Raw genomic sequence first — 229,604 nt, 5'->3', positions numbered from 1 at the left:
CGATGCAAAGCAGGAAGTAAAATCGATTTGTACTTGTTGTGGAAACAATAGCAAATAGTAAGAAAATAATGAAAGACTATGTTATACTAAAATGGTCCATTGGCTCATGGACAAAACCTACTGGAGAAAGGCATTCTCATGGCTGAGAAGAAGCAGCCGAAGAAAAAGTGCAAGAGGTGTCGGTGGGAGGAACCTAACCATCACCCTGGCTGTGGTTTTCATCCGAACAATCTTCCTAAGCAGAGGAAGGAAAAGTAGGTAGGTGTCGATGAAGAACCCTTCTGAGATACCAAGACCTGCGTCTTTGCAAGCAAATTGCAAAGACGCAGGTCACAGGAAGCACCATAAAATAGAAAAATCTTCACATAACATATAGAAAAAAGCGGATATCTCACATATCCGCTTTTTTCTTAGACTGGCATCAATCGACCGTTAAACAATTGCAACTCGCCTTTTAGCTGTTTGGCGATAAATTTTGCATATTCGTTGCCTTTGGCAACATCGTGGTGTGTTGCATCTTCAGGTAAAACGATTTGCACATAATATTTTTCGCTGTCTTCCTGCTGACCCACTCCGATAACCATATGGTTATTCAAATGAGGATCTTTGCCAGTGAGTAATAAATATTTGGCGCCATCACTCTCTTTTTCTTCCATTGTATAGGGAAAAGCAGCTGCTTCATAATCCCAATCCAATTGCTTTCCGGTATTTCTGGTCATTTGGCGATAATATTCCAGTATATTTTGTACATCTTGAAGTTTTATTGCTTCCGTACGTCTGATGTAAGTGCTTTTTTTCAACAGGATAACCCTTCTTTCTAAAGAAGTTTTAAGGATTAATATTTTTTCATTCATCTGAATTGTACCACTTTATGGGATATGTTACACTAACGGCTCAAAATGCTAAAGAAGAAGGAGTTGTTTCTGTTTGGATAAGGCAGATTTATTTGATGAACTTCGTGCCGAAATCGGTTCTGTAGCAGACGGATGGAAAGGCAATGATGCATTGCTCTACGAAGCTGTCTGTCAGCTCGTTTTTGATCAAGTGGAGGAATATAAAAGCGTTTCCATTTATTTAACAAATCAAGATCATTTTGAACGAAAGTTTCACCAAGGGATCGAACATTTACCGGAAAAAATACCTTTTGGTGAATCGGAGTTGAGTATTGCTGCATTACGCGGCGGGATATCGAGTAATAATGATAACACATTTATACAATTATGTATCCCATTTTATTATGGTCATCATTTAATTGGAGAAATTGTGATCGTTTCTAAGGCAGAAGATGCAATAAATGACGATGATTACACTTTTTTTGGCGAGATTGCCTCGTTATTAGAAAACAAACTGCAGAAATATAAATAGTGTATAACCTATTGACATAAATAGTATGACACAAATATAATAAAGGCACATACTAATTTGATGGAGAGGAAGACGGAAAATGGAAACAATCGTCTGCCAAACATGTGAAGAAGTAATTGCCTTTCAGGAAGCGGATAAAGTAGGAGTTTTATATGGAACTTGTGATCATTGTCATTGCGATCACGAAGAATAAATGAACGAGTCCACTTTTGTGGGCTTTTTTATTTGCTTTTTTCCGTTAAACTAAATAAAGAAAAGCTGTTACGAAAAAACAAAAGTGAGTAAAAAAAATGGAGGATATAAATATAGAAATTGAAACAAGCTTTTCCAGACCGATGTTGATATATAGAGGGTAATCATCTGATACTCTTTTTTCTTTGATCCACACTACAAAAAATAACCCGCCAGATGGAAACAAGGCGAGTAAAATTAATCTAGTTAACAAAAGCATTGAGGTATGTTGTACAGAATTTCACGAAGGACTCCCTCTTTACTCGTAGAAGATCTTTTCCTTAGGATCTTCTTGTTATTTCATACAATAGTATTTGGTTATGTATGTATCAAACTTTAAAGTGGTCCTTAAAAGATGATGCTATTCTTCATACCCGATTTTAGCGATTGTTTTACGCAGATCATCTGTAAGTTCACCGGAAAACCTTTTTTCTTTGCCGACGAAAAAAGAGATTTCGCAACCAGATACTTCACTTGCTTTGGACATCAATTCATATCCTTCTTTTGAAAAAACAAGTCCATTCATTACTTCTTCTGATTCGAAATGAGTTTCCATGATGATATCAAGTCCTTTTACATCTTGAGCAACATCGGGGCTTACATCATATACTTTTGTAATATCGGTACATAGAACTCCTGGAATTTGATGAATGGTTGGAAAAATAGTTTCAATATAAAACCGGAGGAGAGCATCAACATTTTGTATTTTTCTAAACATTGTAATTGTTTTAATCATGATTCAGTTACCCTCTCTTAAATCATTATTTGTGCCTAGAAGAATTCATAATCTAGATTTAATCGAATTAAAATGAACCGGAATGATCATTGGTGGATCATTATTTAACTACCAGTATATTAATTATTCCTAATTTAAATAGATTTCATTATTATAATATGATTTAATAAATATTGCATCCATATACTTTTTATTGTACATTATTTTCCCACTTTATGAACAAATATAATGGTAATATTAATAATATTCATTTATTTTCTCGCGAAGATGACATAGAATATGAGATATGGTTGAATTTTATTTTGGAGGAGATCAATTGAATCATTCCATTTCTAATCCTTTCCCTTGGTATAAAAAAATGTCTGCGGAAAGCCCAGTCTATTATGAAAAGGATTATGTGCATTACTTCGGTTCAAAAGGAACGTGGCATGTTTTTCGTTATAATGATGTGCAGACTGTACTTTACGATTGGGAAAACTTTTCATCTGAATATTATCCAAAAGTAGACAATACTTTATCTGCTGCCATTCAAGTAAGCGATCCACCCCGTCATAAACAACTTCGGTTACTTGTATCAAAAGCCTTTACACCTAAAGTGATTGAAGATATGAAACCTTGGATTCATGAAATTACGCAAGAACTACTAAATAAAATAGCAGATAGTGGAGAAATGGATGTAACAACTGATTTAGCTACTCCAGTTCCCATAAAAGTAATTGCCAAAATGCTTGGTGTTCCATATAGAGATCAAGATAGATTCAAATTTTGGTCCACTATCATTGTGAAAAACCCTACAGAAGTAGAAGGAGGAGTCAACGGTTATTTCCAAGCTCAGCAAGAAATGGCTCAATACTTTATGGAGTTGTTTAAAGAGCGATTAGAAGAACCAAAAGATGATCTGATTTCTCACCTGCAACGAGTGGAGTTAGAAGGGGAAAAATTATCAGAACAAGATCTTCTTGCATTTTGTATTACTTTACTAGTAGCAGGAAATGAAACAACAACTAATTTGATTAGTGCTGCTCTCTATACTTTTATTGAAAATCCAGAAATCCAAGAGCATCTTTATCAGTATCCTGAAGAGATACCAACTGCAATTGAGGAAATATTACGATATCGCGCACCTGTACAATACATCAACCGAATTGCTACAAAAGATGTTGAATTAGGTGGTCAGACCATAAAAAAAGGTGATCTTATCAATGCTTGGATGGGATCAGCGAATAGAGACCCATCTGTATTTGAAAATCCAGATACATTTGATATAAGTAGAACGAATTTAAAACATACGAGTTTTGGCCATGGAATTCACTTTTGTTTAGGTGCACCATTAGCAAGATTAGAAACGAAAATTGTTTTTGAATTATTATTTTCTCAGTTTAAAGACTTTGAATTAAAGCATGCTAAAAAAGAACCAGAGATGAACGAAACAAACCTTATGTTTTCCATCAAATCCCTGCCTGTTGTATTTAAAAAACGCTGAATTTTAATGACTAGTGTGTTAAAAGAAAAGTAAAAAGTATAAAAAAAAGACTGAGTAATATCAGTCTTTTTTTGAATCAATCCCGATGAACCCTTCTTGTCCAGTGGGAACGAATGACACGAACCATCTCTACAGATGGATCTTCGGTTCCTTGGACGATTAAACCAGCTGCTTTGTTTTTTTGGATATAAGCAATATTCTCTTCCGTAATGCGTTCTCCTGGCAGTAGAATGGGGATTCCTGGTGGATACATAAAAATAAATTCGGCAATGATACGTCCTGCTGCTTGTTCAAATGGAATGGATTCGGATTCGCTATAAAATGCAGTCCGCGGATTAATGACAAGTTCTGGAACATCAGGAAGAATGATCGGTTCTTTCTCTGCAGGAGCTTGTACAGCAAAATGATCAGCTAAATCTTGTAAACCACGGATAAGTGCAGCGATGGTGTCAGGTGTATCTCCGAGGGTTACAAAGCAAAGCACATTATATAAGTCGCTCATCTCTGCTTCGATTTTATGGTATTCACGTAACCAATCGCTTGCTTCATGCCCGCTTATCCCTAAGTCTGCAACATGGATCATCAACTTCGTTTCATCCATATCATAACGGCCATCTGTGACCAGCCAATCTCGACCGACACAAGTGAGTCCTTTTATTTCATTAATCTGTTTTCGCGCAGCTCGAGCCAAATGCAATGTTTTTGTTATCGCTTGTTCTCCTTCAGTAGCAAGATACCTTCGCGCAGCATCGAGTGAGGCTAATAAAATATAAGAAGTAGAAGTAGTTGTTAACATGCTCATAATGGCTTGAACATGTCTTGGATCGACTAAATTGCCTTGAAGGTTCAGAACCGAACTTTGTGTCAGTGATCCTCCAAGTTTATGCACACTGGTAGCAGCTAGATCCGCACCAGCATCCATTGCAGAAACTGGTAAACCCGCATGAAAATGTGTGTGAACACCATGTGCTTCGTCTACAAGTACAGGAATATTTCTTGCATGGGTTATTCGTACAATTTCTTTTAGATTGCTGGCAAATCCGAAATAAGTAGGATTTATGACAAGTACTGCCTTTGCATCTGGATGCATTTCTAGTGCTTGTTCCACTTGTTTTGGTGTAATTCCATGTGCAATCCCGAGTTTTGGATCAAGTTCGGGATGAAGAAAAATGGGATTGCAGTCTGCAAAAACAATTGCTGACAATACGGATTTGTGTACTGTTCGCGGGACAATTATTTTATCCCCAGGTTTACATGTTGCAAGTATCATGGCCATAATGGCACTACTCGTTCCTTGTACGGAGAAAAATGTATAGTCTGCCCCAAAAGCTTCTGCGGCTAGTTTCTGTGCTTCATAAATAATGCCTTGTGGTTGATGTAGATCATCGAGTGGTTCAATGTTTATCAAATCAATTGACAAAGCATTTTCACCAATGAATTGTTGGAATTCGGTATCCATGCCTTGCCCTTTTTTATGCCCTGGTATGTGAAAGGGCAGGGGATTGGAACCTGCATATTCTTTCAGTTTGGTAAAAAGTGGGGTATAGTATTGGTCTGCTTGTTTCATTCGAATTGGCCCTGCTTTCTACTCGTATTCACAAAACAAACCTATTGTACAAGAAACTACCGAGAAGGTAAATGATAAATATAAGCTATGTGTGTATTTTTATTCGAAAGCTAAATGATAAAGCGGCAAAAGCTGTTCAAAAGTGGTTTCGATTCGACTTTGTAGTATTTTTCCACTCATTTTTACTGCTTCTTTTCTAGGAATTAACATACCACACAAAAACTCTGCTTTTTTTACAGTTGCAAGTCGATTTAACACAGATTCCCATTTATCTTGATCAAAGTCTGTTACAGCAGTTACATCTGGCGTTGTATGATCAACAGAAATATAAAAATCATTTGGGATTTTCGCTTGATATTCCCCTAATTGCTTTAAAAAATGATTTGCAAAAACTTGTTTTTGCTCGCATTCATAAATAAGTGCAAACCAAGCAAACAAATATGTATCTCTCAAACCGAGTTGAAAATGCGGGTGTGCTTTGTAACCTCGTTTATTGGTGGACCAAGCTACCCAAGTCTCTTCTGGGGCATGAACGGTTCTACGTGCATGTCTAGCGATATGTGTATAGACTGGCTCACCTAATTTTGTGGTGAGAAAAGCAGAGATATCCTCACCAATGGTGGAAAATTTGGGTTGAATGTCTCTTTGTAATGCTTCCATTCGAGAGTCTAAGCCATCGATTGCAAAAACATGAAAATCCTGATTGGTAAATTTGGGGAATGTCATTTCTTTCATCCTTTCTTGATAGATATATATCATCTTCTACTATCTTTCTTTATTTCTTCTAAACAAATACCGTTACCTCTTTAAAAATTTTCTCATATACTACAAAAACTCCGATTGGACTGGCTCGGAGTGTTTATTTCTAACAAGCTCGGGGCATCCTGTAATCAAGTGGATTAAATGCCACTTGTTAGTAAAATGTAAAGGGGTGCAGTGGTTCATGGAAGATGTCATTCGAGCTTTCAAGTGCCGAGATCCGGAAAAACGAATTCCAGTTTTACGAATGGAATTGGATTATGAGCTGTCCCTGTTGTACGAGGCAATGCTAGAAAATAGCTTGCACAAAATAGATCAATGCAAATCAAGGCTACAGGAAATAAGACGTGAAATGTTGATGTTGGAAGCATGGTAAAAATCAGTTAAAAAAACCGTTATGAGAAATCATAACGGTTTTTTACTTTATTAATCAAAAAAACATATAATGAAATGATGCTTCACTAATTGCATTTATAAGGAGTGAAGGGAATGAGTGCACAAATATTTGCACATCGCGGCTACTCAGGAAAAGCGATGGAAAATAGTATGACAGCATTTCAACTTGCAAAACAAGCAAAAGTGCATGGGATAGAGTTAGATGTACATTTGACTAAAGATGGAGAAGTTGTTGTCATTCATGATGAAACGCTAGATCGCACAACAAATGGACATGGTTGGATATATCAATATACATATGATGAGATATCGCAATTTTCATTAAAAACACTGGCAACAGAAACAGTACCTACCTTGCAAGAAGTATTGAAACTGTTTTTGGATACACCAATTCAAATAAATATTGAGTTAAAAAATCAATATGTACGCTATGATGGGTTGTTAAAAAAAGTAATTCAACTCATTGAATATTACCAGTTGGAGCAGAGGGTGATTATTTCATCTTTTTATCACCCTTGTTTGCTGTCATTAAAACAATTACGTCCACACTGGCAAATTGCACTATTGATTGACTGTGTTCTTTATAAACCATGGAAATATGCAAAAGAACTTGGACTCTCTCAACTTCATTTGCATCATTCCGCTATCGACGAAGAGGTGATGCATCAATGCAAAAAAAGGACTGTAATGGTGCGTACGTATACAGTAAATGAAGAAATCGAGATGAAACGGTTAATTTCTTGCGGAGTAGATGCAATTATTACCAACTATCCTTGCAAACTTCGAAGTGTGATTGAAAAAAGTAGGGACTGCATGATAGAGTAAAATAGATATAAATGTTGCGGAGTAAAGGATATTTGATGGGAGTTAGGAGTGTCAAGAAGAGTGTTTAATTGGATATCACAAGTGCCGCCGTGGTCCTTGTATTTCATTATTTTGCTGTTAAGCCTTATTATTTACAAAGTTGCATTTGCTCGTAAATTGCCGCCATTAAAATCATTGGTTGTATATTTTGTGTTAGCAATTGGATGTGTTTTGTTTTGGATCATGCAATTAGCCCGGTTTCCGATGATTCAAGCTCTTTTGATAACAGTTGTAATTATTATTGTTACACGCGTTCGCCTCTGGTATAGTAAAAAACAGGCAAATTAGGGTTGTATTAGGAGGTTTTTTTATGCAACAAAAAGATGCTTTGTTTAATTGGTTGCAAATAAAAATTGTTTGGGAAGCAAGACCAAGTGATGTCTCGGCAAAAGATACAGTAGAATTTTTTCAAAATATGTTAGCGGAAGATCACAATATCAAAGAGTTATCTATGGAAAAAGATGAAGGAAGTTATCAGATTTCGTATGTACAGGATGGGGAAACACAAAACGTGTCCTTTTCAGTAGAGATGGCAGAGAAATTGTTAAAAGATATTACTGAGGAACCAAAATACAATCAGTGTCTATAATTTAAGTAAGCAGGTATCTTTTAAGAAGACTACCTGCTTTTGTATATTGAGAAATCATTATTTTTCTGAGTTGGTCTGTCTTGAACGACAGACCAACTGCAAGGGAAAGCTACTCTGGATAAATCCTATTTCTATCAACCCAGACACCCTTGAGACGAACGTCTGAGTGGTAGGTCTCAGTCATATAATCGAGCTCGATCTTTCCAGAGAAAGTAGCCTCGGTCTTTCGATTTCTGACTGTACCCTCACAAAGGAAGTAATATCCATGTTCCTTAATTCTCGGGGAGCGAAGTTCATAATCTTCGACGACTACTGATCCATTTTCGATTTCCTGAATAAAAGGTACACCTCGGTCATCATAGGTGAGATCAATGTGATCTCCCTTTGCCGTCCATAGCCCGGAAACAGAAGCATTTCCACTAGCATGTATACCTGAACCAGCAAACCAAGAGTCAACGGTCATCGAGTCGGCAGACACCTCGAGTTTTTCTGGTTTGGTGATAGTGAAAACCGCCTGATTATTCCTATTTCCCTTGACGCTCTGCAACTCATAGGAATCAGAGCTATAACGCTTCAAAGAGATGGTTCCCTTGTAGATATCGGAATTTACATGAATCGTCCCTTCGACGATGATCTGGTCACCTTCCTCATGCAACTGGCCCTCATATCGATAATTTCCCAACATTCCCTTGCATGCAGCCATTTTCTTCTACCTATTGGGTGGTATTTGTGGCTATTTCATTGTATCGTATGGTTTTATTTACAACAATGATGAAAAAAGAAAAGAACTGTTAGTTCTTTTCTCTCCTCATTCAATACGTCATAAATCGTTTTCGATATCTTGTTTTTTTACCTTTGTTGTTATCCTATCATAACACGATTCACAAATTTGAATTTTATGGGGGTGTTTTATTATTTTCCGCGCTTGAAATTTTGTGGGTGTAAAAGGTTGATCACATAAAATACAGATTACTTTCATAGTTTTAGGTATTTCCTTTCTAAGCGACAAATCAATACAGTGATCAGTATACACCAGTTTTCGCTGGAAAAGAAAAAATGTGTCGCATTTTGTGATACCATAAAAATATACGACCTAAGGTGGAGAAGAAGATACAACTTTTTTCTCAAGCATAAACATACTAATATCGATACAATATCAGTAAGAACAAAGATACTTCCAAAAAGGAGCGATTAAAAGTGGACTCCAAGGGATTAAAGATTTTGGTTCATGCCAGTACATGGTTTGCGCCGATGTTACTCCCAATTATTGTTTTTTTAGTATCACGAGACCAATCGGTAAAGCGGATTTCGTTGCAAGCTTTCTTTTTCCACATTATTATGGTAGCTTTGATTTCCGTTTCTTGGTTTTTCTCTTTCATTCTAATCGGGATTCCATTCCTTATTATTTTCGGACTGATGGCGATTGTATGTCCGATCATGGGGATCATATATGCATTAGAAGGACGACAATACCAGTATCCAATTGTAAAATGGTTCATTCGTTAAATGAAGGAAGGATCACATCGAGCTTGTTCTTGATGTGGTCTTTTTTTATTGATGTTGGAAATCGTGAAAACAATAAATTTATCTGATATACTTCTAAATATAAATAATAGAGTTATAATTGGAAATATAACTGTAAGATTTAATAATACATCAGGAGAAAGCATATGGGGGATTAATTGTGATCGGACATCAACTGAAAAAGCTTTGTAAACAAAAATCCATTGCTTTTCGTTGTGTCTATCATGACCCAACTCGAAGCGCAGCAGAAACACAAGCAGTTCTGCCAGACGATTGTTTAGTTCAAAAAACGATTACAAGCAAATTGACAGGAAAAAGATCAGAAAAACTAATTTTATGGACAGGTGTTGGAGATTATCGGATTGATCGTTCGATGTACAAGCTTGTCGGAAACATGCTTGAAATAAAGCGAATCCAGCGACAAACATCTAATCCGAGAGATATTGAGGCGTTTCCGTTTTTTGGTATGCCGGAAGGTACCATTAGTCCATTTTTAGTACATCAATCACCAGCAGTGGACAAATTGGATGCAATTATCTTACTCCCATGGCCGCAAGATTGGGATCATAAATATGAAGTTGCTATCTCTCTGTCTTTAGAAGAGAGTTTAATTATTCCGCTTTTTCAGTTACAAGAACTTTTAAAAGCTTACCAGATACTTATCTACCCGCATTTAAAAATAATTTCATTACATGAATCACCTCTGTATTCAGAAGTGAACGTAAAAACAGCAACCAAATGATGGATGCTGTTTTAAGTGATACCATAATACTCTTCTAATGTAATTCCTTTTTGTTTAATTTCTTTGGCAATTGTACTTCCAACATAACGAATGTGCCAAGGTTCATATTTGTAACCTGTAATTTTCTCTTTTCCTTTTGGATATCGGACAATATAACCATATTCATGTGCATGAACTGCAATCCATTTTGCTTCTGGTTTACTTCCAAAGCAATCACTTGCAGCACATGTTCCATCTTTTCCAGTCATGTCTATGGAAAGTCCTGTTTCATGTTCGCTTGTTCCTGGCAAGGCGCTGTAAGTACGAGCTTTGTCATAACCATCCCGCTGTACATAGTAGTTAAACAACACTTTTTGTGTTTGATACGAACGATAACCAGATACACCCACTAAATAAATATTATCTTTTTTTGCAGCAGCAACCATTTTTTCCAGTTGTAAACCTGCTTCTTTTCGCAGCTGTCGCTTTTCTGTGGTGGCACGCTTTAAGTATGGTATTTTTGGAAAAATCAAATCTCGTGGATCGAAAGATTCAGGTAATTGATTGTGTTTATTCACTAGTACCGCAATATTATTCGGTTCTGCTATGACCTGTAATGCTCCAGATGAGTAGATAGAGGTTGGCTTTTTTGTATTGCTCGCTTGCTGATTGCTCTGTACCGCCGTTTGTGTTTTGGATGGAGTTGTTTTGGATGGCTCCTCATTTTTTGAACATGCACATAATAATAATGCTGGAACCAAAAGAACAATGATGCCTGTTTTTACATGCTTTCTCATGATTAAGCTCCTTGTAAATAATATGTCTTTCCTGATTGTGTAAAGGAGTATATGAAAGGACTCTTTTTTCTTTAACTATGTGTTCTAACATGCTTATGGTAAAGAAAAAACGATAAGAAATCAAATGAAAAAGAGGTGAAAGGACAAAAAAAGAAGCCATTTTAAGTAATGGCTTCTTTTTGTTATTTTACTTTTTCTTGTTTTGGTACTACTTTTGTTGGTTGTGGGGTGATCCGTTCTGCAATGCTGGCTAATTCTTGGAGGATACCCGAGATCGGTCTTCCTTCGCGAATATCTTTGCCAACATTTTTTATTCGCTGGACCATATCAGTGTCAGCAGTGACAAGAGCATTTGCACCAGCAGGATCTTTGTGAATCGCTTCTGCTACCGAATACTTTACAGTTCCCACTCTAGCACGGTCGAGATTATGATCAAGATCTAAGCCTACAAGAGAATATTTCCCAAGAGAAACAGCCGTAGCATCTTTGACATTAGGCATTTTTTTTGCAATTTGTTCTAGTCGGTTGGAAACAGCTGCAGAAGATTTGTTATACTGAGGGGCGGGAACAGTTTGTTTCACTCGCTGTGTATAAGAAATTTTTTGTGTTTTTGGTGACACTTCTTTTGGTGCTGAGTTTTTTGGTGCGCAACCAATGAAAATGCAAGCGATCAAACCCAGTATACTAGCAAGGCGTATATAAACAGTCACTATGGATAACTCCTTTCTGTCAGTTATCCTTTAGTTTGCAACAAAGGAGAGTTCTTCATGCAGATAGAAAAATATGTATTAGGTCCTATCGCTACCAATGCTTATCTTGTTTATGATGAGCCAGGTACACAAGCTATTGTCATCGATCCTGGTATGAATCCAGAAGTATTAGTAAATCGAATTTCCGTTCTATCCCTAAACGTGGAAGCAATCATTTTGACACACACCCACTTTGATCATATCGGTGGATTACTGGAATTAAGAAATTTGACAAATGCTCCGGTTATTGTTCATCAAAAAGAGCAAGCTTGGCTTTCCAATGCAAAATGGAATGGATCGGAAAATTTTGCAGGTGCAGATTCGATGGTATTCTCACCAGCTGAAACCGAAGTCCAAGGAGGAGAGATACTTTCTTTTCTGGGGAGAGATTTTCAGGTTCTACATACTCCAGGGCACTCACCAGGAAGTATTTCCCTTTACGATGGAGAAGTAGTATATGCTGGGGATGCATTGTTTAAAGGTGCAATCGGAAGAACCGATTTACGGGAGGGAGACTATGCCGCATTGATTCACTCCATTCAAACGCAGTTATTTTCGTTACCAGCAGATACGATTGTTCACCCTGGGCATGGTCCTTCTACCACGATTGGTCACGAACAGCAAACCAATCCGTTTTTTGTTTAAGGAGGATGTTTTGTGAAGGTACTTCGTACATTATTATTATTGGTTTTAATCATCGGAGTAGGGTATGCGATTTATGAAGCTACCTCGAAAGATAAACCTGTTGTAAACTATGCAAACTGCAAAGGGGATACAGGATTAGAAGTGAACAATTGTGCACCAAACTTTGTATTAAAAACATTGGATGGGAAACAAGTGGAATTGTATAAAACAGAAGGGAAGCCTACAATCATCAATTTTTGGGCTTCTTGGTGTGATCCTTGTAAACGTGAGATGCCTTATTTACAAGATGCTTATACGGATTACCAAGATAAAATTAATTTTCGTATGGTTAACGAAACGTCACAAGACACATTACCAAATATCAAAAAATTTATGAAGCAATACAAGTTTCAATTTCCTATTTTATTGGATCAAGAAAACGAAGATGGTCAAACCGTTGGTACCGATCATTATCAATTGATTGGAGTGCCTACTACGTTTGTCATCGATTCAACAGGCAAGATAACACATAAAGTCGTTGGGGAAATGAGTAAAGAAGAGCTGCAAGAAATTCTCGATAGTGTGTTATCTTAGAGAGGATATATTCACATGGAACAAGTTACGATTTGGCTCGCATTCGCTGCTGGAGTACTATCGTTTATTTCTCCCTGTTGTTTGCCGTTATATCCTTCCTATTTGTCTTATATAACGGGAGTATCGGTATCACAGTTGAAAGAAAAAGAGAAATCAGCAGGATTAACAAAACTTACGATGTTACATACATTTTTCTTTTTACTCGGATTTTCCTTGGTTTTTTACGCATTAGGTTTCACCTTTTCTTGGATTGGTCATTCATTTGTTGAATATAAGGACTTAATCCGAATGCTTGGTGCAGTATTGTTAATTTTTATGGGATTATTTTTAACTGGTATTATTGAGCCGAAAATCATGATGAGAGAAAAGAAATGGGACGTTTCCAAACAAGGATTGGGATACTTGAGCTCTTTGTTAGTTGGAATCAGTTTTTCAGCTGGTTGGACACCTTGTCTGGGGCCTATTCTTGCATCAGTTCTCGCTCTTATTACTATCAAAGCTCAGTTTAGTGTTGGTTTTTTGTATATCAGCATGTATGTATTAGGATTTGCAATTCCTTTTTTTGTGATGGCTTTTTTTATTGGCAGAACAAAATGGATCATTAAATACTCCAATCAAGTAATGAAAATTGGTGGAGGTTTGCTTATATTATTTGGAATTATCTTGTATACCAATCAAATGACAGCAATCATCGCATGGTTTACCAGTCTCACTGGTGGATTTACAGGATTTTAGATCTTGAAGGGGAAACGATTATGAACAAACAAACAAGATACTGGGTGAGAAGAATTTTGCTCCTCTGTTTGATTGGATTGGTTGGATTTGCAATTTATCAAGTTTCTACTGATACAGGAGGAGAACCGGTAGAAGGTGAGAAAGCACCAAACTTTACACTTACTACGCTGGATGGGAAACAAAAAAGTTTATCTGATCTTAAAGGAAAAGCAGTAATGATCAATTTTTGGGGAACATGGTGTCCCCCATGTAAAACAGAGATGCCTGCAATTCAGCAGGCATATATGCTAAACAAAAACAGAGGTTTTGAGGTAGTTTCCGTTAACATACGAGAAAATGAGCTTCCAGTCAGCAATTATGTGAAACAGTTGGGTTTGACTTTCCCAATATGGATGGATAAAGATAGGGAAGTAGTCAAACAATACAAGATCGGTCCTATTCCGAGTTCTTTTTTTATTGGTCGTGATGGTGTGATTGAAAAGAAAGTGGAAGGTCCCTTAGAATTAAGTCAATTGCAATTATATATTAATCAAATAACATCTTAAGGCATACAAAGGAGCGTTCTCATGACTTATCAACACATTGCAGCAGCAACTTTTGGTAAACAATTTGAAGAGGAAAAAGATAACTACGTATTTGTTGATGTACGTACAAAAGAAGAATATGATGATGCGCATGTGAAGGATTCGATTCATATTCCTTACGACGAAATGGAAGATCGTTATATTGAATTGGATTCCTATAAAAACAATAATATTTTATTGATTTGCCGCAGCGGTATGCGAAGCCAAGTCGCAGCTCAAGTTTTATCCGAAAAAGGTTTTACAAAGCTGTTTAACCTCGAAGGAGGTTTATTAGAGTGGACAGGTCGTCTATACAGCGACAAATAGATAACTTTTGGCAAAAACAAGCTCCAATGACGTTTGCGACGTTTATGGAGCTTGCTTTGTACCATCCACTATACGGTTATTATTCAAAGCCAATTCCCAAATTAGGGAAAACAGGTGATTTTTTTACGAATGTACATGTGAGTAATTTATTTGGTCGCGTGGTAGCTGATTATTTTTTGCAGAATTGGCAGCAAACTTCTCCCCTGCAACTAGTAGAGATTGGTGGAGGAGATGGACGATTGCTACAACAGATTATTTCACAGTTCCAACAGAAAGAGATATCAACCTCACAAGTTCATATTTATATGATAGAAGAAAGCAACTATCACCAGATGGTACAACAAAAAAGATTACAAAACAGTCCTTATACAATTACATGGGTGGAAAAAATAGAGAACATACCTAAGTCAGGTTTTACAATTGTGTACAGCCATGAACTGATTGATGCTTTAGCAGTGCATCGATTGGTGTGGAAAAAAGGAAAGTGGCGGGAAGTATATATTAACATGGAAAACAAACAATTCGTGGAAAAGTTGGATGTCCTATCTTCTATAGAATTAGAGGAATATACAGAAAAAATATCGGATGATATATTGGAAGGGCAGCAGATTGAAGTAAACTTAAAAGCAAAGAAATGGCTGAAAAACGTAGCTAATGCTTTGGAAAACGGAATGATTTGGACATTGGATTATGGCGGCAAGACAAGAGAGTTAAGAAATATCCGATATTTAGATGGTACCATGCGTTACTATCAAGCCCACCAGCACATTGATAATCCGTACATGCAGATAGGAAATGTAGATATGACAGCACATGTCAATTTTGATGATTTAATCAATTGGGGGGAATGCTTTGGATTGAGAAGTACTTTTTATGGTTCACAAACAAAATTTTTAATTGATGCAGGCATTTTAAACTATACTCATCCGATCTATCGCAATGCAATAAAACAATTATTAACGGGTATGGGTGAAATGTTTCAAGTACTTGTTCAGTGTAAGTAATTGGCGGTACAGTTGACCTGTGATTCAACTGTAACATTGAGTTGTTTTCCACGAGCTTCCTGCTTTTCTTCGTTTCCATGTTTACAGATGGGTCAAATCGTTATCCTGCCGGAGTGAGAAGTAAAATTATTTCGACATTAGATGTATTGAAAATATTTCGACGATTACCAATTTGGGATAAATTCCTTTTGACAGTTTGCTCGTATGTATTTTCTTGTATTACTCCTGTTTTTTCTAACTTGGAGCTACCTTCGTTCCCAATCTCATTATAATAAATTGCAAGGGAGAAAAGTCCTTGATTTGAGATGAATCTAACTCATAAAATAAAAAAAGACCTGAAAAGGTCTTTTTTTAAAAAGCAAATGTTGCATAAGCTACCATTCCGCAGAAAGCAAGAAACATATAGCCGCCAAATAAGTACATATAGGTTTTTTCTGTAAAATGTTGATAACCAAGAATTACAAACAAAATAGCTTGAACGAAAAATAATCCCGCTTGTTTGTACATATGTCCAGCAATAAACATTAGTGCGATAGCAAGAGCCCAAAATCCTAATACTCGAAACATGCGATCCACGAAACCACAGCCTTTCAGCAATTTCAATCATATATTTACATAATAAAAAAGAACCGAATAAAGAGCATTTGCTCAAGCAACCTATATTATACCTAGTTCAGATAATCCATTCAAGTGTAAGCATATTACCTGCCAATAGATTCTTATCAATTAGCATATCACTTTTGGCACATTTTTTTTCATTTTCCGCAGAAATATTTACGCTTCACTACGGCGGTGTGTATAGATCTACCAATTCAAGGATATAAAAAGGATAGAGATCATACTATCGTACGGCATATCTGCATATGATGAAATAGTGAGATATTATTACCTAGAATAGGAGGTCTATCAATGGCTGTAAAGCGCCAAGACGCATGGTCTTCCGAAGATGATATGATATTAGCAGAGGTGACATTGCGTCATATACGAGAGGGTGGAACCCAATTATCTGCGTTTGAAGAAGTAGCAGAAAGACTTGGAAGAACACCAGCAGCTTGCGGTTTCCGCTGGAATAGTTCTGTTCGCAAAAATTATGATGCAGCGATCCAAGTAGCCAAAACTGAACGGCAACGTAGAAGTCAAGAGCGAGTACGTTATACGACCCCACTTACTTTAAGCAGTGTCCGTGTAGATAATGTACCTAACTTAGAACAACAAGAAGATGAGTTTTCATTGGATCATGTCATTCGTTTTTTACGTCAGCATAAAAATGAGGTTGGCGAATTAAAGAAACAACAAAAACAACTAGAACAGGAATTATTTGAACGAGAAGACGAATTGCGTTGTTTAGAGAAAGAAAATAAAGCAATGAAAGAGCAGCTTTCTACTGTTGAGTCTGATTACCAATTAGTAAATGAAGATTATCGTACATTGGTGCAAATTATGGATCGAGCAAGAAAGCTTGCAGCTCGAACCGAAGAATTAGATAAAGAACATAAATAAAAAATAGGTTAAGGAAATTATCAATGTATCATCTCCTATTTGCTATTCCCTCATTCTGATATGAGGGAATTTTTATTGTTATGGAGTTTTGAAGAGGAGATATATTCGTAATGGATTTCGAATATTTTAATGGATAAGTGGTCTAACGATGAGAGGGGATACGTAGATGGCAAAAATAGAAGCGACCATTGTAGGAATTGTTTCAAAAATACTTGTTGCAATAGGAGACGAAGTCGAGTCCGGTCAAGAAGTGATTGTTTTGGAATCGATGAAAATGCTCATACCTGTCGAAGCGGTAATTGGCGGGAAAATAGCAGCAATTCATGTGAAAGAGATGGATTATGTAAATGAAGGAGATATTTTAGTCGAATTGGAAGATGTTCAATGACAATAAAAATTGTGGAAGTTGGAATGCGGGATGGTCTTCAAAATGAGAAACAAATCTATACGACTTCTGTAAAAATCGGACTGCTAAAGAAACTACTCGCTGCAAATCTCACCGATATCGAGGTAACCTCTCTTGTTCATCCTAAGTGGATTCCGCAGTTAGCTGATGCTGAAATACTACTTGATCAACTTCCAAATAAAAAGAATACAAACTATCGAGTGTTGGTACCAAATCGAAAAGGTTTAGATCGTTTGAAGGGGAACTGCGTATCGGAAATAGCAGTTTTTATTTCTGCTAGTCAAACACATAACAAGAAAAATGTAAATCGAACGATAGATGAAAGTGTAGAACAACTGAGAGAAATCATACCTGCTGCAAAAGAGAAATCACTATCTATAAGAGCATATATTTCTTGTGTATTTGGTTGCCCATATGAAGGGGATGTTTCCTTGCAGGCAGTACATCATCTTTGTGATACTTTGCTTCAACTGGGAGTATATGAAATTTCTTTAGGAGACACGATCGGATCTGCTGTTCCAGAACTAGTAAAACAAAGTTTAAAGTTCCTGCAATCCTCTTTTGAAGGGAAACTCGCTGTTCATTTTCATGATACAAAAGGTCTTGCTCTTGTAAATGCATATATCGCTTTGGAAAATGGGATTTATACGTTTGATAGTTCGATTGGCGGTCTGGGAGGGTGTCCATATGCTCCTGGTGCTTCTGGCAACATTGCAACAGAAGAACTTGTACATTTATTCCATGGAATGGGTTTGAATACAGGAATTAATGAAGAAAAACTATGTCAAGCGGCGGAATGGTTTGAAAAGATTTGTGAACGAAAATTGCCTTCCAAGGTATTGCGTCAATATATAGCAAAAAGGGAGGGGACCCAGGATGTCACTTGTAAAGAAAGAGACAAGAGATAGTATCACTATTCTGACTCTTATGCGCTCAGAAGTTCATCATGCCTTAAATCGACAATTATTGGAAGACTTATCTGTATGTTTAGAAGAAACAGCTAATGATAAAACTGTTCGAGTTTTAATCATCACAAGTTCAGGACAAAAAGCGTTTTGTGTAGGAGCAGATTTAAAAGAACGTCAAACGATGGAAGAAAAAGAAGTTAAAAAATATTTATCCTTTATTCGTAATACATTTTCACAAATCGAGGAATATCCCATCCCTGTTATTGCCGCAATTTCCGGTTTTACATTAGGTGGAGGTCTAGAGTTAGCATTGTCTTGTGATTTTCGAATCGCCGATAATCACTCCGTGTTTAGTCTGCCAGAAACCTCACTCGGAATTATCCCAGGAGCTGGTGGAACACAACGACTTACGCGAATAGCAGGTGCTTCTATTGCCAAAGAGCTAATTTTTACAGCTAAACGTTTCTCAGCAGAAGAAGCTTATCAATATGGGATACTTTATAAAATAACGGAAAAGGGACAGGCTTTAGAGGAATCCATCTTATTAGCAGAACAAATTGCTCAGCAGGCTCCTTTAGCAATAAAACAAGCGAAAAAAGCTATTCATCAAGGTTACCCATTGCCAATGAAACGTGCATTAGAAATAGAAGCAGTATCATATGAAACACTTATCCCTAGTAAAGATCGGTTGGAAGGTTTAGCAGCTTTTCAAGAAAAGAGAAAACCATATTATCGAGGGGAGTAAGTCAATGAATGAGTTTATGGAGAAAAAGACACATTTACAACAAGGGGGAAAGGCGAAATACCATCAAAAACAAATGGCAGAAGGGAAGTTATTTGCAAGGAAAAGATTGGAATTGATACTTGATCCAAATACTTTTGTCGAAGATGGATTGTTTGCTAATGCGTTAGCTGATGATTTTCCTGCTGATGGAGTGATCATTGGAACAGGAAAAATAAATGGTTCGGTTGTTTGTATTCTTGCGAATGATTCAACCGTAAAAGCTGGTTCTTGGGGGAAAAGAACGGTTGAGAAAATGATTCGCATACAAGAAACAGCGGAGAAATTACGTGCTCCTCTGTTTTATTTGGTCGATTCTGCTGGAGCGCGAATCACTGATCAATTGGAGATGTTCCCAGGTCGCCGAGGAGCTGGAAGAATATTTTATAATCAAGTGAAACTCTCTGGTTTAGTACCGCAAATATGTATTTTATTTGGCCCTTCAGCAGCTGGAGGTGCATATATACCTGCATTTTGTGATGCAGTGATTATGGTAGATAAAAATGCAAGTATGTATTTGGGTTCCCCACGGATGGCTGAGATGGTGATTGGACAAAAAGTATCACTCGAACAAATGGGTGGGGCAAGGATGCACTGTTCTGTAAGCGGTTGCGGAGATTTTTTAGCAAAAGATGAGATGGAAGCGATTGAAATAGCGAAGTCCTATTTTCGCTATTGGCAGCAACCGCGGGAAAAGCATTTCCAAGTAAAGAACGAAACAAAACCAATTGGAGAGATTATTCCTAAGGAACAAAACCTTCCATTTGATATGAAACAATTCATATTTGCTCTTGTGGATGAAAATTCTAGTCTGGAAGTGAAAGAACTTTTCGCTCCTGAAATAATTACGATGCTTACAAGAATAGAAGGCAGAGCAGTAGGGGTAATTGCAAATCAATCAAAGTACAAAGGTGGAGTTTTGTTTGGAGACTCTGCTGATAAGGCAGCACGATTTATTACATTATGCGATGCTTATCAAATACCATTATTGTTCCTTGCAGATGTTCCAGGATTTATGGTAGGAACACAAGTCGAACGAGCAGGAATTATAAGACATGGAGCAAAAATGATTGCTGCGATGTCAGAAGCTACTGTACCAAAAATATCAGTTATTGTCCGTAAAGCTTATGGGGCTGGCCTTTATGCAATGGCAGGACCTGCTTTTGAACCAGATTGTTGTATTGCATTGCCGACTGCACAAATCGCGGTAATGGGTCCAGAAGCTGCTGTAAATGCAGTGTATCATAACAAAATTCAACAACTTTCGATAGAGGAACGAGATGCTTTTATTCAAAACAAGAGGACAGCGTATCAAGAAGATATTCATATCTATCGGCTAGCTAGTGAATTGATAGTAGACGTAATGGTGGAACCAGAAGATTTGCGTGAAGAACTGGCAAAAAGGTATGATCTTTATGGCAACAAACAATTAGTCTTTAGTGAAAGAAAACATCCTATATATCCGGTGTGAGATCAGATGAAAATTGGTATAATTGGAGGAGGGTCACTTGGACTTTTATGGGCAGCCCGTCTTGTACAACATGCACAAGTGACTCTGCTGTGTCGAACAGACAGACAAGCAAAAAAAATTCAGCAGGAAGGCATTATCTTAACGACGTTAGACCAACAAAAAATAAAATACGCCGTAGCAGCAGAATGGATTCGTGGATTTGATCATTCTGCTGATTTTGATGTGCTGTTTCTGATGGTAAAACAGCCAAATTTAGACGAAGTTTTAGCAGATATATCTATGTGGGCAGCAAAGCATACGCATATCGTGGCATGGCAAAATGGTTTGGGACACTTAGAAAAGATAAGGGAATATTCATTTACACATAATTATGCAGTAGTGACAACAGAAGGTGCTCGAAAGTATTCTGATAATCATGTCCAACATACTGGAGAAGGATATGTATTAATCGGACAAGTATATCCGTTTGATAATGTTGATCCTAGATGGATGCAGTTTTTTACAAAAGTTGGGATGAAAGTTACAGATAATATCGAGTTTGATATTTGGAAAAAATTTTCGATCAACTGCGTAATTAATGCATTGACTGCTGTACTAGAAATACCAAATGGTGAATTAATGAAAGTGGGATTGGACTCAGTAATAAATCAAATTATTAATGAAATTGTTCAAGTTGCACAAGCAAAAGGATTTCAACTTCAACACGAGGATATCTATTATCAAGTAAATGACGTGTGTATCAAAACGAAAAAGAACTTTTCCTCTATGCTTCAAGACATATTAGCAAAGAAACAGACGGAGATCGCTTCACTCAATGAAATGGTTGTTTTGTACGCTGAAAATATTGGCATAGAAGCTTCAGCAAATACGTTTCTTACGCAATTGATAAAAGCAAAAAGTATGTCGTTTTGAGCATGTGGTATACTTATGATAAGTAAGTAGCACCTGGAAGAAGGGCTGGCGAAAATTGAAAATAGAAAAGTGTTACATTCAAAATGAAAAACTTCGGCAAAAAGAATCTTTTTATCCTTATGACCCAACCCAAGACAAGAGCTACTTTCGACGCTATCAACATCTGCAACAACAAAAATATAAACGACAGCAGTTAGTTGAAGTACTCCGGAAATATCATGAACCGGATATGGTCCATCCTGCTGTTGAAATAAATTTAAATCGTTTATTATCGCCTGATAGTGTTGTAGTAATTGGAGGACAACAGGCAGGAGTTTTGACAGGTCCTCTCTATACGATATATAAAATTATATCCATTATTCAATTGGCAAAAAGAGAAGAACAAAGACTGCAAAAACCTGTCATTCCAATTTTTTGGATTGCTGGTGAAGATCATGATCAACAAGAAGTAGATCATGTTTATATGCCAGAAGGCATTGGAATGATTAAATATACATTCCCGCTGCATCAAAGCAAATCTTCCGTTTCGGATATTATGTTAGACCCTGAGCTCGTTCACTCGTGGTTGAATGAACTGCATCAAGCGATTGCCGATAGAGAGCATAAAGCGGACTGGGTTTATCTGTGTGAGGAACTTACTTCTGAGAAAATAAGTTGGACGAGATTTTTCGCGAAAATTATTCATTACTTATTTGCGTCACATGGTTTATTATTGATAGATTCCCATGATCCATATATACGGGAGCTAGAAAAAGATTATTTCTATGAAATAATAGAAAAAAATGAAGCATTAGATGAAGCGGTGCAACAGGGGATTGCAAAATGGAGTGCACAGGGTTTGTCCTCGCCTCTGCAATTTGAAGAGAAGCAAGCACACTTGTTTATAGAAGAAAATGGTATGCGCATCGCGTTATACCGAGATAAGGAACGGTTTGTAAGTCGCAATCGTTTTTATCAATATACAAAAAATGAGTTATTTGATAAGTACAAACAACTTAGCAACAACGTTGTTACACGTCCTTTAATGCAAGAAATGGTTTTTCCTGTATTAGCCTTTGTCGGTGGGCCGTCTGAAGTAGATTATTGGGGCTGTTTAGCAGAAACTTTTCCATTGTTCGGATTAGAAATGCCGATTGTGGTACCAAGACAAAATATAACCATTGTGGAGCGTTCGATTGAAAAATACAGACAATCTTGGGGTATTTCTTGGGAAGAGTTGCTTTTGGGAAAAGGACAAGCTCTATTAGAGAGTTGGAAACAAGAAAACAAGCCGCCGGAAGTTGATTCTAGTTTTGATATATTCATTCGCCAATTAGAAGAAGTTTATCATCCGTTTTTAGAGGAACTTACTCAAACAGTTGGCGGAAATATCGATCAAATGGGTGCTAGTACAGCAAAAAAGCTTCATTATCATGTAAATTGGTTAAAGAAAAAAGCATATACATTAATAGATAGGAAACAAGAAGTCACTCTGCGTCAACAAAGAGCTGTAGTAAATTCGATTTATCCACTCGAAGGATTGCAAGAACGCAGTTACAACCTGGTATATTTTTGGAATACCTATGGACTTGAGTGGTTGGATATGTTATGTAAACAAGAGTTACCTGTAATAGGAACGCATCAATTGTTATACTTATAAAAAATGAAAGGTGGATAAATAGATGAACGCATTAGAAAAGAGCGTAATTCAGGATATAACATTAGCACCGAGTGGCAGGCAGAAAATCAATTGGGCAAAAGATCACATGCCCGTTTTGGGGAGAATTCGAGAGCGGGTTTTAGTGGAAAAACCACTAGCAGGAAAAAGAGTCGCGATCTCTTTGCATTTGGAAGCAAAAACTGCGTGCATGGCAGAATTGATACGTGATGCTGGTGCCGAAGTCGTTATCACAGGTAGTAATCCATTATCAACACAAGATGATATTTGCGCTGCTTTGGTTTCGGAAGGAGTAACGGTCTTTGCTCGTTATAATCCAACTCCTGAAGAATATAAATCACATTTTATTATGACATTGGAGACTAAGCCAGATTTAATCATTGATGACGGAGCAGACTTGGTAACCATTTTACATAGTGAGCGTCCTGATTTGTTGGAACAAGTGAAAGGCGGATGTGAAGAAACGACAACAGGGATAAAACGTCTATTATCTTTAGAAAAATCCGGCCAGTTGAAGTTTCCAATGATTGCTGTAAATGATGCTTTTTCCAAATCATTATTTGATAATCGTTATGGTACAGGGCAATCCGTTTGGGATGGAATTAACCGGACAACTAATTTAGTTGTAGCTGGAAAAACAGTTGTGGTTATCGGCTATGGCTGGTGTGGAAAAGGGGTTGCGATGCGTGCAAAAGGTTTAGGAGCACGTGTTATCGTTGTTGAAATAGATGCGATCAAAGCAACAGAAGCGCATATGGAAGGATTTACAGTACTTCCTATGATTGAAGCTGCAAAACAAGGAGATTTCTTTGTGACTGTTACTGGTAATCGTGGGGTAATCAGTCGTGATCATTATGAAGTGATGAAAGATGGAGCTATTTTGGCAAACGCTGGTCATTTCGATATCGAGATAGATAAAGTTGCATTGGAGCAGATAGCAGTTGATTCAGAAGTAGTGAGAAAAGACATTACACAGTATCACCTCGCAGATGGTCGTAAGATCAACCTACTGGCAGAAGGTCGTTTAGTAAATTTAGCTGCAGGAGATGGACACCCCGCGGAAATTATGGATATGACTTTTGCACTTCAGGTTTTGAGTCTGCTTTACCTCGATCAATCAAATGAAAACATCGGAGCACATGTAATTGATGTACCATATGAAATTGATGAGCAGGTTTCTCGTCATTTCTTGGAATCCCTTGGTATTCGTATAGATGAATTAACAGCTGAACAAAAAGAATACCTTGGAAGTTGGCAGTTATAAACTAATTTTCCAAAATGTGATAATTTTGTTCAAATCCTGTACACAAGTGCAGGATTTTTTGTGTGGATTGTGGTATACTTACCAATGTGGTGGAAAGTGGAGGGAAGTGGAGGACAGTGGTTTCATTCAGAAAATGAGATCACCGATTCGGTTTTCTCTGATAGGCAATAAGTACACTGCCATATCAACAAGACAGAGAGGAGGATTTGCAAAAAGCCCTGATAGAACTGGTCATTCTATAAAGGGTGGGGAGGGACACGCTGTATGTTTATGGGAGAGTTTCATCATAATGTAGATGAAAAAGGAAGAATGATAATTCCATCTAAGTTTCGAGAAGAACTGGGCTCCTCCTTTGTATTAACGCGTGGACTCGACCAATGTATTTTTGCATATCCTCAAGCAGAATGGACACAATTAGAGCAGAAATTAAAAGCACTTCCTTTCACTAAGGCAGATGCTCGTGCATTTACCCGATTTTTCTTCTCAGGAGCGTGTGAAGTAGAGTTGGATAAACAAGGAAGAATTGTATTGCCATCCAACCTGCGAACATTTGCCAATTTAACCAAAGAATGTGTCGTGCTTGGTGTATCCTCTCGAGTCGAGATTTGGGATCGTACTATTTGGGAAAGCTACTATACGAAATCAGAGGAATCATTTAATGAGATTGCAGAGAGTATTGTCGATTTTGATTTGTAAAAGGATGATCAACCCTTGTTTCAGCACATCACTGTTTTATTAGAAGAATCAGTAGACGCACTAGCGATTAAACCTGATGGAATATATGTTGACTGTACGTTAGGTGGTGCAGGACATAGTAGTTTGATAACAAAAAAACTGGGGCCGAGCGGGACCCTTATCGGATTAGATCAAGACAAAAAAGCATTAGAGGCAGCGAAAAGAAAATTAGAACATGCTACATGCAAAGTGATTTTACATAAGGCTAATTTTCAAGATCTAGAAATGGTTTTACGTTCTCTTGGATTCGATAAGGTAGATGGTTTCTTATTTGATTTAGGTGTTTCTTCTCCTCAATTGGATGAAGGAGAAAGAGGATTCAGTTATCACGAGGATGCTCCACTAGACATGCGGATGGATCGGGAACAATCATTAACAGCATTTGAAATTGTAAATCATTATCCAGAAGAAGAGATAAGCCGGATTTTATTTAAATACGGTGAGGAGAAATTTGCACGAAGAATTGCTCGCCATATAATCCAAAAACGAATCGGGAAACCAATTGAAAGTACTGTGGAACTAGCGGAGATAATTAAAGAAGCAATACCGGCAGCTACAAGAAGAAAAGGTCCGCATCCTGCACGTAGATCATTTCAAGCAATCCGAATCGCTGTAAATGATGAGCTGGGTGTATTCGAAAGAGCATTGGAACAAGTTGTACCGATGCTTTCCACGGGTGGAAGAGTGGCTGTCATATCATTCCATTCGCTAGAAGATCGAATTTGCAAACATTTTTTCCAGGAGCAATCGATTGGCTGTATTTGTCCAAAGCATTTCCCAGTTTGTGTCTGTAATCATAAACCTTCTTTGAAGGTTTTGACACGAAAACCAATCATTCCAAGTGATAAAGAAATTGAAAACAATGTCAGATCAAGATCAGCTAAACTTCGTGTAGCTGAGAAATTATGAAATATAAAAGGTCACAGAGGGTCGAAAATATAAATATCAAAATAGAATGCAGTTAAAGAAAAAGGTCAAAAAGAGAAAATAGAAAAGATGGTCAAAGGTCATGTTACACTTTATAAAGTCAGAAAAGAAAAGGGTCAGCTGGTTAAAAAAAGAAATAAGCAAGCGTGTTTGTATAAAAAACATCAATTTTGCGTTTATTATCAGACTTGAGGGAAGAGTAGAGGGGGATCATTGTGCGTAAAGAACAAGGGAATACCTCGTTGGCTTATCAGTTACCTGTATCTACACCTAAGACTCGCACTCAAATTAGACCAAGAAGAGTTATCAAAGGTCTGCCATCAAGTGAAAAATTACTCTATCTTGTAAGTACTATAATCTGCATTATGGCAGCTATTTTTTTGATGACTCGTTATGCTGAACTAACGCAACTAGATGTATCAATCCAGCAGACAGAGACAAAAATAAATCGGACAAAAGAAGTAAATTCTCAGTTGAACTCAGAAAAGACAAAACAGAGTAGTTTAGAGCAAATTCGTGAGTTTGCAGAACAAAATGGCTTACAGATCATTCCTTCTATTCATCCGTAGTGGACAAGCAATTTGGTCGATAGAATGGTGGCACTGATATGCAGCAGTCAGATAAGAAAAATAAGATTCGTTCCGTAATGATTGGATTTTCACTCACAGTGCTACTGAGCGCTGTTTTGATTCGCTTGTTTTGGATACAAACAGTCGATTCACAGACCCTGTTAGATAAAGCCGAAAAAATTTGGGAAAACTCAAATTCTATTTTGCATGCTACACGTGGTTCGATCTATGATCGTACGAAACAAGAAGTATACACATGGGAAGTACCTGGATATTATTTTGTTGCTGATCCAAGTCAAATTAAAGATGTTTCCAAAACAGCGAAGATTCTGTCTCCGCTCCTCGAAATACCAACTTATGTACTAGAAGAGAAGTTTCTGCAGAAGAAAAAAGCTGTTGAAATAAAGTATGAAGGAAAGGGTAAGTATTCTCCGTCTATATACCGAAAAATATTTTCATTAAAGAAAAAGGGGACAATCACTGGTATTTATGGATATCCCACATATATGAGACAATACAATAGTTCTGAATTAGCCCATGTTCTGGGTTTTTTAAATAGCAATGGTGAGCCGGTAGGTGGCGTGGAAAAAATATATGACAAATGGTTACGTGGTGTTGATGGAACTATTAAATATCACAAAGCAAAAAATGGAATGATGATATCTAATGGTCCAGAAACTTTTCGTCCACCTGAAAATGGAAAAGATCTGGTACTGACAGTTGATGCGAAGATACAACATGAGACAGAAGTTGCAATCAATAATGCAATGAAAAAATACAATGCAAAAGGTGCTACTGCTATTGTTGCTGACCCGAAAAACGGTGAGATTTTATCTATGGTCAGCAGACCTGCCTTTGATCCTAACAACATTGCAAAGACATTTGATCCGGCTAAAAATGGCCATAATATTGCAGTGGAAAGTCAGTATGAACCTGGTTCTACTTTTAAGATTGTAACACTTGCAGCTAGTATAAATGAAAAGCTTTTTCATGCAAACGATGTGTATCAGTCTGGTTCTATACAAGTCGGTGATCGGATATTTCATGACTCGAATCGTACCGGTTGGGGAACTATTTCTTATCAACGAGCAGTAGAACTCTCAAGTAATGTTGGTTTTATTAAACTAGGACAACAGCTCGGTGCAGAAAAATTATCCGATTACATTAATCGTTTTGGTTTTGGTCGTATCACGGATCAATTTGGAACTCGCACAGGAATCGATTTGCCTGCTGAGGGAAGAGGATACTATTATAATCGTGCGCTTTACCCTGCTGAATTGGCAGCTAGTTCATTTGGACAGGGGATTTCGGTTACTCCAATTCAGCAAATAGCAGCTGTTTCCGCAATTGCTAATGATGGGTACTGGGTAAAACCTCATGTGGTAAAGGAAGCACTTGATCCAAAAACGAAGAAAACCGTATACCAGTATCCTATCACGAAGCGCCAGATTATCACTCCCCAAACAGCGACAAAAGTAAGGCAAATTTTACGAGGTGTAGTTCAGAATGGGACTGCAAAATCAGCCAACATGAATGAATATGATGTAGCAGGAAAAACTGGTACCGCCCAAATACCAGATCCAAAGGGTGGGTATATTCCAAATGAATATATCGTTTCTTTTATTGGGTTTGCACCATCTGATCACCCTGATGTAGTTATTTATGTGGCTTTTGATAGACCCACAACAAATGTTTCAAGTATGTCTGGTGGGGCTGTTGCGGCTCCAGTAGCGAAAGAAATTTTAGGAAAAATATTACCCATCCGACATATTGAAGCGAAAAAATGACTCTTATAAATAGAGTCTTTTTTTGTTTTTTCTGCCATTTCGCAAGAAATACCGAATCCCGAATATTGGAATGGAGATAGCTGTTGCAAGCATGATACCAATGAACATGAACAATCATCCTTTCCATTTGCTATAATTGCATATGAACTATAAAGTTTACCCAGGGCAAAATCCTTTTTATACATATATGTTGGAACCGGAAAATTGTTATGGGGAAAAGGCTATTCTATGTAAAGAATTTTTATTGTGTCAAATTAGAATGACAAATGAAAAACCCATCAAAAATATTTTGATGGGTTTTTCCAACTATTGATTTGTACTTATCGTCACATAAAATTTTGCGTTTGTTGCATGTATAAAAGGAACAAGCCATATAAATCCGATTCCCAATGTCAAGATACCAAGAAGACTCCACCCGAAAAAACATAAACCGAGCATAAAAAAATGCCATTTGTGTCCATGCATGATACGTATACTCATTTGCATGGCTTGGCGAACGTTTAATTCTGGATGGTCAACTAGTATATATGGCGTCATTGCATAACAAAATGCTTTGTATATACCAGGTATAATCAAGAGCAAACTCCATAAAAAAACATAAATTCCTGGAACGATATACCCTCGAATTGCCCGGAAAATCTGTTTTCCGCTTTTTAGAAAGTAGAACAAACTGCTGATAGAAACAGAATTATTGCGTGCAATAGATAAAAAGATCAGATTTAGACCAAGGAAAAGAGTGCTTGTTAAAATAAGTGATACAATGGAGTCCAACAGCGTGTACCAAATAGGCTCTTTAAAAGGTATTTCATAAGTCAGTTGGCTGTAGCTGTTCAAGAGTTCACTGAGGAGTATCATGGCAGAAGATAATAAGGAGCATATGATAATGGATAGGATGGCCTTTCCCCAACGTCCTTTTAATGAATGGAAGGCAGATTTTTGTAACTGAAAGTATTGCAAAACTTTCACTCCTATTAAATTTTTTTAGTAAAGATGATAAAAGGTGTTATAAATAAAAAATTAGGAAAGTAATTTGGTAAGAAGTAGGTGATAGTTATTAAGAGGCAGCAGTTTAATGGAACTGTTTTTTCGCATCATCTCCAAAAAAAATCATATAATGTAACTTATCTAATCTTATTTTGTTTTATATGTAATAAGATAGAATATACTTAAGTATTATAAGTTATCATTTGTTGATCGTGAATACATATATTAAAATTTTATATGATAAATGGAAAACAAAGTTGTTTTTTTGTTTGAACATGGAATGTTCAACCTTTAGGGTTGAAAGGTAGTATAAAGTATATTACATTGGTTTTTGGGATTTAAAATGTGGAAAAAATCTGCGAAGTGAAATAGAAGAGAAATGAGATATACTCGTAGAAAGAATATATAGGGAGGAGCGATTATTTTGGAAATGGTCAAATCCTTTGCTAAAAAGTTTTATCGAGGCCTATTATTTATTGTTTTACTTGCAATCCTAATGCTTTGTACAATTCTATTCATTACATTTTTAGCTGATCCATCAAGAATGCTTGACACGATTAAAGGTACTTTTGGTATAACTTAAAAAATAATAGGAATAGTTAGTAGCGATTTAGGAGAAAGTTGTATATAATATTAGCTACAAGTGAGGATAGGGAGTAGTAAGCAAATACTTTTATTCAGAGAAGAAAACCCTTCGGCTGTGAGGTTTTCCATAAGAGAATGCTGAATATCACCCTTGAACTGTCTTTCTGAACTTAAGTAGGAAAGACCGGATGACGTCCGTTATCGTGATGAGTGCACATACTTTTAGAAGTTTGTGAACAAAGGTGGTACCGCGAAACCAGTCTTTTCGTCCTTTGAGATGGAAAGGCTTTTTTATTTGCTTAAAAGGAAAGCAGATTATGTCGTACCCCAAAGAGATGGAACAAAGTGGAATGATTTTTGGTTGAAAGAAAATGTATTTTAAACAGGTGAGGTAATATCCAAGTGTAATTTCACCACTAATGCAACAAATAGGACGGAATTAAAAAGTGTACCCTATCTGATAGAGGTAGGCTCTTCTTATTGACTAATAATCATCTACCATGCAAAATGAACAACGAGAAGTTTTACAAAGGGGATGCCAAAGTATATGTTGCAATCAGCAAACGATGTCTGGGATTGGTTAGCTCAACATACACCTGCACAAATTCGCCCGGGCTTAGAAAGGATGGAACATGTTTTAGAAGAACTGGATCATCCTGAAAGGCGATTAAAAGTAATTCATATTGCGGGTACCAATGGCAAAGGTTCCGTTGCCGCCATGTTATCAAGCGTATTACAAGAAGCAGGTTATTCGGTGGGAGTATTCACATCGCCAGAATTAACGCATTGGAGTGATCGAATCAGCTGGAATGGTGAAAATATTCCAGAATCTGAGTTGGTTCGATGGACAAATCATATTCGTCCAATTGTTGAAAAAATGGAAGAACCTCCTACAGAGTTTGAATTTTGGACATTGATTGCTCTTTGTTATTTTGCTTATGAGGCTACACCCTGGTTTGTCATTATGGAAACAGGTCTAGGTGGGCGATTGGATTCGACCAATGTCGTGTATCCGTTGGTCAGTGTGATAACAGAAATTGATCGCGATCATATGGAGTTTTTGGGTTCCACCATTGTGGAAATTGCTGCTGAGAAGGCTGGTATTATTAAAAATGGCGTTCCAGTAGTGACAAGTACGAAAGATGATGAGGGATTAGCAGTTTTAGCAAACGTTGCAAAAGAGCGAAATTGTAAGCTTTATCAATTTGGACAAGATTTTAGTGTTATCCGGACAAAACATGATCGAAATGGACAATCATTTCATTTTAAAAGTAAAATGTTAGAGGCGGATTTACGAATTCAACTCAAAGGACGCCATCAACTTGCAAATGCAGGTGCAGCTATCATGACTATTTCCTTATTATGTCAGCATTATGCAACAGTTGTTGAGCCGGAACAGTTGAAAAGAGGATTAGAAAAAGCTGCATGGCCAGGACGTATGGAAGAAGTAAGTGAAAACCCAATTATTGTGCTTGATGGTGCTCATAATGCATCAGGAGTAAGAGCTTTAGTAGATACGATACAATCCCAATATACATACGAGAAGTTGTTTGTTATTTTTGCCATGATGAAGGAAAAAGAAGCGAAAATGATACAGCCACTTCTTCCGCTTGCCTATCATATTGTAGCTACAGAAGTACCAAACCAGCCTAGAACTAGGACTGCAAATGAATTAAAACAAATCATTCTAGAGCTTAATGCTGATCAAATGGTGCAAGCAATCGCTTCACCACAAGAAGCATTAGCATCTGTTCAAGCGCAAGCAGAACCAAATGACATGATTGTGATTGCAGGTTCACTATATTTAATCGCCCAAATAAGACCATTATTTATGTAGACGTGAAGAGAGGATGGGATGAATTTGACAAAACAGCATGTCCATTTTATCGGTATAGGTGGGTATGGCATGAGTGCTATTGCCCGAGTTCTGCTTGATTTAAATTATGACGTATCTGGTTCTGATGTGGAAAAGAATGCGCTTGTCGAAAAATTGATCAACCGAGGCGCAACGGTGACTATTGGTCATGATGCTGATAATGTAGTAGGAGCAGACAAAATTGTTTATTCCACCAGCATCGCAGCTGATAATGTGGAATTGGTGGAAGCAACAAAAAGAAGAATTCCTACTTTTCACCGTTCAGAGATGCTGGCAGATCTGCTGAACAGTAAAAAAGGCATAGCTGTTGCGGGTGCACATGGAAAAACCACTACTTCGTCTATGCTGGCACAAACATTAGAAATTTGTGAAGTGGATCCAACTTATATTATTGGTGGGGAAATCGTTGGATTAAAAAGCAATGCCAAAGCAGGAAAGAGCGATTATGTTGTAGCTGAAGCAGATGAAAGCGATGGTTCTTTTCTTGCCTATCATCCGCATCTAGCGATTGTCACTAATATTGAGGCCGATCATTTGGAAAATTATGATAATGACTTCGATAAATTGAAGCAGGCATATGTGGAGTTTATTAACCAAGTACGTCCAGAAGGCAAAGCTATTATTGGCTGGGATGATGCGCATGTACGCAGTATTGCTTCTGAACTCACCAGTAATGTGATCACATATGGTATTGATACTCATGCAGATTATATGGCAAAGGAAATTCAACCGGAAGGACATCTAATATCATTTGTTGTGTATCAAGGGGAAGAGCGGTTAGGGAAGGTGACTCTGCAAAAACCTGGACGTCACAATGTATTGAATGCATTAGCGGTTATAGTGGCAAGCCTTTCACTTGGTTTACCTTTTTCGGAAATTGCAGCAGCTCTATACCAATTTCAAGGAGCAAAACGCCGCTTTCAAATTATTGGAGAAGTAAATGATATTTTGGTCATCGATGATTATGCACATCATCCAACAGAAATTGTTGCAACATTAAAAGCAGCGAAAGCCCTTAACCGTAAAATAAGAGTTGTTTTTCAACCACAACGCTATTCACGCACGCATCTGTTAATGAAAGAGTTTAGTGAAGCATTTGGTGAAGCAGATGAAGTGATCATCAATACACTCTACGCGCCAGCAGGAGAAGCTCCTATTCCTGGGGTAAGCGCAGAACATCTGGCTGAATTGATCAAAGTCAATAGTAATCCAAATACTACTTTCCTTGCTGCCCATGCACAAGTTATCGATTATTTGATGACCCATGCAGAAGCTGGCGATGTAGTTTTTACAATGGGTGCAGGTGACATTTGGCGTGTCTCCCATGGACTAGTGGAGGAACTCGTAAATATATCAAAACCTACGAATATTTGATAGAATAATAAATGTACGATACTTTAGTACTTTTCCTACTATCTATCAGAGGAATTAAGATGGACTATACATCCAAAGACTAGAACCTAAAGGTTGCTGTCAAGGATCTTCCAAAGAGTGCTGATATTGATAACGATAAGCAGGTAAAGGGACTCCCGCCTGATGACTGCATTACATGGAAGGCTGACCGCAGGGAGTACACGATTGGAATTGGAAAGCAAGAGGTCACCACAAGCTACATTGAGTTTGATGAAGGTGGTGGCAGGTGGAGATGAAGCTACATTTAAAAAACCTGGTATCTATAAGGTTTTTGAAAGTGGTGTAACATTTCACATTTTCAAGTAGTCTTAGTCTGAGTATACATAATGTTGTATACCCGGATGTTACGATATGCAAGAGACATGTGTACTATTTTGCACATGTCTCTTTTTGATTGAAATTGAGTTCATTTTGATCCTGTGTTATGGTGATTAAGGTTATTTTTCATGGGAGGATCAAAAAATGATACATAAAAACAAATGGATTTGTCTTTTTCTACTTTTTGTTATTAGCCTCACTGCCTGTTCCAAAGCTACTACTAATTCAACTCAACAGCCAACAGAACAAAATGATGTAACTGAACTAAATTGGCAAGTGCCAGCCTTTCAAGCAACAGATCAAGCAAATAAAACCGTTACCAATGATACATTAAAAGGGAAAGTCTGGATCACTCATTTCCTATTCACCCGTTGTCCCAATATATGTCCACCAATGACAGCAAATTTGGCAAAAGTGCAGAGAGCGTTGGACAAAGAAGGCATACCTGCGACGATGGTGTCTTTCACTGTTAATCCAGAGTACGATAAACCAGATATCCTTAAAAAATTTGGTATAGATCATGGAGCAAATCTTTCCAATTGGCATTTCCTCACGGGCTACTCTTTTATCGATGTGCAAAAAATAGCCAAAGATGCATTTAAAGGTCAGATCCAAAAAGTGGAGAGCAATGATCCTAATACCGTGCTGTATAATCATCCATCTCAATTTTATTTGGTTGATCAAACGGGAAAAGTCCGTAAGTTTTATGATGGGCTTAAGCCAGATGTGAAACAGATTGTTTCCGATGTAAAACAAATAGAACAAAAATAAGGAATAAATATTTACTTTCCAACAGCATTCTATTAACCTGAAGATGCATATCTAAGCTCTTATGGGAGGCTCTTGTGGCACAGAACGATTCATTCAGTCGGCTTGATGATCTGTTTCAAGACTTGGAAAGTCAACTGAATATGACAGAGAATCATCGAAGGATGCAGGATGCAGTGGATCAGGTTTTTAATCAAATTATGGATGTTTGCAGTGAGCTGATTGAGAACTCCCAGTCCAGAGAAGGTATTCAGAAAGCGATGCGTCTTCTCGATCAGATTAAACAGATTCGAATCAACGGCTATAAACTGAGTGATTTGGTACAGTTGAGAAATTCTTTGAATTAGAAGCCGTGCTTCCTTGAGTTATATGTGTAAAGTCGAGATAGTGCATATATTGTCGCTATCTCGACCCAAATAATGTATGCTCTTTCTCTTTTAGAGACGAGGTATTTTTTTAAAGAGGGAGTACAGTTAATAAGATCAATGATATAATCATTTTGAAACCCTAACGTTCCTCTGGAGGAATCATGACGGTGAAGGACTTCGAGGACATCCTCGATGACGCCCGGAAGCTGAAGGAAGAGTTCCGGCGGGAGCATGAACAGGAGATCAGGGAGCTTCTCGATCGAGCCAAACGTACCTGCGAAAATCTTCGCGAGCGTTACCAGATCAACCGTGATGTTGAGCTTCTCGACAAGATCATCGAGATTGCTGAGCTAGCGAAGTCAATGGAGCAATCGCTTCTCCTGTACCGCGGTAGCGATGATGGGGACTTCGACCGTATGAAGAGCCTCCTCGAGTATTAGGGCTTGTATTTGGTGCATTAATGTCCCAGATAGCCGAGATATACATGCAAATGTTGTCTCGGCCCCAAATCACAAATTCACCACCAATTCGGTGGTTTTTATTTTCGCTTGATAACAAAACAATGTTATGTTACGTTTACAGCAAAGGAGGAATCGTTATGCCGCAAAATTTGATCTCCAAAAAAGATTTATTGCTGGAAACAGGTATTTCCTATGGGCAATTGTATCGCTGGAAACGCAAAAAACTCATACCAGAAGAATGGTTTATTCGCAAATCTACATTCACTGGACAGGAAACATTCTTTTTAAAGGACAAAGTATTAGAACGTGTGAAACGGATTAAAAACATGAAAGACGATCTTTCGTTAGATGATATGGTAAAGGTATTTTCAGAAGGGACAGAGTCTGTGGCTGTTTCGTTTACTAAGCAAGAATTATTAGAACGAAACATTGTTTCTTCAGTGGTGTTAGAACAATTTGCGCAGCAGATATTGTTAGAGGAAAAAATTCCATTAGGGCAAATTTGTTTGTATTATTTGATCGATAAACTTTTACGTGAAGGAAAGATCAGCAGATCTGAAGGGGAGCTTATTTATCAGACCATTATTCCACATTTGCGAGAAGTACAACAAAGCGATGGTGCTTTTTATTTTACAAGAAAGATGGGAGTTCCTGCTGTAATTGTGATTGTCTCATCAGCAGAAGCGTATTTTGATCAGGAAGTGGGGATTATTGCTAAGTATACGTTTCAGAAGCTGCTTGATGAGGTAGAAGAGAGATTACAAGGAGGGAACACATATGAATAATCTTGTCTTGATGGGTCATGGAACTGCTTCCGGCGGGTTGTATGATCGGGTAAAAGTGAGTGGAGATGTTACAATCACGGGAGATATAGAGTGCAATGAGTTTGTCTGTACTGGTAGGGTGAAAGTGAAAGGAAATATCAAAGCTAAGACGATACGTATTAATGGAGATGCTACATTTGAAGGCTATGTGGTTGCAAATCGAATGAAGATTTATGGACAGTCCTCAGTAGGCGACTATGCACAGATCAAGACTGCTTCTGTCTATGGAGAAGTAAAAGTGAAAGCAAACGCTGCTTTTGACTCACTTAGCCTAAAGGGAGGACTTCAAGTACATGGAGACTGTGAAGCAGAAGATTTTAAAGTACGTGGCATATTTACCATTCAAGGGCTTTTAAATATTGGTACAGCAGATATCGTTCCTTATGGTGACTGCAAAGCGAATGAAATCGGCGGAGAAAGAATAATCGTAAAGAAAGTAAATCGACCTTTTGGTATAATAAAATGGTTTAAATTTTTCTCTCCGTATGAAGCAGAAGTGATTACGGATATGATGGAAGGAGACGATTTAGATTTAACTACAGCTAAAGTGAAAGTATTACGGGGAAATCATGTGAAACTTGGAGAAGCTGCTGTTATCGAGCGGGTAGAATATCGAGATCATTTGGAAAAGCATGAACAAGCAAAGGTAAAAGAAACAGTGAAGGTAACAGCTTGATGGAGGGAAAGTGAATGGTTGCTCAAAATCAGAGCAGAGTGGGATTTGTAGTAGCAGGGCTACTGCTTGGAATATTCATTGCGGCAATGGATAATACCATTGTCGCTACCGCTACAGGAACTATCGTAGCAGATTTGGGTGGATTCGATAAGTTTGTTTGGGTGACATCTGCATATCTCATAACTCAAGTAGCTGGTACACCGATCTTCGGCAAGCTATCGGATATGTATGGTCGAAAGCGATTTTTTGTTTTTGGACTGATTGCTTTTTTGATAGGTAGCATTTTGTGTGGAACTGCGCAGAGTATGGTTCAATTGAGTATTTACCGAGCAGTTCAAGGAATTGGTGCAGGGGCATTAAATCCAATTGCGTTTACAATTATGTTTGACTTATTTCCTCCTGAGAAGAGAGGGAAAATGGCAGGATTTTTTGGAGCTGTTTTTGGTTTGTCAAGTATTTTTGGGCCGTTACTAGGTGCATTGATCACAGATAATTTTAGTTGGCACTGGATTTTCTATATTAATGTCCCTTTAGGCATTATTGCATTATTGTTAATCATTCCATTTTATAAGGAATCTGCGGAAAATACCAAGCAGCGTATTGATTGGTGGGGAGCCTTAACGCTTGTTATTAGTGTTGTATCTTTAATGTTTGCACTGGAACTCGGCGGAAATGAATATGCTTGGAATTCTTTTGTGATTATCGGCTTATTTGTGTCCTTTGTTGTCTTTCTTCTCGTTTTTATTTGGATCGAAACGCAAGTAAAAGAGCCTATCATTAATTTTCAAATGTTCCGCAAGCGATTATTTACTGCCAGTGTTTTGGCGAATTTGTTTTATGGTATTGCTTTCATTGTAGGAACAGTCTACATACCGATATTTGTACAAGGTGTTTTGGGCGGATCTACGACCAATGCAGGTCTGATTTTAATTCCGATGACACTTGGAAGTGTTGTTGGAGCGCAAATTGGTGGATTTCTCATCGCAAAAACAAGCTTTCGCAATATTATGGTGTCATCTTGTATTATTTTTATTGTAGGTGTATTTCTGCTTAGTACCATATCTCCAGATATCTCAAAATCACTATTGACCACATACATGATTATTACTGGTTTCGGTGTAGGCTTTTCCTTTTCCGTATTGGGGCAGTCTGCGATTCAGCCATTTGGTTATCGAGAGAGAGGATCAGCAACTTCTGCGAGTACTTTTTTACGTACATTAGGAATGACCTTAGGAATAACTATTTTTGGTATACTGCAACGTAACTATTTTACGGATAAGATGGCAAATGCGTTTACAGGAGTACAAGGTGCACATTATTCTGCAAATCAAATGTCCGACCCACGAGCGATACTAAATCCAGCATTGCGCGAAAAAATTCCTCCTGTTGTATTAGATAAAATAACTTCTGTATTATCTGCTTCGATTGCCTATACTTTTGCTTGGGCGATTATACCAGCAATACTAGCATTTGTTTGCGTATCATTGATGGGAAAAGAACGAGTGCAAAGAACATCAAATAAATCGGAACCATCTACTAATCCAGGCTGATGGTAAACGAGAAAAAACAACCTTTTCAGAATGGTTGTTTTTTTGATATGATATTTTCAAAAAAATAGAAGAGAATGGTAATTTTGGCATATATCATTTTGCTTATCAGTATAGCACTGGTTTGTTTTTGGATTCCTTTTGTAGGGATAAAGCTTCTTTCTTACCGTGAAATTTCTACGAATATACTTCGGCCTTATTCTGTTTTCTTGTGTCTATTAGGCACCTCGGGTGGAGCGATTGTACTATATGTTCAGCAAACAATGTTGGAGCTGACTATTGGACTTGTTTTTTTATTTCTTCTTTTGCTTATTGGTTGGATTGATTGGTATACGTATTTTATTTTTGATCAGGTAACAATAGGAGGTTCGCTGCTTCTTTTAGTGCTTCTAGGAGTCCAACATTTTCCGAGCTTACTCTATCACGTTGTGGAGAGTATGGTAGTATATTTATTTTTTTATAGTGTTGCAAAATGGACGAAACGAATGGGGCAAGGGGATGCAAAGTTTCTAGCAATGTGTTCGCTGGTTTTAAACTGGCAAGGTATCCTTTTTACTCTATGGCTAGCTTCTATTAGCGGAATTCTATTTGTGTTGTATCTTGCATGGAAAAGAAAGAGCCTGTATTTAAAAGGTAAATTGGCATTTGGTCCACATCTTGCATTAGGGGCCTTTCTCGCTTATGTTATCACTGGTAAATGTGCTCTATTTTTTTCATGCAAAACGGTTCTATCAACTCTACTAGTTCATATACTCTACTAACAAGCAAGGAGAGAAGGTAGAAGCTGATGGAAGTCAATATCGGAAAAAAAGTTCAAAAAAAACCATTACAACCAAAAATAGAAACGAAAAAAATAAGCAGAACAAATCCTATCTCTAAAGAAAGATCAAAGCCTCGAGTGATTCCTTTTCCTATGGATGAAATAGTAGAAAAAAGTAACGAAGTGATCGACTGGGCATCACCTGGAAAAATATTTGGTATGAAAAAGAAAGGGAAACGTCCGCTTGTTCCCATATTCATTTCGATTGCGGGAGCAATTTTAGTAGGAACAGTAATGGGATTTTCAGTTTTGGCTCTATTTTTTTCTGAACATCCAAATGCGAGCAAAACAAATACAATCGATTCACATCTTCCTGCTCCTATCGTAAAGTCGCCCGCAAAAGAGAAAACTTCTAAAAATAAACAGTCTCCTGCAAAACCAGCAATGAGCATTCCTGTTTTGCATATTTCGCTATTGCAAGCGGGAAACTATCAATCAAAAAGTAGTGCTACAAGAGTAGCAGAACAATACCGTACAAAAGGATTTGCCGCTGTAATGTCTGACCAAGCCCCTTATCGTATATATCTTGGTGTTGCTAATAGTAAAACAGATGCAAATCTTTTATCCAAAAGATATCAAGCAAAAGGAATTAAAGTTTATATCAAAGACCAGATTTATGCTGGAAAACAGAAAGAAAACAAAGAGTTGTCTTCTGCTTTAAAACTAGGAAATGAGATTTTTATGAGTTTGCAAGCGGTTTCTGTATCTAGTATAACCACCTCGTCTAATTTTCAGATACCCGCAGATTTGAAAGCAAAACTGCAGTCATTTATGCAAGTAAATCAAAAATCGAGTATGTATCCGCCTGAAATACGAGCAGCGATGGTAGAATTGGAGAGAGGATTGGATCAGGCAGTACAGGGCGCTGAAGAATTATCAAAACATAAAAATGAAACACTCGCTTGGTTTATTCAGGAAGGATTAGTACGGTATGCTGCTGGATACGAGCAACTTCTCTATGTCTTATCGCAAAAACGTTAAACGAGGTTTGCGTGATTTTTTGTGAAAATAATGATAAAATTATTTTATAGAAATACAAGTCTTTGTACCTTGTTTTGTTTTTGCAGGACTTGGGTAAAACTTGTAGAATAGTACAGTACGTATATTCCCATTCTTTTTTATAGGAGGAATTCTCGGCTTGACTCAGCTAATTCTTGCCTCCTCCTCTCCTCGAAGGAAGGAGCTTTTAGAACAATTAGGGCTATCATTTCAAGTTATTCCTAGTTCCGTAGATGAATCAAAGATCGCGCTTACTGAACCTGAACAACTGGTAATGGAGTTGGCACTTCTAAAAGCAAGATCAGCAGTTGCCACCTCTTTTTCGTCTGCTGTAATAATAGGTGCAGATACAATCGTATCCATTGAAGGTGAAATATTAGGAAAACCAACAGATCGGGACCATGCAATGAAAATGTTGAGGCGATTGTCAGGCAAAAAGCATCAAGTTTTTACTGGAATTTCACTTGTAGAATGGCGTAATGGTGAAAGAATACAAATGATTACGGAATATCGGAAAACAGATGTTTGGATGACATCCTTATCAGAAGAAACTATTCGGTGGTATGTTGATACAGGAGAACCGATGGATAAAGCTGGTTCTTATGGCATCCAAGCATTAGGAGCGTGTTTGGTAGATCGGATCGATGGCTGTTATTTTAACGTTGTTGGTTTGTCACTTCCTTTGATAAATCAAATGTTTTCACAACTGGGTTATCACCTCATGACAGATTTCTCTGGATAAAGGAGCGGTGAGTGTTGTTAATTCAGGATCTACCAACAGATGAACGCCCTAGAGAGCGTATGCTGCGATTAGGACAAGCCCATTTGTCTAATGCAGAACTTATCGCATTGTTACTTCGAACAGGGACTGCAGGTGTTTCAGTTACACATTTGGCTGAGCGATTATTGAGTAAGACAGGTGGTCTTCGAGGATTAGCCAATATGAGTTTAAAGGAACTCACCCAATTAAAAGGAATTGGACCAGCAAAAGCAATCCAATTAGTAGCTGGACTAGAGTTAGGTAGAAGAATTACACGTACACTGCCGCAAGAAAAGCAGCGTATGCAAACACCACAAGATGCTGCAGATTTTGTGATGGATGAAATGAGATATTTGACACAAGAACATTTTGTTTGTTTGTATCTGGATACCAAACATTGTGTTATCGAGAAAAAGTGTGTATTTATTGGAAGTCTTGATGCTTCTGTTGTTCATCCGCGTGAAGTTTTACGCGCTGCAATCCTTGCAAGTGCTTCTGCATTTATATGCATACATAATCATCCAAGTGGAGATCCTTCCCCCAGCCGAGAAGATATTGAGGTGACAGAACTCCTTTATCAAGCTTCAATGACAGTTGGGATAGATTTATTGGATCATATTATTATTGGTGATCAACGCTTTATTAGTTTAAAAGAGCGGGGTTTTTTTCCTCTATAATTACAATCAGGAAGGAAAACGGTAGGGTATAGCGAAAGAAATAAGGAGATGGGGTGAGCTAGATGGCAAAGGTAGTAAAACCAAGTGTATTGATCAAAGGTACCAAAGATGGACTTCTTTTCTTTTTAGATGATAACCTCCCCTTTTCCGTAGTGCTTAATGAATTAAAACATAAATTACTGCATGAAAACGCATCCCATATTTGGAATGGTCCTGATATGCGAGTACAGGTGAAATTAGGAAAAAGGCAGATTACTAGACGTGAAGAACAAGATATGCGTGATATATTTGCGGCCCGTAAAAATTTACATGTTCATACACTAGAGTCCGATGGTATTCCTTATTTAATAGATGCTCCTCGAAAAATGGAAATGTTGACTGGGACGGTTCGTTCCGGACAAGTACTATCGCACTATGGAGATTTGTTACTTCTGGGTGATGTAAATCCAGGCGGGTGTGTTCAATCAACTGGCAATATTTTTATATTAGGAGCACTTCGAGGATTGGCTCATGCAGGAAGTGATGGAGACGAATCCGTAATCATCGCAGCATCGATATTTCGACCAACACAATTACGTATTCATAATATTATTTCCCGTCCACCGGATGAGTGGAAAGAATCTGAAAATCATATGCGTTTTGCTTATATTGTTAAAGACCAGATCGCAGTAGATAAAATGAGTCATCTCAGTCATATTCGTCCCGAAATGGAATGGAAAGAGCTCAGTAGAAGATTCGGCTAGGGAGGAGGACCAGTAATGGGAGAAAGCATTGTTGTAACATCTGGAAAAGGAGGAGTAGGAAAAACTACTACTTCCGCTAACATAGGCACTGCATTGGCGCTGATAGGAAAAAAAGTATGCTTAATAGACACAGATATTGGTCTGCGAAACCTAGATGTATTGATGGGGTTAGAGAATCGAATTGTTTATGATATTGTGGATGTAATTGAAGAGCAATGTCGAGTTGATCAAGCTTTGATTCGTGACAAAAGATGCGAAGAATTATATTTGTTGCCAGCTGCGCAAACGAAAGATAAAAGTGCAATTAGTTCTAATCAACTTCGTAGACTAATTGCTGAGTTACGAGATCAATTTGATTATATTCTCATTGATTGTCCTGCTGGTATTGAATCAGGTTTTCAACACGCAATTGCTGGAGCAGATAAAGCTATTGTCGTTACGACACCAGAGCACACTGCAGTGCGCGATGCAGATCGAGTTATTGGACTTTTGGAAAAAGAACGAATTGCAACCCCTAAGTTAATTATTAATCGCTTTCGCAAACAGTTAGTAAAAGATGGCGGAATTTTGGACGTGGAGGAAGTTGTCTCTATTCTTTCGGTTGATCTATTAGGAGTAATTCCAGACGATGAACATGTTATTCGAGCCGGTAATGCCGGTGAACCAGCAGTTTGGAACAGTGGATCATTTGCTGGTAAGGCCTACAGAAATGTAGCAAGGCGAATTATGGGTGAGATGGTGCCGTTGCTAGTTCAAGAGAAGGAACCAAATATGTTAGGCAAAATGAAAAAATGGCTTGGATTTGCCTGATCAACCCCGAAAGGGGTTTTTTTGATGGATAAAAATACAAATAGATTTATAGACAATAATTAAGCAAAAAAGTAATATTTTAGGAATTAAAAAGAAAATTCATTCACTATTGCAAATAACTGATTGATTGCTTCAAATAAAAAGATATAATTATATTGGGGGAGGATGGATTGATAGGGGATTTGGAAGAAGATTCCGTAAATGTTAAAAAAAGAGGAGGAACCAATGAGTATCTTAATTTTAAACGCAGTTTCCCATGCAGATTGTCCATACGATGAGTTGTTAGGTGATTTGGGTGAAGATCTGATTTTACTAACAGATCGAAAGTACGTTGATGGTTATCCCAAGCAAAAATATGCCTATATTGAAGCATTTGACTCATACGACGTGAATAGTAACGTTGAACTACGGGCGATAGAACTGTATGAAACCTACCAATACCATACCGTAATTGCTTTAAAAGAAATGGATATCATAAGAGCTGCTAATATTCGGGATTGGTTTGACCTCAATGGACAGCGTTCCGATAGCGCTGAACAATATCGGGATAAAGTGCGTATGAAAGAAGTTGCTGGTGCTGATGGTATACCAGTTACAAAGTTTCGTCGCATTCATTCCTCTTTCGATCTCATCCAATTTGTAAAAGAATACGATTTTCCAGTTGTCGTAAAGCCTGTTACTGGTAGAGGATCGACGGGGACAACTGTACTAGAGAAAAAAGAAGATCTAGAACGATTTTTTGTTCACGGAGTTCCTCTAGAAATTGCAGTAGAAAAGTTTGTCGAGGGTGAAGTCTACCATGTTGATGGGATAGTACAAGAAGGAAAACTGGCTTTCATTAGTGCTTCTAAGTATTATGATGCACCTCTACACTTCCATACTACTGATTATCAAGGGGCTTTTCTACTAACCCCAACAAGTAGTATTGCAGAACGTTTAGTAGAAATGACGAAAAAGTTGATCAACAGCTTAGCCACCCCAGAGTTTACTACTTTCCATGCAGAATGGTTTCACACCCCAGATGATCAAATCGTATTAGTAGAGATTGCAAGCCGAACCGGTGGTGGACGCATAGCACAAATGAATGAGCATGCGTTTGGTGCTAATCTACTAGAAGCTTCTTTGCGTTTGCAGTGTGGACAGACTGTTCCAGTTCCATCACTTGAAAAGCAAAAAAATCCCGATATTCTTGCAGCATGGATGATTTTGCCACCGAAAAAAGGGACATTACTTGCTTTGCCAACCGAACAACCTCCTGAATTTGTTGTAGAATACAAGAGTGTTGGAAAAGTAGGCCAAAACTATAATGACCCTGTCAGTCAGGTAGACCATATTGCTTCTTTTGTAGTCGAAGGATCAAATGAAGATGAATTACAAAAGAGAGCACAAGCTGCTTCGGATTGGTTTCACGGACGCGTTGCTTGGGACTTGACAACATAATAAAGAAGGAGACTAGGTGCTAAACTAGTATCTAGTATCTTTCTTGGTATTAATAGTTGAACGATTCATTATAGTATTTTGTGTTTCTGTCTTTATAATGATTTATTTCGTTGTTGTTTCCCTAAAATTTCCCCCTTACAGCTTGAAAGATAATTCACGGAAAAAAGCAAATTAGAAAAGGCGGCTATTAGGCCGCCTTTTCTAATTTGCTTTTTTTGAGGGGAGTTTTGTTTTCCACCACTTAAGGGATGTCACCCATACTTTATTGAGCCAATCTCTTATTTTTGCCATTTTTTCCTGTCCTCCTTTTGGTTACATAATGAGCATATGAAGGACGTGTTCATCATATGATTGTACAAATTGGTACGAGCATGAAGGGATAGGATAAGATGGCTGATTGGGGATATGAGTTGATTAAAAATAGAGAGAAGAAAATACGTTCTTTAGAGAAGAAATTAGAGGGTAACCGAGGGGCGTTGAAGGAGCCGAGAGAAATAGAATCAGATTTAGAAGATCAAACATTTATGCGATGGAATGAACCAGAAGAAAATGAGAATAAACGGAAAAATGTTTTTCTTATGCAGATGTTAGCCGCTGCTGTGTTATTTTTTATCACTCTTATTGGTACCAGGTATTCATCGACGGAGCAATGGATCACTACCGCTTGGAATCAAAAAATGCCATATGACAAATTAAGTGCTTATTATCAAGAATTAATAGGCAGTCGCCCAACGTTATTACCTGTTTTCCAAAATGAAAAAAATCAATTGGATAAATGGGCAGCACCAGTGCAAGGAAAAGTTGTTTTAACTTTTAATGAGCAACGAAAAGGAGTAGTAGTGCAATTATCCAAAAATGTACCAGTATTAGCTGCAAAAAGTGGAGTGATAGCATTTGTAGGTAACAAACCTGGGATAGGACAAACCGTCATCGTTCGTCATCCTGATGGAAAAGAGACATGGTATGGATTGCTAGGAAAAGTAAATTTAAATATAAATAAACAAGTAAAAAAAGGGCAAGTGATTGGACAAGTGACTGCTAGAAGTAATCAATATTTTGTATATGTGGCACTGCAAGAAAAAGGGCAGTTTGTCGACCCTACAGGAATTATTCCATTTCGGTAATGCATGATGACGAAATTCCAGCGATTTCGACTGCATCCAACCTTTTGGTTACTTGTTGTGATTTCTGTATGGACGGGACATTTTTTAGAGATTATTACCCTTTTTATATTGGTTCTCATTCATGAACTGGGACATGTTGTAGCAGCATGGTCATATGGTTGGAGAATTCAGTCGGTTGAACTCTTACCAATAGGTGGTGTAGCAAAAACGGATGAATGGGGAACTGTTCCAGCAAAAGAGGAAATTGTGGTAGCTTTAGCTGGTCCTTTTCATCATATTTGGATGATTCTGTTTAGTCTACTCGCATTTCATTTTGGATGGTGGAGTGAAGCTTGGACAACTTATTTTATTCAAGGCAATCTCTTTATTGCATTATTTAACTTGGTTCCAATTTATCCACTAGATGGGGGCAGAGTGTTACAAGCAATTCTTAGTTATGTTTTACCATATCGTTTTTGTATCCATCTTACCTACTGGATCAGTATCATTTTATCCATTATTTTAATTGCGCTTGGCTTTGTATCTTCTTTTCCGCTTTTTACGATTGCTCTTTTTCTGCTAATGACAAATATTAAACATTTACGATCACACCATTTGCAATACCTTCGTTTTTTACTATACCGTCACCATAATGGTGTATCTTATGATGTTCCCATACGAAAGGTAGAGCTGCAAACACCAATTCAAACATCTATTGTTATTCGAAATTGGTATAAAGAGTACTATCATGTATTCGAAATATTGGATCAATCTGGTAAATCTCTTGGCTTTATTCCAGAAGAAAAGATATTAAAAAAATATTTTGAAGAAGGAACCATTGGAAAAATACAAGATCTTGTCAGTTGATGTAATTTGCAGACTTTTCAATCTTCCGTTACAATAAAAAAAGTGGTCCGTATACAACCTAGGAATGAGAAATGGGAAAAATCGTAGATGCCACTTTACGAGTACAGGTTGCATACGAAGCAGCGTACTTGGAGAAGGTATTTGAAGTTGGTCATGGAGAAGCTGCAATCGCAGCAGACAGAGCAACAAGAGAGCTGAGAAATGCTCTGTCGGATTTCCTCGGCAAGTCGGTAATTTTGCGAGTCGAGATTTCTTATTCTCTAAAACCTGATCGTAATTGCGGGAAACTTTACCAAGCAGCTTCTGAATTGGAAAAGACAAATGCAACCACATTTCAGGACGCTCTTAAAAAGTTTCTTCTACTGCTGAAGCTAGCAATGGGAGCAGAGTCTGTTGTTCCTATTTGGTAGTTTTCGAAAAACGAAAAGCTCAGGATAACAAACTGATTATCCTGAGTGGGAAAATAGTATATTAATATAGATGAGTCTCTGGAAAAAAGATGCAGGTGCAGTTGGTTGCATCCATTTTAACTGGAGCACCAATGATAAATGCTTCATTTGGCAGAGAATGCCCAGCAGGAAATCCCATATATGCAGGTTTACACAGATGCAGCACGTGTTCATACAAAACAGTCGAAAGGGGAATGCTGGGTTTATTTTCTGGTGCTTTGCAATCGGTAAAATCACCAAAAATAATTCCCGTTGCATCCTGTAGTTTTCCAGCGAGTCGAAGTTGTGTCAGCATTCGATCCACACGATAAGGATTTTCTCCTACTTCTTCGATAAACAAAATACACCCAGTGGTATTGATTTCATATGGTGTTCCAAGCGACGCCACTAATAAAGTCAAGTTTCCACCTATTATCGGTCCTGTTGCTTCTCCTGGAAAAAGGCACTGGGCTTTTTTTGACTTTGGAAAAAAATAAGATTCGGTGGAATGAGATAGAAGATGCCATAATCTTGACCACCATGCAGATGGATAAGATGCAGGCAGCTCAGCGAGCATCGGACCATGGATTCCGACTACTCCGGTTTTTTGATAAATTGCGTTTAAAAGTGTTGTAATATCACTATATCCAATCAACCATTTTGGATGATGGTAAATAAGATCATAGTCGATTTGATCCACGATTCGAAGTGAGCCATAACCTCCCCGCAAGCAAAAAATAGCGTCAATGGCAGGATCAGCAAACATTTGATGCAAATCAGTCAGACGGTCTTGATCAGAGCCTGCCAAAAAACCATATTGATCAAAGATGGCATTTCCCAGTACAGGTGTATAACCAGCTTCACTTAACAGCTCGATAGCTTCCATTGTTGTCGAAGGATCGACGGAGCTAGCAGGAGCAATGATGCCAATTTGTGCTCCTGGGTATACCGCTTTTGGAATTCGCATCATAGCTTTTCTCACCTCGATAAGTATCAACGTGTACTTATAACAATTGTACAGGAAATGTTTGAAATTATCCTTTTGCTTTGATATTCATTTCAATTTAAAATAGAACCAAGGCGACTATGCCGATGAAAAAGGATGGTCTATGAGCGAGCTGGCTGCATTCATAAAAGACAACGTTCCTCGTAATTTTAATGTGGGCGGAAAAAAGGAGACTGCAGCGATTAACGGTCTCTGTCAGAGACTGTCTCAGATGACTGGCCGACCGATCCGAATTCACACTGGTAATCCTTCAGCAAGTGTGGTGCAGCTGCTTGCAGCATTTGAACCACTGCTATTGAAGTCGAGAGATGAAGTGGGAGCGAGGACTATCATTATCGCTGGTCGTAATCATGTGAAAGCAAGCCAACTGGCTGATGCGATGAAAAACAACAAGAGGGTGTACGATCGCCTTCGGATTTTCGCGCCAATTGGAGGTACAAACGGAACCATCGGAAATGCGATTACAAATCTGGAACAGGCTTGCCAGAAGCGTAATAAGGCGGAGATCGAAGCAGCTCTGATGGCATTCCAACTCTATCTCGCTAGGCTATGTGAAACAATATTTGTATTTGTTCTGTAGTTCGGCGATGTGCAGGGAGATGTGTTTCTCCCTGCACCACATTTCCTTTATAGATTTGCGAGTGAGAAAACCCACAACTTGAATCGTGGGATGAAAGCGAATGTTTGAAGTAGGGATTATTTTTGATTTCAGGAGTCAGATTATTCTCTAAATAAAAAACGTTTCCTATACTCCCCTAGCAATAGCGGGTTTCTTTTATCTACAATAAATAATTTTTGAAAATAACAGACGATATTGTTTACAATGAATTTGTAGGCAGTCCTACCATAGAGAAAAGGAAGACAGATGGGAAACCTGAAAGAAGCAGTAGTAAGTTTGCCAGATGATTTTGATGTCAATAATCCAGAACATATGGTGCGACTTGAACAAGTAGCTGCTAGTCTTCACAACATCCTGGATGGTCAGATTCGTATCCTAGTCAGCAATTTATCCTCAGTCGATGAGATGGTTGGTGACATAGGCCCTAAGATGATTAAGATCTTGGAGATACCGACGTTTATTTCGATTGCTGATCCTGCTGACCAGCAATTGGCCGATCAACTTTCACAGGGATTGAAGAAGTACCCGCGACTGCGAAAAACGCGGAAAGCAGTTGCGATTGGTCGAGTTACAATGAAGTTGGGGGAATCGATCAGCCACTTGCAGGGAACACGTCGTGAGTTCCTAAAGGGAAAGAAGACTCAAGAAGATGTATTGCGTGCACTTCTGCATTTTCAGTGCAATCTGGCTGCTAAGCTGAATAAAATGGTGATTTTCATTCTGTAGCCTTTTGTCTATTGTGCGGTGAAGTAGAGATATCTATTTCACCGCACAATTGATTTTATTCTAAAATGTAGAAATGATATATTTTATTAAAATAAAATTCAAGGAAAGGACATGAATAGTATCTTTCAAAAATAAAATTATCTATTAAAATAAATATATCTTCATTAAACAACTATGAATATTCAAAGAGAAGGGGAAATTTGCAAAATGTTCAAAAAAGTCGTTTCTGGAGCATTTGCTGCTACCATGGTGATTGCCTTACCAACAATGGCTCTAGCATGTAACTGGGGAGCTCAAGTGAGTGGAGACTGCAAAAAGCTGGATGTTTCCATTCAAGTCGAGCGTGGAAATAGTGAAAAAGCTGGTCACTACGAGTTGTACTGGTCCAAAGATGGTAATCCAAAACAAGGGGAAAAAATCGCTACTGGTGAGATCCCGGCTTTGAAAAAAGGGGAAGTACATAATCTATCCTATGATGTTTCCAAAAATGACAATGGAAAAGAAGGCCACTATATCTATCATTTGATTGAACCAGCAGGATCCATTTGGAGTAAAGAGATTGTAGTAAACAATTGTACGGAAACTCCACCAGCTACCGACAATGGAGGAACAACCACACCTCCAGCAACTGATAATGGTGGAACAACCACTCCGCCTGCTAGTGATAACGGTGGAACAACTACTCCACCAGTAACTGATAATGGCGGAACGACTACCCCTCCAGCAGCAAATAGTGGTGGAACAACCACCTTACCAGCAACTGACAATGGCGGTAAAACACCAGTTGTAACCAAACCAAATGGTGGAACGATGCCGAAAACAGCTAATAGTTACCCAACTGCGATTGTACTTGGTGCTGCTTTGATCGCTGGCGGTGCGCTTTCTTTACGAATTCAAAAACAAAACTAATAGATGAAAAGAAAAGTGACTTGACAGGCACTTTTCTTTTTTTTGTGCAATTTTCATGTTGATGGATTTGGTAAAATTAAATAAACGTTAGAAACAGAGGTTATGATGCATGGATAAATATTTTTTTTATTAAGTTCGAGCACCTCCCATCCATTCAATGCTTTCATTAATTTCTACTAGGAGGAAGAAAGATGGACGTATGTATTAGAGAATGGATGGATGGAGACCAAAATAAAGCGAAAATGCTCGACGGGAGTTTTTTAGTTGATTCGATACTAGAGCTATCTGTCACGAATCAACAAATAAGCTATACGATAAAACCAGTCAAGCCTTATATAAAAAATTATCGAGATGATGAAGAAGATGATCCTAGTAATACAAAATTTATAGCGCTGTTAGCAGACCAAGTGGTAGGAGAGATTGTAGTAAAAAGAAATTGGAATGAGTTTGCCTATGTAGAAAATATCAGAGTCGATAAGCATTTCAGACATCAAGCTATTGGCAAAAAACTGATAGATAGAGCAAAGAAGTGGGCAAGGGAACATAAATTGTTTGGACTCATGTTAGAAACACAGACAAATAATGTTCCTGCATGTAAGTTTTATGAGCGATGTGGATTTCAAATTGGCGGTTTTGATTTTTATCTATACAAGGGGATAGAGGAGCATCAGCAGGAAACCGCGATTTATTGGTACTACATTTTAAAATAAAAGCAGAAAAAAGGTAAAAATCTCGGTCATTTTGATCGAGATTTTTTATTGTAAAAAAAGCAAATAGTAGAATAGCAAATATTATGATATAAATTGAATTATCTTTTCATGTATTTATCCATATAGGAGGTAGGGAAGAATTATGTATTTAGCTGTCTATCGTCCTCTGTCTATCATTTGGGTTTTATTTTTGTCTATATCTATCTTGTTTCAACCATCTCTTAGTTTCGCAGCTACGTCTACTACGAAACAATGTATCAGTCACTCTTTTCCGGTGGCTTTAGAACAAGGGCAGCCAGCATCTTATCAAGTGACAGGGAACCTGTGCAGCCAAGGAGATCCATCTGGAAAAACCATTCATGTATTAGTCCCTGGATTTACACTGAAAGGTACCTATTGGGATTTTCCATACCAACCAGAGACCTATTCTTATGTGAATGCTGTGAGTCAATCAGGTTACGCAACCTTGAGTCTAGATCGGTTGGGAACAGGGAAAAGCAGTATACCGCCTGCTGATGAAATAACGGTTGATCGCCATGCTTATATAGTTTATCAAGTTATTCAACAATTGCGTGCTGGAGATGTGGAAGGTTATCAGTTTCCAAAAGTCGTATTAGTCGGTCACTCCCTTGGTTCGATCATTTCTGTCGTAGAAGCCGCGAAATTTGGGAAAATAGATGGACTGATCCTTACCGGCCTGCTTCATACCTTTAATACGGATGTATTGAACTTAATAACAGGTACAGTGCCAGCAGACCAAGACCCAGTGTTTAAAGATGCAAACTTACCTCCGGGTTATTTATCTCTTTTGAAAAAAACGAGACAATTCTTTTACAACCCCGATGATACGGACCCGAATATATATGATGTTGATGATCTTACCAAAGCTACAGGTGTTGCGAATGAAGATAACATGGTCAGTTTACTTTCAGCTATAACCATCTCTCCGACGATACAAGTCCCTGTCTACTTAGTAATGGGGTCCAAAGACGTATTCTTTTGTAATATCGCATTGTCTTGTGCTAATAAAACAGCAATTCTTTTGCGGGAAAGGGCTTTTTATACAGGGGATTTGGATGCATATGTCCTTCCAGATGCTGGTCATAATCTCAACTACCAACGCAACACAACGGATTATTATCAAGCCGTGATCGATTGGTCGAATAAACATGTAGGAACGCAGTAAGAAGATTTTTTTCAGAAAACGGTAAACTTAGAGACATGACAACTTAGCAGGTTATATCCATAGGAAATGAATTTGAAATAGATTTGAAATGGAAGTAAAAAATATGGAAGAAGAACAACTTTATAAAAAAACATGCCCCCAAGTACGAGAGTATCTGGGGGTTTTTACGAGTCTAATGGGAGAAACAAACTTCACTCATGGAGTTATTCTCAAATACCATGCCTTCCACTTCGGCGGATTCACATGGCCGTAACCGTTTAGCCAAAAATTCACGTTCTCTATTTTCTTGCTTTACCAAACGATAGACATCCAGAATCCTTTGCTCCGAGGGACCGATATGAGACTGGAACGGGAGAACTTCGTACCATCGAATGACGAGGTGGTGTCCTTCTGAGATGGAGATTCTCTTGTGGTTTAAACCAGATTGAAAATCATCATCTTCAAGGATAATCAGATTTCCCAACTTTTCCATGGTGTACTCCATTTAATCTGTAAATGTTACAGGTAATATATAACAATATATTTTCCAATTCGTCAACACGAAGTGAGTAGATTAATGTTGTGTTTTTATCATTTTATGAAGGATTTGTTCACCTAAATCTGCTAAAACTTGTTGCCCTTCTATCGTTGGATGAACATCATTTTGGGCTAAACGCACAAGCGTGAATTGTTTTTCATCAAAAGCTCCATGTGCATCAGCGACAGGAAGATGAAAATTTAACCCGTTAGTAGCAATGATTGTATTGAGTAATTGAATCATTGACTCTGATATCGGGTGCAAATAAACAAATGAAGATGGAAATGGATTATAAAGATTATACAGCACAATTTTTGCCGAAGGAGCAAGCTGTTTTATCGTTTGCAGGATTACAGGTAAGTTCACTGCATATTGTTGGATTGCCTGTTGGAAGCCCAATTGCTGCTCAGGAGTCAATTGAATTGGTTTTTGTGCATTTTCTGGGTTTAACAATCCATATTGGGAAGCGAGTTTTAATATATCGTTACTCCCGATATTTAATGTAATCACTTTTGCATGTTTCACTGCCGTTCGAAACCTGTCCGTTTGCAAAGCTTGTAACAAATCATCGGATGTCCAGCCAGGAACTCCTAAATTTTCAACGTTTTTATTTAACTGAGATCCAATTAGATAAGGAAAAGCATATTTCGATGGTGAATCATTGTTTTCTCCTAAATTATACCCAAATGTAATGGAATCACCGAGTGCCACAAGTGTCGAATGCTTTGTTTTCTGAGGTGTAGCAAAAGATGAATTTGGTAAAATAAAGGCACATATCAGGGTAAGAGTAAATAGAAGCGTTATGATTTTTTTCATGTAAACAACCCCTCGATGTCTATATTTTGCAACTATAACAATCATATTATAAGGGATTCTATATTGGTATGAATTTATTTATAAAAGTCTTAACAACCATTTCCGTTTATTAAAGCGATGCCGCTTAAAAGATCATGGATTAAAGGATATCTTCCTTTGACTCAGGAGATTTAAAGAATAGAAAAAGTGTTGATTATGATAAATCACTTGTTGGAAAGTACTGCATGTACTTAATGTACTTTTTTAAATGACTCGGCGGACCGCTTGATCAATTATTCATTGATTAAGCGGTCCGCCGTTTAACCCGTGCTTTGAAGGTAGACGATCAGTAGCCGTATGCAGTCCGAAGGAGCCGATTGAGCGTACGGTCGATCGCGTTCTGTGTCTGGAATTCTGAGGTCTCGCGGATTTGCGGGTACCCACGCCGCTTGGACTCTGTGTCGTAGGCCTTCTTGACTGCTTCGTAGATCTTCCCGCCGGGAACGAGCTGCTCGGAAATCAAGATCCCCTTGGCAACGTAATCCTCGATGATCGTTTCGGCAGCCTCTCCGGCTACATTGGCGATCGGGACTTCGTCGTCGGACTTGTTTAGAGCTTCGGTCGTGGTCATCTTGACCTCCAAAGTCGGTTCAGATTCATCTTAATTTTATTTTAGTATTATCAATCAGAAAATTCAAGAAACAAGTTTCCAGAAGAGAATACCTCTCTAAAATGATCTTTCAAGAAATAGTGAGAAACGAAAAAAGCATCTATACTATTAACCTGCAAAGTTTTTTAACTTTGTGTTATAATCTTTTTGCAGAAAATTCCCACTCCAAACAAAGGAATTACCAGTGAACAAGCTCAACCTTCCCACGGCTGAACAGTTCTTGAATGGAAGCCTTGTCCTCCACACTAATAACGGCTATAGCCTTGTTCCATATTCACTCAACCGGGTTGCCGAGTTTTACCATGCTTTAGGGCATGAGGAACTCTGGTATCCTTACTACCTGGGTAATGCAGTCATTAACAGTAGCAAAAGGGCAAAAGCTCATATCGAAGGTAAGATCAATGCGTGTTGGAAGGGCAGTCTTCTCCCATGGCTGATCGTCAATGAGAACGATCAGATCGCGGGTATCATCTCGCTCACGGATATCTCTTATTTTCATTATCATGCGACCATCAGTCGTATTGCCGTCAGTCCCCGTTTTCAGAAGAAGGGAATCGCTAGTGCTGCGGTATACACAGTGATGAAGTGGGCCTTTGAGGAGGCTGGATTTCACCGGCTGGAGGCGGATATTTCCACGAAGAACCATGCATCTCTTCGTTGTTTTGAGAAGATGGGATTTGTACGTGAAGGCGTTCGCAAGGAGTACATGTGGTGTGCTGATGGTTGGCACGACATGACGGTCTACGCAATGAGGAAGAGCATGTTTACTGCGTAATTTTCATAAGGAGTGACCTCCCTCTTCAGATCCTTACATCTGAAGAGGGAGGTGCAAAAAATACAATCATTCTATTTAGATTCATATAAATGATCCAATGACATGATTTTCATTACTAGTTCACTTGAAATTTAACAAAAAAGAACTGCATCTGATTGTTAGTTTGTATCTAACATTCAGGTGCAGTTTTCTTCTATAAAATAGTGAGATAGCTATTCTTACCAGCTGTATGAATATAAATTTCAGGTTGTTTATTCTTCCATCTATATATTCTTGAATATTCTAGGTACCACAATTATCACTGTTAAGAGGCTCATAGGTTATTTTTTGTTTTCGTTCTGATTTAATTTCGCTTTTAAATATTGTTGTGACTGTCCTCTTGCTATACTCAATGTACTCCAATCTTCATTTTTAATGATTTTTCCGATGTAGACAATTTGTCCAACATGATTGGATAAGTGTGCGATTTGCCGCTGTATCGCTTGGATAATGGTATGATCTTCTCCGCGTATTTTCGTTTTCCTTAATATATCTTCAGGAGAGATTTTTTCCAATGCTTGAAATAAAGTTCCCCAGCCCAATTCCCAAGCAGCGATTAATTCTTCTTTGTTATTAAATTCTCCTTCAAACTCCATATCTCGATTGCGGTCGGCTTTTTCGCCATCGCTGATAAATAAATCCATCCATCTGGATCTGCTATTGCCGCTCATATGTTTCACAATAATGGCAATGCTGTTGGATTCAGAAGAAGGTTTCCAATGTAACTCCTCATTGTTTAGCTGTGCAAATGTTTTATCACCAAGAGTCTTCATATCCTGAAAGCTGCGGATCGATGTTTCCAAATAATGCTGCGCGATTTGCAAAGAAAACACCTCATTTTCCCAAAATAAAAAGCGACCAATAATGGGTCACTTTTTATTTTAACGGAATTTGATAACGCTTCCAAGATAGCGGTAAAATTATTCAAATCCTAGTTCGCTGATATCATGATCAGGAAATGCAGAGCTGATATATTTTCTTAGAAGTGCTTGTTGTTCTTGATTTCCTCTTGTTTTGACTACTTTAGCAAAGGAAACAAAATCTGCAAACGTCTTTGGTGTAGATAATGGTGTGAACCAATATCGAATATTAGCACGAAGCAGAAAGACGAAAACGGCAAAATGTACGACTAGGAATGCTCCTGAAATAATCGGTATCCCCACTGGATTTTGATGATATTCAATAATTGCACGAATGGTAATAAAATAAATGGAGAAAACGCTTGCAAAAAAGAGGACAGTGATTCCATATGGATAGAGAAACCATCTCTCTGGTAGTCCAGGATATTGAGGTAGTCCTCCAGGTAAGATGCGAGCTAAGATTTTGTCAATTTTTCTTTCCATTTGAAAGCCCATCCTTTCTATTTTCAGATTCGATTTCTTTCCAATGGAAGGCTAAATCATTAGAAAATTTTTAAGTAATACTATTTTACCAGATGAAGGGTAAATGTGACAATATGGTGAAATGTGTTTTTTGCAGATTTGAAATAGAACTCAAAAGACCATTATCATGCATTTATTATGTCAGCTCATGTAATTACGATAATTCGATGTAATTGTTTAGATGCTGCGGATTGCATAGAAGTAAATGGATAAATAGTAGATTCAGGGATAAATATAATCTATGATGATCATAGGACTGAGAAACAGTCTATCCTAGAAAGGGATATTCATGACCCGCCGGATTGAGATCGAGGATGAAAAATTTTCTTCTAAGTTTGATAAAGACACTGTCACAACCGAAAATGGAACAGAGATTCTATACCAGTGGGCAATTACTGGGTATGGAAAAATTATTGAAATTCATGAAATCCAATGGTAAGTGGAGTTTGCATCATATTGTCTATGCTGGTGAAACATATGCAGTGAATGAGATTACTTTCGTCAACAGCGGTAAAAAGTAATTCTCAGCACGTCTGGGCAGCATTCAGTTGTCCAGACACACCATTTGATAAGAATGAAAGTCGTCCTCAGACGGCTTTTTTGAATATTGTTTTACATAAAAAAGGAGCATGATGAGATGAAAATTGCAACAATAGGAACAGGATCAATTGTAGATACTTTTCTTTCTGCTTTAAATGAACTAGAAGACGTTTCTTGTATTGCGATGTATTCCCGCAAGGAAAGTACCGCTCGGCCATTAGCCGAGAAGTATTATATTCCAACCATTTATACAGATCTACATACTATGTTAGAAGATAAATCCATTGACTTCATTTACGTAGCATCTCCAAATAGCCTCCATTTTGAACACGCATGGAAAGCTCTTCAAGCCAATAAGCATGTCATTTGTGAAAAACCTTTTGCTTCCCATACACAGGAATTGGAGAGATTGATGGAGCTTGCTAAAGAAAAACAGTTGTTTTTATTTGAAGCGGTCACAACGATTCATTTACCAAATTACAAACTGGTCAAAGAGAATGTCGCAAAACTTGGGCCTGTTAAATTTATTCAATGCAATTACAGCCAATATTCCAGCCGATATAACCAATTGCTTGCCGGACAGACACCAAATGTATTTAACCCGGCATTTTCAGGTGGAGCTTTAATGGATATAAATATCTATAATTTGCACTTTGTGATGAATCTATTTGGATCTCCGGAATCTGTTCGTTACACTGCGAATAAACATGGAAACGGTATTGATACTTCTGGAGTACTCGTTTTACAATACCAAGATTTTATTGCTGAGTGTGTCGGCTGCAAAGACACAAACAGTATGAATTTTGTGCTCATCCAAGGAGAGATTGGCTATATACATGTAAATGGAGAAGCAAATACCTGTCCCAAAATAAAGATTTATACCGATGATGAAACCATAGAACGAAACGTACAAACCGTTTCCAATCGAATGTATTATGAAGCAGCGGCATTTTATGACATGTACAAGAGCGAGGATCGAAAAGCTTGTTATGATTTATTGGATTATAGTTATTCCGTGTTGAAAGTATTAGATGCTGCGAGAAATGATGCTGGGATTGCATTTGCTGCGGATGAGCAGAAACTTATATAGGGAGCAGTATTGTCTAAATCATTGCAGTGATGTTTATTCAATTAAAGATAAGAAAGAGCCATCACTAAAAGATAGCTCTTTCTTATCTTTTTTAAAACTGTGAAACTTTAAATCTTGTTAACTATTCTGGTGACGAGGTAAAGTAAGTGCGATCATAATGCCAAGCACCATTCCTGCGCTTGCAAGATAAAATGCAGTGCGGTCACCGGCAGCCATAGCTGAGAACAGAGCGGTTCCTGTTTGTCCGTGAATACCAGTATTTGCAATGGCAATCAAAATGGCTAATCCCACAGCGTTTCCGATATTTAAAGCAGTGGAAGCAATTCCTGAAGCAACACCTTGTTCTTTATCAATAACCCCTGTGGAAGCAACAATCCACATACAAGTCCATGTAATTCCTTGACCAATCCCCGAAATGACTAGACCAGGGACAATAATCCAGTATTGGCTGTCGATATAAGCCCCAAGCGGAAGCAGAACGGTTCCGATTATGCCGATGATAAACCCTAGCAGGAGTGCGGTTCTAGTCTGGAAACGAGTGGTAAGTTTCGCACCTAGCTGCGTTCCAATGGCGATCGAGATCGACGGAATAAGAAAAGCTAGACCTGTTTGCAATGCGTTAAAATGCTGCACATTTTGAAAGAGACTCGTTAAAAAATAGGGAAGAGCACCAAATGTGCCCATGAAAATAAAAGTAGTAACTAAACCTGCAAGGAGATTGGGATTATGTAAGAGATGAGTTGGAATTAACGGATCTTTGCTTCGTTTTTCAATAGTGGCAAACAGTATCAAGAAAAGGATAGATAAGATTGCAGTTACAATAATGCTGGGTGACAGCCATCCCGCCTCTGGACCTTGAACCAATACATATACGAACAGAGTGGCTCCTACTGTAACCGTTAAAGCTCCAGGCAGATCAAAACTCCGACTTTGATCCATTGCTGAATCTTTTGGAATCATAAACATTGCGATAATAGCAACGATACCAGCAAGAGGAACATTGACATAAAAAACTGCTTCCCATCCAAAAGAATTCGTTAGGAACCCGCCTAAAAGCGAGCCAATTGTCAATCCGCTTGCACCGGCACCACCCCAAACAGCTAAGGCGCGATTTCTCACTGGACCTTCCTCAAAAAGGCGATTAATCAGGGACAAAGTAGCTGGAAAAAGCAATGCACCACCAATTCCTTGAAGAGCCCGCGCCATTACGATAACGATGATACTCCAAGACAGTCCTCCCAATAATGATGAAAAAGCATATAGGAATAAAGCAAAGATAAACATTTTCTTTTGTCCAATTAAGTCAGCAGCACGTCCGCCTAGTAACATAAATCCACCGCAGAAAATCGTATAGGCACTGATGACCCATTGTAAGGTCTGATCCGTAAATCCAAGTCCTCGACCAATTTCGGGTAAAGCTACAAATACAATATTAATATCGAGGGAGTAAATCAGCTGGGCAATCGCCAACAATGTTAGGATGATTCCTAGATGTTTGGCTTTTGGTTGAGCAGCAGCCATCGCATTTTGCATGGATATAACAAACCCTTTCATTTCAAATTTATTTGAGATGATTATATCTCAACAATTTTTGAAATGTCAACAGATATGTTATAATCAACTCATGAAAACACATGACAATACCGGAATCGCCAAAGCAGCGAGTTTACTCAGTGACCCTATTCGTGTAAAGGTTTTGCTTCTGCTCAAAGAAGGTCGAAAAAGTACATACAGTGCGCCTGTCTGCCAAGTCGTGCCGACAGCAGTATGTCCCGAAGACCTTCTTATGCAATTCGAGAACATCACGTCCTCGAAATTGTCGTATCATCTGAAACTGCTGAAAGAAGAACAGTTTATCCAAGAATGCAAGGAGGGAAAACGCATCTATTATTATTTGCAGCCGGAAAGGGTGCAAAACTTTATGGAATCGCTTCAGCTTTTTTTGTGAGGTGCAAAAGATAGTAGATGCAAGAGCAGCTATCACCTATAATGATGTTAGGCTGAGCTTCAGTCTACAGCTATTGACTTTCGAGAGGTTTACACCATGATCGTAACTGCTACTCGTGTTGTGATCGAAGACGCTGACTTCACTAAGGAGCAGGATATCCCCATCAAGGGTACAGATGGGACAAACCTTCTGTGTGAGGTGCGTGTATCGGAGGGAATGAAGGACGTCAGGGTCTGGATCGAGACCGATCAGGAGCCCAAGCCAGTTTGGGGAAACGATCAGCTCATCGAAGCTGGTAAGTCTTCCAATCCGCCGATTCATGGCGTGACCTTCGTCAATCGTGGAGTCAATCCCACGCGTTAGTGGGACATGTCTGGGCGATATTCAGTTGTCCAGACGCAGAAAATAAAGGCAGCGAATATAGAAAAAAGCCGTCCAGTGACGGCTTTTTGTATTATAGAGTCCGGTTAAAGAAAAAACTAGATGCTTTTTTTATGAAAAAGGTCTCAGTATTAAGGTTAGCCGGTAGAACGAGTGACTCTTTTGGAAAGAATATTTCGTATGCAATACAGTATTCCTCTTTTTGTTTAACAATGTTTGAGCTGGTTGGGACAAAGATCTCGTATCACATGCGAAGCTATGGTAGGACTAGAGAAATGGGGTTTCCAGCAACATAGGAAGAAGAGAAGGGAAAAGATGAATCCATTCGCAGGAATTGATGTGTAAAAGGGTGAAAGCTTTAAATTGTGAAAGCAATAATCTAATTCAGCAGTCTGGCGAGGTGTCAAAAGACACCCCGCCAGTGAGCGGATACCTGTTCAGTTTTGGGGAAAGAATGTGCGATGAATCTCCTCAGCCAATGCGATCACCTTCATGGCTTCCGGCGAGGAAATTTTTTCGCCCCTCGCCACGTATTTCTCTGTGTCGAATTCGCTTCCGATTAGGAACGTGAAAAACAAAGTGTAACCATCCGGGAGGTAGAACTCCACGTAAAACTTGGTAAGGACGGATTTGTTCCGAAGAATCTGTTCCTTCAGAGAAGAGATCAATTCTTCACGAGTGTATCCAGCGGTTAGATTGATTCCGAGATCTCCACACAACCCTGTTTTCTCGTCAGGAGAGACATGGAAACTCTGGATTGTTACTCCACCATTCACGATTTCAGGCACAATTGCTCCTCCGCTCATTCAGTGGACTTTTTCCCACTGACGATACTTTGAACATAACACTTTCCCAAATTGAAAACAATCTTTATGCCAGATTGTCCAGATTGAAGTGAATATGATTTCACTGGATACTTTGACAAGATATTAGCTGGTTTTACTGCTTCATGGAGCATAAAAAGACCCCCTAGATGGTTGGGAGTCGAAATATCTATCATAAGATTGGGCAGATAATAAGCTTATTTCTTCATTTTTCGCTGCAAATACTGCAACTCTTGCTGGTAATGTCTTGCCCAACTCGTGCCATTTTCTTGATGTTTGCCGCAGGGGACAAACTTGCTGTAACCGGGATAGGATTCATCTACAAAATCAGGGTCTTGTTCTTCTTCGTCAGGAGGACCTAAAATTTGTGCCCCTTTTAAACGAATAGGAAAAGACCAGCATGCTGTTGGCTTGAACTTCCAAGGATGGAAATCGAGTTCTGTTGCTGCTTTTTGCAAAGAACAGAGTCCATTATCTAATGCAAAAACACATCGGGTTTGTTCAAAATGTGCAGGGAAGTTCTCTGTTTTGTATACATGAGGTCGTACTGCTGTTTTTCTGCCTGTCTGAAGATCCAGCCAGTTTCCATCGACAACAAATTCGTCAGGTAAGTGAGTAAAATATTCTGGATGTCGAGCGACGGTATTTTCTAGCATTTGTTCTTCATCTTCTAATAAATATACGCCATCGTAGCAGCAGATTGCTTCGCAAGTTAATCCGCAGCTTTTTATTTTTGGAGTTTCTGAATAGTTATCTTCTAATCGTTTTCTTGTTTCTAATTTGCACTCCTGTGCAGGTTTTATATACTTATCTGTCCACTGTTGAAAGGAAGACAGCAGGCTTTGATCCAGTTGCGTATGATTTTTTAGATTAGCGATATAATCAGATATTACTTCTGGAAAGCCTTTGATTCCTTCGCACTTTAAGGAAGCTAACAGCATTTCATTTATGAATTCGATTTCGGTTTCTGAATCAATCCTCTCCAATTGAATATACGCTGCGATTGCTTGAGCATATAATCCAGGAGTGGCTTGCCTATCGATAGAGGATAGCATTTCTTTACTATGCAGATGTTGTTTAGATAAAAAAAGACAAGCAAGTAACGAAAAAGTTGCTGCTAGAGCGGATAAGTATTGATAACCTCTGTTATCGCACTCTCGTTTGTAGTTGATTAAGTTGTGAATGCTACTTGGATCACCGAATTTGGCCAGGTAAACCGAACGCCAAATGAGTCCATAGTAAAGATCCCAATTGTGTTGGATCTGTTTGGACAGCTCGATGCCTTCTTCATAGTAATCAAATGCCTCGGACAATCTTCCTTGAGCTGCGAGTATATTTCCATAACAAATCGCTGCGATGTTCTGGGCATTAATCCATGTACTCGATTTTGCAGTTTTGTATATTTTTTGTATTTCCTTTTCTGCGTCTTTTAACAATCCAATACCCATGTATCCATCTGCTAGATTCACACAAGATAACATATGATTATAACGATCATGAAAACCAAAGTAAGTTGTCTTGCAAACCGTCGTTCGATCGATGACTTGCTGGTTTAAGTCGACATTATGACAGAGCAGAGCGACATTGTGATAATAGGAAGCTTTTGTCCGTTTGTTGTCTTCGAGAAAGCGAACGAATTCTTGCTCCATCTTTTCAATAATTGCGAATCCTTTTTGGTTTAATCCAGCATAAAAATATGCATTGACCAACTGTTCGTAACATTTATAAGCTTGGTAGTCATAAGTAGAAGGGAGTTTGCTCACTGCCTTTTCGGCAAGTGTTATCGCTTTTTCTGTATGAAAACGGCGTTGGTGATATTTCGATTTATACAACAGACCGAGTAAATCGTGATCTTTCTCATTGTTTACTATCGTATTTTCGGAGTATAGTTTGATATATTTTTCCTCTAATACCACATCTCCCACATCAAAAGCAGCTTTGATCAGGATGCTGAGTACATATTTGTAATTTTCTTGAGAGAGAGTCGACTTTGTTATTAAACTATCCCCAATTTCAATACAACTTGTAAAAAATCCATTTTGCAAACATAGTTCTAAGAGCTTAATACCTGATGCAGTATACAGCTCATGGAGGGTATCTTGTTTGTGATTTTTCTCCACCTGATATCGAAACTCTTCATAGATCGTAATGCGTTCATAGCTGTCTAATTCATCGATCATTCCACTGGTGATCAGTTCTTTATAAAATGCTAGTAACATCGCTTCGATGATAGATCGTTGAGGCAAATCTTCTAATATTTCTCTTGCTATTTCATAATATAAACGCCGATTGAAGGAGAAAACTTCTTCAAACAAGGGGTGTTTTTTTATTTTAATAATATTATGTGGAGTTTCTAATGGATAGAAATCTTTCACATTAATCTTGTCATAGGTGAATTTGTGCAGACACTGCTCTACAAATGGTTTATAAAACTTAATCCCTTGGGAACTGCCCCATGCCAGCAATAAAACTTTTTCGATTCCAAGCTCTAGTATTTTTTCACGAGCGATTTCTTTTTTTCGATTGGAATTGAAGTTTAATCGAGACAAAGGAACCAGCAGTTTTCCGTTCTCATCTAAGTATCCAGGGGTATGTTTCAGCCTTTTCATCGAGTCCCATAAAACTTCCAGATCTCCACTACAGTTAAGAGCTAACTTCTTTTTTGCAAATCGATTTAGATTTTGCAGCTCCATGCTAATGATCTGTTCAATCTCTACATTGCGTAACTTTTTCATCCTTAACAGGTGTGTATAAGTTGTTTGCTCTAGTTTTTTTAACAATGTCCAGAAATTTATTAAATCATCTGGATCAGTTTCTGTTGCTTGTTCTTTCATACTTGATTCCCAACATGTACATAAAATTAAAATCGGCCAATTTTCTTCTTTAGCCGTTTCTACTAATTTATTTATAAATTCTAATGTGAGCTTATCTGCCCACTGGGCATCATCGATGACGAGAATTAGTGGAAGTTTGGAGTGATTTTTATTATTGGTAAAAATAGTTGTAAAGATATCCAGCGTTTGATCGATAAACGAGGTATACTCTTGATGGGCAAGAATGGTATTTCGATCATTTTTACTCTCTTTGTTTTTGCGCCAATTGTCCCATAAATTTCTAATGGATTCATATGTATTTAAGCCATTGTCGATCCCGGATAATATCCCGGATATCAGTCCAAAAGCAGCGCCGCTTCCGGGGAAAGCATAATTAATAAAGAGCGAGATGCCATTTCGCAATGCTTTGATATTTTCGGCGTTTTGTCGTTTACGTTCGATCAATCCCCCGAGGTGCAGCTTTATCTGTTTTCGAATCTGATTAAGCGCTGTTGTATGAAAATGACTATTGCGTTCATCTTGATTTTGACATCGCATCGCAACCCACAGCCATGGCATTTGGAGTTCTCTGTTGTTTTCCAGTACATCAAATTCGGGCACAATCGTCATCGTATGTTTTGTATCTTCGAGGTTATCCGGCCAGTAATCATTCACATCATCATGGATGGTTAAGTAGTGATACAGCTCTTGAATCAAACGCGTCTTCCCAATCCCCGTATCCGCTTCGATAATGACAACATTTGTATTTCCTTGCTTTGTCTTCTCATATATATCAAGCAGCCTCGTTAGTTCTTGGTCTCTGCCAATAAAATCATTTGATTTAAACCCAAGCTTCACATTATCACCTCATACTTTATGTAATTATTTGGGTAATCAAAATTATAGCACAATAATTCGAGGTTCAAAGTAATGAATGCAAGAGAAGATGTTTTTCTTCTTATATTTCCAATAATCTGTCATTATTAAATATTATCTCATACATAAATTTGGTAATTTACTAGAAAAGTTGGTTATCACCTTGTATAATCCTAGTCGGATCAGGAGGATGGCTTTCTATAATTTAATCAGTTAAGAAAAAGGAACAGAAGGCATTTTTTTCATAACTAATAGTGCAAAGTAATAGCGAAAAACGCTATTTCTCGTTTTTGAGAGATAGCGTTTGTTTTTATATGAACATTATCGATCGAGAACTTGCTCGGAATGTTTTGCAGGCTTTTCGGGAGATTTTTGTGCTATTCCTACTTCAATCGCAGAGATCAATTTTTCGATCTCCTTATGGCTCTCATATTGTTTGAAACCGACCCATTTTCCTTTATAAAACATATACTCTTCATGAAACTTCCCATTCTTATCCAAATATCCAATACAAGTTTGTTCTTCGACTAAGGGGATCGAACGGCTAAAAACAGCTTCAAATTCGGGGATGATGATTGGTTCCCGAGTAGCCGTACATCCATTGCCTGTAAACGGATTACCGGGCGTATTACTGGAAATTTTCCCTTTTTTTTCATCGAAGAGTTTGATGCGGTTCAAAAAGGGAATCTGGCCTTCTACTTTTACATGTTTGGGCGAAAAGCGAATCGTATATAACTTGTCTAGATTCGAATGATATTGAGAATCTGGATAATCGAGGCGAAGGAGATCATAGATCAGTTTGTCATGCGGCTGGCCTTCATAATGCACGGCATCCGCCCAAAATCCACAGATTGAATTGAATTCTCCAGTCAAATACCGACCCACATCTTGCTGCCCCATAATCCGATAAGCTGTATCTGGTACTGGGCAGTCCATCCGCATTTTCCACAATCGTTTGTATTCTTGATCCGTGAGACAGACAGCAGGGAGTGCCGCTAAAGCCATACATTCTTTTAAGTCTTTATCGGTGTAACCAAGCTGTTTTAAATGTTTGGTTACATGGTTTGGAAGGGGACCTGATTTGCGGAAAGCAAAGGATCGTGCAAATTTGAAAACTGTTTCCGGTGTTTGCAGAGTTTCTAGGTATTTCATTTGTAAGAAACTTTCATCTGGAGATTGCTTTGCTAACTTCATATAAAAGATTTTCAATCTCTTATTTATTTCTTCGAAGTTTTCTTCATTGAATTTGGAAGTTAATTTTAGATCTTCTGAAAGATATTTTATAGTAGAGGGATCTCTTTTTAATTGATCTTTTAGATGGTTTGAAAAGTCAATTCCACCACTGATGTCATCTAGATTTTCTAATCCCTTTATCGTTGATGAATCTTTAATCAGAGGAGAAATCTCTGGACACTTTTTTATTATATTTTTGGCAAATTGAAATGAACTCAAAGAAATAGCAAATACATTAGTATGATTTTTCTTTTTAAATAACCCTTCTTTATTCATTTTCGTTAATTTGTAATTTTTGAAATTAGGAAATGAAAATTTTTTTATCGTAGCAGGGCAAACTTGAAAACACTCTATCCTATGATACTTGCTATATTTCAAGTTAAACTTACTCATCAACTTCCATAACTTCCTCTATTAAATTAGAATCGATCACAATATCTGAATTATCATAGTGAATATGTATTTTTATATAGGCTTTACCGTTTTCTTTCTTACCATATTTCTGTATATAACCATTATCAGATTTAATTGCTGATCCTATGGGTTCGAGAAATAACATATCTAGATTAAATTCCACTTTTTTCTTTTCACGACCAATCTTTGAAACACTTTTTAAATGTGATTCCATTTTTTCTTTTGCTATTATTTCTACAATTTCATTATGAATTTTGCTATCAATTACTATATCTCCAGCATAAACTATTTCAAAAAAACCCATTCTATCTCCTACATGACCATAAAAACAACGAGTACCTCCCCTAATCTCTTCCTCTTTTTTGAGTACCAAATTATGTGTCCTTCCAAGATACTGTTCTACATTGGAACGTCTTTCTCCAGCTTCGATGTTATACATGTCATCACACCTTTTAGTTTTATGCTTTTGATTATTTCGACAAATACTTACACAAAACCTTTAGTGTAAGAGGTATGTGCATCATTTATGGCAAGTAAAAAAGCGACCAATAGCCGTTCGGTTATATGTTTTCGAAATTTGGTGTAATTAGGATATGATTTATGGTCCGGTGTTGTTTTTTGAAGATTTATGTAAATTTTCTCTTAATCTATGTATCAACAAAAGGTATAATTAATTTTGCTAGTGAAAGGAGCAAGAATATGATAACCGGTGAATTACGAAACAAAGTAGATAAGATATGGGAGATTTTTTGGACTGGCGGGATTACCAATCCGCTTACCGTTATTGAACAATTTACATATCTATTATTTATAAAAGGATTAGACGAAGCAGAAACATTAAAAGAAAAAGATGCAAATTTTATTGGTATCGCTTACGATGGTATCTTTCCCAAAGATGCTGAAGGGCAAAAAGTACGTTGGAGTGTTTTTAAAAACTTAGGTCCAGAGGAAATGTTTGATGTTTTTTCCAAAAAGGTTTTTCCATTTATAAAAAATATGCATGGCAACAAAGACTCTGCGTTCGCCAAATATATGGACGATGCTCTGTTTTTAATACCAACTCCGCAGATGCTTTCCAGAATCGTTGATGCGATCGATAAACTTCCATTAAATAACGAAGAAGATAACAAAGGAGATCTCTATGAGTATCTTCTATCCAAAGTAGCTACATCTGGTACCAACGGTCAGTTTCGTACTCCTCGTCACATCATCAAAATGATGGTAGAACTCATGAAACCAACACCAGAAGATATTATTCTCGACCCGGCAGCAGGCTCCGCTGGTTTTTTAGTCGCAGCAGGAGAATATCTACGCAACAATCGCAGTGATCTATTTTTAGTAGAAGGATTAAAAGATCACTTTAACAATCATATGTTTCATGGTTTTGATATGGATCGAACGATGCTGCGTATCGGCGCCATGAATATGGTATTGCATGGTGTAGATAATCCTAACATTCAATACAAAGATTCTTTATCCGAGCAAAATAAAGAGAAAGATAAATTTACCTTAGTGTTAGCAAATCCTCCGTTTAAAGGTTCTCTGGATTATGATTCGGTGTCACCAGATCTATTGAGCATTGCGAAAACGAAGAAGACAGAGCTTCTCTTTTTATCATTATTCTTACGTATGTTAAAAGTAGGAGGACGTTGTGCCGTTATTGTTCCCGATGGAGTCTTATTTGGCAGTTCCAAAGCGCATAAAAGTCTTCGTCAAGAGATCGTTGACCGTCATAAACTAGAAGCTATTATATCCATGCCAAGCGGAGTATTTAAACCATATGCTGGGGTATCTACAGCGATCATTATTTTCACCAAAACAGGTGCAGGTGGTACGGACAACGTTTGGTTTTATGATATGAAAGCAGATGGATATTCGCTGGATGATAAACGCAATGTGATTGATCAAAACGATGTTCCAGATATTATCAAGCGTTTTCATAGTTTGGAGATGGAAAAAGAAAGAAAGCGTACCGAGCAGTCTTTCTTTGTACCAGTGGATGAGATTCGCGAAAATGAGTTTGATTTGTCGATTAATAAGTATAAAGAGATTGAATATGCGGAAGTCGAGTATGATCATCCAAGTGTGATTATGGAACGGATTCAGGAGTTGGAGGAGCAGATACTAGAAGATATAAAAGAATTGGAGGTACTATTAAGATAATGAAGCAGTCAATGACCATCGTGGGGAATTATTGTGAGTTTCAGGGTGGAAGTCAGCCTCCTAAGAGTGAACATATCTATGAACAAAAATCTGGATACATACGCTTTATTCAAATAAGGGATTTTGGAAATACAAACTATCTTACGTATATACCAATCTCCAACAAAAATAAAACTTGTGAAGCAGATGATATTTTGATTGCGAGATATGGTGCTTCAATAGGAAAAATTCTCACTGGATTAAAAGGTGCTTATAATGTTGCTTTAATAAAATGTATCCCTAATGAAAGCAGATTATTAAAAGAGTATTTATATTATTTTCTTTTAACAACGAGAATACAAAACTTTATAAAATTAAGATCCAAAAGATCTGCACAAGAGGGAGTAGATCCAAAGGATTTAAAAAAACAATTTATTTATCTCCCATCTATCAATATTCAAAAAACAATAGTGAAAGTACTGAAATCATCCCAAGAGCTTATCAACAAACGAAAAGCACAAATTGAAGATTTGGATCAACTTGCACAAAGTGTTTTTTTGGAGATGTTTGGTGATCCTTTATCTAATAGTAGACAATGGGAAAAAGGAATGTTAAGGAATTATTTATCAAATATAGATAGCGGATGGAGCCCTAAGTGTAATGCTTATCCAGCTGAAAAAGGTAATTGGGGAGTATTGAAATTAAGTTCAATCACTAAATGTGTATATATATCAGGGGAAAATAAGGCATTGCCAGAGAATGAGAAACCAAAGCCGCAACTAGAGGTGAAGAATGAAGATTTTCTGTTTGTAAGAAAGAATACTATTGATTTAGTTGGTTCATGTGCATATGTTTTTGATACACCAACTCGCTTAATGATACCTGATACTATTTTTAGATTTGTTTTAAAAAATAATAATCAAGTAAACAAAATATTCCTTTGGAAATTATTAAATGAGAAAAAGTTTAAAACTGAAATACAGAAATTAGCTAGTGGTAGTGCGGGATCTATGCCGAACATTTCCAAAGAGAAAATCAGAAATTTAGAAATTATAACTCCATCAATAGAACTACAAAACAAATTCGCAAACATTGTCCAAAAAATAGAAGCACAAAAATCCCTACTCCAAAAAAGTCTAATTGAACTTGAAAACAACTTCCAATCCTTGATGCAAAGAGCATTTCGTGGAGAGCTTTTCCTAGAAGAAGAATCCACTGTCGATTCACCGCCAGAAGAAAATTATGACTCCACTCAAGGAACCTTATCCTTCACATAAATCATCAAAAGGAGAGACTGTTTTTGTTGTCTAACTTTGAATTTATACAAGAAAAGAAGTTGTTTGCTAGTTTTGCAGGAGCTTGTTCGGAAGCAGAGCAGAGTATGCTTATCAGTCCTTCAACTTGTGCGATTTTGTCACGCCGAGCTTTGGAGTTAGCTGTAAAATGGCTATATCAACATGATAGTGATCTTAAGTTGCCTTATCGCGATAATCTTACTTCTTTAATCAATGAGCCTACGTTTAGGGCGATTTTAGATAAAAATGTTATTCCACTCCTTCCTTATGTGGTGAAGCTTGGAAATTCTGCTGTTCATACCAATACAAAAGTAAAACGAGAAGAAGCGATGGTGTCTCTGCACCATCTCTATCAATTTATCTCTTGGATAGATTATTGTTATGCAGATAGTCATACTGCGCAAGTATTTGACGAAGCACTTGTTCCTGTTGGTGATGAGCAGCGAGTTACCAAAAGAGAACTGCAAGATTTATTTGATCGACTAAGTGCCAAAGATAGCAAATTAGAAGAAGTAATTAAGGAGAATGCGGAACTTCGAAAGCAGTTTACTACGAAAAGGAAAGAGCACATACAAGACTATGACTTCCAAGTGGACGAATTGGATGAACAGGAAACAAGAAAACGCTATGTTGATTTGGAATTAAAACTGGCGGGCTGGGACTTTGAAGAAGATGTCCGCGAGGAAGTACCTGTAACTGGAATGCCGAGTAGATCCGGAAAAGGTGCTGTCGACTATGTTTTGTTCGGGGATAATGGGAAACCGCTTGCAGTTGTAGAAACAAAGCGTACGGCACATGATCCGATCAAAGGACAGCATCAAGCAAAATTGTATGCTGACTGTATTGAAAAGCAATTTGGACAAAGACCGGTTATTTTCTATACAAATGGCTTTGAAACGTATATTTGGGATTACCCCTATTATCCAGAACGCCGTATAAGTGGCTTTTACAGCAAAGGTGAATTGGAATGGCTGATTCAACGTCGAGATTACCGCAAATCATTGGACAATGTCGAGATTAATACTGAAATAACCGATCGCTATTATTCCAAAGAAGCAATTCTGAGTGTATGTGATGCATTAGAGAAAAAACAGCGCAGTGCATTAGTTGTGATGGCAACTGGCAGTGGAAAAACACGGATGGCAGCAGCGCTTGTCGATGTATTGGTCAAAAATAGATGGGTAAAAAATGTATTGTTTTTAGCGGATCGCAGGGAACTAGTAAAACAAGCAAAGAATACTTTTTTGCAGCATTTACCCAATCTAGCCGGTTTTAATCTAGTTGATAAATTGCAAAAAAAGCAAGCAGATGAAGAAAAAAATAAAAATGAAGCCCAAGACGCAGAGTCAGCTAGGATGATATTTTCTACCTATGGCACGTTGCTCAACAAGATTGATGAAGCAAAACGGAAAAATGGGAAAAAACTTTTTACCGTAGGGCATTTTGATCTGATTATTGTGGATGAATCGCATCGCAGTATTTATAAGAAATATGGCGCGATTTTTGATTACTTTGATAGTATACTCCTTGGTTTAACTGCAACACCAAAAGCAGAAGTGGATTACAATACGTATGAAGTTTTTGAACTGGAATCAGGAGTACCAACGTATGCATATGAATTAGACCGAGCGGTAAAAGACAAGCATCTTGTGTTTTTTCATCCGATAGAAACAAAGTTGAAGTTTTTAGAAGAAGGCATTTGTTACGATGATCTTTCTGATGAAGAAAAAGAACAGTATGAAGATACATTTGGATCAAGTGATGATATTCCTGATCGTGCATTGAATGATTGGCTGTTTAATGATAATACGATTGATAAAGTAATTGTTGATTTAATGGAGCAAGGGTTGAAAATCGAAGGTGGAGAAAAACTTGGCAAGTCGATTATTTTTGCGAAAAACAAAAACCATGCTGTGCGAATTGTCAATCGTTTTAACCGATTATATCCACAATACGCAGGTGAATTTGCTAAGGTTATCGCCCATAAGATCGATTACGTAGACAATATTTTAGAAGATTTTAAGAACCCTAAAAAAATGCCGCAAATTGCAGTTTCTGTTGATATGTTGGATACAGGCATTGATATTCCAGAGATATTAAACCTAGTTTTCTTTAAAAAAGTGCGTTCCAAAGCAAAGTTTTGGCAAATGGTCGGCAGAGGAACGCGGACATGTGAAGACTTATTTGGAGTAGGATTGGATAAAGAGTATTTTCAGATTTTTGATTACTGTGGCAATATTGAATTCTTTCGTGTAAATGAAAAAGGCATGGAAGGAAAAATTGCTGAAAGCCTTAGTGAGAAATTGTTCACATTAAAAGTTGATATGGTTAAAGAGTTGCAGCTATTGGATTACCAAGAACCGGATTATATTGGGTATCGAAATGAATTGATTGGCGAATTAATGCAAGATATCAGCGAATTAAATGAGGATCATTTTCGTGTCCGCCAATACTTGAAATACATTCATCACTTTAAAAACCGAGAAAACTGGAATGCGTTATCATCTATCGATGTCTATAATCTTAAGAAGTCTGTAGCTCCATTGATTCTTACCTATAAAGGGGAAGAATTAGCCAAGCGTTTTGACTTAATGGTACATGGGTTGAAACTAGCTAGGTTAAAAGGGGTAAAAAACTTACGTGCTCACCGTGTGATTGAGATTGCAGAAGACTTATCCAAACTTGGCAGTATTCCTCAAGTAGTAGAACAAAAGGAGATTATCAAAGAAGTACAAACTCCCGAGTTTTGGGAAAAAGCAGATGTATTCTCATTAGAAATTGTTCGTTTATCGATCCGTGAACTGGTGCAATTTCTAGAAAGAGAATCACAGCAAGTTTTTTATACCAATTTCAAAGATACGGTGTTAGAAGTACATGAAGGAAAAGAAATTCCTGGTAGTTTTCAATTTAAAGCATATCATCAAAAAGTGAATGAATACCTGCGAGAACATGAGGATCTGCTTCCAATCTACAAAATCCATCATAACAAATCTTTGACAAAGCAAGATGTGGAGACACTTGAAAAACTCTTATGGGAAGAACTAGGTTCGAGAAAAGATTATGAACGAAACTTTGGACAAACTCCAATTACACGATTGGTAAGAAAGACAATTGGTTTAAATCGATTAGCTGCTAATGAAGTATTTTCAGAGTTTTTGAGTGATGAACAGCTGAATGCGAGCCAAGCTAAGTTTGTCAGTTTAATTATTGATTATGTTGTGAAAAATGGTTGTCTAGAGAAACAAGTTTTGCAGGAAGAGCCATTTCGAACAATAGGAAGCATCTCTGAGTTATTCAAAGAGAATGAAGAAAAAGCAAAAAGAATTATCTCCTATATTGATTTAATTAATGGAGATAGTGAAGGTGCATAGGATGTAAACAGTATCAAATGACCCTCTTAAGATTTTTGGGAGGGTTATTTTGTTATTTTTAGATGAAATCCAAATCTAATCTAGTGACAAATGGAATAGATATAACTGAAATATACTGAAGAAAAGGGTGTAATTTGAATACTTTATTATATAGTAGTAGATGTCTAAAATGGATTTATAACCAACAAGACAGAATACATTCTAGATAGAATAACTAACTTACTAGAGTAAGATAATGGTTATTTTTGCATTCTTTCTTCTAAATAAGAGCTTCATATTATTCGTTTAACAAATTATAGTATAATCAATTTGAGTCTGTTTTGTTTATCCCAAAAGGAGAAAAAGGGTGGCTTGGAAGAATGGTCCTCGGACGGAGGCAGAGACACGAGTTACATCTATTGTTGGTGGGAACACCAGTCAACTGAGAGTGCATCGTGGATTGTCTCAAAAACAGCTTGCAGAAAAAGCAGGATGCAGTCTGTCTGTTCTTTCCCATATTGAGAGAGGTGTACGTAATCCCCATGGCAGTCTATCATCTGTGTCTGTAGATCTACTCGTGGGATTCGCAGAGGAACTCGAAACAACTCCTCAGTGGCTACTAACTGAGCATAAAAATTTAATCGACTCCCTTCAAAGAGATAAGGAAACCTTCCGCTTTGAGAAGTCTCGTTCAAAAAACTTCTATGCAAGTGTGGTAGGGAAAAAGGTCCGGCAATGGAGAGAGAGTCAAAAAATGACGTTGACTCAACTAGTGGAAATGATGACAGCAAAGGGAGTACGGATTGACAATAGTGGTCTTGCCCAAATCGAGAGAAATCACAAAAATCGCTCTGTTTCTGTAGATATGTTTACTGTATTTGTAGAACTTATGGGAACAACTGCCCATAAATTGCTCCAAAGCTAGATAAGGGATAAACGAAGCTCTAAGATCATTCTCTGATCTTAGAGCTTCTCACTTAGAGGCGAGAAGCAGACGAGCGAGCCATTTTGTTGAATCGCCTGAATCTGCAATCATTTTTTTGGTGAAAAGTCAAAAGATAAACAAAAATAAAAAATAATATCTTACTATGGAGTTAGAAGAAAATCTTTAATTGAACGATTTAAAAATCATTTGAGGAAAATAAATTAGGAAGTTGGCAGATCATCTGGAAATGACAGCTAACAAAATGTCCAATTGCTGCCTTGTTGTAACTACATGTTATATCTAAAAGTAACACTGATGAAAGGATGTACCATGAATACACTATTACTGGTAGTAGATGTCCAAAACGGATTTGTAAGCAGCAAGACAGAATACATTCTAGAAAGAATAACTAACTTACTAGATCAAGATTTATTTGATTATGTTGCATTCACTCAATTTATCAATGAAAATCCCAGTCCTTATCGCGAATATTTGCATTGGAATAAGCTTTCTTCTCCAACAGAACAAGAGATACACCTCAAAATTAAACCATTCACCAAGAGTGTATTTAAAAAAGGGATTTATTCAGCAATTAATGAAGAAACTATCAAATTTATACTAGAAAACAGCATTTATAAGGTGTTTATTCTTGGTATTGATACGGATTGTTGTGTGTTAAAGACAGCAGTTGATTTATTTGAAAAACACATTCATCCGATTGTTTTGGCTTATTATTCGGCGTCCAATGGCGGGAAAGTCAGCCATGATGCAGGAGTAAAAGTGTTAGAGCGGTTAATTGGAAAGTATAATATTATTCATACAGAAATAGATGCAGATATAATTGCAAATTTAAAAAATGCCAAGTGAGGAACAGTAAGAGACCTTTTTTTTCAAAAAGAAGGGTCTTTTTGGTCAAGATGGTTCAGTATCCAATGTTTTCTCCTCCAACTCCTAATTAACTGGTTTTGAGTAAGAAGAAATTCGAAATTCAATTAATTACAGGTAAACATATAAACTAGAATATGCAATTCAAGGTGGTTCGCCATCCATCATATACTTTCATCCCCTTTGCGCAATAATAGTTTTTGTACTTCTTCTAATGAATCAATATATCTATCTTGATAACCTGCTTTTTTCCAACAGTTGGCTAAGTTGACTAAAATGATTTCTAACTGATTATCTAGTAGATATTCCATAGCTAGTTCCTTTGCCTCATTAAAGTAGATGATGGCGCTTGGATAAGCACGTTGGCTAACTTCAAAATTCGCTAGTGACATCAATGCAAAACAGTATCTTGGAATGTCCTTTGAAGATTTTCCAATTTCTACAGCCTTTTTTAGATATATTTTTGCATTTTCTATATCTTTTAGTTCCTTATATAGCAGACCTAGGTAAGTGTAGGTAGTAACAAATAAATTATTTCCTTGTATTTTCTTCTTCTCCTTAAATTCTAAAGCAAGAAGATACATGGATTTCGCATTTTCATATTCGTTTAAGTTGGTTAGGATATTTCCCCATGCAGTAAGGAGTTCTACGGCTCGTCTATGTTTGTTATTGGTGCTTGCTAATTTATAACCTTCTTCTACATAATGAAGTGCTTTTTTGTACTCTCTTTTTTTGTTTAAAAGAGTAGCATTACTTTCATACATATTTAATTGAATTTCCGTGCTGGATATTTTATGGTATTCCGACCACAAAGTATCTAAAGTAAAGAGCGCTTCATCTACACGGTTTAACTTTTCTAAATATAAAACCTTCCCAATTATGAGATAAAACTTAATCTCATCTCTTTTTCCATTTGAATCATAGTGATCTAAACCCAAATGAACATATTGAAGAGCCGATTTGAGATCATTCTTCTGAAAAAAACTAATCCTTGCAAGCTCTTTATAAGCAGAGGGGATGAGGTTCGAAGTGAAGTCTTTTTGCTTTGTCGCCGTCTCGATAACTCGATCAAAATATTTTCGTGCTTGCTCCCATTTTTTGCGGTTGAAGTAGTAGAGACCTTTGAGAAAGGCGACAGTACTCAGCATGTCTCCTTGATTCTCTAATTTCCGCAGTTCAGCGAGCAGTGCGCCGTCTTCGAGATGGAGCTGGATTTTTGATTCGAGTAAAGCTAAGTGCATTTGGAGTTGAGTATGGGAAAATTGCTGCTGCTCTACTAATTGATTGAACTGTGTCTCTTGGATACCGAGTTTTTCGCAGTAGCGTTTGAATTTACTCTCTTTTACTGCTTTGCCTTGTTCAATAAAACTAATGGTGGCAGATGATAAGCCTTTTTCTACTAAATCGGCGATCCGCAGCCTCTTTTGCTTGCGAATGGAACGTAAGGCATGTCCCATTTCTTTTGTCATACAGAACCCTCCTACGCTCGGTTCTACACCTATTGTAATTTTTTTTAGAAAATTTCGCCACCTGTTATTTAAATCCTGCTTTTTTTACCGTTTTTTAGAATTTTCTACTTGTGTTTTGTGTTTAATCGGTCGCTTATCGATGAAATGAACGGCTTTTTAGAAAGGAAAGAGTATATTTTCTCTAAAAAAGCCATATTTGCCAATAATTTTCTGAATATTGTACAATGCAAACACAATAGTAAACATGCCTATGATGGCGATGTATATCGAATAGAAATGCGGAAGGATGAGGCAGAATGGCATTAAAACTAATCGTAGAAGGATGCAAAGAAAAGGTGAGGGATTTTGTGGATTTCCTTAAAATAAATTCGCACTGGAGATTGTACAGCGGATCGAAGTTATCGCTGGGAAAAGAAGAGATGCGGATCGATTACTATTTTGATCAGAAACCACAGTACTTACTTTCACTGACAAATAGAGAAATAAGCAAATTAATTTTGCAATCCCAAGATGGTCAGACGATCGAGATTACCTTATTAGATGCAAAGATAGTGGAGATGGGTGAAGGAGTGACTTATGTTTATGGGAAGAACTATGATGTATTTGCAAGTAGACATGATCAGGAAGGGGACAAGAGCATTACCTGATGATATGTAGAGATGATTATCGTGAGTGAATGAAGTATTGGAAATTCTTACTGTTTTTAAGGTTACGGGATAATTGGGTTAAGTTCGGTAGAGAAACCCATTTGTATGTGTCAAAATATTAATATTTTTTGTACAGTATATCCTCGTCAGTTCTGTGATCCCTAATAGACGAGCGATATGATTCTTTCTTGAATCACAAAACAAGCCAAATGGTGTATAATATTTTTAAGTGTTGGCATTAGCCATCTTACCAATTGTTTCGTATAAGCGGAGGTTCTGGTTATGCATTCCAACGAAGAGCTCCTGAACTCGCTGATGTCTCTGTCCCGTGAGCAGGTAGCTGCGATCGATCCCAATTACGACGAGTACGTCAAAATCTGGGATCTCGCTAAGACCGACCGTGGGCGGGCGCTGGAGAAGCTGAAGGGGATCCATCCTGCCGCCGTTATGTCGCTGGAAATCAGCATCGCGATTCTGACCCAGTAAACAAAAGAGAAATCTCAAAGCCTGATGACACGATAAGGCATTGAGGCAGCGAAACAATAGGTGAGCAATATTCTATCAGGATTTGCTCACCTGCTGAAAAAAATTACATTTGTATATAAAAACAGCTTGCAAAATAATTAAATTTGCAAGCTGTTTATGTGTATGGAAAAAATATGATGTGATTGCAAGTAAAATCAGCAAAGATGAGGAATCAAAGTATTAGTAAAGTCTATATGGACAGACAATATCTACTTAAAACACAAACAAAACGGGCTGCATAGCATATGCCCGTCTCCTATTAACTCACATCATAAGATCGATCAATCAAATGCTTTGCCCTATCCATATCGTTTTTATTCGAAATCGTCACTTCTAAATCACCTGTACCATAATGCCCAATACCGCGCATATCGCGGGTAAAGCCGGGTTCTAATGGTAATGTATCAGGATCTATTTTTAAATAAACCAATATTTTATTGCTCTGTGGAAATACTTTCACACAAGCAAAGTTTTTAATGCGTTTAAAGGCGATGTAATGCTTCATTGCTGGCGGTTTGGACATCATCTCCAAGCGCCAGCAGATAGGCTTTTAGTGTTTCGTATGTATCGTTTAAATCAGTAGATACTTGGGACAAAGATTCGGTTACTGTTTTGTTTTTTGCGGCTTTACTAGTGGCAGGGCTATTCGTTTTAGTTTGCTGTTCGACTTGTGCCGTGTTGGCATTTACTAATTCTAGTAATAATAAGCCGTCGTTGTAATGTTTGTATTGATACAGCTCGATATTGCGATTGATTTGCTGTACCGCATGGACATCGTATTTAGTAAAACTGCCAGCAATACATAACAAACGGGGATTACTCCAGTCAATTGACTCTGAAACTTCTTGTCCATACTTCCGCATGACCATTAGTTCAAAATCTGCCTTATGATCAAGGAGCCAGTTTAGATAATATAAGCCTTGGCTGATCACATTCTCGTTCATAGACCTTTTGTATTCAATGATGACGGGTGAGTTGTTTTCATCCATTCCTAGTGTATCTATTCGTCCATTATGGTGTTTTCCTGTACTCTGTTCCGATGCTAAAAACCGTACACCTAAGAAGGTTTCTAGGTTATTTTCTAACATGTTTTGTAATGATTTTTCTAAGGCCATCGACTGTCCTGCTAATTCGACTACGGTATCCCCGTGTAATTGAAAGAGTTTTATATCTCCCACGCTGATTCTCTTCTTAATCTGTTCACTCCATGGTAAAAAGTTTATGTTATTTGGTTTCCCTTTTCCAACTATATTTGGCAGGATGTTTGCGGATAGGTAGGTATAGGGAGGCTGGAACGTTTTTTTCGCTTTAAATGGTTACCTTCATTTTTCTGTCATTTCGTATTATAATTTTTATAGGTTATGTTTGCGTCCTCACAGGGAGAGCATATGCACACCGGTTTTTTCATCATCAACAAGCAGCCTGTCGTCATCGCGAAGCGTCGTGGGAAGCGAGCGTATTCCTTTCGGCTGGCACTGACTGAGTCCGTAGCAATGCGCCAAGTGTTCGATCTCCTGCCCTCGTTGAAGGATTTGGAGAAGCTTCCTAATTCATTCGAATGGCGTGCAGTGTACTGGAATTGTGAGCACTTGCTGACTCTTCAGCAAGTCATGAAGAATCAGCCTGAGTTGGAGGTTACCCAGCAGGAGCTCAGGTCGATCGAGAAGCTTGCTTCCGATCCTAACTCGATGAACTGGGACTATCTCTACCGCAAGGTGGGGGAATATTTCCCGAGGAACAGGCAGCTCGAGGTGACATCCTTCCTGTGTATGTATGTTGAGTCCAATCGCGATTCAAGCCGTCGTACCAGCGAGGTTCGAGCGCATATCTGTAACCTGAAGGGTTACGTCGCGGGTAAGGCTCTGGTGTCGGCTCTCGATAGGCTCCATCCTTCACGGTAGGTGGAGACTAGGGGCGTGAGCACCCGTGTGAGTGAGTGGATCTTTGCATTCGCTCCTCACACGGGACCCCTAATAGAGAAAACGTATTGATATAAAATGGTACTCGACTTGCATCCATCGCATTTGCCCAAGTCACTTGTCGATAGAGACGGTTACATATATCAACCGCTGAAGTTTCCCCTTATTTCTTTTTCCATTGATCTTTTATTTTCCATTCGTCTCCTTTAAAGTCGTCTATCATTTCCTGGAAGAGACTGTCTTCTATTTCTAAGTCTTCAAACTCTAGAAAAAAGTATCTGTTAGTTCGTCATAATCAACCGATTTTACCGTTACTATCTTTAACCCGTAATGGAATCCCATCCCGCATGCGGGACAAATTGAAGATTTGTAACTTTTTTGAGATTTGTTTCTCTATGATCCGATTCTATCTTTATAGACATATAAAATTTCATTTCTATTTCTCCTCATTATGATGGTTTTACCCTCAGGTTAAGAACTACGCTTATACAAAATCATTTTTTCTAAATAACTTTTTTCCTATCTCTTAAAGATGTTGTAAAAGGAAGTACCATCAATAAACCCTATCAGGTTTTTTTAACTACGCTGTCGGATAAGTAAAAGTGGTATAATCATAAACAACACCCAATAATTTAAGATCTTTTTTTCTCTTATAGCGGTGGGTGCTTCTTCTCGCATGTGATACGATGTTGTAACTATTCATTTTATTTTTAGTCGTTACATATTTTCAATTCAGGAGGTATCGTATGGACAAGAAAGCATTTTTATTGCACGGATGGGACATTGGTTATGACAAACAAGACTGGTATCCGCCATTGGCTGATGCGCTCAAAGGCGTTACGGCGGAGCAAGCGAATTGGAAGCCTGCAGGCACTTCGATTAATACAATCTGGGAGAATGTTCATCATTTGACGTTTTACAGGGAACGGTTCCTGAAGCGTCTAACAGGTGAAGAAACCGAGAATCCTTCAGGTCTGACAAACGACGACACATTTGCCGTGACTTCCGTGGAACCGTCTGCTTGGGAAGAATCTGTTAAGAAATTGGATGACCTACATCAAGCGATTCGCAGCATCATTGCTGGGTACAGCGATGAAGACTTTGAGCGCGAAGTTCCAGACCCTGTCGGCACATGGTTATACAGTCTCATTCTTCACGATGCGTATCACACCGGACAAATTATACAAATCCTCAAACTTCAAGGATCGTGGCCGGCTAAGCGGTCATTCGATTGAAATAAATTTACGGCTATAAAAAAACAGTTTTCGATATTTTTGGTGTCCTATATCCTAAAAAAACCAGTAAAGCTGCTTGATTAAAAAGCAAAATACCATCCGGTTTCGCAACCACTATATAAATTAAACTTTTATAAAAGTAATATTCATTCATCTTCTTTTGCTTCAGCTTAACTTGATGGATATAAATAACCATCTTTCATCTTTTGAAAAACTTCTTAAAAAAAGAACTGTACCTAGTCGAGCGGCAAAATGAATCTGCTCAGAGGGTACAGTTTTTGTTTTTATTTGTTTTCAAGTTATAATTCTACAACCGAACAATTACCCCATTTCCATCCTTGTCCTCCACATCAACGATTGTTAACCCCTTGTATTTCTTTAGTTCGGAGAGGACAGGCTGCAAGGTTTGCTTGTCCACCAAGGGAGTAGGGAAGGTGATGTTTTTTGTGCCTTTGTTTATCGATCTCCAAAGCCATTTGCTGCAAATGACCGAACTTAGTATATGCAGTACGGAATATGGAAGGGGGATGGTATAGCGTTTCTTTTCCGCTCGAATGGTCACTTTTATCATTATTCGATGACGACTAGTACGGTATCTTTATTGGCAGAGGTAATATCTACAATCTGTCCTTCTGCTTCATTTTCTATCGCGTCAAGTAATAAATCCATATCAATATCTTTTACATATTTTTCGGATTCGGGGAATTTTTCTGCGATATGATGACCAGCTTTTAGTATGGTTTTTACAAGGTTAAGCGGTAGGTTGACATTCACTTTGTCTCCCTCAGAAGAATTCACTCTGATTCTCAGCATTTTCTTCAAGTAGTTTTTATCAGAGGAAAGGGGTGAAGGCTTTTCATCTTTCAGTAATTCGATCAGTTCTGCTCCTTTTTCTGCTGTGATTTTTTCCTCTTGTACCATCGTTAAGATTTTTGCGATCTCTTCTTTCAATTGATACACTCCTATTCTTTTTTTAGCATTTCTACTGCTTCTTCAGGGCTGATTTCTCCTTTTTCCAGCAGCGAAATGACCTCTTTTTTGTTTACTTCCTCTTGTTTCTTTTGTGGGGAATGCCCCAAAGCCATTATTATTTCATCTAATTTGCCTCGAACGGTCGGATAAGAAATTCCTAGCGCTTTTTCCACTTCTTTGATATTGCCTCTGCAAGTTAAAAAGGTTTCAATAAAATGAAGCTGTTCTTTTGTTAATGAGGCTAATTTGGAAAGCTGAAATTCATTTTCGATCGTAGTGTGACAATGTTTGCATTTTAATCGTGTGATTTGTAGCTCCTTACTACAAACCGGACAAGTAGTAATCAATGGAAATGACATATGCGGCTCCTTTCTTAATCACATTATATAACGATATATTAATATTATCAATATATAAATTGATATATTTAATTATTAAGTTCATATTTTTTGTTAATATTGATTTTATATTTGATAAAATCAATATCGATATGATACAATGACACAAAAATCGATACAAAACAAAATAAACCCACCTGGTATCTAATGATGATCAGAATGGCTTCGTTTGCTTGTTTCCATTTAGGCATGTAAGTTCGTATTCGCACTCGTAATTAGAAAATAACGTACATACTTATGACTATTTTCTTACCAAGCTAACACCGTGCGCCCCACGATTATGTTTGTTGATTTTTTCTTTGCCGCGACTATACATATATCACTATGGAAATGTTTGTTTGTGATTTGCTTTTTCAAAGGTTGAGCTGGTTAAGGGAAATTTCTTATCTTCTGGTTCAACGCTAGCTTTCATCTCACGATTTAAACGTGAGTTTTCTCGTTTGCAATGCTATAATATTAGAAACTTTCGTTCAATTTCGATAGATTGAGAGGAGTATAATTGGCTAGAAAAAAAGCGTCACAAACAAGGAAACAAAAAGCGTCCATCCAAAAAAAGCAAACTACATCTAGTGAGATGCAGACAAGTGAAGCTAAGGAGACAACACCCAGTGCGGGAAAACAAGAACCTGTTAATGTGAAACGTAGTTTTGCCTCACTGCTGATCACATATGAGGTTATGCTAGGACTTATTTTATTTTATATTTATTTATATGAATTTAATGCAAAAGCGGCTTACCTTAGTTATTACGGAATTCCGCCTTTTTATGTGGAGATATATGTAATGAACTATTACAAAACAGTTGGTTGTTAGTATCATTGATTGAGATGTCTTTGGGGAGATGACCATCCCATTTTGTGGTTATCTTATTTCCGAAAAAGGCAAACCTTTGGAAAATGCCAGAATCGACAATTATTTATATTGGAGAGATGTTACTTCTTCTATGCTTCCAGCTAAGTTTAAAAAGGAAATAATTTTCATCCCATTAAAAGACTTTCCTTCTCCAAAATACCCGATGGACTTTAGTGGTGCAACAGATATTATCCTGAGAACTAGCTTGATAATGAACAAAGATAATTTTGATACAGTAACGGAAGAAAAAAATGTTCCTTTGAAATTTAAATAGCCTAAGAAAAACCTTATTTCATCGGGAGGTTAAGCAAAGAACGACCTAATTCTTTAGGTCGTTCTCTGCATGTTATTTATGCAAAAAATTAATTCTCATCGTTATCGGTTTTAAAGTCTACCTGAACTTTTTTCATGCCAAGTGCCTGCAAAACTTTGTCATACGTATCACTTGTGATACCAGGTGTTCCACCCTCGATTCTAGAAATAGTCGTCTGGGTAATCGGATGGCCGGTTATTTTTTTTACCTGCTCCGCCAGTTCATTTTGTGTCCAGCCTAATTGGATACGGCGGTCAAAGATTAGATTTCTCATCTGAACGGGGAAACTTTCCATAAATTCGTTCGTCTTTGTCGTGTTGTCAATAAAATCCATCAATTCTTGATGATTGCTTGGCTTTTTCATCATCTTTTCACCTTTCTATAAACTTAACAGGATTACGAATAAAATTAGCATGTAATTGAAGTGATTGCGCTATCATTTTGTTAAATGTAATGTTAGATTTTGTTTTCAAAATCATGCTGTCTGTACAGCAGATATATTGAATGCCATTATGAAAATGAGTAAAAAACAACATGCGAAAAGCGTATTTTTCTTTTTGGCGGTCCGTTGGAAAATGATCTGCATTTACTTGAAGTTCCAAAAGTGGTGGACTGTGATCCAATCGTTTCACTACATTAAGCGTTACTAAAAATAGATTCGCTCCGGTTGTGACAAATTGATAATCTTGAAAAGCTTCCCATTCAGGAATCCCGTGTTTCTCCATATCCCGTAAACCCAAACGAATTAAAGGCAAAAGGCGATTACATAATGTATCGCCAGCGTTTGCTTTCTGAGCCATCGCAAAAATGGTATCTAAAGCGGGCCGGTCTCCGTTATCGTTTTGCAAATAAATTATTTTAGCTTTATTCATATTATATGATACAGGATATAATTTGTCAGAAAATAAATCCTGTTTGATCTATCTCCCTTCTTTATCGATTTTCTTACTGTATGTGCTGGAGTATAGTGCAAATGAATAGATTATGCAATATTTTGAATTAACGGAGATTATTTATTTACAATCAATTAGAATCGTTTCTCTAAAATATTGTTAGCTAAGTTGTTCAATGTTAGGACAGTAGGAGTTCATTCTGATACTAATTCTATAACAATTATTATATAATATAATTCGAAAATTCAATTTAACTGTACATTTACATAATAACGATCAGAAATAGGAATTGAGGAAGTAGAATCATGGCAATACCAAAAATGGAAGATATTTTTCTCCCTTTTCTCCGAGTGGTCTCCAATCAAAAAGTATATCAGCTAAAAGATGTAGTGGAATCACTTGCGAAGCGATTTCGCCTTACGATAGAGGAAAGAGAAGAGAGAGTATCCAGTGGCAATAGACGGTTTCACAATCGAGTCGCATGGACAAAATCACATCTTATCAAAGCAGAATTGGTTGTAAGTCCAGAACGAGGGAAAATATGTATCACCAAGAGAGGAATTCAGCTTTTAGCAGAAAAGCCTCGTAAGTTAAACATGAAGATGCTAAAAGAACGCTATCTGGAGTATGCAGAGTATCGCAGACAGATTCGTACGATTACAGAAGACGATGCCCAAACCGAAGAAGACGCCGAATCCAATACACCAGAAGAAGTATTAGAGACCGGGTACAAGCAGCTTCGCAAAGCATTACAGCAAGATCTTCTCGACAAAATTAAAGAATGCAGTCCTTACTTCTTTGAAAAACTAGTGGTAAATCTATTAGTTGCGATGGGTTATGGCGGGGCGCATGAGGAGAAGTTGGGTTTGAGCCGGGATGGCGGGATTGATGGGATGATCAAGGAAGACAAGCTAGGACTTGATGTGATTTATATTCAAGCAAAGCGCTGGAACAATGCAGTAGGCCGCCCAGAGCTGCAAGCGTTTGCGGGGAGCATTCTCGGTCGTTCGGCACAAAAAGGGGTGTTTATCACTACTTCGCGGTTTACAAAAGATGCAGTGGAGTATGTGAAACATCTCAATCAAAAAATCATTTTGGTTGATGGGGATCAATTGACGGATTATATGATAGATTTTAATGTTGGGGTGCATGAGACAGCGCGGTATGTAGTGAAAAAGATTGATACAGATTATTTTTTGGATGAGTAGTGACAATTTCCTCAGTAGAAGCAATTCTATTGAGGGTTTTTTATTTCATGAATTTGTAATTGATTTTCTGTTAGGATAGTAATTTCTCTTTTCCATTTTCGTTTTGGAAATATGCTATTTTCACCATTAAAAATTATTTCTATTACGAAATTGAATTTTCAAAGGGTTTTATGTATTTTTCTTCACTTACAAAAATGTTGAAATTAATTAGTTTTTCGTCCACTCTTCTATTCTTCCATTTACATATATTGTTATAAAAAAGAAAAGAGGAATCGACTTGTCTCATAAAGATGAAAAATATAAAAAAAAATATAAAAAATGCAAAGAGTGTCTTAAAAAGTGTAAAGAATCACATAGGGGAGCAACTGGTCCTCGAGGAGCAACAGGAGCTACCGGATCGCAAGGTCTTCCAGGAGTTACAGGAGCCACCGGATCACAAGGCCTTCGAGGAGTTACAGGAGCCACCGGATCACAGGGACTTCAAGGTGTAACAGGAGCCGCCGGATCACAGGGACTTCAAGGTGTAACAGGAGCCACCGGATCACAGGGACTTCAAGGAGTTACAGGAGCCACCGGATCACAGGGACTTCAAGGTGTAACAGGAGCCACCGGATCACAGGGACTTCAAGGTGTAACAGGTCCAACTGGTCCCAGAGGTCCAGGCAGATATTTTGGAGTGCAGAACAGTATACCAACTGCAATTGCTGTCTGTCCAGCAATCCCACCGTCACCAGCTCTCATCACTTTAACTGTTCCGGCAGCACCTGCAGGGACACAAATTAAAGTAGACTCCATGGCTAAGGTTCAAGTTACAGTATCATCGGGATCAGGAGCGAACAATGATGCATTTCAATATGTGATCAGGTATGAATTAAGGAAGGATAATGCTTTATTACCTGCTCCAGACGAAACACAACTGCAACTAATGGAAAGAAAAGGCAGTGTGAAAAATGATTCTAATATCGAAACTTTTGTTCCTAATTTAACTTTTACCGATACAGCCACAGGTTCTCCAATCACATATACCATACACGTTTGTGTTATTCCTGTTATTGGGACAGTAAGTTTTGCTATTGCCGATACCAATGTTGGTTATAGAGCAATAAATGCTATTGTGTTTGATTGATAAAAAAGTTGGTATACCTAAGAGGGTTTCTAATCGCATGTACGTTAGGAATAATAAATGTGTAATAAAAAGCGACAACCAATGATGTTGTCGCTTTTTTTGTCTCTTATTTTGCAATCATTTCATATTCCAGATTAAGAACTTTTACGCCAAGAAACCAAAAACGGTGGGTCATTTGCAATCTTCCATATTCGTCAACCCAAATGATGAGATTCTCATTGAATGGAACACGGAAAGAAAAGTTTTTAGTCATGAGATAGTGGCCTTCTTCACCATTTCCACCTCGTCTTGGGACGGAAGTTATTTGAAGGGATCCATCTATACCATGCTCTAGTCGATAGAATGTTGTTCGATTGTATTTTGGTACTGGCATTGTAAAGTGAATATAACGTTCGCCGTCATATTCATGATCCGAATAGATTCCACAGATATAAGTCTCATTAGAGTCCTTAAAGGAACAAATCCAAGCATTTAATTTTCGATTCCAATATTGTTGGTGATTTGTAATACTGACAATTTTACTGTCTAACTCTCTTGTTCCTTCGTGAGGAGAAGGGATATTTGCTTGTTGTATTTTATTCGATAACGCTTTATGAAATTTTTCAAAGAGCCAAGAGATCTTTGTCCAATGAGCATGAAGGGAAATATCATATAAAGATGTATTTTCCATAAAAGATATTACTTTTGGATGCAACAGATCAACAATCAGGTCACTTCTCCTGAATTTTTCTAGCTTCGTTAGAATACCGGCATGGGAAACGATTTCATCTTCATATCCATTTTCTTGTAAGAAATTTTTACCGATAAACCATGATCCATTGATATTGGTTTGAGGAAGCTGGTATAAATTTCTTTTCTCTAATGGTTTTGTGTAAAACCATCCAAAGAGTCCTAAGGCAAAACCAAGAACAATAGGGATGTCATGATACCATATCCATTGAGTGTCAGTAAGCCATTTATATCCTTGTAACTGGAATACTCCATAAACAATAGACAATATGGAGGTTATGACTAATATAGCTGCAGATAGTTGAATAAAAAGACCAGTAATGAAATTCTTTTTTTCCATATGTAAAATGACAAAATAACAATAGGAGATCATACATAAAGTATAAATCCACAATCCTATGTTTTGGGTCCAAAAGTCAGTGAACATCCCAATTCCCATGAGAAGAGGGCTTACTATTAATCCAATAACAGTCAAGCGGTATAACTTGCTAAGCTTGTGATCGACTGGCAGAACTCTTCCTGTCCAGCCAATAAACAGGGGAGATAAGAAGGCAGTATACTGAAAATGGATAGTAGGGCTTAAATAATGGTATGCAGTGGTTTCACTGGTTGAAAAGCAATAGATGCTGAGTGTAATTCCACTCAAGAGTGCATACAAGAAGCCTGCGTCAACCGCATTTTCTTCCATAAGATAATAGCCGCGCTCGATAAGACGTCTGATTCCATAACCAAATAGAGCAAAAGTATAGATCAACCATACGATTGACAATATTTTAGAGAAAACGCTTCCTACAGGGAATAATAATGCAATTCCCATAATTGCGGCAAAGTAAAGCTGACATTTTACCAATAGAGTATGGTATCTGGAACTATCTCCACTCATTCTTTTTATAGTAGGAACTAGTACCAAAGAGGTAGGCATCAAAAGAAAAATGGATAATAGCAGCAGCTTTTCATAACCAGACACCATAATTAAGAAGAATAAGCATAGAAGAACGGAAATTAATGAACTTTTCAATAAGTAATTTTTCATGTAGACAAATTTCCTTACCTTTTTTCTGAATAGTCTACCATAAATAAAAGGAAGTGGAAACGTTATAAAGTAAAAAATTTTTGAGAATTTCTGCTCGATTTATAGAATTTATGAGAAAATAAGAGTTATCTTTTTTTAAAATATAAAACTCTTTTGATAGTGAGGGGGTATATAATTTCATAAAGTATCGAAAGGTAAAATTTGCTGATACTCCGAAACAGAAGCTAGCAGAGGATAGTGTATTATATAGAATCAACCAATTGATTATTTTAGAGATGGTTTTTTCATCTTTACTATGCTACATATGCACCAGTTGAACCTGATTTGGCGTTTGCAAAAAGAGAGATCTTAGCAACGGGATACTGGATTGATGCCTACAGCAGTTACAGCAAAAAGGTTGATCTTCGCTTTGAAAAGCAGTCTAGTAAGCTGAGACTAACTTGAAATACTTGGGTTAAGATGTTTGAGCCGGCTAGCTTCCATAGAATTCGGATGTATGAATAAGTCAAGGTGGACTCCTGACTAGATGTGGAAGTGTAACTTTGTAAAAATAATAGTATCAGAGTGTAATTATTTTATGTATTATTTTGAATATAATTTTAATTGGAGTGCAATTAGGTTTCAGAATAACACTTTTGGTATTTTTGTAAATATCATTTATCAATAACAGGAATATATTTTTGAATTAATATCTATTCTCTGAGATCACTAGACAAAACAGCAAAATGATGATTTTATGGAAATAGTAATGATAAAGGAGTATGGAAATTTGATGGGGAAAACTAGTAAATTACCAGGTAAAGCAGTGCAGAGTGCTGCAAATGGAATGATATTTATGACTTTTTTTGGAGCGGTTTGGGCTTCCATCGGTATCACTGGTTCGAATGGGTTCGACAGTCTATTGCTGCTTATAATTTGTGGTCTCGTAACACTTATATTATTGTTTGGCTCCTTAAATTTATTTGGAAAAGGTCGTCAATTAAGCAATGATGATATAACATTAGAGGAGCAAGTTCATTGGAAAAAAGTGAGTAAATGGTTTGGGATTGTTTTCGGTTTGGAAGGTGTTGCAATTGCGATTGCTAGTGTAATTTGTAATATGACGAATCATTTTGAACTATTCTTTCCAATTATGGCAATTATCGTAGGAGTACATTTTTTCCCATTAGCAAATCTATTTCGAGTAAATACCCATTATGTAACTGGTGCTGTTCTTTGTATTTTAGGAATTATAGCCTTTTTTATCCCTTTGCAAGCAAATCTTTCAGGAAACTCAGTGGTTCCCAGATCGATGTTCATTGGATTTGGCACCGCAATAACTTTATGGGCAACTGGCTTTAGTATTTGGATGTCGACGTTGAAAAAAATAAAATAAATTTAGTGAGAAAAAACGCAATTGTATAATTGCGTTTTTTTGGTATGTCAAGTTAAGTCCGAATATTTGATATTTATATTTCGTCATATCTTAAGAGTTTGAGAAGAAAAGATTTTTTGACACCTCCATACCTGCCGCAAGTGATTGCGCAGATGAATCCGTGCAGGAAAGACATCATGCGGTTTTGAGGGAACATTTTTCCTCCTATAAATCAAAACAAAAGACACCATTATTTATAACATGAAATCTTTGATTTTTATTTATTTCATCTCAAAATAGGGAATATTCAATTTTTTAATTATACAAAGAATATACAAGAAAAATATATAAAATTTGGAAGGAAATCGATAATTCCAAATGGAATACAACTAGAAGATAGACTCTGAAAGGAGTTGATTACAATTTCAACGAAGTTGCTAACCAATTGGAATAATAATATAAATAATGACACGGATCAGTGTACAGATGATGATTTTATCACACCAGTACATATTATGAGCAGAACAGAATTAATGGAGGCAAGAATACAAGATAAGGCATTTTTAAACCGAATGAAAGAGCAGTCCAAGGAGTTTTATATTTGCCCATATGTCTTTCAAAAAAGAATAGGTGAAGGGTCTCCCATCCGCATTTGGATCATTCTTCGTGTGGAGATATTCAAGGATGGCAAGATTTGCTCACTAGATACAAAGCCTTTTGTCGCTTACCAATTGTTTGGTGACCGTCAAGTTAGGATTGTCTCTCTTCATCTTATTGAGGGATTGTCATTGGAACAATTACTTTCCACAACGGATAGATTTGTCCAATCAGTTGTTCAATGGCAAATGAAAAGAAATTATTCTTCTGATTATCAACAAGCGATGGTGACCAATACATCCAATTTCCTTCGAGATAATACAACACAAGATATGATGCAGTATGAATTAGAATGTTTTTCTAATAAACTTATACAATTAGAGAAACCTGGAGTTTCCATTTCTGTCGATCATCAAAAATACTCATTGGAACATTTGGGGCAAATGAATCCAGAAGAAAGTCTTAGTACTTTACAAAGGAAAGCAGTGCATCATTATTTGTCATTAGAAGAAGGAGAGTGTTTTCGTTTAGAAGGTCACCCTGGAATGGAGAAAGAAAAGTTGATGCAGAGTGTGATCGCTTCTTTGTGGGTGAATCGTGCATATAAAGAGAGCAGTCAAGCACCTATTGTTTTAGCATTGGGTACAACCGAACCAATTATAAAAAATATGTTGGATATGTTCGTGGGAATGCCTATGAAAAATCGTGATGAGTTCCCACCTGTCTCTGAATTTGATCATGTAGAAATGCTTTCGAAACGGTGGATTTCCGGTGTGAATAGCCTAGGGGTATTTTGTGAACTTGAATCGCATCCAAAGCAATACGAAACCTATCAACTAATGAGGAAAAAGGACACTCAGTTTGAGAGTAACTGGATAAATATTCAACAAATTGATCATAGTTTGCTAAAGGAAATGGAAACAAAATTTCTTGCTCACTGTGCTGCATATTTGCAAATAAGAGTAGATAATGTAGAACATGCAAAATTATGTTTACATGATAAATTGAAGAAAATAATCGAGAAAATGCAAGCACCATTGCACAATTTCGTGGAAAAAAAATTACTGATGCTGGAACATGGAAGATTACAGGAGAAATATCATATTAATTCCTTTGCTGAAGGATTAGAACTATTTAAGAGCCGTTTAATGGAATCAAAACATGAATTAGAGAAAATAAAGAGTCAAAGGTTGGATTGGAACCATTATCAACAGAATCGGAAAATATGGCGCTGGATTAACAACATCCCATTTATGAGTGCATGGCACAATAAATATCAGCAGTTGATTAATCAAACATATATCAAACACCATATGCCAAACATCTCTTTTGCCGGCTATACGGACAATCTCATTGAACAAGGATTAGATTTAGAAGAACAAACACGAAACAAACAAATATTTTCCTTCGATCAGCTACTGCAACAGCAAAAAACATTTGATGAACGTCTGCATGAAATGTTGAAGGAGAGAAAACGAGACGCAGGAATCTGGCAGAGAAAAGGCATTCCTCTGGATATGGAAAATGCAGAAGACCATTTTGATCGAAATTATCGCTATGTGGCTTTTTGGTTAGCAACGCATTATTGGGAAGCCCGGTTTTTGCTTCAAGTGAAACAACGTTTACAAGGAGATAATCCATCATTCCAAAAACTGGACGCTTTTTATCAAGAGGTAGCTATGCTGACTCCTTGTCTTATCACGACTATTGACACAGCTCCAAAGTTTTTTGAGTATACATTTGGTTTTTTTCATCTCTCAGCAGATTTACTCATCTTAGATGAGATTGGCCAGTTGCTTCCGCAGTTGACACTGCCTATTTTAACTTTTGCTAAAAAGGCAATTTTTGTCGGCAATCCAAAACAATTATCTTCGGTGTTTTCAACCATCATTGAATAACAATACGATATAAGCTGTAATCTTGTTAGTATCAAGGTTTTTCGATAAAATCAGAGGTATCAGCAGATAAACAATCGGAAAAGAGTACACAATGTTTCTTCTCTTTCTTCTCTTCTGTCTGATGATCGTGGACATTTGGTGGATTATTTCATCTGCTAGAGTGTGTAAACGAGGTCGAGATGTTTTGCCTGTACTGTTGTATGGGATGTTTCTTGTTCTGAGTTTGGATTATTTCCAAATGCTGCTTGCATTCAAAATGTACTAGCTGAGTACAAGAAACTATCGATAATCCCCTAAGTTGCCGGTTAAAGTCAGCTTAGGGGGTCTGTTTATGTGACAATATATTTTCTCATCTAACAATATACTGTTCAATATACTCTCTATTCTCTGAAAAGATGGGGATTTCCGAGTCTACTTCCCACCGGTTTCGTTCCACTCCATCTTTGATATAGGTATGTTTCGTGATACATGCCCCTCTTTGCTGCCAGATCGGCAGATCATTCCAATCTATATTTTTTTGTGTCCACAATATTTCTTTTAGTTGGTGTGCACTCAGTCCATGCAGCTGTTTTGCTGAGAAATGAGCCTGTGCAACCATCGAGATGCTATTTTTTGAAGCATCCAGTTGTCTCCATAAAAAATAATTTGCTACTTCATCAGGTGGCAATACCCACACTCGGCTATCAAATGTAGCTAACTGATTGTGATTAGGCAGCAGATGATTCATCATGTTGTTAAATTTTGCTGCAGCAAGGGATGCCGAAACAGAAGCGATTTTTTGGATATTATTATCAAACCAAGCTTCTGTGGTCAATTTATCATTGTTTGTGAGTAAAATGGAAATTTCATCGCTTTGGTGGTAGACGAGTTTACATCCCATCAGTTCGCTGGCCAAGTATTTTCCGGTTTCCCAAAATGCATTTACCAAATGTTCATCATATGGTTTTTTTAGTTTTTTGGTATAACTATGAAAATGGCATCCATCGATACGGATGAGTACAGGCAAACGTTTGGGCAAGTAGTTTCGATAAGCATGTTCATAGGTTTTCATTCGGTTTCCGAATTGGTCGGTTTTTTTCATTTGTTTTCACTCTTTTGTTCATAAATGTTATGTATTTCAATAATGTATTTGGTATTTGATATTTTAACATGCATTTTACAAACATAACTTCATTTTTTACTTAAGTTATAAAAAACTTAGAAAGTAATATCCATTTTATGATGGTATGATTTAATATAATTCTTATAATTACGAAGAAAAGAGGATGTTGTTTGCGAATACCTATTAGTCTATTAATTTTATACCATCCATCTCAAGCGGCGGAGAAAATAAAAGAAAGTCCTGCCTATCGAAAACCATTGCTTGTGTATTGCTTTATTTCGCTGCTCATCGGAGCAGTATTCGGCTTTATTTCACCATATTTCGATTCTACGTTAGCAGAACCTGGAGCTTCAATTCGTTTTACCTCCATTCAAGGAGCCGTTATTTCTGGTATTTTTGGTATCATACTAGCTGTTCCGTTTATTTTGCTAGAGGTAGTTATATTGTATTTGGTGTTAACATGCATGAAAGTACCTTCGTCTTTTTCTTTGCTATTGACGACGATGTTTTATATGTCGATCATATTTGACCCTCTAGTATTTTGCCTTCAATTTTGTTTACAACCGACATTAGACGTCCCCATGATTACAGGGTTAGCATATTGGATTCCTTCCTCTGGTTGGATGGCAGCATTTTTAGACCAAATCGACTTAATCAATATATGGCAGTGCCTCTTAGTATTTTTTGCTATACGAAAACTAGTGAATCTTTCTACACGAGAGGCTGTTCTAGTGACATGTATTTTCGCTCTATGTATGATCTTTGTTGGTATGGTACTCTATGAATGAGGATGGTGAGTAACATGTGTGGGAGATTCACTTTACTATCTGAGGAAAAACTAATAGAGGAACGCTTCCAATTGGAATTGAGTCTTTCATTAGACAAACAATACAATATCGCACCAAGCCAGCAAATTTTGACGATCACTGAGAATAATGGTGTTAGACAAGCCAATTGGTTTCGATGGGGATTGATTCCGTTTTGGTCAAAAGATAAAAAAATTGGCAATAAATTGATCAACGCAAGAGCGGAAACATTGGATGAGAAGCCTAGTTTTAAGTCTCTAATCAAACGAAAGCGCTGCTTGATTGTTGCAGATGGCTTTTTTGAGTGGAAAAAAGATGGGGACCAAAAAATACCTCATTATATTCATCAGAAGGATCATACTCCGTTTGCTTTCGCGGGACTGTGGGATACATGGAAAGATGGAGACGATAACATTCATTCTTGTACCATTATAACAACAGAGCCAAATGAGTTGATGAAGCAGCTGCATCATCGCATGCCTGTTATTTTTGATCAAGAAAGAGAAAATGTTTGGCTTGATTCGCAGATAACAGACGCTTCCTACTTGAAATCCATACTTATTCCCTATGTAGATGGAAATTTGCAAGCTTATCCAGTGTCCTACTCCGTAAATAACCCAAGGAATAATACAGAACAAAATATTGTATCCTTATAAGGCCTCGAAGAGGCTTTTTTTATTTGATTTCCTGTAATTGTCTGTTTCCATTTTATTTATCGCTGGGTATAATCAGGAAAATACATGTTTAATATAAATATTTTTATGTAAATATGATAGTTTTCTTCCATCCACATTCACCAGCAAAGAGGTGTTTTTCGAGTGATGATTGAACGATTATATGATCTGTGTTTTGGTGAAATATTCGAAGTTGATACTTTTCAAATCACGAGAATTTTACTTGGGGAAACATTAGGCTGGGCGGTTTATGAACGTGGGAAGTTGGTAGCTATTTATCGTGATGTACGGAAATTGGAGGATTATTTGACGGTGCATGATTTAGGGTGCTATTGATAGCTTTTTAGATATACATAATTAATAAGCAGAGAAAGAGAAAATTGATTGGTTTGATATAAATTTATGTGTAATGGTTATATAATAATGATTACTAGAGAATCTTTTCTTTTTACACTGAGGAGACCGAAGTGGGAATTCCTAAAAAGAAGCTTTGCTGCCATCCGAAAGGAAAGACAGCTTGGGCTAGAAAGAAAGAAGAAATGAAGCTTCTAGCAGCCTATGGACCCAGAATCTATCCCTATAATAAACCTAATCTGATCAAAAAGATTCTCAAAGATTCAGGCTATCGAGGTGAGGTGCTTGTAATGTTGCGTGAGCGACTAGAGTCGCTTCCCGAATGCCATGGATGCAGTGAGTAACTCCCAGTGATAAGCACCTCATTTATTGTCTTTACAGTAATAAATGGGGTGTCCAACTTTTAATAGAAGTAATTTTAAAATTGGCAATTTACTGTGTTACAATAAAATTATTATTAAGAAATGAAAAAGATTCGCTCATACAAAAGGAGTTGCTGTGATGGCATTGATTTTGTTTTTGATCGTCCTTTTTTGTATATTTCTTTTTACTTCGTTTCGAGTTATTCAACAGTTTGAAGAAGGGGTTGTGATTCGCCTAGGAAGGTATGCACGTTCCTTAAAACCAGGAGTGCGTTTTGTTTTGCCTTTATTAGAATCGATTCGAAAAGTGGATATGCGGATTCGTGTAGAGAATGTAGAAAACCAAGATATTATTACAAAAGATAGTGTACCTGTAACCATCAATGCTGTTGTTTATTATCAAGTCGTCCATGCCCAAAAGGCATTGCACGGAGTCGAAAATTATAAAAAAGCAACTTCTACTGTTGCCCAAACTGTTTTGCGTTCCAATTTAGGAGCGCATACGATGCAAGAAATGCTGACAGAACAGCGCAAACTCGATGACTTATTGCGCAAAACATTGGATGAAGCAACTGAGCCTTGGGGAATTAAAGTAACTGGGGTGGAAATTCGTTCGATGGATTTACCAGAGGGATTGCGGCGTGCGATGGCAAAAGAGGCGGAAGCAGAACGAGAGAGAGTAGCAAAGGTCATCGTAGCGAAAGGGGAGTATGAAGCAGCAGAAAAACTCGCTGATGCTGCGAAAGTGATCAGCCGACATCCAGTAGCAATGCAACTGCGAACGCTGCAAACGATGACGGAGATTGCGGCGGAGAAGAGCAGTACGATTTTATTTCCATATGAGATAGCAAATCTAGCAAGTTTGTTTCAATCATCGGATAAACCTTATGTTCCTTTCAAAGCTGACCAGGAAGATTAACTTAGAAAAAGCATATAATTTGCAGATAAAAACTCTTTGGAAAACAAAGAGTTTTTAGTCTTCTTCACTTTTGAACATAACCAAAAATCCAAAAATAGTGGTGACAATAACTCCAACTAGTGTCCAGTAAGAAATCGCTATCCTTGGGTCGGACAATTGAAACAGGAATGTAAAACATGGTCCTAATGAACTAATTATTAATGCGATAAATGGACTGGTAAATTTCATGCTGATTGTCATTAAATACATGGGTAGGATGGTGCCCAGAAATGTGATAACGATAAGCCAAATCAAATCTGTGAACAAAATGGACTGATAATAGCTTTTATACCAAACAATAAACCCGGAGATGAGAATAATAAAATAGAATCGATGAGCTAAAATTTTGGAAGTGTTCCAACCTTGATCAGTTAATTTCTTTAGATAGTACGTGACAACGACATTTCCTATACCGGAAAGAAAGGTGAATAGTAATCCATAAAACAAAATCGATGTGGACCCGACAATAACTCCAGTTTGTCCACTCATCGTGGCCCAAGCTAAGAAAAAGCTTCCTGTAAGTACACCTGTAGCTGCTACGAATTGAAGCGGAGACATTCGGTTCATAGGTTTTAGCCATTTGTTGATAAATAGAGCAATTACTGGACCGATTCCCCATTCAATGGATCCTACCACTGCTGGCTCGATATATTTTAGGGCGACATAATATGCAATAAATGTCAGTGCAGTGATGATATTCATGATGAGAATGTCTATCCAGCCTTTTTTCGATTTCTCACTTTGTATAGGGACACTTGATTTTTTTACTGCGAATAGTTCCATAAAAAGAAAAAATAGAAAAGTGATAATAAAACTAACAAATACAAAAAAGTATGGATCAAAATGCTGTACAAACATCCCATAATAAACTTGGCTGCTAGAAACGAAAAGAATTCCGCACAATAATAGTATGGTGCCAATGATTTGCTTAGGAATTCGACTAAGTATTGATTTCATAATGAACAATCCTTCTTATCAAGATTAATTACTTCAATTGTTATAAATTTCGCATAATTAATTAATTTATACTTTCATTTTATATGCATTTTTACAATGATTCAATTGACAGGATTGTGTATCTTGTTGATTTTTTTGTAGAAAAATTTAACAAAACAAAAAAGCCTCCTTTCAGTGGAGGCTTTACAATTTTTTTACAGAAGTTCAAAATCAAATGATGTTTTTGCTATACCATTAACAACTAACGTGAGTGTATGCCTTCCTTTGTAATGTTTTCTTGTGGTGAGATCGCGGAATGACTGTGATCGAGTATACATTTTGGTTTTCCCTGCTAGTATCGTTGTTTCACCGATTTTAAACACTTTTTTGGTTCGATTTCCATTGGCTTTTACATAATCAATTGCATAATCTACACGGACTTTCGTGTCGCCTTGTGCATGGATTGAAAAAGAAAAGGTGAGATTTTCGCCGATTTTTATTGAATGGATGTCACAGCTCAAATCAATGATTTCCAAGGAATCGGCATTTGGATATCCAAAAAGACTCAGGGCTCGTTTGTCACCTTTTTTTAGTAATGTACGACAAGCATGCTTGATGATCCAATCCGTGTGCTTGTTTATGCCATACCATTCTTCTGCTAGTTTCATCAGCAATTCCGGATGAGTTTTGGAGATATCGTTTAAGTTGTTCGCCACACTTTTTCGGACATACAGCGATTCATCTGCCTTTAACTGTTCCAATATAGGAATAATAGGCATAGGGTTTTGTTTTAAAGAAGGGATGGATTGTGCCCATGGCAAGCGGGGTCTGCATCCTTCACTCGCAAGTCTGCGAACGTGTTCGTTTTCATTTGTGGACCATTTCATCATCTGGTGAAGCATTTTTTCTTGATTTATTAGTAAGAAAGGACGAACAGCAAACTCAGAAGTAGAGTAGATGGTGAAAGTTTCTAGTGCTGCGATGGATTTATCCCAATGGTTTAGTCCGTACTGCTCCACATAATCAGGAAAAATCATGGCGCTTAATCCTGTAAAATCAGGTGCAATCTCATTTAAGATCACAAGAGCCTGGTCATAATCTTTTGGTAATGTTTCATAAAGGGAGGCAGTAATCCGATGCATTCGTTCTTTTAGTGCCAGTGTCTCCCAATCGGGCTGGAAGATGAGATGTTGAAAGCTTTCCTTTTGGAAAGATGGGTATATGTTTTGTATAGCTGATGAAAGTTTATCTGCAAAACTTTGATTATAAATGTTTTTTAATTGCTTCATTTTACACGCTGCCTTATTTTTATTTTTTATTATAGTCGATCAGTGAGAATCTAGGTATTTTCTCATAAAAAAGAAAAGGGTATCCCCATCGGAATCGAAAGTTTGCTAAAATCGAAAATAGAAGCACTTCTGAAAAAGAAGTGAAGACAATACCATTGGAGGAAAAATGAGCACCAATCGGGTAAAGAAACCCAAATTCACACCACCGAAAAACTTACTCCATCTTCGAATGATCTTCCATGATTATTTGGAGGATGGTACATATGCGATTCGATTCGCATATGAAGAGCAGGCAAGTGGATTCTCGTATTTTGGAGCTGGTGAGCGGACAGGTCGTGATAGAGGATACTATCGCCAGAAGGTAGTAGTAAGTTTGCATCTGCTCCATGATAAGTCGCAGACTCGTACAACTTACCGGTTTAAGGATACGGCGTGGGAGGTAACTTTCGAGCACTTCGACAAGAATAAGAAGCTTATAGGAGCAGCGAAGAAAGAATGGATTCGGGAACTTCCTCCTGAACTCGAAGGGTGAAATTTCTTTTAATGGCAGGGTGCAGTCACAGTAGAGAAGTTTGTGACTGCACAACAAAAAATAGACGAAGTGCGAGGCAGCACTCCGTCCAAACCAATGGTACTAATGATTTGCTAGTTCTTCTTTGATGGCTTGATTTAGCTGAGTTAAATCCGGTGATTGGATTTGCTCATCTGTTAATTTGTATTTTTCTTTTAACATCAAAATCCGTAAAACACTTTCGTCGATCCGTTTTTCAGTTAATGTACCTTCGTTGATACTGTTTTTAAGCGATTGGATGACAGTTGTGATATTGGAATATCCATGTGCAACAAGTAAAATATCACTCCCAGCTTGCAATGCTTGTACCGCAGCTTTTCCGATTCCATAGTGTTTGGAAATTGCCCCCATGGTTAGATCGTCTGTGAAGACAACCCCTTGATAACCGATTTTGTTCCGCAATTGATCAGTAATGATAGTAGAAGATAGAGAAGCAGGATATTTCTCATCAATTTTTGGAAATAAAATATGGGCGATCATCACTGCATCTGTCCCATCCTTGATCGCATCGACAAATGGCTTCCATTCGAACGATTGCAATTGACTCAAATTTTTATGTACGACTGGAAGGGCTAAATGAGAATCAACCGATGTATCACCATGTCCAGGGAAGTGTTTGACCACTGATATGGTACTTGTGGATTGAATGCCTTTCATCACTTGCCTTCCCATTGTTGATACTGTTTCAGCATCTGTCCCATACGAGCGGTTTCCAATAACAGGATTATTGGGGTTGCTGTTAATGTCCAGCACTGGAGCATAGTCTACATTCATCCCCATCGTTTTTGATGCGTTTCCTAGAAATTGTCCTATCTTATTGGCATAGGTTGTATCTCCTGTATTGCCGATACTGCGTGCAGTAGGAATTTTTGGGATGCTTGGCAGTCTGCTCACTTTTCCCCCTTCTTCATCAATGGAAGTAAAAAGTGCCGAAGGGTTTGCTTTGTTCCATGTTTTTAACTTGTTAACATAAGAAACCAAATTTTCAGGGGTAGTGACGTTGTTTTTATAAAAAATAACTCCACCAACATGCTGATTTTTTATCATGTTTTTGGTCTTCTCTGTTGGTGCGGTGCCTTCTAAACCAGCAATAATCAATGATCCTAGCTTTTCATCTAACGTCATTTTACTCAATGTCTCTTGGGCGCGGTTTTGGATATCGATATTTTTATTCGTTGGTGTATTGGTGTCACTGGATGAATTGGTATTTTGTTTTTGTCCATTTCCTGTGTTGGAGCATCCTGTGACTGCGATGCAAAGCAGCAGACTAAAAATCAATACTATTCTATGTATACGGATATGCGTCACTCCTATCAAATCGTTATTCATTTATTATATAGAATATACTAATGCTGGAATTGTATGAATCTGTGAAAATCAAATAGGAGAGAATGATAAAGTAATTTGTTACAATATGATGAACAATCAGGTCAGGTATGGTACGATTGAGGTATGTCATAAGATATAGGTTTATCTAAAATTCATCGAATATTTTGTATTGGAAAAGATATAGGAGTTGTTTGATCGTTGTTGAAGTATTTGAAGATATTTAAAATATTGCTAGTCGTTCAGTCTGTATTTTTGCTTTTTTATTTATCATGGAAATATTATTTTCATATGCCAGAGATTCAATTGTTAAATATATTGACAGACATATGTATCGTTTCGAACATATTATGCGGTTATCTCGTTAATAAGTTTCAATATAGAACGGAAAAATCTTCAAACAGCTCTTCCTAAGTGTGATCCCCTTGTTTCGCATGAAAACAATGGGATCATAGCTAAAGACCAATTTTTTAAGGTTCTAAAGCCATTAAGAAAGAGTCTCTTTGAGATCACACAAGAGGTCTGCGTCCAATTTTTTGAGGAGTTTGGTCAATTGCCGCATATCATGCTGGTAATCAGGGTTCGTTTTATAGTTATTCTTCAGCTCTTCACTACGGATCGTGAACAAGATGAGAAGGGAGTAGTGAACAACCGCTTTTCCTAGGGCGTTAAACTCACGGAACAGATCGTTGTAATACTGCCTGATGTTGGCAAATTCTTTATTTGCTTCCACATAAGTTTTTGTACCAAGGGATCGCAGCCATTTCTCCAGATCTCTGCGGGGAACAGCATGGATTTTTTGCAGTTCATCATCCAGCTGCTTACGGAGTTCACTCTCTTTCTTGATGAGGAAAGATGTCAGGTCCTTTGTCAGGTTTTTTGGAAAATCGTAACTCATGGAAACTCCCAAGTGTAGTGGTTGATTCCTTTCCAGTATAGCCTATTATTGTTCCTTAAAAAATAAATGCAGTTCAGCATAATTTTGACCCCTTTGCCTAATAGACAAAGGGGTTGTTAAGGTTTGAGCCTTAACGGAACATTTTCTTGAGATCATTCAAACAACTAGTATCTGACCGCCTGAGGAGTTCCGTCATCATCCGCATATCTGTCTGGAGTGCAGAATCAGTTTTTAGAGCTTCTCTATTCTCCAAATGAACGATGATATAACCGAAAAGAAGTGAATACTTTTCTAGTGCAGTCATAAACGGTTCGTTTGACTGGTACAAATCCTTGATCTTTTTAAGAAGATCATCAAACTGTTTATTGGCTTTCACGAGATCATTTTTATCTTCAAAAACAAAACGATCCACCCAATTCAGCCAACGATCAATTGCTGTGCGATGATTCCCGCTTATCTTCTTCCGCTCAGTATCGAGACTTTTTCGAAGTTCTGTTTCTTTGGTTGTAATATACTTCTTCAAGTCATCAAAGAGAGTATTGGTGAGCGCAGAAATATTCATGATTTCTCCTAAGTGGACAGCATCTGCAACTTTTATTATAAGGAAATTTAGGAGGGATAGATAGTATTTAAAGAAGATTCAATCGTAAAAAATTCGATAAAATTTCCAAAAACTTTGCATCGAGTGCATCCTCTTCTCGTGAATTCAAATGATCAATCATCAAGCGGAAAAGAAAGTAATATTCGGAAAAGGCATTAGAAATTGGATTATCTTGGCGCAAGTCGTTGATTTGAACAATGAGTTCATCAATACTTTCTATTTAGTTCAACAAGCGTATGCTCAGATTTGTTAACGATAAGTAGATAATTATGGATTTTAATTATACTACGATGTTTTCTTTCATTCGTATTTAAAATGTTGCTCCCCTTGCTCTTGTGAACAAGGGGAGGTGTAAAAGCATATCGCCTTAACGATAGATCTTCTTGATATCTCTCAGAAACTCTGTATCCTTTTGCGTAAGCTTCTTCGAATCATTCTTGTAATTATGCCTGTTTGTCAGATGATCGATAACCAGTCCGTAAAATTCCCTATACTTATTGATCGCAGTTGTAAGTGGGCTGCTACGAGGCGGATCGCCAATGACTCGAACAAGAGCTTCATAGTACTTGATTCTATCCTTGAGATTGTTTTTTCCACGAAACTCAAATGTATTCAGGGAATTCATCCACTTGTTGACAGCCTCACGCTTTTCTGCATTTACCTTATCACTGGCAATCTCAGTTTGGAGGTCAGCTCGGAATTCGGCTTCTTTCATTGCGAGGAATGTTGTCAGTGGATCCGGCAGATCCTGAATGAGCTTGGCAAAACTCATGATCACTCCTATTAGTACAGGGATGCTTAGCTCTTATATTATAGACCAAGAAAGAAGGAAAATGAATGACATTAATCTATGGATTTATTTAATAATGAAATTATCTTGCGAGTGAGAAAATCCACGGTTTGAATCGTGGGATGTTAGCGAGTATCACTACAATGGGAACACAAGTTTCGCCAATTCACTAAAGTGGCAAGTCTCACTTTGTAGACGAGGGAGGTTTCTACCTCTCGCGAATTTGACAAATTTTTCAAAAAACACTTTACAAACATACATTCTGTTGTTAAACTATCGACAGTTGCTCTTTGAAAAGTGGATAGTATATAGGGTTGTGCAAATCAATCGTTTTGCATGTAAAATGCTATGCGTACCGAAAAATGGCTAGACTGAAATGCGAAAACCAAGCAGTAAGTCTTTGCTATGACGTAGCAACAAAAACTCTGTTCAACCGTGAGGCTCACGGAGTTAGCTTGGTAATGAAGTAGTCAGAAGGCTACCGTCCCAAGAATCCCATGGCTTCAGCCATGTGGAGTGTCAAATTTCTTCTTTACGAATGCATCGAGCAAAGGAACTATTACTTCATACCAATTATCCGATCCGTGATATAAGTTTAGAGGTAGGGCAACAAAGTTTAGGCACATTTACTACACAGTTTACAAAACGAATTGGCCTGACCCCATCTGCATTTCGCAAATCGTCTCTCTCTGCACAAGATTCTTTTCAATCATTAAAAGAAATACAAACATGGTCTATGTATCGACTCAATAAACTAGGACTGAATAAAGTGGAGGGGTATATTCACTCCGAAGAGGAAATAAACGGATTTGTTTTGATTGGATTATTTGCCAAACCGGTTCCGGAAGGAGTGCCGTTGTATGGCACAGTAATACCTTCAACTGGAAGATTTTGTTTTGAGAATGTCAAAGCAGGTGTATACTACTTAATGGCAACATCGGTATCATGGGGAATGGACGTAAAGGATTTTTTGTTGCCGCAACGTACACTGCGGTGTCGTTCCAAAGGTCCGATTATGGTGATGGAAGGTCTGCCAATTCCTTTGCAGAAAATTCATCTTCGTCCACCTTCAATCGATGATCCACCGATTTTGGTTTCCATTCCGATGTTGATGAAAATTTTTCTAAATGGATATTACCGCAATCGATAAGAAATTTTCATCTTAAATAACTGTTAAGATAAAACTATCAACAGGAAAGCGAGAGCTTCCATAAAAGAAAAAGGGGTAGATAAAATGATATTAGGACTTCATCCATACATTGTTACCGAGGGACGCGGCAAAGAGGCAGTAGATTTTTATGAAAAAGCAATGGATGCGCAAGTGCTCCAAGTACAAACATTTGCAGATATGCCAGAGAATCCAGAATTTCCAGTACCGCCGGAAGCAAAAGGACTTGTAATTAATGCACATTTGAAAGTAGGTAATACCGATTTAATGATTTCTGATACATTTCCAGGCCAGCCATTACCACTCGGAGATCAAGTTACTATTGCATTGATAACCAATAATGTAGAGAATTCAAAAGAAGTGTTTGCTAACTTGAAGGAAGATGGAGAAGTACTGATGGAGCTGCAAGAAACGTTTTGGAGTCCATTATACGGACAAGTCAAAGATAAATTTGGTGTGACTTGGCAAATTAGCACTTTTGTAGAAAATAAATAAGTAAGAAAAACAGGCATGATTAGTCGGTTACCATTCAACTAATGATGCTTGTTTTATTTATCGTTTTAAAATCGATATTGACTAATTATTCTTAAAATGATTTGTTTAACAGGAGACATAATAGATTCCAGGAAAGGAATACCATGACTGCTACAAAAAATACGATTGTTGTCGTGGATAATGTTGATATCGACAACTTGCTTGCAGCACTGGCTGCATGCCATCCTGCTCTAGCCATGAATGTAAAGGCAGTGATTGTTACTGGACGACCTGCACACCCGAATCATTCAGCCCCAATCCATGCATACTCAAAAGAGTACTCCAAACAAGTTCGAAAACGAAATGCATGCCGGATGAAGGGAACACTCATTCGCCACGGATATGAATCTGTTCCTGTCTATGAAGGTCTGATTGCTCCTCGTACGCTTGTTCCTCACCGTGTTCATATTGATGAACGGTTGCTGGATCCTTACTATGATGAAGAGTTTGTGAAGGCAGACGGCTCCTTCGTTGACGCTTTGAAATTGCTTCGTTCTCTCAAAGGAACGATCGATTTTATCGTAGGAGGTCCTCTTACAGAGATCGCAGCGATAAAGGACGATCCATATCTGCGCGGGAAATTGGGAACGATTACGTGTCAGTTGGGAATGTTTGGATTCAGCGATGTACAGGTAATGGGCGGTGGTCGCAAGCAATTTAATGCAGCATGTGATCCACAGGCTGTTTCCCAGGTCCTTACAAACTATCCGGGAAAGGTGATCATGGTCCCAACAGATGTAACAAAGGAACGTCGAGTAGGCTTTTCCCATCCGCTTGATCTTAGGGACATAGGAATTTCTGAAGAACTCCTTGTACAGTATATTACTTTCTGGTCGCGTGCTCTCAAACCGCGTGGAGAAGGAGTTTATCCTCATGATGTTCACCCTGTTTTTGCGATGGCACAAGCAAGGAAAACCATCTCTCGGCCTATGCATACATTTGTAGATGTAACAGTTACTGGAGTAGGAAAAGATGGGGAAATCGATTTAACCATTGGCAATGTCATAGATAAGCACCCTGCACGCCTCGTCGCAAGGTCTGTAAATTCAAGCAGTTTTCTGGACATGCTGCAGAAGTATAGTCATGGTAATTCGTAATAGGAATCTTCCCTTATTTCATTAAGGGAAATAAACAGAGGCTGGATGCTCTTTAGTAAAGGGTATCCAGCCTCTGAATGTATTTTGTAGATAATAGCTCTATTAAAAAATTATTTAGCATAAGTAACCGTTTGTTTGGCGTTGACTTTTGGAAATTTCTCTTTGCTGGATTTTGAAGAAGCAGGGATCCAATTGACCAAAAAGATTCCCATCCCAATGAAGATTGCTCCAAAACCTACATACCAGTGTAGTGTTTCTTGTAAAATCAACCAGCCTCCAAGTGTGCCAAACAAAGGCACAAGGAAAAGAAAGGAGCTCACTTTTGCTGGATCATTATTTTCGACTAAATAAAACCAAGTAGCGAATTGGACAATGGAACTCATGATAATCAAATAGAGTAAAATAAATACAATCATTGTTGGTGATACAGCATGTATGTCAAATTTAGCTGTTTCTAAGAATAGGCTTGCGATGAATAGAAAAACTCCGCCAAACCCCATCTGATATGTGACAAGAACCCATGTATTGATCGCTTTTCCCCAATGTTTGGTCAGCAAAGTGGCGATTGCCCAGCAAACTCCTGCTATTATCGCTATTACAGCACCAGATTCCATTTGGAATTGAAATCCTTGTGTGAAGATAACGCCGATAAATCCCAAAAATACTCCAAACCATTGAACCAAACGATAGCGAATTCGAAGAATGAAAAACTGAATCACTACTAGCCAAATCGGATTGGTTGAAGACAAGATGGAGGCATTTCCTGATGTGATTGTTCGCATACTGTAATAAATGAGCCCAAGTACCAAAGTACTTTGGAATAAACCAATGATAGCGATTTTCCCCCAAGCAATTTTTGATTTTGGATGAGGTAATTTCCATATAAATGGCAATAACAGGACAAAAGCCCCCAGAAATCGGATTGCTAGCAGCAAATACGGAGAAGCAAACTGTAAACTCAATTTTCCAATTGGGAAATTTAGTCCGGCGACCAGCGTACTCAGCAAAATAATAGTAATAAACCAACTTCGTTTCATTGTATTCCCTCATTCCATTTCTTTATGGTATGATTTTATAATTGAATTAGCATCATGTAAAATGATTATAAATGATCATTATCATCATAAATAATGATAATAAGAAACGGAGAGAGGCATTTGGACAGCAAAGATCTGCGTATTTTTCATGCGGTAGCAACACTGGGAAGTATAACAAAAGCTGCTGAATCATTAGGATATGTCCAATCAAATGTGACAGCACGGATCAGACACTTGGAGCATGAATTGAATACGCCTTTATTTTATCGCAGCAGAAAAGGGATGATTTTGACGCAAGCAGGCAGAAATTTACTTGATTATGCTGAGAAAATTATTCACCTTTTAGAAGAAGCATTAAAATCGGTGCAGTATACCGAAACACCCTCTGGACCGCTTTCGATAGGGTCATTGGAGACGACAGCGGCTGTTCATATGCCAACATTGTTAAAAGCATACTTAAGTAAATACCCTCAAGTAAAAGTTTCCCTGACAACAGGACATACCAGTGATTTACTGCAAAAAGTAATTGATTACGAACTGGATGGAGCGTTTATCAATGGAAAATCCAATCATCCTGATATCAAACAGTTTTTGGTGTTTGAAGAGGAACTGGTTTTGATATCTGAAAAATCGGAGGGAAGGCTAACTGATTTGATCCAAAAACCGATGTTATTTTTGGGAACAGGCTGTTCGATGCGGTCTCGATTGGAACAGTGGTTAAAAGAAGAAGGAGTTGAAGCAACCAATATCATGGAATTTGGTACATTGGAAGCGATTCTAGGAGGGACTTCTGCTGGACTAGGGGTTTCATTATTGCCAAAATCGGCGGCACAGCGGATGGCGGATCAAGGTTTGATTTGTATGCATGTCATGCCGAAAAAATATCGGACATCGCAAATTTATTTTGCATATCGCAAAGATTTGTTTCAAACGCGCGCATTTGAAAGCTTTTTGGAACATATTGTACAAGATTGATTTTTTTGTTGATTCATTCCCTTTGTTTCATAACCTCTTGTCATGTTATATTTTAAATTGTAAACAGAACAATGCCTATCTAGGGAGTGACATGTCTGCTTTTAAGAACAAGGTGAAGCAGGAACTTGAAGCTGTGATCAAAGCAGCTCTTCAGCAGGCGATGAATAAAGCAGGTGAACATGCAGACTCGATTCTTGAAGCTCATGACATCAAGACTCCGGCTGACTTTGCAGCTAAAAAGGATAAGATTGTCGCGAGCTTTTCTAAGAGTCTGATGGAGCATGTGGAATATGAAGCTGATACTCCTGGAATTCGGAAGAGGCTCCGTGAAGCTGTGGCGAGGATTCTCCAATAGGTAATAGAGATATCTAAAAATCAGGTTGTCCTCTAGTAGGGCAACCTGATCTGCGTTTGATAAAGGATCTTATGAATTTGGTACAAAACAAGTGAAAAAAGTGAGCAAAATAATTACGGCAGATGATAATATAATACCTTGCACCCGTTCTTTTACTTTTAGATTGATAATGACATAGATAAACACAAGAAATAGATTAACAACAGAGGATATCCCCAGACTGATGAAGATAGACTCTTTTTGTGCTCCAAAAACAAAATATAAGATGATCGCAATAGCCACATAGGAAATGATAGGGATAAAAAACCACTTCTTAAATTCTTTTTTGCGATATTCGGACATTTTCTCCCTCCTCTAGAGTTGTTGCAACGCTTTGAGTTTTTCTTCTTTTTCATCGCGATAAAACAAATTAAACGTATCAAAAGGGATAATACGGCCGTCAGGATGAGCAATGTGTACACAAGATTTTTTTACTGAACGAACATCCAGATCATATGCATCCATAAACTGCATGATAATCACTCGAAACACATTGTCATAGGCAATTTCTTCTGGTGCACTCACTAATGGCAGGCAGCAGAGCAATTGTTTTAGTGATAATGCAGAGGTATGTGGTGAGTGATTGGTTGAGAATAATTCAAAAATGCGGGTTTTTAATTCTTCATCCCGTTCAAATACGATCGTATTTCTTCCGCCTTGTAATAAGATGTCTGGATCGATCAATCTGGTGAGTGGGATTGGTCCGTCTTCTGTTTTTAGGGCATAACCCATCGCTAAACAATCAGGATGACAAGGAACTGGTAACATATCTTCGTTTTGGAATATTTCAGACTGGTCAATAATCATTTGTCGAACTTCGCTCAATGTCAGGCGGTCGGTTGCTGGATCATAGTCTTTGAGCCTTCCAGCTGCTTGTATCGGTTGAAAGGTAACCCCACGAACAGCTTTCTGTTTTAGCCCATATTGAATGATTTTACCAATCTCGCTATCATTTAGACCTTTCTTTAAAGTGACAACCAATGTTGTTGATAAGTTAAATTCATTGAGATGATCAATTGCTTTTTTGCGTATATCCCGTAAATCGACACCACGCAGTTCCTTTAATGCTTTTGCTTCAAAGCTGTCAAATTGCAAGTAAATTTCAAAACCCGGCAGATAAGTAGCAAGCCGTTCTACAAATTTGCGATCAGAGGCTATTTTTAGTCCATTTGTATTCACCATGATGTGTTTGATCGGACGTGATTTCACCATATCTAGAATTTCAAAAAAATGAGGATGTGTAGTTGGTTCGCCTCCACTTATCTGTACGATATCAGGTTCGCCTTCATTGGCAACGATAGCATCAAGCATCTTTTCGATTTGTTCCATGGAACGCCACGTTTGTCGCTTGGGAGAAGATTCTGCATAGCAGATCGGGCATTCTAAGTTACATTGATCTGTCACTTCCAATAATGTCAGACAACTGTGTTGTTCATGATCAGGACAAAGCCCGCAGTCATAGGGACATCCATACTTAATAGGGGTATTCCAACGCCTAGGCATTTCTGAAGGTTTGATAAATTCGCGACAGCGTTTGTAGTATTCGATATCTGTAGAGATAAGTACTTTTTCTGGTCCATGTTCCATACATCGTTTCAGTAAATATACATTTTCATCTTGAAATATCACTTTTGCTTCGACTTTTTGCAGGCATGTACTGCATATGCTGTTGGTTAATTCATAAAACAGATAAGGTCGGTTTTTCGGCATTTGTGAGCTCCTTCTGTGGGATTGGTTTTCGCCATTGCCAAAGTTTGTAACCATAATAAATGAGACCCATGATACAGGCAATTTGAATATTATTCATCCCCAAATATGGATGAGGTGTTGGTTTAATAAAATCGACGGCTAATCTCCAAAATAGATAACCAGTCATAAACAATTGAAACAAAGCACCATTTGGCAGCAGTTTTCTTTTTTTTAAGTAAAGAAAGATAAGAGACAATGTGAGCAGATAAGCAATTTCATAGAGTTGGGTTGGATGGCGGAGGACACCATCTCCAAAATCAATGCCGGTCCACCAAGTAGTAGGTATTCCATACGTATGATCAGATAATCCAGTCAAAAAACATCCGATGCGTCCGATAGACATCCCAATAAGTAAGGAGAAAACCATATCATCACCGGTAGACTGTGTGATGCCAACTCTTTTTTTCGTCCATTCTACTCCGATAAGTCCTCCCAAAAGTCCGCCAACGATCGTTTTCCCTTCCATTAGATAGTGAAATTGATACCATTGATGCACGAATTTATCAGGGTCTTCAAACCAACAGAGTACTTTAGATCCGATGACAGCACCAGCTGCTGCACCTACGACAACCCACATGGCTTGCAGCATGGTAAGCTGTTCTTTCTTACGTGTATATACATAAATGCGAAACCCAATAAAATAAGCCAATGATTCAAATAGTAAATGTGGAGGGATGGAGAGTGGACCAATTGGAATTATTACAGGAAAATGCATTTGGAAACTCCTTTGATATTTGTGATTCTAAAAAATTATATCATGATGGGTAATGAGATTCTATTCGGACTCAAATCGATGGGGATTTTCGCAAAATAGAGGTACTTGATTAATGGGTGCAAGTTGCGAGATTGCAACCTGCACTCTCTTTATCTACAAAAGATTTTCACTATTGTTTCGTAGCTTTGTTAATAAATTTGATATCAGCGACAATACATTCTTCACCTGGTCCCGCAAAGCCAGCTCGGATCAGTCCGCTATGGATTGGACTGGAAATGTAGACAGTTAGTTTGTATTCTCCACTGCTCTTACTGGCGAGATATTTAATCATTGTCTTCTCTTTATCTCTTTTAACTTCAATCATTTGGTCTCGGAAATCTTTTGGATAAAGTGTAATCGTACGCATGAAAAATCCATTTCTGATTGCCCGATCATCACTTTTATTATAAGGAATAGTGATAGCTGGAGAATAGTGATAAAATAAAAAAGTACCATAATCGATTGAAGGAGAGAGAATGGATTACAAGCTTCAAGGAAAATCATCCAAAAATCCATTGAAGATTTACCATCTTAGTGAATCTCTACAGCTCGAAGTAAGAGGAAATCACAAATATATAGTTACAACAGAAAAATGTATTTACTCCAAAAAATTTTACCAAGATATGTGTAATAAATGTGTTCATTTTCCACATGGAATCCTCTACTTGAATCGAGGAAAAGGGCTGGAACAAGTGCATAAAACTGCTGGATTTGCCTTGTCCAAGTGGAAGGATGGCAGAGTTATTCTGCTGACAAACCAAAATAAACAGCAAACATGCCTTATTAAATGGTATGTTTACGGAAGTCTGCTGGGAACCATGTAGGAAAACGGAACAGGCTAGGGACAAAATATCTCTAGCCTGTATGACATTCGAAGAGCATGTATTATAGTGAATAGATCAATAGTATTTTGAATTTCCATCTAACGATTGGAAGGGGGTTAGAGACTCAAAGTTTCTAGCCCGCTAATAATATAATAATAAAACGATAATCATTGACTAGAATTGTCCATTCGTGGTATCATGTTGTCTGTTACCGCACAAAGAAGGGCTTAAAATGGAGAAAATCCTCCCTCCCTTTGGCGAGTCTTCATGATAGAGGAGGTTAAAAGATGTACGCATTGATCGAAACAGGCGGCAAACAATACCGTGTGGAAAAAGATAGTGTGCTCTTTATTGAAAAATTGGATGCAGCTGAAGGAGATACTGTTACCTTTGAAAAGGTACTGCTCGTTTCTAACGATGGAGGAGTACAAGTCGGGGATCCTTTAGTAGCAAATGCAAAAGTGACCGGTACAGTGTTGAAACAAGGACGGTCCAAAAAGATTACCGTCTTTAAATATAAGCCGAAAAAGAACTACAAGAAAAAACAAGGTCATCGTCAACCATTCACTCGTGTAGTCATCGATTCTATCGAAGCTTAAGATGATTCGCATTCGAGTAAAACGAAATCAAGCTGAACTTGTAGAGCAAATTCAGGTTACCGGGCACGCTAACTTTGCAGAACATGGGATGGATATTGTTTGTGCTGCTGTTTCAGCCGTCACCATTGGCTTAGTGAATGCAATGGAACAGCTCACTGGTGTGGTTGTTCACCAGCCAGATGATGGCGAGGGCAAAGTAGACTGCCGGATACCAGAAGACTTGCCTTCAGAAGTTCGTACAAAGCTTGAACTCCTGATGGAAGCGATGGATTTATCGCTAAAGGGTATTGCAGATGCATACCCAGATTATGTGCAATACAAACGAAAATAGGAAAGAGGTGTGAATCGATGCTACAACTTAATCTACAGTTGTTTGCTTCTAAAAAAGGGGTAGGTTCTACAAAGAACGGACGTGACAGTAGATCCAAACGCCTTGGTGTGAAACGTGGAGATGGTCAATTTGTGCTTGCAGGTAATATCTTAGTCCGCCAACGTGGAACGAAGATTTATCCTGGAACTAATGTTGGTCGTGGTGGAGATGACACATTGTTTGCAAAAGCGGATGGTATTGTTCGTTTTGAACGTTTTGGTAAAGACCGCAAACGTGTATGCATCTATCCAGTTGTCACCGAAGAAGTAGCAGCAACACAAGCGTAAACACACATTTTATGAAAGAGTGGCACTCTGGTCTTGATAGTGTCACTCTTTTTTTTATCTCAACCGTGTAAAGGAGCGATCTATTTTGCCGCGTTCTTTGTTTTATTTGATACCGCCCATTTTGGCATTGGTTGTATGGGCCTTGACTACTGGGGAATACATATGGTTTCTCACGATTGGTATCATCTTTGTACTTAGTATATTTTTTTATATTCGAGCAAACCAAAAAGAACAACGACAACAAGAAGCGGCAGAAACCAAACGATTGCTCGGTAAAGTCAGGCATGATTTGATGAATCATGTTCAAGTATTGATGGGTTATCAAATGATGAAACGCGAAGAGAAGATAACAGAATATTTGCAGGGATTAGCAGATCAAGCTACAAAAGAGAGAGAACTGGCAGAGTTACAAGATGTAGAATTGGCGGTATTTCTCCTGTTGTTGTCTTATCGATATCCACAATGGGAATGGGAAGTACAAAAATTACCTACCTACATCGAACCAATAGCAAAGACGAATGAACCAATAGCTCAGTGGTTAGCAGCCTGTATTGATGTATTAGCCAAGATAGGGGACGAAAAATATAATTGGCAAAAGGTAATTTTGCAACTTTCTGGAGATGATCAGACGAATTTCTTTTCGTTCCAAGTATATGATAGCGAAAATAATATCATCCATCTTCATGTTCCAGAGGGAGAATGGACAAACTTAAAAGATCAATTTAAACAATTACAGATGGAGATTGTAAATGAGCAGCGTTTAACATTACGTTCCGGCATAAGTAGGTGAGAATGTGTTTGTTGATAAAGTAAAGATTTTTGTCAAAGGCGGCGATGGAGGCAATGGAATGGTTGCTTTTCGCCGCGAAAAATATGTTGCAGAAGGCGGTCCTTGGGGTGGTGATGGCGGCCGTGGAGGCAATGTAATATTTGAAGTAGATGAAGGTTTACGGACATTGATCGATTTTCGTTACAAAAAACATTTTAAAGCTGATCGTGGAGAACATGGTCGTAAAAAAAACCAGCATGGCGCTAGTGCAGAAGATATGATTATCAAAGTCCCGCCAGGTACCACTGTTCGTGATGCAGAAACAGGAGCATTACTTGCGGACTTAACAAAACATAACCAACGAGAAATTATTGCCAAAGGCGGCCGAGGCGGCCGAGGAAATGTCCGGTTTGCAACCTCTGTTAACCCAGCGCCGCAAATTGCTGAAAATGGAGAACCAGGCACAGAACATTGGGTAGAGTTAGAATTAAAGCTGTTAGCAGATGTTGGTTTAGTAGGGTATCCCAGTGTAGGCAAATCAACTTTCTTATCGACTGTATCTGCGGCAAAGCCTAAAATTGGAGCATACCATTTTACCACAATCGTGCCAAATTTAGGGGTAGTCCGTGTCGATGATGGACGCAGTTTTGTTATGGCAGATTTACCTGGTTTGATTGAAGGGGCACACCAAGGAATAGGACTTGGTCACCAGTTTCTTCGTCATGTGGAGCGAACCAAAGTAATTGTACATGTGATTGATATGGCAGGTTCTGAAGGCCGTGATCCATATCAAGATTATTTACAGATCAATGAAGAGATCCGGTTATATAAACAAAACTTAGAAAATCGTCCGCAAATTATTGTTGCCAATAAAATGGATTTACCAGAGGCAACTGAACAACTGGAGCTTTTTCAAGAGCAAATCGGCGAAGATGTACCTGTTTATCCGATTTCTGCTGTAAGTCATGAAGGGATAAAAAACGTATTATTTGCAGTGGCAAATGTTTTGGATAAAGTAGAAGCAGCAGAAGAAGAAGAGCAAACGGAATCGATGGAAACTGAAACGGTAGTTTATAAGAGTGAAGCAGAGGAACCAGCGTTTACCATACGCAGAGAAAATGAAATTTATGTTGTAGAAGGACACCGCATCGAAAAATTGATTAAAATGACCAATTTTCGCTTTCAAGATAGTCTGATGCGATTTGCTAATACGATTAAACAAATGGGTGTCGAAGATGCACTGCGCAAACGAGGTGCCAAAGAAGGAGATACTGTTCGTATCGGTGAGATGGAATTTGAGTTATCCGATAGCTTGGATATGGAAGATTAGATTGAAATCGGGCGGCTGGACAATCCCATCTGGAGGATGGATGTCCAGCCGTTTTTCTGATCAGGTGAAGTCGGCTTGGAGCTGATCGACTTGTGTTTTATGGATGCGTCCCCGTGCCTTGTCCGCATAGTATGCAGTCTCTTCCTCAGGGCTGACCCTGTGGAAGGCGATATCCGGAGGGATTACCGTAGGAGGGGTCTTTCCATTTACAGCTTCAGTGATTCTGTCCCATTCCTGACTCATGTGGTGCTCCTTTGATCAGAGGTATCTTCATGATAGCGGAAAATAATCCCTTTTTCCAGACCGAATTCACAATTAAACAAATATTATTTCTGTTTTAGAACAGAAATCGTCTCTATCGCATCTACTGTTGTTAGCATGTTTTTTCGTAGAAGATAATAAAAAACAAAAGTGGAAACTGATTCCACTTTTGTTTTTACATTAGTTGATGATGATATTGTGTTTTGATTCGGTCAAGTAATTCATGACAACCTTCAGAGATCAATGAAAATGTTTCATCAAAATCTCCCGTAAAATAAGGGTCAGGAATCTCACCATAGTCTGTATGTGGGATAAAATCTACAAAACGGTGTAGATGAGAGCAAGGTCGTCCAGATAGCCGTGTCAAATTTTTAAAATTGCTATTATCCATTGCGATGATAAAATTAAAATAGGTAAAATCAGATGGAGCAACTTGTCTCGCTTCCATACCAGCATAAGATATTCCAGCTTGATCCAGTTTGGTACGTGTGCCGACATGAGGAGTATTTCCTACATGCCAATCTCCTGTCCCTGCTGAATCGATGTGTATTTTGTCTTGCAGACCTGCTTCTTTTACGTAATGACGAAAAACTGCTTCGGCCATCGGAGAGCGACAGATGTTACCCAGACAGACAAATAATACGGATATCATGCTATTACTCCTTAAATAAAATGATTTCATGTTTAGTTTAACATAGTTATCTAGGAATGGACAGCCAACATGTATAATGCTTGCCAATCGGAAAAAATTAATGAGTCAGGGGAAACAGAAATGGTAAAAAAAGTAGGTTATTTAGGACCAATCGGCTCCTTTAGCCATGAAGCAACAGGAGCAATGTTCCGACAAGATCACTATCAACAACATCCGCTAGCTAGTATTCCTGATGTAATTAGTGCAGTGGATAAAGGACAAATAGAACTAGGAGTAGTTCCAGTAGAAAACGCGATAGAAGGTTCTGTTACTGCTACATTGGATTGGCTTGTTCATCAAGTAGATTTGCCAATCATTGCGGAGTTTCTCTATCCCATTTCGCAATGTATTTTAGCACACAAAGCTCAAAAAAATACTCCTTCTAATAAAATTAAAAAAATAATGTCTCATCCACAAGCGATCGCCCAATGCCGTGTATACTTAAAAGAGCGTTATCCGCACGCGGAGTGGGTTTTTACCGATAGTACTTCACAAGCAGCCAGTATTGTTGCAGATACTCCTGACGAGCCCTGGCTTGCAATTGGAGCAAAACAAGTAGCTTTGATTCATGATCTCTCGATTATGGAGTCCCATGCTGAGGATCATGAAAACAATGTCACAAGATTTATTGTTGTTAGTAAAGACAAGAATGAGTGGAACAAAGATTCGAAGTTATTTAAAACAAGTTTACAAATTACCCTTCCAAAAGACTATCCAGGTGCACTATATCAAGTGTTAGCAAGTTTTTCTTGGCGTAAAATTAACTTAACACATATCGAATCCCGCCCAACAAAAACAGGCATTGGAAATTATTTTTTCTTGATTGATGCAGAATTGCCTGTGAATCATGTTTTGTTGCAAGGCTGCATGGAAGAAATAAAAGCAATTGGATGTCAAGTGCGTGTTCTTGGTTCTTATCCATGTTTCTCGTTTATTGAGAAAGCAATTCATTGACAAGCTTTTTTACGAGGCTTATACTTACAGAAATCTAAAAAATCATTAAAAATTATGGGAGGATTAGAAATGGAAAGCGAACGTTGGGTTTTTATAAACGGAGAGTATAAAAAGAAATCAGAGGCCGTGGTTTCTGTATTTGATCATGGTTTTTTATATGGTGACGGAATCTTTGAAGGAATTCGTGTATATAATGGAAATGTTTTCCGTCTACATGAACATATGATTCGTTTATATGAATCCGCAAAGTCGATCCTGTTGGATATTCCATACTCATTAGATGAACTAGAAGCACATGTAGTAGAAACCGTTCGCAAAAACCAGTTGCTAGATGCATATATAAGACTTGTTGTTTCTCGTGGCAATGGTCCATTAGGCCTTGATCCATCCGAATGTGAAATGGCTAATGTGATCATTATTGTTGATACGATCCGCCTGTATTCTCAGGAGCGTTATGACAAAGGACTAACAGTTGTTACTGTACCTACAAGAAGAAACATTCCCGATGCTCTAAATCCACGTGTTAAATCGCTTAACTATTTAAACAATATTTTAGCCAAAACGGAAGCAAAACAAGCTGGGGCTGGAGAAGCAATTATTTTATCTGCAGATGGATACGTAACAGAAGGTTCGAGCGACAATATTTTTATGGTTAAAGAAAATGTACTTTATACCCCGCCATGTTATTTGGGAGCACTAAAAGGCATTACAAGACAATCCATCATCGATATTGCTGGAGAGTTAGGTTATCAAGTAAAAGAAGAACCGTTCACTCGTCATGATTTGTTCAATGCAGATGAAGTATTGTTGACAGGAACTGGCGCAGAGGTAATTTCAGTGGTACAAGTGGATGGGCGTCCTGTTGGAAATGGCACACCAGGCCCAGTTTCAAAAGAATTAATTACCCAATTCAGAAAATTGGTTACAGTCGATGGAGTATCCGCTTTTCCTTCTGAAGTTATCCTTTAGCTGAGGCTGAGTAAATAAAAGTTATACAAGAAAAAGAGAGTTGATGGGAACTGCCGTCATCTCTCTTTTTTAATATCATTATCCCTAGTTTAAAACATCCCGTTTGATAAAAACCCAGAAAGCGATAATTATCGCTGCAATTGACCAGATAGCAAGCATACTTAATGAAAATGGTAAACTCATACCAGATATAAGCACGGGTTTGCCTGCTAAGTAATCAGTAAGACGAAGATTGATAAAAACAAAATAACGCAAGCTCTGCCATGTTGGTGCTAGTTGAGTGAGTAAACTACCAGAAATAACAGCTGCCAGCATCACACCCATACTCGTAGCAGTATTTCGAACTAACACAGAAACCATAAAAGAGATTGTTCCGACCGCTATAGCGGAAAACCATGCTAATCCATATGCAAGGAATATATACTTCCATTGAGGAATGAGATGTACTTGCGTAGTGATCAGCTGATTGCCTTGTTGGATAAAACCTGTTAAAACAGGGAGACTCCAACCCTTGTAACCAAATATGATTCCAGATATGAGATAACTCAATAAACCTGTGATGATTACAATAAGTGAGATGCTCAGTATTAAAGCTAAGTATTTACTGAGCAGTACCTTCCATCGTGAAACGGGTCTTGTTAATAAAATTTTGATTGTCCCATTTGCATATTCGGAAGACACTAGATCAGCAGCCAGAATAACGACAATTAACGGTAAAAACAATGCTACTGCTTCTTCCATAAACTTTCTGACAAAAGTAGGTGCACCGGGTGCGGTTGGGTTTATATTATTTTTAAGGTAATACTTTTCTTGGTCGATCGTTAACCTTGTCCATTTTTTCCATTCATCAGGTATCCTGCTTGAGGTAAGCTGGTTTTCTCGATCGACGATTTGTTGCTGTAAAATAGCTTTCCAATCGGATGTCCCAATTTGTTTTATTGTTGTTTGCACTGTTACATATTGCGCATAGGTAAATATAGGGATCAAAACAGCTAAAATGATTACTACTACTAAAAATCTTTTCTTGCGAAACATTTTTAGCAGCTCATTGTATACTAATTTAGCCAATGCTTTCACCACCTGTAAGTTCTAAAAAGATATCTTCTAATGTTTGATTCATGGGACGAATAGCACTGACTCGGATATGAGCTGATAATAGCAGCTGATTTGTTTCTGCAATTTTTTCAACAGGCATATATACCATTATGCGTTCTTTTCCTAAAGGTTCAATATTTTTTATGTAAGGAAGCATCTCTAACTGAGAAATGGCTGTCTGTATTTCATCAACAGACCACTCTACTTTACTTTCTTCACCAACTAACTGCGCGACTGGAGCAGTTTTTAAAACTTTGCCTTGATGGATAATGGCTACACGATCACAAAGTAATTGAATTTCGTATAGGATATGGCTTGATATAAAGATACTGATGGATTTTTCTTTTGCCAGCTGCCGGATAAACGCTCGAAGTTCGCGAATTCCCGCTGGATCTAATCCATTTGTCGGCTCGTCCAAAATCAGTAATTGTGGATCTCCGAGAAGTGCCTGAGCAATCCCTAAACGTTGTCGCATGCCAAGAGAATATGTTTTCACGGTTTCATCGATGCGCTTATCCAGCTCTACTAATTTGACTACTTCGTCGATTTTTTCTTTATTTACCCCTTCCATCATCCGCGCAAAATGTTCTAAGTTTTCGCGACCTGTCAAATAAGGGTAAAGTTCTGGATTTTCTACAATACATCCAATTTGTTTAATAGCATTCAGGAAATTCGATTGTAGATTAAATCCGCCGATTTTAATTGTTCCAAATGATGGTTTGATCAGTCCGACTAACATACGGATCGTAGTCGTTTTTCCTGCGCCATTGGGACCAAGAAAGCCAAATATTTCACCAGACTTCACTTCAAAGGAAATATCATCTACGATCGTACGATTTCCAATTGTTTTGGATAGATGCTCTACTTCTAAAACAGATTGCATAAGATACCTCCTTATTCCTCCATTGCTTGAAATACACGATCTGCCATACGTTGATATCCATTGTCATTTGGATGAAAATTGTCACTGGATAAATATTGTTTGTTGTTCACTTGAAATAAGTCGAAAGCAGGTACGACGATGACTTTTGGATAATTCGCCGTAATTTCAAGTATTGTGTTGTTCCATTCATGCACCAATTTTGAAGTTGATTTTTCGTTTTCTAATCCAGCAAATGGATTGTATATGCCAAGAAACACAATTTTGGCATTTGGATTCCATTTTCGTAATGTCGATGTGATAGTGGTCAAGTTTTTCTTATATGTTTCTAAGCTTTTTTGAGCTCCATTGATATCGATATTTTCGAGTTGACCGCTTCCTCGAAATAAATCGTTACTACCAATTGTGATAGTAATCCATTTTGCTTGTTTTACCAATGTTTTGGTTTGTGAATCTTCTAGTTGTTTTACTAATTGGGAGGAAACAGATCCACTAACAGCCAAATTCATCAAACTAAGTTGCGACTTACTTGTTGTTTCCATTTTCTTTTTTAAACGACCAATGTAACCTTGTCCAGATGAATCACCTACACCTCTTGTTAAAGAATCACCTAAACCTAATAACAAACCTTCTTTACTAACAGTAACATTCTCTTCTTGTGTTTTTGTTTGACTGGATTGGATTTGTGGCAGCATGATTTCTTTTATGCCTAACCCAAAGCCAGTGATGAACAATAAAGTGGAAAGTACAGCTACCAAATAAATAAATATCATGGTTTTTTTTCGCATATTTCTACTCCTTATGATTAGGCTCCAACGACTATTTTACCGCTTATATTTCCCAGAAGATATCCTTCTTAAGTCCTATTTCAAAAACGAAAGACAAAATTGCCCTCTTACCTGCATAGGATGAATATATACGTTTTTATTCATAGGAGGATGGTCATGAAAATTCATATTGTGCGGCCTGGAGAAGTTTTTGAACAAATTGTCCAAAAGTATAATGTACCTTTTGAGCGATTATTAGAAGCGAATCCTGATTTAGATAGCGAAAACACATTAGAGACAGGCAGCAAAATACGTATTCCTACTGGAAAAGTACCTTTAATGGTACCAGATACAAAAAAAGAGGAAGCTCTTGTAGAAGAAATAACACCCATTTTTTTAGAACCAGTTCCATTTGATGAGACAGAATTAAGCTGGGATTGGCAAGAAGAGGAGTGGGATGAAGATCTGGAAAGTGAATTGGAGGAAGAAGACTTTTCCAGCGTTGCAGCGCCATTTGCGCCAGTATTTCCTACACGACCGGATTTTCAACCTTATTTTTCGACATCCGGATACAATCCAATGCCAATGATGCCTGTTCCCGTATACCCGCCTCCGATGTATTCACCAACTACATATCAGCGAACATGGAAAGCAAAAAAAGAAAGTTCTTCCACTGTGTACCAATGAGCAGTTATCCAGATCGAAAACTGTTGTCTTTAGGGTTAGGAATGGAAATTTTGGATATTCAGCCGTATCAGAAATATTGGTTGGTAGTGAGTAAAGACAGCAAGTGGATTGCCAAACCGATAGAAGACAAAAGACAAATGGTGTGGTGGCAAGATGTTGCAGCAGAGTTAACAAAAAAAGGGTTTCGTTCGTTCCCAGAGTCAAAACAAGTAGGTAACTGGCTCTTATCCATTCTTATAGAAGGATCCATTGTTTCTTATCGAGAAAAAAATAACTTATCCGTATTGATGCATACACTAGCAAATTTCCATCAAAAAGGGAGAAATTTAGAAACGCCGCCAAATACAAAGGTGGCGTATCTTCTATTTGACCGTCTGTATGATCGGTTGCATCAGTTTTACAAAGTTTTGACATCATATAGAAGCCATTCCACTCGTCAAATGAATCGATTGCTTACTTACATCGGTCCTAGTTTTTATCAACATGCCTATACTGCATATGACATATTATGTCGTACTGACTTTATTTCTTGTGTACAACAGGCTTATTTTGACCATATGCTGTGTCATCGAGATTTGGCAAGTCATAACTGGATCGTAGATAAATCTAAAAAAGCGTGGATGATAGATTTTGAGACAGCTTATTATGACTTGCAAGTAGGAGATCTATGGCAAATAACATCACGAATTCTTACCGAACATCAGTGGGATTTTGCCCTTTGCAAGCAACTTATCTCTGCTTATGAACAAGTGAAGCCGTTGCATCGTTGGGAAAGTGAAATATTACGTACATTATTTCTTTTTCCTAATGAGTTTCTACGTGAGACAATTGGTATACTAGAGAGGAAATCAGGATATAAAGAGGAACAAACGATTCCTTATTTAGAAAAAATAGCCTTCGATTATCCCATTTGGCTCCAGCGTATTCAACAAATTCGTACCTGGTTAGGAAATCGATAATCCTTTTTTATGTTCTCTTTTTCTATCGAGTAATTGATTATGTTATGATGGATTGTGACAAGCTGTCGAGGAGGCACAAATATACACTATGAGAGTCGGACTAGCTCAGATGCGCCCTATTTTGGGTGATATACAACGCAATTATACTCTTCACTTGGATTGGTTAGAAAAAGCCAAACAGAACCAAGTGGAGTTACTTTTGTATCCAGAACTTAGTTTAACAGGATATAATTTATTGGATTTAACTTATGATGTAGGCAGATCCATAAATTCAGAAGAAATAAGACAGTTAGTGGCTCATTCCAAAGTGATGGACATTGTTTTTGGATTTGTAGAAGCAAGTGACGATCATATTTTATACAATTCCACCTTATACGCCAGCAAAGGGGAAATTGTTCATATTCATAGAAAAGTTTATCTTCCTACATATGGGATGTTTGATGAAGGCAGGTACTTTGGACGCGGAGAAGTCATTCGGAGTTTTCCTACACGGTTTGGGCAAGTAGGGATTTTGATCTGTGAAGATATGTGGCATGCATCTGCACCATTTATACTTGCGCAAGATAAAGCCCAGATTGTGTTAATTCCAGCTAATTCTCCTGCGCGATCCTTGGATCAATCAGAAATCGGCTCGCAATCTTTTTGGTATGCGAATTTGGAAAATCAAGCTTCGGTAAATGGTGTCTTTTTTCTTTTTTGTAATCGGGTTGGAACAGAAGATGGAATAAGTTTCTTTGGCGGTTCTTCGATTGTTAACCCATATGGTGATGAAATTGCTAGAGCAAATATGTTACAAGAACAATTACTGACGGTGGATATCGATCTAGATGAAGTGCGTAGATCGAGATTTGAAACACCATTACTACGTGATGAAAATTTGGATTTGACCATAAGAGAATTAAGTCGAATTCGCCAAAATCGGTTGACTCAAAAGAGGTGGACCTAAGATGTCTGTACAGTTAGAAGAACAATTAAAAATGGCACCATATTTAGCACTTGATGCACCTTTGGCTGTCGATATTCTGACCTCTGCACTGAAAGAAGAAGTAGAAAAAGCTGGATTTCGAAAAGTTGTTTTAGGGCTTTCTGGCGGTATTGACTCTGCGCTGTCTCTATATTTAGCTGTTAAAGCATTTGGAAAGAATAACGTCATTGCGATATGTATGCCTTACCGCACAAGTAGTTCCGCTAGTTTAACGGATGCTGAAGCAGCTATCCAAGATACAGGAGTTGAATCTTTGACTATCGATATCAGCCCTCAAATCGATACATATTTTGAGTTAATGCCTGATGCTTCGCCACTCCGAAAAGGAAACAAAATGGCTAGAGAACGGATGACTATTTTATATGATCTATCGGCTCATTATAATGCACTTGTCATTGGAACAAGTAATCGGACAGAGTTACTTTTAGGATATGGCACCCAGTTTGGTGATTCTGCATCTGCTGTAAATCCTCTGGGAGATTTATATAAAACGCAAGTGCGTCAGCTATCCAAGTACATAGGTGTACCGAAAACGATCATTGAAAAAGCTCCAAGTGCAGATCTATGGGAAGATCAGACGGATGAGAAAGAATTAGGTTTTTCTTATTTTGATGTTGATCAACTATTATATCATTTATTAGATAAAAGGTTATCTCGAGGACAACTTGCCCAGCAAGGTTTTTCCGATACACTTATTGAACAAGTTACGAAAAGAATTACCCGTAATCAGTACAAACGAAGAATGCCCCTGATCTTAAAAATTAGCAATCGAACAGTCGGTGTTGATTTTCGCTACTTACGTGATTGGGGTTTATAGAAAAGAAGGCCAGAGAGAGGGGAAATTATGGCAGGTCATTCCAAGTGGAAAAATATTCAGCATCGAAAAGGTAGACAAGATGCAATTAAAGGAAAAGTTTTTGCAAAATTGGGCCGGGAAATTTATGTAGCCGCAAGAAGAGGGGACAAAGACCCAGCAAATAACAATCAATTGCGATTAGCAATCGCAAAAGCGAAATCACAAAATATGCCAAATGAAAATATTGATCGAGCAATTAAAAAGGCTGCAGGTGAAGGTGATGGAAGTAATTATGAATCCATTACTTATGAAGGCTATGGACCAGAAGGAATTGCTGTATTAGTGGAAGCTCTTACCGATAACCGAAATCGAACAGCAGCAGATGTGCGTTTTGCATTTACGAAAAGAGGAGGAAATTTAGGAGAGACTGGCTGTGTGTCTTGGATGTTTACTCGCTTTGGTATCATAGAGATGGAAAAAGAAAAAGTTTCACTTGATGAAGAGGAAATGGAACTTTTTTTGCTGGAATTAGATCCTGAGGATATACATATCTTTGAAGAAACATATGAAATCTATGTTCAAGCAGATCATTTAGAAGAAGTGCAGAAACAATTGGAAAGTCAAGGTATTACAGTATCTCATGCCGAAATCTCTATGGTGCCAGAAAATAAAGTGACAATACATGGAGAAACCATTAAAAAAGTTTTAGATTTAATTGAAACATTAGAAGATCATGATGATATACAAGCTGTTTACACAAATTTTGATGCGGATGAAGAAGAAATAGAACAATATAGTTAAGCAGTATAGGGAAGGCTAAAGCTCACTGGTTGTAGTGAGCTTTTATTTTTGTCGACAAATAGGGTAGAAAAATCGTATGATAAAAATCAAAACCGGATTATCCGATAGGATTAATCCAGAATCGGATAGAAAGCTGTCGAGGTGGTCGAAATGAATCTACACAGAAGAAATGATAAAATAAACTTTTTTTATTCATTTATACAATCTCCAAAGCGCATTGGAAGTGTTATTCCCAGCTCCTCTTATCTCGCTAAAGAAATGTTTCAAACCATCGATTTTTCTAAAGTAAAAACTATTATCGAGTTAGGTGCTGGGACAGGAGTTTTTACAAAGTATATTGCAGAGAAATTAGCACCTACTGCAAATGGACTTATATTTGAGCAAAATAAATTTATGAAACAAAAGCTAATGGAAACATATACCAATTTAAAGTTTTATTCCAATGCACTAGAGATGAAAGAAGTGGTGAAATCCTATCGTAATGAAGGTGTGGATGCTGTCATCTCTAGTTTGCCATTTGCAAACTTTTCCCAGGAAATAAGATCACAAATAGCGCATGATATATATAATGTATTAAAACCAAATGGAAAATTAGTAGCTTTCCAATACTCCAAACAAATGAAACAGACTTTTGAACAATTATTTCAAGATGTGAAGATAACTTTCGTCCCATTTAACATCCCGCCGGCATTTGTCTTTAATTGTAACAAATTCGCCCAATGAATAGAGAATTTTGCTGTCGTAAAAAATCGTTTGTGGTAAAATAGCTTTGTTCGAGGATTGATTTGATTTTGTAATTTGATTTCCTCACGCAAGTGGTTTTGAGGAGTGATTGGAATTGTCTTTAATCAGCAGATTAGCATGTCTAACTGCATCAATCGCTATTGTTTTGACGGGTTGTTCAAATGATCAGCCTGTAAAAGCTCAAAGCGACACGAAATCTGTGAAGTACACAAACACAGATGAATTCACACCGTCGATGAAATTGACACAAGCAAAAGCTTTACCTGCTCCAAAAATTGATATGACCACGATACAGCAAAAGCAGGCACTAGAAGCAATGAAAATGCAACATGATACGTCTTTTTATCGAGGATCCCGTTATAAGAAACAGGTTGCACTTACTTTTGATGATGGACCTGATAATAACTATACGATACAAGTCCTAGATATATTAAAGAAAGAACATGTAAAAGCGACCTTCTTTGTTGTTGGGACCATGGTAAAGCGATACCCAGACTCGTTAAAAAGGATTTATCAAGAAGGACATGTGGTGGCAAACCATTCTTGGAATCATCCAGTTTTGTCTAAAATGTCCGAAGCAGGTGTTATGAAACAAATTGAAGATACAAACAATGTGGTCACAAGTGTTATTGGAAAAACACCACTGTTGGTTCGACCTCCCTATGGTGCATTGAATAAGAAGTTAACAGAAGCAGTAGGAAAAAAAGGATATAAGTTGATTTACTGGGATGTAGATACACTCGATTGGGATAATCATACACCCGATCAGATTTTAGCTACTGTAAAAAAAGAGCTGAAAACAGGGAGTATCATATTAGAACACAGTGCAGGTTCGAAAAGTATCCAAGCAACGGTGAAAGCATTGCCAAACATTATCTCTTATTTACGCAGCCAGGGTTATGAATTTGTAACGATCGATGATATGTTAAATACCCCTGCTTACAGTAAAACGCCGATTTTAGATCCCAAAAAACCAGTGGTGAAAATGGAAAAAAAATCTTCTTCCACATCTCACCATGAGAAATCACAGTTCGATCAAAAGTCAAAGCAGTCAAATGGAGATAAGCAAAAAGAAAATTTTGGAAGCCAAGATAATAATCAGCAAGTAACCCCACTTCATTAGGGGTTATTTTTTTGTTGATTTTTCTTTTTTGGGTAGGATACATAGAAAGGAGGATCTTATATTGGAGACGACTGTACATAAAAAAACTGCTTGGTCCCTGGTTATTAAACGAATTATTTTTATTATACTTGGAGCAGTCCTCGTTGCTTTTAGTTTGGAATTATTAATGGTTCCAAACAAAGTAATTGATGGTGGCGTAGTTGGAATTTCGATCATGTTATCGTATCTTACGAATATTAGCCTTGGTATATATTTGTTTCTCTTAAATCTGCCGTTTTTTATATTTGGCTATAAACAAATAGGAAAAACATTTGCTGTTGCTACGTTACTCGGGGTTGGAGTAATGTCGATTGGAACTGTCCTTTTTGCTCATCGCGAACCAATTACAAACGATCCTCTGCTTGCAGCAATATTTGGTGGCATTTTATTGGGGATTGGTGTAGGTCTTGTGCTGCGCTATGGAGGTTCCTTAGATGGTACAGAAATTTTAGCTATTTGGATAACGAGAAGATCACCTTTTTCAATTGGACAAATAGTTATGTTTTTTAATCTGTTTATTTTAGGAAGCGCAGGTTTTGTGTTTGGTAGTTGGGATCGTGCTATGTATTCACTTATTGCGTATTACATTGCTTTTAAGATTATTGACATAACAATTGAAGGATTTGATGAAACCAAGTCTGTATGGATTATCAGTGATCGGCATGATGAGATCTCTTCTGCTCTATTACATCGCTTGGGAAGAGGAGTTACTTTTTTGCACGGTCAAGGCGCATATACGAATGATCCAAAAAAAGTGATTTTCTGCGTTGTTACACGTTTGGAAGAAGCAGAACTAAAAAATATTGTAGAAGAGATAGACCCCGATGCATTTTTAGCAATTGGAAAAATACATGATGTACGTGGAAAACAATTCGCAAATGGGAATGGAATTCACTGACTGCGGCTCAATAGACAGGTTGGGTAGGAATGGTCTAAAATGGGAAAGAGGCCAACAGCTAGATAGAAAGGTAGGCTGACTATGACTACCCAACAACCTTTTTTGCAACAATTACATAAATTATTGCTTCGCTATCATCGAAGATTAGGTTTAAATCAACAGCAGTATGTGCTGTTACATAGTTGCATTCATTTTGACGATATGGAAATCGTTGAAGAAGTTACTGGATTAGAAGAAGACGAAATCATGAAAACATTAATGGAATTAGTGAATCGCAAAGTAATTGCTTTTACTGCTAATAAAAGCATTGATTTGAATCATCTATATCAGCTGTTAGTCATGGTTGCACAAGATGATGTACCTTTTCGTGATATCTTGGTACAAGAATATGCAAAGGAAAATAAAAAAAATGGAAAACATATTGGTCATGTAGAACTTGTTCCGATGAACCGTGGAGTTGCTGTCAGATTGAGAAATGGTACATTTCTCTCTATTTCCAGATTGAAGGAATTAGCAGAAGAATTTGGATTGTTTGCCGAATCGATACGAGCAGAAGAGATATGGAGAGTAAATTTGCATCTCTTGTCTCAAAATCCAGATAAAGAAGACGATATAGAAAAAATCATTCGATCCGGTTAGCGAAGGAGATTTTTGTGAAGATAATTGGAATAGATCCTGGAATAGCCATTGTTGGTTATTCTGTTTTAACTCGAAGAGGCAATAAACTTCATCCAATTGATTATGGAAGCATCGAAACACTTGCTGGAACGCCTACCCCGCGTCGGTTAAAAGAGGTTTATGACGCATCAAAGCACTTGTTTCAGTTGCATCAACCAGATGTGGTTGCGATTGAAAAGCTGTTTTTTAATCGGAATGTTACCAATGCTTTTACAGTAAGTGCTGCACGTGGAGTGATCATGTTAGCAGCAGAAGAAGAGAATATCAAGATAACAGAGTATACGCCGCTACAAGTGAAAATGGCCGTTACAGGTTTTGGCAAAGCGGAAAAAAGTCAAGTTCAAAAAATGGTCCAACGACTTTTGCATCTTCCAAAAGTGCCTAAACCAGATGATGTTGCTGATGCATTAGCAATCGCTATATGCGAAGTCCACGCAGGCGCGAGATGAGTAAGGAGCAAAGAAATGATTGAAAGATTACAAGGCGAAGTTTTTCTGGTTGACAATGATTATATTGGAATAGATGTGCATGGTGTCGGATATCAAGTTTATGTAGTTAATCCATATCAATTTCAAGAAGAGAGTGAAGTTACCATCTATACACACCATGTAGTTAGAGAAGATGCCGCATTACTATATGGTTTTGGGATGCAAGAGGAACGAAATTTATTTCGTTCCTTGTTAGCTGTTTCAGGTGTAGGTCCAAAAGCAGCCTTAGGTATTCTGTCTGCAGGCACTCCTGCACAGATTGTAAATGCAATTCAATCTGAAAACATTACTTTTTTAACGAAACTTCCAGGAATCGGGAAGAAAACTGCTGCACGATTAGTTCTGGATTTAAAAGATAAACTGTCTCATTGGCTTCCTGCAGCAGAAAGCAATGTACCAAAAGTGGAAAAACAACATGATCGGCAAATCGTGATCGACGCACTTATGGGGCTAGGGTATGATGAGAAGGAAGCAGATCAATTAGCAGAGCATAGTTTTCAAGAAAATCAATCTGTTGAAGCTTGGATTCGTGCTGCACTTCGTCAAAGAGGAGTGAGATAAGTGGAGGAGCGGATTATTTCCGCGAAGGTAGCCTTGGAAGAAGAGCAAGCAGAGTTCAGCCTTCGACCGAGGTTTTTACGCGAATATATAGGACAATCTCATGCAAAAGAAAATTTAAAAATATTTATTGAAGCTGCAAAGCAAAGAGGAGAATCATTGGATCATGTTTTGTTATATGGTCCGCCAGGACTAGGAAAAACGACATTATCTCATATTATTGCAAATGAAATGGATGCAAATCTTCGTACAACTTCTGGACCAGCTATTGAACGTCCTGGAGATTTAGCTGCGATTTTAACCAACTTAGAAGAAAATGACGTCTTGTTTATCGATGAGATACATCGACTAAATCGATCGGTTGAAGAAGTACTATATCCAGCAATGGAAGATTTTGCGCTTGATATTATTATTGGCAAAGGTCCAAGTGCTAGAACCGTTCGTCTCGATCTTCCTCCATTTACACTGGTTGGAGCAACTACGCGTGCAGGATCGCTTTCTTCCCCACTACGAGATCGTTTTGGAGTAGTTAGCAGACTGGAGTTTTATTCTGAAGAGGAATTGTGTCACATTTTGCTGCGTACCGCGGATTTATTGCAAGTAGGCATGAATCCGGAAGGAGCAAGAGAACTGGCAACACGTGCAAGAGGAACCCCAAGAGTAGCAAATCGATTATTAAAACGGGTTCGTGATTTTGTTCAAGTAGAGGGAGACGGTTTTATCAGCAAAGATGCAGCTATCGCTGCATTGGATCGAATGCAAGTGGATAAAATGGGATTAGATCAACTGGATCATCGATTACTAAAGTCGATTTTGACTCACTTTCGAGGCGGTCCTGTTGGATTAGAAACGATTGCAGCGACAATAGGAGAAGAAGCACATACTGTAGAAGATGTAGTTGAACCGTATCTGATGCAGTTAGGTTTTTTAGAACGTACACCTCGTGGTAGAATGGTCACAAAACAATGCGCAGACTACTTAGGGATGAAATGGCCTAAGTCAACATAAAAACAGGGGCATATGCCTCTTTTCTTTTTGGAGTGATAGTGATGGATATATCTTTATTTGATTATGATTTACCAAGTGAATTAATTGCGCAGACACCGATTAAAGATCGGACTGCATCTCGATTGATGGTTGTTGACAAAAAAACAGGAGAACTGCAGGATGCAACATTTGCAGATTTACCTTCTTTTTTACAAAAAGGGGATTTATTAATTTTAAATAATAGCAGAGTCAGACATGCCAGGCTGCTCGGTGTAAAAGAAGACACAGGGGCAAAAATTGAACTTTTACTTTTAAAACCTCTTGGATCAGATCGATGGGAAGCGCTGGTAAAACCAGCGAAACGAATGAAGGAGAATTCTGTCGTTTCTTTTGGGGAAGGAAAATTAAAAGCAATTGCACAAAAACAAACAGAAGTTGCTGGAGGTTGGGAATTCCGTTTAGAGTACGAGGGAGAGGTGGAAGAACTTTTTCAACAACTCGGTCAAATGCCGCTTCCGCCATATATACGGGAGCGATTAGCAGATGAGGAACGGTACCAAACGGTGTATTCTCAAGAAATTGGTTCTGCAGCAGCTCCTACCGCTGGATTGCATTTCACTGAGGAATTGCTTCATAAATGCAGTGTAAAAGGAGTAGAAATTGGTTACGTGACTCTGCACGTAGGATTAGGTACATTTCGACCAGTATCGGTTGAAAAAATAGAAAATCACACGATGCATGCAGAATACTATGATTTATCGGCAAAAGTGGCAGAACAATTGAAAAGAGCAAGAGCAGATGGAAGAAGAATTATCGCTGTTGGCACTACTTCTGTACGGACTTTGGAGACCATTGCAAACCAAAGTGAAGGTTTTCGCGAAACAAGTGGATGGACAGATATTTTTATTTATCCTGGATATCAATTTAAAGCAGTAGATGCGATGATCACAAATTTTCATTTACCAAAATCAACCTTGCTGATGCTGGTGAGTGCATTTAGTTCCCGCAATATCATGCTTCAGTCTTATGAGACTGCTGTACGCAAGGAATATCGATTTTTCAGTTTTGGGGATGCAATGTTTATCAAGTGAATTCACGGTTGAGTGAGTCATCCTTTGGTGTATAATGGATATTGTGTATTTCATCATGAGCTATTAGAAAGGAACAGGAACATTGGCTGTTCGATACGAATTATTGAAAGTATGTAAACAATCTGGTGCGAGATTGGGAAAACTACATACTCCACATGGAACCATTGAAACGCCTATATTCATGCCTGTTGGTACTCAGGCCACCGTAAAGACGATGAGTCCTGAAGAACTAAAAGACATGGAAGCACAGATTATTTTAAGTAATACATATCATCTTTTTTTACGCCCTGGACATGAACTTGTAAAAGAAGCAGGCGGACTACATTCTTTTATGAATTGGGATCGTCCTATACTGACAGACAGTGGAGGATTTCAAGTCTTTAGTTTGAGCAATTTGCGTAAAATTTCTGAGGAGGGAGTAGAGTTTCGCTCTCACTTGAATGGAGAAAAACTCTTTTTATCTCCTGAGAAAGTGATGGAAATTGAGAATGCACTTGGTGCTGATATCATGATGGCATTTGATGAATGTGCCCCTTATCCAGCTGATCGCAAATATGTAGAAGAATCAGTAGCGCTGACGCACCGTTGGGCAAAACGCTGCAAAGAAGCTCACAAACGCCAAGAAGATCAAGCGCTGTTTGGTATTGTTCAGGGTGGGATGTATGCAGATTTACGAAAGCAGAGTGCAGAGCAACTGGTAGAACTCGATTTTCCTGGATATGGGATTGGCGGATTGAGTGTTGGAGAATCCAAAGAATTGATGTATGAAACACTGGAAATCACAACTCCATTATTACCTATCAACAAACCGCGATATCTCATGGGTGTCGGCTCTCCGGATGCGCTTATTCAAGGAGCTATCCTTGGAGTAGACATGTTTGATTGTGTCTTGCCAACTCGTATCGCTAGAAATGGGACGACCATGACAAGTGAAGGACGTTTGGTCATCCGAAATGCAAAATTTGCTCGTGATTTTGGTCCATTGGATCCTGAATGTGACTGCTATACTTGTCGGAATTACTCACGAGCGTACTTGCGTCATTTGATTAAAGCAGATGAGACATTTGGTTTACGACTAACCACATATCACAATTTATACTTTTTGCTTAACCTTATGAAGCAGGTTCGACAAGCAATTCAAGAAGATCGATTACTCGATTTTCAAAAAACATTTATGAACCAATACTATGGTTCATTAAATCCAACAAAAGCATTCTAAGGGGGAAATATAATGGGTGGAAACAGTACGATGACAATTTTATATATTGTAGTAATGTTCGGGCTTCTCTATTTTGTATTAATTCGTCCACAAAACAAACAGCGCAAACAGCAAACACAATTGATGTCTTCTTTGAAGAAAGGAGATAAAGTTGTAACGATCGGTGGACTTCATGGTTCGATAGTCGATCTGGATGAAAATCGAGTGACCTTAAAGGTTAGTGATACTACCCGCGTCGTATTTGAACGTGGTGCAATCAAAGCAAAAGTTTCAGATAAAGGGGAAGTAATTGAAACTCCAGTCGTTAAAGAGGAACCAAAAGGAAAAGAAGAAAGATATTTGGAAGGATCAAAAGAAGATCAAAAAGTAGAAGAAGAGAAAGCAGAGCAGGAAAAAGTAGAAACGAAATAATTTTTGTTTGAGAACTAGGTAATGGTACCTAGTTCTTTTTTTATAGACGATGGCTACGGTTAGCTCGATTTAAAAAATGACCGATGTCGAATTATAACATTGCGAGCGAGAAAACCCACGGTTTAAATCGTGGGATGAAAGCGAGCGTTGAACGAGGGTAAGGAATTTTCCTTCACTAGTTCAACCTTTGGAAAAAGCAAATTTACAAACAAACATTCCCATGTCAATATATGTATAGTCGTGACAGACGAAAACCAAGTTTGCTCGCGGCAAAGAAGAAATCAACAAACATAAACCGTGGGGCGCACGGGGTTAGTTTGGTAATGAAATAGTCATGAGGCTATCGTCCCAAGAATCTAACGACTTTAACCGTATGGAGTTGTCAAAAAAGCCTGATATTTATCAAAAAATAGCTATGCAATCGAAGTCATATCTCGGATGGATTCATGCTACATCAAACATATTTAAAAAATGCAAAAAAGGAGCTAGGTTAACCTAGCTCCTTTTATCTTGCCGTATTTACCCCAAATATCCCGCCCAAAGCTGCGATTCCAAATGCAAATATCCCAAATACTAAGGGGTCGACTCTCATTCCTGTGTCAAATGCGAGAAAGGCAATGAGCCAAATGAATAAAGTGTATACAACCCCTTGCAGCCCTCCATAGTACCATCCTTTTTTTCCCGATCGTTTTCCAGCGATAAAACCACTAGATATAAGTGAAATAGCATTGATGCAAAAGGTAATGGTAGGAAGACTACTTGTTTCCATACTGCTAAATCGAAGAAAGAGGGCAGTGATTAAAGACAAACCAATAATAAAAGCCCATAAGATCATTTGACCAGCTATCATAGGTGATTTCCATCCCATACGGAGTACTTCTTTCAATATGGCCAACCTCCTAGGTATACTTGGTACAACCTATGTCAGCAGTTTGTTATTTATGCTTTTTCCGTCCAAAATTTACTGGGGCTCTTCGGTGTGATTCATTCCTATAAGTTGCCTGATCTCGGAGAGAATAACAAGGTTCTAAGCAGTAATTTTTTTGCGAATAGCAAGCATTCTTCAAAATAAATGAACATAACGGAAGGGTTCAGTTATCTTATTGGTTTTTTTCGACCCAATACATAGAATTTTTGTTTGCGATCAAAATAGATAGGGAACAGGGCAGAAGGGAGTTCCCTAACATGGTAACGTTGTTACTACGAACCATTTTTATTTACTTTTTTGTTTTAATGATGATGCGTTTGATGGGTAAGAGAGAAATAGGGAAGTTATCTGTTTTCGATTTGATTGTATCGTTTATGATCGCAGACCTTTCTGCTATGGCATTAGAAAATAAAGAACAACCTTTAGTCATAGGGATTCTTCCAATTATCGCTATTGTTCTGCTTCAGATTGTACTGTCTTACATGATGCTAAAGAGCAAACGAATTCGTCATCTAGTTGATGGAGAGCCGACTGTGATTGTACAGCATGGAAAAATACTTGATCACGTTATGGCTAAAAGCAGATACAATATGGATGATTTGATGATGCAACTGCGAGAAAAAAATATTGCGAGTGTATCTGATGTTGAATTTGCGATATTAGAGACATCTGGAAAATTAAGCGTTTTTCCAAAAATGAATAAAGCACCTGTAACAAAAGAAGATCTGCACATTAGCCATTTAAAAACATTTCATCCGCCTATTCCTGTTGTGTTAGAAGGCAAAATACTAGAGGATGGATTAGAACAGCTTGGTCAAAATCGTTTTTGGTTAAAAAAAGAACTTCGTAAGAAAGGCTATAAAGAACTCCGAGATATTTTTTATGTTAGTGTGAATTATGAAGGGAAACTTTTTATCGATGCAAAAGACAAAAAGCATTAATTTGGTAACACAATTGCAATCCATCTTCCGATATAAGGAATTCGATTGACATCTCCTTTACGTATCAGGCTAAAAAGAAGCAGACAGATGAAATAAATACCAAAACTGCAAGTACTAGTGAAAAATACTTTTTGGAGTAAAGGGAGTCCATTTTGGTGGATCAAATAATAGGCAACTGCACCCATTATGAGCACGGATAAAGTCAATTTTGTCATCGGTTTTATATGCAAAGAAATAGGTACATATTTTAATATGCTGATAAAATGCAACCCAGTAACAAGAATAATGCCGATATTTACCGAGATAGCAACTCCATCAATCCCTAATGAAGGCTGAGATGCGAGTAAAAAAATCAAAGGAATTTTCAATACAGCGCCGATGATAGAGTTCCGCATGGCGATATTAGCTTTGTCTAAACCTTGTAGAACAGATGCAAAAGGACCTTGCAAATAATGAATAAAAGAAACGGGAGCAATTAAATAAATCATATGAGCGATTTCTTTTTTATGATAAAGTAGGACAGATAAAGGTTCAGCTAATATGAGAATAAATACAGTACAAGGAGCGCCAATTAAAAGAGACAAACGAATTGCTTGCTGTAGACGATGTTCAACTAGCTTGGTTTGGTTTTGTGCTGCTGCTTCACTAATTGCAGGGACTAAGGAAACGGTCAAGGCATAGGTAATAAACGTTGGGAAAAATATAAGAGGCATCGCCATTCCTTCTAACCGACCATATAACGCAGTGGCAACAGAAGTAGTGATTCCTGCTAACGCCAAACTCTGAGCTACTACGATCGGTTCTAATGCATACGAAAAGGAACCAATCATTCGACTGAGTGTGACTGGGACAGATACACGAAGTACTTCGGCGATACTTCGGCGTAAGTGTTTCGGTTTTCGAAAAAGATACAAGGGAGTATATTTTTCATCTCTTCGATAACTGATATAAATATAAATCATCCCTACAAATTCTCCCACTACCATTCCTAGCATTGCTCCGGCCGCTGCGTAAGCAATTCCAAATGGAAGCAAGTATTGGGCAAGGAATATTACAGTAAAGATACGTACCATTTGTTCCAAAATTTGTGCAATTGCATAGGGGCTCATATTTTGTCGGCCTTGAAAATACCCTCGAAAAATAGATGAGATAGCGATTATTGGTATTACAGGAGTGATGGCTAGCAATGTATATATTGTTCTCCCATCGGTCAGTAGCATATGTGCTATTTTGGATGCCCCAAAATAGATAGAAATGGCAATGATTACACTGGTGAAGATTACAATAAAGATTGATACAATAAGGATTGCAGGGATACGTTCTTCTTCATTACGTGCTTCTGCCTCTGATACCAATTTGGATATAGCCACTGGAATACCTGCGGTTGTTATCACTACTGCAAAAATAAGGATGGGGAAAACCATTTGGAACAGTCCCATTCCCTCGTCACCAATAATGCGTGACAAGGCAATGCGATAAACAAATCCCAATATTTTGGTGATAAATCCAGCGCCTACCAGGATAATTGTGCCATATAGAAAGCCTTGTTTGGACATATTGCCTCTCCTTCTCGTTCACTTAAGTCCTTTATAGAACTGTATGCCTTGTCCGGCTAATCCATGTCAGGAAGTTGATGTTTAGCAGGAAGCGACATGATCTGTGTCGAATTTTTGCCATACTAGCAACTTATAGAAAGGAAAGATCGAAAATGGCAAAATCTTTACGAGCTGTAAGTAGTATTACAAATCGACAAGATGTCGAATTATTGACAGAAGAAGAATTGCGAGGTTGTATTGAAGATTTATGTGATAGCAAAGCTGCAGAATTTCGTATGTATGGGTATGAAGATGTTACAGGAGAACAGATCTGGGCATGTGTATCAGAAGGGTATCGAAGAGGATGGCCGAGATTAAATCGTTTAGTAAACGATATTATGTCGTTAAAAGCAAATCGATTTATGAACTGGTTAATGCTCAGTGTCTATAAAACCGACTGATAAGGTAAGCGACCCGACAGGTCGCTATTTTTCGCAATAATGTACTGGCTATAAATAGTCGAAAATATTTGCTTGTCCCATTTGACAACGTTTGTCCGCTGCTGGGATAATGAGTATGTATTTTTTAGCGAAAGATTTTTAAGTGCAGATAAGGGAGTATGAAGAATGAAAGTAAAGCGTGGTAAAATTGTAATATTCATCATCCTTACTGTAATAATTCTTGGAACGGTTTTGTCTACAACAGAAACGATCTGGGGGAGAATTACAAAAGGATTAGATTTGCAAGGTGGTTTTGAGGTGCTCTATCAAGCCGCTCCCAACCAAAAAGTGGATACAGATATATTGAATCAAACTGCAAGTGCTATTCGAAACCGGATAGATATTCTTGGCGTGACAGAACCAGATATAACGATCGAACCTCCTAATCGTATTCGTGTACAGATTGCTGGTGTAAAAGATCAAAAAAAAGCTCGTGATATCATAGGAAAGCCAGCACAATTAACTTTTCGTGATCCAACTGGTAAAAAAATCCTGCTCAAAGGAACCGATTTAAAACCAGGTAGCGCAAAAGTAGGTTATGATCAAAACAATCAACCAGTGGTAGAAATCCAATTGTCTGATGCCAAAAAATTTGAAAATATTACCAGGAAATACATAGGGCAGCCAATGCCAATTTATTTAGATGAAAATCAATTGAGCGCACCTACAATTGTGCAAGCGATTCCAGGCGGTCGTGCTCAAATAAGTGGACAAGAATCTCCTGAAGCAGCACAAGATCTAGCTAGTCTGCTCAATGCTGGTGCGCTTCCGATCAAACTGACAGAAGTACAGAGCTATGCAGTAGACGCTAGTCTTGGAGAAGAAGCGTTAAAAGATAGCTTAAAAGCAGGTGCGTATGCAGTCTTGGCTATTTTCATCTTTGTGATTGGTTATTACCGTTTGCCTGGGTTTGTTGCGGTTCTTACACTTATTGCATATGGATATCTCGTCTTGCTCGTTTTTGATGCATTAAATATGACCCTCACCCTACCAGGATTAGCTGCGTTTATTTTAGGAATTGGGATAGCCGTGGATGCCAATATCATTATGAATGAACGGATACGAGAAGAATTAAGGCACGGAAAAAGTGTCAAATCTGCTGTGAAAACTGGTTCCAAGCGATCTTTTCTCACTATTATTGACGCTCACGTGACAACAATTGTTGCTTCCTTATTATTATTTTATTTCGGGACAGCAGCAGTAAAAGGGTTTTCTGTGTCTTTGATCGCGGGTATTATTGTTAGTTTGATAACGGCAGTAGCCTTATCTCGTATTATGGTAAATCTCTTGGTTCACTCCAATTTGCTGAATAAACCAAGATGGTTTAATGTGAAAGAGGATGAGATTAGTGACTTATAGTATAGATTTTGTCGGGAAGCGAAAATTGTTTTTTGGGATATCCATCTTACTTATCATTGCAGGCGTAGTCTCTTTATTTGTGCAGCAATTGAATTTAGGAATTGATTTCGTCAGTGGAACGAGGTTGGATATATCGATAGGAAAAAAGGTGGATATTGATAAATCAAAAGATCTCCTAACAAACCTTGGATACAAAGAGCCGAATGCTCGAGTGGGAGGTAAGAAATCAGATGTGCTCATTTTTCGAACCTCCAAAACCATTACTCCCGCAAAAGTTACTGAGATTGAAAATGCATTTAATAAGCAGTTTGCAACAAAAGTTAGTATTCAATCACAGGTAGTAGATCCAATTATTGGCCGTGAACTGGCAAGAAATGCAATTATTGCTACCTTGTTGTCTTGTGTGGCAATTGTGATTTATGTTTCTATCCGATTTGAATATCGCTTTGCTGTCGCTGCTGTTATTACCTTGTTATATGATGCAATATTTACGATTGGGATATTTTCTATTTTTCAAATAGAAGTAGATGTTGTTTTTATCGCTGCGATATTGACAATCATCGGTTATTCGATCAATGATACCATCGTTATTTTTGACCGTATCCGCGAGAATTTCCAAAAACTTCAACCGAAGAGATGGGAAGAATTATCACAGATGGTTAATGAGAGTATTTGTCAGACATTGGTTCGATCGATAAATACTGTAGTAACCGTATTATTAGCTGCTCTTGCTCTTATTATTTTAGGTGGAGAGAGTATTCGCAATTTCTCTCTTGCTCTTGTTTTGGGATTGATTTCTGGGGCATATTCTTCCATTTTTATTGCAAGTCAAATATGGGTTGTTTGGACTTGGCGATCAATGAAAAAGAAACTTGCTTCTGCATAATAAACTTGTGTACACAAAAACCGCGTTAATCGCGGTTTTATCATGTAAATATGGAAAGGAGCTAGCGTTTGTGTTACATCCCAAATCTCGTTGGGAGCTTGTATCTGTTGATGAACAAGCAGTTTCAGAACTAGTTGAAGAATTATCCCTACATCCTTTAGTAGCTCGTATTTTAATCAATCGAGGATTTACAAATAAAGCTGAAATCGAACATTTTTTAAATCCATCGTTAGATGATCTCCATGATCCGTTTCTCTTAAATGGGATGAGGGAGGCGGTAGATCGCATTCAATTGGCTATTCAAAAGAAAGAAAAAATACGAATATATGGTGATTATGATGTCGACGGAGTTTCTAGTACCAGTTTGTTATTGCACACCTTCCATTTAATGGAAGCGGATGTTGATTATTATATTCCTGATCGATTTCAAGAAGGATACGGCCTTCATAAGAATGCTATCCAAATTGCCAAAGATAATGGTATAGATTTGATGATAACCGTAGATACAGGTATTAGCGCTTTAGAGCAGTCCGTATTCGCTAAGGAAATCGGTTTGGATTTGATTATTACCGATCATCATGAGCCATCATCAGAAATACCAGAAGCAATAGCAGTAATCAATCCAAAAAAACCAATGTGTAACTATCCCGATAAACGACTCGCTGGTGTTGGAGTAGCTACCAAATTAGCTACTGCGCTTTTAGGAAAAGTGCCTGAAAATTTACTAGATTTAACTGCACTTGGAACAATTGCAGATTTAGTCCCGTTGGTAGGGGAAAATCGAATATTTGCGACATATGGGCTGCAATGTATGAATCAACGAAAAAATATTGGATTAAATGAACTGATGAAGGTTGCAGGGGTAGAAAAAAAAGTAAACGCAATGCATGTTGGTTTCTCAATCGGACCAAGAATTAATGCGATTGGCAGGCTTGCTTCTGCAAAAAAAGCTGTGGAACTTTTGATAACGAGTGATCGTAACAATGCAAAATTACTGGCTGCACAACTGAATGAAAAAAATATCGAACGGCAAGCTTTAGTGGATACTGCAACTCAAGAAGCAATGGCAATGGTAGAGTCAGCACCTAATTCACATCGCAAAGTAATAGTGGTATATCAAGAAGATTGGAATCTTGGGGTAGTAGGAATTGTTGCTTCTCGATTGGTTGAAACATACTATCGACCGACAATTGTTTTAGGAAAAGATGAGAAAACGGGATTGATTAAAGGTTCAGCAAGAAGTATTCCTGGTTTTCATTTGCACCGAGCACTTACTGAAGCTGCATCATTTTTAGTTACCTACGGTGGTCATGAAATGGCAGCGGGAATGGCATTGCCTTTTGATAATTTGACTGCTTTTCATCAAATGCTTACCAATTTAGCAAATGAATGGCTTTCCAGTGAAGATTACATCAAACAAACGAAGATAGAAGAAAAAATTCCTTTATCAGATGTAAATATAAATTTAATCGATTCATTGGATCAGCTTGCTCCTTATGGTGTTGCTAATCCTGTTCCTTTGTTTCAGTTGGAAGAAGTAGAAGCAGTGAAAGTGGATTGGATGGGAGGACAGTCAAATCATTTGAAACTCCATTTAAAAGATGCTTGTGGGAATAAAATGGAGGCAATTCGATTCCGATGCAGCGAGTTAGCTGATCAGATAACGGTTGGAGCACCTACTAAGATTGTAGGAGAATTACAGATAAATGAGTGGAATGGTCGCAGAAATGTACAGATGTTTATTCGAGATCTAGCAATTTCTCATTTGCAAATTTTTGATTGGCGTACGAATAAAAAACAAGATCGAATCGCAAATTTACCCGGCAAGGCCGTCTTATGTATTTGTTCAGATAAAACAAAGTATAGTGATATAAATTTCGAAGCTGGTCAATTGTATACATGGGATGAGACGTTACCTGCCGATCTGCCATTCTTGCAAGTTGCATTGTTAGATTCGCCTCCAACAGTGCAGCGTCTAAAGGAAACCATACATCAATTAAACAAATTGGAAAGAATTTATGTTTGTTTTGGTGATGAAGATGTGACATACTCGCTACCGGTAATACCAAACAGAGAAAAATTTAAATTAATGTATCAAACTCTTTGGAGTAAACGTACTGCGAAACTTCCCCTTCAATCTAGTATCGATGCATTGAGTAAAAGAATAGGGATATCGCGTAAAGCAGTTCAGTTTCTGATGGATGTTTTCCAGGAATTACAATTTTTAGCAGTTGAAGACAATTATATTGCTGTAAATGAGAAGCCATCCAAACGGGATTTAAATGAATCCGTTATTTATCAGCAAGGAATAAATCAATCAGAAGTACTACAAGCACTTGTTTATTCTTCTTATCGTGAACTGAAGAAAACAATTGAAGGAGCATAAGAAATGGATTTGAAAGATACCATTCGGGTTATTCCCGATTTTCCACAACCTGGAGTACGCTTCAAAGATATCACCACTTTACTAAAAGACGGAGCTGCTTATCGATCGATGATTGATCAATTGGTGGAGATCTATAAAGATCAGCATATTGATCTAATTGTTGGTCCAGAAGCACGAGGATTTGTAATTGCTGCTCCTCTTGCATATGCACTTGGGGTTGGTTTTGTACCAGTTCGTAAACCTAAAAAACTTCCACATGAAACGATCGAAGTCACTTACGACTTGGAATATGGAAAAGATTCACTGGTGATGCATAAAGATGCGATTTTACCAGGACAGAGAGTCCTAATTGCTGATGATTTATTGGCAACAGGAGGTACCATAGCGGCTACTTTACAATTAGCAAAGCAATTAGGAGCAGAAATAGTTGGTGCTGCATTTTTAATTGAACTGACTTATCTGTATGGCAGAGAAAAATTAGGAGATCTGGACATTACGACACTTGTTCAATATTAGAAGACAGACCTTTGAGGTCTGTTTTTTTGTTGTGAGGTATCTTTTTTAGGAGATACCTCACTGTCGTTGATCAAACTTTTTTATCGAGCAAATCATAAACTGCTTGATCAACGATTAGAAGAGATACAAGGCAATCCGGGATCGATGTCATTTTTATTGTATTGATCATTTTCCCCTTTTTTTGGTTGTAATCTTCGTGAAAATCTTCTTGATAACCGTGTACAACATATTCGCAGAAAGCCTGAAACGTTTCGTTGCAGATAGTTAGCATTTTTTTTAGCTCAGTATGATGGCACGCTGCCTGTTGGCATTGTACTTCAAAAGCCAATCTCTTCTCCCTGAGTTTGAGTAGTTTTCGTACAACTGATATGTCATCCATTGACTTCCCTTATCGAAAGGATCCTTTGTCGTTTTCATTTTATAGCATAGGAAAGGAATGGTATACATATTTGTTCTAGTTTCAGGAAAAAGTAAGACAAAGCAATAATGTCTAAAAACATGTTGTTGGCATGTGAAAAAAATCAATTCTAATATACTTACATATAGTAAGTATATCATTTTTTGGAGGTAAACAGATGGCAAAAGTACTATATATCACAGCAAATCCGAAGCCTGTTGCTGAATCTTTTAGTCTTCGCACAGGTAAGGCATTTCTCGAAGAATACCAAAAAGCAAATCCAAATGATGAAATTGTTCATCTTGATCTTTACAACATAGATATTCCGATGATTGATGCAGATGTATTTAATGGGTGGGGGAAATTAGCAAAAGGAGAAGATTTATCTTCTTCAGAAAAAGTGAAAGTGGAACGAATAGCTGAAATTACGGATGAATTTATTTCTGCCGATAAGTATGTTTTCGTCACACCTTTCTGGAACTTTTTCTTCCCTCCTAAATTAAAAGCATATATTGATGCAATCTGTATTGCAGGAAAAACATTTAATTATACAGAAAATGGTCCAATTGGATTACTTGGTGGAAAAGGTGTTGTACACATTCAAGCACGTGGCGGCTTTTATTCAGAAGGTCCTGCCAAAGAGTTGGAGTTTGGGGATCGATATCTTCGCACCGTATTAAACTTCCTTGGCATCAAAGATATACAGACAGTAGTAGCAGAAGGTATGGCTTTCGATCCAAGTAAAGCAGAAGGAATTGTTGCAAAAGCAATTGAACATGCAAGAGAAGTTGCAAAAGATTTTGCAAAGCAAACCGTTCATGCTTAAAAGAAATAAAAGAGTACAATCATTGTGATTGTACTTTTTTATTTTTGTTGAGATAAAATAAGTAATAGAAGTAGAATAATAAAAACGATCATTACAATAAAATCTTGTTGGTTTGAAAAAGGATGAAATCTTTCAAACATCGGCAAATGTATTTTTGGAAAGCCCCAATCCACACTTTGGAAGTCATCTATTATTTTATTGATAAAATCCATTTCATACTCCCTTCGAAAATCTTCTGCATATGAAATAATACTAGAAAAAAGCTTAACTATTTGCAACTTTCTTTGAGAATGGAGATGAAGCGATGATTATTTATTCTAATCACGATAATACTTGTTACCGACAAGATGATTTAGCGAGAAGGCAATCTACTTTCACATCACCTCTAGAAACAAGAGACCCATTTGAGCGTGATTACGGTCGTATTGTACATAGTGCTTCTTTCCGCAGACTTCAAGCAAAGACCCAAGTGATCGGCTCAGAAGCAGGGGATTTGCATCGAACTCGATTGACTCATTCCATGGAAGCTGCACAGATTGCTCGCAGTATTGTTATTTTTTTAAACGCTAATGATTCCAATCTAAGGGAGAATTTTAAATTAGATGTTTCTTTATTAGAAGCAGCAGCACTTGCCCATGATCTTGGACACCCACCATTTGGCCATCATGGGGAACAGGCTTTGCATGATTGTATGTATTCGTATGGAGGGTTTGAAGGGAACGCTCAGACATTCCGAATTTTATCTCGAATTGAAGGAGATAAAGTGGTAGGGTTAAATTTAACTCGAGCACTATTGTATTCGATTGTTAAATATCCTATTTTACTAAATGATGCAATTGGAACCAATACAAATCGAGCTACTCCACCGAAGGCAAATATTTATCAAGCTGATCAAGATGCTTTTCTTTGGATGATGGAACCGCTGTCGAATGAGGAGAAAAAGTATTATATGGCAACGCTCCCTACAGAAGAAGGATTCCAGAAGACGATTCGCAAAGCCTGGGAATGCTCTTTGTTAGAATTAGCAGATGATATTGCATATGTGACGCATGATGTAGAAGATGCAATTAACTTAGGATTTATTCCATCTTCTCGATTGCTGGAAGTATTATCGGCTTTCCCAGATCTTCAGGCTCACTTCTTGCGTAGTGATCATTTTAAGTACGATCTAAAACAATTAATTTCTGCGCTTATTAGTTATTTTGTTTTTGGAGTGGAATTAAAAGAAAATGATGTAAAAACTAATTCACCACGGTTAAAATACCGAGTAGAACTAGTTTCCGAACGTTTTACATTACTAACGTTATTAAAAAAATTAGTCATCGATGAAGTAGTATATTCTCAAACCGTTCAAACAATGGCATGGAAAGGTCGTTTTGTGATTAAACAATTGTTTGAAGCAATGATGAATGAACCAAATTTATTGCCTTCAAATGATCGGCAATTAATTAAATCCGGAATATCTACAGCGGATAAAGCAAGAGTTGTATGTGATTATATTGCTGGTATGACTGATTCTTATGCGATGAAAGTATACCAACAATTGTTTGGAAGAGGAGAAGGAGCCGGATTTATTCCACATATATAATGGAAAATCCTGCTTGAATAGAACAAATAATAGATGGTATTATTTAGGAGGTGAAAGGGACAAGGGAAAGGGTGTTATCCATGAATGAATTACATGAGATTATACGTGTTCTCTTAGAAAGTGTTGATCGTCGATATGAAATGTTAGAAGATCGTTATCATAGCCGAACTCGAGATATTGAAAAGAGAATCGATAAAATTGAAAACCTGTATGAAGAGGAATTTTATCGACTGAATCAAGAAATCCGTTATTTACAAGATCGCATCCATGATGTAGAAACACAATTATTGTTTATGCAAAATAGTGATCAATTTCCAAACACCAATCGAAAACGATTTTAAAATAAAAAGGAAATGCTTAATTCTGAATTAGATTGAGCATTTTTTTGTTATTGTGATTATTTTTCATGTGAAATATCCAAGGAAGATTCATGACTCAAACCGTACGAGCTACAGTTGAGGGACTCTAACAACTCGTTGCGGTTTGGTCATTGTGAGTCAAACGGTGAGTATATTTATGGTACAGAGTCACAGAAAATTGCTAGCCGTTTACATCGAGCCAGATTAGAAAATGTTCCGGTGTAACTCGACATGATCAGTATCACTTAGTCGAGCGAATGACCAGTTAAATGTTATCAAGATATTTAACTGGTCATTCGTATGAAAAAGCCAACTAATTCGGTTGGTTTTATTGACTTAAGTCGGATGTTATGTATAATAATATTAGTTTAGAACATGCTTATCTTAATAAGGTTAAGAGGAGTCGGGGTAATGAAACGAATAAATTGGGTAATTGCTGTTGTCTTTGCTTTTGCTTTACTTACAGGATGTAGTGTAGGAACTACTAACGATACATATACCAAAGTTAAGGAAAGTGGCGTATTACTAGTAGGAACTGAGGGAACTTATAAACCTTTTAGTTATCATGATGAAAAAACAAATGCACTGACTGGTTATGATGTGGAAGTAGCGAAGGAAGTTGGAAAGCGAATTGGTTTAAAGGTGCAATTCAAAGAAATTCCTTGGGATGGTATGTTAACCAGTTTATCTTCCAAAAAGATTGACATGGTTGCAAATCAAGTAGGAATCAAACCAGAACGACAAAAGAAATTTGATTTCTCTGCACCATATACTGTTTCCTATGCACAGATTGTTGTAAAAAAAGATAACACATCGATTAAAACGCTAAAAGATGTCAAAGGGAAAAAAGCTGGTCAGACGACGACGAGTAACTATGGCAAAATGGCGCAAGACGCAGGGGCTACTATTGTACCTTATGAAGATATGATGAGTGCAATGAGAGATGTTGCTGCTGGTAGAATCGATCTGAGCATGAATGACCGGTTAGCAATTGCTGAAATGATGAAACAGACAAACCTGCCATTAAAAACGGTTGGGGAACCCGTAGAGAAATCATCATCTGCATTTGCTTTCCCAAAAGACAGCAAAAAATTAGTAGACGAAGTGAATAAAGCTATAGAAGATATGAAAAAAGATGGGACACTTGCAAAAATTTCCGAAAAATATTTTGGTATTGATGCTTCTAAATAAGGAAAGAAAGTAGTTGAATCATTCAACTACTTTTTCCAACTTTTTTGGCAAAAAGATGCCGTTTTTTTAGTTAAGCCTTGCATAGAAAGTGAGGTTCCATCATGAGTATGAGTGGCATACAGTGGAATAATTTATTTGATTTTCAGTTAGCAAAAAGTTCAGCTTGGTTTGTACTTGCAGGTTTAAAGTACACCATTGTTATTACATTGATAACGATGGTTCTTGGTTTGTTATTGGGATTAATTTTTGCCCTGATGCGAATGTCTTCTGCGAAGATTTTTCGCTATCCTGCAAGGGCGTATATCTCCATTATCCGTGGCACCCCGCTTTTAGTACAGCTCTTTATTTTATATTTTGGTCTGCCTGTGATTGGTTTAAATTTGAGTCCTTTTTTGGCTGCAGTAATTGGATTGTCTTTGAATGTAGGCGGGTATTCAGCAGAAACATTTCGTGGTGCGTTGTTGGCTATTCCTAAGGGACAATGGGAGGCTGCATACTCCATTAACATGTCGTATGGACAAGCTTTGACACGAATTATTATGCCGCAAGCGCTGCGTGTTGCTTTGCCTTCTTTAGCAAACACACTACTGAGTTTGGTGAAAGATACATCTTTACTTTCTATGATTACGGTTCCAGAGATGCTTTATCAAGCGAAAATTATTGGCGGCCGGGAATTCGATTATTTGACCATGTATATATTAGTCGCTATCTTTTATTGGATGGTATGTACAGTGTTAGCATGGGTTCAAGATCGTTTAGAAGATCGATATGGAAAGTTTACGAAGTAAGGAGGAGACACCGTGGATATGATTCGAGTTTCCGATCTAGTCAAGCGTTTTGGCGATCAAGAAGTATTGCATGGTATAAATCTTTCGGTAAGAAGGGGAGAGGTTTTAGCTGTAATTGGACCGAGTGGATCTGGAAAATCAACATTATTGCGTTGTCTAAATTTATTGGAGATTCCAACTTCAGGTTCTATTCAAATTGACGCTGCAATGTTATCTTTCCATGAGAAAAAGAGAGTTGCAGATAAAGAAATAAGACAGTTGCGAGGAAAAACAGGGATGGTATTTCAAAGTTTTCACCTTTTCCCGCATAAAACGGTGATACAAAATGTTATGGAAGGTCCAGTGCAAGTAAAAGGTAAAAAGGAAAGTCAAGCAGTATATCAAGCAGAGCAGTTATTGATGCAAGTTGGACTACAAGAAAAACAAAATGTCTTCCCAGATCAGCTGTCTGGTGGCCAGCAGCAACGCGTAGCGATTGCTCGTGCATTAGCGATGGAACCTGAAGTGCTGCTGCTGGATGAACCTACTTCCGCTTTAGATCCGGAGTTAGTTGGGGAAGTATTAGCAACCATTCGGCAATTAGCCAGAGGAAATCAAACAATGTTGATTGTTACCCATGAGCTGTCATTTGCCCGTGAAGTGGCAGATCGCATTGTTTTTATGGATGATGGACAAATCGTTGAACAAGGGACACCTAATAGTTTGTTTACAAATCCGCAAAAAGAGCGAACGAAACAATTTTTGGAAAGATTTAACCATTTGTGATTTGCTTGTAAAGTGATAAGATAAAGATAAGTTGTAAGTACGGAAGGACAAGTAAGTTGATCAAGGACGATGAGAAAACCCCGGAAGCAGCTAAGAATGTCCACTCAATGGGGGCTGGAGCTGTTTGTATCGGTGGTGTCTCTGTGTTTCTTCTTCTCTCTGTTCCTCCGTCCGAGTTCGGATGGATGGGTCTGGGTTTCAGTGTCCCGTTGCTGATTGTCGCTTTGATCCTGGGCGGTTGCGCTTACAAGGATTCGCGACTGAAGCAGCAGGGATGATCGAAGGCTCGGACACCACCTGTCCGAGCCGCCGATCATAATGTAAGCAATATAAAGAAGTGCCTAAACTGTATTATATTTAGGCACTTTGTTTTTTTTGTGCCCGGATATATGCTATATCCGGGCAGATTTCTTGTTTTTATAGAAATCGATGATTACATTTCTTTGAGGACATAGATCTTACCTGATTCCCGCCGAAGATACAGGAATAGAAATACCCTGTAGTTGCCCTTTGCATCGGGATTCAGGAATGCAATATGGGATTTATGCACCTGAGCTTCTTTTGCCTGCCCTCTATAAGTTTTACCGTCGAAATGAATAGTATACTGCGTGTTGAGAAGTCCGATATTATCTTTCTGCTCATAGATGATCTCACCCTGATCGCCTTCAAGTGTGTAGACGTTGGTAGGCATAACGATCCCATCTCAAGGAAATGATTCTTTTTTAGTATACATTACTTTTGTTTTTTTCTTCTAAGTAAAACAATCCTGCTGAGACTAAATTGACTTCGATTCGGGGGTGGAATTGCCAGATACATTCTCTCCGCCGAGCTGTATTTGCTATTTTTTGTTCTTCCGTTTGTTTTTCTTCGTCTGGAAAATAGGAGGCTACTTGTGTTAATTCCTCTTTCAGTCGTTTTTCGGCCTCATCAGCCCATTGATGATCTTCTTCTGTTAATTCTTCTGTCAGTGCATATTCAATTTCTCCAACAGCTTCTTGAATGGTCATTTGCGGGCTTAAAGTATATCTTCGTTCAGGTAATCGATGAGACCATTGGTGCATTTGCAGACGATCTGCGAAGTTTTTTTCTATATGAGCCGATTGCAGGTTAATACCGTATGAAACAAGTCGATCTTTCTTTTGATCACATACATACGATACAAGGTAATGCAAAGCGATCCAAGGAACATATCCTTTCGATTGAGAAGAGAACTGTGTCCATCGTGCAGGTTCTTGGTATAGTCGGACAAATTTCCCTTGATTTTGAGCAGATCGCAAAAGTTGTCGAAAACGGGGGGAACCATAAAACAAATACTCTGCCCGTTGTCCTTCTGGTGGTTGTTCTGGATCAAATACAAGACATAATTGAACCGGATTTGCTGGCAGATTCATTTTCTCAACATACATCCAGTAATAAGGACGATTAACTAAGTCCTTATCTGCTTCTATGGAGAGTTGTGTATGCAAATAAGAAGGCGTGGATTCTAAGATGTGACAATCATTCGCTTGTAAATAACGTTCTGTGAATTGACGTAAAGTTATTTGGTCCAAAGCAATTCCTCTTTTCTTGCTTGCTCCTGCTGGTTTTCTGTTTTTGCTTGGTGAAATTTTTCTCCGATTTTGCTGAGATGATCTCTTATTTCTTTTTCATCATGACTTTTTACCAAAATGTCCATTACATTTTTTTCAAGCGAATCTTCTTTTTCCAACCCTTCTAAGATTGTCTCCAGTTCTCCAATCACAGTCTCAAACAATGCTATTTTTTCATGTAATAACCAAATAATATGTTCTTCGATTGTGCCGATCGTAGCAAAGTTGTAGATATGTACATCATTTTTTTGTCCTAACCGATGCACCCTTCCAATGCGCTGCTCCACACGCATAGGATTCCAAGGCATATCAAAATTAATAATGTGATGGCAAAATTGCAGATTTATCCCTTCTCCACCTGCTTCTGTCGCTATCATTACTTGTGCCCGTTTTTGAAACAGCTCCATCATGTAATCTTTTTTATTTCGATTAAATCCGCCTCTGTAAGGAACAGCTTGTATACCTTTGGAAGCTAATGCTCGAATGAGCATTTCTTGTGTTGCACGGTATTCGGTAAATAAGATTACTTTATCAGGGATACTTTGGATTAAATTTACTGCTGCTTCTACCTTGGAAGAAGTAGTGACAGCACGCAGTAACTGTATCAAATGATTAATTTCTGGAGGAATGGAAGCTTTTTCTTTGTTTCCTTTTTGAAACAACTTAAAAAGCGTTAGAAAAACAGCATCCCTGCTACTGCATACTTCTTTTTGCAGTACCAACAAGGATAACATGCTCTTTAAATCGTTAGTGGAAGAATACCGTTCACGAACAAATTCACTTACTCCTTCATACAAAGCTTTTTCCTCTTCTGTTAGTTGAATAGGAATGGTTTTTACTATCCGTTTGGTCATCGGCAGATTGCTTTCCATTCGTCTGTTTCGAATAAGTACTTGGCTAATTTCTTGCCGTAATTGATCTTCATTTTTTGGTTTGCGTTTCCCTGCCACATAATCTTTATGAAATCGAGTTTCATTACCTAATTGACCAGGTTTTAACAGAGAAACAAGATTGTATAGTTCTTCCAATTCATTTTGTACAGGTGTAGCAGTCAAAAGGAGACAGTATTTTTTTTGCATTTCACTAATAAACTGCCAGTTTTTTGTCCGGCGGTTTTTGAGTTTATGTGCTTCATCCACAATTAATAGATCATACGGCTGTCCTAATACTACTTCTCGATGAGGATCTCTTTTTGCTGTGTCCATCGATGCGACAATGATGTCGTATTTTTCCCACATCCATGCCTTTTTTTGTGCAACAGCTGGGATTTGAAATTTTTGATTTAATTCCCTAGTCCATTGCAACACAAGTGAGGAAGGCACTAATATCAATACTTTTTGAACCAATCCTCGAATCAGATATTCTTTTAGTATCATTCCAGCTTCAATCGTTTTACCGAGACCTACTTCGTCAGCAAGGATGGCTCTACCGCGCATTTCTTGGATGACTCGTCTAGTCACATCAACTTGGTGAGGCAAAGGTTCAATACCTTGCAATTGTTCCAAACACAGCAATGTATCAAAAGAAGGAACAGCAGATAGTTTTGCCGCTTCTAGTGCAAGTTGGAATCGATCCCAATTTGCCCAGCCGCTATCGGTTTCTATTTTGTCTTGAAAAACAGGTAGCCACTCGCGATGAAAGCGAATCGGAGGTGTATTCATTTTTCTCCTCCATTTAAAAATATAGTATCTGATGTAGTATGGGTCATTTTTTGGTAAATAATGCATAAGCAAAATGAAAATAATGATGAATTAAATCCGGAAAATATGTAAAATTAAAATAAAATAGCTTTTATGTTAAATTCTGAAATACCGCGCAATAAAAATTTTATTGTTGTGAGAAGGTGTTGTCATTGGAAGACATAAAATCATTAGCATTGTTACTTTTCATTAGCATTGGATTTACGATTATAGTGATTTTCATTTTTGTCTTTAACACAAATTATCCAAAGGCAGGTCCTTTGCCACAACCTAAAGGAGATGATCTGTATACTTTTGCTGTTCATTTTGAACCGTTTAGAAATGAAAGGGATCAATTAGAGACAGGTATACTCGAAGGAATTTCATTTGAAGATGTGATGAATTTCAGTGAAATACAAAAAAATGTTCAATCTAATCAGTATACCCCTACTCAATTATCTAAGATATTTCAACGAAAATGGAGTTCTTATTGGACGAAGATGGCATATCGTAGAAAGGATCATCTCGAACAAATTCAGAAAAAAGTACTTACATTTCGTAATGAAATTTATAAGTTATCCTCACAAAAAGATATTGTGTTGGCTAAATGTTCTGTAGACTCCTATATTTTATTGATTGATGAAGAAATAAAACTGGCAGAGCAACTGCCTATTGTCTTAAAGGAAATTTATTCTCCAGAACATTTGTCCGACAGCCAAAACTCCTTTTATGGGCCGCAAAATGATGGAGAACTATTGGTTATGAATCGACCAGAAACACAAATAGATCAAGTCGAATGTCTCATATCTTACTCTCATCCTGCTTATTCATCATTTAAACAAACTGCTCTAAAAATTACACAGCAGGTGAAGGAATATGAAAATTCTTGGCTTTATTTAAGACAAGCGCTTCCTGAGGAACTGCCGGATGCTTTTATTCCTCCTGATGACCCTGAAACAGCACGAAGACAAGTATATAACGGACTTCTTCGAAATATCTTTGCTTATAGCACCAAATTTTTAGCTGTGAGAGAAAAAAGGTATGTTGTTCCTTCTTATGGCGGCAGAGCGATGATTGTGGTGAATGGAGAATTAGCGGATCAATATCACCCAAAAACAGGAATTCGTTTTGATAAAAACGGTTTTCCTGAGTTTCATCCTTATATCAAGCTAGTAATGCCAGAAGATCGGACATTAGGAACAAAACGAGAACATGAAAACTTGTTTAATGTAGATTTGGCAAAAAACCGCTTGAATCAAGGGTCAGAGTTAGAAATTTTTTTTCGCGAAAAGTACAAAGATCAGTATGATGAAGTAGTGGAAAATTTGTTAAAAGGGAAAAATCCCCCTGGGCTAGCTTGGCATTACAGTCAACAGTTTCGAATGATGCAATTGGTTGATGCCGAAAAGCATGTAAAAACAGAGCATACATGCGGCTATGATATTTGGGGTGCAGGTCAGTTTAAAGTCGGTAAGTAAGGTGATTTATAATATGCTCCAGTCAAGTACAGGATTTGGGAACATATGAAAACACCTATTGCACTCCATGCAGCATTCCTGTTTCCCCCTTACTCAAAGAGCTAGTTAGAGTAGAGATATACATTGAACGAAACGTAAACAATATTTTTATTACGATGATGAATCTTATGATCTTTTTTAAGTCGATATGGAGTATGTGTTTTTATTGTATGTAATTATCAGATATCCTTCAATAGCTTAAAAGAAGAGGAAAATCAGTAGCGGTTAAAGGAGTGCTGGACAAGGAGATGTTAGATTCATCCTAATTGGAAAAAATAAGTTTTCGTACAATAGTCAAAAACCGTACTTTCTAATAAATAATACATGCAAATGATCGGATTTTATGGCAAAATGGAAGTGACAATTACATAGATTTGGACGGTTGATGACGAGAGGAGAGACCACACACCTAACTGGTGGTAGTTGGCGCCGAAGGAGCAAACCTAAAAAGGTGAATCTCTCAGGCAAAAGGACACTCGTTGGACGTCGCTCTGGAGAGTGCTCATATCATATTTTGAGCCACCAAAGGGGCAAGTCTAGAAATAGACTGAAACTCTCAGGTACAAGGACAGGGTATCCCGACATGGATCGGGATATCTCTGTCTTTTTATTTTAGTAGATCTGGAGGTGCATGCAATGACAGCATTAAAGCGAACAACTCTGTTTTCCGTTTATCCGAAGGAAGCGAAATTGGTTCCATTTGGCGGATGGGAAATGCCAGTTCAATTTTCAAGTATTAAAGAAGAACATGATGCAGTTCGAAACAAGGCCGGATTATTTGATGTTTCCCATATGGGAGAAATTGAAGTGACTGGTGCAGATGCGAAAGCGTTTGTAAATCGTGTTACAACGAATGACATTTCCAAACTCACTGTAGGGCAAGCACAGTATTCTTTGATGTGTTTTCCCAATGGAGGAACAATTGATGACCTGTTGGTTTATCAAATAAAGGAAAATGGATTTTTACTTGTAGTCAATGCATCGAATATCGAAAAAGACTGGAACTGGTTACAAGAGCAACTCCAAGAGGAAGATGTTGAATTAACGAACCGCTCAGAAGAAACTGGATTATTGGCTTTACAAGGTCCATATGCTGAAGCGATACTACAGAGTTGTACTACTTTTGATTTAGCAATTTTATCTTCTTTCCAATTTGCAATGGATATAGACATACTAGGGATTCCCTGTATGGTTTCTCGGTCTGGATATACGGGAGAAAATGGATTTGAATTGTACTGTAATGCAAAGGAAGCACCGCTTTTATGGCATCGTTTACTAGAAGCAGGTAATGATTATCAATTGATTCCTTGTGGATTAGGGAGCAGAGATACATTACGTCTGGAAGCAGGACTTCCACTTTATGGACAAGAGCTTTCTGCAAGTATTTCTCCGCTAGAAGCAGGACTTGGATTTGCTGTGAAATTAAATAAGGGATCTTTTATTGGTTCAGACGCTTTATCAGTCCAAAAAGATAGGGGACTTGATCGCAAAAAAGTCGGAATTGAAATGATAGACAGGGGTATTCCCAGAAGCCATTATTCTGTTTATATTGGCGATCAAAAGATTGGAGAAGTTACTTCTGGAACTCAATCGCCATTGAGCAAACGAAATATAGGGTTAGCATTAGTCCTTTCCGCTTATACACTAATTGATCAAAAGGTAGAAGTGGAAATTCGAGGAAAACGTGTCAAAGCAAAAATTGTTCCAACACCTTTTTACAGGAGGATTACAGGATGAAACAACGATATCTCCCTATGACAGAAAAAGATCGCATGGAAATGCTTGAAACAATTGGTGTGGATTCAGTAGAAACATTGTTTGCCGAGATTCCTTCCGAAATTCGTTTGCAAAGAGACATGAACTTACCTGCACCAATGGCAGAGTCTACCCTTGTCCGACATATGCGGCAACTTGCTTCGAAAAATGCTTCTACCGACAACTATGCTTCTTTTCTTGGTGCAGGTGTGTATGATCATCATATTCCATCTGTTGTCGGGCATGTTATTTCTCGGTCTGAATTTTACACTGCATATACTCCCTACCAACCAGAAATTAGTCAAGGAGAGCTGCAAGCAATATTTGAATTTCAGACAATGATTGCTGAATTAACTGGAATGGATGTTGCGAATTCTTCCATGTATGATGGCCCTACTGCACTAGCCGAAGCGGCAAATTTAGCTTATGGTGTGACGAAAAGAAAACAGGTCATTGTATCTCGTGCTATTCATCCCGAAGCGAGGGAGATATTGACTACTAATTCACATGGTTTAGGACTGGAAATAGTAGAAGCACCTTTAGTTGATGGGATCACAGATTTAGAAGCATTAGCAAAACTCGTTACTGAAGAGACAGCAGCGGTAATTGTTCAAACACCGAACTTCTTCGGTCATTTGGAAGATTTGACTGCAATTGAAAAATTGGTACATCATCACAAAGGTTTGTTTATCGTCAGCAGTAATCCCCTTTCCTTAGGAATGTTAAAACCTCCTGGAAACTTTGGTGTGGACATTGTAGTTGGAGATGCACAGCCGCTTGGTATTTCTGCTTCATTTGGAGGACCTCATTGTGGATATTTTGCCACTACCAAAGCACTGATGCGACGTATTCCAGGTCGAATTGTTGGTGAAACGGTTGATGAAGAAGGAAATCGTGGATTTGTATTAACACTACAAGCAAGGGAACAACATATTCGCCGTGATAAGGCTACTTCTAACATTTGTTCCAATCAAGCATTAAATGCGCTGGCTGCATCGGTATATCTCAGTGCAATGGGTAGAGAAGGAATGCAGGAAGTTGCTAGACAAAATTTTCATAAAGCGCATTATGCGAAACATGAATTAAGCAAAATTAATGGTGTGAAAGCAGTTTTTTCAACCCCTTTCTTTAATGAATTTGTTATTAAATTACCAAAAGATATTACAGAAATAAATCGACAACTGCTAAATTACGGTGTAATTGGAGGATATGATTTAGGACATGCGTATGCTGAATTGCAAAATCATATGCTCATTGCTGTGACAGAAGAGAGAACAAAAGATGATATATTGGCGCTATGTCAAGCATTGGAGGAATTGATAAGATGAATGCACATAAGTCATTGATATTCGAATTAAGTCGTTCCGGTCGCATTGCTCATAGCTTACCTGTATTGGATGTACCAGAAACGGAACAACTCCCAGAAGTATGGATTCGAGAAGAAGCAGCAGATTTGCCGGAAGTCTCCGAACTGGATCTTATGCGTCACTATACTGAACTATCAAGACGAAATCATGGCGTAGATAACGGATTTTATCCACTTGGCTCTTGCACGATGAAATATAATCCAAAAGTACATGAAGATGTAGCTAGATTACCTGGATTTTCCAAAATTCATCCTTATCAAATGGAAGAAACTGTCCAAGGCGCTCTTCAATTGTTGTTTGAGCTCCAACAAGATTTAGCAGAAATCACTGGTATGGATGGGGTTACTTTACAATCTGCAGCAGGTGCCCAAGGGGAATGGACAGGGCTTATGATGATCAAAGCTTATCATCAAAGTCGAGGAGATAAGCAGCGGAATAAAGTAATAGTTCCTGATTCTGCTCATGGGACGAATCCAGCTAGTGCTACAGTAGCAGGATTTGAAACCATCACCATACCTTCCAATGCGAAAGGGCTAGTAGATGTCGATGCTTTAAAGCAAGTTTTAAACGAAAATACAGCTGCATTAATGTTAACAAATCCAAATACATTGGGTCTTTTCGAAGAAGAAATCGTGGAAATAGCAAGACTTGTTCATGAAGCTGGAGGGCTCTTGTACTATGATGGTGCAAACGCAAATGCCATTTTAGGAATAACTAGACCCGGGGATATGGGATTTGATGTGGTTCATCTCAATTTGCATAAAACATTCACTACCCCGCATGGTGGGGGAGGTCCAGGTGCAGGGCCAGTAGGAGTAAAAAACGAATTAGTTCCTTTTTTACCAAAACCTCTAATTGCCAGAAGAGATGATGGCAGTTTTTATTTAGAAAATGATTTACCAAATTCCATTGGTCGTGTAAAAGGTTACTTTGGTAATTTTGGTATATTGGTGAGAGCTTATGCCTACATTCGAACAATGGGAGCGCTTGGACTTCGACAAGTTTCTGAAAATGCCGTGTTAAACGCAAATTACATGAAGGCCAGATTAGAAGAATTTTATGATCTTCCATTTGGTCAAGCTTGTAAACATGAATTTGTCCTTTCCGGAAATCGGCAGAAAAAGTTCGGTGTTCGAACCCTTGATATTGCCAAACGATTGCTTGATTTTGGCGTTCATCCACCTACTATATATTTTCCTTTGATTGTGGAAGAATGTTTAATGATTGAACCGACTGAGACAGAAAGTAAAGAAACACTTGATCATTTCATTGATACGATGATTCAAATAGCAAAAGAAGCAGAGGAAACACCTGAAGTTGTGCAAGATGCTCCACATCATACTCTTATCAAAAGATTAGATGAGGTTTTAGCGGCTCGAAAGCCAAAGTTAAGATGGATAAGAAACTAATGTAAAAACTGCATCTCTTATTGAGGTGCAGTTTTTTTGTTTCATAAAAAAATATATTTGGTTAACCTAGTTTCCGATTGGAGTGTTCCATTACATTTTGTACAAAAGTCTTTAATTCGTTTATAAATAATTTCGCCGCCTGCCCCATAAATTTATCTTTTCGATGTATGATGCAAATATCTTGACTAGGGGTAGGATTAACTAATGTTATCGTTGAGATACTATCGCGATCTAAATAATCTACCAACAGACGTGGAAGTATAGTGGCTCCTACTCCTTGTTCGACTAGGGATAAAAGAGTTGATAGCGTAGAGGTTACTATCGGATTGTTGATAGTAATACCTTTTTCTTGGCAGCAAGAATGGATGAGTTTCGTAACTTGATGTTCTGGATCAAACATCACCATCTTCAACTGTTGTAATTGTTCAAAGGGAAGTGCTTTTGATTTTGCAATGGGGTGATCGGATTGGATAGCTAAAACAAATTCCTCATGGAACAAGGGGATAATGGAGATACGGTCATCTGGATTCAAGGGAATTGTGGTAATTCCTAGATCTCGCTTGCCCTCGACAATTTGTTCATATACATCCATGGTTTCCGTAACACTTATAGAGAGTTTGGGATAGGTGTGATGGAAGTTTACTAAGAGTGCATCGAACAGCAAGTCTCCGTCACCTGGAAGTATTCCTATATCCAGTTTCCCGCCTTCCATTTGCTTTAGATCTGTTATTGCTCCTTTAATATAGTCGATGCGTTCGAATATGATATGACATTGTTCCAATAAGATTTTTCCAGCATCTGTCAGGGCGATTCGCTTGCCAATACGATCGAATAAAGGAATTCCGAGCTCGTTCTCCAAAAACTTTATTTGCTGACTCAGATTTGATTGGGTAGTGCAGAGGTTTTCTGCTGCTCTTGAGAAATGCATTTCTTTACAAACGGCGGAAAAATATTCTAATTGTCTAAGTTCCATCATTTTGTTCCTTTCTTATTATCACCTTGCTCTAATTATATATGAAAACCAAGAAGAGAGCATGATTGCTTCCTCTTCTTGGTTTTTGCCGTTTTAACAAATCAATTTATCTTTGATTGTTTTTTATCGTATCGATGGGAAGGTACAAGGTAGAGATGAATGTGAGGACAGCAAAGATACCAACTCCCCAAAATACGGTGTGAAGTGCGATTTGTAACCCATTTTGTAGCAAATGAAGTGATTGATCCGATAACTGTGCCTTTTTTATTGGATCAAGTAAAATATTCGCCGCATCCACAGAAGATATATTTAACTTACTTCCATTATGCTGTTCCAAATATGTTTTTAAGCGCAGATTTAAAATACCACCTAAAATAGCAGTACCTAAAGTTGTACCAATGGAGCGCATAAACATACTGGAGGCAGTGGCTACTCCTCGTAATTCCCATCCCACACTGCTTTGAATCGATATGGTAAAGGTGGAGGTAGCAAACCCCATTCCTGCTCCAATAACAAAAGAGCCTAATCCTGCCCAAATAGGCCCTTTGACTGGATCTAATGTAATAAAGAATATAGAGCCAAAAATTAGAAGAGTTCCTCCTATAATAGCAGTATAACGAAATCCAATTCGCGGAAAGAGTTTTGCTGTAAGACTTGAAGCGATCGGCCATCCAATTGACATTGCGGTAAGTGCAAAACCAGCAATAAGGGCTGATGAACCCATAATTCCCTGCACGTAAGTCGGAACAAAACTTGCAAGTCCAATCATGCTCGCTCCTGCTAAAAGGGTAGAAATATTGGATACAGCGATTAATCTATTTTTCCACAGTGATAATGGAATCATTGGAGAAGCAGCAATACGTTCCCACCAGAGGAAAATAGCCATTGTTACGATAAACAAAACAAAGAGGCTGATGGTAGGAGTCGAGATCCAGCCCCAGTTCGAGCCGCCCTCGATCAAGATGAGCATAAGAGCAGAGATAGATATAGAAAATAGACTAGCACCCAAGTAATCGATGGATGGTTTTTTCTTCTCTACTTGTTCATGTAAATATCGATGAACTCCAAGCAGACTAATTATCCCAAGTGGAATATTGATCCAAAAAACCCAAGCCCAATTGACATATTGGACAATTAATCCACCTGCTAAAGGGCCGACTACCGAAGAAATTCCCCAAACACTCGACAAGTAACCTTGAATTTTTCCCCGTTCTTCCAAGGTGTACAAATCACCGACTAAAGTGGTTGCGATCGGCATTACAGCTCCAGCTCCTATGCCTTGAATAAAACGATAAAAAATAAGCAGCCCCATTGATGTTGCCACTCCGCATAAAAAGGAGCCAATGAGAAAAATGATCGTTCCTATTAAAAAAATAGGTTTGCGGCCAAAAATATCGGACAATTTTCCATATATAGGTGTCGTTACTGCCTGCATCAATAAAAATGCAGAAAATACCCAGCTGTATGCAGAAAAATTTCCTAACTCTGCGACAATTTCAGGTACAGCAGTTGCTACAATTGTTGATTCGATCGAGATCATAAACATCGTGATCAACAAAAAGATAAACACATATGTCCGTTTTGTTCTTTTTGCATCATTGGATAGTGTTTCACTTATTGTGTTATAGTTCATGGCTGCACATCATCTCTTTTCATGCATTATTCGTTCTAGTGAAATCCACTTCCCTACGATAACAAAAAAGTATCCACCTTACTAGAGTGGATACTTTCTGTAAATTTACTTAGTCTCCTAAATACGCTTCTAACATCCAAGTGTGTTTTTCTATTTTTGTTAGTATCGAAGTAAGCATATCGGAAGTTGAATGGTCTTTGGCTTCATCTGAGGTTTCAATCGCATCCCGTATTTCGCCTTCCAACTGCTGAAAATCATGGATGAGTTGTTGGACCATTTGATCAGCGGATTCTTTACCTGTTGCTTCCTGGAGACTCGTGGTTGCAAGTATTTCAGGAAATGTTGCTACTGGTTTCCCGCCAATAGCCAATAATCGTTCCGCTAATTCATCCAATGTTTCATCTGCTTCTTTGTACAGTTCCTCAAATTTTGTATGTAGTTCGAAGAAAGAATGACCTGTTACATTCCAGTGGTAGTTGTGGAATTTGGTATACAATACACTCCAATTTGCTACTTGTTTGTTTAATGCTTCTTGTATGGATTCGTTCATGTGTTTTGCTCCTTTGAACTATTTTCTTTAGTTATTCCCACTTTATTTTCCACGATTCGAACAGAATAAATTCTTATAAGCGATTGGTGAATTGATGATATGCTTGCTATAATGAATAAGCAGAGAAAGAAACTACTCTTCATGTGGGGAAGTTATGAAAAGCAAACTTTATGTTGTCACAGCCGGGACGATTCTAGTGACAGCATGTAGCACTACGTCTGCTAGTAAACCTGTAGAGGTATGCTCAACTTCTTGTGCAGAAAATGCTGTAATGAAATTGTTGGAACAGGATCAGGCACTAGCTACTGAGCTAAATGATAAAATGCTGAGAATAGAAGCAGCGGATACAATGAAAAAGGTGAAAGCTCAACCGAATAATGCGGGTCGGATATACGCTGAGTATATCTGGAAGATTACGAGTGGAGTATCTAAATTTAGTCTAATCGTAGAGATGACTGATCTGCCACATTCCAAAGCTTGTAATGATCTGAAAAGTAGTTTTTTGAGTTTTAGCGATAAATATAAGGACCTCGACAAAAAGAAGGTTTCATTTCAGGAACTGAATCGGCTTGCCAAGCAGTATAGTGATGCCAGAAACGGACAATGTATCAAACTGCTGAAGTAAATCACCCGTCATGAAGAGAGGTACAGATCAAAATAGATCTGTACCTCGAAGTATTCTACAAACAAGGAGCTTTTTATGAAGTGGCGATATATTCCTTATCACAAAAGCGATGCCTATTGGAATATGGCAATTGATGAAGCCATTCTTATTGCACATCGGGAAGGTAGTGTTCCCCCGACTTTGCGATTTTATGGCTGGAATCCTTCTACGCTCAGTATCGGATATTTTCAACATGCAAAACGTCAAGTTGATCATAAAAAATTACAGACTCATCAACTAGGATTTGTGCGAAGAATGACTGGTGGAAGAGCAGTCTTTCATGATCAAGAATTAACCTATAGTGTTGTTGTCAGTGAAGTTAATCCCCTCGTTACAAATTCTATACAAAATACTTATAGCAAAATAAATGTTGCTTTAGAACAGGGCGTAAATCAAATGTTATTGCAAATCGATAAAAATACTCCCAAAGAGGGGAAACAAATTCACTCGGATGCCTGTTTCGATGCGCCTGGTTCAGGGGAATTTTTGATTGATGGAAAAAAAGCAATCGGTAGTGCACAAACGAGAAAACATGGTGTACTTTTGCAGCATGGCAGCATTTTACTTGACTTTGATTATGAAACTTTTTATGATATTTTTCGTTTTCCTAATGAAGAAAGTAAACAGCATTTTGAGCAAAAGATCGGAACACTATCTCAGTTATGCAAACGAAAGGTAAGCCTTGAAGAAGTAATACAATCTGTATATATGGGATTTGTTACGGGGCTGAAAATTTCTTTTGAAGAACAACCACTTTCCCATTATGAATGGGAATTAGCAGAGCAGCTAGTAACGGATAAATATGGAAAAAAGGAATGGAATGAAAAAAGATAGGGCGTCTTCCATTCTTTTGCTCCTATTCTTGTTATAATGAAAAGAAGTAGAAAGGAATGGTTGTACGAGTGGCAATTTTTGCGATAAGTGATTTGCACCTATCTTTTAATAAATCAATTAATATTGATCGCATCAATCCTGATAAAGACATCAACAAACCTATGGAATTGTTTGGTTGGGATAAGCATTATAATCGAATTCGAGATAATTGGAGACAGTATGTATCTGATAATGATACTGTTTTGATACCAGGGGATATCAGTTGGGCATTAAAACCAGCAGAGGCACTGCACGATTTAAATTGGGTAGCACAACTGCCTGGATACAAAGTATTATCACCTGGAAATCATGAATACTATTATCACAGTAAAAATAAAATTAGAAATATTCTCCCTCCTCGTATGGAATGGTTGGATGCAGATTTTACAATTGTTGAAAATAAGGTAGTTTGTGCGACACGCGGATGGAACCTCCCTACTGACCGCAATTTTTCAGAAGAAGATGATCGGAAAATTTATGACCGCCAAGTTGGAAGGCTAAAATTAGCTTTAGATTCTGCTGCCAAAGAACATCCGGGAAAAGAAATCATTGTAATGCTTCATTATCCACCTGTCAATAAAGATGCCGCAACATCTGCTTTCTGGGAAATGATCAAGCAGTATGATGTGCAGTATTGTATCTATGGGCATTTGCATGGTAAGGCTATCTCAGATGCTGTCGAAGGCGTGTTTGATGGTGTTTCATTAAAACTTGTATCATGTGACGCTTTGGATTTTTCTCCTTATCTTCTCACGGATTAGCCTGTTTCAAAAACAGGCTAATTTGTGTATCTTCCCAATCATCATCTAATGCTTTGGCATAGTCTAAAACATTAGATGAAGGGCAGGGGAGACCAATGGCTTGTACGAATACAAATATTTTAAAGAATGGCGGATTTCGTCAAGGGCTTGCCCCATGGACTGGGGTAAGTATAAGAAGAGTAAAAAATCCTGTATACAAAAATGATTTTTCTGTCTTGATGAAAGCTGGTAGTGTCCTCAAACAAACACAACCTCTTCCAATACAACAGGGTTGTGCATACTATTTTTACTTTCGTCTATTAAATGCGACTCCAAATGGCAAACAGGCTAGTTTGTTTGCAACTGTAGTTTACCGAGATAATAATGGAAACATCCTTCGTTCCACACCTTTGCAAGTGTTAGTTCCAGCAGCATCGAAATTAGTATTTAAACCTTACTTTACAATTGTCCCGCCCCCGCCTGCACAAACAAAGTCAGTTAGTGTTTCTTTTTCTGGAGTACAGGGCACAGTGTTTGTTGATTATATTCGACTTGCTGCACATGCTGTGTAATCGATGGAATAGAATAAAATGATATGAGCTCATTTTGCTCTTTTCAGGGAAGTGTTGCAATTTCTCAATTATTTCGTCTTACGATTCATTGATAAATTATGATAAAATAGTTTACGCTATCTTAAAAAATATTCAGGGGGTTTTGCATACATGCCAACGCCAAGCATGGAAGATTATCTGGAAAATATATATAAATTAATAGATCAAAAGGGTTACGCCCGTGTTTCCGATATTGCAGAAGCGTTGGAAGTGCATCCCTCATCAGTAACCAAAATGGTTCAAAAATTGGATCAAAATCAATATTTGGTTTATGAGAAGTATAGAGGTTTGATGCTTACTGCAAAAGGGAAAAAAATGGGTAAGCGTTTGGTGCACCGACATGAATTATTGGAACAATTCCTCCGGTTGATAGGAGTCAAGGAGGAATTTGTATATGAAGATGTAGAAGGAATTGAGCATCACCTTAGTTGGAATTCGATTACATGCATCGAAAATTTAGTAGAATTAATTGAAAATAATGCTAGTGTAAAACAACAACTACAAATCCCAACCGAATCGGAGGATTACGAGGACTTAGAAGACCTTAAATCCCAGGAGAAAATTATCCCTTAGAGATTTTCCATTCTAGGGGATTTTTTTCTACATATATTGGGAATAAGTGTATGGAGGTGTTTAATATGTGGGCTGATGCCGTCTTTGAAGGTGGTGGAGTAAAAGGGATTGGACTTGTAGGTGCATTATGTGTGGCGGAGGAAAAAGGTTATAAATGGAAACGTGTAGCAGGAACATCTGCTGGATCCATTTTAGCAGCGCTACTTGCAGCGGGTTACACTGGACAAGAAATGTATGAAATTATGATCAGTAAAAATTTTGCTGATTTTTTGGCACCTACTTGGTATGATTATATTCCTTTTTTAGGTCCGAGTGCCCGTCTATGGTTTAAAAAGGGTCTACATCCTACCAACCGTTTGGAGAAATGGTTGGAAAATTTACTAGCAAAAAAAGGTGTTTATACTTTTCAAGATTTAGAAAAAAAAGAAACCAAATTACACATTATTGTGTCCGATATTACTTTGGAAAATTTACTGGTTTTTCCACAAGATCTTGCAGCTTATGGTCATGATCCTGCTTGTTTTCCTGTAGCTAAAGCAGTAAGGATGAGTTGCAGCATTCCATTTTTCTTTGAGCCGGCTCGTTTATTAAACAAAGACATTGACCTAAATTGCTATTTAGTAGATGGAGCGGTTCTCAGTAATTATCCGATTTGGTTATTTGACTCAGACAATCCGGAATGGCCGACATTTGGTTTTCGTCTGACATCAGACGATCCGCCTACTGGCCATAAAATTGATAGTCCTGTATCTATGTTTAAAGCTTTATTTGAAACAATGATGGATGCACATGATAATCGTAGTATTCGGGAACAAGACCAAGTGAGAACGATAACAGTTCCTTCGCTTAATGTGAAAATCACGGATTTTACAATCGACAACAAAAAAAGAGAAGCGCTATTTCAATCCGGTGTGGATGCCGCTGAAAAATTTTTCAGAAAATTTACTTTTTCGAGTTATTTGGAAATGCGAAGCAGAGTGGATTTGGCGAATGAATTACAGAAAGATCCAAATAAAAGGCGTTTTATTGGCTAAATGTTGAAAAGTCTGAGTTCTATTCCTAGAACACAGACTTTTATTATGGTTGGTCTTATTTGTTGTTATTTTTATCGGGTAAAAGCGATGCGAATTTATCAAAAGCTTTTGATTCATTGGAGCTAGAGACCATTTGAATACCCATTTCTTGTATACGTTTATATGCTTCATCTAGTTTGCTTTGTAATGTATTATTTGCGTTTAATGATGTTTCAAGTTGTGTCCTTAAATTATCACGTTCTGCTTCTAAAATACGTTTGTCTGCTTCGACTTCTTTTTTCATCGCAGCTTCACGAATAGCGAGCACCCTTTTGATTTCAGCGCTTGCTTTGGCATCAGCTTCCGTTTTCACTTCTTGAAGCTTAGCTGGAAACGCTTCGACTTCTGCTTCCAATTTTTCAACTTTTTGTTCACGTTTTTCTATTTCTGTTTGGCGTTCATCCAATGCTTTTTTATATTCAGCAAGCTCACCATTTTTATTTTCTAATTCTTGTTGGAATTCTTTTCTTTTTACTGTCAGTTCATCGATTAGTTTGTCGTTTTCAATTTTTTGGCGTCTTGCAAAGTCATAAGAGAACTCTTCATTTTCTCGCTTTTGTTTTTGTGCTATTTCTTTGGCGTGTTCTTTTAACAATTGTTGATGTTCTTCTGTTTTTATTTTAATGAGATTTTCTATTTCAGCTAGCTTATTTTCAGCGGTTTCTTTGGCATCAATCAATTCTTTTTCTTGCGCTAATTTTAATTCTTGATGTGCATCCACTAGTGCGGCAAGTGTATTGGCTTGTTGTTCGATTCCAAATAAGTCTTTTAGTTCTGTTTCTTTGAGAGCGATTGCATCTTTGATCGTTTGAAGATTTTTGGATTCCGCTGCAATATCTTCTCCGATTGTACCTAAGACTTGATTGATTGATTTGGTAAGATCTTTTATTTTATCTTCCATGCTAACTTCAACCATGGAATCAGCTTTTTTTATGGTTTCGGTTGCCTTTTTTTGCGTTGTCTCTTGTTCTGCTTTTAATTTACCTTTTTCTAAATCAGTGATTTTTTTCTCTGCTTGACGCAAGGCACCTAAAATAGTTGCTTTTGTATCTTTCTCGGTGATTTTTGCCATTTTTTCTCCCCTAGCTGTATGGAATCATATGTACGTATATAAATATAGTACAAACATTCGGTAAAGTCAATTTCCTATACGCGAAAATAGTGGTGATTTTGTTAACAAAAATCCCTGCAAATGTTTATCATTTGCAGGGATTGATATTAGCTGCTTTTTTTCTTATTTCCATCAATGACTCGGAATGGATATTTCTTTCTTTTTTTTCCCTTCGAAGCAACTTTTGGTGTTCGTCCTGGCCTAGTCATGGAAATAAGCCATTGTGGTGGAAACTTATATAAAAGGATAACCGCTCCAAGAATAACCATAAAGACTAATGTTGGAATCGGATTTTGAATGAGCTGAGCAATTAATGCGATACCAATAAACGAAAATATGAACCATGTACCCATATTGGATGGGATTTTTTTATTCATGGATGTTCCATCCCTTCGTTTAGGTTTGTATACTTTTGACAGTAGAGTTGGCAACTTGATTATTCAAGCCATATGCCTCATCTTTTTCTTTCATACGAACAAAAGCTGCGATAGCCACTTCAACTTGATCATCATCTGGTTCTCTTGTGGTGAGTTTTTGCAGCCAGAGTCCCGGATAGCCCAAATACTGCAACACAGGAATATCTCGAACGGCATTTGTGATTTTGAGGACTTCAAACGAAAGTCCAATTACTAGTGGGAGAAGCACAATTCTTGTCAACACTCTGTCCCACACGGAATCATAAGTGAAGAAAGAATATACAATAACGCCAACAATTACCGTAAAGATCATAAAGCTGCTACCACAGCGATAATGAAGCGTGGAGTATTTTTGTACGTTTTTCACCGTAAGTTCTTCTCTGTTTTCATATGCACTGATCACTTTATGTTCTGCCCCATGATATTGGAAAACTCTTTTCATAATGGGGGTACGAGATACACCCCATAAATAAACGAGTAATAGTGTTGTTTTGATAACACCTTCAATCAAATTTTGCAGTATCATATTTTTTACATATGGATCAAAGATCCAACTTGCGAGAGCTGCGGGCAGGACAGTAAAGATAACCTTTCCAACAATAAAAGATAGGACACCAATAATGGCAACGCTTACGATCATTTGTAATTTGCCACTATTATGGTTTTCTTCTTTCCTCTCTATTGTTCCTTCTTCATCTTGTTCATACATCTCTGTAGCATATTGAAGGTGTTTCGCACCAGTTGCACTTGCTTCAATAAGGGATACAATCCCACGAATTAGTGGAATACGTTTTAACTGATTTATCCATCGTACTTGTTTTTTTTCGACCTCTAGTGTCTCGATTTGTCCATTTTTTCTACGGACTGCCGTTACTTGTGTATTACGACCACCGAACATAACGCCTTCGATGACTGCTTGCCCGCCATAGGGAACGATATTTTCAGCCATAGATGCACCACCTTATGCATTACATTTCTCCTATTGTACCACATTTCGCCAGATGAGAACCCGAAACAGTTGATATGATAAGATATGGAAGAATACGAAAAGGAGGAAGGTTATATGTCTCGCGTCTTAGTATTACATGGGCCGAATTTAAATACACTAGGAAAACGGGAACCAGCTCACTATGGATCAGAAACGTTAGAAGATATTAATAAACGATTGTTGAAAACTGGGAAGAAATGGGGTTGTCAGGTAGATGCTTTTCAATCTAACATAGAAGGGGAATTGATTAATCATATTCATTCTGCCAACAATAAGTATGATGCTATCATCATTAACCCTGGAGCATATACCCACTATAGTTATGCTATTTTTGATGCTATATTAGCAGTAGACGTTCCTGCAATAGAAGTACATATATCAAATATCCATACACGGGAAACATTTCGACACACTTCTGTCATAGCGCCTGCATGTAAAGGTCAGATAGTTGGTTTTGGTACCAAAAGTTATGATTTGGCACTAGCAGCTGTTCGTGGGTGGATCGAAGGAGTAGAAATATGACGAATCGAGTAACCAAACTACAAAATGTACTCAAACAACAAAGCATGGAAGCGCTTCTCATTTCGTACCGCCCTAATCGCCTCTATGTTAGCGGATTTACAGGATCATCAGGAGTAATTATCGTAACAGAGACAGAAAAAATACTAATTACTGATTTTCGATATGTTGTACAAGCAAAAGAGCAGGTCCCGACCTTTGATTTGGAAGTACAAACGAGCAGCCAAATATTTGAGACAGTGGCAGATGTGTGTCATCGTCTTGGGATATCCGCTCTGCACTTTGAATCGGAACATCTTACTTTTGCAGAGTATGAAACACTTCGATTTCTGCTGGATGATTCCATTGTTTTAAAACCCACTGCAAATATTTTAGAGTTGATTCGCAGTCAAAAAGAAGAATCTGAGATTTCCTATTTGAAAGAAGCTATTCGTATTGCGGAAGACTCCTTTAGGCAACTGCTTACTGAATTAGCTCCGGGTATGACAGAAAAGCAGATTGCCCTGCGATTAGAATGGCTGATGAGAGAACGTGGTGCAAGTGGGCTATCTTTTGATATGATAGTAGCTTCAGGAACTCGTTCTGCATTGCCACATGGAGTTGCATCAAATAAACCAATTGCTACAGGAGAATTAGTAACATTTGATTTTGGTTGCTTCTATGAAGGATATGCGTCCGATATTACACGAACAATCGCTATTGGTTCCTGTTCTGCAGAACAAAGAGAAATTTATGATATTGTACATAAGGCAAATAGGAAAGCAATTGAAGGTCTAGTTGTAGGAATGAAAGCGAGTCATGTAGATGAAATCGCTCGTGATATCATTACTGAGGCTGGTTATGGCAAGGAATTTGGTCATAGTACAGGTCATGGTCTTGGATTGGACGTCCACGAATTTCCTCGTGTAGGAGCTTCCAGTGAAGATTTGCTTCTACCTGGTGTGGTGATTACGATTGAACCAGGTATTTATCTTCAAAATCAATTTGGAGTTCGGATCGAAGATGATATACTAATTACCGAAAACGGGTATGAAGTATTGACGAGTTTACCAAAAGAATTAATTATTTTATAAGTGAAAAGGTGAAACGGGCATTATGATAAGTGTAAATGATTTTAAAACAGGACTTACCATTGAAATTGATAACGATGTATGGTCTGTAATTGAATTTCAACATGTGAAACCAGGCAAAGGAGCTGCTTTTGTTCGTTCAAAACTCCGTAATTTACGGAGTGGTAACATCCAAGAAAAAACTTTTCGTGCAGGAGAAAAAGTACAGAAAGCATTAGTTGAAACTCGTCGTATGCAGTATTTGTACGAAAGTGGTGGAGAGTACACTTTTATGGACAATGAAACATACGATCAAATTAGTCTAAGTGAAGAACGATTGGAGTATGAATTGAACTTTCTTCAAGAAAATATGGAAGTGCAAATTGTTTCCTATAAAGGGGAGACAATCGGGATCCAATTGCCAAATACGGTAGAATTGGAAGTCGTAGAGACAGACCCAGGTATTCGTGGCGATACGGCAACAGGAGGAAGTAAACCTGCGAAACTTTCAACAGGATTCACTGTACAAGTACCTTTGTTTGTAAATGTTGGAGATCGTTTAATTGTTGACACTCGAAGCGGAGCTTATGTTTCTAGAGCTTAAAAAATAGATTTGTAAAGATCACGTGAAGCGTGGTCTTTTTTTTATGCAAAACACAATTTATTTAAAAATACTTTATTATAAAATTTACAAAAAAATATTTATTTGTATAATAGAAAATACGAATAATATGATATTATTTTATGACAATAGTTCGGTTATTCTTTTCGTTTCCTAACAAAACATTGAAAGAGTGATGACATGATACGTTTACTGGTAAGCGATTTGGATGGAACTTTATTAACAGATGAGAAAAAAGTGAGTGAATCAGATCAACTAGCACTAAAAAAATTAAAACAATTAGGAATAAATATTTGTTTTGCAACAGGAAGAAATAAAAAGGAAGTAGAGCAAGTGATGCAAGGGGTGGAATGGACTTATCATCAAGTGAATCAAAACGGCGCGCAAGTTTATACTTCAAAGAAACAATTGATTCACTCCAATCGATTTTCACCAAAAAGTGCAGTGGATTTGTATCATCTAATTGAATCTTTTGCGGTACAAACTCCTGTCATTATTGATGCATGTTTAGGATTAAATGAAACGGATGTTAAGCGTGTTATTCCAGCAGAACAAAAAGGCTATTTCCCATATAAAGAAGATTCGATATTTCAATACATTGCTGATGTAAACAATAGAATAGGCCAAGATATTTTACCTATTAAATTCTCATATTTTGGAGAAGTCAAAGTGCTTCGATTTTTAGAAGAAGAAGTTCATAAGCATTTCCCCAATCAATTTAATAGTTTTCTAGTTGATAAAAATTGCCTCGATTTTATGCCTCCTCAAGTCAATAAAGGGAGGGGAATTCAAATATTACTCGATTATTTGAATCTTACACCAGAAGAGGTAGTTTGTATTGGTGATTCAGAAAATGATATATCCATGTTTGACTTAATTCCACATAGTTTTGCAATGGATACAGCTAGTCCTATTGTTCAATCTAAAGCTTTTAAAACGGCTCGATCAGTAGCCGAGGCATTGGAATGGGCCGTTTTATACAACCAGCAAAAGCAAACTGCCATTAAAATATAGTTTTGCTTATTTTAAACGATGGAATGATGGAATAAGGAGTTAAGGCACATGTTAAAAACCATTTTGGATATCATCGGAAATCCGTCTATTTTAATTGGAATATTTGCACTTGTTGGCTTGATTTTACAAAAAAAGAGCGTATCAGAGATTGCCTCTGGTACGCTGAAAACAATTATGGGATTTATTATGTTAGGTGCAGGTGCCAACGTAATTGTTGGATCTCTTGATATATTCGGAAGAATGTTTCATATGGCTTTTCATATTGATGGTGTTATCACTAGTAATGAAGCTGTGTTAGCGATCGCACAAAAAACATTTGGTGTACAGATGGCTTTTATTATGGTGTTTGGTATGTTGATAAATATTTTATTAGCTCGGATTACTCCATTAAAGTATATTTTCCTTAGTGGTCAACATTCTTTGTTTATGGCTTGTGTGTTGACTCTTGTCCTTACAGTTGGTGGGTTAAAAGGAATTACGCTAATTCTGGTTGGATCCATCATCATGGGTTTATGGATGGTGATTTCACCAGCGCTACTGCAAAATACAGTTAGAAAGATAACAGGGTCGGATGATTATGCGATTGGACATTTCGGATCTCTTGGTTTTTTGCTGGCTGCTATTGTGGGTAAATATCTAGGAAATCGAAAGAGAACAACAGAAGATATTGCTGTACCAAAACATCTTGGTTTTTTAAGTGATAGTTCCGTTGCTGTTTCTTTGACAATGACAGTATTATTTTTGGTTGTTGCTTTTTTTGCTGGCCCAGACTTGGTTGAAAAGCAGTTATCAAACGGCACTAACTTTTTTGTATTTTCGGTTATACAAGCAATTACTTTTGCAGTCGGAGTTTATGTCGTTATGGCTGGAGTAAATTTACTCATAGCAGAAATCGTTCCAGCATTTAAAGGAATAGCAGAAAAAATTGTTCCGAACGCAAAACCTGCATTGGATTGTCCTACTATTTTCCCTTTTGCCCCAAATGCAGTGATCATCGGATTTATTATGAGTTTTTTCGCTGGAGTTTTGAGTATGTTTCTCTTACCTTTATTTGGACTAGCTATGATCGTTCCAGGTCTAGTACCACATTTTTTCGCTGGAGCTACAGCCGGCGTTTTTGGTAATGCAACAGGTGGCAGAAGGGGTGCTGTTTTAGGAGCATTCGCCAATGGAATATGTATCAGTTTTCTGCCAGCATTATTAATTCCGTTTCTGGGTAATTTAATTTCGAATGCAACTACATTTGGAGATACTGATTATGGCGTAGTCGGTATTCTAATCGGTTGTGTTATGATGATGAAATAACGATAAATTTAGATCTTATGCTGAAGGGTGTTGCTATATGAGTTCTATTCGTTTTGATTACAAGCACGCGTTATCGTTTATGGAAGAAAAGGAATTAAGTCAGTTAAGCGCAGAAGCACAGTTAGCTGAAAAAAGATTACTAGGTGAGATAGATGCAGCAGGATCTGATTTTCTGGGATGGGTGAAATGGCCAGAAACCTATGACAAAGAGGAATATAGCCGTTTAAAAGAAGCAGCAAGCCGCATTCGCGAAAACTCCGATGTCTTGCTTGTTATTGGTATTGGCGGGTCGTATTTAGGAGCAAGAGCAGCTATTGAAATGCTGCATCATCGTTTCTATAACCAATTACCGAAAAATGTCCGCAAAGCTCCAGAAGTTTATTTTCTTGGAAATCATTTAAGCAGTGATTACATACAGGATTTACACGCTTTACTGGAAGGAAAAGATGTTAGTATCAATGTTATTTCCAAATCAGGTACGACAACAGAGCCGGCCGTTGCTTTTCGTGTTATGCGGGAATACATGGAGAAACGCTATGGAAAAGAGGAAGCGAGCAAACGCATTTTTGCTACAACCGATCGTTCAAGAGGGGCATTAAAAAGCTTAGCAGATGATGAAGGGTATGAAACATTTACGATTGCAGATGATATCGGGGGCAGATATTCTGTCTTAACGCCAGTAGGCTTGCTTCCCTTAGCAGTATCTGGTTTGGATACAGATGCAATGCTCGCAGGTGCAAGAGATGCAATGAATACATACAGTGAAACGGACTGGTCGAAAAATAGTTGTTATCAATATGCAATTGCACGTCAGGTTTTATATCGGAAAGGGTATACTACGGAGCTGCTTGTTACATATCAACCAGCAATGCAATATTTTGCAGAGTGGTGGAAACAGCTTTTTGGCGAGAGTGAAGGAAAAAATCAAAAGGGAGTATTTCCAGCTTCTGTACAATTCACAACTGATCTTCACTCCATGGGACAATATATACAACAAGGACTGCGGAATTTGTTTGAAACGGTTATCTATGTAGACAAATCAGCACACCAAATTGCTATACCAAAAGATGAAAGCGATTTGGATGGACTCAATTATTTGGCTGGAAAGTCTTTGGATTTTGTTAATGAAAAAGCATTTGAAGGTACACTTTTAGCGCATACGGAAGGCGGCGTTCCAAATCTTGTCGTACGAGTACCTGAGCTATCGAGTTTTGTGTTTGGACAATTGGTATATTTCTTTGAAAAAGCGTGTGGTATAAGTAGTTATTTACAAGGAGTCAACCCATTTGATCAGCCTGGAGTGGAGGCATACAAACAGCATATGTTTGCATTGCTTGGTAAGCCAAAGAAATAATAGACTTAAACTCCCTATATTTAATAGGGAGTTTTTTTGTACTTGGATCGTGATTGATTTCAATTGATTAACGTGAAATTTATATTCAGAGAAGCCAAAGATTCAAATCCAGAAAAGAGAATACATAAAAGTTTTTAAATTCGCAATACTCTTTCCCATAAAAGGTTATTCAAATCATTTATAATTTATATAAATGATTAGGAGGTTTTTATATGAAAAAATGGTTATCAATCCCTCTTGTTGCCTTCGCCAGTTTTGCCGTAATATTACCAACTGCTGGTACAGTTTTGGCTAAGTCATCAAAAAATGTGACTTGTGTTACTTTGTATGAACATGTTAACTACAAGGGAAGACATATCACTCTTTGTGAAGATGCGGAAAGATTGTCAAAATGGAATTTTAATGATAAAGCATCCTCTGTTAAAGTATCAAAATCAGGCAAAGGTGCAACTCTATTCCAACATGCAAATTTCCATGGTAAGTGGATTGATTTAAAACCAGGTAAAAATATTCCTGATTTCACCAAAATCAGAGGTTTGAACGATGATATTTCCTCTGTCAATATTAAAAATTAAACATAGAGATTTTTCAGAACAATGAATCTTACAGCATCGCTACAGTTTTACTTTCTTCTTGAAAAGCTAAACTGTAGCGTGTTTCAATCAATTTATAATAGACATTTTTAACGTTAAAATATATAATTCATTTGAAAATGAAATATAAAACCCAGGGGTGCTGGAAATTGGCCGGCTGAGATAGTACACCTATGTACTGACCCTTTCACCTGATCCGGGTAATGCCGGCGTAGGAAGTTAAGGTATTTTTGTGCGCGCCGAAACCATTCTGATCAGGATGGTTTTTTTATTTTGTAAAGGAGAGAACAGGTGAGCATGAAAAAGAGAATATGGATTTGTATACTTTGTTTATTCCTAGCGGGCTTGGTTGGATGTTCAACAGACACAACAAAAAACAATGACCAGAAAGAAGTAACAATTGTGTTGGATTGGACACCAAATACAAATCATACTGGCTTGTATGTTGCACAAGTGAAAAATTATTTTCAAGCAGCAGGTTTAAAAGTTCGAATCATTCAACCAGGAAAGTCAACCGCTGAGCAGCTTGTAGCATCAGGGAAAGCAGATTTCGGTGTTAGCTATCAAGAAGGTGTGACACAAGCGCGAGTAGCTGGAGTACCAATTGTTTCGATCGCTGCCGTTATTCAGCATAATACTTCTGGATTTGCTTCGCTTTCATCTTCAGGTATACAAAGCGCAAAAGATTTCGAAGGGAAAAAATATGGGGGATTTGGTTCACCTGTAGAAAAGGCAATGATTCAATCGTTGATGGAAAAGCAAAATGCAGATGTGAACAAAGTAAAAATCACCAATATCGGTTCTACTGATTTTTTTACTGCTTTGAAACAAGGTATTGATTTTTATTGGATTTACTACGGTTGGCAAGGAATAGAAGCAGAACAAAAGGGACTCAAATTAAATATGATTTACTTAGCTGATCAAGCAAAAGAACTTGATTATTATACACCTGTTTTGATTACATCCGAATCAAAAATCAAACAAGATCCGAATGTTGTTCAAAAATTTATGCAAGCAGTCAGCAAAGGATATCAATTTGCGATTGATCATCCAAAAGAGGCAGCGGATATATTGCTCAAGGAAAACCCATCGCTTGATAGTAAGTTAGTATACCAAAGTCAACAGTGGCTAAGTCCGAGGTATAAAGCAGATGCAACTACTTGGGGAATTCAGAAGGAAACTGTTTGGAGTGGGTATGCCACCTGGCTTCAAAAGCATCAATTACTTGGTGGAGAATTTGATCCGAAAAAAGCATTTACCAATCAATTTATTCCAAACGGAGGTCAACAATGATCAATACATTACTCAGTATTCAAATCTTACCGCAAGATCAGAATCGTTCTATTTCTATTGACTTTATCGAAGAAGCAATTGCGATTATTGAAGAATCTGGACTTTCTTATCGTGTAAATGCACTAGACACCACCGTTGAAGGAGATTGGGATGCATTATTAAAGCTGATAACTGCTATGAATAATCGCGTACTGGATTTAGGAGCAGTTCAGACGATGTTTCAAATCAAATTACTACATCGTCCAAAGGGAATTACTATCTCTGATTTAACGCATAAATATGATGAAAAATAGGATACTTCCGTTTATTGGATCTATTTTGCTTCTTTTTGTAAGTTGGCAATGCGTAGTTTTCTTTGGTAATTTTGCATCTTGGCAATTGCCAAGCCCCTCATTAGTTGCAAAAGAAATGGGAGACTGGATTACAAGTAATGCTTATTGGTTAGATATACAAGCAACTGCCACTATTGCTGTTCTTGGTTTTTTGTTGAGCATCATCGTTGGAGTGGGGACAGCTACCGTGCTCTATTTTTTTCCATTGTTAAAAAAGCTAGTTATGCCTATTTTGTTGTGGAGCCAAAACGTGCCAGTCATTGTTTTGGCTCCCCTGTTAGTAGTTTGGTTTGGATTTGGAATGGTTGCAAAAATATTTGTCGTCGTTGTCGTTTGTTTTTTTCCTATCACCATTGCGATGCTGGATGGCTTTCTGCAGGTTGATCGAAACCTGCAGAAATATTTGGAGATGTCTGGGGCAAATCAATGGCAAAAGTTTATGTATTTATCTTTTCCTTCCTCCATACCTGTGTTCTTTTCCAGCTGTAAGTTATCTGCTACTTATAGTGTAATGGGAGCAGTAGTAGCAGAATGGCTCGGTACAGAACATGGTTTGGGTATGATTATGACACAAGCAGCGAATTCTTTTCGTACGGATCGCGTTTTTGTTGCCATCTTTTTTATTGTTTTATTGAGTGCTTGTTTTTTCTTTTGTATTTGGTGTATGGAGCAACTATGGATGCGAAAGAGGCGAAAATAATGAGCTATTTTCAAATGAAAAAGGTGTCTTTTCACTATACCGACCATTCACCATGGGTAATCAACCAATTATCGATGGAAATCGAGTCAGGAACATCGGTAAGTATATTAGGACCATCTGGTAGTGGGAAAAGCACTTTATTTTATTTACTCGGTGGGCTGTATTTTCCAAATGAAGGAGAAATATGGATTGGAGAGGAAAAAATCACCAAAAGTGGTATGGTTGGTTACATGCCACAAGATAGTTCCTTATTTCCTTGGATGACAGTGAAACAAAATATTATGCTCGGTTATCAGTTAGGAACCAAAATGCGTTCTTTTGACATGGATGAGTGGCTAGATCAAGCAGGTTTAAATGAAGTAGCTGAGTTATATCCCCACCAATTATCAGGAGGAATGCAGCAGAGAGTTTCTTTTCTACGAGTGTTGGCAAGTGATCAATCGCTCTTGTGTTTAGATGAACCTTTTGCTTCATTGGATGCATTGACTCGTAGTCGAATGCAAAAATGGTTAGCAAATTTTATGAATAAGGAAAAGACGTTTCTTTTGATCACGCATCAGATTGAAGAAGCTGTATTACTAACAGATTATCTATATTTATTTCCTGAAGTATTAGCAGGGAGACCGATTATTATGCCAAATCCATTTGCAAAGCATGATCGTTTCGTGATACGGGAAGATCCAACTTTTTGGCAGTATGTTCAGTCTATTGAAAAGTATCTGCAACAGACTTAACGCTGGTCTGTTGTTTTTTTTCGAATAAGAACATAAATACTATAAACAAAAGAAGCAAGGAGGGAACCGATGAGGGCAATTTGAATGTCGTGCTGTGCATCCCAAGGATCCCCTTGGAGACCGAGAAATAAAGCTCCTTGATCCGGAGCTACGAGTAAGACTATCCATACTTCAATTAATTCATAAAATCCACTAGCCGCTAAAAGAAATATGTTTGAAAAGATAATAGAGGTATATTGCGGTAATTGGTATTGAGAACGAATGAGTTGATAGATGGGTAAGAAAAAACAAAATCCAAAAGAGAAGTGGACAAGGCGGTCATAGTAAGCTCTCTTTAAATGTAACCAAGTATCTAGAGGTGTGTGATAGGAATAGTGAGCACCTATCGTGTGAAGGATTAAGAACAGAGTGAGGAGTGTATAGCTGCTAATTGATAAAGGTAATTGTTTATAGAAACATGCGATCAGTAGCAGGAAAAGAAAGATAAGAATGTTTTCTAATCCCCAATTGAAGCGGTTAATAGGCGAAACTGCTAGATAAACCCAGATAATAAAATAAGAGAAACCCAAGACGATAACCCATTTGTCACGTGTATCTTTTCTCATATAGATACCTCCAAAAGGGAGTGTTATCTATTTTATGAAAAAGAGGTACAAACGGGTAGGTATGACTGCGGATTACCTTGCGAAATATTGGAATATTTTAAGTAAAAATGCAGTGATCCCTGCTGCCATTAGAGGACCCACAGGGATTCCACGCATAAATACAATGCCAATGATTGAACCCATTACTAAACCGATTACTAGTTCTGGATCCAGTTTCAATAAATCCAATCCTTTTCCGTTCATATAAGTAGCAGACAATCCACCAATTAGTGCTAATATACCTGGAAGTGTGGTGAAAATTTGACCAATATCTTTGATAGAGACTTTGCCAGATGCAAAAGGAACAAGTACTGCAATGGTTAAAAATAATAAACCAAACTCAAGACCTCTTCTCTCTACACCTGGAAAAAAGCGTTCGAGATGAATGAGTTTTAAAATGAGAAGGAAACTTGCTGCTGTGGCAATAATAGGAGATCTTCCTATTAATCCTATAACGATAAGCAAAACAAGTATCAGGTCTGAGTTCATAGTCATACCCCTGTCCATAAAGTATGTTATCAAATTATGTACAAGTGATAGACTTTATGAATCAATACGGACAACTCCTTTTTCAACAAACGGTACAACTGCATACTTGTCTATTTGTAAACAATCTTCCACATCGCTCCATTTCTCTATTTTTTTTAGTCTTTTGGATGATCTGCTCTGTTTGAGCAGAGAAAAATTATTTTGTTTTACAACGGGATAACAATTAGCCAAAAGCAGTCCTGCATCATCTGGTTTTACATCATATTGGTCAGAAAGAATTTGAGCAAGTAAACCAGCTGCTGCACTGTCTTCTAAAGAAAAATCCCCTCTCGTGCCAGAACAAAAAATTACGATGTCTTTACCTAAACCAGCTGCTTTTTTGGCACACGCACTACTGTTGACAAAAGATCCAATTAACAAATTCTCAGCTGGAGAAGAAAGCACAATCGCTTGGGTCCCATTTCTTGTACGAAAAGCAATCCATTGTTCTCTTATTTTTGCATCACGGTATTCTGCAGGGGAATTTCCAAGATCGAATGAATCTGGTTTTAACCCATTATCTTCTCCTGCCACTAACATTCCTTTCTCACGATAAGCGAGAGCTTCCTCAATGGTTCTTACTGGAATGATTCCTTTTGCTCCATGAGCCATTGCAGTTACGATGCTCGTCGTCGCACGAAGGATATCGAGAACAATAACCGTTTTTCCTTGGAGAATTTCTGTGTAATCTTTTTCTTCTGGATAAAACAAAATAGAAAGTTTCATTTGGTTCCTCTCCATAATTTTGTAGTATCTGCGCGAAGTCCATGGCGAAGTGCTTCGACGGAAAGAGCATCGCTTGGTGCAATGTTACCAAGATTAACCTCTGAACCGACTAATTCCATCAGTTTTACTTGCTGTGCTTTTTTAGGAGTTTCCCAGATACATTTTGCACTATCAATGGAGTTTTGAACAGTTTTAACATACTCCGTATCGACATCTCCATTTTTATTATAAATTCCGATATTCTCCCCTGTCTCCCGTCCTTCCAAGATAACATAAGATGAACCGGCATCAATATCGGCTTGAAATTGTTGAACAAAAACAGAGGGGGATGTAGTACTACCTGCTTCTTTTTTTCCTATTTCTGTGATGACATGAAAACCTTTACTGCGTGCTTTTTGGATAAGTGAACTTCGCTCATCCATGTCATAATCAACAATACCACTGGAAATTTCTATCCAGTGAAATCCTTGTTGTTTTAACCAGTCCATATATGAATCTGCCTTTTTTTCCATATAAGCAACTTCAAAGAAAGTTCCACCAGGGTAAATAGCGACATCATGTTGATAAGAAAGTTTTAATTTCTCTTTTACGATCTGTTCTGGTGTTAATGCTAATGTTCCAAATCCCAATTTGATAAAATCGATAGAATCACCTGCAATAGATAATAAATCTGCAAATGCATTTGGCCCAAGTCCTTTGTCCATTATCATGGTTACACCAGTTTTTCTAGGTTTTTTCCTGCGTTGATCAGATGTCCAATGATTCAATTTCATCACTCCCTTTTTCTTACTATTTTAGCAGCAATAAAGATGCAGCATGATAGGTCAGGGTGAATGAAGTTGTTTTTTTATCACAAATATTCGTGAGCGATCCTCTTTCCCGCGAATACGCTGCGGCCGATGAATGAGGAAAAAACTGAGTAAAAATGCTGCTAGAAGAAGACTGGCAGTTCCAAAATAAAGAAGAAATGGTTTTTTTGCAAGTGCTCCAAAAATAGGAGGTCCTAATGCTACTCCAAAGAAACGCACACTACTGTATAAAGAAGTAATAATCCCTCTTTCTTTTAATCGGATCGCCGAAGTGATCATCATATTAAGACAAGGTAAAATCAATCCAGCTCCGATACCGATCAATGAAAATAATGTAAGCAGAAAAAATAAGTTGTTTGAAAAAAGAACCCCTATTAAGGGTAATCCAAGAAAAATTAATCCGGTTAATATCAAATGTTTCATTTTTCCTATTTGATTTTTTACATGACTGCCCGTCAAGTAGGAAGTAACACACATAGCTAAAAGAGGAATGGAAAGAAATAAGCCTTTGCGAATGCCTGTCATATGAAAAGTAGTTTCTAAAGTATCTGAAAGAGCAAATAAAGTTCCAAACATCGTAAACATGGTCATTGCTCCAACATAAAAAGACACACGCAGCCAACGGCCGTGTTGATGAAAATTGTCTTTTATATGTGTCAAATAATCATGGATAGAAGTAGGAGTGTCTGTTTTCTTTTCCTGAGTTCGTACCCACAGTGAAATTGCAGCTGGTATACAGAGAATAGGGAAAATAAAAAACATCGCATACCAACTGAGTAAAGACACAATAGAGCCTAAAATGGGACTTAATACTTTCCCCATTCCATTTGCTGCCTCAATTGTTCCCAAAGCTTTACTTCTCTCTTCCTTTTCATAAAGATCACTCGTGAGAACCATCACAATGGGGGCAGTTCCTGCTGCTCCGATACCTTGGATTACTCTCGTCCACAAAAGGAGGTTAAATCCGCCGCCAAAAGTAGCGACCAATCCAGATAATATTCCGCCTATCCCGTATAAAAAGAGACTAGTAATGATTACTTTTTTTCGACCGATTCGATCTGCTAAGAAACCAGCAATCGGGATCATACAAGCAGCAGGAAAAGAAAAGACAGTGATCAGCAGCCCAACTTTGGTGTCGCTGACACCATATATTCGTTGAATAGTAGAGAAAACAGGGATGAGCATCGAATTACCAAGAACCATGATAATGGGAATACTGCATAATGTTAACAATGTTCCCCATCCTTGTTTAACTGGCTTTGCGGGCATAGCTTTGTGTCCCCTTTCACAGGAAGGATGTATCTCAATTTGTGTAGGATTGATAAAAATAGTTCCAGCAAAGATATTTACTTGAGCTTTGAGCACCTTCTTGCAATTGGTTTTGCTTATAGTTCCGCTCTGATTATCGTTGTAGCGTTCTTTATACTGCATGTGTTGTAAGCGGATTCGGGACAAAATACAAGTAAATTTGCTCATCTAAAATCATATATTCTATTTTTTGGATATCTCGAATTTCTATGCATGATGAATGACACAATATCGAAATGGCGAAACTATTCCTAAGTAGTAAAAGGAAAGGGATGGTAAGCGATGTATGATCGCCTTCGTAGAGAATTATCCTATGTGGAAGGCCTTTTAGAAGGTTCTGCTCAAATGAATAATCCAGAAACAAAAGCTGTCCAAAGATTGATTGGCATTGTGGATGAACTGGTAGAAGCTGGACAAAAATTAGATGTTCGTCAATCGGAATTAGAAGAGTATGCAGAAGCAATTGATGAAGATCTGAATGATTTGGAACTATTGATCTATGAAGATGAAGAGGATGATACATATTTAATTACCTGTCCGGAATGTGGAGAGGATGTATCCGTAGATTTAGATGATCTCGAAGATGAAGAAATTGATTTACTCTGCCCGAACTGCCACACAACACTTAACATCGAAGATGCAAGTGATGTAGAAATAATTGAGGAAATGAAACATTAACTGTTTTTTTAAAAAGGGAATTCAAATATTTATTTGTTTCTACAAAATAACCCTTCATCTGTGGAGGGTTATTTTAAATTTAGATGAATCCATACACGAACTATTTTTCTTTTCTATTTTTTATGTTTTCAGAATACGGGGAAATATGGTACAATACTGTTGAGATAAATAATTATAGAAAATAAAAAAATCCCTATGAAACCATTTAGGGCTGTTTGTTTTATAGAGGAGAGGGGAAAGTATGGCATTTGTAGATTTAAATTTAGTAGGAGAAGCAATCCGTAATTATCGCAAAGAAAAACGATTTCGACTGGAAGATTTGGCAGATGAGAATATTTCCGTTTCGACCATCAGTAATATCGAACGAGGATTTGCACATGTAAAGCAAGAGAAAGTCAACTATTTATTACAAAAGCTAGGAATTGATCTCTCGGATCTGACGACTTTAGAACATAATTTGCAGAAAAAAGATGAACATATCATGTTACAGTTAACTGCTGTAGAGTCGTGGATAGTCTGTAACGAAGAATCGAAAGCGCTTACAGAAATGAACTCTATCAAACTTTCTGATCAACACCCATCAGCTGCGAAAGGAATGTTTTTAAAAGGGAAATGCCATCAACGATTAGAAGAATGGAAAAAATCTGTTCATGCTTTTTATGAATCGATCCGACTCAGTCGTTTGCAGGAGGATTCAATGCATTCATTAGAAGGAGCTTGTTATGATGAGCTCTCTTATAATGCTTTTATACAAAACGATCTGCATCAAGCATTGACTTATGTTGAAAAAGGCTTACTTGTTCCATCAATCGACCAAGAGACAGCGTTTTCATTAATTAAAAATAAAGCATTGTATTTGCTAAAGCTTTCCAGAGAATCAGAAGCACTGAAATGGATAAAAGATTATTGGGAACAGGTAATCGAATCAGCACATGTTGATTTAGTTTTAGGATTTTACCAAATTCGTGTAAAATTGCTTCTACATGCAGAAATGTGGGAAGAAGCTCGTGCATTTGCAGAAGAAGGAATTGAATTGGCAAAATGCCATGAGAAATTCGATGCACTTTGTGTGTTATGGGGAGAATTAGGGAAAATATATGCCAGCCAGCGGGATTATTCATTTGCAGAGATATGTTTTCGTACATCTCAAGTATTTGAGTATCATGTCAAAAACAAATCAGCACTTATCTCTACGTATACCTTTTATGGAAAATTGCTTCAAGAACAAAAAGAATATGATGCAGCAAGCATTTTATTAAACAAGGCAATTGTTCTAGGAGAAAAGTACAGAGAAATAAAAGATTTAATTCGAGCGTACTTGACAATGGGCCAAGTAAAATTAGCAAATGATAACAACACAGAAGCAATGGATTATTTTCATATGGCGAGGAAATTAGCATCTGAAAATCAGTTGCCAACCTTAGCATATGAGGCAATTTTCCAAGCTGCCAAGGTCTATCAGGAAATTGATTCGGATAAGTTTGTCGCTTGTACGGTAGAGATGTATGAGATGCAGATGGAAATGAATAGTGCCCAGTAACCATTTTTGATAGAAGACTACTAGTGAAAAACTAGTAGTTTTTTTCTTTTTGTAAGCATAAAGGAAACAAGCCCACCATAAGCATGATGATAAAACAAGTTTGAATGGGAATTGAGGTGTCAAATGGATTTAAAACCAATCTATCAAATTTTGCCTCTGTCCATTCGAAACCGAATTCAATCTCTTCCTCGTACCATTTTGTCGGCATTGGAGGAAGTAAGAATTCGGCAAGATCGACCTTTAGAGGTGATTGCAGCAGGGAAGACATGGTTTGTAAGTGATCATCAACAATTGCTGTTGGAACCCAAACAGGCAGTTTTGCCCACACGGGAAGAGTGTTTAAAATTACTCAATTTAATCAGCAATCATTCCCTGTATGCCTTGGAAGAAGAATTAAAAATGGGTTATATCACCGTGGAAGGAGGACATCGAATCGGATTATGCGGGAAAGTGATTACGGAAAGAGGAAGAGTAAAACATCTACGTGATGTTACAGGTTTTAATGTACGGGTAGCTAGGCAGCTCAAAGGTGTTGGGGCAACACTCCTGCCGATTATCTGTCATCAAGACGAGATTAAAAATTTATTGATCGTTTCTCCTCCAGCTTGCGGAAAAACGACTCTACTTCGTGATTTAGCCCGATTAATTAGTACAGGTGAGGGATGTACAGCAAGAAAAGTTGGAATTGTGGACGAACGATCCGAAATTGCTGGATGTGTTGCAGGAGTCCCGCAACATGATGTAGGAACTCGTACGGATGTGTTGGATGCTTGTCCTAAAGCAGAGGGAATGATGATGTTGATTCGTTCCATGTCGCCAGAAGTTATTGTTGTTGATGAGATTGGTCGAAAAGAAGACACAGAGGCGATTCATGAAGCGGTCTATGCTGGGGTGCATTTGTTTACAACTGCGCACGGCAGTTCTATAGATGAGCTGCGAAAACGTCCCATTTTAAAAGAGTTGATTGAAGAAGGAGTATTTGATCGGATTGTTTTTCTCAGTAGACGAGCTGGTCCTGGAACCATTGAGGCAGTCTATGATGGGAACTGCAAACTAATGAGGGTTACAGCTTGTTCAAGCTAATAGGATGTATCTTTCTTCTCTTTGCTTCGAGTGGGATTGGATTCGTTTTAGCTGGGAAATTGGCATCTAGACCAAAGCAGATTCGTCGATTGATAGGTGCCTTAGCGATTTTGGAAAGTGAAATTAACTATGGTTCTAGAAAACTGTCTGATGCTTGTATGCACATTGCAGTTCGAGATATTCCGTTGGTCAGCAATTTGTTTCGTTTGATGAGTATCCAATTGACGACGATGGATGGTGCCGCTACTTATGAATGCTTAAACAAAGCTGTACAGCAATGGTGGTCGTCTACTGCTATGAAAAGCAGTGAAAAAGAAGTATTTCTCCAATTTTGTAAAACTTTAGGTAGTTCTGATCGGCTGGATCAACTCGCTCATTTCGATTTGGCCAAACAAAATTTAAAAGTCGAAGAACAGAAGGCAAGAGAAGAACAATTTCAATATGAAAAGATGGTTCGCACCTTAGGTGTTCTTGCAGGAGCGCTCCTGATTATCTTGTTGTACTAGGGGAGATCCGAATGCCGTATAACGTTGACACCGTGTTTCAAATTGCAGGAATTGGGATTATTGTCGCAATGATTCACACCGTTTTAAAGCAGATGGGAAAAGAAGATTTTGCTCATTGGGTTACATTGTTTGGCTTTGGTGTAGTGCTTTTTATGATTGTTATGCTGTTACAAGATTTATTTACTACGATAAAAAATGTCTTCTTGTTTCGAACGTGATAAGGAGGCGATCCGCTTGGAGATAATCCAGGTGGTGGGGCTCGGGTTAATTGCAACCTTTTTAGTACTTGTAATAAAAGAACAAAAACCCGTCTTCGCCTTTCTTTTGGCTACATTTACTGGCATCATCATTTTCATTTCGCTCGCTGGAAAAATTGCTGAGGTAGTAAAGATTTTAGAGCATTTAGCGACACAGGCTCATGTAAATCAATTGTTTCTGACGACGATTTTAAAAATTATCGGAATCGCATACATAACAGAATTTGGTGCACAGGTGACCAGAGATGCTGGCCAAGGTTCCATCGCTGCAAAGATTGAATTATCCGGCAAGATTTTGATTATGGTGATGGCCATTCCAATCATTACTGTCATTATTGAAACAGTGATGCAGATATTACCAACGTGAGGAGGAATGATATGCAGAACATGTTTCGCCTCCTCTTACTGGTTTGCTTTTTTCTTATCGTATCTATCCAGGTGGCAGATGCCAATACACAAACAGATGCAACACAGAACAATGAAGGATTAATTCGTTCTCAGCTCAATCAAATGCAGCTGACAGAAGTAGAGTCATTTTGGTCTCAACTTCGCTCTACTTATGGACAGTATTTTCAAGAGAAAGATTTACCTAGTTTAATGGAACTGATAACAAATCAGAAATCTTTTACTTGGAAAAACATTTTGTCTGCGTTTGCGCATTATTTTTTTCATGAAGTATTACAAGGTGGAAAGTTACTAGGCAGCATTATTGTTCTTACCGTTTTTAGTATGATTCTCGCTACCTTGCAAACAGCGTTTGAAAGAAATCAAGTGAGCAAAGTGGCATATGCTGTCGTGTTTATGGTTTTAATTGTTTTGGCAGTAGATAGTTTTTCGATTGCGATTTCTGCTGCAAAACATGCCATAGGCGGAATGGTTGATTTTATGCTGGCATTGGTTCCGTTGTTATTAGCCCTCTTAGCGACAATGGGTAATATTGGCTCTGTCACATTTTTTCATCCGCTGATTATTTTTATGATTCATGTGATTGGAACAATTATTTATACCGTAGTATTACCTCTCTTGTTTTTCTCTACTATTTTGCATATTGTCAGCAGTCTTTCTGAGAAGTACAAAGTAAATCAATTGGCAGACTTAATGCGTAAAGTAAGTGTGGGTGTTTTAGGTATTCTTTTGACACTATTTCTCGGGGTTCTGTCTATTCAAGGAGCAACAACCGCAGTAGCAGATGGCATAACCATTCGAACAGCAAAATATATTAGTGGTAACTTTGTCCCGGTTGTTGGTAGAACCATTGCAGATGCAACCGATACAGTAGTAGGTGCTTCTTTATTAGTGAAGAACAGCGTAGGACTAGCTGGTGTCATTATCTTGTTGTTGATCTGTGCTTTTCCGGCGTTAAAAATTCTTACTTTGAGTTTTATTTACAATTTCTCCGCAGCCATCATGCAGCCATTGGGAACGAGTCCGATTATCGCCAGTTTAGCAACAATAGGACGCACATTACTTTATGTATTTGCTGCTTTAGCAGCAGTAGGATTGATGTTTTTTCTAGCGATCACCATTGTCATTACATCAGGGAATTTATCGATGATGATCAGGGGGTAGAAAATGGATTGGATCAGTGATTGGATCAGACAGATTATTTTAATCATTTTCATCGCTACCTTTATCGATTTACTTCTCCCTAGTTCTTCATTAGAGCGTTATGTCAAACTCATCATGGGTTTAATCATCATCGTCTCTATTTTACAGCCTGTATTGCAGCTTGTTTTGAGTGAAGAGAAGTGGTCGAAGTTTTCTGCCATTATTTCGCCTTCACTGGCCATCGATCATTACGATTCATTAGAAAAAATCAAAGAAAATAGTTCCCAGTTAACGAATGTTCAACAAGAAGAGATACAAAAACAATTTCAAAAATCCATTACTACTTGGATCGAACAACAAGTAAGCCAAAAATACCATGTAAAGGTGGTGAGTGCCAAAGTAACTGCTGATTTCAAACAATCTGCTCCAGTAATTTCGCAAATTGATGTAGAAGGAGTAAAAGAAGTAACTAGTAATTCGACAGGTGTAGTGAAACCCATTGAACCAATAGAGGTGACAGGTTCTTCCGCCGCAAATAATAGAACTGTTGAGCAGGATACGAAGATGCAGCACGAGATCCAATCGTTTATTGGCAGTGCATGGAGTATAAACACCAATCAAGTTAACGTACAGATTCACTAGTTCGTAAGTGTAGGAGTGAAGGACATGCTCCAAAAATGGTTGCCAAAGGGAAAGAAATGGCATTATTTGATTTTGATTGGCTGTATAGGGGTAGGAATATTGCTGTTTTCCTCTTTTTTAACGACACAAGAGGAAGATGCTATTTCCAATCCGCTCACTGCAAAAGATGAACCCAAAACAACGACAATGAAAAATGGAATGCAAGATTATGAAGAACAGTTTGAGACGGAGTTGTCTGCCATTCTCAGTAAAGTCGTTGGAGTCAGTGATGTTTCCGTAGTTGTTAATCTGGATTCTACAGAAGAAGAAGTACTTCAATCGGATACACGAGAATCAGAGCAAACAACAAATGAAGCAGATACCAGGGGCGGATCGCGATCCGTCAATCAAAATAACACAGATAAAAAAACCTCGGTATATCGAACAAACCAAGGAGAACAACCGATTATTATTAAACGTTTAAAACCAAGAGTAAGAGGAGTGCTCGTTGTTGCACGCGGGGTAGAAAATTTACAAGTACGAGCACTTGTCATGGAAGCAGTGCAACGAATATTGGATGTACCTGCTTACCGGATTTCGATCTTACCAAGAGGTTGAGGAGGAAATAAAAATGACAATGAATCGCCAAACAATGTGGCTAGTAACGATGCTAACACTAATGGTAGTACTATCTGCTTACTATATAGTTACTGGACCTGATCAACCTGCAGGCCCTGCCATCCAAAGTATTGATGAAATGGGAAATGTCAAAAATGATCAGGTTCAAGTAGATATCAGATCATTGGAAAAACCAGCAGCGGTAAAACAAGAATCAAGTGAGACAAGTGATTATTTTGTCAGTTATCATATGCAGCGAAACACGACCAGAGAAAAAGAATTAGAAGGTTATTATCAAGTTTTAATGAACCCGACTTCAACCAAACAAGAATTAGAGACAGCAAATGCAAAAATTGAAGCAATGAACAAACTGGACAAATCTGAAAGCGCCCTTGAAGAACAAATCCGTGATGCTGGGTTCCAAGACGTTGTTGTGATGCAAGAGAACAATCATGTGAATATCATCGTTCAAAGCAAAGCATTAACAAGAAAAAAAGCAGTAGAAATTATCACCATGGCACAGAAACAAATGCAAGTTGCCGCAAATCAAGTTTCGGTAGCATATAAGGCGTAGGAAGCGTTTTGACTAAACGCTTCTTTTTTTCTTTAGAAGAGTAGATATATTGTAAAAGAAATCGAGTGAAATTTTATTCAAATCAAGTTTTAAGAGATAAATTTGCTTTTTGTTGTTACTTAAAATGATGAGATTAAATTTTCATAATTTATCGTCTACATAAATGGGAATATATAGTATTATAGCAATAGAATGTGTGTGGAGGAGAGGAAAATTGATCCAATGAATAAAATACAAAAAGATAAATTAGCAAAATGGTTGAAGCTAATTTCACTTGGTATCTTCTGTACGATTGCTGGCCTTATTATTTATCAATATACTCAAACTTATGCACAATCTTCTACAGTTAAAATACAAATCCAAACGAAATTAGTCGGAAATTATGTTGTTTTTAAAGATGTAAAAAAGGAGATAATGGATAATCTTCCATCACAAAGTGTAGAGAAAGAATTGGACGCAGGTCCTATAGCTTACGAAGATACAGAGCAATTATCCAGTAATGTCAATCAAACTTTGGCCCCGGAGCCAAATAAACAAAGCTCGAAAATAGTAGAACCAAAATCAAATTCTTTTGCAGCGACCTTTTCAAAAAAAGCATCAACACCAGCAGTAAAATCAATTCGTTTTAAAGGCAATGCAAAGAATATTTTATCGAAAACAGCACCAAAGCATCCAACTTCTAGACCGAATTCAAAGTCAAAACCGAATTCAAAGTCAAAACCGAAGCCAAAGCCAAAACCGAATTCAAAATCAAAACCAAAACCGAATTCAAAACCAAAACCAGATTCGAAGCCAAAACCAGATTCGAAACCAAAACCAAAGCCAAAACCAGAACCAGACTCGAAGCCAAAACCAGAACAAAAACCCAAGGACAAGGGTAAAAGCAAGGACAAAGACAAAGGTAAAGACAAAAGCAAAGGTAAAAACAAAGACAAAGGTAAAAGCAAAGACAAAGGTAAAAGCAAAGACAAAGGCAAGAGCAAAAGCAAAGACAAAAGCAAAGACAAGGGTAAAAGCAAGGACAAAGGCAAAGGTAAGAGCAAAGGCAAAGGCAAAGGTAAGAGCAAGGGCAAAGGCAAAGGTAAGAGCAAGGGCAAAGACAAAAACAAAGGCAAAAGCAAGGACAAAGGCAAAGGTAAAGGCAAAAGTAAAGGCAAAGGCAAAGGTAAGAGCAAAAGCAAAGGCAAAGGTAAGAGCAAGGGCAAAGACAAAAACAAAGGTAAAGGCAAAGGTAAAGGCAAAGGTAAAAGCAAAGACAAAGGCAAAGGTAAGAGCAAGGGCAAAGACAAAAACAAAGGTAAAGGCAAAGGTAAAGGCAAAGGTCAAAACTAAAACCAAAGTCAAAGTCAAAGCAAAAAAATCTTGGGTTGGGTTAGCTTGGTAATGAAAATAGTCATGAGGCTATCGTCCCAAGAATCCAACGGCTTTAGCCGTATGGAGTTGTCAATGGGTTTATTCTATTCATTCATGAATGGTGTTGATTCTTTTTTTAGATATAGATACACTACCAATAAGGAAGAAAACCTTCCTGTAAATGCCAAGTAGAAAGGTCAACCATGCCTACTCTGAAGGATGCAATTGCGCGAGTAAAGAAGCTCGATCTACGGACTGATTCCGGTCGTACCAAGGCTTTTCAGCTTCTGGATCCCTATGTTTCGCAGATTGCAGGTACAGCGGCTGGACATGTTTATCTAATTGCTGGCGGTCCTGATGTTATTGAGGAGGCTGGCGGTATTCGTGTTGCTTTTAAGGGTAAAGATATTTTTGTATACAAGGATGCTAAGAAACATTCTGGTATGCTCGGTGAGTATGCAAACTTTCTGAGGGCTCAGCTGTAAACATCAGTGGATTGACCAATTAAGGGTGGTGGACAGCGAGAGTTGTCCACCACCTCATCATATTGTCTGCCGATTATTTTTACCTATATCCATTTGAGGTAGTTATGAGCTAATTGCTGTAATTGTTCAATTAACCATAAGCGAATATCTAACAAACTGTGTGATGAACTTGCAAAAAAATAATAAACGAGCAATAAATCAATATATGATCTTTAACAAAAAAGATGACCTCTGTCCACCATACAGAGATCATCTTTTTATACATTTAAAATGCCCTTTACAGCAATTCTTCTAACTCATCGAGATAACTTCTATAAACATCAAATGCAGATTGAATCGGGGCTGGCTGGGTCATGTCCACACCAGCTCGCTGCAAGACTTCAATCGGCCCGGCAGAGCTGCCGGATGACAGGAACGTGAGATAACGATCGACTGCGGGTTTGCCTTCTTCAAGTATTTGTTTTGCTAGGGCAGTCGCAGCACTGGTGCCAGTGGCGTATTGGTACACATAAAAGTCATAGTAGAAGTGAGGGATACGGGACCATTCCAGTCCGATCTGCTCATCTACAATAATGTCATTACCAAAATACTTTTTGTTTAATTCATAATACGTTTTGGTCAATGATTCGGCTGTTAAGGCTTCTCCGTTTTGCGCCTTTTGGTGGATGAGCAGTTCAAACTCTGCGAACATCGTTTGCCGGAAAACCGTTCCACGAAACTTATCGACTTGATGATTTAAGAGGTAAAGACGATCATTGCGATCCGTCGTCGTTTTTAACAAGTAATCACTTAAAATCGCTTCGTTACAAGTAGAAGCTACTTCTGCAACAAAGATGGAATAGTCTCCATATGCATAAGGCTGGGTTTTACGCGTGTAATAGCTGTGCATCGAGTGTCCTAATTCATGCGCCAATGTAAACATATTATCCATGTTGTCTTGCCAGTTTAAGAGTACAAAGGGATTTGTTCCATATGTACCAAAGGAGTATGCGCCGCTGCGTTTTCCTTGGTTTTCGTACACGTCAATCCAACCATCACGGAATGCATGCTGCAATGTTTCGCGGTATTCTGCTCCCAGTGGTGCCAGACCTCTAATGACAATATCTTTTGCTTCTTCAAACGTAATTTTTTTCGGCTGGTGTTTGATGAATGGTGTATACAAATCGTACATATGCAACTCATCGACACCCATCGCTTTTTTACGCAGTTTAATGTAACGATGTAACTGCGGGAGATTTTCATGGACAATAGCAATCAATTGATCATATACTTTTTCAGGAATATTGTTTCCGCTTAACGACCGCTGACGAGCAGAATCATAATGACGCAAACGAGCGATTAAATTATGTTTTTTTACATGCGAAGATAAGGTACTGGCAAATGTATTTTTCAAACTTCCATACGTATCGTATACGCCATGAAATGTATCTTTTCGCACACGGGAATCGCTGTTTTCCAATAGCTGAATCATACGTCCGTGTGTGATTTCGATTTCATTGCCGTTGTCATCCGTGATCGTTGGGAACTTGATATCCGCATTGTTCAACAACCCGTATGTATTGCGTGCGGAACCTAAGACTTCACTCGCCTCTGCCAAAAGTGCCTCTTCTTTTGCCGAAAGCACATGGGGGCGGAAACGATCGAGTTCTTCCAGTTCATATTGGTATACGAGTAACTTTGGTTCGTCGTTCAAAAATGCTTGTATGGTAGAAGCAGGAATTGCGAGAATTTCCGGTTTCATATAAGACAATGCACTGCTTACTTCCGTTGTTAACGTAGTCGCACGGTCATTAAAAGCTTGATAGTGAGAGTTAGTCGTATCTTCATCATACCGCATCCGTGCATACACAAATAATTTGCCAATCCGAGAAGAGACTTCATCCCGCAGTGACAATGCTTGGTAAAACGCCGTTGCAGACTCTGCTAATTTACCATCAAATTGGCGTAAGGCAGGAATTTGCTGGCGTACAGCTGCAAATTCTTCTTCCCAAGCGCCATCTGTAGGGAAAATCGATTCCAGTTTCCACTGGTAGGCTTTGTCTTGCTCGGAACGTAATGGTAATTTGGACATCAATAGGGTCCTCCTAAGGGAGTGAAATTGGTAGGAAAGCTACGTACTTATTATATCCTAAAAGGGGAATGGGGGAGAAATAAAAAAGAACTCCTATTGGATATGGAGTATCTAGATAAATTATTTTTCATACCATTAAATACTTTAGTGCCGCACTGACTCATCTTTAAGATGTCGTCAGTGCGGCGTTGGTCTTATCAGCCGATCGACTTGAACTTTGCCTTCAGCCAGAGAAAGGCGTAAATGACGGCAATAAGAGCCGCAACTCCCATAAAGTTACCGAAAGTTGTCGAAAGACAGTAGTGGACGATCTGCTTGGCGAGACTTGCGAGTAGATCGATGAGACCATCTGCAGCTCTTTCAGCAGCAGCTCCCAGACCACCGAAACTTCCATCAGCCATTGTAACTCCCTTTGTAGCTGGTATTCTGACAATTTTATTATACATATCATTAGATTATAAGTAAATATTATTTGTATTAATATATAAAGTTGAATTTGTATATGTAATTGAAAGATAATTTGGTATAATGATGGATGATAGGGGAGATCCCCATCATTTCCATATTAGTGGAAGGATGTACTCATGTCTGATGTTCCCAACCTGGAAGGTCTCTTCACGCGGATGGCAGAGTTCGATGAACTGCTGAACCAAATGTCTCCCGTCGAGCGTAAGGCACTCAAGAAGAGGCTTGAGCAGAAGGGGCTTGTCAGCAAGCTGGACACTCAGCTGAATGGCCTTGCTACTGATGATACTGTTCAGGAGGCATTCCAGCAGGCTGGTGCTCCTATCAAGGGCGCCATTACTGAGAAGGATGTCAAGAAGGCAGCCTCGCACCCTGAGGTGAAGAAGAATAAGAAGAAGCTTCCCAAGGGTGCTCAGAAGAACCTGGGTTAAGCTCCACTAATTGCCCCCACTCTTTGTTGTTTAGAGGGTGGGGGCAAACTGCATTTAAAGAGATAATCGAATTTATATTTGAATTTCATATTTTTTTACATTATTCTACTAAGCAGATAGATAGATAAACCCAACACTAGCCTTTTGGAGAAAAAATAGATATGATAGGGACGTAATGTTTTCAAGGAGGAAAAAGGCAGAATGACATTAAAAATGCATGAAATACGTGAACTTATTCAATTAATCGATGACTCATCCATTGACGAGTTTGAACTCGAAAAAGACGGCGAAAAGGTAGTAATTCGCAAAGCGAAGCCAGAAGTAATCACACAACAAATCGCTGCTCCTGCTGCATTTGTACCGCCTGTAACAGCACAACAAGCAATTGCTCCTGTGCAGGCACAGACGGAACAAACACCAGCACCACCACCAGCAGCAGAGGCATCAACCGACACCAACTTACATAAAATTGTATCCCCGATGGTCGGTACGTTTTACCGAGCTTCCTCACCAGATGCTGATCCATATGTGAGCGAAGGAGATTCCATAAACAACAAATCTGTTGTATGTATCGTAGAAGCAATGAAACTAATGAATGAACTAGAAGCAGAGGTAAATGGCACCATTGTGGAAGTATTGGCAGAAAATGGCCAACTTGTCGAGTATGGTCAGCCCTTATTCCTCGTGAAGCCTTCTTAGGAAGGAGTGTAATCTATGTTTAAAAAAGTATTAGTTGCAAACCGTGGAGAAATCGCTGTACGTATTATCCGTGCCTGCCGGGAACTGGGAATTGCGACAGTAGCCATTTTTTCGGAAGCAGACCGTGAAGCGCTGCATGTTACCCTCGCTGACGAGGCATATTGTGTGGGACCTGCGATGGCTCGTGACAGCTATCTGAATATGACCAATATCATGAGTGCCGCGACACTGCTACAAGCAGATGCGATTCATCCCGGATATGGATTTTTGGCGGAAAATGCTGCATTTGCAGAACTGTGTGCGAGCTGCAATATCACTTTTATCGGTCCTTCTCCAGAAGCGATTGTCAAAATGGGAGATAAAACAACCGCAAGAGACACCATGAAAGATAGCGGAGTACCCGTTGTACCGGGGACGGAAGGCGTTATTGAAGACGTAGATGAAGCACTTTCAACAGCAAGAGATATCGGCTTCCCTGTAATCGTAAAAGCAACTGCTGGCGGCGGCGGAAAAGGAATGCGTATTGTCAATAGCGGAGAAGAACTTGTTAACGCAGTAAAATTAGCACAAAAAGAAGCAGAAGCCAATTTTGGCAATCCTGGCGTATACTTGGAGAAGTTTTTAGTAGAACCTTGTCACATCGAAATCCAAGTATTGGCAGACAATCATGGCAATGTGATTCATTTGGGAGAACGGGACTGCTCGATCCAGCGCCGCTACCAAAAATTGATTGAGGAAGCTCCGTCTCCTGCTGTTTCACCGGAAATACGAGAGAAGATGGGGCAAGCCGCGATAGCAGCAGCCAAATCAGTAAACTACTCAGGTGCAGGTACGATTGAATTTTTGCTCGATCGAGATCAAAATTTCTACTTCATGGAAATGAATACAAGAATTCAAGTAGAACACCCTGTTACAGAGTTAATTACTGGTGTAGATTTAGTAAAAGAACAGATTTTGGTGGCAGCAGGACAACCGCTGTCCGTTGCGCAGGATGATATTCAAATTAATGGCTGGGCAATCGAATGCCGGATCAATGCAGAGCGTCCCGATAAAAACTTTATGCCTTCTCCTGGTACGATAGAATTTTATTTGCCTCCAGGTGGAAACGGTGTAAGGGTTGATAGTGCATGCTATCCGGGTTATACTATTACACCCTACTACGATTCAATGGTTGCTAAATTGATCGTTTGGGGTAAAGATAGAGATGAGGCTGTAGCAAGAATGAGCCGAGCACTGACTGAATTTGCTGTTCAGGGAGTGCATACAACAATTCCTTTCCATATCAAGATGATGGCTCAACCAAATTTTGTGGCCGGCGATTTTCATATTCAGTTCTTGGAAGGGATAAACTTGTTTGAAGAAGGTGATTTGTAATGGAACGTGTAGGTCCTTTGGGCAAGGTTGAAATTGCACCAGAAGTGCTTGAAATAATTGCTGGTATGGCTGCTTCCAAAGTAGAAGGAGTAAGCGGCATGAAGGGCGGAGTAGTTGGAGATATCAATCAACTGCTCGGCAGAAAAAACTTGCGTCAAGGTATTCAAGTTGCTTTGAATGAGCAGACCGCAATTCAGGTATCGATCATAGTTGAGTATGGTTATCATATTCCAAACGTGGGTCAAGAAGTACAAGAGCAAGTAAAATCAGCAATTGAAGCGATGACAGGTATTGTGGTGGATCAAGTGATCGTTCAAGTAGAGGGCATTCGTGTGCCGCAGGTAGAGAAGTCAAAAGAAAAGCAAGAGAAACCAAATCGATTAAAATAGCGAAAAATATGGGTGCTTTTGTTAAAAAGAATGGCAAGAAGAGAAACCGAGCCTTTTTGGCTCGGATTTTTTTGGAGGTGAAACAGAATGAGTCGTCGATTGGTTCGTGAATTGGTAGTTCAACGGCAGTATCAACAATTAGTACATCCAGAGGATCAAGGGGACATTTTTGCACCAAATGAGGCAAAACTTTCTGAGGAAGATAGAGCATATTATGAAATTGTTCGTAATGGATTAGGTGAACATTTCGAACAGATTGACCCGTATATCAGCAAATATGTCAAAAGCGGCTGGTCTTTGGATCGCTTATCGATTGTCGATCGGGCAGTTTTGCGCTTAGCGATATATGAATTGTTATACCAGACTGACATACCTGCAAAAGTAGTTGTTAATGAAGCAGTTGATTTGGCAAAAGCCTTTAGTGGAGAAGAAGCAGGGCGTTTTGTTAATGGAATACTTGGCAAAGTTATTGCAGAATTAGAAATAACTAAGTGATTTTTCCATATTTCCCGCCGCCGCCTTGTTGTAAAGAGAGTCCGCTTTGCCTAGCTTCTAATATATAGTTGGCTAATGCCGTATTGGTGAGCTCGGCAATTTCGCTGATAGGTGCTTGATGCAGCACATTCATCTCTGAGCCGAATTTTTGTATCAGTTTTTGGATTGTCTGCCTTCCGACTTTTGGAAGAAATTCAAGTGGAACCTGATGTATATAAGGAGCCCGATAGCTCGGTGAATGAGAGATTTGATCGGCAAGCATGGCAATTCTCTCTTTTACTCCTGCTACTTCTTTTGTACTGCCGCATGTTGGACAAGGGTGTTTAGATATGGTTTTGGGTAGATTACAACCTAAACAGATGGTTTGATGATATTTTCCCAACAGTGGATTTAAACCATAGTTAGCAACGATTTTTCTCCCGTATTTTCGGTGCAATACATACTCCAATTCTTGAAAAGAAGCTTCCTCTACCAAAAATTCGTTGTACTCTCTCCCGATCTTTGGCAGGGAATGTGCATCGGAATTTGTTAGAAAAGACAAATCTTTCAGCTCAGAAATCTGATCTGCCATAAATGTGTCTGCACTTAATCCTAGTTCCACTGCATCCAATTTTTGTGGATCAAGTAAATCTTTAATAGATGTGGCAGCACTTCCGTAAATGCTTTTAAATGGAGTGAAGATATGTGCTGGTACAATGAGACCGCCAAGTCCTTTTACTTTATCAACCAGTGTAGTTACAGGCTGATAGAGCCGTTGTGTGCTCAATTGGACATTTTTCATATGAAGCTGTAACCAAGAACTGAATTGTTTGATGACAGCGAGTGTTGGAAAATATGCGAGCATATGAAAAGGAGCAGAATTTGGTTCTCTGCACTCGATTTCTACTCCAAGAATACAGACGGCATTTTGATAAATGATCCCACCATGTGGATGTTCTTGATAAGTACCATCTTGCAGTTTGTTTTCTATTTCTTTTTGAATCGGTGGAGACTGGGAGTCGATGACCCCGATCAAGGATATTCCTTTATTTTGACTAGCTTCTGCTATCACAGAATGAAAAGTCATATTTTTTGCAGCAGTAATTTTTATAGGTAAATTGCTTTCGGATCTTCCTAGGTGGATATGAAGATCAGCATATATTTGTTTCATCTTCGCTTCCTCCTAGCATATGCTTACATGTTTTTCAAACAAATGGTAAACTACAGATATTATATAAAGAGGTGGAGCCATAATGCCAGCAAAAATAATTAGTGGAAAACAAATCGCTGCTGATATACGGGCAGAATTAAAAGCGGAAGTACATACGTTACTAGAAAATAGTATTTTTCCAAAATTAGTAGTTATTCTCGTCGGCAACGATCCTGCTTCTGAATCTTATATTAAAGGAAAAATCAAAGCAGCAGATGAGATTGGAATGGAGTCTGTTTTAATTCGTTTTAAAGAGACGATTAGTGAAGAAGAATTGCTCGCAAAAGTAGAAGAATTAAACCAGGATGGATCTGTACATGGAATTTTGGTTCAACTCCCATTACCAAAACACATTTCAGAACAAAGAGTGATTGAAACCATCGCGGCTGAAAAGGATGTAGATGGATTTCACCCTGAAAGCGTCGGTCGTATGGTAATTGGATTGGAAACCTTTTTATCATGTACGCCGGCCGGAATTATGCAATTGCTAAAACGATCAGATGTAACTTTACAAGGAAAACATGCTGTGGTAGTCGGGAGAAGCAACATTGTTGGCAAACCAATTTCTTTGATGCTGCTACAAGCAGATGCAACCGTTACGATCTGTCATTCCAAAACAGTTAACCTTTCAGAAATTACAAAGCAGGCAGACGTATTGATTGCAGCAGTTGGCAGAGCTGAAATGATAACCAAAGATCATGTAAAACCTGGTGCGGTTGTCATCGATGTTGGAGTAAACCGTACAGAAGCAGGGCTGGTTGGAGACGTAAAGTTCGACGAAGTAAGCCAAATCGCTTCTGCTATAACTCCTGTACCTGGTGGAGTTGGGCCGATGACTATTACCATGTTAATGGCAAATACAATTGAATCTGCGAAAAGGCACAATCGCTAATGACAAAAGAGGTATGGACTGTTCGGCAAGTAGTGGCTCATCTTACATCACTTGTGAGCAAAGATAAAAAATCACAGTCACTGCGTGTCGAAGGGGAGATCTCCAATTTTACGCATCATGCAAGCGGGCACATGTACTTCACCTTAAAAGATGAATCGGCACGGATGAGAGTAGTATTTTTTGCGCGATTTGCTCGCTATTTACTCTTCAAACCGAAAAATGGGGATCGTGTGACGATACGGGGACAACTTGATGTATATGACCGAGATGGACAAGTTCAGATTCGAGCTTTGGAGATGCGCAACAGTGGACAAGGTGATTTGTTTACGCGTTTTCAATACTTAAAAGAACAGTTAGAAGCACAAGGGATTTTTCAACGATCCAAAAAAGCTTTACCGACTTTTCCAAAAAATATCGGATTGATCACTTCACCACATGGAGCTGCGGTAAGAGATATCATTACTACGTTACAGCGTCGTTATCCAATAGCAAATGTATTACTTTATCCAGTTCAAGTACAAGGAGATGTTGCAGCATGGGAGATATCAAACGCCATTGGTGAAATGAATCGCAGAGCAGAAGTGGATGTTTTAATCGTTGGTCGAGGCGGAGGTTCTATTGAAGAATTATGGGCATTTAATGAAGAGTTGGTCGTAAGAAGTATTGCGAATTCATCGATTCCTATTATCTCTGCAGTCGGCCATGAAACAGATACAACTCTCAGTGATTTAGCTGCGGACACACGGGCTGCTACTCCTACTGCTGCTGCCGAACTCGCAGTTCCTAATCAGGTTGAATTAAAAAATAAATTAGAGTCTGTTTGCATTCGATTAAGCAATCTGCCACAAAAGATGTTAGATCAAGGACATCAACAGCTAGATCGTTTAATGGAACGTCCCATTTTTTTGCATCCTGATCGAAAGCTGGCTCCTCACCAAGAAAAATTTCACTATTTGACAAAGCGAATGCGTCATGCTTTTGAGGCAAAATATGCACAAGAGGATAGAAAATTAGAACGTGCTGTTCATCGTATGAAATCGGTTCAACCCTATACGAAATTGTCGGATGCAAAAACAAAATTGCAGCACATGACAAGAGAAAAAACCATACTTTTTAAACAAGCGATGGAGCAAAAGGAGAAGCGTTTTCTTCAACTGATTACTCGTTTGGAATCAGTCAGCCCATTGGCGGTGATGAAACGTGGATACTCTTTGGTTTATCATATGGCAAAAGATGAGCTGGTTACTTCGATTCAGCAAGTAAACCCTGGAGACTTATTGAGCGTGCAGCTGGCTGAAGGGAGACTAAAATGCCAAGTATGGAAAAAAGAGGAGGAGAAGCGATGAGTGAATTGACGTTTGAAGAAGCGATGGAAAGATTGGAAGAAGTAGTATCGAAATTAGAGCAAGGTGATATTCCTTTAGAAGAAGCAATTCAACTATATGGGGAAGGAACCAAATTAGCAGGCGTATGTCGCAAAAAATTAGATTGGGCAGAACAGCAAGTGGAGATATTGATAGAAGAGAATGGTGATTGGACCAAAAAACCATTTCATCCCATTCGTGAAGAAAACACCTAGTAGACGAGAACCAGTATACGTTGAAAGAAGGAAAACGAGGATGAAAGAAGCGAAAACTTACATACAACATATGGCAGAACTCGTCCATCAGGAATTGGATAAAATAAGTCAAAGCTGGACCGATATACCACCCGTTTTGCAAGAGGCAATGCGATATTCGCTTTTAGCTGGAGGGAAGCGCATTCGTCCAGTGCTCACGATCGCAACATTGGAAGCACTGGGTGGAAATAAAAATTTGGCTTTACCTTTTGGCTGTGCCATTGAAATGATACATACATACTCGTTAATACATGATGATCTTCCCGCTATGGATGATGATGACTATCGCCGTGGTAAATGGACAAATCATAAAGTATACGGAGAAGCAGTAGCTATTTTAGCTGGTGATGCTCTGTTAACTGAGGCATTTCATTTGTTTGCGCAAGGTGCAGAAAATGCAGAACTCACCGCTTCGGTCTCCATGGGCATCGTGAAAGAAGCAGTTCGCTATGCGGGTGCAAAAGGCATGATCAACGGTCAAGTTTTAGATATGCAAAGCGAAAATAGAACCCTGACATTAGAAGAATTAGAAGAAGTACACCGTAGAAAAACCGGTGATTTGATCACCTTCGCTGTACGTGTTGGTGCACACCTTGGAGGAGCAAATAAAGATACGTTAGATGCTTTAACGACATTTGCTTATTCCTTGGGACTCGCTTTTCAAATTCAAGATGATATTTTGGATGTTATAGGAGACCAATCAGTTATTGGCAAACCAATTGGCAGTGATGAAGATAACCATAAGGCAACGTATCCAGTTTTATTGGGAATCGAGGAATCGAAAGAGAGATTACAACAATGCATCAGAGACGCAAGAGAGTCGATCCAGCATCGAAATGATTTAAATCCCCAGAGATTACTGGAGTTAGCTGATTATTTACTGGTACGGGACAGGTAAGGGAACCTGTGCTATAATGTTTTTTAAATATCCAGCAACATCACCAACTTAATGTCCAATAAATACATAGAAATGTTCGGTTTAACCGGTCTTTTTAGACCGGCATTTTTCTGAAAAATATACAACATTGAAAGCGAGGCGGTCTTTCTTGCTCCTCGAGCATATCCAAACACCAAAAGATTTAAAGAAATTATCAGAGGATCAACTTCCACAGTTGGCTGAAGAAATAAGGGAGTTTTTGATCAATAGTTTATCAAGTACTGGTGGGCATCTAGCTTCTAATTTGGGAGTAGTTGAGTTAACGATTGCACTGCATTATTTATTTGATAGTCCAACAGATAAATTTTTATGGGATGTTGGACACCAAGCATATGTTCACAAGCTGCTTACAGGTCGTGGCGACAAATTCTCCACTTTGCGACAGTACAAAGGTTTATGCGGATTCCCCAAGATGAATGAGAGTGAGCATGATGTATGGGAAACTGGTCACAGCAGTACCTCATTATCGGGTGCAATGGGCATGGCTGCTGCAAGAGATCTTTTAGGAGGAACAAATAAAGTTGTTGCGATTATTGGTGATGGAGCATTAACAGGCGGGATGGCATTAGAAGCATTAAATCATATTGGTCAAGAACAAAAAGATATGATTGTTATATTAAATGATAATGAAATGTCGATAAGCCCAAATGTAGGTGCACTGCACAATTATCTTGGAAGACTTCGTACACATCGTCATTACAACAAGATGAAAGCGGAAGTCGAGCAAGTTTTGAAAAAGATTCCTACGATCGGAGAACCTTTTGCAAAAACACTGGAACGAGTGAAAGATAGCATCAAATTTTTATTGGTATCTGGTGTTTTATTTGAAACACTTGGTCTGACTTATCTCGGCCCTGTGGACGGACATCATTTAGAAGAATTAATGGAGAGTCTTCGTCAAGCAGCTCATACTAAAGGCCCTGTACTGGTACATGTTATCACCAAAAAAGGACAAGGCTACAAACCAGCAGAGGATGATTCTGTTAATTTCCATGGTGTTGGTACATACAAGATAGAATCTGGCGCATTGCAAAAGAAAAAAGCAAATGCTCCTGCTTATCCTGCTGTTTTTGGGGAAACAATGGTAAAATTAGCTGCTAAAAATGAGAAAATCGTCGCTATTACTCCAGCTATGATTACTGGTTCGAAGTTGGATAAATTCCAACAAACTTATCCCGATCGATGCTTTGATGTGGGAATAGCAGAACAACACGCTGCCACTTTTGCTGCTGGAATAGCAACACAAGGATTAAAACCAGTTTTAGCGATTTATTCTACTTTTTTGCAGCGTGGATATGATCAGTTGATTCATGATGTTTGCCGACAACATCTCAATGTTGTTTTTGCTGTAGACCGAGCCGGTTTCGTTGGTGAAGATGGAGAAACACACCAAGGTGTTTATGATATAAGTTTTATGCGGTCACAACCTGGGATGGTCATCATGATGCCAAAAGATGAAAATGAATTTCAACATATGTTGTATACAGCAACAGAGTACAACGATGGGCCAATTGCTGTACGATATTCCAAGAGTGAAGGGGAAGGAGTTCCGATGGATGAAGAATATAAACTCATACCAATCGGAAAGTCAGAAGTACTTCGCGAAGGAAATCATGTTGCCATTTTGGCTTTTGGAAACATGGTGACATTAGCAGAAGAAGCTGCGGAGCAATTGTCACGAGAAGGAATACAAGCAAAAGTAGTGAATGCAAGGTTTGCAAAACCACTGGATGAAGAATTGCTATTGTCGATCCATGGAGCGGGAATACCGATTGTGACTGTTGAAGAAGGTACGAAAATAGGCGGATTTGGAAGCGCAGTACTCGAATTTTTTGCAGAGCAGAAGAAATCACAAGTAGTAACCGTATTAGGTGTACCTGACTATTACGTGGAACATGGTAGTATTAACCAACAACGAGAAGAAATTGGTTTAACTACAGATGGTATTGCACAAGCAGCAAGAAATTGCTGTGTACGTGATATTCAAAAGATCTGAGGGAAAACGAATGGCTAAAGAACGTTTAGACATTCTCCTTGTTCAAAAAGGATATTATCCCAGTCGGGAACAAGCCCAGCGGGCCATCATGGCTGGGCTTGTTTTTGTAGACAATGAACTGCAAACAAAAGCAGGAACAAAATTCCGAGTGGAAAGTGATATCTTAGTAAAGGGAGAAGTACACCCTTATGTAAGCAGGGGCGGATTAAAGTTAGAACAAGCAATTGCAACGTTTTCACTGGATTTGCATCAAAAAGTCGTACTTGACATCGGTGCATCTACAGGAGGATTTACGGATTGTTCCCTTCAAAATGGAGCTTCCTATGTGTACGCAATTGACGTTGGTTATGGACAATTAGCATGGAAATTGCGAAATGATGAAAGAGTTCGTGTTATGGAAAGGACAAATTTTCGTTATTTACTTCCTGAAGATTTGACAGGTCCGATTCCCAATTTCGCGACAATTGATGTCTCTTTTATTTCCCTATCCATTATTATGCCAGCATTAAAAGTGCTTCTTCCTCCACAAAGTGAAGTGGTGGCACTGATTAAACCACAATTTGAAGCGGGAAGGGATCAAGTGGGAAAAAAAGGCATCGTTCGAGAGAAAACGATTCATCGTGAAGTTTTACAAAAGACAACAGATATGTTTCAACACGAGGGTTTTAATATATCTGGTCTTATTCCTTCTCCTATTCGAGGTGGAAAAGGAAATATTGAGTTTTTAGCGTATCTGATAAAGGAAACAAATCATCAAAACTTGGACTGTAAGTTATTAATAGAAAAAGCTTTGGAAGAAGCACACCAAGGTTTTTCTGTGGAAGACTAGCCCGCTTCAGGGAAGGGGGGAGAAGATTGTCTCAATCTGGTGATTCGATTGTATTGGTCTTTATTATAATTATTATTTTGTATCTTATTGTTCGAAGATGGGTTTCCTTTCAATTTGCGAAAGACATTATTTTAAACAAGGTGAAAAAAGAACCAGAATTCATCAAAGGGGAAGTACCTGACTTATTGCGAGAGTTTGGTTATGACCCAATTGAAGGTAAGAAAAAAGTTCCCATTTCTATTGAGTTAGATGCTAAGCCATATGAAAGCAGAATGTATGTAGATTATTTAGCTATGAAAGAGGAACAATTATATGTAGTACTTGTAGCAAAGGAAAGAAAGCCATTAAGACGGACTGGAGCTGCAATTCGAGACCTTCTTTTTCCATTTTATTTACTTTATCGTCCTGCAGGAATTGTCTATGTGGATAAAGCTAAAAATAAGGTTTCATTGGTTCATTTCTCCCATCCATCTTTATTCGACAAAGAAAGAAAGTTCCCGGTTAGTTACTTGATAACATTTATTATTGGTATGATTTTTATGTGGTTTATTCAAAAATGAATAAATGGGAACCTAGAGGTGGAATATGAAAACAATAGGCATCATGGCGAATCAAACGAAACCAACTGCATTACCGGTTGCCAAAAAATTGATCGATTTGATTGAATACAAAGGAGCTACAGTATGTCTTGATCTTGATTTAGCTCTTGTACTCGGCCAAGAAAACAAAGGAATTCCATTGGAAGATTTTCCTATTCATGTGGATTGTACTTTTGTTCTTGGTGGAGATGGTACTTTATTAGGCGTGGCGAGGAAGCTGGCAGGTTCACGCATTCCTATACTTGGTATAAACCTTGGATATCTTGGATTTTTATCTGAAGCTGAGCCAGAAGATTTATCTGCTTCTGTGGATCGGATTTTGGCAGGAGAATACTGTGTTGAGAAAAGATTAATGCTAGAAGCAGAGGTGCTTCGTCAAGGAGAAGTAATAAAAAGAGGGATATCATTAAATGATATTGGTATAGCAAAAGGTTCATTTAGCCGGATGATAACCTGTACGGTAACAATGGATGATACCTATATTGGAAAGTATTCTGGAGATGGTGTAATTATCTCGACACCTACAGGCTCTACCGCTTATTCTTTATCATGTGGAGGACCAATCGTGTGGCCCGGTTTAGAATGTATTTTACTTACGCCGATTTGCCCTCATACATTAGCTTCTCGCCCAATGGTGCTGCCAGCGAATAGCACTCTAGAACTTGAGGTTACTGCAAACCACAATGAAATTGGTGTTACCATTGATGGACAAGAAGGATTCACATTGGAACAAGGAGATATTGTTCGTGTACAGCAATCGCCATGTGCTACACATCTGATAAAATGGAAAGAACGTTCTTTTTTTGAAGTGATCCGCAAAAAATTGCAAGAGCAATAGGAGCGATTTTTGATGAAAGCGCAACGACACATACGAATTAGAGAGATAATAACAAGCAAGGATATAGAAACGCAAGATGATTTGGTGGCAGAATTAAAACTCGCTGGTTATAATGTGACCCAAGCGACAATTTCCCGTGATATCAAAGAGTTACATCTTGTCAAAGTACCTCTCAGTAACGGTGCTTATAAGTATTCACTGCCAGCTGACCGACGGTTTAACCCGTTACAAAAACTAAAAAGACTCCTGCAAGAGTCTTTTGTCGGAGTGGACTTTGCCGAGAATCTTGTCGTAATGAATACATTGCCCGGTAATGCACATGCTGTAGCAGCACTCTTGGATAATTTGGATTGGGATGAATTACTCGGTACCATCGCTGGAGACGATACCATCCTGATTATTTGTCGCTCCAAAACCGTTGCTGAAGAGATAGTACAGCGGTTTTTAGACATGTTGTAGGGGAAGATGTGTAATGCTAAAAGAACTGTCCATTCATCAATTTGCTATTGTAGAAAACATTCATCTGACATTCGATCAGGGTTTTCATGTTTTAACAGGAGAGACAGGGGCAGGGAAATCCATTTTGATTGACGCACTCGGATTGATCGTTGGAGGGAGAGCTTCCAGTGATTTTGTGCGTCATGGCTCACAAAAAGCGGTGATTGAAGCAGTTTTTGATTTTCCTATGGGTCATCCTGCGATTCATCTTTTAAAAGAATGGGATATTGAAACAGAAGAATATTTATTGGTTCGTCGAGAAATAACCTTAAATGGAAAAAGTACTTGTCGCGTAAATGGACGAATGATTACACTGACAATGTTAAAACAATTAGGAAATCATCTCATTCATATTCATGGACAACATGAACATACTGGTTTACTTCAAATCGAAGAACATCTTGCATGGTTGGATCAATTCGGCGGAAGGAAACTACTTCAAACAAGGGATGAATATCGAAATTTATTTCGAAACTATCAAGATATCGTAAAATCAATAACAAAATTAAATCTGGATCAGCAAGAGATGGATAGACGTATTGATATGCTTCAATTTCAAATAACTGAAATAAAAGATGCTCGTTTAGTAGAAGGTGAAGAATCTGCTTTGCAAGACGAAGAAAAGAGATTAGCAAGTGGAGAAAAATTGTTATCGAGAATATCTCACGCATACCAACTGATGTCCGGCGAAGGACGAGGAATTGCCCAGATCAGGCAGGCGGTTTCCTATATACAAGAAATTAGCGATCTGGATGATACCATTCAAAAATCATTGGAAAATATGGAAGCTGCTACTTTCCAACTGGAAGAAGCAGCAAGAGACCTGGATATATATCAAGATACATTGGATTTCTCCCCAGAAAGACTATATGAAGTGCAAGATCGACTTCATCTAATACGTCAGCTGCAACGTAAATACGGAGAGACAACAGCAGATATATTGATGTATTTGGATAAAGCTGAGCAAGAATTAGAACAGTTGCTCAACGTAGAAGAAAGCAAAGATCACTTATATGAACGCAGAGATGAAATACAAACAGAAATGTCGAAAATCGCAAATGAGTTAACAAGTTTAAGAAAACAAGCTGCTTCGCAATTAGAAGTCCAAGTGGAAGCACAGTTATCAGATTTAATGATGGGTTCTACCGTTTTTCATGTTTCTTTTTACCCTGATTATTCCCAAAAAGAAGCATTCACTTTAAATGGTTTGGATCAAGTTGAGTTTCAACTTTCTCCGGGTCCAGGAGAACCGCTTCGTCCTCTTGCGAAAATCGCTTCTGGTGGGGAATTGTCTCGGATAATGTTAGCCTTGAAGTGTATTTTTAGTGGTCGAGATCAAGTCAGAACTTTAATATTTGATGAAGTTGATACAGGGGTTAGTGGTAGAGCAGCACAGGCAATTGCTGAAAAAATTGCTACTTTGGCCATCGATAATCAGATTTTATGTGTGACGCATTTGCCTCAAGTAGCGTGTATGGCAGATGTGCATTTCTATGTATCCAAAGAAATAAGTGAACAAAAAACTAGTTCAGGGGTAGTTGCACTCGATAAGTCAGGGAGAATCATGGAATTATCTCGTATGCTCGGTGGTGCGGAACTCACTGCTAGAACAAAGCAGCATGCTGCCGAAATGCTTTTTTTAGCGAACAAAGTGAAAGCCAAACAGTAGATTGTATTTCATCTGTGAATGTTTCAAACTGTTATAGAGCAAGGAAGCATTTGTTATTCATAAGCTGAGTCCATTACGGGAAAATTAAGTTCATAACCAACTCAAGTGCGAAGGAATAGGTAGAACTCGCAGGAGAGTGGTAATGTGCAGCAAAAGTGGTGGAAAAGAAGTGTTGGTCTCCTTTTAGTCCTTCTCCTAGCAGTCGTGAGTTTTTCTTCCACTTGGCAGGACTATATGTCATTTCCAAGTAATATTCGAATGGTAAATGGACAATTGTTAACAAAACCTGTACATTTACCAGTTGCTTATCTTGCCAATGCTGATGGTAAACATTATGCTACCCTTAACATTGGTAAAATACCCATCAAACGAGCAGCTGTGCAAGTTGTCCCTCCGATGAAAGTGATACCAGGAGGACAATCGATCGGAATTAAATTGAAATCAAAAGGGATTATGGTGGTTGGGCATAACTTAATTCACACATCTGCGGGAAGTATTTCACCTGCAGAAAAAGCAGGAATCCAAATTGGAGATACGATTGTGTCTGTGAATGGAAAGCCTGCATCCAGTGTTAAAATGATTGGAATGCTAGCTGTTGAAGCTGGAAAAGCAAATAAGAAACTACTCTTCACGATCTTACGAGAACAAAATCAATTTGATGTGGCATTAAAACCACTGATGGATAGTAAGGATAACACATACCGCATGGGGATGTATGTGCGTGATACAGCAGCTGGTGTAGGGACTTTGACGTTTTTGGAACCAGTGGAGCATAAATATGGAGCGCTTGGTCATGTTATTTCGGATGTGGATACAGGACAACCTATTGTAGTGGGGCAAGGGAAAGTTCTTCGTTCACATGTGACATCGATTCAAAAAGGCTCATCAGGAGAACCTGGAGAAAAAAGAGCTATCTTTACCGATGAAGATCAGATAATCGGGAATATAGTTAGAAATACGCCATTTGGTATTTTTGGGAAAATGAATCAATTACCGAATAAAGGTATATTCAATGCTCCAATTCCAGTAGGTTTTCAAGAAGAAGTAAAAGAAGGACCTGCAAATATATTGACGGTGGTAAATGGGCAAAAAGTAGAATCATTTAAGATTCAAATAGTTAGTGTGAATAAACAACGATTTGCATCAACAAAAGGTCTAATCATAAAAGTGACAGATCCACGACTTTTAAACGTTACTGGGGGAATTGTTCAAGGGATGAGTGGAAGTCCAATCATTCAAAATGGTAAAATAATAGGCGCGGTGACCCATGTATTTATCAATGATCCTACCTCAGGTTATGGGACTTTTATTGAATGGATGCTAAAGGATGCACAAATACAGACCATTGCGGATACCTTCAAAGGTTCCGCTTTTTTCTTTATCTATCATTTATGGAAATTCAAGGAAGAAGGATTGAGAATTCATTTGTCGAAAGTGTAAGATAACAGTATTTATACGGATAAGGGGGAAGAAATATGATTCAATTGATTATCGCAGATGATAATCGAGAATTTACTCAATTATTAAAAGATCATTTTAACAGTCAAGAAGATATGCAAGTGCTCGGCACAGCTTACAATGGTGGAGAAGTATTGGAATTATTAAAAGAACAGGTTCCAGACGTTTTGGTTTTGGATATTATTATGCCTCATTTGGATGGACTCGGTGTTTTAGAACAAATACAACAAATGAATCTCCAACCTCAACCGAAGATCATAATGTTGACTGCATTTGGTCAAGAAAATATTACACAGCGTGCAGTACAATTAGGTGCATCTTATTATATTTTGAAACCTTTTGATATGGATGTATTGACGGAACGTATCCGCCAAATGATCGGACCAACTACCGCAACTACCCCAAGAGTGAGAGCTACGATTCCTGTCCCGTCCCGCCTTGGCAATTTAGATGCAAATATTACGACAGTAATACATGAAATTGGCGTTCCTGCTCATATTAAAGGGTATTTGTATTTGCGGGAAGCTATTACGATGGTCTACAATGAAGTAGATCTACTTGGAGCAATAACCAAAACACTATATCCACGTATTGCAAAAAAGTTTAATACAACACCAAGCAGAGTAGAACGTGCGATTCGTCATGCAATTGAAGTTGCTTGGAGCAGAGGAAATATGGATTCGATTAAAAATTTATTTGGTTATACCATAAATGTTGCCAAAGCAAAACCTACCAATAGTGAATTTATCGCAATGGTAGCAGATAAACTGCGAATTGAGCACAAAATGGCGTAGCTGAGTGATAACGTGTTTTTCGTGAATTTTGTTATTTGAATATTGGAGCAAAATAAGCGACTAATAACATTTTGAATCGACCAATTGATAAAAGAAATTAAACTAAGCACCAACACTTATTGGATATTCCAGTAAAGGTTGGTGCTTAGTTTATTTTGGATAATTATAACTTTCATGTAGATAATTTTATCCTCTACTGTTCAGCTAAAAACCTTTCTAGAAAGACTTTAGCAAGTTACGAGCAGACATTAAAACTATTTGGTCGAGCATCAGCAACAGAAAGGTACCTACTGTTGAACTACAACCAGCATCAACAACAGTAGTAGAGCAACAAAAATCTGTAATAAGAGAAAAAGCAACAAAACAACAGTCTTTAGTAAAAGAAGCAACAGAGAGCACCAGTAACACTAAACAACAGAAAGAAGTTAAAGCAACAACAATATCACAACAACAGAAGAAACAACAGCAGTCTAAGACAACAGCATCAACAGAAGAAGAGACCAAAAGACCAACACATTTTAGAAGAGATAGTCACACGATTATCATTAAAATAACCTCTTGTTATCATTACAAGAGGTTTTCTTTACTATGCAGTCACTGCTGCTTTCTGTTCTCTGAATGCTTTAATCGTATCTGCAATTGCCCTAACTCTGCCTAAATCACCATATCCAACTTCAATATCACCTGTTTCTCTAGTCCAGAGAAAAACAGGTAAACCAATAGCTTTTTCATGTTGGTATGTATCAAAAAGCCAATGAACCTCTTGTTCTACAAAATCTATATGAGAAGAAAAATAGAATCCAGCCCATGTAACTCCAATACTTGTCATTCTTTCCTCTTCTGAATAGTAGCCTATTTTGTCTTCTAATGCTCTCATCTTAGAAAAATACTCAACACTCTTCAATGGAAATCCAAGCATTTCTCCAACAATCATATTAAACTCATAGGAACGTAGCTCAACGCCTTTCATTCTCTTCTGAAAATCTTCTTTCTGTTCCTCAGTTTGAAAAAAGATATGACTGCCGGGTTCGTCATCAAAAGGTGTTATATGTGGTAAATTTGTTGCTAAAACTGTATCAAAAAGTTTGTTTCTTGGAGAAATTAGCAACGCTGGTTTATAACCATCTAGAAAAGCAAAATGTTCTCTCTTTTGTTTATGCAAAAAAGACCACTCCCATATTTAATAGCTTCTTGTAGAAGTTATTTTATATGAAAGTAGTCTGTCAAAAGTGGACAACTTTTGTCGAAATCTTCAAAGATTAAAAATCATGATTAATCAGGCTCAACTACATGATTACAACGTGCGCATTTCCATTCACCATTGGACCATGAAAGCTCATCATCTTTGCCGCATTTTGGACAATGACTAGGCTTTGGAGCTTTGTAGCGGACTAAACGAAATTTCTTCATTTTATCACCCCTTACATCATTACTATTTTATTGTGTTTCTTTTACATTCTGAATATTACGATATTACATTTTATTTACATTCAGAAATGGAAGATAATATCTGTTATTATGAATTTATTGTATTTAGGTAGGGGTGTTACTGTGTTAGAAAATTTTGTATAGTGGGCATCAAAGGTAAATTGGATTAGTTGGAATTCACTAGGGGCATTTGTACAGATAGTTGATGCTGTTGGTACTGTTGCTGCTGCGTGGATTGTTTTAAGACAGGTTAATCTTGCGAATCAACAGATAGAAGAAGCAAGGAAAAGAGAAGAAGAAGCTTTAAAACCTGAATTGAGCATCCAAGTTTCGGTTAATGAAGTGGAAAGAGGCAATAGGTTGCTTTCGTATATTCCTAACAAATAAAAAACAAGTACCTGTATATGTATATGGTGTTACTTTGAATAATGCTGTTCTTCTTGATAAAGATGTAATAGATGGTTCAAGGATTCACACCAACAATCTCATATTTGACACAGAAGTTCCTGAACTTATTCCATATAGAGACGTTTGCGTTACCCAAATTTCTTTAGATGCGATATTTGAGTATTTGCGAAAAACAAACAATACCAAGAGATTATTTATATGCACCTTTCTATTCACCATAGAAAGACCGTGTATAGTGAGTATTTTTGTAGAGTATGCCAAAAAGGAATTTGGTAATTGGTGGGAAGTTTATGTATATCCAAAAATAGAAGTTCCAACAATTGAAGAAATACGAAAAGATGAATATTTTTTAGCTGCTTATATTCTTGAGGATGATGTTGATGACATTGGCAATAGTGTTAAATACAGTTTTACACCCGAAAAAACTCAATAGATAACTCAAATTTATTATTGTCATTAGAACAATCATTAGGAGTGTACATAAATGTTTCAAGATATTCATACATGGTTTTTATCAGTGCATTGGGAAAGTATTGAACTGTGGGCAATGTTAGGTCAGTGGGCAGGTGCTATTGGAACTGTTTGGGCTGTTGTAGTTGCTTTAAGGCAATCAAAATATGCCAAAAATCAAACCGAATACGCTCAAAAACAAACTGAGTCAGCTCTACAACAAACGAAACTTGCAATTCAAGCAATGGAAGAAGCTAGACAAAGAGAATTAGAGGCTATGATACCTGAGCTGCAAATAAGTATTAAAGCAACAAAAGTGAACGATAGTGATATTGTTAACATATTCTTATCCAATAAAAAGCCTACTCCCATACATATACATCATTGTGGCGCAAACAGTTATGAATTTGAAAATGGAAAAGTATCACCAGAAGGAAAACGGATAGACAGCGAAAAAATACAAACAGAAGCTCCAGAATTAATTGGATTAGGAGAAGTATGTATATCTACAATATCTACAAAGACATTAATTGAATCATGTAAAGAAGGTGATGACAATAAATTAATTGTGTTTACATTTGAAATCGCTACAGGTGAAACATTAAATATAAGTTTCCTTGTCCAAAGAGGAGACTACCAATTTGAACACAATACAATTGAAAAATATAACTATACATTTCGTTGGGGTCTTTTCGTTGTCGTTGGTGAAGTCGAAGATATTGATGATATCAGAAAAGATGAATGCTGCATTGCCTTGTTTAATGAAGAAGCTTTAACAGAAAATCTTGCAATTCTCAAAGCGGTAAAAGCTTCATTTCCAAATTGATTTTTTGATATCCGAATTTTTAACCCACAATCTACATGGGGATTTCCCAGGTGGTTTGGGGGTTTTTTGTTTTTTGTGTTTGAAAAATTTTTTTGTTTGTATTTTCTTTTTTATTTTTCATTTTTCATTTTTAATTGGATGTATCATATCTGTTCATGAATCATTTTTCATCATTGCTGTGTTACAATAAAAAAGACTTTAATGACTCATTAACAGTGTAAATAACATCTAAGTTAGGGCAACAAAGCATGATTTTGTTACGTTGGATTTCAGCATGCCCAAAAACCCTTATAAATAAAGGATTTTCACAATCAGCAGATTCTTTCTTCAAACTATGTTAGCAGTTGTAGAGATGGAAAGGAATTTAAATATAGAAAGAACTCAAGAAGGAAAGTCAGTAGCGAAACAAAGACCTGATTTCAAAGAGGGAAGACTACATAAGCATAGTAAAGAACATATAAACCATGCGGAGCTTTTGAACAGCTATTCATATACTGAGGTTCAAAAGAAGACAGGTATATCAAAAGCAACTCTTACAAGAAGAAGAGAACATAAGGCTTTAAAATAAATGATTTTGTTCAAATTTCTAGATTTGACTATCCTATCTAAATATTGTTAAAATCAGCGAAAGGTTAACAACTAAATATAAGTCACTAATCCAATAAATGTTGGAAATAGTTTTATTTTTTTTATCACGTTTGAGCCAAAGTTGCTTGGAGTAGAGGAAATATGGATTCGATTAAAAATTTATTTGGTTATACCATAAATGTTGCCAAAGCAAAACCTACCAATAGTGAATTTATCGCAATGGTAGCAGATAAACTGCGAATTGAGCACAAAATGGCGTAGCTGAGTGATAACATGCTTTTTGTCGATAACATTATTCGAATATTAGCGCAAGTATACCAAAGAATACACCAACGTTTACTGGATTGTCTGGCAAAATGGAGGTGTATTTTATTTCGTTTCGTTGAAGCCTTTTGTATTTCATTTAACGAATAATCTAGAGATGAAATATTTCCAAAATCAGGGAAAATGATAGAGAGAGTTGATTCAAAAGAGGAAGCCTTTTAAGCCAGTACGGTTATGGTTGTTACTAGCGTTTGAGGATGGGTGAAGGTTGATTTACGAGAGAGGATTTCATTAAGTAAATCAGGTGTGGACTTTGTACCATTTTATCTTTTGGTCAAAGTCCACCTTTTAAAGAGAAAAGTTAGAGAGATTTTGCGATCTCCGTAGCAATATTAAAGTGTTGCTGAATAAAACCCTTCTCTGCATTAGAGTACTTTTTTTTCTCCGGGCTATTCCCATATAGAGTCAAAGCCTCATCGAGGCACTTGATCAGAAACCTCTTGCCATATTCATTGGCGAATTTTTTCAAGTACTCCCTCAGATAATGTTCAGTTCGCTCCTTGTTCCCACGCTCAGCAGCATCATCCGCCAGCGCAAAAAGGGTGGGGGAGGACTCGCGGTCGAAGGATTCGAAGGATTTGGGGATATTATAATTTTTTAGCGTTCTAAGCCAATAAACCATGAAACGCTTGTATGCGAGATCATAGTTCCGTTTGTAAGACATAAAAGCTCCCATTTTCTCTCTCGGATGGTATCTCCATCTCAGTCTATATATTAGCATAGCAATAATAATTTTTCATCAATGCAAATATTCAGATATTTATGAACCCGAGTAGAGGCAATATAGATTCGATTAAAAATTTATTTGGTTATACCATAAATGCTGCCAAAGCAAAACCAACCAATAGCGATTTATTGCGAAGGTAGCAGATAAACTGCGAATGGAGCACAAAATAGCTTAAGTTCGTGATAACGAGGTTTTTTGTCGAAAACATTATTCGAATATTAGCGCAAGTATACCAATTAATACACCAACGTTTACTCTGTATTGCGTGAGGGAGACGTGAATTAGAGAGGATGAGATGAAAAATATGGGGTGAAGTGAACAACAATCGAGTTGTGTTCACTTCAGACCCGCTGCCTGCATGGTGCCCAATGGGCAGGGATGACCGCTTTCCCTTTTAATGTGTTCCTAGGATCCGATGGGAATCCCATTCTACCTTTGATTTTAGATCATCGAAATTGGTGAACTCGACTTTCTCTTTTTGGTAGTGGTCAAACGTAATCGATTCTACGAAGAAGGACGCCACTCGACCCGTTCCGATGTAAGTGCGTCTCTTACTCATATACGCCTTGGGGACATCGCTGTAGAAGGGAGTCGTGTCACCCGGAAGGACGCTGAAAGTCATCAAGTCCAAGAACGTCCAGTGACCGTTATCGAGGAAGACTTGGAAGTCAGTGCCTGCGAAGCAGTTCAGGTCGGGATTGAACTTCGCATTCACAAAGAGGACCACGAGAGATCCGTCGGTAACGGATGATCCTTGTTCTCCAATGACGACCTCAAACGTTTTGGGCGTTCTGTAAATGTCAACCTGCTGCATTTTCGAGCTCCTTGGCATCGGGTTGTGTATCTTCATGCTAACATACAGAAAGAGGTATTTAAACATTATTGCTTTATTTAAAATTATACATCTTTTTTTATAAAATAGAGGTATGAAAAGATTTAAAGGTTATATATCACCACCTCTTAAAGTCTGCAACCAAAAGAGGCAGTCTTAAAGTAGAGATAAGAAAAATTCTTTTAGAGATTTATTTTATTACACCGTAAACATTGGAAGAACAAACCAATAAAGTGAATTTATCGCTATAGCAGCAAATGATCTGTAAATGGAGCACAAGATGGCCTGATAGTTTAATATATAATCGAAATATTTACACATGTATCCCCTTTCATTTTAAAGGGATTTTTTAAATTTTTGTAAATGGACAGAAAATAAATTTGCTTTCCATATCCAGTACTCTCTATAATAGACGTAAGACCAGATCGGTCCCCACATAAGAAAGGAATTACAGTGGGAGTTAAGAAGACTACTGCCGGTTTCCGTATTCAGGATGCACTGGTTCGAAAGCATGACGTGGACGATGCCAAGCGAATTCTCTTCAATCGCGTAAGGGAAGTTCCACAGAATAAGGGTCTTTCCGATCAGGAACTGCTGGTGAAGCTCGCTGAGTTTCTCCACCGTCTGCTGACTGGTTACGCTTATGAAAATGCACCTGGACTTCAGCGGCGTATTATTCCTGACCTGACTGTTGACGAATGCGTCGATGCGATTTCTCGTGTACTCAACAAGCGAGAGGTTGCACATCATATCATCTACTCTTACTTCGGAGATATGTATGGTGAGAAGCGTCGTCCGATTCGGACAGCGAAGCGGAATCTCCTTCTCTTCATTCCGCCGAAGTATCACGAGCAGTACATCAAGCACTTCCTTCGTAACCGACTGATCGAAACGCTCAATGTCGACTACCCGCTTTATGGAGTCGACGAGACGATGGGTCAGTGGATTTCCTGTCTGTATGGTGTAATCGGCTATGAAGTTTTCGGATTCCTCGATGCTTCTAAGCTTGATATGATCAAGGAGACGGACGAAGCAGATGGATGTCATGTGTTTTCCGATGACATTCTCTGTGGTATCATTGCTGCTGCTTATGCGATTCTGTGGACCCGCTATCTCTCTCGGGAGCAGGGCGGTTCAGAGGTAACATACCAGCAGTCCAAGGAGATCATTCAGCCTTGGCTGGAGGCTGTGGGGCTTACGATCGATGATCTTATCACGATTGCCCATACACGACAGTCTCGGTACTATGAGGGTATTTCTCGTGAGCTTTGTGAGAATGGTCTGAAGAAGGTACTGGGTAAGTCTGAGATCAATATTCTGCTGAAGAATTTTGATACACAGCGGAATATTCCTCGTCCCCTGCATGAAGAAGTGGTAATCGGTCTTACGTATGCAAGGTCTATTAACCAGAAGTACGGTACAGTGGGCAATTCCAACATTGGAGTGTTCACCATTCGGCTTCTGGGTCCCTTGGCGAAGCTGGAAAATTCGGCTGAGCTGTTTATCTTCTGTTCGCTTATTGCGTCTACATGTGGATATCTCGCTCACGAGATGGAATCGCAGCAGCCTAGTGTTCAGCAGGTTGTTCGTGATATTTGGAAGGAGCGGATTGCCAAGACAAAGAAGGCGATTCGTGCCTTCACAAAGTGAATCCTCTAATTGAACAGAAAACAGTGCCAAAAAAGAAAAGGTACTGAGTGAAACGGCCGGGTTATTCCTTACCAAAGGAGTATACCCGGCCGCACGCGTTCTTTTCATTTGATTCGTACCATTTCTTTTCGTTTTAACAAGATACGGTGGGTCTTTTTTGCTTCGCGAATTTTTAAAAATATTGATCCTGCCTCTTGGTATTGTTTTCCGATCAGTGCACGTTTGTATGCGTTCTTTAACGGTGCAACTGTTTCCTTATAATAAACGTTCGCTTTGTTCGTATAACGTGCTTTTGCCCCGTGTTGTTTTTCTTTGTCTTTTGTCTTTCTTTTTTTGCTCATCCTTTCTTTCTCTCCCTTCTTTTCCATAAATAGTTCGAAGGATATAAATTACCAGATGGATATAGAATTTTCTGTTTAGTGTATAATTTCATTATATCTAAACGTGAATTTAATATGGCGTCCATGCTAACTTTTTTGCTTTGCGGTAACGATCTTGCACTGTTTCCCAATTCACAATGTTCCACCAATTTTTTATATATTCTTTGCGTTTGTTTGGATACTTTAAGTAATAAGCATGCTCCCAAATATCCAAAGGAAGTAGTGGTAATGCATCCCATTGAGAAAGATTCTGGTGTTTTTCGGCTTGTAATATTTCAAGCCGTTGTGACCGTGGACTATAGATGAGAATAGCCCATCCTCCGCCTTCGACTTTTTCTGCTGCTTCGGAGAAATGTCTCTTAAATTGATGGAAGCTGCCAAAGTAGCGGCAAATATCCCGTTTTAAAGATCCGCTAGGTTCTCCGCCCCCTTGTGGAGTCATTGTCTCCCAAAATAAAGTATGTAAATAATGTCCAGCACCATTAAACGCGAGTTCTCTTTCCCAATGTTTTACAAGATCATATTGATTGGTGATTCGTGCCTTTTCTAACATTTTTTCTGCTTTGTTCAGATCATCTACATATTTCTTGTGGTGTTCATCATGGTGTAAGTACATAGTTTGCTCGTCAATATATGGTTCTAGGGCATTATAGGCATAAGGAAGAGCAGGTAAAGTATGTTTTCCAATAGGTACCGGATCGTATGTATGGGTAGTAGTACTGTCTTCATTGCTCAAATACGCACTCGGATAAGCATTGGGATAGTATGAGGGGAAATTTTCTTCTTCTTGAATATTGGCATATTCTTTTTCGATATCGACTAGTTTTTTTAAATATTGATAATAACTGTTTGGGTTAGGAGTCGCAGTATTTACTTCTGCCTCTAATTTCTTTAATCGCTTTCGCAAGGCATGCTGGGATTCAGATAAGTAACTGTCTTGCATTAACCAATCTTGATGAAAGCGTATGGTTTCTAAAATAGGTTCTTTCAGCCATTTTTCATACCATTCTTGGTAACTGGACATTATAATCCCTCCCAATAGAAAAATATGCGAAAAAAAGATGTTACATGCATAAAAAAGATCCCTACTTTTAAAAAGTAAGAGATCTTAAACTTTATCTAAAAAAGCGTGTTTTTCTTTTTTGTAGTCATCTGTCTTTTTTAGCAGTTTCGGTTGGATTTTATTTTGTTTTTTATCCCGATAAAAAATAAATCCACCAACGATTGCAAGGCCTGCTAAGAAAAGGACTAAACCCAAAAGAAAGGTAATAATGGGGAAAGTTTGTCCAGCTGCAGTAGAAAATAAAATATCACGCATTAATGTCCAGCCATAGACACTCATTGCACCTGGCAAACACATCAGAACAATTGCTACAAGTCTTTGGAAAACTTGTTTTTGCATATACTGTCACCTTCCTATAAGTACGGTATCATTTTACTCCAATTTCGGCACGATATCCACCTGTGTGGTATGATAGAAATGTGCTATTTTTGATACATATTGGTGGACTGGTATTTTTCTATCTACAAATTCAAAAGAATCCAGTATCTAAAATAACCTTTTCGCAAACCCTATGAAAGGACACTAATGAGAAAAGAGGAATTGTTTTGGGCAAGTTGAAGACATTTCAAGATGTACTTGCAAAAGCAGAATCGCTTCCCTCTGTGACAGTAGCAGTGGCCGCGGCAGATGATCAAGAAGTTTTAGAAGCTGTTCTCGATGCAAAAAAACATGGAATTGCACAATTTGAGCTATACGGAAAAAAAGCAGAGATCGAAAAGATTAGTGAAAAAATCGGACTCTCTTTTGATGCTACAGAAGTGATTATTGATACACCTAGTGTTCAAGAAGCTTGCAGTAGTGCAGTGTCTGCTGTGAGAGAAGGAAAAGCAGATGTTGTGATGAAAGGTATGGTACAAACTGCTGATTTTTTAAGAGCGATTTTACATAAGGAAAAGGGTTTGCGAAGTGGAAAAGTTCTTAGTCATGTAGCAACTTTTGAAGTTTCAGGTTATGATCGACTTATTCATGTCACCGATCCTGCATTGAATGTTGCTCCAACATTGCCGGAAAAGGCGCAGATTGTGGAAAATGTTGTGACTCTTTGTCACTCATTGGGTTGCGAAGAACCAAAGATAGCAGCTCTCGGAGCAGTAGAGGTAATAAACCCAAATATGCAAGCGACTCTTGATGCTGCTGCACTAGCTCAGATGAACCGTCGAAAGCAACTAAAAGGTGCATTGGTGGATGGTCCGTTTGCTCTGGACAACGCGATATCTGTTGAAGCCGCTGTGCATAAAGGGATTGAAAGCCCAGTTGCAGGAAAAGCAGATGTTTTGCTAGTTCCGGATATCGAAGCAGGGAATATTTTGTACAAATCAATGGTTTATTTTGCTAAAGCGAAAATCGGTGCATTGGTACTTGGCGCGAAAGCACCTGTCGTATTGACATCTCGTGCAGATTCAGCAGAAGCAAAACTTTACTCGATTGCACTTGCTGTCATACAGGCCAACTCAAATCGGTAATGAATGAAGGGGATTACCATGAAATTGTTTGATCGATTACAAGAAAGCAATTATGAACAGTTAGTTTTTTGTCAAGATGATGTTTCCGGATTAAAAGCAATTATATGTATACATGATACAACCTTAGGTCCTGCACTTGGCGGTTTGCGTATGTGGAATTACCAGTCAGATGAGGAAGCGATTGAGGACGTACTTCGCCTAGCAAAAGGAATGACATATAAAGCAGCAGTGGCTGGTCTCAACTTAGGTGGCGGCAAAGCTGTAATCATTGGGGATTCACGGAAAGATAAGAGTGAGGCTCTTTTTCGTATGTTTGGAAGATATGTTGAAGGGTTGAATGGCAGGTATATTACTGCTGAGGATGTAGGGACAACAGAAAGTGATATGGAATTGATTCATTTGGAAACAAACTATGTTACAGGTTACTCTTCTGCATCTGGATCGGCTGGAAATCCTTCCCCAGCCACCGCTTATGGTGTTTATCAAGGTATTCGAGCTGCTGCAAAAGAGGCGTATGGGAATGCTTCTCTAGAAGGGAAAACCATTGCAGTACAGGGAGTTGGAAATGTTGCTTTCCGCCTACTTGGTTATTTGGCAAAAGAAGGAGCGAATTTGGTCGTTACGGATATTCATGAGGAACAAGTAGCGAGAGCAGTTGTAGAGTATGGTGCTACCTCTGTTTCTCCTAATGAAATCTACGATGTGAATTGTGATATTTTTGCTCCTTGCGCTTTAGGTGCAGTGATCAACGATAAAACAATTGATCGACTAAAATGTAGAATTGTAGCAGGAGCTGCGAATAACCAGTTACATGAACCAAGACACGGTGAATTACTGCAGCAGAAAAATATTCTTTATGTACCGGATTATGTTATTAATGCTGGTGGAGTCATTCATGTTGCTGATGAGCTGACTGGTTATAATGAAGATAGAGTAATGCAAAAAGTAGAGAACATCTATGATACGGTCCTAAATATTTTTGCTATCTCCAAACAAGAAGGATTGACAACACATTTAGCTGCAAACCATCTTGCAGAAGAGCGGATCGAAAAAATAAAACATGTTCGAAGTCGATTTAATCGAAATGCAAGGCATGCATTGAATTTGGATAGAAAAAGTAGATAATTATAAAAGAAGAACCAGCTCCATGGAGCTGGTTAGGTGAATTTATCCTTGGTAAATTTTTAATGTGAGAAAGAAGTGGGTGCATGGCACAACATTATGACTTAGTCATCGTAGGTGGAGGACCAGGAGGATATGTTGCAGCAGCACATGCTGCTGAGCGAGGAATGAAAGTAGCACTTGTTGAAAAAGAAAAAGTTGGAGGAGTGTGTCTCCATAAAGGCTGTATACCAAGTAAATCGCTACTGAAAAGTGCGGAAATGTATCAAGCGATGAAAGATAGTAGTTCCTATGGAATTGAGTCAACGGAAGTACGTTTAGATATGAAATCAGTTCAGCGTAGAAAAAAAGAAATAGTTGCAAGTTTACATCAAGGTGTAAATAATTTGTTGCATGGAAATAAAGTTGATGTATATCATGGTACTGGCAGATTAATGGGGCCGTCTATTTTTTCTCCGTTAGCAGGTGGTACAATAGCAGTCGAAAAAGAAGAGGCAGAAGCAGAGATGCTTGTTCCTAAATTTGTGCTGCTTGCAACTGGGTCAAGACCAAGACCTTTACTTGGTTTAGAAGTAGATCATGAGTATATACTCAACTCGGATGATGCTTTAGAATTACAGGAATTACCTGCATCGATGTTAATTATTGGGGCGGGTGCCATTGGCATAGAATGGGCTTCTATGCTCAGTGATATGGGTGTACAAGTTATATTAGTAGAATATGCAGATCGTATTTTACCGTTAGAAGATGCAGAGATAAGTAATGAGATGAAACGAATTTTAGAAGAGCGGAATGTAACGATTTGGACAGATTCGAAAGTAGAGGCTCTCGGTGTAGAAAAAGAAAATGGCCAAGTGACGCTGACAATAACCAACCATAAAACAGGTACAGACCACACCATAACTATCAATCAGGTTCTTGTTTCTATTGGTAGAGATGCCAATACAGAAGATTTGGGATTGGACAATACCAATATTCAGGTGGAACGTGGCGTTATTCAAGTCAATAATTCCTATCAAACAGAGGAATCCCATATTTATGCGATTGGAGATGTTATCGGAGGTTATCAATTAGCACATGTAGCATCTCGAGAAGGGATACTAGCTGTAAATCATATGTTAGGAGATAAAGTGGAATTAATAAATCCAAATCATGTTCCACGTTGTACATATAGTCGACCAGAGGTAGCAAGTATCGGGTTGACAGAACAAGCTGCTAAAGAGCAGGGATATGAAGTATCCATAAGTAAATTTCCATTGAGGTATCTTGGAAAACCGCTTGTATATGGTAATACTCAAGGCTTTATAAAAATTGTTGGGGATAAGAAAACACAAGATCTACTTGGAGTTCATCTCATTGGGATACAAGCGACTGAATTAATTTCTACAGCAAGTTTAGCGAAGTTTCTTGATGCTTCGCCATGGGAAATAGGTCAAGTAATATATCCACACCCAACTTTTTCGGAAATATTTGGAGAAGCAATAAAAAAATAAAGATAGCTAGAGAGGAGTTAGCATGAGACATCAACAGTTAGGACTAAGTGTGGAACAAGTAGTAGAAATGTATCGCTATATGTTGTTATCAAGAAAAGTAGACGAAAAGATGTGGCTTTTGAATCGTGCAGGTAAAATTCCTTTTGTCGTATCTTGTCAAGGCCAAGAGGCGACACAAATTGGTACTGCATATGCTCTGGATCGTGAAAAAGACTGGTTATGTCCTTATTATCGTGATTTAGGAATGGTACTGATGTTTGGACAAACAGCGAAAGATCAGATGTTATCCGCATTTGCGAAAAAAGATGACCCAAATAGTGGTGGCAGGCAAATGCCCAATCATTTTGGAGATCATCGTTTTCGTATTTTGTCTGGTTCTAGCCCTGTTACTACCCAAGTTTTGCATGCAGTTGGGATTGCATATGCAGGAAAAATTACAGGAGAATATCCAGTAGTACTTACTTCTTGCGGAGAAGGATCAAGTAATCAAGGAGATTGGCATGAAGCGTTAAATTTCGCTGGTGTTCATCAGCTGCCAGTAATCTTTTTAGTTGAAAATAACAAATACGCGATTTCCGTCCCCCTTCATAAGCAGCTTGCAGGCGAAAATGTTGCTGCAAGAGGCCAAGGTTATGGTATGCCAGGTGTTCAAGTCGACGGTAACAATGTATTTGATGTTTATGAAGTAATGCAGCAAGCGGTAAAAAGAGCAAAAAATGGGGAAGGGCCAACATTGATTGAGGCTATTTCGTATCGTTTAACACCGCATTCGAGCGATGATGATGATTTATCTTATCGTACAAAAGAAGAAATAGATGCTGCGAAAAAACAAGATGGACTATTTGTTCTAGAAAAATATCTAGATGAGAACGAGTTATGGACAGAAGAAAGCAAAAAAGTGATGCAAGAAGAGATTAATGCAGAAATTACGGAAGCTATTAGATTTGCGGAAGCAGCGCCACATCCTGATCCTGCCGATTTGTCCAAACATGTTTTTGCCAGATAGAGAGAGGAGAATAGGAGATGCCTGTTATTTCTTATATAGATGCTGTTACAGAGGCAATTCGGGAGGAAATGGAACGGGATCCTAAAGTATTTGTCTTAGGAGAAGATGTAGGTGTGCGTGGAGGAGTTTTTCGTGCAACTAATGGTCTGATTGAGCAATTTGGGGAAGATAGAGTGCTGGATACGCCTTTGACTGAGTCTGCTATCGTAGGAGTAGGAATCGGATCGGCAGCTTATGGACTGCGTCCAATAGCAGAAATTCAATTTGCTGATTTTATTATGCCTGCTGTTAATCAGATTATCAGTGAAGCGTCGAAAATGCGGTATCGCTCCAATGGTACTTGGCAATGTCCGATGGTTATCCGCGCACCTTATGGTGGAGGGATTCATGGGGCATTGTATCATTCACAAAGTGTGGAAGCTCTGTTTACAGGAGTGCCTGGCTTGAAAATAGTAGCCCCAAGTACACCATACGATATCAAAGGTTTGCTCAAAGCTTCCATTCGAGATAATGATCCTGTGTTGTTTTTTGAACATAAAAAACTATATCGTTTTATTAAAGAAGAAGTACCAGAAGAAGAATATATCCTTCCTATAGGGAAAGCAGATATAAAAAGAGAAGGTTCAGATGTTACCGTTATTACATATGGTTTGATGGTACATTATACATTAGAAGCAGCGAAAAAGCTTGCAGAAGAAGGTATTGATGTACATGTCTTGGATTTACGTACGTTAATTCCACTTGATAAAGAAGCAGTATTAGAAGCAACGAAGAAAACCGGAAAAGTATTGATTGTTCATGAAGATAATAAAACAAGTGGATTTGGCGCTGAAGTAGCTGCGGTAATAGCAGAAGAAGCATTTTTTGATTTGGATGCACCGGTTGGCCGTTTATGCAGTCCTGATGTGCCTTCTATGCCTTATAATTCAAAATTAGAGAAAGCTTTTATGTTGAATCCAGATAAAATAGCAAATGCTATTCGTGAACTAGCAGAACTGTAGTCGATGAGGAGAGGAAAAAATGACTATTGATATTGTCATGCCTCAATTGGGTGAAAGTGTTACAGAAGGAAAGATTTCGAAGTGGTTAAAGGAGCCGGGAGATCGAGTAGAAGAGTACGAGCCCATTTGCGAAGTAGAAACAGATAAAGTAAATACAGAAATTCCTTCATTGTATAGTGGCACGATGGGACAAATTTTTGCAAAAGAAGGGCAGACGATTGCTGTAGGAGAACTAATATGCCAAATGGAAACAGAATCAAGCCATTCTTTAACGTCAGAGGTACCAAAGTTGGATGAAATAGCTATCGCTCCTCAGCAAGATCAGCAAGATAATGATACATCGATGAAACATAGGTATTCCCCTGCTGTTTTGCGCTTAGCAGAAGAGAATCAAATCGACCTGCGGACCATAACAGGCAGTGGAAAAGGAGGACGGATCACTCGAAAAGATGTACTTCAAGCAATTGAATCTCTTTCCAACGAAGTTTCTGTTGATTCTAATCCAGCACCAAAAGCTCCATCTAGACCATCTGTTAACAGCAATGTAGTTTCTAAAGAAGTCGAGCAATCAGCTGTCGTGGGTGGTGACAAAGTAGTACCTCTTACAAGTATTCGAAGAACAATAGCAAAGCGTATGGTTCAATCAAAGACCGAAATTCCACATGCATGGACAATGATGGAAGCAGATGTCAGCGGTTTGGTTGCACTGCGAAATAAGTATAAAGATGATTTTGCAGCAAACGGGATTCCACTGACCTTTATGCCTTTCTTCATCAAGGCTACAGTTGATACATTACGCGAGTTCCCATATGTAAATGCAGTATGGGGAGAAGAAAATATTATTTTGAAAAAAGATATTAATATTTCTGTTGCGATTGCTGCAAATGATGCGTTGTATGTACCTGTAATCCACCAAGCAGATGAGAAAAATATATTTGGTCTTGCTCGATCATTGCAGCATTTGATTCATAAAACAAGAAGTAGCTCGTTAGGAATTGCAGATACAAAAGGCGGAACTTTTACTGTAAATAATACAGGGAGTTTTGGTTCAATCGCATCGCAACCGATTATTAATCAGCCACAAGTAGCGATATTATCTTTTGAATCTATCGTAAAGAAACCTGTAGTTATTGACGATATGATCGCTGTTCGTCAAAGAATGAATTTATGTCTATCACTGGATCATCGTGTTTTAGATGGGCTTACGGCAGGTCAATTTTTAGCAAGAGTAAAAGAACGATTAGAATCTTATCAAGCTAGTACTCCTCTATAAAAACTTAGACAGAGAAGAGTGTGTCGTCATGTTTGAGGTGCAAAAACTAGGAAAAGTAGCATATCATCCGATGTGGGATCAGCAAAGAAAAATCGTGCATGCAGTCGATAAGGGAGAAATGGCAGATCAATTACTGCTATTGGAACATCCGCATACGGTGACGATGGGGAGAGGAAGTCATCTTCAAAACTTGCTTTTGTCGGCACAAGATTACCAAGCAAAAGGGATTGACCTCGTTGAGATTGATCGAGGCGGTGATGTAACGTATCATGGGCCAGGTCAACTAGTAGGTTATCCGATCTTTTATTTGGGAGATCAGCGACATGATGCTCATTCATATCTTCGCGATATCGAAGAATCGTTGATTATAGCTATTTCTCATTTTGGGATAACAGGAACACGAAAAGAAAAACATACAGGTGTATGGGTCGATGATGAAAAAATAGCAGCGATTGGAGTTAAGTTTCATAAGTCCCGTGAAAAAAGAGGATATATAACGAGTCATGGTTTTGCGTTGAACGTAAATACGGATTTACGATATTTTTCTACCATTATACCATGTGGAATAACGGACTATGGCGTAACATCTATCGCTAAAATTTTGGGTCAAGATGTGGATATGGAAATAGTAATGGCATATGTTACAGATGCAATGAAGCAGATTTTTACATAGAAACCGCGGTAAAATAGTTTACCGCGGTTCCTATAACTTTTTTTCATTTGCGTTTGTGAGTTACTGAATCCCAACAAATAGATCATAGAGAGATAGAAGCGTAACTACAACTACACCGAGTGTGAATACGCCGCCGATGTAAAAACCAGGGGTGTTACCAGTCTTTTTGTTATACGTGGTACCGATAATTGCAAGAATACTGGTGATTACAAGTAGTGGGACCATAAAATATTCCATAAATGAATTTCACCTGCTTTCGTAAACATCCACATAGAAGAGTATACTCATATTTGAAATAAAAAAACAATCCCAAAAGCATTTTTTAAGAATTGTGATGAGCAGGTTCTTCTTATATGCATGGAGGAATGTAAAAATGGAACGAAAAAAAGCTTTTGCAACACTCTCTCGTATTCCTTTAAAGACAGTATATGACGAATCAGATATACTTAACCATAATAATGCACCTGGAGAATTTCCATATACAAGAGGTATTCATACCAATATGTATCGCAGTAGACTTTGGACCATGCGACAATATGCTGGTTTCGGCTCTGCAGAGGAGACGAATAAGCGTTATCGTTATTTGCTGGATCAAGGGCAGACAGGACTAAGTGTAGCATTCGACTTGCCCACTCAAATTGGCTATGATTCTGATGATCCAATGAGTATGGGGGAAGTTGGTAAAGTCGGTGTTGCCATCGATTCACTCGCTGATATGGAGAAATTGTTTGAAGGTATTCCTTTGGATAAAGTCAGTACATCCATGACGATCAATGCTCCGGCAGCTATTTTGTTAGCGATGTATATTGTTACAGCAGAAAAACAAGGGGTAAACTCAAAACATATACGCGGTACGATTCAAAATGATATTTTAAAAGAATATATCGCTCGTGGAACCTATATTTTCCCGCCAAAACCGTCCATGCGGTTGATCACAGATGTTTTTCAATATGCGATGGACAATACACCGTCTTTTAATACGATTAGTATCAGCGGGTATCATATTCGCGAAGCAGGTTCAGATGCTGTTCAAGAAATCGCTTTTACTATAGCAAATGCAATAGCTTATGTAGAAGCAGCACTGCAAGTTGGACTGGATATTGACCAATTTGCTCCAAGATTATCTTTTTTCTTCAATGCTCACAATCATTTTCTAGAAGAAGTAGCAAAATTTCGTGCCGCAAGGAGAATGTGGGCAACAATCATGCGCGATCGTTTCGCTGCAAAATCGCCAAAATCGATGCAACTTCGTTTTCATACTCAGACAGCAGGCTCGACGTTGACCGCACAACAGCCAGATAACAATATTGTGCGTGTTACTTTGCAAGCGCTTGCAGCAATATTTGGAGGGACACAGAGCCTGCATACAAATGCTCGAGATGAAGCGTTGGCACTGCCAACCGAACAATCCGCTCGGATAGCTCTACGCACACAACAAATAATTGCACATGAGAGTGGAGTGGCAGATACCGTTGATCCTTTTGGCGGATCCTATGTAGTTGAAAGCCTTACAGATCAGATAGAAACATCAGCTTACCGATATCTTCGTGAAATAGAAGAACTGGGAGGCGCAGTGGCAGCAGTAGAGCAGGGATATATGCAGCGAGAGATTCGTAAAACAGCCTTAGCGACTCAAAGAGAAATAGAATCCGGAGAACAAGTCATCGTCGGCTTAAATCAATTCAAAATCAAACAAGAGACACCAGCGGATATAATGCGAATTAACCCGATGTTAGCAAACAAGCAAATAGATTCATTGAATGAACTTAAACAAAAAAGAGACAATGCACGAGTTCAAATAGCTCTGCGAGAACTCCAACAAGCTGCAAATCAAGACCAAAACGTGATGCCTTATTTGTTGCAAGCAGTTAGAGCTTATGCAACGATCGGAGAGATATGCAATACATTGCGCAAAGTATTTGGAGAATATGCTGTTTAAGGAGAAGGGAGCTTTGTTGATGAATAAACCCATTCGGGTATTGATTGCCAAACCGGGACTAGACGGCCATGATCGAGGAGCTCTTATTATTGCTCAAGCATTGCGTGATGATGGAATGGAAGTAATTTATACAGGAATTCGCCAAACACCAGCTCAGATCGTTGCTACTGCTATTCAAGAGGATGTAGATTTAATCGGTTTATCTTGCCTGTCGGGGGCTCACAATGAACTTTTCGCAGAAGTTATTCGTTTGTTAGATGAGCAAAGTGCATCTGATATTCCGATATTTGCCGGAGGAGTTATTCCAGACTCGGATATTCCTCATCTTAAACAAATGGGCATTAAAGAAGTCTTTCCACCTGGCAGTACAATCAAAGAAACAATTGCCTTTATTCGACATTTGTTTGCAATGGAGGAGACGAATGAGTCTAAACAAAATTAGTCATATCGGAATCGCTGTGAAATCGATTGACGAATGGAAGGCGTTTTATCAAGACATACTTGGTTTTGCATTTCTAGGAGAAGAAATCGTAGAGAGTGAACGTGTACGAGTGGCATTTTTTCAAATTGGCGAAAGCAGAATTGAACTGTTGGAACCTATCGATGAAGATAGTCCAATTACAGCGCATATTCAAAAGAGAGGAGAAGGATTTCATCATGTTGCTTATGAGGTTGAGAACATTGAAGACGATATGGAACAATTACAAGCACAAGGTTTAACATTTATCCAAACTGCCCCGAAAAATGGAGCACATCAATCAAAGATAGCTTTTCTGCACCCATCTTCAACAGGAAAAGTGCTTATTGAGCTTTGCCAACCCCAGTCCAAGGAGGAATAAGGAATGCACAAAGAGTTGGATGAACTAAATCGTAGACGGAAGAAAGTGTTGCAAGGGGGCGGTGAAGAACGGATAGCTGCACAACATAAAAGAGGAAAACATACTGCTCGAGAGCGTATTGAAATGTTGTTAGATGAAGGTTCATTTGTTGAATTAAATATATTTACCAAGCATCGAATGACTTCTTTTGGGATGGATAAGGAAGAGGCTCCTGGAGAGGGGGTGGTAACGGGAAGTGGAAAGATTGATGGGAGAATGGTGTATTTGTTTGCCCAAGATTTCACTGTATTTGGCGGGGCACTCGGAGAGATGCATGCACTAAAAATAGCGCGTATCATGGACTTGGCAGCCCAAAACGGCGCGCCGATCATCGGTTTAAATGATTCTGGTGGCGCTCGAATTCAAGAAGGTGTGTTGTCTCTTGATGGATATGGTCATGTATTTCGAAGAAATGTAATGTATTCAGGGGTTGTTCCACAAATTTCCATTATTCTTGGTCCTTGTGCCGGTGGAGCAGTTTATTCTCCAGCATTAACTGATTTTGTCTTTATGGTGGAGAAGAAAAGCCAGATGTTTATTACTGGTCCAAAAGTGATTGAGACAGTAACAAGAGAAAAAATTACTGCTGAAGAACTCGGCGGAGCGGATGTTCATGCGAGTCGAAGCGGAAATGTGCATTTTACTTTTCCCTCTGAAACGGAAGTTTTTGAAAATGTTCGGAGATTATTAAAATATT

The 229,604-nt window shown here is 38.1% G+C and carries 259 protein-coding genes, 2 pseudogenes, 3 riboswitches and 2 other annotated features (2 of these 266 cut by a window edge); of the genes and pseudogenes, 186 read left to right on the top strand and 75 right to left on the bottom strand.

The window, feature by feature from the left end:
* On the top strand, positions 1-58 hold the final stretch of the coding sequence (locus tag AC5WOC_RS05865; protein WP_496054468.1) for a hypothetical protein. Its footprint begins 146 nt before the window's first position; 58 of the gene's 204 nt are visible here — the last part of the coding sequence; its start codon lies beyond the left edge, outside the window; its stop codon occupies positions 56-58.
* 352 nt (positions 59-410) lie between these two features.
* Here AC5WOC_RS05865 and AC5WOC_RS05860 read toward each other — a convergent pair whose 3' ends face one another.
* Positions 411-800: a DUF1885 family protein gene (locus AC5WOC_RS05860; protein WP_496054467.1), complete on the bottom strand. Its 390-nt coding sequence runs from the start codon at positions 798-800 to the stop codon at positions 411-413.
* A 127-nt stretch (positions 801-927) separates the two neighbouring features.
* Here AC5WOC_RS05860 and AC5WOC_RS05855 point away from each other — a divergent pair, with 127 nt between their 5' ends.
* Both AC5WOC_RS05855 and AC5WOC_RS05850 read left to right on the top strand, forming a co-directional pair.
* Positions 928-1,365, top strand: a complete 438-nt coding sequence (locus AC5WOC_RS05855; RefSeq protein ID WP_496054466.1) for a hypothetical protein — start codon at positions 928-930, stop codon at positions 1,363-1,365.
* A gap of 79 nt (positions 1,366-1,444) precedes the next feature.
* Positions 1,445-1,558 (top strand): GapA-binding peptide SR1P, encoded by a 114-nt coding sequence (locus AC5WOC_RS05850; protein ID WP_496054465.1) that lies wholly within the window; start codon positions 1,445-1,447, stop codon positions 1,556-1,558.
* A 399-nt stretch (positions 1,559-1,957) separates the two neighbouring features.
* Here AC5WOC_RS05850 and AC5WOC_RS05845 read toward each other — a convergent pair whose 3' ends face one another.
* Positions 1,958-2,332: a hypothetical protein gene (locus AC5WOC_RS05845; protein WP_496054464.1), complete on the bottom strand. Its 375-nt coding sequence runs from the start codon at positions 2,330-2,332 to the stop codon at positions 1,958-1,960.
* 316 nt (positions 2,333-2,648) lie between these two features.
* On the opposite strand from AC5WOC_RS05845, the gene AC5WOC_RS05840 reads away from it, so the two are divergent.
* The gene (locus tag AC5WOC_RS05840; protein WP_496054463.1) at positions 2,649-3,815 is read left to right on the top strand and encodes a cytochrome P450; all 1,167 of its coding nucleotides are present in this window, start codon (positions 2,649-2,651) and stop codon (positions 3,813-3,815) included.
* 76 nt (positions 3,816-3,891) lie between these two features.
* Here AC5WOC_RS05840 and AC5WOC_RS05835 read toward each other — a convergent pair whose 3' ends face one another.
* Positions 3,892-5,382: an aminotransferase class I/II-fold pyridoxal phosphate-dependent enzyme gene (locus tag AC5WOC_RS05835; RefSeq protein ID WP_496054462.1), complete on the bottom strand. Its 1,491-nt coding sequence runs from the start codon at positions 5,380-5,382 to the stop codon at positions 3,892-3,894.
* Between the two features lie 99 nt (positions 5,383-5,481).
* On the bottom strand, positions 5,482-6,108 hold the full coding sequence (locus tag AC5WOC_RS05830) for a YktB family protein (RefSeq protein ID WP_496054461.1): 627 nt from the start codon (positions 6,106-6,108) through the stop codon (positions 5,482-5,484).
* A 217-nt stretch (positions 6,109-6,325) separates the two neighbouring features.
* Between AC5WOC_RS05830 and AC5WOC_RS05825 the strand changes: the two genes are divergently transcribed.
* The 4 genes from AC5WOC_RS05825 to AC5WOC_RS05810 all read left to right on the top strand — a co-directional run bounded on the left by AC5WOC_RS05825 (position 6,326) and on the right by AC5WOC_RS05810 (position 7,990).
* Positions 6,326-6,517: a YkzI domain-containing protein gene (locus tag AC5WOC_RS05825; RefSeq protein ID WP_496054460.1), complete on the top strand. Its 192-nt coding sequence runs from the start codon at positions 6,326-6,328 to the stop codon at positions 6,515-6,517.
* Positions 6,518-6,630: 113 nt separating this feature from the next.
* A complete protein-coding gene (locus AC5WOC_RS05820; protein WP_496054459.1) occupies positions 6,631-7,362 on the top strand; it encodes a glycerophosphodiester phosphodiesterase in 732 nt (243 codons plus the stop codon).
* Positions 7,363-7,422: 60 nt separating this feature from the next.
* A complete protein-coding gene (locus tag AC5WOC_RS05815) occupies positions 7,423-7,689 on the top strand; it encodes a YlaH-like family protein (protein WP_496054458.1) in 267 nt (88 codons plus the stop codon).
* A 22-nt stretch (positions 7,690-7,711) separates the two neighbouring features.
* Positions 7,712-7,990, top strand: coding sequence for a hypothetical protein (locus AC5WOC_RS05810; RefSeq protein WP_496054457.1), 279 nt, complete (start codon positions 7,712-7,714; stop codon positions 7,988-7,990).
* 109 nt (positions 7,991-8,099) lie between these two features.
* Here AC5WOC_RS05810 and AC5WOC_RS05805 read toward each other — a convergent pair whose 3' ends face one another.
* Both AC5WOC_RS05805 and AC5WOC_RS05800 read right to left on the bottom strand, forming a co-directional pair.
* Entirely contained in the window at positions 8,100-8,693 is a 594-nt protein-coding gene (locus AC5WOC_RS05805) for a hypothetical protein (RefSeq protein ID WP_496054456.1), read from the bottom strand.
* Positions 8,694-8,810: 117 nt separating this feature from the next.
* Complete coding sequence (locus AC5WOC_RS05800; RefSeq protein ID WP_496054455.1) at positions 8,811-8,969, bottom strand: DUF2197 domain-containing protein; 159 nt, start codon at positions 8,967-8,969, stop codon at positions 8,811-8,813.
* A 218-nt stretch (positions 8,970-9,187) separates the two neighbouring features.
* On the opposite strand from AC5WOC_RS05800, the gene AC5WOC_RS05795 reads away from it, so the two are divergent.
* On the top strand, positions 9,188-9,496 hold the full coding sequence (locus tag AC5WOC_RS05795; protein WP_496054454.1) for a magnetosome magnetite crystal formation protein family: 309 nt from the start codon (positions 9,188-9,190) through the stop codon (positions 9,494-9,496).
* Positions 9,497-9,674: 178 nt separating this feature from the next.
* The gene (locus tag AC5WOC_RS05790; protein WP_496054453.1) at positions 9,675-10,256 is read left to right on the top strand and encodes a hypothetical protein; all 582 of its coding nucleotides are present in this window, start codon (positions 9,675-9,677) and stop codon (positions 10,254-10,256) included.
* An 11-nt stretch (positions 10,257-10,267) separates the two neighbouring features.
* Here the strand turns inward: AC5WOC_RS05790 and AC5WOC_RS05785 are convergent, their stop codons facing one another.
* Together AC5WOC_RS05785 and AC5WOC_RS05780 are read right to left on the bottom strand one after the other, a co-directional pair.
* Positions 10,268-11,032: a M15 family metallopeptidase gene (locus AC5WOC_RS05785; RefSeq protein WP_496054452.1), complete on the bottom strand. Its 765-nt coding sequence runs from the start codon at positions 11,030-11,032 to the stop codon at positions 10,268-10,270.
* A gap of 182 nt (positions 11,033-11,214) precedes the next feature.
* Positions 11,215-11,742: a YhcN/YlaJ family sporulation lipoprotein gene (locus AC5WOC_RS05780; RefSeq protein ID WP_496054451.1), complete on the bottom strand. Its 528-nt coding sequence runs from the start codon at positions 11,740-11,742 to the stop codon at positions 11,215-11,217.
* A gap of 57 nt (positions 11,743-11,799) precedes the next feature.
* On the opposite strand from AC5WOC_RS05780, the gene AC5WOC_RS05775 reads away from it, so the two are divergent.
* From AC5WOC_RS05775 to AC5WOC_RS05750, 6 genes are read left to right on the top strand one after another with little or no spacing between them, the layout of a single operon-like run.
* A complete protein-coding gene (locus AC5WOC_RS05775) occupies positions 11,800-12,426 on the top strand; it encodes an MBL fold metallo-hydrolase (RefSeq protein WP_496054450.1) in 627 nt (208 codons plus the stop codon).
* Positions 12,427-12,438: 12 nt separating this feature from the next.
* A complete protein-coding gene (locus AC5WOC_RS05770; protein WP_496054449.1) occupies positions 12,439-12,999 on the top strand; it encodes a TlpA family protein disulfide reductase in 561 nt (186 codons plus the stop codon).
* A 15-nt stretch (positions 13,000-13,014) separates the two neighbouring features.
* On the top strand, positions 13,015-13,734 hold the full coding sequence (locus AC5WOC_RS05765; RefSeq protein WP_496054448.1) for a cytochrome c biogenesis CcdA family protein: 720 nt from the start codon (positions 13,015-13,017) through the stop codon (positions 13,732-13,734).
* 20 nt (positions 13,735-13,754) lie between these two features.
* Positions 13,755-14,279, top strand: a complete 525-nt coding sequence (gene resA, locus AC5WOC_RS05760) for a thiol-disulfide oxidoreductase ResA (RefSeq protein ID WP_496054447.1) — start codon at positions 13,755-13,757, stop codon at positions 14,277-14,279.
* Between the two features lie 21 nt (positions 14,280-14,300).
* Entirely contained in the window at positions 14,301-14,624 is a 324-nt protein-coding gene (locus AC5WOC_RS05755; RefSeq protein ID WP_496054446.1) for a rhodanese-like domain-containing protein, read from the top strand.
* Positions 14,594-15,628: a class I SAM-dependent methyltransferase gene (locus AC5WOC_RS05750; protein ID WP_496054445.1), complete on the top strand. Its 1,035-nt coding sequence runs from the start codon at positions 14,594-14,596 to the stop codon at positions 15,626-15,628. Before AC5WOC_RS05755 ends, AC5WOC_RS05750 begins: the two co-directional genes overlap by 31 nt.
* Before the next feature lie 351 nt (positions 15,629-15,979).
* Here AC5WOC_RS05750 and AC5WOC_RS05745 read toward each other — a convergent pair whose 3' ends face one another.
* Positions 15,980-16,195, bottom strand: a complete 216-nt coding sequence (locus AC5WOC_RS05745) for a DUF2626 family protein (protein ID WP_496054951.1) — start codon at positions 16,193-16,195, stop codon at positions 15,980-15,982.
* A gap of 342 nt (positions 16,196-16,537) precedes the next feature.
* Between AC5WOC_RS05745 and AC5WOC_RS05740 the strand changes: the two genes are divergently transcribed.
* From AC5WOC_RS05740 to AC5WOC_RS05685, 12 genes are all read left to right on the top strand, one after another.
* Positions 16,538-17,128 (top strand): RsfA family transcriptional regulator, encoded by a 591-nt coding sequence (locus tag AC5WOC_RS05740; protein ID WP_496054444.1) that lies wholly within the window; start codon positions 16,538-16,540, stop codon positions 17,126-17,128.
* A gap of 166 nt (positions 17,129-17,294) precedes the next feature.
* A complete protein-coding gene (locus AC5WOC_RS05735) occupies positions 17,295-17,516 on the top strand; it encodes a biotin/lipoyl-containing protein (RefSeq protein WP_496054443.1) in 222 nt (73 codons plus the stop codon).
* Positions 17,513-18,442, top strand: coding sequence for a hydroxymethylglutaryl-CoA lyase (locus AC5WOC_RS05730; RefSeq protein WP_496054442.1), 930 nt, complete (start codon positions 17,513-17,515; stop codon positions 18,440-18,442). The genes AC5WOC_RS05735 and AC5WOC_RS05730 overlap by 4 nt, the downstream gene beginning before the upstream one ends.
* Positions 18,411-19,187: an enoyl-CoA hydratase-related protein gene (locus AC5WOC_RS05725; protein ID WP_496054441.1), complete on the top strand. Its 777-nt coding sequence runs from the start codon at positions 18,411-18,413 to the stop codon at positions 19,185-19,187. The genes AC5WOC_RS05730 and AC5WOC_RS05725 overlap by 32 nt, the downstream gene beginning before the upstream one ends.
* Before the next feature lie 4 nt (positions 19,188-19,191).
* Positions 19,192-20,694 (top strand): acyl-CoA carboxylase subunit beta, encoded by a 1,503-nt coding sequence (locus AC5WOC_RS05720; protein ID WP_496054440.1) that lies wholly within the window; start codon positions 19,192-19,194, stop codon positions 20,692-20,694.
* Between the two features lie 6 nt (positions 20,695-20,700).
* Positions 20,701-21,606 carry a ketopantoate reductase family protein gene (locus AC5WOC_RS05715; RefSeq protein ID WP_496054439.1) on the top strand — a complete coding sequence of 302 codons (906 nt, stop codon included), beginning with the start codon at positions 20,701-20,703 and terminating at the stop codon, positions 21,604-21,606.
* Positions 21,607-21,661: 55 nt separating this feature from the next.
* On the top strand, positions 21,662-23,245 hold the full coding sequence (bshC, locus tag AC5WOC_RS05710; RefSeq protein ID WP_496054438.1) for a bacillithiol biosynthesis cysteine-adding enzyme BshC: 1,584 nt from the start codon (positions 21,662-21,664) through the stop codon (positions 23,243-23,245).
* Positions 23,246-23,267: 22 nt separating this feature from the next.
* The gene (locus AC5WOC_RS05705) at positions 23,268-24,527 is read left to right on the top strand and encodes an adenosylhomocysteinase (RefSeq protein ID WP_496054437.1); all 1,260 of its coding nucleotides are present in this window, start codon (positions 23,268-23,270) and stop codon (positions 24,525-24,527) included.
* 264 nt (positions 24,528-24,791) lie between these two features.
* Complete coding sequence (gene mraZ / locus AC5WOC_RS05700; RefSeq protein WP_496054436.1) at positions 24,792-25,223, top strand: division/cell wall cluster transcriptional repressor MraZ; 432 nt, start codon at positions 24,792-24,794, stop codon at positions 25,221-25,223.
* A 15-nt stretch (positions 25,224-25,238) separates the two neighbouring features.
* Complete coding sequence (rsmH, locus tag AC5WOC_RS05695) at positions 25,239-26,171, top strand: 16S rRNA (cytosine(1402)-N(4))-methyltransferase RsmH (protein ID WP_496054435.1); 933 nt, start codon at positions 25,239-25,241, stop codon at positions 26,169-26,171.
* A 233-nt stretch (positions 26,172-26,404) separates the two neighbouring features.
* Positions 26,405-26,758: a hypothetical protein gene (locus AC5WOC_RS05690; protein WP_496054434.1), complete on the top strand. Its 354-nt coding sequence runs from the start codon at positions 26,405-26,407 to the stop codon at positions 26,756-26,758.
* Positions 26,759-26,796: 38 nt separating this feature from the next.
* Positions 26,797-28,545: a peptidoglycan D,D-transpeptidase FtsI family protein gene (locus AC5WOC_RS05685; RefSeq protein WP_496054433.1), complete on the top strand. Its 1,749-nt coding sequence runs from the start codon at positions 26,797-26,799 to the stop codon at positions 28,543-28,545.
* A gap of 306 nt (positions 28,546-28,851) precedes the next feature.
* On the opposite strand, the gene AC5WOC_RS05680 is transcribed toward AC5WOC_RS05685, so the two are convergent.
* Complete coding sequence (locus AC5WOC_RS05680; protein WP_496054432.1) at positions 28,852-29,502, bottom strand: DUF975 family protein; 651 nt, start codon at positions 29,500-29,502, stop codon at positions 28,852-28,854.
* Between the two features lie 664 nt (positions 29,503-30,166).
* Positions 30,167-30,390: a binding site (T-box leader), on the top strand.
* A 271-nt stretch (positions 30,391-30,661) separates the two neighbouring features.
* Between AC5WOC_RS05680 and AC5WOC_RS05675 the strand changes: the two genes are divergently transcribed.
* The 19 genes from AC5WOC_RS05675 to AC5WOC_RS05585 all read left to right on the top strand — a co-directional run bounded on the left by AC5WOC_RS05675 (position 30,662) and on the right by AC5WOC_RS05585 (position 46,994).
* Entirely contained in the window at positions 30,662-31,951 is a 1,290-nt protein-coding gene (locus AC5WOC_RS05675; RefSeq protein ID WP_496054431.1) for a bifunctional folylpolyglutamate synthase/dihydrofolate synthase, read from the top strand.
* An 18-nt stretch (positions 31,952-31,969) separates the two neighbouring features.
* Entirely contained in the window at positions 31,970-33,364 is a 1,395-nt protein-coding gene (murC, locus tag AC5WOC_RS05670) for a UDP-N-acetylmuramate--L-alanine ligase (RefSeq protein WP_496054430.1), read from the top strand.
* 162 nt (positions 33,365-33,526) lie between these two features.
* Positions 33,527-33,709 (top strand): hypothetical protein, encoded by a 183-nt coding sequence (locus tag AC5WOC_RS05665; RefSeq protein WP_496054429.1) that lies wholly within the window; start codon positions 33,527-33,529, stop codon positions 33,707-33,709.
* A gap of 156 nt (positions 33,710-33,865) precedes the next feature.
* Positions 33,866-34,492 (top strand): SCO family protein, encoded by a 627-nt coding sequence (locus tag AC5WOC_RS05660; RefSeq protein ID WP_496054428.1) that lies wholly within the window; start codon positions 33,866-33,868, stop codon positions 34,490-34,492.
* Positions 34,493-34,566: 74 nt separating this feature from the next.
* Positions 34,567-34,836 carry a hypothetical protein gene (locus AC5WOC_RS05655; RefSeq protein WP_496054427.1) on the top strand — a complete coding sequence of 90 codons (270 nt, stop codon included), beginning with the start codon at positions 34,567-34,569 and terminating at the stop codon, positions 34,834-34,836.
* A 182-nt stretch (positions 34,837-35,018) separates the two neighbouring features.
* Positions 35,019-35,297, top strand: coding sequence for a hypothetical protein (locus AC5WOC_RS05650; protein ID WP_496054426.1), 279 nt, complete (start codon positions 35,019-35,021; stop codon positions 35,295-35,297).
* Between the two features lie 158 nt (positions 35,298-35,455).
* Positions 35,456-36,103 carry a DUF4004 family protein gene (locus tag AC5WOC_RS05645; protein ID WP_496054425.1) on the top strand — a complete coding sequence of 216 codons (648 nt, stop codon included), beginning with the start codon at positions 35,456-35,458 and terminating at the stop codon, positions 36,101-36,103.
* Positions 36,096-36,818 (top strand): polymer-forming cytoskeletal protein, encoded by a 723-nt coding sequence (locus AC5WOC_RS05640; protein WP_496054424.1) that lies wholly within the window; start codon positions 36,096-36,098, stop codon positions 36,816-36,818. Before AC5WOC_RS05645 ends, AC5WOC_RS05640 begins: the two co-directional genes overlap by 8 nt.
* 14 nt (positions 36,819-36,832) lie before the next feature.
* The gene (locus AC5WOC_RS05635) at positions 36,833-38,368 is read left to right on the top strand and encodes an MDR family MFS transporter (protein ID WP_496054423.1); all 1,536 of its coding nucleotides are present in this window, start codon (positions 36,833-36,835) and stop codon (positions 38,366-38,368) included.
* Between the two features lie 83 nt (positions 38,369-38,451).
* Entirely contained in the window at positions 38,452-39,126 is a 675-nt protein-coding gene (locus AC5WOC_RS05630) for a prepilin peptidase (RefSeq protein WP_496054422.1), read from the top strand.
* Between the two features lie 26 nt (positions 39,127-39,152).
* Positions 39,153-40,166, top strand: a complete 1,014-nt coding sequence (locus tag AC5WOC_RS05625; RefSeq protein ID WP_496054421.1) for an SPOR domain-containing protein — start codon at positions 39,153-39,155, stop codon at positions 40,164-40,166.
* Positions 40,167-40,323: 157 nt separating this feature from the next.
* Complete coding sequence (locus tag AC5WOC_RS05620) at positions 40,324-40,926, top strand: Maf family protein (protein WP_496054420.1); 603 nt, start codon at positions 40,324-40,326, stop codon at positions 40,924-40,926.
* Positions 40,927-40,937: 11 nt separating this feature from the next.
* Entirely contained in the window at positions 40,938-41,621 is a 684-nt protein-coding gene (gene radC, locus AC5WOC_RS05615) for a RadC family protein (RefSeq protein WP_496054419.1), read from the top strand.
* Positions 41,622-41,683: 62 nt separating this feature from the next.
* Positions 41,684-42,364, top strand: a complete 681-nt coding sequence (locus AC5WOC_RS05610; protein WP_496054418.1) for a septum site-determining protein MinC — start codon at positions 41,684-41,686, stop codon at positions 42,362-42,364.
* 15 nt (positions 42,365-42,379) lie between these two features.
* Entirely contained in the window at positions 42,380-43,174 is a 795-nt protein-coding gene (gene minD / locus AC5WOC_RS05605) for a septum site-determining protein MinD (protein ID WP_496054417.1), read from the top strand.
* Between the two features lie 225 nt (positions 43,175-43,399).
* Positions 43,400-44,614 (top strand): ATP-grasp domain-containing protein, encoded by a 1,215-nt coding sequence (locus tag AC5WOC_RS05600; protein WP_496054416.1) that lies wholly within the window; start codon positions 43,400-43,402, stop codon positions 44,612-44,614.
* Positions 44,615-45,003: 389 nt separating this feature from the next.
* A complete protein-coding gene (locus tag AC5WOC_RS05595; RefSeq protein WP_496054415.1) occupies positions 45,004-45,738 on the top strand; it encodes a peptidoglycan DD-metalloendopeptidase family protein in 735 nt (244 codons plus the stop codon).
* A 6-nt stretch (positions 45,739-45,744) separates the two neighbouring features.
* Entirely contained in the window at positions 45,745-46,584 is an 840-nt protein-coding gene (locus AC5WOC_RS05590; protein WP_496054414.1) for a M50 family metallopeptidase, read from the top strand.
* 71 nt (positions 46,585-46,655) lie between these two features.
* On the top strand, positions 46,656-46,994 hold the full coding sequence (locus AC5WOC_RS05585) for a hypothetical protein (RefSeq protein WP_496054413.1): 339 nt from the start codon (positions 46,656-46,658) through the stop codon (positions 46,992-46,994).
* Positions 46,995-47,055: 61 nt separating this feature from the next.
* Here the strand turns inward: AC5WOC_RS05585 and AC5WOC_RS05580 are convergent, their stop codons facing one another.
* On the bottom strand, positions 47,056-47,982 hold the full coding sequence (locus AC5WOC_RS05580; protein ID WP_496054412.1) for a S66 peptidase family protein: 927 nt from the start codon (positions 47,980-47,982) through the stop codon (positions 47,056-47,058).
* A 139-nt stretch (positions 47,983-48,121) separates the two neighbouring features.
* On the opposite strand from AC5WOC_RS05580, the gene AC5WOC_RS05575 reads away from it, so the two are divergent.
* From AC5WOC_RS05575 to AC5WOC_RS05555, 5 genes are all read left to right on the top strand, one after another.
* Positions 48,122-48,598, top strand: a complete 477-nt coding sequence (locus AC5WOC_RS05575) for a hypothetical protein (protein WP_496054411.1) — start codon at positions 48,122-48,124, stop codon at positions 48,596-48,598.
* Between the two features lie 285 nt (positions 48,599-48,883).
* On the top strand, positions 48,884-49,363 hold the full coding sequence (locus AC5WOC_RS05570; RefSeq protein WP_496054410.1) for a hypothetical protein: 480 nt from the start codon (positions 48,884-48,886) through the stop codon (positions 49,361-49,363).
* A gap of 207 nt (positions 49,364-49,570) precedes the next feature.
* Entirely contained in the window at positions 49,571-50,272 is a 702-nt protein-coding gene (locus AC5WOC_RS05565; protein ID WP_496054409.1) for a hypothetical protein, read from the top strand.
* A 191-nt stretch (positions 50,273-50,463) separates the two neighbouring features.
* Entirely contained in the window at positions 50,464-50,982 is a 519-nt protein-coding gene (locus tag AC5WOC_RS05560) for a GNAT family N-acetyltransferase (protein WP_496054408.1), read from the top strand.
* Between the two features lie 142 nt (positions 50,983-51,124).
* The gene (locus AC5WOC_RS05555; RefSeq protein ID WP_496054407.1) at positions 51,125-52,168 is read left to right on the top strand and encodes an alpha/beta hydrolase; all 1,044 of its coding nucleotides are present in this window, start codon (positions 51,125-51,127) and stop codon (positions 52,166-52,168) included.
* A gap of 172 nt (positions 52,169-52,340) precedes the next feature.
* Here AC5WOC_RS05555 and AC5WOC_RS05550 read toward each other — a convergent pair whose 3' ends face one another.
* From AC5WOC_RS05550 to AC5WOC_RS05540, 3 genes are all read right to left on the bottom strand, one after another.
* Positions 52,341-52,640 (bottom strand): hypothetical protein, encoded by a 300-nt coding sequence (locus tag AC5WOC_RS05550; protein WP_496054406.1) that lies wholly within the window; start codon positions 52,638-52,640, stop codon positions 52,341-52,343.
* 81 nt (positions 52,641-52,721) lie between these two features.
* Positions 52,722-53,501: an SGNH/GDSL hydrolase family protein gene (locus tag AC5WOC_RS05545; RefSeq protein WP_496054405.1), complete on the bottom strand. Its 780-nt coding sequence runs from the start codon at positions 53,499-53,501 to the stop codon at positions 52,722-52,724.
* Between the two features lie 325 nt (positions 53,502-53,826).
* Complete coding sequence (locus tag AC5WOC_RS05540) at positions 53,827-54,111, bottom strand: hypothetical protein (protein WP_496054404.1); 285 nt, start codon at positions 54,109-54,111, stop codon at positions 53,827-53,829.
* Between the two features lie 223 nt (positions 54,112-54,334).
* Here AC5WOC_RS05540 and AC5WOC_RS05535 point away from each other — a divergent pair, with 223 nt between their 5' ends.
* On the top strand, positions 54,335-54,925 hold the full coding sequence (locus AC5WOC_RS05535) for a GNAT family N-acetyltransferase (RefSeq protein ID WP_496054403.1): 591 nt from the start codon (positions 54,335-54,337) through the stop codon (positions 54,923-54,925).
* Between the two features lie 320 nt (positions 54,926-55,245).
* On the opposite strand, the gene AC5WOC_RS05530 is transcribed toward AC5WOC_RS05535, so the two are convergent.
* Positions 55,246-55,788 carry a DUF1572 family protein gene (locus tag AC5WOC_RS05530; RefSeq protein ID WP_496054402.1) on the bottom strand — a complete coding sequence of 181 codons (543 nt, stop codon included), beginning with the start codon at positions 55,786-55,788 and terminating at the stop codon, positions 55,246-55,248.
* Positions 55,789-55,884: 96 nt separating this feature from the next.
* Complete coding sequence (locus AC5WOC_RS05525) at positions 55,885-56,307, bottom strand: hypothetical protein (protein WP_496054401.1); 423 nt, start codon at positions 56,305-56,307, stop codon at positions 55,885-55,887.
* A gap of 328 nt (positions 56,308-56,635) precedes the next feature.
* Between AC5WOC_RS05525 and AC5WOC_RS05520 the strand changes: the two genes are divergently transcribed.
* Together AC5WOC_RS05520 and AC5WOC_RS05515 are read left to right on the top strand one after the other, a co-directional pair.
* Positions 56,636-56,785 carry a hypothetical protein gene (locus AC5WOC_RS05520; RefSeq protein WP_496054400.1) on the top strand — a complete coding sequence of 50 codons (150 nt, stop codon included), beginning with the start codon at positions 56,636-56,638 and terminating at the stop codon, positions 56,783-56,785.
* 198 nt (positions 56,786-56,983) lie between these two features.
* The gene (locus AC5WOC_RS05515) at positions 56,984-57,976 is read left to right on the top strand and encodes a Gfo/Idh/MocA family protein (protein ID WP_496054399.1); all 993 of its coding nucleotides are present in this window, start codon (positions 56,984-56,986) and stop codon (positions 57,974-57,976) included.
* A gap of 117 nt (positions 57,977-58,093) precedes the next feature.
* Here the strand turns inward: AC5WOC_RS05515 and AC5WOC_RS05510 are convergent, their stop codons facing one another.
* The gene (locus tag AC5WOC_RS05510; protein ID WP_496054398.1) at positions 58,094-59,509 is read right to left on the bottom strand and encodes an MFS transporter; all 1,416 of its coding nucleotides are present in this window, start codon (positions 59,507-59,509) and stop codon (positions 58,094-58,096) included.
* Positions 59,510-59,600: 91 nt separating this feature from the next.
* Here AC5WOC_RS05510 and AC5WOC_RS05505 point away from each other — a divergent pair, with 91 nt between their 5' ends.
* Complete coding sequence (locus AC5WOC_RS05505) at positions 59,601-59,924, top strand: ArsR/SmtB family transcription factor (RefSeq protein WP_496054397.1); 324 nt, start codon at positions 59,601-59,603, stop codon at positions 59,922-59,924.
* 96 nt (positions 59,925-60,020) lie between these two features.
* On the top strand, positions 60,021-60,287 hold the full coding sequence (locus AC5WOC_RS05500; protein ID WP_496054396.1) for a hypothetical protein: 267 nt from the start codon (positions 60,021-60,023) through the stop codon (positions 60,285-60,287).
* 455 nt (positions 60,288-60,742) lie between these two features.
* Here AC5WOC_RS05500 and AC5WOC_RS05495 read toward each other — a convergent pair whose 3' ends face one another.
* The 4 genes from AC5WOC_RS05495 to AC5WOC_RS05480 form a co-directional block, all read right to left on the bottom strand.
* Positions 60,743-61,093 (bottom strand): hypothetical protein, encoded by a 351-nt coding sequence (locus AC5WOC_RS05495; protein ID WP_496054395.1) that lies wholly within the window; start codon positions 61,091-61,093, stop codon positions 60,743-60,745.
* A gap of 233 nt (positions 61,094-61,326) precedes the next feature.
* Entirely contained in the window at positions 61,327-64,800 is a 3,474-nt protein-coding gene (locus tag AC5WOC_RS05490; protein ID WP_496054394.1) for a DUF3109 family protein, read from the bottom strand.
* 339 nt (positions 64,801-65,139) lie between these two features.
* Entirely contained in the window at positions 65,140-66,444 is a 1,305-nt protein-coding gene (locus AC5WOC_RS05485) for a hypothetical protein (protein ID WP_496054393.1), read from the bottom strand.
* Positions 66,437-66,904 carry a hypothetical protein gene (locus AC5WOC_RS05480; protein ID WP_496054392.1) on the bottom strand — a complete coding sequence of 156 codons (468 nt, stop codon included), beginning with the start codon at positions 66,902-66,904 and terminating at the stop codon, positions 66,437-66,439. Before AC5WOC_RS05480 ends, AC5WOC_RS05485 begins: the two co-directional genes overlap by 8 nt.
* A gap of 260 nt (positions 66,905-67,164) precedes the next feature.
* On the opposite strand from AC5WOC_RS05480, the gene AC5WOC_RS05475 reads away from it, so the two are divergent.
* The 5 genes from AC5WOC_RS05475 (at position 67,165) to AC5WOC_RS05455 (ending at position 75,044) form a co-directional block, all read left to right on the top strand.
* The gene (locus tag AC5WOC_RS05475; RefSeq protein ID WP_496054391.1) at positions 67,165-68,628 is read left to right on the top strand and encodes a type I restriction-modification system subunit M; all 1,464 of its coding nucleotides are present in this window, start codon (positions 67,165-67,167) and stop codon (positions 68,626-68,628) included.
* Positions 68,628-69,884 (top strand): restriction endonuclease subunit S, encoded by a 1,257-nt coding sequence (locus AC5WOC_RS05470; protein ID WP_496054390.1) that lies wholly within the window; start codon positions 68,628-68,630, stop codon positions 69,882-69,884. Before AC5WOC_RS05475 ends, AC5WOC_RS05470 begins: the two co-directional genes overlap by 1 nt.
* 23 nt (positions 69,885-69,907) lie before the next feature.
* Positions 69,908-73,273: a DEAD/DEAH box helicase family protein gene (locus AC5WOC_RS05465; RefSeq protein WP_496054389.1), complete on the top strand. Its 3,366-nt coding sequence runs from the start codon at positions 69,908-69,910 to the stop codon at positions 73,271-73,273.
* Positions 73,274-73,619: 346 nt separating this feature from the next.
* The gene (locus AC5WOC_RS05460) at positions 73,620-74,177 is read left to right on the top strand and encodes a helix-turn-helix transcriptional regulator (protein WP_496054388.1); all 558 of its coding nucleotides are present in this window, start codon (positions 73,620-73,622) and stop codon (positions 74,175-74,177) included.
* Positions 74,178-74,507: 330 nt separating this feature from the next.
* The gene (locus AC5WOC_RS05455; protein ID WP_496054387.1) at positions 74,508-75,044 is read left to right on the top strand and encodes an isochorismatase family protein; all 537 of its coding nucleotides are present in this window, start codon (positions 74,508-74,510) and stop codon (positions 75,042-75,044) included.
* Between the two features lie 182 nt (positions 75,045-75,226).
* Here AC5WOC_RS05455 and AC5WOC_RS05450 read toward each other — a convergent pair whose 3' ends face one another.
* On the bottom strand, positions 75,227-76,531 hold the full coding sequence (locus AC5WOC_RS05450; RefSeq protein ID WP_496054386.1) for a tetratricopeptide repeat protein: 1,305 nt from the start codon (positions 76,529-76,531) through the stop codon (positions 75,227-75,229).
* 296 nt (positions 76,532-76,827) lie between these two features.
* Here AC5WOC_RS05450 and AC5WOC_RS05445 point away from each other — a divergent pair, with 296 nt between their 5' ends.
* Positions 76,828-77,178 carry a hypothetical protein gene (locus AC5WOC_RS05445; RefSeq protein ID WP_496054385.1) on the top strand — a complete coding sequence of 117 codons (351 nt, stop codon included), beginning with the start codon at positions 76,828-76,830 and terminating at the stop codon, positions 77,176-77,178.
* Positions 77,179-77,460: 282 nt separating this feature from the next.
* A complete protein-coding gene (locus AC5WOC_RS05440; protein WP_496054384.1) occupies positions 77,461-77,664 on the top strand; it encodes a hypothetical protein in 204 nt (67 codons plus the stop codon).
* A gap of 298 nt (positions 77,665-77,962) precedes the next feature.
* Here the strand turns inward: AC5WOC_RS05440 and AC5WOC_RS05435 are convergent, their stop codons facing one another.
* Entirely contained in the window at positions 77,963-78,229 is a 267-nt protein-coding gene (locus tag AC5WOC_RS05435) for a DUF5655 domain-containing protein (protein WP_496054383.1), read from the bottom strand.
* The gene (locus AC5WOC_RS05430) at positions 78,186-78,881 is read right to left on the bottom strand and encodes a PDDEXK family nuclease (protein ID WP_496054382.1); all 696 of its coding nucleotides are present in this window, start codon (positions 78,879-78,881) and stop codon (positions 78,186-78,188) included. Before AC5WOC_RS05430 ends, AC5WOC_RS05435 begins: the two co-directional genes overlap by 44 nt.
* A 210-nt stretch (positions 78,882-79,091) precedes the next feature.
* On the opposite strand from AC5WOC_RS05430, the gene AC5WOC_RS05425 reads away from it, so the two are divergent.
* On the top strand, positions 79,092-79,604 hold the full coding sequence (locus tag AC5WOC_RS05425; RefSeq protein ID WP_496054381.1) for a hypothetical protein: 513 nt from the start codon (positions 79,092-79,094) through the stop codon (positions 79,602-79,604).
* 764 nt (positions 79,605-80,368) lie between these two features.
* A complete protein-coding gene (locus AC5WOC_RS05420; protein WP_496054380.1) occupies positions 80,369-80,857 on the top strand; it encodes a DinB family protein in 489 nt (162 codons plus the stop codon).
* A gap of 307 nt (positions 80,858-81,164) precedes the next feature.
* Here AC5WOC_RS05420 and AC5WOC_RS05415 read toward each other — a convergent pair whose 3' ends face one another.
* The 3 genes from AC5WOC_RS05415 to AC5WOC_RS05405 are packed head-to-tail and all read right to left on the bottom strand — an operon-like array spanning position 81,165 to position 82,188.
* Positions 81,165-81,419: a hypothetical protein gene (locus AC5WOC_RS05415; RefSeq protein WP_496054379.1), complete on the bottom strand. Its 255-nt coding sequence runs from the start codon at positions 81,417-81,419 to the stop codon at positions 81,165-81,167.
* Between the two features lie 8 nt (positions 81,420-81,427).
* Positions 81,428-81,808 carry an SHOCT-like domain-containing protein gene (locus AC5WOC_RS05410; protein ID WP_496054378.1) on the bottom strand — a complete coding sequence of 127 codons (381 nt, stop codon included), beginning with the start codon at positions 81,806-81,808 and terminating at the stop codon, positions 81,428-81,430.
* A gap of 11 nt (positions 81,809-81,819) precedes the next feature.
* Complete coding sequence (locus tag AC5WOC_RS05405) at positions 81,820-82,188, bottom strand: DUF2089 domain-containing protein (protein WP_496054377.1); 369 nt, start codon at positions 82,186-82,188, stop codon at positions 81,820-81,822.
* A gap of 538 nt (positions 82,189-82,726) precedes the next feature.
* On the opposite strand from AC5WOC_RS05405, the gene AC5WOC_RS05400 reads away from it, so the two are divergent.
* Together AC5WOC_RS05400 and AC5WOC_RS05395 are read left to right on the top strand one after the other, a co-directional pair.
* Positions 82,727-83,038, top strand: a complete 312-nt coding sequence (locus AC5WOC_RS05400; RefSeq protein WP_496054376.1) for a hypothetical protein — start codon at positions 82,727-82,729, stop codon at positions 83,036-83,038.
* 28 nt (positions 83,039-83,066) lie between these two features.
* Positions 83,067-83,351 (top strand): hypothetical protein, encoded by a 285-nt coding sequence (locus tag AC5WOC_RS05395; RefSeq protein ID WP_496054375.1) that lies wholly within the window; start codon positions 83,067-83,069, stop codon positions 83,349-83,351.
* An 88-nt stretch (positions 83,352-83,439) separates the two neighbouring features.
* Here the strand turns inward: AC5WOC_RS05395 and AC5WOC_RS05390 are convergent, their stop codons facing one another.
* The gene (locus AC5WOC_RS05390) at positions 83,440-83,757 is read right to left on the bottom strand and encodes a helix-turn-helix domain-containing protein (protein WP_496054374.1); all 318 of its coding nucleotides are present in this window, start codon (positions 83,755-83,757) and stop codon (positions 83,440-83,442) included.
* A 4-nt stretch (positions 83,758-83,761) separates the two neighbouring features.
* The gene (locus AC5WOC_RS05385) at positions 83,762-84,262 is read right to left on the bottom strand and encodes a hypothetical protein (RefSeq protein ID WP_496054373.1); all 501 of its coding nucleotides are present in this window, start codon (positions 84,260-84,262) and stop codon (positions 83,762-83,764) included.
* Between the two features lie 326 nt (positions 84,263-84,588).
* Here AC5WOC_RS05385 and AC5WOC_RS05380 point away from each other — a divergent pair, with 326 nt between their 5' ends.
* Both AC5WOC_RS05380 and AC5WOC_RS05375 read left to right on the top strand, forming a co-directional pair.
* On the top strand, positions 84,589-85,491 hold the full coding sequence (locus AC5WOC_RS05380) for a restriction endonuclease (RefSeq protein ID WP_496054372.1): 903 nt from the start codon (positions 84,589-84,591) through the stop codon (positions 85,489-85,491).
* A 277-nt stretch (positions 85,492-85,768) separates the two neighbouring features.
* Complete coding sequence (locus AC5WOC_RS05375) at positions 85,769-86,617, top strand: collagen-like triple helix repeat-containing protein (RefSeq protein WP_496054371.1); 849 nt, start codon at positions 85,769-85,771, stop codon at positions 86,615-86,617.
* A 106-nt stretch (positions 86,618-86,723) separates the two neighbouring features.
* Here the strand turns inward: AC5WOC_RS05375 and AC5WOC_RS05370 are convergent, their stop codons facing one another.
* Complete coding sequence (locus AC5WOC_RS05370) at positions 86,724-88,379, bottom strand: YndJ family transporter (RefSeq protein WP_496054370.1); 1,656 nt, start codon at positions 88,377-88,379, stop codon at positions 86,724-86,726.
* Positions 88,380-89,151: 772 nt separating this feature from the next.
* Between AC5WOC_RS05370 and AC5WOC_RS05365 the strand changes: the two genes are divergently transcribed.
* Entirely contained in the window at positions 89,152-89,754 is a 603-nt protein-coding gene (locus tag AC5WOC_RS05365) for a DUF7010 family protein (RefSeq protein WP_496054950.1), read from the top strand.
* 392 nt (positions 89,755-90,146) lie between these two features.
* Complete coding sequence (locus AC5WOC_RS05360) at positions 90,147-92,228, top strand: hypothetical protein (RefSeq protein WP_496054369.1); 2,082 nt, start codon at positions 90,147-90,149, stop codon at positions 92,226-92,228.
* A 349-nt stretch (positions 92,229-92,577) separates the two neighbouring features.
* Here AC5WOC_RS05360 and AC5WOC_RS05355 read toward each other — a convergent pair whose 3' ends face one another.
* Complete coding sequence (locus AC5WOC_RS05355; protein ID WP_496054368.1) at positions 92,578-93,309, bottom strand: tRNA(His) guanylyltransferase Thg1 family protein; 732 nt, start codon at positions 93,307-93,309, stop codon at positions 92,578-92,580.
* A gap of 191 nt (positions 93,310-93,500) precedes the next feature.
* On the opposite strand from AC5WOC_RS05355, the gene AC5WOC_RS05350 reads away from it, so the two are divergent.
* From AC5WOC_RS05350 to AC5WOC_RS05330, 5 genes are all read left to right on the top strand, one after another.
* Positions 93,501-94,118, top strand: coding sequence for a YIP1 family protein (locus tag AC5WOC_RS05350; protein WP_496054367.1), 618 nt, complete (start codon positions 93,501-93,503; stop codon positions 94,116-94,118).
* Between the two features lie 14 nt (positions 94,119-94,132).
* Positions 94,133-94,792, top strand: coding sequence for an SOS response-associated peptidase (locus AC5WOC_RS05345; protein WP_496054366.1), 660 nt, complete (start codon positions 94,133-94,135; stop codon positions 94,790-94,792).
* Positions 94,793-94,957: 165 nt separating this feature from the next.
* Positions 94,958-95,146 (top strand): hypothetical protein, encoded by a 189-nt coding sequence (locus AC5WOC_RS05340; RefSeq protein WP_496054365.1) that lies wholly within the window; start codon positions 94,958-94,960, stop codon positions 95,144-95,146.
* 131 nt (positions 95,147-95,277) lie between these two features.
* On the top strand, positions 95,278-95,508 hold the full coding sequence (locus tag AC5WOC_RS05335) for a hypothetical protein (protein ID WP_496054364.1): 231 nt from the start codon (positions 95,278-95,280) through the stop codon (positions 95,506-95,508).
* A 157-nt stretch (positions 95,509-95,665) separates the two neighbouring features.
* On the top strand, positions 95,666-96,445 hold the full coding sequence (locus AC5WOC_RS05330; protein ID WP_496054363.1) for a slipin family protein: 780 nt from the start codon (positions 95,666-95,668) through the stop codon (positions 96,443-96,445).
* Between the two features lie 54 nt (positions 96,446-96,499).
* On the opposite strand, the gene AC5WOC_RS05325 is transcribed toward AC5WOC_RS05330, so the two are convergent.
* The gene (locus AC5WOC_RS05325) at positions 96,500-97,441 is read right to left on the bottom strand and encodes an EamA family transporter (protein WP_496054362.1); all 942 of its coding nucleotides are present in this window, start codon (positions 97,439-97,441) and stop codon (positions 96,500-96,502) included.
* A 194-nt stretch (positions 97,442-97,635) separates the two neighbouring features.
* Positions 97,636-98,709: a DNA alkylation repair protein gene (locus tag AC5WOC_RS05320; protein ID WP_496054361.1), complete on the bottom strand. Its 1,074-nt coding sequence runs from the start codon at positions 98,707-98,709 to the stop codon at positions 97,636-97,638.
* A gap of 166 nt (positions 98,710-98,875) precedes the next feature.
* Between AC5WOC_RS05320 and AC5WOC_RS05315 the strand changes: the two genes are divergently transcribed.
* Positions 98,876-99,241, top strand: coding sequence for a hypothetical protein (locus AC5WOC_RS05315; protein WP_496054360.1), 366 nt, complete (start codon positions 98,876-98,878; stop codon positions 99,239-99,241).
* 102 nt (positions 99,242-99,343) lie between these two features.
* On the opposite strand, the gene nagZ is transcribed toward AC5WOC_RS05315, so the two are convergent.
* The 4 genes from nagZ to AC5WOC_RS05295 form a co-directional block, all read right to left on the bottom strand.
* A complete protein-coding gene (gene nagZ / locus AC5WOC_RS05310) occupies positions 99,344-100,588 on the bottom strand; it encodes a beta-N-acetylhexosaminidase (RefSeq protein ID WP_496054359.1) in 1,245 nt (414 codons plus the stop codon).
* Between the two features lie 505 nt (positions 100,589-101,093).
* A complete protein-coding gene (locus AC5WOC_RS05305) occupies positions 101,094-101,504 on the bottom strand; it encodes a hypothetical protein (protein ID WP_496054358.1) in 411 nt (136 codons plus the stop codon).
* 130 nt (positions 101,505-101,634) lie between these two features.
* Positions 101,635-102,066: a hypothetical protein gene (locus tag AC5WOC_RS05300; protein WP_496054357.1), complete on the bottom strand. Its 432-nt coding sequence runs from the start codon at positions 102,064-102,066 to the stop codon at positions 101,635-101,637.
* Between the two features lie 406 nt (positions 102,067-102,472).
* Positions 102,473-102,877 carry a hypothetical protein gene (locus AC5WOC_RS05295; protein WP_496054356.1) on the bottom strand — a complete coding sequence of 135 codons (405 nt, stop codon included), beginning with the start codon at positions 102,875-102,877 and terminating at the stop codon, positions 102,473-102,475.
* A 529-nt stretch (positions 102,878-103,406) separates the two neighbouring features.
* On the opposite strand from AC5WOC_RS05295, the gene AC5WOC_RS05290 reads away from it, so the two are divergent.
* From AC5WOC_RS05290 to AC5WOC_RS05280, 3 genes are all read left to right on the top strand, one after another.
* Positions 103,407-104,045 (top strand): helix-turn-helix domain-containing protein, encoded by a 639-nt coding sequence (locus tag AC5WOC_RS05290; protein WP_496054355.1) that lies wholly within the window; start codon positions 103,407-103,409, stop codon positions 104,043-104,045.
* A gap of 84 nt (positions 104,046-104,129) precedes the next feature.
* Positions 104,130-104,558 carry a VOC family protein gene (locus tag AC5WOC_RS05285; protein WP_496054354.1) on the top strand — a complete coding sequence of 143 codons (429 nt, stop codon included), beginning with the start codon at positions 104,130-104,132 and terminating at the stop codon, positions 104,556-104,558.
* A gap of 143 nt (positions 104,559-104,701) precedes the next feature.
* Positions 104,702-105,694 (top strand): nucleoside hydrolase, encoded by a 993-nt coding sequence (locus AC5WOC_RS05280; protein ID WP_496054353.1) that lies wholly within the window; start codon positions 104,702-104,704, stop codon positions 105,692-105,694.
* Between the two features lie 110 nt (positions 105,695-105,804).
* Here AC5WOC_RS05280 and AC5WOC_RS05275 read toward each other — a convergent pair whose 3' ends face one another.
* A complete protein-coding gene (locus AC5WOC_RS05275; RefSeq protein ID WP_496054352.1) occupies positions 105,805-106,731 on the bottom strand; it encodes a DMT family transporter in 927 nt (308 codons plus the stop codon).
* 120 nt (positions 106,732-106,851) lie between these two features.
* Here AC5WOC_RS05275 and AC5WOC_RS05270 point away from each other — a divergent pair, with 120 nt between their 5' ends.
* Together AC5WOC_RS05270 and AC5WOC_RS05265 are read left to right on the top strand one after the other, a co-directional pair.
* A complete protein-coding gene (locus AC5WOC_RS05270; protein ID WP_496054351.1) occupies positions 106,852-107,706 on the top strand; it encodes a LysR family transcriptional regulator in 855 nt (284 codons plus the stop codon).
* A gap of 91 nt (positions 107,707-107,797) precedes the next feature.
* Positions 107,798-108,061 (top strand): hypothetical protein, encoded by a 264-nt coding sequence (locus AC5WOC_RS05265; protein ID WP_496054350.1) that lies wholly within the window; start codon positions 107,798-107,800, stop codon positions 108,059-108,061.
* 69 nt (positions 108,062-108,130) lie between these two features.
* Here AC5WOC_RS05265 and AC5WOC_RS05260 read toward each other — a convergent pair whose 3' ends face one another.
* From AC5WOC_RS05260 to AC5WOC_RS05245, 4 genes are all read right to left on the bottom strand, one after another.
* Positions 108,131-108,403, bottom strand: coding sequence for a hypothetical protein (locus tag AC5WOC_RS05260; protein ID WP_496054349.1), 273 nt, complete (start codon positions 108,401-108,403; stop codon positions 108,131-108,133).
* A gap of 12 nt (positions 108,404-108,415) precedes the next feature.
* Positions 108,416-109,810, bottom strand: coding sequence for a radical SAM protein (locus AC5WOC_RS05255; RefSeq protein WP_496054348.1), 1,395 nt, complete (start codon positions 109,808-109,810; stop codon positions 108,416-108,418).
* Entirely contained in the window at positions 109,779-110,564 is a 786-nt protein-coding gene (locus AC5WOC_RS05250) for a prolipoprotein diacylglyceryl transferase (RefSeq protein ID WP_496054347.1), read from the bottom strand. The genes AC5WOC_RS05255 and AC5WOC_RS05250 overlap by 32 nt, the downstream gene beginning before the upstream one ends.
* A gap of 169 nt (positions 110,565-110,733) precedes the next feature.
* Entirely contained in the window at positions 110,734-110,970 is a 237-nt protein-coding gene (locus AC5WOC_RS05245; protein WP_496054346.1) for a hypothetical protein, read from the bottom strand.
* 109 nt (positions 110,971-111,079) lie between these two features.
* Between AC5WOC_RS05245 and AC5WOC_RS05240 the strand changes: the two genes are divergently transcribed.
* The 6 genes from AC5WOC_RS05240 to obgE all read left to right on the top strand — a co-directional run bounded on the left by AC5WOC_RS05240 (position 111,080) and on the right by obgE (position 114,782).
* Entirely contained in the window at positions 111,080-111,427 is a 348-nt protein-coding gene (locus tag AC5WOC_RS05240; protein ID WP_496054345.1) for a hypothetical protein, read from the top strand.
* Between the two features lie 199 nt (positions 111,428-111,626).
* Positions 111,627-111,702: a sequence feature (ribosomal protein L21 leader region), on the top strand.
* 12 nt (positions 111,703-111,714) lie between these two features.
* The gene (gene rplU / locus AC5WOC_RS05235) at positions 111,715-112,026 is read left to right on the top strand and encodes a 50S ribosomal protein L21 (RefSeq protein WP_496054344.1); all 312 of its coding nucleotides are present in this window, start codon (positions 111,715-111,717) and stop codon (positions 112,024-112,026) included.
* 1 nt (position 112,027) lies between these two features.
* Positions 112,028-112,357, top strand: coding sequence for a ribosomal-processing cysteine protease Prp (locus tag AC5WOC_RS05230; RefSeq protein ID WP_496054343.1), 330 nt, complete (start codon positions 112,028-112,030; stop codon positions 112,355-112,357).
* 17 nt (positions 112,358-112,374) lie between these two features.
* Positions 112,375-112,683 (top strand): 50S ribosomal protein L27, encoded by a 309-nt coding sequence (gene rpmA / locus AC5WOC_RS05225; protein WP_496054342.1) that lies wholly within the window; start codon positions 112,375-112,377, stop codon positions 112,681-112,683.
* 85 nt (positions 112,684-112,768) lie between these two features.
* Complete coding sequence (locus AC5WOC_RS05220; protein WP_496054341.1) at positions 112,769-113,473, top strand: Spo0B domain-containing protein; 705 nt, start codon at positions 112,769-112,771, stop codon at positions 113,471-113,473.
* A gap of 4 nt (positions 113,474-113,477) precedes the next feature.
* Positions 113,478-114,782 (top strand): GTPase ObgE, encoded by a 1,305-nt coding sequence (gene obgE, locus AC5WOC_RS05215; protein WP_496054340.1) that lies wholly within the window; start codon positions 113,478-113,480, stop codon positions 114,780-114,782.
* 436 nt (positions 114,783-115,218) lie between these two features.
* Here the strand turns inward: obgE and AC5WOC_RS05210 are convergent, their stop codons facing one another.
* The gene (locus tag AC5WOC_RS05210) at positions 115,219-115,695 is read right to left on the bottom strand and encodes a low molecular weight protein-tyrosine-phosphatase (RefSeq protein ID WP_496054339.1); all 477 of its coding nucleotides are present in this window, start codon (positions 115,693-115,695) and stop codon (positions 115,219-115,221) included.
* 120 nt (positions 115,696-115,815) lie between these two features.
* Here AC5WOC_RS05210 and pheA point away from each other — a divergent pair, with 120 nt between their 5' ends.
* Together pheA and ilvE are read left to right on the top strand one after the other, a co-directional pair.
* Positions 115,816-116,688: a prephenate dehydratase gene (gene pheA / locus AC5WOC_RS05205; protein ID WP_496054338.1), complete on the top strand. Its 873-nt coding sequence runs from the start codon at positions 115,816-115,818 to the stop codon at positions 116,686-116,688.
* A gap of 69 nt (positions 116,689-116,757) precedes the next feature.
* A complete protein-coding gene (gene ilvE, locus AC5WOC_RS05200) occupies positions 116,758-117,657 on the top strand; it encodes a branched-chain-amino-acid transaminase (protein ID WP_496054337.1) in 900 nt (299 codons plus the stop codon).
* Positions 117,658-117,741: 84 nt separating this feature from the next.
* Here ilvE and AC5WOC_RS05195 read toward each other — a convergent pair whose 3' ends face one another.
* From AC5WOC_RS05195 to AC5WOC_RS05185, 3 genes are read right to left on the bottom strand one after another with little or no spacing between them, the layout of a single operon-like run.
* A complete protein-coding gene (locus tag AC5WOC_RS05195; protein ID WP_496054336.1) occupies positions 117,742-118,734 on the bottom strand; it encodes an ABC transporter permease in 993 nt (330 codons plus the stop codon).
* Positions 118,718-119,635 (bottom strand): ABC transporter ATP-binding protein, encoded by a 918-nt coding sequence (locus AC5WOC_RS05190; RefSeq protein ID WP_496054335.1) that lies wholly within the window; start codon positions 119,633-119,635, stop codon positions 118,718-118,720. Before AC5WOC_RS05190 ends, AC5WOC_RS05195 begins: the two co-directional genes overlap by 17 nt.
* A gap of 11 nt (positions 119,636-119,646) precedes the next feature.
* Complete coding sequence (locus tag AC5WOC_RS05185) at positions 119,647-120,420, bottom strand: GDSL-type esterase/lipase family protein (RefSeq protein ID WP_496054334.1); 774 nt, start codon at positions 120,418-120,420, stop codon at positions 119,647-119,649.
* Between the two features lie 156 nt (positions 120,421-120,576).
* Here AC5WOC_RS05185 and AC5WOC_RS05180 point away from each other — a divergent pair, with 156 nt between their 5' ends.
* The 15 genes from AC5WOC_RS05180 to yajC all read left to right on the top strand — a co-directional run bounded on the left by AC5WOC_RS05180 (position 120,577) and on the right by yajC (position 132,863).
* Entirely contained in the window at positions 120,577-121,086 is a 510-nt protein-coding gene (locus AC5WOC_RS05180; protein ID WP_496054333.1) for a LysM peptidoglycan-binding domain-containing protein, read from the top strand.
* The gene (locus AC5WOC_RS05175; RefSeq protein ID WP_496054332.1) at positions 121,083-122,045 is read left to right on the top strand and encodes a phosphotransferase; all 963 of its coding nucleotides are present in this window, start codon (positions 121,083-121,085) and stop codon (positions 122,043-122,045) included. The genes AC5WOC_RS05180 and AC5WOC_RS05175 overlap by 4 nt, the downstream gene beginning before the upstream one ends.
* 88 nt (positions 122,046-122,133) lie before the next feature.
* Entirely contained in the window at positions 122,134-122,991 is an 858-nt protein-coding gene (locus tag AC5WOC_RS05170) for a nitrilase-related carbon-nitrogen hydrolase (RefSeq protein ID WP_496054331.1), read from the top strand.
* Position 122,992: 1 nt separating this feature from the next.
* On the top strand, positions 122,993-123,847 hold the full coding sequence (locus AC5WOC_RS05165) for an NAD+ synthase (protein WP_496054330.1): 855 nt from the start codon (positions 122,993-122,995) through the stop codon (positions 123,845-123,847).
* Positions 123,848-123,874: 27 nt separating this feature from the next.
* On the top strand, positions 123,875-124,627 hold the full coding sequence (locus AC5WOC_RS05160) for a YebC/PmpR family DNA-binding transcriptional regulator (protein WP_496054329.1): 753 nt from the start codon (positions 123,875-123,877) through the stop codon (positions 124,625-124,627).
* 150 nt (positions 124,628-124,777) lie between these two features.
* The gene (locus tag AC5WOC_RS05155; RefSeq protein ID WP_496054328.1) at positions 124,778-125,350 is read left to right on the top strand and encodes a class I SAM-dependent methyltransferase; all 573 of its coding nucleotides are present in this window, start codon (positions 124,778-124,780) and stop codon (positions 125,348-125,350) included.
* Between the two features lie 115 nt (positions 125,351-125,465).
* Positions 125,466-126,494 (top strand): polysaccharide deacetylase family protein, encoded by a 1,029-nt coding sequence (locus AC5WOC_RS05150; RefSeq protein ID WP_496054327.1) that lies wholly within the window; start codon positions 125,466-125,468, stop codon positions 126,492-126,494.
* Between the two features lie 61 nt (positions 126,495-126,555).
* Entirely contained in the window at positions 126,556-127,431 is an 876-nt protein-coding gene (locus AC5WOC_RS05145) for a YitT family protein (RefSeq protein WP_496054326.1), read from the top strand.
* A gap of 81 nt (positions 127,432-127,512) precedes the next feature.
* Positions 127,513-128,070, top strand: a complete 558-nt coding sequence (locus tag AC5WOC_RS05140; RefSeq protein WP_496054325.1) for a hypothetical protein — start codon at positions 127,513-127,515, stop codon at positions 128,068-128,070.
* Positions 128,071-128,084: 14 nt separating this feature from the next.
* Positions 128,085-128,558, top strand: coding sequence for a crossover junction endodeoxyribonuclease RuvC (ruvC, locus tag AC5WOC_RS05135; protein WP_496054324.1), 474 nt, complete (start codon positions 128,085-128,087; stop codon positions 128,556-128,558).
* Positions 128,559-128,573: 15 nt separating this feature from the next.
* Positions 128,574-129,158: a Holliday junction branch migration protein RuvA gene (ruvA, locus tag AC5WOC_RS05130; protein ID WP_496054323.1), complete on the top strand. Its 585-nt coding sequence runs from the start codon at positions 128,574-128,576 to the stop codon at positions 129,156-129,158.
* Positions 129,159-130,163 (top strand): Holliday junction branch migration DNA helicase RuvB, encoded by a 1,005-nt coding sequence (gene ruvB / locus AC5WOC_RS05125; RefSeq protein ID WP_496054322.1) that lies wholly within the window; start codon positions 129,159-129,161, stop codon positions 130,161-130,163.
* A 41-nt stretch (positions 130,164-130,204) separates the two neighbouring features.
* The gene (queA, locus tag AC5WOC_RS05120; RefSeq protein WP_496054321.1) at positions 130,205-131,233 is read left to right on the top strand and encodes a tRNA preQ1(34) S-adenosylmethionine ribosyltransferase-isomerase QueA; all 1,029 of its coding nucleotides are present in this window, start codon (positions 130,205-130,207) and stop codon (positions 131,231-131,233) included.
* An 82-nt stretch (positions 131,234-131,315) separates the two neighbouring features.
* Entirely contained in the window at positions 131,316-132,452 is a 1,137-nt protein-coding gene (gene tgt / locus AC5WOC_RS05115) for a tRNA guanosine(34) transglycosylase Tgt (RefSeq protein ID WP_496054320.1), read from the top strand.
* Positions 132,453-132,464: 12 nt separating this feature from the next.
* Positions 132,465-132,863 carry a preprotein translocase subunit YajC gene (gene yajC / locus AC5WOC_RS05110; RefSeq protein WP_496054319.1) on the top strand — a complete coding sequence of 133 codons (399 nt, stop codon included), beginning with the start codon at positions 132,465-132,467 and terminating at the stop codon, positions 132,861-132,863.
* Between the two features lie 505 nt (positions 132,864-133,368).
* Here yajC and AC5WOC_RS05105 read toward each other — a convergent pair.
* Positions 133,369-133,749, bottom strand: a complete 381-nt coding sequence (locus AC5WOC_RS05105; protein WP_496054318.1) for a TIGR04086 family membrane protein — start codon at positions 133,747-133,749, stop codon at positions 133,369-133,371.
* Between the two features lie 299 nt (positions 133,750-134,048).
* Between AC5WOC_RS05105 and AC5WOC_RS05100 the strand changes: the two genes are divergently transcribed.
* Entirely contained in the window at positions 134,049-134,732 is a 684-nt protein-coding gene (locus tag AC5WOC_RS05100) for a DUF421 domain-containing protein (protein ID WP_496054317.1), read from the top strand.
* On the opposite strand, the gene spoVB is transcribed toward AC5WOC_RS05100, so the two are convergent.
* Positions 134,729-136,288, bottom strand: a complete 1,560-nt coding sequence (gene spoVB, locus AC5WOC_RS05095) for a stage V sporulation protein B (RefSeq protein WP_496054316.1) — start codon at positions 136,286-136,288, stop codon at positions 134,729-134,731. The two genes, AC5WOC_RS05100 and spoVB, sit on opposite strands and share 4 nt — an antisense overlap.
* 152 nt (positions 136,289-136,440) lie before the next feature.
* Between spoVB and AC5WOC_RS05090 the strand changes: the two genes are divergently transcribed.
* The 5 genes from AC5WOC_RS05090 (at position 136,441) to AC5WOC_RS05070 (ending at position 141,914) form a co-directional block, all read left to right on the top strand.
* Positions 136,441-136,728 carry a post-transcriptional regulator gene (locus AC5WOC_RS05090; RefSeq protein ID WP_496054315.1) on the top strand — a complete coding sequence of 96 codons (288 nt, stop codon included), beginning with the start codon at positions 136,441-136,443 and terminating at the stop codon, positions 136,726-136,728.
* Between the two features lie 165 nt (positions 136,729-136,893).
* Positions 136,894-138,126: a protein translocase subunit SecD gene (secD, locus tag AC5WOC_RS05085; RefSeq protein ID WP_496054314.1), complete on the top strand. Its 1,233-nt coding sequence runs from the start codon at positions 136,894-136,896 to the stop codon at positions 138,124-138,126.
* On the top strand, positions 138,116-139,012 hold the full coding sequence (gene secF, locus AC5WOC_RS05080; protein WP_496054313.1) for a protein translocase subunit SecF: 897 nt from the start codon (positions 138,116-138,118) through the stop codon (positions 139,010-139,012). Before secD ends, secF begins: the two co-directional genes overlap by 11 nt.
* 70 nt (positions 139,013-139,082) lie before the next feature.
* Positions 139,083-141,398, top strand: coding sequence for a single-stranded-DNA-specific exonuclease RecJ (gene recJ, locus AC5WOC_RS05075; protein WP_496054312.1), 2,316 nt, complete (start codon positions 139,083-139,085; stop codon positions 141,396-141,398).
* A gap of 3 nt (positions 141,399-141,401) precedes the next feature.
* Positions 141,402-141,914 carry an adenine phosphoribosyltransferase gene (locus AC5WOC_RS05070; RefSeq protein WP_496054311.1) on the top strand — a complete coding sequence of 171 codons (513 nt, stop codon included), beginning with the start codon at positions 141,402-141,404 and terminating at the stop codon, positions 141,912-141,914.
* A gap of 70 nt (positions 141,915-141,984) precedes the next feature.
* Here the strand turns inward: AC5WOC_RS05070 and AC5WOC_RS05065 are convergent, their stop codons facing one another.
* Positions 141,985-142,242, bottom strand: a complete 258-nt coding sequence (locus AC5WOC_RS05065) for a hypothetical protein (RefSeq protein WP_496054310.1) — start codon at positions 142,240-142,242, stop codon at positions 141,985-141,987.
* Between the two features lie 247 nt (positions 142,243-142,489).
* Here AC5WOC_RS05065 and AC5WOC_RS05060 point away from each other — a divergent pair, with 247 nt between their 5' ends.
* Positions 142,490-143,137, top strand: a complete 648-nt coding sequence (locus AC5WOC_RS05060) for an FMN-dependent NADH-azoreductase (RefSeq protein WP_496054309.1) — start codon at positions 142,490-142,492, stop codon at positions 143,135-143,137.
* A gap of 38 nt (positions 143,138-143,175) precedes the next feature.
* Here the strand turns inward: AC5WOC_RS05060 and AC5WOC_RS05055 are convergent, their stop codons facing one another.
* Positions 143,176-143,349, bottom strand: coding sequence for a hypothetical protein (locus AC5WOC_RS05055; RefSeq protein ID WP_496054308.1), 174 nt, complete (start codon positions 143,347-143,349; stop codon positions 143,176-143,178).
* 92 nt (positions 143,350-143,441) lie between these two features.
* On the opposite strand from AC5WOC_RS05055, the gene AC5WOC_RS05050 reads away from it, so the two are divergent.
* From AC5WOC_RS05050 to AC5WOC_RS05025, 6 genes are all read left to right on the top strand, one after another.
* Positions 143,442-144,725 carry an anti-phage deoxyguanosine triphosphatase gene (locus AC5WOC_RS05050; RefSeq protein ID WP_496054307.1) on the top strand — a complete coding sequence of 428 codons (1,284 nt, stop codon included), beginning with the start codon at positions 143,442-143,444 and terminating at the stop codon, positions 144,723-144,725.
* Between the two features lie 80 nt (positions 144,726-144,805).
* A complete protein-coding gene (locus tag AC5WOC_RS05045; RefSeq protein WP_496054306.1) occupies positions 144,806-145,066 on the top strand; it encodes a hypothetical protein in 261 nt (86 codons plus the stop codon).
* 429 nt (positions 145,067-145,495) lie between these two features.
* Complete coding sequence (locus tag AC5WOC_RS05040; protein WP_496054305.1) at positions 145,496-146,275, top strand: transporter substrate-binding domain-containing protein; 780 nt, start codon at positions 145,496-145,498, stop codon at positions 146,273-146,275.
* Positions 146,276-146,382: 107 nt separating this feature from the next.
* Positions 146,383-147,063: an amino acid ABC transporter permease gene (locus AC5WOC_RS05035; protein ID WP_496054949.1), complete on the top strand. Its 681-nt coding sequence runs from the start codon at positions 146,383-146,385 to the stop codon at positions 147,061-147,063.
* A gap of 18 nt (positions 147,064-147,081) precedes the next feature.
* On the top strand, positions 147,082-147,828 hold the full coding sequence (locus AC5WOC_RS05030) for an amino acid ABC transporter ATP-binding protein (protein ID WP_496054948.1): 747 nt from the start codon (positions 147,082-147,084) through the stop codon (positions 147,826-147,828).
* Between the two features lie 56 nt (positions 147,829-147,884).
* Positions 147,885-148,106, top strand: a complete 222-nt coding sequence (locus tag AC5WOC_RS05025) for a hypothetical protein (RefSeq protein WP_496054304.1) — start codon at positions 147,885-147,887, stop codon at positions 148,104-148,106.
* A 155-nt stretch (positions 148,107-148,261) separates the two neighbouring features.
* On the opposite strand, the gene AC5WOC_RS05020 is transcribed toward AC5WOC_RS05025, so the two are convergent.
* The 3 genes from AC5WOC_RS05020 to AC5WOC_RS05010 are packed head-to-tail and all read right to left on the bottom strand — an operon-like array spanning position 148,262 to position 151,078.
* Positions 148,262-148,519, bottom strand: a complete 258-nt coding sequence (locus AC5WOC_RS05020; RefSeq protein ID WP_496054303.1) for a hypothetical protein — start codon at positions 148,517-148,519, stop codon at positions 148,262-148,264.
* A gap of 31 nt (positions 148,520-148,550) precedes the next feature.
* A complete protein-coding gene (locus AC5WOC_RS05015) occupies positions 148,551-149,378 on the bottom strand; it encodes a YqhG family protein (protein ID WP_496054302.1) in 828 nt (275 codons plus the stop codon).
* Positions 149,366-151,078, bottom strand: a complete 1,713-nt coding sequence (locus tag AC5WOC_RS05010; protein WP_496054301.1) for a DEAD/DEAH box helicase — start codon at positions 151,076-151,078, stop codon at positions 149,366-149,368. The genes AC5WOC_RS05015 and AC5WOC_RS05010 overlap by 13 nt, the downstream gene beginning before the upstream one ends.
* Positions 151,079-151,269: 191 nt before the next feature.
* Between AC5WOC_RS05010 and AC5WOC_RS05005 the strand changes: the two genes are divergently transcribed.
* The 4 genes from AC5WOC_RS05005 to gcvPB all read left to right on the top strand — a co-directional run bounded on the left by AC5WOC_RS05005 (position 151,270) and on the right by gcvPB (position 157,144).
* On the top strand, positions 151,270-152,574 hold the full coding sequence (locus tag AC5WOC_RS05005; RefSeq protein WP_496054300.1) for an HNH endonuclease: 1,305 nt from the start codon (positions 151,270-151,272) through the stop codon (positions 152,572-152,574).
* 421 nt (positions 152,575-152,995) lie between these two features.
* Positions 152,996-153,099: riboswitch (glycine riboswitch) on the top strand.
* A 3-nt stretch (positions 153,100-153,102) separates the two neighbouring features.
* Positions 153,103-153,187, top strand: a riboswitch (glycine riboswitch).
* A gap of 62 nt (positions 153,188-153,249) precedes the next feature.
* Complete coding sequence (gcvT, locus tag AC5WOC_RS05000; protein WP_496054299.1) at positions 153,250-154,350, top strand: glycine cleavage system aminomethyltransferase GcvT; 1,101 nt, start codon at positions 153,250-153,252, stop codon at positions 154,348-154,350.
* Positions 154,347-155,696, top strand: coding sequence for an aminomethyl-transferring glycine dehydrogenase subunit GcvPA (gene gcvPA, locus AC5WOC_RS04995; RefSeq protein ID WP_496054298.1), 1,350 nt, complete (start codon positions 154,347-154,349; stop codon positions 155,694-155,696). The genes gcvT and gcvPA overlap by 4 nt, the downstream gene beginning before the upstream one ends.
* Complete coding sequence (gene gcvPB, locus AC5WOC_RS04990; RefSeq protein WP_496054297.1) at positions 155,693-157,144, top strand: aminomethyl-transferring glycine dehydrogenase subunit GcvPB; 1,452 nt, start codon at positions 155,693-155,695, stop codon at positions 157,142-157,144. Before gcvPA ends, gcvPB begins: the two co-directional genes overlap by 4 nt.
* Positions 157,145-157,205: 61 nt before the next feature.
* Here the strand turns inward: gcvPB and AC5WOC_RS04985 are convergent, their stop codons facing one another.
* From AC5WOC_RS04985 to AC5WOC_RS04975, 3 genes are all read right to left on the bottom strand, one after another.
* A complete protein-coding gene (locus AC5WOC_RS04985; protein ID WP_496054947.1) occupies positions 157,206-158,117 on the bottom strand; it encodes a LysR family transcriptional regulator in 912 nt (303 codons plus the stop codon).
* Between the two features lie 106 nt (positions 158,118-158,223).
* Complete coding sequence (locus AC5WOC_RS04980; protein ID WP_496054296.1) at positions 158,224-159,750, bottom strand: MDR family MFS transporter; 1,527 nt, start codon at positions 159,748-159,750, stop codon at positions 158,224-158,226.
* Between the two features lie 109 nt (positions 159,751-159,859).
* Positions 159,860-160,300, bottom strand: coding sequence for a Dps family protein (locus AC5WOC_RS04975; RefSeq protein WP_496054295.1), 441 nt, complete (start codon positions 160,298-160,300; stop codon positions 159,860-159,862).
* Positions 160,301-160,454: 154 nt separating this feature from the next.
* Between AC5WOC_RS04975 and AC5WOC_RS04970 the strand changes: the two genes are divergently transcribed.
* From AC5WOC_RS04970 to AC5WOC_RS04945, 6 genes are all read left to right on the top strand, one after another.
* Positions 160,455-160,925: a hypothetical protein gene (locus AC5WOC_RS04970; RefSeq protein WP_496054294.1), complete on the top strand. Its 471-nt coding sequence runs from the start codon at positions 160,455-160,457 to the stop codon at positions 160,923-160,925.
* 75 nt (positions 160,926-161,000) lie between these two features.
* Positions 161,001-161,798 (top strand): lipoate--protein ligase family protein, encoded by a 798-nt coding sequence (locus AC5WOC_RS04965; RefSeq protein ID WP_496054293.1) that lies wholly within the window; start codon positions 161,001-161,003, stop codon positions 161,796-161,798.
* 56 nt (positions 161,799-161,854) lie between these two features.
* Positions 161,855-162,598, top strand: coding sequence for a metallophosphoesterase (locus AC5WOC_RS04960; protein ID WP_496054292.1), 744 nt, complete (start codon positions 161,855-161,857; stop codon positions 162,596-162,598).
* A gap of 95 nt (positions 162,599-162,693) precedes the next feature.
* Entirely contained in the window at positions 162,694-163,149 is a 456-nt protein-coding gene (locus tag AC5WOC_RS04955; protein ID WP_496054291.1) for a hypothetical protein, read from the top strand.
* Between the two features lie 150 nt (positions 163,150-163,299).
* The gene (mntR, locus tag AC5WOC_RS04950) at positions 163,300-163,761 is read left to right on the top strand and encodes a transcriptional regulator MntR (RefSeq protein WP_496054290.1); all 462 of its coding nucleotides are present in this window, start codon (positions 163,300-163,302) and stop codon (positions 163,759-163,761) included.
* Between the two features lie 65 nt (positions 163,762-163,826).
* Positions 163,827-164,795, top strand: coding sequence for a patatin-like phospholipase family protein (locus AC5WOC_RS04945; RefSeq protein WP_496054289.1), 969 nt, complete (start codon positions 163,827-163,829; stop codon positions 164,793-164,795).
* A 55-nt stretch (positions 164,796-164,850) separates the two neighbouring features.
* On the opposite strand, the gene AC5WOC_RS04940 is transcribed toward AC5WOC_RS04945, so the two are convergent.
* From AC5WOC_RS04940 to AC5WOC_RS04930, 3 genes are all read right to left on the bottom strand, one after another.
* Positions 164,851-165,906 carry a hypothetical protein gene (locus tag AC5WOC_RS04940; protein ID WP_496054288.1) on the bottom strand — a complete coding sequence of 352 codons (1,056 nt, stop codon included), beginning with the start codon at positions 165,904-165,906 and terminating at the stop codon, positions 164,851-164,853.
* A gap of 146 nt (positions 165,907-166,052) precedes the next feature.
* The gene (locus tag AC5WOC_RS04935) at positions 166,053-166,322 is read right to left on the bottom strand and encodes a hypothetical protein (RefSeq protein WP_496054287.1); all 270 of its coding nucleotides are present in this window, start codon (positions 166,320-166,322) and stop codon (positions 166,053-166,055) included.
* A 19-nt stretch (positions 166,323-166,341) separates the two neighbouring features.
* Complete coding sequence (locus AC5WOC_RS04930) at positions 166,342-167,310, bottom strand: DUF1385 domain-containing protein (protein ID WP_496054286.1); 969 nt, start codon at positions 167,308-167,310, stop codon at positions 166,342-166,344.
* Positions 167,311-167,424: 114 nt separating this feature from the next.
* Between AC5WOC_RS04930 and aroQ the strand changes: the two genes are divergently transcribed.
* The 11 genes from aroQ (at position 167,425) to AC5WOC_RS04875 (ending at position 176,864) form a co-directional block, all read left to right on the top strand.
* Positions 167,425-167,871, top strand: coding sequence for a type II 3-dehydroquinate dehydratase (gene aroQ / locus AC5WOC_RS04925; RefSeq protein WP_496054285.1), 447 nt, complete (start codon positions 167,425-167,427; stop codon positions 167,869-167,871).
* Positions 167,868-168,941, top strand: a complete 1,074-nt coding sequence (locus AC5WOC_RS04920) for an aminopeptidase P family protein (RefSeq protein ID WP_496054284.1) — start codon at positions 167,868-167,870, stop codon at positions 168,939-168,941. Before aroQ ends, AC5WOC_RS04920 begins: the two co-directional genes overlap by 4 nt.
* A 22-nt stretch (positions 168,942-168,963) precedes the next feature.
* Entirely contained in the window at positions 168,964-169,521 is a 558-nt protein-coding gene (efp, locus tag AC5WOC_RS04915; protein ID WP_496054283.1) for an elongation factor P, read from the top strand.
* Positions 169,522-169,719: 198 nt separating this feature from the next.
* Complete coding sequence (locus tag AC5WOC_RS04910) at positions 169,720-170,553, top strand: HAD family hydrolase (RefSeq protein ID WP_496054282.1); 834 nt, start codon at positions 169,720-169,722, stop codon at positions 170,551-170,553.
* 48 nt (positions 170,554-170,601) lie between these two features.
* Positions 170,602-171,858 carry a PTS ascorbate transporter subunit IIC gene (ulaA, locus tag AC5WOC_RS04905; RefSeq protein ID WP_496054281.1) on the top strand — a complete coding sequence of 419 codons (1,257 nt, stop codon included), beginning with the start codon at positions 170,602-170,604 and terminating at the stop codon, positions 171,856-171,858.
* A 37-nt stretch (positions 171,859-171,895) separates the two neighbouring features.
* Positions 171,896-173,212 carry a glucose-6-phosphate isomerase gene (locus AC5WOC_RS04900; protein WP_496054280.1) on the top strand — a complete coding sequence of 439 codons (1,317 nt, stop codon included), beginning with the start codon at positions 171,896-171,898 and terminating at the stop codon, positions 173,210-173,212.
* 212 nt (positions 173,213-173,424) lie between these two features.
* Positions 173,425-173,787: a beta/gamma crystallin family protein gene (locus AC5WOC_RS04895; protein WP_496054279.1), complete on the top strand. Its 363-nt coding sequence runs from the start codon at positions 173,425-173,427 to the stop codon at positions 173,785-173,787.
* Between the two features lie 143 nt (positions 173,788-173,930).
* Positions 173,931-174,038: riboswitch (TPP riboswitch) on the top strand.
* Positions 174,039-174,102: 64 nt separating this feature from the next.
* Positions 174,103-175,098 carry an ABC transporter substrate-binding protein gene (locus tag AC5WOC_RS04890; RefSeq protein ID WP_496054946.1) on the top strand — a complete coding sequence of 332 codons (996 nt, stop codon included), beginning with the start codon at positions 174,103-174,105 and terminating at the stop codon, positions 175,096-175,098.
* Positions 175,095-175,391 (top strand): thiamine-binding protein, encoded by a 297-nt coding sequence (locus AC5WOC_RS04885; RefSeq protein WP_496054278.1) that lies wholly within the window; start codon positions 175,095-175,097, stop codon positions 175,389-175,391. The genes AC5WOC_RS04890 and AC5WOC_RS04885 overlap by 4 nt, the downstream gene beginning before the upstream one ends.
* Before the next feature lie 25 nt (positions 175,392-175,416).
* On the top strand, positions 175,417-176,130 hold the full coding sequence (locus AC5WOC_RS04880) for an ABC transporter permease (RefSeq protein WP_496054277.1): 714 nt from the start codon (positions 175,417-175,419) through the stop codon (positions 176,128-176,130).
* The gene (locus tag AC5WOC_RS04875; protein ID WP_496054276.1) at positions 176,130-176,864 is read left to right on the top strand and encodes an ABC transporter ATP-binding protein; all 735 of its coding nucleotides are present in this window, start codon (positions 176,130-176,132) and stop codon (positions 176,862-176,864) included. Before AC5WOC_RS04880 ends, AC5WOC_RS04875 begins: the two co-directional genes overlap by 1 nt.
* On the opposite strand, the gene AC5WOC_RS04870 is transcribed toward AC5WOC_RS04875, so the two are convergent.
* The 5 genes from AC5WOC_RS04870 to AC5WOC_RS04850 all read right to left on the bottom strand — a co-directional run bounded on the left by AC5WOC_RS04870 (position 176,861) and on the right by AC5WOC_RS04850 (position 180,840).
* Positions 176,861-177,469 (bottom strand): DUF2238 domain-containing protein, encoded by a 609-nt coding sequence (locus AC5WOC_RS04870; RefSeq protein ID WP_496054275.1) that lies wholly within the window; start codon positions 177,467-177,469, stop codon positions 176,861-176,863. The two genes, AC5WOC_RS04875 and AC5WOC_RS04870, sit on opposite strands and share 4 nt — an antisense overlap.
* Before the next feature lie 72 nt (positions 177,470-177,541).
* The gene (locus AC5WOC_RS04865) at positions 177,542-177,997 is read right to left on the bottom strand and encodes a DUF441 domain-containing protein (RefSeq protein ID WP_496054274.1); all 456 of its coding nucleotides are present in this window, start codon (positions 177,995-177,997) and stop codon (positions 177,542-177,544) included.
* A 54-nt stretch (positions 177,998-178,051) separates the two neighbouring features.
* Positions 178,052-178,762, bottom strand: a complete 711-nt coding sequence (locus AC5WOC_RS04860; RefSeq protein ID WP_496054273.1) for a 2-phosphosulfolactate phosphatase — start codon at positions 178,760-178,762, stop codon at positions 178,052-178,054.
* Positions 178,759-179,529, bottom strand: coding sequence for a phosphosulfolactate synthase (comA, locus tag AC5WOC_RS04855; RefSeq protein ID WP_496054272.1), 771 nt, complete (start codon positions 179,527-179,529; stop codon positions 178,759-178,761). Before comA ends, AC5WOC_RS04860 begins: the two co-directional genes overlap by 4 nt.
* A 57-nt stretch (positions 179,530-179,586) precedes the next feature.
* The gene (locus tag AC5WOC_RS04850) at positions 179,587-180,840 is read right to left on the bottom strand and encodes an MFS transporter (RefSeq protein WP_496054271.1); all 1,254 of its coding nucleotides are present in this window, start codon (positions 180,838-180,840) and stop codon (positions 179,587-179,589) included.
* A 321-nt stretch (positions 180,841-181,161) separates the two neighbouring features.
* Here AC5WOC_RS04850 and AC5WOC_RS04845 point away from each other — a divergent pair, with 321 nt between their 5' ends.
* The 12 genes from AC5WOC_RS04845 to AC5WOC_RS04790 all read left to right on the top strand — a co-directional run bounded on the left by AC5WOC_RS04845 (position 181,162) and on the right by AC5WOC_RS04790 (position 190,142).
* On the top strand, positions 181,162-181,557 hold the full coding sequence (locus AC5WOC_RS04845; protein ID WP_496054270.1) for a CD1247 N-terminal domain-containing protein: 396 nt from the start codon (positions 181,162-181,164) through the stop codon (positions 181,555-181,557).
* Positions 181,558-181,798: 241 nt separating this feature from the next.
* On the top strand, positions 181,799-183,097 hold the full coding sequence (locus tag AC5WOC_RS04840) for a helix-turn-helix domain-containing protein (protein WP_496054269.1): 1,299 nt from the start codon (positions 181,799-181,801) through the stop codon (positions 183,095-183,097).
* Between the two features lie 123 nt (positions 183,098-183,220).
* Positions 183,221-184,180 carry a stage III sporulation protein AA gene (spoIIIAA, locus tag AC5WOC_RS04835; RefSeq protein WP_496054268.1) on the top strand — a complete coding sequence of 320 codons (960 nt, stop codon included), beginning with the start codon at positions 183,221-183,223 and terminating at the stop codon, positions 184,178-184,180.
* A complete protein-coding gene (spoIIIAB, locus tag AC5WOC_RS04830) occupies positions 184,168-184,686 on the top strand; it encodes a stage III sporulation protein SpoIIIAB (RefSeq protein WP_496054267.1) in 519 nt (172 codons plus the stop codon). The genes spoIIIAA and spoIIIAB overlap by 13 nt, the downstream gene beginning before the upstream one ends.
* An 11-nt stretch (positions 184,687-184,697) precedes the next feature.
* A complete protein-coding gene (gene spoIIIAC / locus AC5WOC_RS04825) occupies positions 184,698-184,904 on the top strand; it encodes a stage III sporulation protein AC (RefSeq protein WP_496054266.1) in 207 nt (68 codons plus the stop codon).
* 16 nt (positions 184,905-184,920) lie between these two features.
* The gene (gene spoIIIAD, locus AC5WOC_RS04820) at positions 184,921-185,310 is read left to right on the top strand and encodes a stage III sporulation protein AD (RefSeq protein WP_496054265.1); all 390 of its coding nucleotides are present in this window, start codon (positions 184,921-184,923) and stop codon (positions 185,308-185,310) included.
* A gap of 11 nt (positions 185,311-185,321) precedes the next feature.
* Positions 185,322-186,512: a stage III sporulation protein AE gene (gene spoIIIAE, locus AC5WOC_RS04815; protein ID WP_496054264.1), complete on the top strand. Its 1,191-nt coding sequence runs from the start codon at positions 185,322-185,324 to the stop codon at positions 186,510-186,512.
* Between the two features lie 3 nt (positions 186,513-186,515).
* Positions 186,516-187,133, top strand: coding sequence for a stage III sporulation protein AF (spoIIIAF, locus tag AC5WOC_RS04810; protein ID WP_496054263.1), 618 nt, complete (start codon positions 186,516-186,518; stop codon positions 187,131-187,133).
* Positions 187,134-187,157: 24 nt separating this feature from the next.
* Complete coding sequence (gene spoIIIAG, locus AC5WOC_RS04805; protein WP_496054262.1) at positions 187,158-187,730, top strand: stage III sporulation protein AG; 573 nt, start codon at positions 187,158-187,160, stop codon at positions 187,728-187,730.
* Positions 187,731-187,743: 13 nt separating this feature from the next.
* Positions 187,744-188,304, top strand: a complete 561-nt coding sequence (locus AC5WOC_RS04800; protein ID WP_496054261.1) for a SpoIIIAH-like family protein — start codon at positions 187,744-187,746, stop codon at positions 188,302-188,304.
* Between the two features lie 222 nt (positions 188,305-188,526).
* Complete coding sequence (locus AC5WOC_RS04795; RefSeq protein ID WP_496054260.1) at positions 188,527-189,636, top strand: hypothetical protein; 1,110 nt, start codon at positions 188,527-188,529, stop codon at positions 189,634-189,636.
* A 224-nt stretch (positions 189,637-189,860) separates the two neighbouring features.
* Positions 189,861-190,142: a hypothetical protein gene (locus AC5WOC_RS04790; protein ID WP_496054259.1), complete on the top strand. Its 282-nt coding sequence runs from the start codon at positions 189,861-189,863 to the stop codon at positions 190,140-190,142.
* A gap of 277 nt (positions 190,143-190,419) precedes the next feature.
* Here the strand turns inward: AC5WOC_RS04790 and pepF are convergent, their stop codons facing one another.
* Together pepF and AC5WOC_RS04780 are read right to left on the bottom strand one after the other, a co-directional pair.
* Entirely contained in the window at positions 190,420-192,213 is a 1,794-nt protein-coding gene (gene pepF, locus AC5WOC_RS04785) for an oligoendopeptidase F (protein WP_496054258.1), read from the bottom strand.
* A 197-nt stretch (positions 192,214-192,410) separates the two neighbouring features.
* The gene (locus AC5WOC_RS04780) at positions 192,411-192,614 is read right to left on the bottom strand and encodes a hypothetical protein (RefSeq protein ID WP_496054257.1); all 204 of its coding nucleotides are present in this window, start codon (positions 192,612-192,614) and stop codon (positions 192,411-192,413) included.
* A 183-nt stretch (positions 192,615-192,797) separates the two neighbouring features.
* On the opposite strand from AC5WOC_RS04780, the gene AC5WOC_RS04775 reads away from it, so the two are divergent.
* From AC5WOC_RS04775 to nusB, 5 genes are all read left to right on the top strand, one after another.
* Positions 192,798-193,109, top strand: coding sequence for a hypothetical protein (locus tag AC5WOC_RS04775; protein ID WP_496054256.1), 312 nt, complete (start codon positions 192,798-192,800; stop codon positions 193,107-193,109).
* Positions 193,110-193,310: 201 nt separating this feature from the next.
* Positions 193,311-193,808: an acetyl-CoA carboxylase biotin carboxyl carrier protein gene (gene accB, locus AC5WOC_RS04770; RefSeq protein ID WP_496054255.1), complete on the top strand. Its 498-nt coding sequence runs from the start codon at positions 193,311-193,313 to the stop codon at positions 193,806-193,808.
* 15 nt (positions 193,809-193,823) lie between these two features.
* Entirely contained in the window at positions 193,824-195,182 is a 1,359-nt protein-coding gene (gene accC, locus AC5WOC_RS04765) for an acetyl-CoA carboxylase biotin carboxylase subunit (protein WP_496054254.1), read from the top strand.
* Positions 195,182-195,571 (top strand): Asp23/Gls24 family envelope stress response protein, encoded by a 390-nt coding sequence (locus tag AC5WOC_RS04760; RefSeq protein ID WP_496054253.1) that lies wholly within the window; start codon positions 195,182-195,184, stop codon positions 195,569-195,571. The genes accC and AC5WOC_RS04760 overlap by 1 nt, the downstream gene beginning before the upstream one ends.
* 87 nt (positions 195,572-195,658) lie before the next feature.
* Positions 195,659-196,066, top strand: a complete 408-nt coding sequence (gene nusB, locus AC5WOC_RS04755; RefSeq protein WP_496054252.1) for a transcription antitermination factor NusB — start codon at positions 195,659-195,661, stop codon at positions 196,064-196,066.
* Here nusB and AC5WOC_RS04750 read toward each other — a convergent pair.
* Positions 196,059-197,216: an endonuclease Q family protein gene (locus AC5WOC_RS04750; RefSeq protein ID WP_496054251.1), complete on the bottom strand. Its 1,158-nt coding sequence runs from the start codon at positions 197,214-197,216 to the stop codon at positions 196,059-196,061. The two genes, nusB and AC5WOC_RS04750, sit on opposite strands and share 8 nt — an antisense overlap.
* A gap of 82 nt (positions 197,217-197,298) precedes the next feature.
* On the opposite strand from AC5WOC_RS04750, the gene folD reads away from it, so the two are divergent.
* From folD to spo0A, 12 genes are all read left to right on the top strand, one after another.
* Entirely contained in the window at positions 197,299-198,147 is an 849-nt protein-coding gene (gene folD, locus AC5WOC_RS04745; protein WP_496054250.1) for a bifunctional methylenetetrahydrofolate dehydrogenase/methenyltetrahydrofolate cyclohydrolase FolD, read from the top strand.
* Positions 198,147-199,493 carry an exodeoxyribonuclease VII large subunit gene (gene xseA, locus AC5WOC_RS04740; RefSeq protein WP_496054249.1) on the top strand — a complete coding sequence of 449 codons (1,347 nt, stop codon included), beginning with the start codon at positions 198,147-198,149 and terminating at the stop codon, positions 199,491-199,493. Before folD ends, xseA begins: the two co-directional genes overlap by 1 nt.
* Positions 199,490-199,726 (top strand): exodeoxyribonuclease VII small subunit, encoded by a 237-nt coding sequence (gene xseB / locus AC5WOC_RS04735; protein WP_496054248.1) that lies wholly within the window; start codon positions 199,490-199,492, stop codon positions 199,724-199,726. The genes xseA and xseB overlap by 4 nt, the downstream gene beginning before the upstream one ends.
* A gap of 40 nt (positions 199,727-199,766) precedes the next feature.
* Positions 199,767-200,663, top strand: coding sequence for a polyprenyl synthetase family protein (locus AC5WOC_RS04730; RefSeq protein WP_496054247.1), 897 nt, complete (start codon positions 199,767-199,769; stop codon positions 200,661-200,663).
* A gap of 148 nt (positions 200,664-200,811) precedes the next feature.
* Positions 200,812-202,698 carry a 1-deoxy-D-xylulose-5-phosphate synthase gene (gene dxs / locus AC5WOC_RS04725; protein ID WP_496054246.1) on the top strand — a complete coding sequence of 629 codons (1,887 nt, stop codon included), beginning with the start codon at positions 200,812-200,814 and terminating at the stop codon, positions 202,696-202,698.
* A 10-nt stretch (positions 202,699-202,708) separates the two neighbouring features.
* Positions 202,709-203,527, top strand: a complete 819-nt coding sequence (locus tag AC5WOC_RS04720) for a TlyA family RNA methyltransferase (protein ID WP_496054245.1) — start codon at positions 202,709-202,711, stop codon at positions 203,525-203,527.
* Positions 203,528-203,553: 26 nt separating this feature from the next.
* Positions 203,554-204,087 carry a hypothetical protein gene (locus tag AC5WOC_RS04715; protein WP_496054244.1) on the top strand — a complete coding sequence of 178 codons (534 nt, stop codon included), beginning with the start codon at positions 203,554-203,556 and terminating at the stop codon, positions 204,085-204,087.
* 25 nt (positions 204,088-204,112) lie between these two features.
* Complete coding sequence (locus tag AC5WOC_RS04710; RefSeq protein ID WP_496054243.1) at positions 204,113-204,964, top strand: NAD(+)/NADH kinase; 852 nt, start codon at positions 204,113-204,115, stop codon at positions 204,962-204,964.
* Positions 204,965-204,973: 9 nt separating this feature from the next.
* Positions 204,974-205,423 carry a transcriptional regulator AhrC/ArgR gene (gene ahrC, locus AC5WOC_RS04705; protein ID WP_496054242.1) on the top strand — a complete coding sequence of 150 codons (450 nt, stop codon included), beginning with the start codon at positions 204,974-204,976 and terminating at the stop codon, positions 205,421-205,423.
* A 13-nt stretch (positions 205,424-205,436) separates the two neighbouring features.
* A complete protein-coding gene (recN, locus tag AC5WOC_RS04700) occupies positions 205,437-207,131 on the top strand; it encodes a DNA repair protein RecN (protein ID WP_496054241.1) in 1,695 nt (564 codons plus the stop codon).
* Between the two features lie 144 nt (positions 207,132-207,275).
* Positions 207,276-208,571, top strand: a complete 1,296-nt coding sequence (gene spoIVB / locus AC5WOC_RS04695) for a SpoIVB peptidase (protein WP_496054240.1) — start codon at positions 207,276-207,278, stop codon at positions 208,569-208,571.
* A 35-nt stretch (positions 208,572-208,606) separates the two neighbouring features.
* Complete coding sequence (gene spo0A / locus AC5WOC_RS04690) at positions 208,607-209,383, top strand: sporulation transcription factor Spo0A (protein WP_496054239.1); 777 nt, start codon at positions 208,607-208,609, stop codon at positions 209,381-209,383.
* A gap of 586 nt (positions 209,384-209,969) precedes the next feature.
* Here the strand turns inward: spo0A and AC5WOC_RS04685 are convergent.
* Entirely contained in the window at positions 209,970-210,545 is a 576-nt protein-coding gene (locus tag AC5WOC_RS04685) for a hypothetical protein (RefSeq protein WP_496054238.1), read from the bottom strand.
* A gap of 110 nt (positions 210,546-210,655) precedes the next feature.
* Positions 210,656-210,793, bottom strand: coding sequence for a hypothetical protein (locus AC5WOC_RS04680; protein ID WP_496054237.1), 138 nt, complete (start codon positions 210,791-210,793; stop codon positions 210,656-210,658).
* A 355-nt stretch (positions 210,794-211,148) separates the two neighbouring features.
* Here AC5WOC_RS04680 and AC5WOC_RS04675 point away from each other — a divergent pair, with 355 nt between their 5' ends.
* From AC5WOC_RS04675 to AC5WOC_RS04660, 4 genes and pseudogenes are all read left to right on the top strand, one after another.
* Positions 211,149-211,652 (top strand): hypothetical protein, encoded by a 504-nt coding sequence (locus AC5WOC_RS04675; protein ID WP_496054236.1) that lies wholly within the window; start codon positions 211,149-211,151, stop codon positions 211,650-211,652.
* A gap of 51 nt (positions 211,653-211,703) precedes the next feature.
* Positions 211,704-212,495 carry a hypothetical protein gene (locus AC5WOC_RS04670; protein WP_496054235.1) on the top strand — a complete coding sequence of 264 codons (792 nt, stop codon included), beginning with the start codon at positions 211,704-211,706 and terminating at the stop codon, positions 212,493-212,495.
* A 352-nt stretch (positions 212,496-212,847) separates the two neighbouring features.
* Positions 212,848-213,063 carry a hypothetical protein gene (locus AC5WOC_RS04665; protein ID WP_496054234.1) on the top strand — a complete coding sequence of 72 codons (216 nt, stop codon included), beginning with the start codon at positions 212,848-212,850 and terminating at the stop codon, positions 213,061-213,063.
* A 137-nt stretch (positions 213,064-213,200) separates the two neighbouring features.
* Positions 213,201-213,344, top strand: a pseudogene (locus AC5WOC_RS04660) (sporulation initiation factor Spo0A C-terminal domain-containing protein); the annotation flags it as partial.
* 364 nt (positions 213,345-213,708) lie between these two features.
* Here AC5WOC_RS04660 and AC5WOC_RS04655 read toward each other — a convergent pair.
* A complete protein-coding gene (locus AC5WOC_RS04655) occupies positions 213,709-214,071 on the bottom strand; it encodes a hypothetical protein (RefSeq protein ID WP_496054233.1) in 363 nt (120 codons plus the stop codon).
* A gap of 107 nt (positions 214,072-214,178) precedes the next feature.
* Here AC5WOC_RS04655 and AC5WOC_RS04650 point away from each other — a divergent pair.
* Positions 214,179-214,309 (top strand): annotated as a pseudogene (locus tag AC5WOC_RS04650) (sporulation initiation factor Spo0A C-terminal domain-containing protein); the annotation flags it as partial.
* Positions 214,310-214,528: 219 nt separating this feature from the next.
* Here the strand turns inward: AC5WOC_RS04650 and AC5WOC_RS04645 are convergent.
* Positions 214,529-214,948 carry a hypothetical protein gene (locus AC5WOC_RS04645; RefSeq protein WP_496054232.1) on the bottom strand — a complete coding sequence of 140 codons (420 nt, stop codon included), beginning with the start codon at positions 214,946-214,948 and terminating at the stop codon, positions 214,529-214,531.
* Between the two features lie 471 nt (positions 214,949-215,419).
* On the opposite strand from AC5WOC_RS04645, the gene AC5WOC_RS04640 reads away from it, so the two are divergent.
* On the top strand, positions 215,420-216,616 hold the full coding sequence (locus tag AC5WOC_RS04640; protein ID WP_496054231.1) for a phosphatidylglycerophosphatase A: 1,197 nt from the start codon (positions 215,420-215,422) through the stop codon (positions 216,614-216,616).
* 104 nt (positions 216,617-216,720) lie between these two features.
* On the opposite strand, the gene AC5WOC_RS04635 is transcribed toward AC5WOC_RS04640, so the two are convergent.
* From AC5WOC_RS04635 to AC5WOC_RS04625, 3 genes are all read right to left on the bottom strand, one after another.
* Positions 216,721-216,957, bottom strand: coding sequence for a hypothetical protein (locus AC5WOC_RS04635; RefSeq protein WP_496054230.1), 237 nt, complete (start codon positions 216,955-216,957; stop codon positions 216,721-216,723).
* Between the two features lie 109 nt (positions 216,958-217,066).
* A complete protein-coding gene (locus AC5WOC_RS04630) occupies positions 217,067-218,020 on the bottom strand; it encodes a superoxide dismutase (protein ID WP_496054229.1) in 954 nt (317 codons plus the stop codon).
* Positions 218,021-218,104: 84 nt separating this feature from the next.
* Positions 218,105-218,398 carry a DUF2627 domain-containing protein gene (locus AC5WOC_RS04625; protein ID WP_496054228.1) on the bottom strand — a complete coding sequence of 98 codons (294 nt, stop codon included), beginning with the start codon at positions 218,396-218,398 and terminating at the stop codon, positions 218,105-218,107.
* 215 nt (positions 218,399-218,613) lie between these two features.
* Here AC5WOC_RS04625 and yqiS point away from each other — a divergent pair, with 215 nt between their 5' ends.
* From yqiS to lipB, 7 genes are all read left to right on the top strand, one after another.
* On the top strand, positions 218,614-219,522 hold the full coding sequence (yqiS, locus tag AC5WOC_RS04620) for a phosphate butyryltransferase (RefSeq protein WP_496054945.1): 909 nt from the start codon (positions 218,614-218,616) through the stop codon (positions 219,520-219,522).
* A gap of 18 nt (positions 219,523-219,540) precedes the next feature.
* Entirely contained in the window at positions 219,541-220,647 is a 1,107-nt protein-coding gene (locus tag AC5WOC_RS04615; protein WP_496054227.1) for a Glu/Leu/Phe/Val family dehydrogenase, read from the top strand.
* A gap of 83 nt (positions 220,648-220,730) precedes the next feature.
* Entirely contained in the window at positions 220,731-222,137 is a 1,407-nt protein-coding gene (gene lpdA / locus AC5WOC_RS04610) for a dihydrolipoyl dehydrogenase (protein ID WP_496054226.1), read from the top strand.
* A gap of 22 nt (positions 222,138-222,159) precedes the next feature.
* Positions 222,160-223,143: a thiamine pyrophosphate-dependent dehydrogenase E1 component subunit alpha gene (locus AC5WOC_RS04605; RefSeq protein WP_496054225.1), complete on the top strand. Its 984-nt coding sequence runs from the start codon at positions 222,160-222,162 to the stop codon at positions 223,141-223,143.
* Between the two features lie 17 nt (positions 223,144-223,160).
* Positions 223,161-224,144, top strand: a complete 984-nt coding sequence (locus AC5WOC_RS04600; protein WP_496054224.1) for an alpha-ketoacid dehydrogenase subunit beta — start codon at positions 223,161-223,163, stop codon at positions 224,142-224,144.
* Positions 224,145-224,163: 19 nt separating this feature from the next.
* Positions 224,164-225,417 carry a dihydrolipoamide acetyltransferase family protein gene (locus AC5WOC_RS04595; RefSeq protein ID WP_496054223.1) on the top strand — a complete coding sequence of 418 codons (1,254 nt, stop codon included), beginning with the start codon at positions 224,164-224,166 and terminating at the stop codon, positions 225,415-225,417.
* A 28-nt stretch (positions 225,418-225,445) separates the two neighbouring features.
* Entirely contained in the window at positions 225,446-226,090 is a 645-nt protein-coding gene (gene lipB, locus AC5WOC_RS04590; RefSeq protein ID WP_496054222.1) for a lipoyl(octanoyl) transferase LipB, read from the top strand.
* A 60-nt stretch (positions 226,091-226,150) separates the two neighbouring features.
* Here lipB and AC5WOC_RS04585 read toward each other — a convergent pair whose 3' ends face one another.
* The gene (locus tag AC5WOC_RS04585) at positions 226,151-226,327 is read right to left on the bottom strand and encodes a hypothetical protein (RefSeq protein WP_496054221.1); all 177 of its coding nucleotides are present in this window, start codon (positions 226,325-226,327) and stop codon (positions 226,151-226,153) included.
* Positions 226,328-226,463: 136 nt separating this feature from the next.
* Between AC5WOC_RS04585 and AC5WOC_RS04580 the strand changes: the two genes are divergently transcribed.
* The 4 genes in view from AC5WOC_RS04580 to AC5WOC_RS04565 are tightly spaced (at most 19 nt apart) and all read left to right on the top strand, a layout consistent with a single transcriptional unit that may run on beyond the window.
* Positions 226,464-228,029, top strand: coding sequence for an acyl-CoA mutase large subunit family protein (locus AC5WOC_RS04580; protein ID WP_496054220.1), 1,566 nt, complete (start codon positions 226,464-226,466; stop codon positions 228,027-228,029).
* 19 nt (positions 228,030-228,048) lie between these two features.
* Positions 228,049-228,471 carry a cobalamin B12-binding domain-containing protein gene (locus AC5WOC_RS04575; protein WP_496054219.1) on the top strand — a complete coding sequence of 141 codons (423 nt, stop codon included), beginning with the start codon at positions 228,049-228,051 and terminating at the stop codon, positions 228,469-228,471.
* The gene (gene mce / locus AC5WOC_RS04570) at positions 228,452-228,868 is read left to right on the top strand and encodes a methylmalonyl-CoA epimerase (protein WP_496054218.1); all 417 of its coding nucleotides are present in this window, start codon (positions 228,452-228,454) and stop codon (positions 228,866-228,868) included. The genes AC5WOC_RS04575 and mce overlap by 20 nt, the downstream gene beginning before the upstream one ends.
* A 3-nt stretch (positions 228,869-228,871) precedes the next feature.
* Positions 228,872-229,604: the 5' end (the start) of an acyl-CoA carboxylase subunit beta gene (locus AC5WOC_RS04565; RefSeq protein WP_496054217.1), read on the top strand. The gene runs 809 nt beyond the window's last position; the window shows 733 of its 1,542 coding nt (coding positions 1-733); it begins with the start codon at positions 228,872-228,874; its stop codon lies off the right edge, out of view.

The organism is Shimazuella sp. NTD247 (assembly GCF_059510415.1).
This window is presented reverse-complemented; position numbering and strand designations above follow the sequence as displayed.

Coding starts and splice junctions, on each gene's coding strand:
- AC5WOC_RS05850 (WP_496054465.1), top strand. CDS start 1,445: ATGGAAACAATCGTCTGCCAAACATGTGAAGAAGTAATTGCCTTTCAG.
- AC5WOC_RS05845 (WP_496054464.1), bottom strand. CDS start 2,332: ATGATTAAAACAATTACAATGTTTAGAAAAATACAAAATGTTGATGCT.
- AC5WOC_RS05835 (WP_496054462.1), bottom strand. CDS start 5,382: ATGAAACAAGCAGACCAATACTATACCCCACTTTTTACCAAACTGAAA.
- AC5WOC_RS05830 (WP_496054461.1), bottom strand. CDS start 6,108: ATGACATTCCCCAAATTTACCAATCAGGATTTTCATGTTTTTGCAATC.
- AC5WOC_RS05825 (WP_496054460.1), top strand. CDS start 6,326: ATGGAAGATGTCATTCGAGCTTTCAAGTGCCGAGATCCGGAAAAACGA.
- AC5WOC_RS05820 (WP_496054459.1), top strand. CDS start 6,631: ATGAGTGCACAAATATTTGCACATCGCGGCTACTCAGGAAAAGCGATG.
- AC5WOC_RS05810 (WP_496054457.1), top strand. CDS start 7,712: ATGCAACAAAAAGATGCTTTGTTTAATTGGTTGCAAATAAAAATTGTT.
- AC5WOC_RS05805 (WP_496054456.1), bottom strand. CDS start 8,693: ATGGCTGCATGCAAGGGAATGTTGGGAAATTATCGATATGAGGGCCAG.
- AC5WOC_RS05800 (WP_496054455.1), bottom strand. CDS start 8,969: ATGAAAGTAATCTGTATTTTATGTGATCAACCTTTTACACCCACAAAA.
- AC5WOC_RS05785 (WP_496054452.1), bottom strand. CDS start 11,032: ATGAGAAAGCATGTAAAAACAGGCATCATTGTTCTTTTGGTTCCAGCA.
- AC5WOC_RS05775 (WP_496054450.1), top strand. CDS start 11,800: ATGCAGATAGAAAAATATGTATTAGGTCCTATCGCTACCAATGCTTAT.
- AC5WOC_RS05765 (WP_496054448.1), top strand. CDS start 13,015: ATGGAACAAGTTACGATTTGGCTCGCATTCGCTGCTGGAGTACTATCG.
- resA (WP_496054447.1), top strand. CDS start 13,755: ATGAACAAACAAACAAGATACTGGGTGAGAAGAATTTTGCTCCTCTGT.
- AC5WOC_RS05755 (WP_496054446.1), top strand. CDS start 14,301: ATGACTTATCAACACATTGCAGCAGCAACTTTTGGTAAACAATTTGAA.
- AC5WOC_RS05745 (WP_496054951.1), bottom strand. CDS start 16,195: ATGTTTCGAGTATTAGGATTTTGGGCTCTTGCTATCGCACTAATGTTT.
- AC5WOC_RS05740 (WP_496054444.1), top strand. CDS start 16,538: ATGGCTGTAAAGCGCCAAGACGCATGGTCTTCCGAAGATGATATGATA.
- AC5WOC_RS05735 (WP_496054443.1), top strand. CDS start 17,295: ATGGCAAAAATAGAAGCGACCATTGTAGGAATTGTTTCAAAAATACTT.
- AC5WOC_RS05730 (WP_496054442.1), top strand. CDS start 17,513: ATGACAATAAAAATTGTGGAAGTTGGAATGCGGGATGGTCTTCAAAAT.
- AC5WOC_RS05725 (WP_496054441.1), top strand. CDS start 18,411: ATGTCACTTGTAAAGAAAGAGACAAGAGATAGTATCACTATTCTGACT.
- AC5WOC_RS05720 (WP_496054440.1), top strand. CDS start 19,192: ATGAATGAGTTTATGGAGAAAAAGACACATTTACAACAAGGGGGAAAG.
- AC5WOC_RS05715 (WP_496054439.1), top strand. CDS start 20,701: ATGAAAATTGGTATAATTGGAGGAGGGTCACTTGGACTTTTATGGGCA.
- AC5WOC_RS05705 (WP_496054437.1), top strand. CDS start 23,268: ATGAACGCATTAGAAAAGAGCGTAATTCAGGATATAACATTAGCACCG.
- mraZ (WP_496054436.1), top strand. CDS start 24,792: ATGTTTATGGGAGAGTTTCATCATAATGTAGATGAAAAAGGAAGAATG.
- AC5WOC_RS05685 (WP_496054433.1), top strand. CDS start 26,797: ATGCAGCAGTCAGATAAGAAAAATAAGATTCGTTCCGTAATGATTGGA.
- AC5WOC_RS05675 (WP_496054431.1), top strand. CDS start 30,662: ATGTTGCAATCAGCAAACGATGTCTGGGATTGGTTAGCTCAACATACA.
- murC (WP_496054430.1), top strand. CDS start 31,970: ATGAATTTGACAAAACAGCATGTCCATTTTATCGGTATAGGTGGGTAT.
- AC5WOC_RS05665 (WP_496054429.1), top strand. CDS start 33,527: ATGACTGCATTACATGGAAGGCTGACCGCAGGGAGTACACGATTGGAA.
- AC5WOC_RS05660 (WP_496054428.1), top strand. CDS start 33,866: ATGATACATAAAAACAAATGGATTTGTCTTTTTCTACTTTTTGTTATT.
- AC5WOC_RS05650 (WP_496054426.1), top strand. CDS start 35,019: ATGACGGTGAAGGACTTCGAGGACATCCTCGATGACGCCCGGAAGCTG.
- AC5WOC_RS05645 (WP_496054425.1), top strand. CDS start 35,456: ATGCCGCAAAATTTGATCTCCAAAAAAGATTTATTGCTGGAAACAGGT.
- AC5WOC_RS05640 (WP_496054424.1), top strand. CDS start 36,096: ATGAATAATCTTGTCTTGATGGGTCATGGAACTGCTTCCGGCGGGTTG.
- AC5WOC_RS05635 (WP_496054423.1), top strand. CDS start 36,833: ATGGTTGCTCAAAATCAGAGCAGAGTGGGATTTGTAGTAGCAGGGCTA.
- AC5WOC_RS05625 (WP_496054421.1), top strand. CDS start 39,153: ATGGAAGTCAATATCGGAAAAAAAGTTCAAAAAAAACCATTACAACCA.
- AC5WOC_RS05610 (WP_496054418.1), top strand. CDS start 41,684: ATGGCAAAGGTAGTAAAACCAAGTGTATTGATCAAAGGTACCAAAGAT.
- minD (WP_496054417.1), top strand. CDS start 42,380: ATGGGAGAAAGCATTGTTGTAACATCTGGAAAAGGAGGAGTAGGAAAA.
- AC5WOC_RS05600 (WP_496054416.1), top strand. CDS start 43,400: ATGAGTATCTTAATTTTAAACGCAGTTTCCCATGCAGATTGTCCATAC.
- AC5WOC_RS05595 (WP_496054415.1), top strand. CDS start 45,004: ATGGCTGATTGGGGATATGAGTTGATTAAAAATAGAGAGAAGAAAATA.
- AC5WOC_RS05590 (WP_496054414.1), top strand. CDS start 45,745: ATGACGAAATTCCAGCGATTTCGACTGCATCCAACCTTTTGGTTACTT.
- AC5WOC_RS05585 (WP_496054413.1), top strand. CDS start 46,656: ATGGGAAAAATCGTAGATGCCACTTTACGAGTACAGGTTGCATACGAA.
- AC5WOC_RS05580 (WP_496054412.1), bottom strand. CDS start 47,982: ATGATGCGAATTCCAAAAGCGGTATACCCAGGAGCACAAATTGGCATC.
- AC5WOC_RS05575 (WP_496054411.1), top strand. CDS start 48,122: ATGAGCGAGCTGGCTGCATTCATAAAAGACAACGTTCCTCGTAATTTT.
- AC5WOC_RS05570 (WP_496054410.1), top strand. CDS start 48,884: ATGGGAAACCTGAAAGAAGCAGTAGTAAGTTTGCCAGATGATTTTGAT.
- AC5WOC_RS05565 (WP_496054409.1), top strand. CDS start 49,571: ATGTTCAAAAAAGTCGTTTCTGGAGCATTTGCTGCTACCATGGTGATT.
- AC5WOC_RS05560 (WP_496054408.1), top strand. CDS start 50,464: ATGGACGTATGTATTAGAGAATGGATGGATGGAGACCAAAATAAAGCG.
- AC5WOC_RS05555 (WP_496054407.1), top strand. CDS start 51,125: ATGTATTTAGCTGTCTATCGTCCTCTGTCTATCATTTGGGTTTTATTT.
- AC5WOC_RS05550 (WP_496054406.1), bottom strand. CDS start 52,640: ATGGAAAAGTTGGGAAATCTGATTATCCTTGAAGATGATGATTTTCAA.
- AC5WOC_RS05545 (WP_496054405.1), bottom strand. CDS start 53,501: ATGAAAAAAATCATAACGCTTCTATTTACTCTTACCCTGATATGTGCC.
- AC5WOC_RS05540 (WP_496054404.1), bottom strand. CDS start 54,111: ATGACCACGACCGAAGCTCTAAACAAGTCCGACGACGAAGTCCCGATC.
- AC5WOC_RS05525 (WP_496054401.1), bottom strand. CDS start 56,307: ATGGAAAGAAAAATTGACAAAATCTTAGCTCGCATCTTACCTGGAGGA.
- AC5WOC_RS05520 (WP_496054400.1), top strand. CDS start 56,636: ATGACCCGCCGGATTGAGATCGAGGATGAAAAATTTTCTTCTAAGTTT.
- AC5WOC_RS05515 (WP_496054399.1), top strand. CDS start 56,984: ATGAAAATTGCAACAATAGGAACAGGATCAATTGTAGATACTTTTCTT.
- AC5WOC_RS05510 (WP_496054398.1), bottom strand. CDS start 59,509: ATGCAAAATGCGATGGCTGCTGCTCAACCAAAAGCCAAACATCTAGGA.
- AC5WOC_RS05505 (WP_496054397.1), top strand. CDS start 59,601: ATGAAAACACATGACAATACCGGAATCGCCAAAGCAGCGAGTTTACTC.
- AC5WOC_RS05500 (WP_496054396.1), top strand. CDS start 60,021: ATGATCGTAACTGCTACTCGTGTTGTGATCGAAGACGCTGACTTCACT.
- AC5WOC_RS05485 (WP_496054393.1), bottom strand. CDS start 66,444: ATGAGTAAGTTTAACTTGAAATATAGCAAGTATCATAGGATAGAGTGT.
- AC5WOC_RS05480 (WP_496054392.1), bottom strand. CDS start 66,904: ATGTATAACATCGAAGCTGGAGAAAGACGTTCCAATGTAGAACAGTAT.
- AC5WOC_RS05475 (WP_496054391.1), top strand. CDS start 67,165: ATGATAACCGGTGAATTACGAAACAAAGTAGATAAGATATGGGAGATT.
- AC5WOC_RS05470 (WP_496054390.1), top strand. CDS start 68,628: ATGAAGCAGTCAATGACCATCGTGGGGAATTATTGTGAGTTTCAGGGT.
- AC5WOC_RS05455 (WP_496054387.1), top strand. CDS start 74,508: ATGAATACACTATTACTGGTAGTAGATGTCCAAAACGGATTTGTAAGC.
- AC5WOC_RS05450 (WP_496054386.1), bottom strand. CDS start 76,531: ATGACAAAAGAAATGGGACATGCCTTACGTTCCATTCGCAAGCAAAAG.
- AC5WOC_RS05445 (WP_496054385.1), top strand. CDS start 76,828: ATGGCATTAAAACTAATCGTAGAAGGATGCAAAGAAAAGGTGAGGGAT.
- AC5WOC_RS05440 (WP_496054384.1), top strand. CDS start 77,461: ATGCATTCCAACGAAGAGCTCCTGAACTCGCTGATGTCTCTGTCCCGT.
- AC5WOC_RS05435 (WP_496054383.1), bottom strand. CDS start 78,229: ATGATGTCCAAACCGCCAGCAATGAAGCATTACATCGCCTTTAAACGC.
- AC5WOC_RS05425 (WP_496054381.1), top strand. CDS start 79,092: ATGCACACCGGTTTTTTCATCATCAACAAGCAGCCTGTCGTCATCGCG.
- AC5WOC_RS05420 (WP_496054380.1), top strand. CDS start 80,369: ATGGACAAGAAAGCATTTTTATTGCACGGATGGGACATTGGTTATGAC.
- AC5WOC_RS05405 (WP_496054377.1), bottom strand. CDS start 82,188: ATGTCATTTCCATTGATTACTACTTGTCCGGTTTGTAGTAAGGAGCTA.
- AC5WOC_RS05395 (WP_496054375.1), top strand. CDS start 83,067: ATGACCATCCCATTTTGTGGTTATCTTATTTCCGAAAAAGGCAAACCT.
- AC5WOC_RS05390 (WP_496054374.1), bottom strand. CDS start 83,757: ATGATGAAAAAGCCAAGCAATCATCAAGAATTGATGGATTTTATTGAC.
- AC5WOC_RS05385 (WP_496054373.1), bottom strand. CDS start 84,262: ATGAATAAAGCTAAAATAATTTATTTGCAAAACGATAACGGAGACCGG.
- AC5WOC_RS05380 (WP_496054372.1), top strand. CDS start 84,589: ATGGCAATACCAAAAATGGAAGATATTTTTCTCCCTTTTCTCCGAGTG.
- AC5WOC_RS05370 (WP_496054370.1), bottom strand. CDS start 88,379: ATGAAAAATTACTTATTGAAAAGTTCATTAATTTCCGTTCTTCTATGC.
- AC5WOC_RS05365 (WP_496054950.1), top strand. CDS start 89,152: ATGGGGAAAACTAGTAAATTACCAGGTAAAGCAGTGCAGAGTGCTGCA.
- AC5WOC_RS05355 (WP_496054368.1), bottom strand. CDS start 93,309: ATGAAAAAAACCGACCAATTCGGAAACCGAATGAAAACCTATGAACAT.
- AC5WOC_RS05345 (WP_496054366.1), top strand. CDS start 94,133: ATGTGTGGGAGATTCACTTTACTATCTGAGGAAAAACTAATAGAGGAA.
- AC5WOC_RS05340 (WP_496054365.1), top strand. CDS start 94,958: ATGATTGAACGATTATATGATCTGTGTTTTGGTGAAATATTCGAAGTT.
- AC5WOC_RS05330 (WP_496054363.1), top strand. CDS start 95,666: ATGGCATTGATTTTGTTTTTGATCGTCCTTTTTTGTATATTTCTTTTT.
- AC5WOC_RS05325 (WP_496054362.1), bottom strand. CDS start 97,441: ATGAAATCAATACTTAGTCGAATTCCTAAGCAAATCATTGGCACCATA.
- AC5WOC_RS05320 (WP_496054361.1), bottom strand. CDS start 98,709: ATGAAGCAATTAAAAAACATTTATAATCAAAGTTTTGCAGATAAACTT.
- AC5WOC_RS05315 (WP_496054360.1), top strand. CDS start 98,876: ATGAGCACCAATCGGGTAAAGAAACCCAAATTCACACCACCGAAAAAC.
- AC5WOC_RS05305 (WP_496054358.1), bottom strand. CDS start 101,504: ATGAGTTACGATTTTCCAAAAAACCTGACAAAGGACCTGACATCTTTC.
- AC5WOC_RS05300 (WP_496054357.1), bottom strand. CDS start 102,066: ATGAATATTTCTGCGCTCACCAATACTCTCTTTGATGACTTGAAGAAG.
- AC5WOC_RS05295 (WP_496054356.1), bottom strand. CDS start 102,877: ATGAGTTTTGCCAAGCTCATTCAGGATCTGCCGGATCCACTGACAACA.
- AC5WOC_RS05285 (WP_496054354.1), top strand. CDS start 104,130: ATGATATTAGGACTTCATCCATACATTGTTACCGAGGGACGCGGCAAA.
- AC5WOC_RS05280 (WP_496054353.1), top strand. CDS start 104,702: ATGACTGCTACAAAAAATACGATTGTTGTCGTGGATAATGTTGATATC.
- AC5WOC_RS05275 (WP_496054352.1), bottom strand. CDS start 106,731: ATGAAACGAAGTTGGTTTATTACTATTATTTTGCTGAGTACGCTGGTC.
- AC5WOC_RS05265 (WP_496054350.1), top strand. CDS start 107,798: ATGTCTGCTTTTAAGAACAAGGTGAAGCAGGAACTTGAAGCTGTGATC.
- AC5WOC_RS05260 (WP_496054349.1), bottom strand. CDS start 108,403: ATGTCCGAATATCGCAAAAAAGAATTTAAGAAGTGGTTTTTTATCCCT.
- AC5WOC_RS05255 (WP_496054348.1), bottom strand. CDS start 109,810: ATGCCGAAAAACCGACCTTATCTGTTTTATGAATTAACCAACAGCATA.
- AC5WOC_RS05250 (WP_496054347.1), bottom strand. CDS start 110,564: ATGCATTTTCCTGTAATAATTCCAATTGGTCCACTCTCCATCCCTCCA.
- AC5WOC_RS05245 (WP_496054346.1), bottom strand. CDS start 110,970: ATGCGTACGATTACACTTTATCCAAAAGATTTCCGAGACCAAATGATT.
- AC5WOC_RS05240 (WP_496054345.1), top strand. CDS start 111,080: ATGGATTACAAGCTTCAAGGAAAATCATCCAAAAATCCATTGAAGATT.
- rplU (WP_496054344.1), top strand. CDS start 111,715: ATGTACGCATTGATCGAAACAGGCGGCAAACAATACCGTGTGGAAAAA.
- AC5WOC_RS05230 (WP_496054343.1), top strand. CDS start 112,028: ATGATTCGCATTCGAGTAAAACGAAATCAAGCTGAACTTGTAGAGCAA.
- rpmA (WP_496054342.1), top strand. CDS start 112,375: ATGCTACAACTTAATCTACAGTTGTTTGCTTCTAAAAAAGGGGTAGGT.
- AC5WOC_RS05210 (WP_496054339.1), bottom strand. CDS start 115,695: ATGATATCCGTATTATTTGTCTGTCTGGGTAACATCTGTCGCTCTCCG.
- pheA (WP_496054338.1), top strand. CDS start 115,816: ATGGTAAAAAAAGTAGGTTATTTAGGACCAATCGGCTCCTTTAGCCAT.
- ilvE (WP_496054337.1), top strand. CDS start 116,758: ATGGAAAGCGAACGTTGGGTTTTTATAAACGGAGAGTATAAAAAGAAA.
- AC5WOC_RS05190 (WP_496054335.1), bottom strand. CDS start 119,635: ATGCAATCTGTTTTAGAAGTAGAGCATCTATCCAAAACAATTGGAAAT.
- AC5WOC_RS05185 (WP_496054334.1), bottom strand. CDS start 120,420: ATGCGAAAAAAAACCATGATATTTATTTATTTGGTAGCTGTACTTTCC.
- AC5WOC_RS05180 (WP_496054333.1), top strand. CDS start 120,577: ATGAAAATTCATATTGTGCGGCCTGGAGAAGTTTTTGAACAAATTGTC.
- AC5WOC_RS05175 (WP_496054332.1), top strand. CDS start 121,083: ATGAGCAGTTATCCAGATCGAAAACTGTTGTCTTTAGGGTTAGGAATG.
- AC5WOC_RS05170 (WP_496054331.1), top strand. CDS start 122,134: ATGAGAGTCGGACTAGCTCAGATGCGCCCTATTTTGGGTGATATACAA.
- AC5WOC_RS05165 (WP_496054330.1), top strand. CDS start 122,993: ATGTCTGTACAGTTAGAAGAACAATTAAAAATGGCACCATATTTAGCA.
- AC5WOC_RS05160 (WP_496054329.1), top strand. CDS start 123,875: ATGGCAGGTCATTCCAAGTGGAAAAATATTCAGCATCGAAAAGGTAGA.
- AC5WOC_RS05155 (WP_496054328.1), top strand. CDS start 124,778: ATGAATCTACACAGAAGAAATGATAAAATAAACTTTTTTTATTCATTT.
- AC5WOC_RS05140 (WP_496054325.1), top strand. CDS start 127,513: ATGACTACCCAACAACCTTTTTTGCAACAATTACATAAATTATTGCTT.
- ruvA (WP_496054323.1), top strand. CDS start 128,574: ATGATTGAAAGATTACAAGGCGAAGTTTTTCTGGTTGACAATGATTAT.
- queA (WP_496054321.1), top strand. CDS start 130,205: ATGGATATATCTTTATTTGATTATGATTTACCAAGTGAATTAATTGCG.
- yajC (WP_496054319.1), top strand. CDS start 132,465: ATGGGTGGAAACAGTACGATGACAATTTTATATATTGTAGTAATGTTC.
- AC5WOC_RS05100 (WP_496054317.1), top strand. CDS start 134,049: ATGGTAACGTTGTTACTACGAACCATTTTTATTTACTTTTTTGTTTTA.
- spoVB (WP_496054316.1), bottom strand. CDS start 136,288: ATGTCCAAACAAGGCTTTCTATATGGCACAATTATCCTGGTAGGCGCT.
- AC5WOC_RS05090 (WP_496054315.1), top strand. CDS start 136,441: ATGGCAAAATCTTTACGAGCTGTAAGTAGTATTACAAATCGACAAGAT.
- secD (WP_496054314.1), top strand. CDS start 136,894: ATGAAAGTAAAGCGTGGTAAAATTGTAATATTCATCATCCTTACTGTA.
- AC5WOC_RS05070 (WP_496054311.1), top strand. CDS start 141,402: ATGGATTTGAAAGATACCATTCGGGTTATTCCCGATTTTCCACAACCT.
- AC5WOC_RS05060 (WP_496054309.1), top strand. CDS start 142,490: ATGGCAAAAGTACTATATATCACAGCAAATCCGAAGCCTGTTGCTGAA.
- AC5WOC_RS05055 (WP_496054308.1), bottom strand. CDS start 143,349: ATGGATTTTATCAATAAAATAATAGATGACTTCCAAAGTGTGGATTGG.
- AC5WOC_RS05050 (WP_496054307.1), top strand. CDS start 143,442: ATGATTATTTATTCTAATCACGATAATACTTGTTACCGACAAGATGAT.
- AC5WOC_RS05045 (WP_496054306.1), top strand. CDS start 144,806: ATGAATGAATTACATGAGATTATACGTGTTCTCTTAGAAAGTGTTGAT.
- AC5WOC_RS05040 (WP_496054305.1), top strand. CDS start 145,496: ATGAAACGAATAAATTGGGTAATTGCTGTTGTCTTTGCTTTTGCTTTA.
- AC5WOC_RS05035 (WP_496054949.1), top strand. CDS start 146,383: ATGAGTGGCATACAGTGGAATAATTTATTTGATTTTCAGTTAGCAAAA.
- AC5WOC_RS05030 (WP_496054948.1), top strand. CDS start 147,082: ATGATTCGAGTTTCCGATCTAGTCAAGCGTTTTGGCGATCAAGAAGTA.
- AC5WOC_RS05020 (WP_496054303.1), bottom strand. CDS start 148,519: ATGCCTACCAACGTCTACACACTTGAAGGCGATCAGGGTGAGATCATC.
- AC5WOC_RS05010 (WP_496054301.1), bottom strand. CDS start 151,078: ATGAATACACCTCCGATTCGCTTTCATCGCGAGTGGCTACCTGTTTTT.
- gcvT (WP_496054299.1), top strand. CDS start 153,250: ATGACAGCATTAAAGCGAACAACTCTGTTTTCCGTTTATCCGAAGGAA.
- gcvPA (WP_496054298.1), top strand. CDS start 154,347: ATGAAACAACGATATCTCCCTATGACAGAAAAAGATCGCATGGAAATG.
- gcvPB (WP_496054297.1), top strand. CDS start 155,693: ATGAATGCACATAAGTCATTGATATTCGAATTAAGTCGTTCCGGTCGC.
- AC5WOC_RS04985 (WP_496054947.1), bottom strand. CDS start 158,117: ATGGAACTTAGACAATTAGAATATTTTTCCGCCGTTTGTAAAGAAATG.
- AC5WOC_RS04980 (WP_496054296.1), bottom strand. CDS start 159,750: ATGAACTATAACACAATAAGTGAAACACTATCCAATGATGCAAAAAGA.
- AC5WOC_RS04975 (WP_496054295.1), bottom strand. CDS start 160,300: ATGAACGAATCCATACAAGAAGCATTAAACAAACAAGTAGCAAATTGG.
- AC5WOC_RS04970 (WP_496054294.1), top strand. CDS start 160,455: ATGAAAAGCAAACTTTATGTTGTCACAGCCGGGACGATTCTAGTGACA.
- AC5WOC_RS04965 (WP_496054293.1), top strand. CDS start 161,001: ATGAAGTGGCGATATATTCCTTATCACAAAAGCGATGCCTATTGGAAT.
- AC5WOC_RS04960 (WP_496054292.1), top strand. CDS start 161,855: ATGGTTGTACGAGTGGCAATTTTTGCGATAAGTGATTTGCACCTATCT.
- AC5WOC_RS04955 (WP_496054291.1), top strand. CDS start 162,694: ATGGCTTGTACGAATACAAATATTTTAAAGAATGGCGGATTTCGTCAA.
- mntR (WP_496054290.1), top strand. CDS start 163,300: ATGCCAACGCCAAGCATGGAAGATTATCTGGAAAATATATATAAATTA.
- AC5WOC_RS04945 (WP_496054289.1), top strand. CDS start 163,827: ATGTGGGCTGATGCCGTCTTTGAAGGTGGTGGAGTAAAAGGGATTGGA.
- AC5WOC_RS04940 (WP_496054288.1), bottom strand. CDS start 165,906: ATGGCAAAAATCACCGAGAAAGATACAAAAGCAACTATTTTAGGTGCC.
- AC5WOC_RS04935 (WP_496054287.1), bottom strand. CDS start 166,322: ATGAATAAAAAAATCCCATCCAATATGGGTACATGGTTCATATTTTCG.
- AC5WOC_RS04930 (WP_496054286.1), bottom strand. CDS start 167,310: ATGGCTGAAAATATCGTTCCCTATGGCGGGCAAGCAGTCATCGAAGGC.
- aroQ (WP_496054285.1), top strand. CDS start 167,425: ATGTCTCGCGTCTTAGTATTACATGGGCCGAATTTAAATACACTAGGA.
- AC5WOC_RS04920 (WP_496054284.1), top strand. CDS start 167,868: ATGACGAATCGAGTAACCAAACTACAAAATGTACTCAAACAACAAAGC.
- efp (WP_496054283.1), top strand. CDS start 168,964: ATGATAAGTGTAAATGATTTTAAAACAGGACTTACCATTGAAATTGAT.
- AC5WOC_RS04910 (WP_496054282.1), top strand. CDS start 169,720: ATGATACGTTTACTGGTAAGCGATTTGGATGGAACTTTATTAACAGAT.
- ulaA (WP_496054281.1), top strand. CDS start 170,602: ATGTTAAAAACCATTTTGGATATCATCGGAAATCCGTCTATTTTAATT.
- AC5WOC_RS04900 (WP_496054280.1), top strand. CDS start 171,896: ATGAGTTCTATTCGTTTTGATTACAAGCACGCGTTATCGTTTATGGAA.
- AC5WOC_RS04895 (WP_496054279.1), top strand. CDS start 173,425: ATGAAAAAATGGTTATCAATCCCTCTTGTTGCCTTCGCCAGTTTTGCC.
- AC5WOC_RS04890 (WP_496054946.1), top strand. CDS start 174,103: ATGAAAAAGAGAATATGGATTTGTATACTTTGTTTATTCCTAGCGGGC.
- AC5WOC_RS04885 (WP_496054278.1), top strand. CDS start 175,095: ATGATCAATACATTACTCAGTATTCAAATCTTACCGCAAGATCAGAAT.
- AC5WOC_RS04875 (WP_496054276.1), top strand. CDS start 176,130: ATGAGCTATTTTCAAATGAAAAAGGTGTCTTTTCACTATACCGACCAT.
- AC5WOC_RS04870 (WP_496054275.1), bottom strand. CDS start 177,469: ATGAGAAAAGATACACGTGACAAATGGGTTATCGTCTTGGGTTTCTCT.
- AC5WOC_RS04865 (WP_496054274.1), bottom strand. CDS start 177,997: ATGAACTCAGACCTGATACTTGTTTTGCTTATCGTTATAGGATTAATA.
- AC5WOC_RS04860 (WP_496054273.1), bottom strand. CDS start 178,762: ATGAAACTTTCTATTTTGTTTTATCCAGAAGAAAAAGATTACACAGAA.
- AC5WOC_RS04850 (WP_496054271.1), bottom strand. CDS start 180,840: ATGCCCGCAAAGCCAGTTAAACAAGGATGGGGAACATTGTTAACATTA.
- AC5WOC_RS04845 (WP_496054270.1), top strand. CDS start 181,162: ATGTATGATCGCCTTCGTAGAGAATTATCCTATGTGGAAGGCCTTTTA.
- AC5WOC_RS04840 (WP_496054269.1), top strand. CDS start 181,799: ATGGCATTTGTAGATTTAAATTTAGTAGGAGAAGCAATCCGTAATTAT.
- spoIIIAA (WP_496054268.1), top strand. CDS start 183,221: ATGGATTTAAAACCAATCTATCAAATTTTGCCTCTGTCCATTCGAAAC.
- spoIIIAC (WP_496054266.1), top strand. CDS start 184,698: ATGCCGTATAACGTTGACACCGTGTTTCAAATTGCAGGAATTGGGATT.
- spoIIIAE (WP_496054264.1), top strand. CDS start 185,322: ATGCAGAACATGTTTCGCCTCCTCTTACTGGTTTGCTTTTTTCTTATC.
- spoIIIAF (WP_496054263.1), top strand. CDS start 186,516: ATGGATTGGATCAGTGATTGGATCAGACAGATTATTTTAATCATTTTC.
- spoIIIAG (WP_496054262.1), top strand. CDS start 187,158: ATGCTCCAAAAATGGTTGCCAAAGGGAAAGAAATGGCATTATTTGATT.
- AC5WOC_RS04800 (WP_496054261.1), top strand. CDS start 187,744: ATGACAATGAATCGCCAAACAATGTGGCTAGTAACGATGCTAACACTA.
- AC5WOC_RS04795 (WP_496054260.1), top strand. CDS start 188,527: ATGAATAAAATACAAAAAGATAAATTAGCAAAATGGTTGAAGCTAATT.
- AC5WOC_RS04790 (WP_496054259.1), top strand. CDS start 189,861: ATGCCTACTCTGAAGGATGCAATTGCGCGAGTAAAGAAGCTCGATCTA.
- pepF (WP_496054258.1), bottom strand. CDS start 192,213: ATGTCCAAATTACCATTACGTTCCGAGCAAGACAAAGCCTACCAGTGG.
- AC5WOC_RS04780 (WP_496054257.1), bottom strand. CDS start 192,614: ATGGCTGATGGAAGTTTCGGTGGTCTGGGAGCTGCTGCTGAAAGAGCT.
- AC5WOC_RS04775 (WP_496054256.1), top strand. CDS start 192,798: ATGTCTGATGTTCCCAACCTGGAAGGTCTCTTCACGCGGATGGCAGAG.
- accB (WP_496054255.1), top strand. CDS start 193,311: ATGACATTAAAAATGCATGAAATACGTGAACTTATTCAATTAATCGAT.
- accC (WP_496054254.1), top strand. CDS start 193,824: ATGTTTAAAAAAGTATTAGTTGCAAACCGTGGAGAAATCGCTGTACGT.
- AC5WOC_RS04760 (WP_496054253.1), top strand. CDS start 195,182: ATGGAACGTGTAGGTCCTTTGGGCAAGGTTGAAATTGCACCAGAAGTG.
- nusB (WP_496054252.1), top strand. CDS start 195,659: ATGAGTCGTCGATTGGTTCGTGAATTGGTAGTTCAACGGCAGTATCAA.
- AC5WOC_RS04750 (WP_496054251.1), bottom strand. CDS start 197,216: ATGAAACAAATATATGCTGATCTTCATATCCACCTAGGAAGATCCGAA.
- folD (WP_496054250.1), top strand. CDS start 197,299: ATGCCAGCAAAAATAATTAGTGGAAAACAAATCGCTGCTGATATACGG.
- xseA (WP_496054249.1), top strand. CDS start 198,147: ATGACAAAAGAGGTATGGACTGTTCGGCAAGTAGTGGCTCATCTTACA.
- xseB (WP_496054248.1), top strand. CDS start 199,490: ATGAGTGAATTGACGTTTGAAGAAGCGATGGAAAGATTGGAAGAAGTA.
- AC5WOC_RS04730 (WP_496054247.1), top strand. CDS start 199,767: ATGAAAGAAGCGAAAACTTACATACAACATATGGCAGAACTCGTCCAT.
- AC5WOC_RS04720 (WP_496054245.1), top strand. CDS start 202,709: ATGGCTAAAGAACGTTTAGACATTCTCCTTGTTCAAAAAGGATATTAT.
- AC5WOC_RS04710 (WP_496054243.1), top strand. CDS start 204,113: ATGAAAACAATAGGCATCATGGCGAATCAAACGAAACCAACTGCATTA.
- recN (WP_496054241.1), top strand. CDS start 205,437: ATGCTAAAAGAACTGTCCATTCATCAATTTGCTATTGTAGAAAACATT.
- spo0A (WP_496054239.1), top strand. CDS start 208,607: ATGATTCAATTGATTATCGCAGATGATAATCGAGAATTTACTCAATTA.
- AC5WOC_RS04680 (WP_496054237.1), bottom strand. CDS start 210,793: ATGAAGAAATTTCGTTTAGTCCGCTACAAAGCTCCAAAGCCTAGTCAT.
- AC5WOC_RS04675 (WP_496054236.1), top strand. CDS start 211,149: ATGAAGTGGAAAGAGGCAATAGGTTGCTTTCGTATATTCCTAACAAAT.
- AC5WOC_RS04670 (WP_496054235.1), top strand. CDS start 211,704: ATGTTTCAAGATATTCATACATGGTTTTTATCAGTGCATTGGGAAAGT.
- AC5WOC_RS04665 (WP_496054234.1), top strand. CDS start 212,848: ATGGAAAGGAATTTAAATATAGAAAGAACTCAAGAAGGAAAGTCAGTA.
- AC5WOC_RS04655 (WP_496054233.1), bottom strand. CDS start 214,071: ATGTCTTACAAACGGAACTATGATCTCGCATACAAGCGTTTCATGGTT.
- AC5WOC_RS04645 (WP_496054232.1), bottom strand. CDS start 214,948: ATGCAGCAGGTTGACATTTACAGAACGCCCAAAACGTTTGAGGTCGTC.
- AC5WOC_RS04635 (WP_496054230.1), bottom strand. CDS start 216,957: ATGAGCAAAAAAAGAAAGACAAAAGACAAAGAAAAACAACACGGGGCA.
- AC5WOC_RS04630 (WP_496054229.1), bottom strand. CDS start 218,020: ATGTCCAGTTACCAAGAATGGTATGAAAAATGGCTGAAAGAACCTATT.
- AC5WOC_RS04625 (WP_496054228.1), bottom strand. CDS start 218,398: ATGCAAAAACAAGTTTTCCAAAGACTTGTAGCAATTGTTCTGATGTGT.
- AC5WOC_RS04615 (WP_496054227.1), top strand. CDS start 219,541: ATGAAATTGTTTGATCGATTACAAGAAAGCAATTATGAACAGTTAGTT.
- lpdA (WP_496054226.1), top strand. CDS start 220,731: ATGGCACAACATTATGACTTAGTCATCGTAGGTGGAGGACCAGGAGGA.
- AC5WOC_RS04605 (WP_496054225.1), top strand. CDS start 222,160: ATGAGACATCAACAGTTAGGACTAAGTGTGGAACAAGTAGTAGAAATG.
- AC5WOC_RS04600 (WP_496054224.1), top strand. CDS start 223,161: ATGCCTGTTATTTCTTATATAGATGCTGTTACAGAGGCAATTCGGGAG.
- AC5WOC_RS04595 (WP_496054223.1), top strand. CDS start 224,164: ATGACTATTGATATTGTCATGCCTCAATTGGGTGAAAGTGTTACAGAA.
- lipB (WP_496054222.1), top strand. CDS start 225,446: ATGTTTGAGGTGCAAAAACTAGGAAAAGTAGCATATCATCCGATGTGG.
- AC5WOC_RS04585 (WP_496054221.1), bottom strand. CDS start 226,327: ATGGAATATTTTATGGTCCCACTACTTGTAATCACCAGTATTCTTGCA.
- AC5WOC_RS04580 (WP_496054220.1), top strand. CDS start 226,464: ATGGAACGAAAAAAAGCTTTTGCAACACTCTCTCGTATTCCTTTAAAG.
- AC5WOC_RS04575 (WP_496054219.1), top strand. CDS start 228,049: ATGAATAAACCCATTCGGGTATTGATTGCCAAACCGGGACTAGACGGC.
- mce (WP_496054218.1), top strand. CDS start 228,452: ATGAGTCTAAACAAAATTAGTCATATCGGAATCGCTGTGAAATCGATT.